Source organism: Sporolactobacillus sp. BBK16-2, assembly GCF_059878335.1.
Genome location: NZ_CM187611.1, coordinates 3,282,689 through 3,513,374, shown reverse-complemented (window position 1 = coordinate 3,513,374; position 230,686 = coordinate 3,282,689). Strand labels below are relative to the sequence as shown.

Here is a 230,686-nt window from a genome sequence, read left to right as displayed (position 1 = left end):
AAACCGAGACCTGGTTTTTTCGGAATTGGTGCGCGGAAAGCGCTTGTCAAGGTTACTATGACTAAGACACCTTTTGATTACGGTATTGACTATTTAAACGAGATCATTAAGAAAAGCGGTTTGACAGTTCATGTTCAGGTTGAGGAACGCAGCAGACGTGTTTGCCGTTGTACACTTTCTGGGAAAGATGCGGCTCAATTCATTGGTAAGCACGGTAAGACATTGAACGCACTCCAATTTTTAGTTGATCGTGTTGTGAACAGCGATGCTGAGCACCGAATGAACATTATACTTGATGCTGAAAATTATCGAGACACGCGCAAAAAAGCACTCATTACGCTTGCCAAGCGTATTGCGGAAAAGACAGTGAAAACAGGTCTTCCGCATCGTTTGGAACCGATGCCTGCGTTTGAACGAAAGATCGTGCACAATGCTTTGGCTAAGTGCAACAAGGTACGGACCTTTTCAAACGGTGAGGAACCAAGACGTTACTTAACAGTTGCTCCGCGTTCATAAATGACAAATCAATTGAAAAAGCGCGCAAATTGTGCGCTTTTTTTGCAAGCAAAGAAAGTATATGATTTTCGCCAAAGCCAAAGGTTGTGAGCCAAACGCGCAGGTGCGAGACTCCTGCGGAGCGGCTCTGTTGATCGCAGGCCAGGGGAGACCCCGCAGGTATTAGTTTGCTTGAGGAGGCTCCCGGACTGCCCGCGGTCGCGCTCAGTTGATGCGAGCAACCGGAGCGTAATCAAAATCCGGCATGATTTAAGGACCGGGCGCTTTTTGCACGGTTTTTCTTATACAAGAGGAAGTAACTAATAAGATAAGAGATTAGTGGTGCTTCGTATTAAGGAGTTTTAGTTGAAAATAAACAAGAATTCTCTAAGATTTTTCATTTATTGGGTAAATAATGTATGATAGTCTTTGAAAAAGTTTCCCTTGTAATAAATCGTTCCTCGACTCGGATCAGGGGAACGTTAATAATATAAAAATGGTTTGTTTCATGATTCACGGATGAATTATAGGAAGCGATTAATGAAAGACGGAATGAGAAAGGAGTGATAAAATTGGATTATGATACGATTGCCGCTATTTCAACTCCGACTGGCGAGGGAGCGATTAGCATTGTGAGACTGAGCGGTTCTGAAGCCGTTGCCGCAGCCGATCGGCTTTTTCAAGGTGGGAAAGCGTTACGCGATGTAGGCAGTCACACAATTCATTATGGCAAGATTGTGGATCCGGAGACGAAGAAGACGGTTGAGGAAGTTATGGTTTCAGTGATGAGAAAACCGAAAACCTTTACTCGTGAAGACGTGGTCGAAATTAATTGCCATGGAGGTCTGACAAGTGTCAACCGTGTTCTTGAACTCGTGTTGGACCAGAACGTCCGTCTTGCGGAGCCGGGAGAGTTTACAAAACGCGCATTTTTAAATGGGCGTATTGATCTGTCACAGGCTGAGGCAGTTATGGATCTGATTCGTGCAAAGACCGATCAAGCCATGAATGTTGCGTTGAATCAGATGGAAGGAAAGCTGTCGATCCTGATTCGAAAGCTTAGGCAGCAATTGCTTGATATATTAGCTGCTGTAGAAGTGAATATTGACTATCCGGAATATGATGATGCAGAAGTGATGACGAATAATATTCTTTTTGAAAAAGCATCTGCAGTTCGCCATCAGCTTGATCGTGTGCTTTCAACAGCAAGACAGGGCAAGATTTTACGCGAAGGATTATCTACGGTAATCATCGGAAGACCGAATGTCGGCAAGTCTTCTTTGCTGAATCAGTTGGTCCATGAGTCTAAAGCCATTGTCACTAATGTGCCGGGAACAACGCGTGATGTGATTGAGGAGTATGTCAATGTCCGCGGTGTTCCGTTAAAGCTGGTGGATACTGCGGGAATCCGCGATACCGAAGATTTGGTTGAGAAAATCGGTGTGTCACGTTCAAAGGAACTATTGAAAACCGCAGAACTTGTCCTGTTATTGATTAATAGTCATGAAGCACTTACAGATGAGGACCGCATGCTGTTTCAACTGATCGGGACAACGCCTGCAATTATTTTGTTAAATAAGGCTGACTTGACAATGAATGTTTCCATTGATGAGGTCAGGGAACTCGCCGGGAGCAACCCGGTACTCCGAACGTCAATGATCGATGATAAAGGACTGGAAGAGTTGGAACAAGCGATTGCTTCCTTGTTCTTCAGTAATAGTGTAACGTCAAACGGTGAGGCATATGTTTCGAATACACGTCATATTGCATTATTGAAACAAGCACGTTCAGCGATTACGGACGCGATTGATGCGGCCCAACAAGGTGTACCAGTTGATATGACTCAAATTGATATTAAGCGGACATGGGATCTGCTTGGCGAAATTGTTGGCGACACGGTGTCGGACAGTCTGATCAATGAGTTGTTCTCGAAATTTTGCTTAGGGAAATAAACTGCTCTGCAGTTTTAAATAGAACGATACTATTGTGTATGAAAGAGAATGGAGGATCAGAAATGAAATCATATGAGGCCGGTACTTATGATGTGATTGTTGTCGGTGCCGGACATGCCGGAGTTGAAGCTGGACTTGCGTCGGCACGAATCGGTGCGAAAACGCTGATGTTGACGATCAGTTTGGAAGGTGTGGCTTTTATGCCATGCAATCCGTCAGTCGGAGGCCCGGCAAAGGGTGTTGTTGTTCGCGAGATTGATGCGCTCGGCGGTGAGATGGGGCACAATATTGATAAGACCTATATTCAGATGAGAATGCTGAATACAAGAAAGGGCCCTGCAGTTCGTGCACTCAGAGCACAGGCAGATAAACAACTTTATCAACGCGCCATGAAAGAAACGATCGAAGAAACAGAGAATCTTACCTTGAGGCAAGGTATGGTCGATCATCTGCTTGTTGAAGACGGCGTCTGCAAAGGTGTGGTTGTTGCAACGGGAGCAGCCTATCGCGCGAAGGCTGTTGTCCTAACAACAGGCGTCTATCTAAAAGGAAAAATTATAATCGGCGAGCTGCAGTATGAGAGCGGACCGAATAATATGCAGGCTTCCGTTAAATTGTCCGATCACCTAAAGGAGCTTGGTTTTGATCTTGTACGCTTTAAAACTGGGACGCCGCCTCGGGTGAATGGGCGTACAGTAGATTATTCCAAGACGGAAATTCAGCCGGGTGACGAAGCACCGCTCGCTTTTTCCTTTGACACGAAGGAATTTATTAAAGAACAAATTCCTTGCTGGCTGACGTACACGAATTTGGAGACACATAGAATTATACAAGAGAACCTAGATCGTTCACCGATTTTCTCCGGAGCAATTGTTGGAACGGGTCCACGGTACTGCCCGTCAATCGAAACCAAAATTGTTCGATTTAATGATAAAAACCGGCATCAGCTGTTTCTTGAACCAGAAGGAAAAGCAACAAAAGAGGTTTATGTGGACGGCTTATCGACAAGCATGCCGGAAGAAATTCAGCGAAAAATGCTTGCAACCATTCCGGGACTTGAAAAAGCCGAAATGATGCGGCCAGGCTATGCAATTGAATATGATGCAATTGTGCCGACCCAGCTTTGGCCATCGCTGGAAACGAAGAAAATCAGCGGTCTGTTTACTGCCGGACAGATTAACGGTACTTCCGGATATGAGGAAGCGGCCGGACAAGGCCTGATGGGCGGAATTAATGCAGCAAGAAAAGCACTCGGCAAAGAGCCTTTGATTCTTGATCGCTCTGAGGCTTATATTGGTGTACTGATTGATGACTTGGTAACAAAGGGAACAAAAGAACCTTATCGTTTGCTCACTTCACGTGCTGAATATCGTTTACTGCTCCGACATGATAATGCAGATCTGCGTTTGACGGAAATTGGACATGATATTGGCTTAATCCCTGAAGAACGCTATGAACGTTTTACTGTCAAGAGGAAGTTGATCGAGCAGGAGCGGCATTATTTTTCTGCAACAACCATTAAGCCATCAGAGCAAGTGGACGAACTGCTTAAGGATAAGGGAGCTGCTTCACTAAGAGAACCGATGAAAGCCGATCGATTGCTGAAACGGCCTGAGTTATCTTATCAAGATGTGGCTTCACTCCTTCCCGAACATGGTGAAATTCCTGCAGATGTTGGCGAACAGGTTGAAATTCAAGTGAAGTATGAAGGGTACATCAGTAAGCAATTGCAGCAGGTTGAAAAGATGAAACGAATGGAAAAGAAGAAAATTCCTCAGAATCTGGATTACGAGAAGATTGACGGTATTGCTACAGAAGCTCGGCAGAAATTAGCGAAAGTGCGGCCGATATCTGTGGGACAGGCATCACGTGTGTCCGGTGTCAATCCGAGTGATGTTGCCATTTTGCTTGTTTATCTGGAAGAGGGCAAATTAGCGAGAAGAACAGGCTGATCGTTTGCAGGAGGATGTTATGGACGGTTTAGAAAAACTGTTGAGTGAAAAAAACATTCAATTATCTGAGTTGCAAATTGATCAATTTCAACTCTATTATGAAATGCTGATTGAATGGAATAAGAAAATGAATTTAACAGCAATAACGGATCCGAATGAAGTTATGATTAAACATTTTTTCGACTCACTGACCCCTTGTTTTTACTTTTCGATTCAAGAGGTGCAAACGCTCTGCGATGTTGGATCCGGTGCCGGTTTTCCCGGAATCCCTATGAAAATCCTGTTTCCTAGGCTTAAGCTGACCATTGTTGATTCGCTGCAAAAAAGATTAACCTTTCTGCAGGCAGTAGTTGACAAACTTGGATTGGACTATGTAACACTTTGCCATGATCGCGCTGAGGATTTTGCGCGGAAGCCGGGCATACGTGAAAGTTTTGACCTCGTGACTGCGCGGGCGGTTGCTAAATTGTCCGTACTTTCAGAGTACTGCTTGCCGCTGGTTTGCCTTGGCGGGAGTTTTATTGCGCTTAAAGGAAGCAGTGCGGAGGATGAGGTTCAACAGGCGGAGAATGCAATGAAGCAACTAGGTGGAAAATTAATTCGTGTCGTAACACTTGATCTTCCAGAAAATAATGGAAAAAGATCACTGGTGCGCATTGATAAAATTTCACCAACTGCAAAAAAATACCCTAGAAAACCGGGTATTCCAATGAAAAGTCCACTTTAATTGTTCCACGTGGAACATTCACAGCAGGAATTGTTGTTTGCGAGAAGAATAGTAAAGTCAGAGAGCTAAGGTGGTGGTGCGAGCATGAAAAATCATTTTTCAAAGATTTTCAATCATAACGAACAGGAAGAAACAGCAGCTGCTTTAGATGCGGAGCAGGAACTTGAGCAAGCAAGGGTCCAGGAGATCAAGGTTGCTTTAATAACGCCGAATCAGTATCAGCCGCGCTCTGTCTTTGATCCAGAAAAAATTCATGAACTAGCGGCTACAATTGAAGAACATGGAGTGATTCAACCGATTGTGCTTCGACCAACCGGAGATAAATATGAAATTATTGCCGGTGAGCGTCGTTGGAGGGCTGTTTCATCTCTCGGTTGGGAAACAATACCCGCAATTATTAAACCTTTAAATGATGATCAATCGGCTTCAATTGCGTTAATTGAAAACTTGCAGAGAGAAGAATTAACGGCGATTGAAGAGGCAATGGCTTATGCACGGCTCATTGATATACACGGACTGACTCAAGAAAGCCTAGCGACTAAACTGGGCAGGGGACAGTCAACAATTGCAAACAAACTGCGATTGTTGAAATTACCATCATCTGTTCAAAGTGCCATACTCGAAAAGAAGATTTCTGAACGTCATGCACGTGCGTTAATTATTCTTAAGGATCCAGGTATGCAGGAAAAAATGCTTGATGAGATCATATCAAAGCAGCTAAACGTGAAGCAGACCGAAGCGAAAGTGAAGCACTACCTGGAGAAAAGTGCTGTTAATAAAGCGGACGATGAAAAAAAGAATAGACGATTTTCACTGAGCAGAGACTCGAGAATTGCAGTCAATACAATTAGACAATCCGTTCATATGGTCACTGACTCCGGACTGGATATTGACACACAAGAACAAGATATGGGCGATTATTATCAATTTACCATACGTATTCCAAAGAAAAAATAAAGATGATTTAAGGAGGGCCATCAATGATGATGGTTCTTTTTTTACAAATTAAGAAAGTATAAGATTTTGCCCCATATTTAAACGAATAAACCAGTGTCTTGACCGAGAATCAAAGCGGAGGTGCGAGACGCCTGCGGGATCAGGTGCCAGCGAAACCTCGCTAATTTCTGCTTGTCTGAGGAGGCTCGTGGTGCGCCCGCGGTCGCGCTCAGTTGATGCGAGCAACCGAAGTGATGATTCAGCACCATAAAGACACAAATCAATGCTAAAAAAAGGGAACTTTCGCAAGTGTAAAGGAGCTTTCGCTAACTACGCATACGTCCTGTATGCAACGCGAAAGCCATCACGTCCTGTGAAAGTAAGGACCGAGCGTTTTTTGCCCGGTTTTTCTTACAAGTAAAGAAAGTATAAGATTTTACCCCATATTTAAACGAATAAACCAGTGTCTTGACCGAGAATCAAAGCGGAGGTGCGAGACGCCTGCGGGATCAGCGTGCCAGCGAGACCCCGCAGATTTCTGCTTGTCTGAGGAGGCTCGCGGTGCGCCCGCGGTCGTGCTCAGTTGATGCGAGCAACCGAAGCGATGATTCAACACTGTAAAGACACAAACCAATCACACATGGCTGGAGATTAAAGACCGGGCGTTTTTTGCCCGGTTTTTCTTAGTAAGTGTAAATGATTTAAAATTATTCATTGTTAGGTGCTGAAAATTCAAGTATAGATGACTAAATATGCACTGAGCTTTAGCACAATTTAGCACTGTTTTTAGAAAAAACGCCGCTGCTGCATAAATTTCCCCCTTTCTTTCGTCAAAATCTTGCTCAAACCGAGGTTTCTTATGGTTAAATTCGTGTAACACTGCCCTGATTGAATCAATTCATGATAAAATGAAGTGTAGCGATTGAAGATTGAGAGTAGGTGGAAGTGTGAGTAAAACATTGGCAATTGCCAACCAAAAAGGCGGTGTCGGCAAAACAACGACAGCGGTTAATCTCAGTGCCTGCATGGCTACATTAGGCTGCAAGGTATTAATGATTGATATTGATCCTCAAGGAAATGCAACAAGCGGCTCAGGTGTAGACAAAGGCGATGTCGATGAATGTATATACGATGTTCTCGTAGATGAGGTTGAAATTTCAAAAGTGATCCATAGTTCCGCAATTGAAAATCTTGACGTTGTTCCTTCGGCTATTCAACTGGCAGGTGCGGAGATTGAATTGGTATCAACAATATCAAGAGAGATTCGCCTAAAGCATGCCATAGAAAAGGTGAAGGACTCATATGACTACATAGTCATTGATTGTCCGCCGTCGCTTGGACTGCTAACCATTAATGCATTGACAGCTGCTGATGCCGTAATTATTCCGGTACAATGCGAGTATTATGCACTGGAGGGACTGAGTCAGCTATTGAACACGGTCCGCCTTGTCCAGAAGCATTTGAATCATCATCTTGCGATTGAAGGCGTTTTGCTGACAATGCTTGATGCGCGAACAAATCTTGGACTGCAAGTCATTCAAGAAGTAAAAAAATACTTCCAAGATCGAGTGTTTAAAACAATTATTCCACGTAATGTACGATTGAGTGAAGCGCCAAGCCACGGACAGCCAATTATTATGTATGACTCCAGGTCAAAAGGGGCCGAAGTGTATTTAGACTTCGCTAAGGAAGTGATCACGAATGCCTAAAGCATTAGGAAAAGGCTTAGATGCTTTCTTTCCCACGGCGTTTAATGAAGAATTAGATAATGCGGTGGAGCATGTTAAGCTAAACGAACTGCGTCCGAATCCATATCAGCCACGGAAAAAGTTTGATCAACAGGCATTGGATGAACTTGCAAGCTCGATCAAAGAACATGGGATTATTCAGCCTCTCGTTGTTCGAAAAAGTATAAAAGGCTATGATATTGTCGTCGGCGAACGGCGCTTTCGAGCTGCAAAACAAGCCCAAATGACGACTGTACCCGTTGTGGTCAAGGAACTGTCCGATGAAGCAATGATGCAGATCGCGTTGATTGAAAATCTGCAGCGTGAGAATCTTAATCCGATTGAGGAAGCAGAAGCCTACAGAAAATTGATGGATGGTCTGCACTTGACTCAAGACGAATTGGCAAAAAAACTTGGGAAAAGCAGACCTCATATTACGAACCATTTACGACTGCTGCAACTGGATTCGGCAGTTGCAGCATTGATTGAACAGGGAAAACTTTCAATGGGTCATGGCCGTGCGCTTGCTGGTTTGAAGGATAAAAAACAAATGGCGCCGGTTGTTGACAAAGTCATCAAGGAGCAGATGAATGTCCGTCAGCTCGAAGCACTTATCCAGCAGCTCAACCATCATGTTCCACGTGAAACATCGAAAAAGAAACAATGGGCAATGCCCGCTGAGTTAAAGGATCGGGTCTATGGATTAAGAGAAAAATACGGTACTGCAGTAAAAGTAAAACCTAGTTTGAAAAAGGGAAAGGGTAAAATTGAACTGGATTACTATTCTGCAGAGGATTTATATCGTTTAATTGATATTATGGAAGGACGACTCTGAGCAGTCGCTTCTTCTTTTTTTATTTATCGTGGACTTCCATTCTCATTTCAGTAAGCGGTGCATCTTTAGTAAGCTAAAAGTACGGAGGTACGGGATTTTTACAAATAAGCCCATTATAAGGAATGACATGAGCTGCCTATAACTGTAACAAAACACTATTTTAAATATGGTAATCTGTAAAATTGAGATGGTCCCCAGTTATCTACTATAATCTGATGACATTATGTTCCCACAACCGATTTGCCAGTATACGTATTCTTCAACGTTCTCATCGTTTTAATCCATTAAAAGCAGCTTTGATAATAGTCGTCCCTTCCTATTTGAAAGGAGAGCGACACTAAGGCATTGTCCGATTACTTGAGATAAACTCATAACGATATGAAGACGTGTATTTTGAAGAACTGAGTATTCCATGAAGCCGCTGATGTTGACAACACCGGTGATGTTCATATCACCGACAGGCACAAGCTCTTTTTTAACCCCCGCGCCAGGCAGAACCGGACCCTCTGCTATGTTAATTTTACCAATGTTCTTTTGCTTTCCAAGACAAGCGTCAATACCAATAATAAATGGATTTTTATGGGAAGCTGTGATCAGGGCAAGTGTTTCCTGGAGATTCATAGCGTGTACCGGTTTTTCCAAAGTTCCGTAAATAGAGGCATCTGGCAGATGACGTCGTTCAAGATAAGAGCCGACAAGAGGACCGAGCGCATCGCCTGTTGAACGGTCCGTGCCGATGCAAACAATAACGATTGAAGACGTTCCGATTGCCGGCAACAAATGACGTATGGCTTGGATAAGCGCATGGTGATTGCCTAAATCCTGATAATGAACTTGTGCTGTGAGCATTTGCCCTGATCCTTGATCGAATTTCAGATTCATAGATTCGCCTCCCAAGTATCAACAGTATATGAAAAAGGGAAGACATTTATACATCTGAAAACAGGATGAAAAGGCAGATAGTTTTTACGTTAAGTTGCATTTCAATTCCATTCGCCTGATCAGTTGTTCGGAAATGCAAAATACTCAAAAAAAAAGTGATATGCTGGACCACATAATAAGATAAATTTTACTGTTGAGTATGCTAAAAATCTGTCTTTTTCATAAGAAATAGGATATACTATGTATCAGAAAAGCAAGCTTCACAATGTAATAAGAAGGCGATGAAGGAAAGAAGTACTCATTGCAGCCGTATTAAGCGATTCAGGAAAAGTGCAAGCCTGATTGCGGCAGATGAGGAAGGCGTTCTTGAGCCATTGCATGATCGAGCGGGTGCGAAGTATTCGCACCAATTAGGGTGGAACCGCGTGAGCAAACAAAAGCTTTCGTCCCTAGGCAGGAGCCTAGTGGATGGAAGCTTATTTTATTTTGTCAAAGGAGCAAAAGACATGAGTAAAACAATGGAACAGGTTGTGAACTTGGCTAAGCAAAGGGGCATTATCTTCCCAGGATCGGAAATATACGGCGGATTGGCTAATACGTGGGATTATGGTCCAATCGGTGTTGAATTGAAAAACAATGTCAAAAAAGCATGGTGGAAAAAATTTGTGCAGGAATCGCCTTATAATGTAGGACTCGATGCTGCCATCCTGATGAATCCGAAAACATGGGAAGCATCCGGACATATCACGAATTTCAACGATCCAATGATCGACTGCAAAAAGTGCAAATCACGTTTCCGTGCAGATAAGCTTATTGAAAGCAATATTCCACAGGCAGAGCTTCCTGGACCGGTAGATGGTCTGACTTTCGAAACGATGCAACAGCTTATCGAGGAGCATCATATTCCTTGCCCGGAATGTGGCGAGCATGATTTCACGTCAATTCGCCAGTTCAATCTCATGTTCAAAACGTATCAGGGCGTGACAGAAACAGCGAAAGATGAAATTTTTCTTCGTCCCGAAACAGCACAGGGGATTTTCGTCAATTTCAAAAATGTGCAGCGGACGATGCGTAAAAAAATACCATTCGGTATCGGCCAGGTAGGAAAATCATTTAGAAATGAAATAACGCCAGGAAACTTTACATTCAGAACAAGAGAATTCGAACAGCTTGAACTAGAATTCTTCTGCAAACCGGGAGAAGATGGAAAATGGTTTCAATACTGGCGAACTTTTGGCTATGAATGGTTGAAATCATTAAATGTAAAGGCAGAAAATCTGCGTCTGCGTGATCACGAAAAAGAAGAATTACCGCACTACAGCAACGCGACAACGGATATTGAATACTTGTTCCCATTCGGATGGGGCGAATTATCCAGTCTTTCCTCACGTACTGATTATGATCTTCGCCGTCATATGGAGGTTTCGGGTCAGGATCTCCAGTATATTGATCAAAACAATAATGAACGGTACATTCCTTATGTCATTGAGCCGTCACTCGGCGCCGACCGCGTGACACTAGCATTTCTGGCCGAAGCTTATGAAGAAGAGAAGATTAGTGAAAAGGATACGCGAACTGTGCTTCACTTCCATCCGGCTTTGGCACCATATAAAGCAGCAATTTTGCCGCTTTCTAAGAAACTAGGCGAAGAAGCGATGGCTGTTTATCAGGAACTGGCAAAAGATTATATGGTTGATTATGATGAAACCGGCTCGATCGGCAAACGTTACCGTCGCCAGGACGAAATCGGTACGCCGTTCTGTATCACTTATGACTTTGATTCAAAAGAAGACGGCAAGGTAACCGTACGTGACCGCGATACGATGGAGCAAGTTCGGTTGCCAATCGACGAACTATCAGCCTTTCTTAAAGAAAAGATTGCATTTTAACGACACAGATCGTGCTCTTTGATTTATGGTAAACCAGTAACCTTTTTTATAGCATTGAAGAAATTTCCCAATATTGGAGGAAGGACTATGCCGAATCCTCGTATCAGTTTCGATCTGAATGATGTTGTAGAGATGAAAAAGTCTCATCCATGCGGTGAAAATCAATGGAAAGTTATACGCATGGGTGCGGATATTCGTATCAAGTGTCTCGGCTGCGGACACAGCGTCATGATGCCGAGAAGTGAATTCCAACGTAAGGTTAAGAAGATTCTTGAGCATGGTTCCGAAGCCTAAAGGGCGCCTATAAAGGGATAAGGCTGCGGTAAGCGCCATCTTTGTTGAAGTGGTAAGAAAAACCCAGGGGGTTGAAGGTAAATGAGCTTGACTACAGGTATTGTCGGTTTGCCGAATGTCGGCAAATCAACGTTGTTTAACGCAATTACACAGGCTGGAGCAGAAATGGCTAACTATCCATTCTGCACGATTGAGCCCAATGTCGGGATCGTCAGTGTACCCGATGAACGACTTGATCAATTAACTGAGATGTACCATCCGAAGAAAACCATCTCGACGACATTTGAATTCACTGATATCGCCGGATTGGTTAAAGGTGCAAGCAAAGGAGAAGGACTTGGTAATCAATTTTTGGCAAATATTCGCCAAGTTGATGCGATTTCTCATGTTGTACGCTGCTTCGAAGACAAGAACATCACTCATGTATCCGGAAAAATTGATCCAATCGATGATATTGAAACGATTAATCTCGAACTGGTTCTATCAGATATGGAACAGGTGAATAAACGGATTGACCGTGTAGAAAAATTGGCAAAGCAGAAAGATAAGGCATCAATCGTTGAGTATGCTGCCTTGAAAAAGTTAAAAGATGCGTTTGAAGCGGGCATACCGGCAAGGCATGTCGCACTAACCGAGGATGAGGAAGCAGCAATCAAGGCTTTTAACTTTCTGACGAAGAAGCCTGTCCTTTATGTGGCCAATACTTCAGAAGACGATGTATCTGCCTCTGATGAAAATCCATATGTACAGGCGGTTAAAGCATTTGCTGAAAAAGATGGGGCAGAGGTTGTCGTCATTTCAGCCCGCATTGAATCTGAAATTGCCGAACTTGATGGAGAAGAAAAGAAAGTATTTCTTGAGGAATTAGGTTTGGATTCCTCCGGTCTTGATCGCTTAATTGCCAAAGCCTATGATCTGCTTGGCCTCGCAACGTACTTTACAGCAGGAGAAAAGGAAGTACGGGCTTGGACGTTCCGAAAAGGAACGAAGGCACCGCAGGCAGCGGGTATTATTCATTCAGATTTCGAACGCGGTTTTATCCGTGCTGAAATTGTTTCTTATGAAGATCTTATTGCGGCCGGTTCGGAATCTGCAGCAAAAGAAATGGGACGTCTGCGTCTTGAAGGAAAAGATTATGTGATGCAGGATGGGGACATCGTTAACTTCCGTTTCAACGTATAACGAAATTTTGAAAATAACTTGAATCGACGGGCGAACTATGCTATCATATTGATCTATGAGTGAGTAAACTTGCTCTCTGCTCCTTTAATGGAGCCGCTTAGTCCAAGGGGAGGTGAATGATTGTGCGCAAATACGAAATTATGTACATTCTCCGTCCGGATCTGGAAGAAGAACAGGAAAAAGCCGTTAAGGAAAAACTGGCTTCCATTCTGACGGATAACGGCGCCGAAATCAACGAAGTTAAGGAAATGGGCAAACGACGTTTAGCCTATGAAATTAATGACGTGAATACCGGTGCCTATGTTGTTCTGTATGTAACCGCCGGCAGCGAAGCCATCAATGAATTTGATCGTCTGGTCAAAATCAATGAAGATGTACTCCGCTTCATGACGATTAAAGACGAACGCAAACCTGAAGAAGCGAAATAATTGATTTAAAAAAGAAAGGGGTTAGATCCTGATGATCAATCGTGTTGTTCTGGTTGGCCGGCTGACGAAAAATCCGGAACTGCGGTATACGCCGAATGGTGTTGCTGTGACTAGCTTCACGATCGCTGTGAATCGCCCGTTCTCGAATCAGCAAGGAGAACGAGAGGCTGATTTTATACCGGTCGTTGTCTGGAGAAGACAAGCTGAGAACGCAGCCAATTTCCTGCAAAAAGGAAGTTTGGCAGGCGTAGACGGTCGCATTCAGACACGCAGTTATGAGAATAACGAAGGTCGACGGGTTTATGTGACGGAAGTGGTAGCTGATAGTGTGCAGTTCCTTGAACCGAAAAGCACTAGACATGCAGACGGCGGCAATTATGCCCCGAGCGGTGCATCGGCAGCATCTTCAAGTCAGCAGCGAGGCGGCTATGCGCCTTCACCGTCCAGTAACCAAAATAACAGCTCAGGTCAGAACCAGGGCGCTCCTTCTTTTGAAGATCCTTTCGCAGGCGACAGTAAGCCGATTGATATATCGGATGACGATCTGCCGTTCTAATTGCTGAATTCAATTGAAAACTAAGGAGGTGCCGAATATGGCAGAACGCCGCTCACGTGGTAAGCGCCGTAAGGTATGTTTCTTTACCGTTAATCACATTACTTACATTGATTATAAGGATGTTGATTTGCTCAGACGATTCATTTCTGAACGAGGAAAAATTTTGCCTCGTCGTGTAACCGGAACAAGCGCGAAATACCAACGTCAACTGACAAGAGCGATCAAACGCGCACGTCAAATGGCTTTACTTCCGTACACTACGGAATGATGATATAAACTAAAGAGGCTGTCTCAAGAGCTTGATGAAGTTCTGAGACGGCCTCTTTTTTGCGTTCCGCAATTTGTACCTATGAATATGAAGAGGGAAAGCTGGGAAAGTCGCCTATCTGTTCATTATTTATAGGCATGTTTGTAGAAAATGAGTAATTAGTGGATGCGGTTGCTCTTTGCTTGTATTCATTGCAGGTTGAAATAATGTTAAGAAATAAAAATCATGATCAGGCAGCTCAAGAATTCTGGCTTCTCCATCCTCATTGACACCCGCGACAATGAATCCACTATCGTTTAGAATTTTTTGATAGTTAAGGTTCAATCCATAATTACAATTGTAGGTCTCAGTAATTTTATTCTTTTGAAAGAGTTTATAAGCCTCGGTGCCTTCATTTATAAATACAGATTGTCTAATATTTCCATGGAGTGAACAGGATAATTGAGACACAACTTTATTTTCTGCGTGGGCATCAACTTCTTCAGTGTTTACATCGATTAATCCTATTACATTTTTCATGAATTCAATAATCCCATATTGAAAACCACTGCAATTTCCGAGGAAGGGCACGTGTTTTGATTCCCTAATCCATTTCAGAGCAGCTAACACATTTCCATCTGATTGATAAGGTCCGCCGGGTGCTAACCAAAGCCCATTATATAGACTTAGTTCACTGTTATGTAGATTTTTAGTGGATAACCATTCAAACTCCAAATTTGGATATAGTTCTTGTCTACTGGTCGTCAGAGCTTCATTAATTGCAGTGTGATTTTTTAAGTTTTCATTGAAATCTCCAATGATTCCAATTCTTTCAGGCATATAAAATCCCCCCTCGTTAATATAAAAAGTTATTATAAACAAACGTATCCCTGTTGTATAGCAATTTTTCACTACCTTATAGCTAAGATGCGTGATATTCGTTGACCTTTGCCCCCTTTTTTTAATAAAAAAAGAGGATGTCTCAAAAGTCCGGTTTTGACTTTGAGACATCCTCATCTTGATGATTAATAGTATGGTGCCATCATCACATAGACAATGACTCCTGTTAAGCTTACATAAAGCCAGATTGGCATCGTCCAACGGACAATTCGCTTATGCTTCCCGATCTGCATGGTCCAACCCCACACGAGTGAGAGCAAGGCGAGCGGTACAACAAATGCAGCCAGCGCGCTATGTGTAATCAGTATGAAAAAATAGATGGGACGAATGATACCCGAAGCGCCGTAGTGAGGAGGCGGCGCAAGATAGTGAAAAGATAAATAGGATACTAAGAAGAGCAATGTTGAAGTAAAGGCCGCGAGAATGAACCCACGATGCACGTTGATCTTCTTATTCTTAATTGCTACAAGTGCAGCGATGAGAAAAATAAAAGTAAAACTGTTAAAAATCGCGTTAAATCGTGGAAGCAGATAGACATCAAATCCGATGTGCCCCTTGTATCCGATAAACGGTGCAAAGAAAAGCAAGAGGATTAATACGTCAGCGACCACGGAAAAAGCAAGAATTGATACGACATAGCGTCTGTTGCTCTTCGCCTTGTCGTTACTATTCAGCGAGTCCGTTGATTTCTGCATAGCTAGGCAACTCCTTTTGTCATAAAACAGACACATTTACTTAATCATAGGAGAGAAGCAAAGAGGAATCAAGGAAAAAGTTCAGATGAAGCAAAACCTTAATCTTCCGATGGTGATGCATTTTTGTCAGCACGTAGCAAATGTTCTGTGATTGATTTAATTCGCGTGTGCGAGGTGATTTCTTCTTCAATCATTTCTTTAAGAATTACATGGATGAAATAACGAACCGATGCCATATCGCTGAACTGAATGATTGAAGTGAGTGCTTCTTTGTAAATTTGGAAAAATAAGGGCTCAGGATTTCCTTTTTGAATTTCTCCATAAGCTTCATACAGCAAATCTATTTTATCTGCTACTGCAAGGATTCGTCCTTCCAAAGACCGGTCCTTGCCTTCCTTAAATCGTGCCTCGTAAACTTGGCGGAATTGCTTGGGAAATTCTTTATCCAGATATTCCTGTGTCATGGACCCTTCAACTTGAGAGAAGAGCTCTCGAAGTTTGGGCAATGCATACTTTACCGGTGTTTTAATATCGCCAGTAAACAATTCAGAATAATCATGGTTGATTGCCTTTTCATAGACCGTTTTCCAATCCACATCTTGTCCGTCCTCGGCTTCAACTGTTGCTAGGAACTGCACAATGGTGGCTACTTTAAATGAGTGACTGGCAACGGAGTGTTCTTGGTATTTAAAAACGCCTGGACAGCGGTAAATGCCTTCCAGGTCAGATAAGCTTTGAAAGTATTTATGAATGCCCATAAATGTCTCCTCCCGCTTAGTAACTATTTGATTTGTAAGCTCTGGTTAACTGCTTAGTATCCGACAACTTCCCGTTCTTTTGCATTCAAACCGGTGGTAAACCGTATCAATTCCTTGATGCTGAGCAGCGGCATTTCTTTATCCTGAAATGCAACAGTCTTCGTGATCAGACCGTAGGGATTTGTCGCATCTTTTGTCGCATCGGCCAATTGTCCGGGTTCGAAAGTAAACGTATCGCCGACCGCATCGATGCTCAGCGCTGCGGTCTCCGATCCTGAAACGCAGACAACGTATTTTTTATCTTTATTCGAGAACGGATTCTCTGATGCATGAAAAGCGAGGTTTAATGAAAGAACGGGAATAATTGATCCTCGCACGGAAATGAGTCCTGCAAAAAAAGAATGGGTAACCGGGACGGGCAGGATCTGGACTGGCTCAAGGATTTCCTGAATGTCTTTAATTAAAACACCAATTTCTTGAGCGCCAACAAATAATGAAATACCTATACAGTCTTCTGAACTCATCACCATATTGATCACCTCACTAAATTATTCTGTCTAGGCAAGGTCAATGATTATAACCTTCTAGTATCTATTTCGAACAGGATCAGAAATTACTTAATACTATAAACGAAAAGTTCGTGCGCGTCATTTTTTTCCTAAATGAGGCACGGAATCCGGTTCGACTAATATTTGATCCTTATACCAGGGATTGATGTGGATCAGGACTTCTTCCACATCGGGATAAGTACGAATCATTTTTGAACGAATAGCTTCGGTAAGGTCGTCGCCTTCTTGAATGGTATAAGAACCTGGGATTCGAATTTGTGCATCAATGAGCACTGCATTTCCATGTTCGCGTGCGCGTAAAATATCAATGACTTTGACCTCTGGAAATGAAAGGAAAACTTGACGATATTTCTCCTGTGCTTTTTCATCAACACTGCTTTCCATAAGCACATTGGTGGCTTGAATAATCATCACAATAGCAATTCTTAAAATCAGAATAGATACAACGATACCTGCTACCGGATCGCCGTAATGTGTGTAGGGAAGATCAAAAACAGTCCCGATCCAGCCGATCCCGAGCCCAAGTGCTGCAGCAATTGATGCATAGATATCGGCCAAGTGATCGGCAGCGGTTGCATGCAGACTCTTGCTGTGATAGCGATCAGCTCCCTTTTTTGTGTAAATATACAGCATCCACTTTGCCAAAGCAGAGAAAAGAGCAGCAGCAAATGCCCAGATGCTTACGGATGATATCGGTCCGAACAACGCTTTGACGGCCTCATACGTTAGAAATAATGCGGCAACGATCAGGACAATAGAAATGAATGCGGTTGAAATGTCTTCTGCTTTTCCGTGTCCGTAAGGATGCTCCCGGTCGGCCGGGTGATTAGACAACTTCATAGAACCGATGGTGGCAATGGATGCAATAACGTCGCCTCCATTGTGCACGCCGTCAGCCACAAGAGCTGTACTATGGAAGATCAATCCGAAGATGATTTTTATTAGCGTTAGAAGCAGGTTGCTTACGAGACTGACCCATGCGGTTAGCAGGGCTTTTGGTCCTTCATAGGTCATAATGATTCACACTCCTTAAATTGTTTGCCCGAGGCAAGTCGGGAAACAGAAAAGGCAATCCGCAAGCGGACCGCCTTTTTAAAAAAATTTATGTTCACTGTTAATGTATTCATGATGGTACCAACTCTCGTTGATAAAATTGGTCACTAATTATAGCAAGGAAAGCGAGGTTGAGCTTTTAAATAAAACGCTTTCTTTTTGTTTTAAGATAACATTATCAATTATAGAAGGTCTAATGTAAATTGCAAGGAAAAGATCGCTCTTTCATTAAAAAGTGCTTTTGTATTATAATAAAAATTATGGTGTTGCCAAGTTGTGTTGGTGATAAAGAGGCAAATTAACGCCTCCTTAAGCGGACTAGTAAAATCTTGATTAGCGAAAATTCCACTTAATCTTAGGCAAATGGCTCATCATGTTTGTAATACGGAATGCAGGTTAGATAATTCTGCACAGCCCAAGCTGAGAGGTGTCACTATGAGTGATCGGAACGCTTTGCTTCGCGGAGCGCTTGCAACGATTTCATTATATTTGTTAATTGTTTTAACTTTTTTCTTGCCCTATGTGTCATTACTGACCATATGGCTTATTCCTCTGCCGCTCATGTTTCTAGCGGCTAAGGACGGCTGGAAACCTGCCTTGGGTGTTTTTGGGCTTGGACTTTTGTTTCTGGTCATCTTGGATCACTCGTTTTATTTGTTACTCCCACTCTTTTTCATGGTACTCGGAGTTGTAATTGGTTATATGGTTTATTTGAAAAAATCCGCTTTCGCACTTCTGTTGGCTGGAAGTTTGACCAACATTGCGGTATTAATTATCTGTCTGGCAGTGTCCGTGCTGGCTTTTCGCTTTAATCCGGCAACAGCGGTACAATCCGCTCTTAATGATTCATTTCAGCAAACCGTAACGCAAATGAAGCCGATGCTGAATCAGAGTACAGATGAATTGATGACACAATACAAGCTGCTGAGCGGTACGCTTGTACATCTTACACCACTGGTCATTATCATTGCAGGAGTTTTTTACGCCTTGGTTGTTGAATTAATCAGTCTGCCGATTTTGCGCAAACTGAAGGTTGAGGCGCCGCATTGGGTGCCGTTCCGCATGTGGCAGGTGCCGAGAAGCATTATCTGGCTCTATTTAGCCGTATTGTTTATCGGATGGTTCGGAGGTGCAGATCAGACGGCACCGATTTATACAGCTGTACTTAATGTCGACTTTATCCTGCGTATTTTGCTTGCTGTTCAGGGATTCAGTCTTATTTTTTACTACACATATATGCGGAAATTCCCGCTGATAATTCCAATTACAGTGACTTTGTTGACGCTTATTTTTGGATTCTTGTTACTGCAATTGGTATGTATATTGGGTATAATTGATCTAGGTTTCAATCTTCGGAAAAGAATTGGCCAGAAGAAGCTGTAAGTAGTTTAATCACGAACAGATACAGCCTTTTTTCTCAATAATAAAATGGTCAGGCTTATCTTTCAAAGCTGATTGATTCGTGTTGGGAATTGAAGTTACTCGCACGATGAGTACGGAAAATGCGGCCTGTGGGAGCTGGAATAATCTTGGCAAACCAATTTAAACATCGTTGGCGCAGCGATTTGCTAATCGTAATCGGTCTGCTGTTTCTTCTGTTCCTCGTATTCATTGCCTTTTTAAATTGGCTGTTGGCTATTGCCGGACTTGTGCTTCTTGCCTTGTCCGTTTTGTGGTTTTTAATTAATGAGCGTCAATTTGACAAGGAATTGATTCAGTATGCAGCGGGTTTGTCATACCGGTTGAAGAAGGTAGGCAATGAAGCTTTGCTTCATATGCCGATTGGTATTCTGCTGTATGATGGGGGAGAACGTGTGCAGTGGTGCAACCCGTACTTGAATCAAATTACTGAAGAGGATGGAAATACGGCCATTGGTCGGCCATTAAATGAAATTGCCGAACCGCTAAGCAAATTAATCGCGTCTGATAAGGAATCAATGATCATTGCGTTAAATGAACGGCAATACCGCGTGCGTTTAAAACGGCAGGAGAAACTGCTTTACTTTACCGATATTACGGACATTCTGGAAATTAAGAAACACTATTACAATGAAAAAACGGTTCTCGCACTCATCTTCCTGGATAACTATGATGAAGTAACACAGGGCCTTGAAGATCAGGTGCGCAGCACGATTAATAATGAAACAACGACGATCATTAAGAACTGGGCATCAGAACATGGTATCTATCTCCGCCGTACGGCTTCAGATCGATTTCTCGCGGTCATGAATGAACGATTGCTTCACTCTATAGAGGAACAGCATTTTTTAATTTTGGATAAAGTGCGAGAGATTACGGTTCCGCTCAGCCACATTCCTTTGACGTTGAGTATTGGTGTCGGAGCAGGCACGGTGTCGCTTGAGGATTTGGGAAGTTATGCTCAGTCAGCCTTGGACCTGGGGCTTGGACGCGGTGGTGATCAAGCAGTCATTAAACGTCCGGACGGTGATGTACGTTTCTACGGCGGTAAATCGAATCCGGTGGAAAAACGTACAAGAGTGCGCGCGCGTGTGATTTCACATGCATTGTCTGAGCTCATGCTGGAAAGCGATCAAGTGATGATTATGGGTCACCGTGCTCCGGATCTGGATTCAATCGGTTCGTGTATCGGCATCTTAAAGATCGCTCATGCGAATGGGCGGAGTGCCAAAATTATTATGGATCAAGCAAATAATGTTTCCGGTGTTTCGAAACTGCTTGAGGAATTGAAAAAACAAAAGAATCTATGGTCGAATCTCATCAGTGCTGATCAGGCAGCTGACCAAATAACGAAACGAACGCTTATGGTCATTGTTGATACGCATCGTCCGTCGATGGTCGTTAACTCACAGCTGCTCAGCAGCGTTCATCGTGTAGTGGTTATCGACCATCACCGCAGAGCTGAGGAGTTTATCAAGGATCCAGTACTTGTCTACATGGAGCCGTATGCTTCGTCAACATCCGAACTGGTTACTGAGCTTCTTGAATATCAGCCCAATGAGCGTCCTTTGGATCTGATTGAAGCGACAGCCATGCTCGGCGGCATTGCTGTTGATACGAAAAATTTTACACTTCGAACAGGTTTTCGAACATTCGATGCCGCTTCGTATTTGCGTGCGCATGGTGCGGACACAATCTTAGTGCAGAAGTTTCTTTGCGATGATTTGGACCAGTTCAATCAGCGTGCGGAATTAATTCGCAGAACACAGCTCTATAAAACGAATATTGCAATTGCCGTGGGTAAAGATGATCAAGTCTATGATCAGGTACTTCTTGCACAAACGGCCGATACAATGTTGATGCTCGAAGGAATCCGTACCTCGTTTGTCATTGGCAAACGAACCGATGGACAAATCGGCGTCAGTGCACGCTCACTTGGTGATTTGAATGTCCAGGTAATCATGGAGAGTATCGGCGGAGGCGGCCATTTGAACAATGCTGCGACACAGATGGCAGACACAACGATTGAAGAGGCGACCACTCGTGTCACTCACGCAATTGATCTGTATCTTGAAGGAGGTCTATCCTAAATGAAAGTTATTTTTCTGAAAGATGTAAAGGGAAAAGGAAAAGCAGGGGAAATCAAGGATGTATCAGAGGGTTATGCCCGTAATTATCTGTTGCCAAAGAAAGTGGCAGTAGAAGCAAATAAGGGCAGCATGAGTCAATTGGAAGCGCAAAAGAAGAAGCGCCAAGAAGTTGAGGAAAATGAGCGCCTTGAAGCGATCGCGCTGAAAGAAAAAATTGAAAACATGACGATCGAGATGAAAGCAAAATCCGGAGAAGGCGGCCGACTGTTTGGCTCAATTACCAGTAAACAAATCGCGCAATCTCTTAAAAAAGCGAAGATTTCTATTGATAAACGGAAAATTGATTTACCGGAACCGATTCGCAGCTTAGGTTATACAGATGTTCCATTGAAGCTGCATCCGCAGGTTTCAGCAAAGGTTAAAGTACATGTAACAGAAGAATGAAAAATTCTATCCGCCCGGTGCCGGCGCACCTCGGCGGATTTTAACGGTTTGGTCTTATTAAAGGATTATGCAGCTTGTTATTATTTATTGGCTTATCCGTGAAAAGGGATTTTCGCGCCTTTCAAACTGTTGAAAAGTTTGTCGATTTGATGCAGCAAGTTCTTAACCGTTGTTATCAAAAAAGCGGTAAGCGGAGCGGCCAATAAAATATCAATGTTTTAGAAGGAGGGGCGATATGAGCGATTTATTTGCTGACCGGATTCCCCCGCACAATATGGAAGCGGAGCAAGCGGTGCTCGGTGCAATTTTTCTTGAGCCTTCAACGGTGATTACTGCTTCTGAGCTACTTGTTCCGGACGACTTTTACCGGACAAGCCACCAGCTTATTTTCTCGGTGATGCTGGATCTTTCAGAACGGAACGAACCGGTCGATGTGGTCACAGTAACGAATGCACTTCAGAATTCAAAGCGGCTTGAGGAGATCGGCGGGGTATCTTATTTGGCGGAGCTGGCAGGATCTGCACCGACAGCTGCCAACATTGAGTATTACTGCTCCATTGTTTCTGAAAAAGCAACACTTCGCCGTTTGATACGAACAGCAACACAAATTGTTTCCGATGGCTATACGCGTGATGATGGTGTCGAGGGCATTCTAGATGATGCAGAACGGAAAATACTTGAAGTAGCTGAGCGAAAGCGGAATGGTGAATTTCAATCGATCAAGGATGTGCTGATTGAAACCTATGACAATATTGAAATGCTGCAAAAACGCAAGGATGATGTCACCGGCACACCAACCGGCTTTCTTGAACTTGACCGGATGACCGCAGGCTTCCAAAAAAGCGATCTTGTTATTGTCGCCGCTCGTCCCTCTGTAGGTAAGACAGCCTTTGCTCTTAATATTGCGCAGAATGTTGCCATTAAAAACGAGGCAAATGTCGCGATTTTCAGTTTGGAAATGGGAGCAAAACAACTGGCAATGCGTATGTTGTGCGCAGAAGGGAATATTAATGCTCAGAAGCTGCGAACAGGCAGCTTGGAGGATGAAGATTGGCAAAAGCTGACGTATGCAATGGGCAGCCTGTCACGTGCGGGTATTTACATTGACGATTCTCCGGGTATTCGTGTCAACGATATCCGTTCCAAATGCCGAAGACTGAAGCAGGAAAAAGGTCTGGATATGGTGATGATTGACTACCTGCAGCTGATCATGGGTTCCGGCGGCGGTCAAAGACAAGAGAATCGTCAGCAAGAAGTATCCGAAATTTCGCGAACACTAAAAGCGATGGCCAGAGAACTGGATGTACCGGTTATTGCGCTCTCACAGCTGTCGCGTGGCGTGGAAGCACGTCAAGATAAACGTCCGATGATGAGCGATATCCGCGAATCTGGAAGTATTGAACAGGATGCTGATGTTGTTGCGTTCCTATATCGTGATGATTACTACAATAAAGAAAGCGAAAAGCAGAACATAATAGAAATCATTATTGCTAAGCAGCGTAATGGTCCGGTAGGTACCGTCGAACTGGCTTTTGTTAAAGAATACAGTAAATTCGTCAATATTGATCGGAAACACAGTGATGATGATATACCAAGAGGCGCATAATGGTTTTCTACATGTTCTAATCCGAACAATTAATAAAACGGAGCTCGAAATGTTCGTCTCCTCATTGACTTTTAAAACTAATTCCTGTTAGACTTAATAGTGGCTTTAGTGAACTAAAATATTATTTTGTAGAAGTTGGGGGCTAAGTGAATGTCTTCTGTTGTTGTTGTTGGCGCACAGTGGGGCGATGAAGGGAAAGGAAAGATTACCGACTACCTTTCTGAGAACTCGGAAGTAGTTTCACGCTATCAAGGCGGAGATAATGCCGGGCATACAATCGTCTGGAACGGCAAGACGTACAAATTACGATTAATGCCATCAGGAATTCTTTATAAAGAAAAGATCTGTGTTCTTGGGAACGGAATGGTTGTCAATCCTAAGTCCCTGTGCAGAGAATTGGACTACATGAAGGAGAGCGGTGTGAGCACGGATAATTTGCGTATCAGCAACCGTGCCCATGTGATCCTCCCTTATCACTTGAAGCTGGATATGCTTGAAGAAGAAAACAAGGGTGCGTCCAAGATCGGTACAACGCAGAAGGGCATTGGTCCTGCTTATATGGATAAAGCGGCGCGTGTCGGCATCCGGATGGCTGATCTTCTGGAGCCGGAGACCTTCCGAGCGAAGTTGGCGAAAAATCTAAGAGAGAAAAATCGACTTCTTGAGAAGTTCTATGATACCGAAGGCTTCAATATTGATGATATTTATGATGAATACATTGGATACGGAGAACGCTTGAGACCTCTCGTGTGCGATACTTCTGTCGTTTTGAACGATGCACTTGATGCCGGTAAACGCGTCCTGTTTGAAGGCGCACAAGGATGCATGCTGGATATTGATCAAGGCACGTATCCATTCGTCACCTCCTCCAATCCGGTAGCCGGTGGCGTCACGATTGGCGCTGGTGTTGGTCCATCAAAAATTAATCACGTTGTCGGTTGTGCGAAAGCATACACAACTCGTGTCGGGGACGGTCCGTTTCCAACAGAACTTACCGATGCAATTGGTGATCAGATTCGTGAAGTCGGTCATGAATATGGAACAGTAACCGGACGTGCACGCCGTGTCGGCTGGTTTGACAGCGTAGTCGTTCGTCATTCGCGCCGTGTCAGCGGTCTGACGGATCTCTCGCTGAATTGTGTGGACGTCCTCACCGGACTCGAAACGGTAAAAATTTGCAAAGCTTATAAATATAAGGGAAAACTGATTGAAGAATTCCCGGCCAGTTTAAATGTTCTTGCTGAATGCGAACCGATTTACGAAGAAATGCCTGGTTGGAAAGAAGATATTACCGGAGCAAAATCGCTTTCTGATCTTCCTCCAAATGCTCGTCACTATATTGAACGGATTGCACAGTTAACTCAGGTTGGTCTGTCACTGTTCTCTGTCGGTCCGGACCGTACGCAAACCATTGAAGTGCGCAATCCCTTCCGCTAATCTAAAAATTAATGGAATAAAAGTTGATGTCATGGCCATCCTTAAAGAGGCTGTGGCATTTTTAATATTATTTTTCAAAGCAGAAAGCTGCTTATCAGGTTCGAGATTCCCGGCCTGTCCTCGAGGTTCAAAGAATCAATTTCAAAAAAAACTTGCGTTAATAAAGCGACCATGGTAAAATATTTCTTGTGCCGCAAAAAGACATGCTTTTCTTTTTAATAATATCGCGGGGTGGAGCAGTCTGGTAGCTCGTCGGGCTCATAACCCGAAGGTCGTAGGTTCAAATCCTGCCCCCGCAACCAAATGGATCCGTGGTGTAGGGGTTAACATGCCTGCCTGTCACGCAGGAGATCGGCGGTTCAAATCCGCTCGGATCCGCCATTATTATGGCTCGGTAGCTCAGTCGGTAGAGCAGAGGACTGAAAATCCTCGTGTCGGTGGTTCGATTCCGCCTCGAGCCATGTTTTGCCAAACATAAGCGATAAAACGCTCTTAATAGAAATGGTACTTAAGTGGGAAAAGTCTCTGAGATCAATCAGAGGCTTTTTCCTGTTTCGTAGGAGTAAAATAATTGTAGGCAGAAAAATAGCCTTGATTTCCAGCTAATGGAAATATCCGTTAACTGGAAATCAAGGACACCAAGCGGTAGCGCGGTAGGGCCGAGAAGCGATCGCTATGGAAAAGAGGGTGACCCCTTGGTAGAATCAAAGTTGAGCACAACGATTCGGAAGGAGCACCCTCATGAAACAGAATAGCACAGTGTACATGAATTTAAAACAATTGGAACAACTGGTCTGGCGACAGGTACAGGAAACCTTTGCTCAAGTGATGAAAAAGCTCTTGGAGGATATGGACCAACAGATTGCCGACGAACGAGATAAAAAACAGTATCGATGGGTGAGTAAACGCCCGCTTCAAATCACCAGCCTTTTCGGTGAACTCACGGTCGAACGCACGTACTATCGCGACCGAACCCAGAACGAATATGTCTATCTCCTGGATCGGTATTTGGACTTTGAAAATGCCGGTCATCTCAGCCCGATGGTTGAGGAAGCAGCGATTGAACTGGCGATTCAGGGCCCATCCTATCGCAAGGCAGCCCGGGCTCTGGAGACGTTTCTTGGCTATTCGGCCATCAGTCATGAAGCGATTCGGCGGCATCTGCTTGAGACGACACCGATCCCGAACCCACGGGAAACGATCCATCATCAAGTTCTTTTTATCGAGGTCGACGGTTTGTTTGTCAAGCATCAGGAAAAAGGCGTGCGAGGCAAGGAGGAACGCGTGGCCAAGATCCATCAAGGATGGGAAGAAAACGGGAAGCGGATCCAACTGAAAGAGAAGCGCCATTTCATCCACCGAGGGAAGCAGCCATTTTGGGAAGCGCTCGAGGATTTCTTGACAGAGACCTATGATTACGACCCCATCGTGCACAAGCTAGTCATTAACGGAGACGGAGCCAGCTGGATAACGGCTTGTCGCGACTATTTCCGAGATCGTGCCTTCTTTTGTATCGACCGCTTCCACGTGATTCGGGACATTCGCCGTCTGTTTTTCGGGCATCCTCGGTACAAAAACGTTCGAAAAGCCTTGCGCGCCTGGGATGGCACAGCGGTGGTGACTGAACTCAATAGTGCGGTTGGCACTCTTGAAAGCGAAACACAGGAAGAACGGCTGGAGGCACTCATCCAGCAACTTGAGAACTATCCGGAAGCATTAGGCGATTATCGAAAATGGCTGGAAACATTCGCGATCAACACGGAGGGGATGCGGACAATGGGTAGTGCGGAAGCGACGATGAGCCAATTGGCCAAACGCATGAAGAACGGCCGCAGTTGGGTCGAGAAAGGGAAACAGGCGATGATGAACGGCCTGGTTGCCCAGATGGATCACATGGGTCTCCAAACGCTGTTTGGTCGCATGGACCGTTGGAATGAGGTCAAGCAGGACGAGGCAAAACCTCCGAAACACTACGTGGAGAAAGTCACGCATACCGTGGGTGAATGGGCGCAAGGCAACTTACAGTATCTGCAAGGTAAATCAGGCATTCCGATACATCGGGCACTGAAGGCGCTGAAAGGTTTTTAAAAGACAACAAAGATTCAACAAGGACAACCCCTAAAACAGTGAATACGCTTACTTACCTAGTCATAAAAATTTCTGCCTACAATTGCTTGACTCAACCCCTGTTTCTGTCATTATGACATCGAGATCATGATTATGTTAAAATAAACAGGAAACAATCTGATCGATAAACGAGGGTTAATTCGGAACAAAGTGGTTCCATTCAGAGAGTAGAGTATGGATCATAAATTGCAAACGCAGCTCGCCATTACTCTGATACTGATCGAACGATTAGATAGTGGGACAAAGAAAATATTGCATGGGAAATAAATCACAAGAATTCAACAAGGGGGCTGCACGAATTGGAAAATAAAATTCTAGTTGTCGATGATGAACAGCCGATTGCGGATATAGTACAGTTTAATTTGGAAAAAGAGGGCTATGAAGTTATATGCGCTTATGACGGTGAGGAAGCACTTCAAAAGGTTGAAGAAGAAAATCCGGATATGATTCTGCTTGATGTGATGCTGCCAATCAAAGACGGTATGGAAGTATGCCGTGAAGTACGAAAAACGCATAATATGCCGATTATCATGTTGACAGCTAAAGATTCGGAAATTGATAAGGTACTTGGTCTTGAAATGGGCGCTGATGACTATGTCACAAAACCGTTCAGCAACCGTGAATTGATCGCAAGAGTTAAGGCCAATTTGAGGCGACACAGGCAAGAAGGTGCGGAAGAAGAGAAAAAACAAGAGAATAATATCGAAATCGGTGACCTCGTGATCCATCTCGATGCTTATGTGGTTACAAAACGAGGGAAAATGGTTGAATTGACGCATCGTGAATTTGAGCTCCTTCATTATCTTGCCGATCATATCGGACAAGTAATGACTCGAGAGAATTTGCTGCAGACGGTGTGGGGCTATGACTATTTTGGCGATGTGCGTACCGTGGACGTTACGGTGCGACGGCTGCGCGAGAAAATTGAGGACAATCCAAGTAGGCCGGCATGGATTATAACACGGCGCGGTGTCGGTTACTATTTGAAAGAACCAAATCAGGAGTCTAGTGATGAATAAGGTCGGTTTCTTTAAATCGATTCAATTTAAAGTCGTTTTAATCTATGTACTTCTTATTCTGCTTGCCATGCAACTGATCGGTGTGTATTTTACAGATCGCGTCAAAACGATAACTCTTGACAGCTTTGAGAAGTCGCTTGAAAGTCAGAGCCAGTTAATTGCATGGAATGTCGGCGAAGCCATACGTGAAGCAAAGGAAACGAATGCCGATGATTCGAATCATGTGACGGATCAGATTCAGAACCAATTGCTGGAGCTTGATAGTAATATTAGAGAGATTCAAGTCATCGATCCAAACATGGTTATTATTGCTGCAGATGAGAAGCATCAGAGTACCGTAGGAAAACGAACAACCAACAGGCTGGTCATTCAGAATCTGTCATCAAAGGTAACCAATAAATACCGAACTACTGACAATAAGAATGGTGAACGCGTCGATGTTGTGACCACACCGATTCAAGTAGACAGCATGCATTATGGTACGCTTTATGTCGAGAAAAGCTTTGAAAGTGTCTATAGTCAGCTGCAGCAAGTCAATCAGATTCTTGCATCGGCGACCATCTTCGCATTATTGGTCACAGCGATTTTAGGCTTTTTTCTCGCACGCACCATAACACGTCCGCTTGTACAAATGCAGCGTCAAGTACTTGCCGTGTCACAAGGGAATTTTACGAGAAAGGTGAAAATGAGTGAGCCGGATGAGATTGGTCAGCTCGCCACTTCGTTTAATAACATGACAATGAAGTTGCGTGAAGCGAATGCGACAACAGAATCAGAGCGGCGCAAATTGAAGTCGGTCCTTACCTATATGACCGACGGGGTCATTGCGACTGATCGCAAAGGGAACGTTATCTTGATGAACAACCGCGCTGAGCAGCTGCTCAATGTTTATCGCCACGATGTGACCGGCAATTCGATTTTAGATTTGCTCAAGATTCGCAAAGAGCACAAAATCATGGATCTCTATGAGTTAAATGATTCCATTGTGCTTGATTTCAGCACAGACGATGAAACAATCCTGTTGCGTGCGAACTTCTCAGTTGTTAAAAAGGACAACGGGCTTGCCAATGGGTTAATCGCGGTGATTCATGACGTAACGGAACAAGAGCAAGTAGATATGGAACGGCGCGAATTTGTGGCCAATGTCTCGCATGAACTGCGTACACCGCTGACCACAATGAAAAGTTACTTGGAAGCGCTGCAGGACGGAGCGGTTGAAGACGCAGCACTCGCAACGAAGTTCCTTGGCGTGACCCAGCGTGAAACGGAGCGTATGATCCGCTTGGTCAACGACCTGCTCCAACTTTCCAGACTGGATTCCAAAAACCATAATCTTCGTCTTGAACGAACGAACTATATAGAATTCTGTGGCAGTATTGTTGATCGATTTGAAATGTCCAAAAAACAAAATATTGAGTTTGTCCGCCATTTTCCGAAAGGGTCGTTCTTTGTTCAGGTCGATCGCGACAAACTGACGCAGGTGATCGATAATATTATTTCCAACGCGATTAAATATTCTCCTGAGGGCGGTATTATTACGATCCGCATCACACGCAGAGGACGAAATATCCGAACAATGATTAGTGATCAGGGGGTCGGTATTCCGAAGGAAAATCTGCCGAAGATTTTTAACCGATTCTATCGTGTTGATCGTGCGCGTTCACGTAAATTAGGCGGTACAGGACTGGGACTCGCCATCGCCAAGGAAATGATTGAGGCGCTGGGCGGAGAAATCTGGGCGGAAAGTGACTGGAACCGAGGCACAACCATTCATTTTGTACTCCCGCTGGATAGAAGGGAACTCTAAGATGCATCGTGAAGTATTCAAATCCGTATTGTTGGGTGTGCTCGTACTTGCGAGCGTCGCAATGACCTTCAATATACTTTTCTATAAATCTGATTTCCGGAATTATAATCCGAATTCAACGAAACAGGTCGCCATCGCAAAGGCGCAAAAAATACCTGAAGTGATTCGCCCTAATTTGATGCTGGAACGCAATAAGAACGGTGAGTTTGGTCAAACCAGCAGCAGTCAGATACAAAAGGTGTACACGCTGCTTCGCCAGTGCGTTTTTAGTGACCTATCAAGTGATGACTCCGACAATGACAACGGTAGTGACAGCACTCATTATAAGCTTGTTTTTCCGGCGCCGCTTACATTTGATGCGTTGAGCAAAGTGTTTCAATTTGACAATGATAAGTCACAGAGTACAAATCATGTGCTTGTAGATCGTGTTGACGTATTCAGTTCCTCGAACGGACAAAATGTTACGGCAATTTTCTCTTCTCAAGATGAAAAAAGTAAATTCTATACAACGGTTGATCATTTGAATATTAACAGTTTGAAAGCTTTATTTGCTGATGTGGATCTTCGCCCTTATGAGCGTACGGCTTTGAAAGGAAAGGTCGTCTATTTACCCCAGGAAAAGACAGCAGTAGATTCAGAAGTCAGCTATTATGAACGACTTTCCTTAGAAAAATTCATACCGATTTTTTTTACCGATCCCGATAACGTATTTGCTGCAAAAGGAAAAACAGAATACACGGACAGCGAGCGGCAAATAGAACGCACGAATAATATTATCCAGTTTGTGAATCCGGGAATTACGAGTACATCGGAACAAAAACAGGATCCGATTATCGGCAGCTTTGACTGGGTGAACAGCGTTAAATTATGGACTGATGATTATATTTACCAAGGTGTTACATTGAAAAATTTTCGCGGGGATGGAACAGTCAGCTTTCGTATGACCATAGGCGACTATATGGTATTCAATACGGAGTACCCCAATTGGTATTTGAGTATGATTGAGCTTACTTGGCGAAGCGGTGAATTAAGCAACTATAAAGGCACGCTTCTTGATTTGAATCCTGTTGACAGTCAGGGAAGCATGACACTTGACTCAGGTAAAGATATACTTAATCAATTGAGCCAAGCCAATGTACATGTAAAGTCTATTGAAGATCTGGCTATTGGCTATGAATTGAAAAATCCGGACACAGGTTCAGACCAATCCATAGTGGCAACGCCGGATTGGTTTTATAAAATCGGCGGCCGCTGGTATTCAGTGACCGGTGCGCTTCTGCCTGCCCATGGTATTAACGGGAAGGAGGATCCGTCATGAATTGGAGCAGAACAAAATCAATTTTCATTATTTGTTTTCTTCTTCTCGACGTCTTTCTCGTCTTTGAGATGTACATGAGACAGCAGGATGAGAGTGTTGAAGACGTCTCAGACAGCGGGTCGAAATACAGTAATTACAAAGCAGAAACCGTGATTCCATCACTGCCTAAAGATGTCACGTTCCTTCGTGGAACAAGAATTGATTTTAATCAACAGAAAGATGCGCTTGTTCAGTTAACGGATCGTAAAGAGGATGCCGAAAAGCAAAAAATCACTTTGGAAGAGGATGGTCGGCAATTGACGGGGCTCTTTTCGACTCCTAAAGTGCTTGGCAATGTTAAGAAGAATGAAGATATACAAAACACGCTGCTTAGCATGGTTTATCAGGGGCAGGATTATAAATTCTGGGAGCTTGGGGCCGATAAAAGCACTGTGAAATTTGTCCAGACTTACCGTAACCGGCCAGTGTATGTCAGCACTCGAAATCGATTGCAGATGCTTGATTTTACCGTTCAAGATGATCAGGTGACAGGCTTTCATCAAAACTATTTTAAATTAAGCTCGAATCAGAATAACCAAGTGGATCTGATTAATGCTGAACAAGCTATTAAGTATTTGGCAGATCGAACCGATCTAGTGGGCTATAGTACCTTGCACATTAAAGCAATTGAACTATGCTACCTAAATACGGTAGGTGATGGCAGCGCTGACCCGCTCATCTTCGTTCCGGCATGGCATATTACGATTCGTACGAACGGTCATACAAGTGATTACTTTGTTAACGCGGTCTCTGGCAACGTACAATCAGTCAATTAAAGGTCGATTTTTTCACCCTTGGGAGGGGTAGAAGTGACGTTACATTTTAGTGTACTGGCAAGCGGCAGTACGGGGAACTCGCTCTATATCGAAACGGAGCAGCAACATTTATTAATTGATTGCGGATTAAGCGGCAAGAAAATGATTGAATTACTAGGGCAAATCGGACGCCGACCAGAAGATATCGATGGGATTCTGGTCACCCATGAACACAGTGATCATATCAAAGGGCTTGGCATTTTCGCGCGCCGTTTTCATACGCCGGTTTATGCAAATAAGAAGACATGGCAGGCGATGTCGGCCGGAATTGGCGAGATTCCAGTCGAGCAGAAGTTTGAGTTTGCGCCGAATACAACGAAGGAATTCGGAGGCTTGGTTCTTGAGTCGTTCTCTGTTTCCCATGATGCTGCTGATCCGATGTTTTATGTTGTTCATGATCACGAGAAGCAGCTGACACTGCTGACTGATCTCGGTTATGTTTCCGAGCATATTAAGGGGTTAATTAATAACTCAGATGCATATATTATGGAAGCAAATCATGATACAGAGATGCTCATGATGGGGCGCTATCCATGGAGTGTGAAACGGCGTATTTTGGGCGATACCGGTCATATTTCAAATGAAGAATCAGGGCTCGCACTGACTGATGTATTTGGAGACCGGACAAAGAAAATTTATCTTGCCCATTTGAGCAAGGATAATAATATGAAAGAATTGGCACGGATGAGTGTCGGTCAGCGTTTGGAAAGCATTGGGCTTAAATTAGGAAGGGAAGTAGCTCTTCATGATACCGATCCTGATCACGCAACGGAATTAACCGCGATTTAGGTTTAGTTGATGGTGACTTTGGCTATTCTTTACATAGAACAACGGCAATTTTACGATGCATATAGAAATAGTCACATAATTTTTATTAGCAAGATATTCAGTGGTAAATTATTGATAAAGAAGTTATGTGATTACTGGGACTTCAGATCGTTTTGAAGATCGTGCGCGTTTCTTTGGTTCCGGGTATCATTGTAAATGTTGTGAGGGGGAAATGTGTATGGGGTATTATGATGACAACCACATAGGGAGCGATTCGGAATCCGAAGGCAATTCCCGCCAAAAACGAGAAACCCGCATGCGTGGCGGTTGGTTTTTCTCGGGTTTCATCGGGGCTGTCGTCGGTATGGTTTGTCTTTTGATCTTTGCTCCTATACTTTCGGATCTAGGCGTCTTTCCCTATCAGGTGTCGACAGGCGCACAGAATTCCAATAATGTGAGCAATCCGACATTCAATCGGCAAATGAATGTTAATGTTACCTCATCGGTTACTGAGGCGGTAGACAAGGTATCACCTGCAGTTGTAGCCGTCATTAATCTGCAAAAGGCAAATTTCTTTGATAATAAGTATACTGAATCAGGAATCGGTTCAGGTATTATCTATAAAAAGGATAATCAGTATGCTTATGTGGTAACGAACAACCATGTGGTTTCTGGTGCGGAAAAAGTGGAAGTTCGCTTGAATGATGAATTAAAAACAAATGCTACAGTTCTGGGAAAAGATGCACTTTATGATTTGGCAGTGTTGCGAATCCCGGCGAAGAACGTTAAAAGCGTTGCAGAGTTCGGCAATTCGTCCAAACTAAAGCGAGGCGAGCCGGCGATTGCAATTGGCAACCCGCTCGGATTTTCCGGTTCGGTAACTGAAGGAATTATCAGTTCGACGAGCCGAACGATTCCGGTTGAAAGCAACAACGCTTCAATCGAGGCACAGGTTCTCCAAACAGATGCGGCCATTAACCCTGGGAACAGCGGTGGTGCTCTTGTGAATATTGCAGGTCAGGTCATCGGTATTAACTCATCAAAAATTGCGTCGACAGGAAGCGGTACTGATGAGGGCGTTGAAGGTATCGGATTTGCAATTCCAATTAATGTTGCGAAACCGGTCATCAACAAACTTGAATCCGGGGGCAAAATTGAACGGCCGATGCTGGGCGTCAGTATCGTCGACCTTTCCATGGTACCGAATGAAGAAGCAAAGCAACTACAGCTGCCGTCCGATGTAAAGACCGGACTGGTTGTTACCGATGTTCAAAGCTCAAGTCCTGCTGCCAAGAGCGGGCTCGAAGCAGGCGATGTCATTACGGAGATCAATGGGCATAAAATCAAAAGCTATATTGAATTTTCCACGTACATGTACACGGAGCTTCATGCCGGACAAACGGTGAATATTAAATATTACCGGATGGGTAAAGTGCATAACTCCACGTTAACGTTAGGAAGCAAGACATTTTCTTAATAGGTAAATACCATGCGGGCTCAATAACCGGAATAAGGTTATTGAGCCCGTTTTTATTACACAATGTGAGTAACATTGTGGACAAGATGTTGTGAACAAATATAAGCAGGGCTGTGGACAATCTGTGTGCATCATCGAATAAATATCCACAACTTATCCACATTTGAGGAAAAACTGTTCATAACTCTGAAAATTCATCACATTCAACTATGATAAAATAAAAAGAAATCATATGTGTAAAAAGAATAAAAGCAGTGAAAAACCCGGTAGCATGGGAGTTATTTGTATATGCAGAACACAATGGTACATGAAAAAGTCGATGAATGAATAAATAGTGAATTGTGACAAATTCTGAGCGGTTATAATGAAAATAGTTATCCACATTCGTCAAAATACAACATTTTTCGATGCGTATATCTTGTGGCAAACGAATGATTCCATACAGAATATAGAAATGGCCTGTGGATATGTGTATAACTTCTGTGCATAACTCATAATAAGGTTGGGATAAGTTGTGAATATCAGTATTTTAACGGTTGGAAAACTAAAAGAAAAATATTTTAAACAAGGAATCGATGAATATGCAAAACGGCTTGGTCCCTATGCCAAAGTTAAGATCATTGAAGTTCCGGACGAAAAAGCACCGGAAAATCTTTCCGAAGCGGAAATCGAACAGGTGAAATGTTCCGAGGGTGAACGCTTGCTGAAGAAACTGCCCGATAATGCCTACGCGATTGCACTTGCCATCAAGGGAAAGCAGATGCCTTCCGAAGACTTCGCGGAAAAAATTCAGGAACTAGCAACTTATGGTCACAGTGACATTGCCTTCATCATCGGCGGGTCAAACGGCCTGAGCAATGAAGTTCTGAGCAGAGCCGATTTCCAGCTCTCCTTCTCCAAATTCACATTTCCGCATCAGCTCATGCGTCTGATTCTGATCGAGCAGATTTATCGAGCGTTTAAGATTATGCGGAATGAACCGTATCATAAGTAAATGAGGTTTTTTGGGGGGAGTCAGTGAATAAATATACATAAAGAAATTTTCGTAAAGCGTAGTAGACAGCAACCGCCAAACTTCTGCCGACCTCTGCGCCCCGCGTCCAGCGACTTTCTAACGTGCCGATAGATAATAGATAATAGGCATCGATCAATTCGGCGCTTGTGAGAAGCAGCTGCATACGGCGTGATGGACAATGCGTACATAGGCCAGCTTTTCGATCGTCGGTAATCCTTTTCCAAAAACCGCACTGTCGTCCGTACACGGCCGGACGAACGCACCACCGAACATGTCGGATGGTTGTAATGACCGGCATACAAATGAGCAGATGACGCCCAATAATTGCGCTTAAAATACGGCGTAAGGGACTGAATGACCGGCGTCGTAATCAGCGCACTCCGGCAAAGATATTCAGCGAATCTTTCATGGGTGTGTCCGTGATATAGCTGACACGCGCCAGGCATTCGTTCTGCGTGACCGACAACACGGGTCGTATCCAATGGCGTTTGTTCGATCGTGTTTTTCGTGTGCGCTCTCCCTTGATTTCCTGCATCGATGCATCCTTCTCTCCTTTTAAGTCTGCGACACATTCTCATGGTCGCAGACTTAATTTATGAGAGGGACAGCCAAATAGAACCATGCGACACTTATTTCTTGCGTGAAGGCAGTCCATATTTCTTTTGGTGCTCTAAGATTTTTTGGATGAGTTTGTCCCGTTCCTGTTTAGTGAGCTTTCTTCGCCATGGGTTATATCTCCTTTTAAAATTGGCATGGCAAAAAAGGTCAACAATTAGTCACATTAACTAATTGTTGACCTTTTTTAATAGGAGCATAGTGTACAAGGGTGCAAAATGGAGGGATAATGCTATGATCCAAACAAGATTTAAAGTTATTCTAGACTGGCCAAATTGCATATCAGGGGTTGATAATAACCAAAATATGTTGCTTGGCGCGTTACTTAGTCATGTGGTAATTATCTATTGACTATCGTTCGGCAATTATAGACTAGCTTGTCAGTAATATGACCAACACAGCAAAGGAAGGCTCTAAGAGAGCGGATAAATATACTTATCCAAATCCATCTCCATCTCTCTGCTTTTCATGCGACGGTTATCAATTTATTTCGTAATTTTGAAAGGCCCATTGTTGCATCCTTGAAAGAATAAGTATTTTCGTGTATTATAAATAACACGAACGTATGTTCCTGATTATGTGGATGACAGTATTTAGGCATGTTTTTGGCAAGGTTTAACAGATATAACGATTTATGATGGGAATAAGCACCCGGCACATCCCCTTTCATTCCTCTTGATGACATAGAAAACACATCATGTCATACTATCTTGAATTTTATGTATCTGAACATATGGAAAATACTAATTGAATCAGGTGGGCGAAATGAAAAGTGTTAGAAATCCTAGTGAAAAACAAGCGGTTATCGATCTAAAAGATTATCTTTATCGTTGCCAGTTGTTATTTGTGAAGATGACGCAATCGCCTTTTTTGTTTGATGATTATCATATTGAAATCAGTCGCTAGATTGCAATAATAAATTAGCCATCTGGACATCCGGAGGTACCACTAGGTTTGTTCCTGCCGCCTAGGCGGCAGGAACAAAAAGCAACTCAACTCACCAGTTTCTGTAATTCCCTTTTGAATGCTTCAGCGGGTGTCCGGTAGTTCAGAATCTTCCTTGGGAGATGGTCAATGGCTCGAATCATTTGGCAGATGAACGTCCGAGAATAATTTTCGATCGGCCGACCCTTCGGAATGAACCTGCGGATCATCCCATTGTGACGTTCATTCGTCGGCCGTTCCCAGGCGGCGTACGGATGTGTGTAGTAGACATGCGTGTCCTGATCCTTCAGGCTGTTCGTCAAGCTTGAGAACTCGCTGCCATTGTCGGCCGTGATCGTCCGAAAGACGCGACCGAACAACGGACCAAATCGGTCGATTAACCGCTTGATGGCATAGTCTACTGAATCCGGATCTTTGCCGTCAATCTTTTGGGAGATCGTGTCACGGGTCTTGCGTTCCACCAGTGTCAGGAGCACATCGTCTCCACCGGATTTTTTACCGACCACGGTATCGATCTCCCAGTGCCCAAACTGTTCTCGCTTCTGAACTTCCGCAGGCCGGTCGTCAATACTGTCCCCCAGATGCTTGATGTTGGGTCGATGCCTGGATTTTTTGGAACGGTAACGGAGTTTGTTGGGCAGATCCAGGTTCTTTACTTTCAGGAATCCGCGATCGATATAGCGGTATAACGTCCGCGTGCAGACCCTGACCTTGCTTTTCCACTTCGGATCTCGGTTGGCGGCACCACAGACCGCATCAGGAGACCATTTGTCTGGGGACAGGATCTTATGCTCGGCATAGGCGATGAAATCTGAAGCGGCTGCCAGTTTATACCTGCGCCCACAATGACTGCGATTACGTTCATAGATGGCTTGTCCGGTCTCCGGAAAATAAGCTTGAAAGTGTCGATGGTTGGCGCCGATCTGGGTGGTTGTTCCCCGACGCAGTTCGTTCAGCACGGTCTGGTGGGAACATCCGATCGCACGTGCAATCTCACGTGATGAGCGTTGCTCCTGATGAAGGACTTGGATTTGTCCGCGCTGGTAGGCATTCAAATGTGTAAATGTACGATGTTTTGTGCTAGGCTTGAGATATACCATTATAAAATCCGCTTCTTTCATTATGGTTTCGACACTTTTAATGATAACACCGGATTTTATGATGGTGTTTTATTACTCCAACCTAACTGGCTAATTTGATTTTACAACTGGCCTTTTATAAATACCGCATTTCTTGGACCACATTACAGAGAACAATTTTTTGAGAATCCCATGCAACGGTTGCATGAATTTCTGCTATAATGAAGTACACGGGAGGAATATTGATGGTAACCATTCGGGATGTAGCAAAATATGCTGGTGTATCTGCATCAACGGCATCACGCGCCATACGGAATAGTTCACTAATCAGCCCAGAAACACGAAAAAAAGTGCAACTTGTTGCAAAAAAAATGAACTATGTTCCAAATTTCAACGCACATAATCTAGCAACTAACGCCAATAACACTGTTGGTATTGTTTTCCCAGTTGATAAGGATGATTTGTACCAAAACCCCTTTTATACTGAATTAATTGAAGGCATTAATCAGGAGTTAACACCAAAGCATTTTTTCATGACGGTGGCTTTAGGTGGTACCATAAAGGAATTGAAGCAAACTATCAAAATAATGATTGAAAATAGTAAAATTGAGCAATTCATTTTATTGTATTCTATTGAAAATGATCCTATTTTGAAATATTTGCAGCAACGAAAAGCAAAGTATGCTGTCATTGGAAAGCCCTATACTAACGCCAATAGCATCCCCTATGTCGACAATGATAATGTCAATGCTGGATTAGATGCAACGGAATATTTGATAAACAAAGGACATCGTCAGTTAGGGTATGCTTTTACTAGTAGATACCGATTGGTACAAACAGACCGAATGCTTGGTTTTCATGAAGCAATTCGTCGCAATGATTCTTATGGTTATGATCTGGAACTGTGCAGTGAACGTTTTGGTACCGCCATTAAGGAATACTTGCAACGCTATCCAGACATTTCTGCCATTTTGGCGAGTGATGATATTTTAGCCTTTCAAGTCCAAAAAGCTGTGCAGCGAATTGTCCCTGAAAGGCAGATTGAACTGATGGGATTCAACGATTCTTTATTTGCTAAATTTGCCGAACCGAAAATCAGCACCGTACAAATTTATCCGAAACGACTTGGCAAGGCAGCCGCACAGTTGATTATTCAGCAACTCGAGCAGGAATCGAATGAACCTTTCGAAAAAATAATTGTACCCTATAAAATCATCGAACAAAATTAATTAAAAAATTTATCGGCTGATTTGGTCCGCCAATCGTGCAGTTAATTCGCCTAAACCGCGAAGGAGCTGCTTTTTTGTTTGCTTTTTGATGCAATCGACTGTCCCTTCGTAAAAAAATCTTAAAAAACCCAATTGCAACCGGTTGCATTTTTTTGTAAGCCGTTACATAATAGATTATGCAAGTAACGAACATTATCCTTTTTAAGGCATTGTTGTTCGATTATGGAGGAGGAGAAAGAATGATGTATCAAGAACAACCCGTTAAGACCGATGTAAAAAGCACCGAACAGAAATTGCCAAGTCTCCCGGTCAGTACGATTTGGATGATTAGTTTTGGGTTTTTGGGCGTGCAAATGGCATTCTCATTACAAAGTTCAAATATGGGACGGATCTTCCAGACGATTGGCGCAGATCCTACTAAACTCGGTTTCTTCTTTATCTTGCCTCCGCTGGCAGGTTTAGTTGTTCAACCCTTAGTTGGTTATTTTTCCGACCGCACGTGGATACCAAAACTTGGTCGCCGTATCCCTTATCTGCTCATCGGAGCCATTGTTGCTGTCATTGTCATGTGCCTATTGCCTAATTCAGGCAGTTTTGGTTTTGGTTTTGGTTCAATGACAGCACTGACATTCGGAGCCATCACGATTCTGTTTATGGATCTGTCATCAAACGTTGCTATGCAACCGTTTAAAATGATGGTTGGCGATATGGTTAACGAGGAGCAAAAAGGGTTTGCCTATTCTATTCAAAGCTTTCTCTCAAACAGCGGCGCTGTGCTGGCTTGTATTTTTCCCTTTGTTTTAACCGTGCTGGGCACGTCAAACAGTGCACCAAAAGGGGTTGTTCCTCAATCAGTTGTTATTTCATTTTATGCCGGAGCAATTATTTTAATTGTCTGCAGTTTAATTACGATATTCAAGGTTAAAGAGTATTCACCTTCTGAGTATGCATTCTATCACGGGATCACAGATAAAACCGCTCAGAGAGAAAGTAACATTTTCAAACTGCTTGTCCATGCACCAAAAGTTTTCTGGACCGTTACTATCGTGCAACTCTTCTGCTGGATGGGTTTTCAGTATTTGTGGACTTACGGCGCAGGTGCCGTTGCTAAGAATGTTTGGCAGACGATTGATCCAACAAGCGCAGCTTATCAAGACGCCGGGAACTGGTTTGGTATTTTATCAGCTGTGTATTCATTTGCTGCCGTTTTGTGGTCACTTGTCTTGTCGCGCCTGCCAAATGATAAACGCAAACCGGCTTATGCCTTCAGCCTGTTGCTAGGCGGTATCGGTTTTGGTTCAGTATTCTTCATTCATAATCAATGGGCATTGATCGTTTCATTTATCTTGATCGGTATAACCTGGGCTGCTATGATGACATTCCCATTCACAATACTGACCAATGCTTTGTCTGGCGAGAATATGGGAACGTATCTCGGACTGTTCAATGGAAGCATTTGTTTGCCGCAAATTATTGCATCCTGTGCAAGCTTTGCCTTATTCCCGGCGTTTGGATCATCGATGCCGTCAATGATTTTATTTTCAGGTGTTATGCTGATTATCGGTGCATTCTCTGTTTCAATTATCAAAGAAACCTATGCAGAATAAGTTAATCAGCAATATTAATTGAAACCGCTTTGATTTTTGCTTGACGATGCAACCGGTTGCATTTAATATAAGAGCATGAAAGAGCATTCAAAATGGACATACGAGGAGGAATTGGCATGCAGCGAATTTTTGAAATTGACCCTTGGGAAGTCGTTACCCATAAATTAGACAAAGAAAACAAACGGGTGCAAGAAAGTATGACTAGTATTGGAAACGGCTACATGGGCATGCGTGGGTTTTTTGAAGAAAGTTATAGCGGAGACACACTGCAAGGACTTTACATCGGGGGGGTTTGGTTCCCTGACAAGACACGCGTTGGATGGTGGAAGAACGGCTATCCAAAGTACTTCGGCAAAGCGATCAATGCTGTTAACTTCATCAAAACAAACGTATTGATTAACAGCGAACCGATTGATTTAGCCAGTGATTCGATCAGCGGCTTTAAATTGCAGTTGGACATGAGACGTTCCATACTATCACGGGAATTTATTGTTGAAAAGGGCGACGCTAAATTAAAAGTATCCATTAATCGCTTTGTCAGCGCCGCACAAAAAGAATTATTCGTGGATGCTTATCAATTTGAAAACGAGGGTTCAACGCCTTTTAAATTAACCGTAAATACCCAAATTGACGCTGATGTTCAAAATGAAGATGCAAATTACGGAGAACGTTTCTGGAAAGTTTTAGATAAGTCCCAAAGTAATACCAAAGGTCATGTTGTAGCGATCACTAAAGAAAATCAGTTCGGTACTCCTCGATTTATCGTTGGTAATGAGATGGTCAACAAAACGGATTTGACTGCTGAAAAGACGGATGAATTAGAATTAGCCGTTCAAAACCAGTTCAGTAAAGAACTTGTACCAAGTGACACAGCTTATTTTGAAAAACGTGTCGTTGTCATTACTTCACGCGATTACGATGACCAAGCGAGTTTAATCAAAGCCATGCATGAATTAGCTGCCAAAATTGCGGATGAAAAGTTAGCCGATTTACAGGCGGCTCACACACATGTTTGGGCACAACGTTGGAAAAAATCCGATGTTGAAATTGACGGCGATGCTGCTGCACAACAAGGAATTCGTTTCAACCTGTATCAATTATTCTCTACGTACTATGGTGAAGATGATCGGCTGAACATTGGCCCTAAGGGCTTTACTGGCGAAAAGTATGGTGGTGCCACCTATTGGGATACCGAAGCATTTGCCGTTCCAATGTACTTAGGAGTTACCGATTCTACAGTGACCCGAAACTTGTTAATGTACCGTTATAAGCAGCTCGATGGTGCTTATGTCAACGCTAAAGAACAAGGCTTAAAGGGTGCGCTATATCCGATGGTGACGTTCAACGGAATTGAATGCCATAATGAATGGGAAATTACCTTTGAAGAAATTCATCGAAACGGCGATATCGCATTTGCCATTTACAACTACACCCGATATACAGGTGATAAATCCTATGTATTAAACGAAGGCAGCAAGGTCTTAACCGAAATTTCTCGCTTCTGGGCAGATCGGGTACATTATTCACAACGTAAGGATCAATACATGATTCACGGTGTAACCGGTCCAGATGAATATCAAAACAACATCAATAACAACTGGTATACGAACTACCTGGCACAATGGACTTTGAAATACACACTTGAAATATTGGATGAAGTTTCATCCGAACAAGCAGTTCAATTAAATGTTTCTAATGAAGAAAAGAAACAATGGAAAGAGATCATCAACAAGATGTACTTACCAGAAGACAAGAAACTTGGCATCTTTGTTCAGGACGACGGATTCCTGGATAAAGATTTAAAACCGGTCAGTGAACTTCCAGCTGATCAATTGCCGATTAACCAGCATTGGTCATGGGATAAAATTTTACGTTCGCCATACATCAAGCAAGGTGACGTTCTTCAAGGAATATGGGACTTTATCGATGAATTCACACCGGAACAAAAGAAAGCCAACTTTGACTTCTATGAGCCTTTAACCGTTCATGAATCAAGTTTATCTGCTTCGATTCATTCGATTTTAGCTGCCGACCTGCATTACGAAGATAAGGCAGTTGAAATGTATGAACGGACCTCCCGCTTAGACTTAGATAACTATAACAACGATACTGCCGATGGACTGCATATTACCTCAATGACCGGTAGCTGGCTCGCCATCGTGCAAGGCTTTGCAGGCATGCGCGTTCGCAATAATCAACTACACTTTGATCCATTCTTACCGAAGAAATGGGAAGGGTATCGCTTCCGGATCAACTTCCGTGGACGGATCATCCAAGTTGCTGTCGATCATGTGGGAACACGGATCACATTAGTTTCTGGTGAACCGCTCACCATTGATGTTAAAGGACAAAACGTTCAACTGGATTCAGAAACCGTCACGGCTTAAATTCATATTGAGTGAGTTTCTGCATTTATCCCTAAAGTATAGAGGAAAGTTAGGGGGTAGTAACGGTGAAAATTACGCAAGCAACGATTGGTTCAATTGTTGATGAGCCAATTACACAATATACCTTAGAAAACGATCACCATGTTCAGGTCGTCTGTATGTCCTATGCAGCAACTTGGCAAGGATTTATGGTTCCAGATCAAAATGTCAAATTACACAATTTGATTTTACGATTCGATGACATCAACACGTATTTGACGAATCCATTTCATGTTGGTAATACCATCGGTCGCGTAGGTGGCCGACTTAAAAATAGCAGCTTCGCCATTAACGGCATTAAATACCATGTTCCTGCAAACGAAGGTCCGAATTTAATTCATGGCGGCAACCATGGCTTTTCCAGTTGGAATTGGCATGCCGCTATGGAAAGCCTTCAAAATGCAGTGAACGTGACATTTAGTCGGAAGATAGCAACTCAAGATGATGGTTTTCCGGGAAATATTGAGGTGAAAATCTCATACACCCTAGACAATCAAAACAAAGTCACGATTCAATTTTTTGGTCAAAGTGATGCAGATACGCTCTTCAATCCGATGACGCATGTATATTTTAATTTGAGCGATGACCAAGAAACCATTATGAATCATGAATTGCAGATCAATAGCCTGCAACACGTTGAAGTCGATGATCAAAAACTGCCGACCGGTCGTTTACTTGAACATAGTGGAACGGCATTTGATTTTTCTAAACCTGTAATGTTGCAAAAAGCGCTCGCACAGCTACAAAAAGAAATGGGTAAAAACCAATTTGACGACGCATTCAAATTGGTCGGCCAAGAACATCCAGCTGTTGTGATTCGGGATAACGCTTCCCACCGTCAAATTCGCGTTTATTCTAACCGAAATGGTATCGTGATGTTCACGGCCAATCCTGAAGTGATTGGAAAATCGAAGGAATGGGAAGCAAGCCATCCCTATAATGGTGTGGCAATCGAAGCACAGACGCTTCCGGATGCCATTCATCATCCGGAATTTGGCGATATCGTATTAAAAGCGAATCAGCCGAAAGTATATACCGTACACTATCAATACGAAGAAATTTAATGAGAGGGGAAAATTGCTTGACAAACTTTAATGATATTAAGGGATTCATCTTTGATTTGGATGGCGTAATCGCGCTGACATCTAAGTATCACAGTCAGGCTTGGCATCAGATTGCCGATGAGTTGGATGCGACATGGACAAAATCACTTGAAGATGGGCTCAAAGGGATCAGTCGAATGGACTCTTTAGAAATGATTTTGAAAGCTGGCAATAAAGAAAACGACTATACCGAAGAAGAAAAAATCAAATTAGCGGCAAAGAAAAATGACAATTATTTGGCGCTTATTGGAAATATGAATAATGATGATCTTTTACCTGGAATACCAGAGTTCTTAGAAGATTTAATGGCCCACAATTATAAGATTTGTTTGGCATCTGCTTCAAAGAATTCTTCAATTATTCTTAAAAAGTTAAACCTGGCAAGATATTTTCCAGCTGTTGTCGATCCATCTAAACTGAAAAAAGGAAAGCCAGATCCTGAAATTTATATTCGTGGAGCTGAACTGTTGAACTTGAAGCCTGAAGAATGCATTGGAATTGAAGATGCCGCTGCAGGGATTCAATCCATTAATGGTGCTGGTGAAACATCAATTGGTATTGGTGATACACAAGAACTAAGTGCCGCTGATATTCTTTTCTCAAGCACAAAAGACATGACATTAGCGAACATTGAAGCTGCAATGAAAGTTAACGCATAAATCGATCATTTAAATTGTTTTCAGTGTAAGAGGCTGTCCCAAAAGGTCAGCAGATGAAAGACGAGAGGGAATTTTTATCCCTCTCGTTTTTTCGCGTTTCTGGATAAAAATCATAGAAAAAAATCGCCAATTCTCTTAAAATGAAATTATCCCGAATCTCAATAAAAGAAGGCGATTTTTTTGAAAAACATTATCTTCGAAAAGTATAACATGCATCAACTCATTCTTCCAATGGATTTCAGCGACAGTATTCCCAAAAGCCATATATGACAGGACTGCTATAAGAGAGCAATTTATTAGGAGTATGCCTTGCTTCAGCATTTTTTCTCAGTGGCTTAAATTTCTTGCCATCTAAATGATTTTTCAGGTCCATTTTATTGACAAAGAGAAGTTGTGCCGGATCTTTATTGCCATCTTCATCATAACCGCCGACAATAACTTTTTCTACGATGCTCTCAAAAGTGAACCAATCAAATTGATTCAACGCCTTATTCTGTTCCAGGGTCTTCTTGAATTGCTCCAACCTAGCTGGCTAATTTGATTTTACAACTGGCCAATATAAACAAATTCATTCAAGAAAACGGAGAATTTTCAATGTCTTCTTTTCAAGTATTACATTCTATTATAAAAAGGAAATAGATAATGGTCTAGAAGATTTTTAGTTTGTGTAATAAAACCTCACTTACACCCATTACGGAGAATCGTATCATAAGTAAATGAGGTTATTCATCCAAACTGGACGCAAATATGTGTCAATACATCGATCTCTAGATAACGTAATTTATTTCATTGATCTATTGACATGAAACTAAAACAAATCTACCTGAATTTTTTTGACTTTTAATGGAACAATCGTTCCTATCATGATAAGCACTTTTAACAAGAGAATCAACCTTGTAGGCAAACGCATAATAAGTGGGCAACAGTTAATATTAAAAGCAGTTGAATACATGTAGTTAATTTGGAAAGAACAGAAAATGCTAATGATTTTTTATAGGAGAAAGAACGAGGATGCAGAGTAAAAAAACAGGATGGAACTTTGACAACAGTTATGCGCGCTTGCCGAAATCATTTTTTTCCAGCATTAACCCAACTCCTGTACGTTCACCAAAGTTGGACATTCTTAATAATCGTTTGGCAGCATCCCTGGGTTTGAACGTTCAGGAACTACAAAGCGAATATAGTACAGCTGTATTTGCCGGAAACAAAATTCCTGAAGGTGCTTCGCCTCTTGCTCAAGCCTATGCGGGTCATCAATTCGGTCATTTTACCCTATTAGGTGATGGACGAGCTGTGCTGTTAGGCGAGCAGATTACGCCCCAAGGTGAGCGGTTTGATATTCAGCTTAAGGGGCCGGGTAGAACGCCTTACTCCCGCGGAGGCGACGGGCGCGCGGCACTTGGACCAATGCTACGCGAATACATCATCAGTGAAGCCATGCATGCACTTGGTATTCCAACCACCCGCAGTCTAGCGGTTGTGGCAACCGGTGAGTCAGTAATCCGTGAAACCGAACTTCCAGGTGCAGTTCTAACCCGTGTGGCTGCCAGCCATCTGCGCGTCGGTACTTTTCAATACGTCGCAGAATGGGGAACAGGAGAGGAACTCCGGATCCTGGCTGATTATACACTAAAGCGTCATTTTCCATACGTTGAGGCTGATGTGAACCGATATCTTTTACTGCTTCAGGAAGTGATCAAGCGGCAGGCTGAGCTTATCGCTAAATGGCAGCTTGTTGGCTTTATTCATGGAGTGATGAACACCGACAACATGGCGATCAGTGGAGAAACCATCGACTATGGTCCTTGCGCCTTCATGGATGCCTATGATCCGGACACGGTATTCAGTTCTATTGACCGTCGAGGTCGATATGCTTATGGCAATCAACCGCGTATTGCAGTGTGGAATCTCGCACGATTGGCTGAAAGCTTATTGCCGCTTTTGGCTGAAAATCAGGAGCAGGCTGTTGAAATGGCCCAGGATAAAGTTTCAGATTTTACTGCGCTTTATCAGTCGAATTGGCTAGCGGGAATGAGAGCAAAGCTGGGGCTATTTAACGAAGAGGAACAGGACCAAGCCCTTATCGATAGCCTCCTCAATATGATAAAGAAGTATCATGCAGACTATACCAATACTTTCCGTGCGTTAACTTTAAATACTCTAGAGGATGCGGAGCTGTTTGGAACCTCAGAATTCGAAGAGTGGCATAAGCGTTGGCAGGAGCGGCTAGACAGGCAAGAGGAATCGAAAGAAGCGGCGTATACATTGATGCGGAATAGCAATCCCGCGATCATCCCACGGAACCACCGGGTAGAAGAGGCACTAAAGGCGGCAGTGGAAAACGGAGATTACAACGTGATGGAACGGCTATTGGATGTTCTTTCAAAACCTTACGCTTACTCCACCGAACAGATTGAATACGCGAAACTACCTGTGTCAACAACTTCCTATCAAACCTTTTGCGGTACATGAAAGAGAAGATAATGAGGAAAGAAGAACGATTCTTTCTGATTGCTCAACCTGAGTTGATGAAATAAAAATAAACTGTGGAAGTAGCTCATTCTTGGATGAGCTACTTCCACAGTTTTTTGTTGTATACGATCATAAAATTAATTCTGCGCAACACATATTTAAGAAGTAAACCACTTTATTTAGCATTATCGAGCGAAGAATTAATAGGCAGCACTCTAACCTTTTTTCGATTAAACAAGATAATCGCAGGAATAATGTAAATCAACCAAACAATGAGCTGTACACTGCTTAAATGATCCGTATAACCAACGAGGGCATGCAGAATCCCGCCAATCGCTCCGTGACGGTCCAGCACATGTTCCCAATTATAAAGATAAACACCTGGTTGAATGATACCAAGCTCTATAAATTCGTGAACGGCATTAATGAGTAAGCCTGCAGCTACGATAATTAACAGGTTGCCCATCACTTGAAAAAAGGTTTTTAGATTAATTTTCGCTGATCCTTGGTAAATGCCCCATCCAATTAATATGGCTACGATTAAACCGACTAATGTACCTGAACCGAGAGATAATCCATTCCCTTTTCCATCCACAGCAATCGCTAGAAGAAACATGACTAATTCTAATCCTTCTCGTATTATTGTAATGAATGCCAAGAGTATAAGTTGGAAGGTCCCGCCATTGCTTTTCAGCGCCGTATCAATCGATGCCTGAATACCTTTATTCATCCCGGGACTATTCTTTTTCATCCAAAAGGTCATATATGACAATATACCAACAGCAACTAAAAAAATGGCCGCTTCTATGTAAAGCTGACCGTGCCATTCTTCGCCGTCGGTTAATAGGTAAAGAATGGAGCCGACAATAATTGAGAAGGCAATAGCAATTCCCGCGCCAATCCAGACAGGTCTAAACGTATTTTTTCTATTCAATCCGCGCAAATAAGAAAAAATGATTCCTAGAATCAGAGAAATTTCCAATCCTTCGCGCAAGGCAACTAAAAATGCGGCTCCAAACATAATATCGCTCCTTTTAATGAAACTCACGAATTTGATACTGATAATCATTATCATATATGACAATGATTATTTGTCAATAACTTTAATAATGGAAGAGTGAGAAGTTCTGTGTAAATAATACAAAAAGATAACCCTTAAATGGGGTTTTATGGTATTCAATTTTTACCACAAGCGAGGAGAAAAAATCACCAAGGGTTATCGTGTTTCTAAAGCAGCAACCGCTTGGATTAGAGGACGAATTACTTGGGCGCGCCGCTGGAGTAAACGAATGAATACTTTATATCTAATTGAAAATCTGGGACCCGCCGCTTCGTGGATTAATCTATGGCAAGTCTATCGTGAGCGCACATCTCACTTCAAGAACAATATCTCATTCTAAGAATTAATGCACAGGCGAACGACTTGCGCGTCATTAATCATTTAATGAAAAAACCGCCTTATCGTTCTGTATATTTTTATAAACAAGTTATCTTAAAAATGGACGAACAGCTTTTTAAACATCTGGTTGATCAATTCGATGAGGTTACTCGAGAACTGAAGGTTTTTTAACAGGATTAGGAAGCTCAAAATTTATACTTTCAAAAAATCATTTTTATTGTCAATTGCAAATGATTTAAAGCTTCTAGGGTGCTTACCAGTAATTTGATAAAAGTCATCCGTTACGTTTTTAGCGGTTCCCATTCGGGTCATAAAATATAAAGCCACAGTAACGTTTACATACGTTTTGTTGAGCTTTCTTTTTTTAATGTACACGCTTCGATAGTTAAGAAAGGAGGGCTTTGCATAGGTAATTTTTCTGCCTAATACATTTGAAAGAATTTCTGCAACTTGGTAATAATCTAATGCTTCCGGTCCTGTAATTGTATGTGCTGTGTTTACATAGTTCTGGTAGTTATGCAGGATGAACGCTGTAGCCTCTCCAATGTCCTTTGCATCAATAAAACTTGTCTTACTTTTTCCTGCGGGTACAAAAATAGTGTCTTGTTCACGAATTTCTACAGCATGAACACCTGAAATGTTTTGCATAAAAAATCCTGGTCGAATATGGGCAAAAGGAATTTCTAGTTTTTCAATATATTTTTCTATTTTGTAATGGGGAGGAATGCTATTTTTTTCGATCCCCATTAAAGACAGAAAACATACAAGTTTAATTCCATGATTCTTCATGCATTCTATGAACGGAAAAAGATCTTCGGGCTTTCCTAAATGAGGAGGTCTCATTAAAAAGACTCGATCTACACCCTTTAACGCATTTTCAAAGGTTGAAGGGTCAGTGAAATCAAATTTAACATCTGTTGAATGTTCTAAGGCAGGTAATCGATTATTTGTTGTGTAGGAACGGACAACAATTTCTCCTAATTCCACTAATGTGTGCGAAACAAATGTACCACAGTTCCCGGATGCTCCAGTGACTAAAATTTTACCCAATTTCATTTCTCCTCTGCTAATATCTGATTTGCTTTACTGATTAAGTGAACCAATTGTCTAAAATCATCTTGCCCCATCTTCGTTTCTAAGGTATATAGCATTTTTAAGTATTCTTTATAAGATTCATTGACGAGCTCTTTGGCTAGTGAAGTTGGAGCTATTTTATAACTTCTCCCATCTGTTTGATCAGAGTGTTTTATTAAGTATTTTTTTCTATTCAAGGAATTAATCATTTCAGTAACCATTGGTTTTGATACTGCGAAGAATTGAGCAATTTGTAAAGGGGTTACCGCTTCTTTACTTCTGACTAAATAGATTAAAACACCCATTTCACTATTGCGAATCGGAATATTTTTCTTTACATTAATTTGTGTTCGGCAAAATTGTGCAATAATTTCTGCACTTTGGTACATTTCGTCCATGACGTCACCCCAATATAGTTAATCTACTGAACTAATTTTAGTTCATCTGCTTAACTATTTCAATAGATTTAACACGCAACAATCATCCAGGATTTTTAAAGTGTGTTTGATTCATTTTTTTTGGTGCAAGATAATGAGAGCTTGGAAGAGACCAACCATACTTGGACACTAAAAAACCTCACTTATATCAGTACGGTAGCAGTAATGAAAAATTTTTCAGTCATTTTTTTGTCAGTTTATGTTCTGTTCATTTATTATAAAAGTAGAGCAAAATCATGAGAGGAGGGTGTTGTTTTATGCGGCTGCTGAGTGATCCAAGTGATCAAAAAGATAAGGCAAAGATTAAGCGCGGGAAATTGAAAACAAAGATCCTTGTGGTGTCGGGAATTTTGACGGCCGCAGCTGCTGTTTTCAAGGTGACGGAAAGTATGGTCGGTCGTTACTTTTATCGTCTGGCCATTGCACGGGAGCAATCGCCTCATCGGAAAAATCTTGATCCGGCAGTATCGAAGGAGCACTTTTCATCGGTCATAAAAGCACGGATTGGCGAGCGCAAGGCTGTGAACGAACGCTTTCTCCAGGAGTGTCCGCCGACTGACTTTTTTTTAAATGCATCCGATGGTTTGAAGCTGCATGCTTGCCGGTTTGATGCTCATCCGGAAGGCCATCGTTGGGTGGTACTTTTGCATGGATATATGAATGAAGGTTCCTATATGTTCTACTATGCATCGGTTTTTGCTGACCATGGTTTTAATGCTCTCGTTCCGGATTTGCGTGGAGCGGGGCAGAGCGAAGGAGATTATATTGGCATGGGTTGGAACGATCGGCTGGATGTGGTCGGCTGGATTCATGAGATCATCAAATCGGATCCGCAGGCACAGATTGTCATTTTCGGCATTTCAATGGGTGCCGCAACCGCGATGATGACGGCGGGGGAGGAGCTTCCTGAACATGTTGTCTGCGTTGTGGAGGATTGCGGTTATACGTCGGTGGCCGATGAATTCGCATATGAATTACGCAATCTTTTTCGTCTGCCTGCGTTCCCTATCCTTCGATTTGCTGACCGAGTCACACGGTCTCGTGCTGGTTACGGCATTTTTGAAGCATCGGCCGTTGAACAATTGAAAAAAGCAAAAGTACCAATTTTGTTTATTCATGGCGAACAGGATACATTTGTTCCAACGAGCATGGTGCATCGCGTGTACGAAGCCGCAGCCGGAGAAAAGGAGCTTTTGCTCGTAAAGAATGCTACGCATGCCGCCTCGTCACTTGTCGACCCCGACTTGTATTTTTCAACACTCTTCCGTTTTATTGAGAAACATATGAGTATCCGTAATTGAATGAAGACGCTTAGGGAGAACAGAGTATGACTCCAATTGTTCAATCATATGAGTGAGACGATTTAATTTTTCCGAATATGTTTTCTACTCGCAAACACATAGAATAGGTAAAGCTTGAAAACGATGGAGGCACCATGTGGCTAAAAGATCTCTTCTTTCATATTCATTATTGCAACAGCAGAGAAGGTCGTGAATCTGGAAATGAAACGAGAAGCATCACCAGAACGCTTCAACATCATGAATTGATCTGCTTTTCCTCGGGAAAAGGTCATATTGCTATTGGGAAGAAAAAGTACCTTCTAGAGAAGGACATGCTTTTCTATATTTGTCCTGCTGTTATGCATTCCATTGAGATCGATGGTAGTGAACCCCTTTGTTTTCAATCTGTACATTTTAGTTATGGACATGTGTACCTTGCCGATAATCATTGGGAAATAAAAAATGAAACACGACTACTGCCGCTGCATGAGGCGCAGGTATTAAAGGATCATTATCAAGTGAATGATCTGTTTCATAAGCTGGTAAGTCGCTGGGATGCGAAACAGCCTGGGTACGAATTTGCAGCCAAGATCTTGCTTCAGCAATTAATCGCAGTCATTTTTGAAACCATGAAAAAGCAGAATCAAAAGGCCACAGCATTTTTAAAGGTTGAGCAAGTCATCGAGTTTATGCAGCAACGGATAGATCATCGCATAACTTTAAGCAGATTGTCAGATCTGGTGAAATTGTCACCGGCTTACTTATCCAGAATTTTTAAGGATACCACGGGCTATACCGTCATTGCTTTTTTCAACAGGATGAAAATTGATAAGGCAAAAGCATTGTTGGTAGAGAGCGATAAAAAGATAAAAGAAATCGCAGAAGAATTGGGATTCACCGATGAATTTTATTTCAGCAGGGTATTTAAAAAAATTGAAGGCATGAGTCCTTCAGAATTTTATAGCAAAAATGTCCATGGAATCTAATATTGTTCATGTAATAAAGGCCATTCTTCAGCTAGTATGAGGATGTTATTGTTCATTATGTGGGACGATCAATGAATCATCAGCAGAAGGGTGGCTTTTTTTTGCCGATTTGGAAAAGAAATTTAATTTTTTGCTGGTTTGGCATGTTTGCCACGGGTATCGGCATGAGTCAAATCGCTCCGGTGTTGCCGCTTTATATTCGGCATCTTGGTGTCCACAATGCAGCTGCAATCGCCCAATTATCCGGGATTGCCTTTGGCATTACGTTTATTCTTTCGGCAATTTTCTCACCCATTTGGGGCGCGGCGGCTGACCGGTTTGGGAGAAAACCAATGCTTTTGCGTGCAAGCCTCGGTATGGCACTTGTGATTGGCTGCATGGGTTTTGCACCTAACGTCTATGTGCTCATTGGCTTGAGACTGCTGCAAGGAGTGATCACCGGTTATAGCACGGCTTGCACAACATTAATTGCCACTCAGACAGATAATGAGCATGCCGGATGGGCGCTGGGTACGTTATCAACAGCAAACATTGCCGGTTCTTTACTGGGTCCAATGATCGGTGGATTCATATCGGAATTCGCCGGTATTCAAAATGTGTTTTTTATTACCGGTGCACTGATGCTTGTTGCCTTTTTAACCACGATTTTCTTTGTGAAAGAGGAATTTCATCGTGAGGATCATAAGGTACTGCGCAGCGGGGAAGTGTGGGCAAGTATTCCGGAAAAAAGCTTAACCGTTACCTTGTTTGTCACTGCTTTTATTTTAACGGTTGCTCTCTATTCAGCGGAGCCGATTATTACTGTGTACGTGGCACACATTGCTCATAGTACCAGTCATATTGCTCTTTTTGCGGGCATGGCTTTCTCTGCTTCCGGACTGGCAAACATTCTGGCGGCGCCTAGACTAGGGAAACTTTCGGATCGAATCGGTGCTCAAAAAGTGATACTCGCAGCGCTTATTCTTGCCGGAATCCTTTTTATTCCCATGGCATTCGTGAACAATCCATGGCAATTAATTGGCCTTAGATTCTTATTCGGCTTAACCGCGGCGGGTCTGATGCCCTCAATTAACATTCTGGTGAAAAAGATCACCCCTGATGCACTCACAGGCAGAATTTTCGGATTCAGCATGTCTGCAATGTATTTGGGTGTATTCAGCGGGTCCGTATTTGGCGGACAGGCTGCTGCCTGGTTCGGCATCCGATCTGTATTTTATATGACTGCTGCGTTGCTGCTCATTAATGCATTATGGGTTTATTTTAGAATTTATCGAAAAATAAGCATCAATGATCGTCATCGTGTATCACACAAGGCCATTTGAAATAGGAAAGGAAATGATTATGGATAAGAAACAAGCAGGAACGGAACGTTTAACAGCGGCTAAAACGGCTCTTATAGTTATTGATCTGCAGAATGGTATTGTCAACAGTCCACGTGCGCCTTATACAGGTGTGCAGGTTGTTCAAAAGGCGAGCAGCATGGTTCGTAAATTTCTGGAAAAAGGTGCCTTTGTCGTTCTTGTCCGTGTTGCCACATTTGATGGAAAAGATATGCTGAGGCCTAATACTGATCAAAGCAGCCGTTCCAACCGGTTCAGTGAGGGCTGGGATCAATGGGTACCTGAGTTAGCAGACTTTACGAACGCTTATACGATGACTAAAAGGCAATGGGGCGCATTCTATGGCACAGATCTTGACGCGCAATTGCGCCGTCGCGGTATTCAAACTGTTGTGCTTTGCGGCATTTCTACAGGAATTGGTGTCGACACGACCGCACGTGAAGCTTATCAGCATGGCTACTCGCAAATTTTTGTTGAGGATGCAATGACCGCTTCAACCAAAGAAGAACATGATTATGTGTGTCACTATATTTTCCCGCGGATTGGGAGAATTCGGACATGCGATGAAGTACTACGTTTGTTAAGCGATGAGTAATACAGGGAAGGTTAAAGTTGTTTATTTGACCTAAAAAATAGTCTGCATCGGTCAATGAACGGGTATAGCTAAATAAAACGATCCGATTCATGCCATTATGAGGCAAGAACCGGATCGTTTTTTAATTCATAACCCTTTTTACCAAGCGGGAACTACAGAACCATGAAATGTTTTACTAATGTATGCTTTGATTTGAGGCGAATGATAGTAATTCTTTATTTGCTTAACGACCTTATCATTTTTATTCTTTGTTCGAACGACGAAATAGTTTGGATAACTATCGTCATAATTAGTCCTAAAAAGAACACCTTTTTCATTAAAAATTCCCCCGTTGCAAGCAAAGTCATTTTATCTTAGCCGATAAACAGCTAATAAATATAATTAATATTATGAGTTAACTCCGAATTAAAAACAAGTGAGAGGATGATTCATATTTCTTGTCTGAGAGGTGAAATGCATTTAGTTTAAAAAATCTCCTTGAGTAAGCAAATGCATTATTTTTTGCTGCAAGGAAGTCAGAAGATGGTTCGAGCGATAAACAAGCTGAATTAAAAACTCAGGCTGCGGCTGATCGCTTAAAGTGAGTGCGGCAACAGGATCTTGCGGCAAAAGAGCGGTTTCGCTAAGCAGGCTGATACCGACTCCGCCGGAAACCATGCCTTTAATGATTGGTACGTCATTCGTTTGATAGATGATGGTCGGCTTAATTTGTGCCTGCTCACTGAACTGGTGGAAGGCAATGGAATGCACAAAGCGTTCATTGAGCTGAATGAAGGACTCGTTCTTAAGATCTTGAAACGCAACTGAACCCGCATGTGCTAAGGGATGATTGGGACTGACAATCACTTTAAACTTTTTTCTTGCGAGTAAATGGACGGTAAACTTTGAGTCCTTAATGGGCTGGGTAGAGCTTAAAAGGGCTAAATCCAGTTTTCCGCTTTTCAATTGGTTTAAAAGCGATTTCGACCCGTCTTCGCGTGTATCCAAATGAGAAAGCCAATTCTTTTCTAAAAGTTTGGCTGAAAGAGCGGGGAAAAGTGAACTGCCAATTATAGGGGGAAGTCCAAAGCGAACGCGTTCTTGCTTGATTGCTGTAAGTTCCAACTTGGCAGCATCAAGTTCCTGCAAAATTTGGGTGACATGTTTTTCGAATTGTCTGCCGCTTTCTGTAAAAATCAGCTCTTTATGCGATTGATCACGAATGACCAGCTGCACATCCAGCTCTTTTTCGAGCCGTTGAACAGCTGCCGTGATGGTAGGCTGACTGACATTGAAATACTGTGCGACTTTTGTGAAATTCTTTTCTCGAAAGAGCTGTATAAAATAATTGAGATCTCGTATATTCATCAGTATTGACGCCTCGCTTGCTCTCAGCTTGTCCCGTTTTCTATAGTTTACCATCTCGTGAATTGGTTTGTCGCCGCTGCTTTGTTAGATCTGAGCATCAGCTCTATGAAGTGACCTAAAAAAAAGTAGACAAACACGAACATATGGTCTATTATAAATTGTGAGAATAATGAATACTTTTGGATGAAAGAACCTTGTTGCTGTTTCCAACTCGATTTTACCGCTTTAAGTTACCTTCTATGCCGCCATCCTTTTTTTTAACCTCTTTTTCTTAGATGCCCATTTTTTCGCAGTCCATTTCATTTCTAATTGAATAAACAAAGGAGAGAGTTTATAGTGGCCTCGATGATTTATGCAATAAAATGCCCCTGCTGCGGACGTTCCGCAATTAAAGATGATTATTACAAAACGGATGAGTATTATATCTATTGCTTGCGCTGTGGTTATAATCACACCAAATTAATTGTAAGCGAAACTGCTCAAAGTGTTGAATACAAGGAAGAAAAGTATGATGGGAATGGTATCTTTATTTTGGTCAATAAAGACGGAAGCCGTAAAAGTATGTTGTTGAATAAGGTTACAGAAGAGCATTTAGAAGAGCATAAGGCTTTATTCGAGGATGATACTGTTGATCAGGGAAAAAGCTACTTAGTCTCTTTTAAAGATGGAGTATTTTCCATTCTGGGCGGCAATCCCCCTGAAAATTTTCATCTGTCATTTGAAGACTACAAGGAAAAGATGTTTGCGAAGTATGGGGAATCTGAATGTGATTTCATGGTTCCTATTGAGGAATAGGAAAAATGTTAAAAAAACAGCCCGCACCTGATCCAAGGTACGAGCTGAATGGAAGAAAATGATTTATTTAACAAGCCGATCCCAAAGGACGACTTGTCCATTTTTCAATGATTTTTGAACATCAATGATGCGTTGGTTGGCGCTGCCGCGGAACTGCAAGGTCAAGTCTTTCTGAGTGAGCTCGAAGCGGCCGTCTACCAAAATATTAATTTTTGACAGAAGTTCGCGCTTGTCTTCAGAGTCTTGCTGCAATTCTTCCCACGTATAGCCTGTCCATGACCAAACATCTTTAGTATGCTTGTATTCGCTGCGGAGCCGATCCACCAGCGACAGGCAAACCTGTGTGTTTAAGAACGGTTCGCCGCCGAGCAGGGTCAGTCCCTGGACATAAGGCTGTCCAATATCTTCAATGATTTTGTCTTCCAAATCCTTGGTGTACGGCTGTCCATAGCGAAAGTTCTGAGCCGCTTTATTGTAGCATCCGGGGCAGTCAAAAGGACAGCCGCTGACATAGAGACTGCAGCGCACGCCTTCGCCATCGACAAAATTAAATGGTTTATAGCTGGCAATATAGTTCTGACTTAATTTTTCTGCCAGCCATGTCTTTGGGTTCGGATTTCGTGGCCCTGTTCTTTCTATGTTTTTGACCATCAGGTGCTCCCCCTTTTATTGTCGAGCAATCGTGTTGCTGTCATTACCAAGCGTTATATGTTTTACGCGTGATGCGATTTCAACGTGGCGGCCGTGAATCATCGGACGCTGCTGCGGATTTCCTAAATAGCCGCAGGTGCGTTTCACTACGTCGCATGTTTGTGGGTCGTTGTTGCCGCATTCCGGGCATTCAAAGCCGCGATCCGTCGGCTTGAATTCACCTTTGAATCCGCATTTGAAGCATTGGTCAATCGGCGTATTGGTCCCTAAATAACCGACACGATCATAGGCATAGTCCCAGACAGCTTCCAAAGCTTTTGGGTTTTGTTTCAGATTTGGATACTCGCAGTAGTGAATGAATCCGCCGGCACAATATGGCGGGAAATCTTTTTCAAAATCCAATTTTTCAAATGGTGTCGGCGCTTTTCGAACATCATAGTGAAAACTGTTGGTATAGTACTCTTTGTCGGTAATATCCTTTACTTTACCGAATTTCTCGGTGTCTTTGCGGCAGAATTTGTCCGTCAGACTTTCACTTGGCGTGCTGTATACGCTGAAATGATAGCCGTATTCATTTTCCCAATCCCGGCAATGTTCCCAAAGCTTTTTCACGACGCTGATTGCGAAATCCTTCGCTTCTTGATTGGTTTCCCATGCACTGCCGTAAAAAACAGTACCGACTTCATAAAGGCCGATGTAGCCAAGTGACACGGTCGCACGAGAATTCTTAAAGAGTTCATCGACAGAGTCCGTTCGTTTTAATCGTTTACCGAAAGCTCCGTATTGGTAAAGAATTGGTGCGTTTTCCGGTGTTGCCTGCTTTGCGCGTTCCACTTTAAAGACCAGTGCTTCTTTGCAGATTTGAAGCCGTTCTTCGAGAATTTTCCAGAAGCTTTCCTTGTCTCCCTTTGATTCCATGGCAATGCGAGGCAGATTAACGGTAACGACACCGAGATTCATTCGCCCGGAGTTCACCTCTTGGCCGTTCTCATCATGCCAGCCTTGCAGGAAAGATCGGCAGCCCATCGGCGCTTTAAAGCTCCCCGTCAGTTCAATGAGCTTGTCATACATCAGCACGTCAGGATACATCCGCTTGGTTGCGCATTCTACAGCCAGTTGCTTAATATCATAATTCGGATCACTTGGATTAAGGTTGAGCCCGCGCTTCAAACTGAATACAAGCTTAGGAAAAATTGCGGTGCGGTGCTCCTTCCCTAATCCATCAATACGGATATGCAGAATTGCTTTTTGAATGGCTCGTTCGATCCAATTCGTTCCAAGGCCGAAGCCTAAAGTCGTAAATGGAGTCTGCCCCTGAGAGGAGTACAAAGTATTAATTTCATACTCTAATGCCTGCATTGCGTCATAGATGTCTTTTTTAGTTTTTTTGCGAGCAAATGCTTGCTGACGTTCGTCGCCATCGACCCATTCTTTGGCATCGACTAAATGCTTGTCATAGTTCTTTTTCGCAAATGGAGCGAGAAGCTCGTCCACGCGGTCGGCTGAACATCCGCCGTATTGACTGGAAGCAACGTTGGCTATAATTTGCGCCATTTGAGCTGTGGCGGTTTGTATGGAGTGCGGCGGCTCGACATCAGCGTTGCCAATTTTAAAGCCATGATTGAGCATTTCATTAAAGTCGATCAGACAGCAGTTGGTCATCGGGCTGTATGGCTGGTAGTCTAAGTCATGCCAATGAATTTCGCCTTTTAGTTGAGCATTGGCTACCTGTGGCGGAAGCATTTTCAGTCCGATTGCCTTGGCAACGGTTCCTGCGGTCAAATCTCTTTGCGTATTAAATACATGGCTGTCCTTGTTCGCATTTTCGTTCACAATGGTTTTATCTTTATGAAGTAATTTGCGAATCGTGAAGTTGATATCGGTTGCTTGGTTACGCGAGAAATCGCGTTGGGTCCGATAATTAATGTATTCTTGAGCGATGTCATACTGGTGATGGGTCAAAAGTGTCTGCTCAACGATATTTTGAATCTCGTAAATCTTAACATCATTATGGAACCGCGATTCAATTTCAGCGATAACATCATTAGTAATTTCATTAATTAATTGATAGGTTAGCGGATCTAATTCGCCGAGGACATGTTTTGCTGCTTTTAGCAGGGCGGTTGTGATCTTCTCGGTGTTGAAATCTATAACACGACCATCACGTTTCAGAACGTTGATCGTCAGTTGATTGGCTAGTGTTTTCTGTTTTGTATCTAGCACTATGAATACCCCCTTTTAAACAATTACTCAATCTATAATAGGAGATTATTGAACATCTTTCAATCAATATATAGGAAATAAAACTCTGAAAAACTCATTGAGAGCACTATATATTGTATTGTGGTGGGAAAAATCCAACTTGTGACAAGCCTGTGAAAGATGTGTCGGAACACAAATTCTGTAACTTGTATCTATCCTTTATGATAATAATAGAAAAACAAAAAATTTATAGTCAATATGTGTTTCGGTATAACCACTGGTCTAATGGCAAATGTCATCGGGGTCTCGATTTATGATTTAATTATTTAATTCATTTTTTAATCGAGTCAAAGAGGGCGCTGTTTCTTTAGAAAGTGTCCTCACATCCTTTTGTCAACCGTTTGACATATTTACCTATTGAAAAATAGTTGATACGGGGTAAAAATGTACATAATTGATCTAATACAGAGAGACAGAGTCAAAAGCATCCTAATCGTATAAATGATAGATTGACTATGGATGAATAAAGAGGAATGACCGCACGGTTTGTGAATCAACGTTTTTACTCAGGAGGGTTTCGGATGAATCCAGAAGACCAAACGTACCGAAATTACGTGAACATTTTAAAAGAAGAATTGGTTCCCGCTACAGGGTGCACTGAGCCGATTGCGGTTGCTTACGCGGCGGCGAAAGCTCGGGAAGTGCTGAACGCGGCACCGGAAAGCTGCGTTGTTGCGGCGAGCGGAAATATCATTAAGAATGTAAAAAGTGTCGTTGTTCCCAACACAAATGGTTTGAAAGGCATTAAGGCTGCGGCTGCTGCCGGTATTGTTGCGGGAGATGCTTCGAGAAAGCTGGAAGTACTGGCAGATATTGATGAAAAAGCTAAGGCATCCATACAGGGATACATCGATGCGCATTCAATCACGGTTGTTCCTGCTGACAACGAGATCGTTTTCTATATCTCGGTGACTGTTAAAAAGGGGGAAGATGAGGCAACGGTTGTCATTGAACAGTATCACACCAATATTGTCCGTGTAACTCGAAATGAAAAAGTTCTGTATGAGTCGGGCAGCAGTTCAGATAAAGGCGGCGGGCTGACGGATCGGAGCCGCCTCACGGTTCGGGATATTCTCGACTTTGCAAACAGTGTGCGCCTTGAAGATATTTCAGAAGTTATTGGAAGACAGGTCGAGTATAATTCTGCTGTTTCTGACGAAGGGCTAACCAATGATTGGGGAGCCAATATAGGAAAAGTTCTGCTGCGCGCCTACGGCAATGATGTCAAGACGCGCGCACGAGCTGCCGCTGCGGCAGGATCCGATGCGCGAATGGGCGGTTGTGAAAAACCGGTTGTGATTGTCTCAGGAAGCGGGAACCAGGGGATGACTGCTTCTCTTCCTGTGATTGAATATGCAAAAGAATTGCGCGTGTCACGTGATCAACTCTATCGTGCGCTGGTTCTGTCCAACCTGATTACCATTTACCAAAAAACGGGCATTGGACGTCTCTCTGCATATTGCGGTGCAGTCAGTGCCGGCTGCGGCGCAGGTGCCGGCATTGCCTATTTGCAGGGTGGAGATTATGAGGAAATTGCTCATACGATTGTTAATGCCCTGGCGATCACTTCGGGCATTATCTGTGACGGTGCGAAGCCATCATGTGCCGCCAAAATTTCTGCGGCAGTCGATGCCGGAATTCTTGGCTATCATATGTACAAGAATAATCAGCAGTTTTTCGGCGGTGATGGCATCGTAACCAAAGGCGTGGACAACACGATTCATAATGTGGGCATTCTTGCTAAAAAAGGAATGCGGCAGACAGACCGTGAAATCATTAATATCATGCTGGAACATACCAGCAAAGATGCTGTTGCAGATTAACAAAAGTGAACGTAACTAGTCACCTTTTGATCATTAAATTTAAATAGATAAAAGCTCCTAATGGCCTGTTTACAGGCAAAATAAAAGAGGCTGTCTCAAAAGTCATTTTTTCGACTATGAGGCAGCCTCTTTAAGCAAAAATTCGATTAATAAAGACCGATGAGTTTCATCCAAAGCGACCCTAATCCGAGCCATATAATGAAATAAACAATGGCCAAGATTGCGTTCAATTTCCACCAGGTTTTTTGCGGGACGTAACCGGATGAGAATAGGATCGGAGCAGGCCCGTCACTGTAGTGTGTCGTTGATGCAAACAGGTTCCCGAAGAATCCGAGCATCAGTGCAGCGAGTAATGCCGGGACACCCGATGCCAAAGCAACACCTAACAAAGCACTGTACATAGCGCTGACGTGTGCGGTTGCACTTGCGAATAGATAATGGCTGTAGAAATAGGCAAGGATGAGCACGATTAACACGATTGCCCAATTCATTCCGTTCAAACCGCCTGAAATAAAATGGCTCAACCACGGAATAAAGCCGAGTGTATTTAGCTGACCGGCCATCATCACTAATATGGAGAACCATACGAGCGTATTCCATGCGCCTTTCTCTTGCAGTATGTCACTCCAGGACAGAACACCGGTAATTAATAGTAATGTCAGTGCGATAAAGGCGGTTAATGTAGCATCAATGTTCAGAGTGCCGCCAAGGACCCATAAAATCAGTGAGATTAGGAAGATACCGCACATGAATTTTTCGGAACGTGCCATTTTGCCTAATTCGCCCAATTGATTTTCTGCCCATTCCTTGGCGTTAGGTGTTTCTTTGATGTCGGGCGGATACAATTTATAGATGATATAAGGGACAATGATCAGAGACAGAATGCCGGGAATGAACGCAGCGGTAAACCAGTTCATCCAGGTAATCGAGACATGGGCACTTTTGGCCAGGGATTGCGCCAAGGGGTTGCCTGCCATGGCTGTTAGAAACATGGCCGATGTAATGGTATTGCCGTGGAATTCCGAAAAGATCAAAAAGGAACCCATTTTCCGTTCGGTATGGGATTCGGGGCTGGATCCGAATGAACGCGACAAAGAGTTAATAATCGGATACATAATTCCGCCTGCTCGAGCTGTATTGCTCGGTGTGGCAGGTGACAAAACCAAATCAACGCCAATCAATGAATAAGCAAGTCCCAGCGTTTTCTTGCCGAAAAGCCTCACAAAGTTCAGCGCAATACGTGTGCCGAGGCCGGTTTTGATAAATCCGCGCGAGATGAAGAAAGCCATTGCAATGAGCCAGATGCTGTTGTTTCCAAATCCGGCAATGGCCGTGTCCATCGGTACCTCGCCGGTAATGACCGTCATCGTAAACCCGATAACAGCGACTGCTCCAATGGGGAGCGGTTGGGTAATACAGCCGATAATGGTTGCGACAAAGATCGCAAACATGTGCCAGGCAGTAAGAGAAATGCCTGCCGGCTTAACTGGCGACAACAGCCAGATAATGATTCCCACGATCACAGGGATAAGAAATTTCTTGTAATTAATTTTTTCCAGGCTCATAATAGGTCGCCTAGTTCTCGGTATTCAGGTGCCCATTTTTCATCCTCAATTGCCCGGGCCGCATCAGAAATCGGTTCTGTATTAAGATTCTGATCCACGGCGCTCTGTGCCACAGCCAAGGCGACCGTTTGTGAAAAGGCATCCAGCTTAGAAACGGGTGGGAGCACGGCTGCACCCGGCTGTTCCGGATTAACGATGCCGCCGAGCGAATGAGCGGCTTTGGAAATCATTTCATCATTCAATACCTTGGCTGTAGAGGCAATCACGCCAAGGCCCAGTCCCGGATAGACCAGCGCATTGTTTGCCTGTCCGATTTGGTACGTAACGCCATTATAGGTAACATCCGGTGCAGGAATACCGGTCGCAACAAGTGCCTTTCCGTCCGTCCACTTAATCAGGTCCTCAGCCTTGGCTTCGGCGAGTTTCGTAGGATTGGAAAGCGGGAAAATGATCGGACGTTCCGTGTGTGCCGCCATTTCGTTCACAATTTCTTCGGTAAAAGTTCCGGGCTGTGTGGACGTACCGACCAGAATACTTGGGTGTACAGCTTGAACGGCAGCCTTTAAATTGGTCAGCATTTCAGGATGATTAAATTCAGTGCGTTTACGAGCAAACGGTTTTTGTTCCGGTGTGAGCGTCGGATCATCATCGAAAAGCAAGCCTTGCTTATCGACAAGATAGAAGTGCTTTTTCGCTTCTTCCTCAGACAATCCCTGCTGCAGAAATTCGTCATAAATGCGTTTTGTAATACCCGCACCAGCCGTACCTGCGCCAAAGGACATGTATACTTGATCGGTCATTTTCTGCTTTGAAATGTTTAATGCTCCTAAAATACCTGCGAGAACAATAATGCCTGTTCCTTGAATATCGTCATTAAATGTCGTGATTTTATCTTTATATTTGTTTAAGATGCTGGCTGCATGGTCGCGGCCGAAGTCTTCGAAGTGCAGGTACAGCTTTGGAAATAATCGTTCTGCAGTCTCAACGAATTGATCGACAAATGCGTAATAACGCTCACCTTTTATCCGCTCGTGACGATTTCCAAGATACAGTGGATCGTCTAATAATTTCTTATTATTGGTGCCGGCATCTAAAACAACGGGCAGTACTTGACTCGGATCAATTCCGGCGGCCGCCGTATAGACCATTAATTTACCTACCGCAATATCCACGCCGTTGGTGCCCCAGTCGCCAATACCGAGAATTCCCTCTGCATCGGTGACAACAATGAGGCGGATATTCCGATGATTCGCGGCATTTTTTAATGCTGCTTCCATAGAATCAGGATCATCAATAGATAAAAATGCTGCGTTTTGTGTTTGTACAAACAGCTCACTGTAGTTCTCTATGGTGTCTGCAATGGTCGGGTCATAAACAATGGGCATGAACTCGACAACATGCTGGCTGAATAATTTAAAGAACAAGACACGATTTTCATTAAAAATCTGCATGAGAAAGAGTCTTTTTTCTAAATGAGATGATTTCGTCAGATAGTGAGCATAGGTCTGTTTGGTTTGCTCCTCTAAACTCTGAACTTTAGGAGGAAGCAATCCTTCCAAACCGTATTTTTTGCGTTCCTCATTTGTAAAGGCTGTTCCTTTGTTCAAAAAGGGATCATTCAAAAGAGTTATTGGGCTCATAAAAAGGCCTCCAGGTTTGTTTTAATTTCACAGATCAATCATAGAAAGTATAGCTGTTTATAGTCAAACCTTGCTGCTGTTATAAATTTATTTAATATGAGAAAGCTGTTTGGATGCAACTTGTAGTGTGTCCATTATATGATTTCTATAGAACAACATCAGGAATAATAGGGACAAATCACTTTAGCAAATAAACGCGTTGCATTGAGAAAACAAACGTGTTAGAATAACATCACTCACAATTTTGGAGAGAAAACAGAGATAGAAAAAACGGAGAGGGTGTTGACGTTTGAAAACAGAAAAGATGACGGTGAAAGCATTCGTAAACCATGTCCTTGTCGGGCATGCCATAGGAATTGTCGCAGCATTGATTCCATCAGCGCTGCTTGGTGAATTAAGCAAGGCGCTGATGGGAACGGTACCGGTTTTTGGAAGCATTTATCAATTGGTCACCATTTTCATGCTGGCCGTTCCTTTGCTGATCGGCGCAGCGGTAGCGCATCAATTCAAATTGAAGCCGATTCCGATGGTTTGTGTGGCCGCGGCGGCTTGGGCCGGATCAGGTGCCTTGCAATTCACACCAAACGGTATTGTGATCGGAGGCATGGGTGACTTAGTTAATATATTGGTGACGATCAGTTTAACATGCGGGCTCGTCTTGCTTATTGGAGGACGTCTGAAGTCCTTTGAACCGCTCATTATGCCGCCGATTATCTGTATCGTCGGAGGCGGCATGGGACTGATTGTTTATCCTCTTGTACACACGGTAACAACCGGACTTGGCGGGATGATCAATAGTTTCACAGCGCTACAGCCAGTCCTGATGGGCGTCTTGATTGCGTCAGCATTCTCAGTAATTATGATCTCGCCTGTATCAACAGTAGCCATCGCATCGGCAATTGGTATGAGCGGTATTGCCTCGGGTGCAGGCAATCTGGGCTGCGTTGCTGCGGCTGTGGGTATGTTTGTTGGTGGACTGCGTGTCAATAAAATCGGTCTTTCGCTTTCTATTGTTCTCGGAACACCTAAGATTATGATCGCAGCAATGGTTAGGCAGCCGAAAATTTTGGTGCCGATTATACTTAACGGTGCTCTACTAGGCGCACTCGGTGCCGCTTTTCAAATCAAGGGGACACCGATCAGTGCCGGATTCGGATTTTCAGGAATGGTCGGTCCAATCAATGCTATCCATTTTATGCCCGGCGGAGCGACGATTGCTAACCTGCTGATCATCGGTCTCGTATTCATTGCGGTACCTTTTGCAGGCGGATTTTTCTTCGAATGGGTCTGTCGCAGGGTGCTTCATCTGTATGAATCTGAAGACTACGGGACAGAAATGGCTGAATTTAAAAAAGAAAAACCGGAACCGCAGCCGAAGCTCGTTCTGGAAAAGGCTTAATACAGGTATACAAAACCCTCATGCAGCGCGTGAGGGTTTTTACAAGTAAAGAAAGTATAGAGCGACCGAGCAAGGTCGTGCCTTATAGCGGGTGGGAAGCCCGTCGGAAAAAGAGCTAGCCACTCATCCGTAGCGAGTCTTGGAGAACGAAAGGCAACTTTGGTTTTTAAGCGTAGACAGCGAGCCAGTGGGCCGTAAGCCAAGTGGTTGAAGGGATTGAGCCTCGAAAACTTATGAAATGGGAATGCCGATGGCGTTATACTTCCAGAAGGCAACACGCCAGACATCGTTAAGGCAAGAGGTCTGGGGGTTCCCCGGGGTCAGAGACCATGGCACGCTGAGCATCAATAAGGTACGGCAACTCGGGAGATCCCAGCGGGTCTTTCGAAAGAAAGTATAGCGAACCAAGCAATCAAATGTAAGGACGTTAAATGTCTGCTGGGAAGTCGGAGGAAGCACATAGTACCCATGATATCGGGTAATGCCGGTTGAGGGAAGGTGTTTTCCCTTGTTTATGAATCTTATCTGGGACACATCGGCACACACAGAGGTGACAGTAGAGATGACTACAAAACAGGTAAGAATAGCAGAGCTAGCGAAGGAAAATCCGAAGATGGCCTTCACCTCTCTGGCTCATTTATTGAGCGTAGAGGAATTGAGGGTCTGTCACCGGGAACTGCAGGGAAACAAAGCAGCGGGCATCGATCAGATGACGAAGGCAAGCTATCAAGAACATCTTGATGAACACCTTGCCGATCTGGATAAGCGCCTGAAGCAGAAAAGCTATCGGCCGCTCCCTGTCCGGCGGACATATATTGATAAACCGGGAACAAAGAAGAAACGCCCACTGGGCATCCCTGCCTATGAGGATAAAATTGTTCAGCGGGGTCTGGCGAAGATCCTTAATGCCATCTATGAGCAAGACTTTCTTAACTGTTCCTTCGGTTTCCGCCCAAATAGGAACTGCCATGATGCACTTAAAGTCCTGAATGTCTTCATTGAAAAGAAGTACACGAACTACATTGTTGATGTGGACATCAGGGGCTTTTTCGATCATGTCGACCATCAATGGATGATGCGTTTTCTCAAGCTACGGATCAAGGATCCAAGCTTTCTGAGGCTCATTGCCCGTTTTCTAAAAGCGGGTTACATGGAGAAGGAAACTTGGCACGCAAGCGAACAAGGGACGCCGCAAGGCGGACTGATCTCGCCGATCCTAGCTAACGTCTATCTGCACTATGTGATTGACCTATGGTTTACGAAAGCGGTGAAGAAACAGTGCCAGGGACAGGCTTATCTGGTGCGCTATGCCGATGACTTTGTCTGTTGTTTTCAGTATAAACAGGAAGCCCAACGATTCTATTGCGATCTGAAGCGGCGCCTAGAAAAATTTAACTTGGCGCTTGCGGAGGAGAAAGCGAGGATCATCCCTTTCGGACGATTCGCTCAGGAAAATGCCAAGAGAAATGGAAACAGGAAGCCAAAGACTTTTGACTTCCTGGGATTCACCCACTATTGTGGGCAAAGTAAAAGCGGACATTTTCGAGTCAAGAGGAAAAGCAGCCGAAAGAAAGTGGGTGCCAAACTCAAAGCCTATTCGCAGTGGCTGAAAGGCCATCGGACCCAAGAGATTGACTTCATCATGGATCGGCTCAAGAGGTCATTGACCGGCTATTACAACTACTATTGTATCACCGATAACAGTCTAAGCGTGAGCGCTTTTCGATTGCAGGTGATTCGGTTGTTGTATAAATGGTTAAACAGAAGGAGCCAGAAACGATCGTTCACATGGGAAAAATTTAATCAATTTCTCAAACGCTTCCCTCTGCCGCAACCGCGAATCAAGGTCAATATTTATCAACTTCGGTCGGAGCTGAGCTACATTCTGTGAACCATGAACAAGAAGAGCCGTGTGCGTAAATAGCGCACGCACGGTTCCGTGAGGGGACAGAAGATGTGAATCGCTGTCCTACTCGACTGATTCTGCCCCGTATTTAAACGAATAAACCAGTGTCTTGGCCGAGAATCAAAGTGGAGGTGCGAGACTCCTGCGGGATCAGGTGCCAGCGAGATCCCGCAGATTTCTGCTTGTCTGAGGAGGCTTGCGGTGCGCCCGCGGTCGTGCTCTTTTGGTGCGAGTAACCGAAGCGATGATTCAACACTGTAAAGACACAAACCAATGCTAAAAAAGGAGCTTTCGCAAGTGTAAAGGAGCTTTCGCAAGTGTAAAGGAGCTTTCGCTAAATACGCATACGTCCTGTATGCAACGCGAAAGCCATCACATCCTGTGAAAGTACGTCCTGCATGCAACGCGAAAGCCATCACATCCTGTGAAAGTAAGGACCGGGCGCTTTTTGCCCGGTTTTTCTTACAAGAAAAGAAAGTATGTCGTTCTGCCTTGCTGGTATAATGATCAGCGTTATAAGATTCGGGTGTGCGATCAGGCAAGCGCCCAATCTGAGAAATAGACGGAAAAATTCCGCTTAAATTGAAAATGAATGGTAAAATCGCTTAAATAGACGGAGAAATTACCCTTATTGAATCGAAAAACGTAAAAATAGAGGTTTTTTCTCTGAATAAGCGGAAAAATTACCCTTATTTACAGGCAAAACTAGCGCCATGGTGCATATAACCGGAAAATCTCCGCTTATTTTACTCGTTACTTAATGAAGGACCGGGCGGTTTTTGCCTGGCTTTTCTTGCAACGTTAGCACCATACGATGATTTTGTAGGGCGTGGTCTGTGCGGGGATACTTTTTGTCGACGGACCGTAAATCACAATTAAATTCCGATTGGCGGGATTGTGCGTAAAATACTGTCCATTTGTTAGTAAAATTTGTGTAAAAGGTGCCGGTGTCAAGATTAATTGTCCGTCACTGCTCAGAAGATGATCGTTGAAAAAATCGACTTTGACATTTTGATTCGGATCATCATTAACGATGATGAGCGCTCGATACTGTGGAGGATAAATCAGTGGAACAGGTACGTTTCCGTCATAATAACCCGTGATCCTGTCGCCCACGGCTACTCGGACATGATCCACAAAGTAGGTCGTAGGCGATACGACAAAATTTACGGTACCGGAATGATTTTCTAGGGTAAATAGTTTGTAACAGCCCTGACCTTCTTCACTTGGTCCGATCATAAAATCACTGATCATTGTGACAACGCCTTGAAAGGATTGCCAGTTAATGTTCATTTAAATCACCCGGATTCTCTGCGGATTTCTTCAATTTATACTATGTCAACGACCCGAATCTGTGATTCGTATTTGAATATTTGAGGGCATAAAAAAAACGTGTTCAGATTTCTGAACACGATCGGTACAATCCGCTTGTCCTGTTAAGGATTCAGTATATTTTCAATTTGGTTTAATGTTTCTGGATCAAGCACAACATCGGCAGCTTTAGCGTTATCCACGATTTGGTCGGGCCTGCTGGCGCCGACAACGACGCTGGCAACATTGTCCTGACGAAGAATCCAGGCGAGTGCCAACTGAGCCATGCTGATGCCAAGTTCGGCAGCGATTTTCTTAAGCTCAGCAACTTTATTCAAGTTATCTTCCGTCAAATACTCTCGGATACCGCCTTTGTTTTCAGCTGCCCGACTTCCGGATGGGAAATCGCTAATCGACGTATATTTTCCGGCCAGAACACCCTGAGCGAGCGGAGACCAGCATACTTGGCTGACTCCATGTGCCTGACTCGCGGGAATGACTTCTTTTTCAATTTCTCGTGCGAGCATATTGTACTTCGATTGATTGGCGACAAAATGATTGAGCAATTTCTGATCGGCAATCTGCGCGGCCTCGGTGATCTGAGCTGCGGTCCATTCGCTGACGCCGATATAGTTGACTTTGCCCTGGTGGATCAGGTCATCGAACGCGCGCAAGGTTTCTTCAATTGGTGTTTCGTTATCAAAGCGGTGGCAGTAGTACAGATCGATGTAATCGACATCCAGTCGTTTTAGACTGGCATTCGCTTGCTCCATGATATGCTTACGAGACAGACCGCGGTCATTCGGTCCGTCGCCCATTGGGAAGTAGACTTTTGTTGAGAGTACGATTGATTCGCGGGGAAAGGCTTTGATTGCTTTGCCAACCACTTTTTCCGCTTCTCCGCGCATATAGACATTTGCCGTATCAAAGAAATTAATGCCGAGATCATAAGCTTTTAGAATCGTATTCACTGCATTTTCGTTGGCGACATAGCCACCGTAAGTTAGCCAGCTGCCGAGACTGACGGTGCTGACCTTAAGACCTGTGTTGCCAAGACGACGATAGTTCATGGAAACCCTCCTCAAGCCATATTTAATTATCGTTGTGTGTATGCTGCAACGTATAGTTCTATGATAATCTTGCGCATTTGTAAGCGTCAAACAATAGGGGAACAAAAAGCTAGTATGTGCAACGATTGATTCGGATGTCCGTTTGGCAATAGCTCTGTTTTTCGGTTGCTATTTTAATTGGCCATGATATAATAAAAAACAACCTTAAACAGAAAGGATCTCGAAGATGATGAACCAGCTGAAGACGAAAGACTGGTATTATTATACTTTCTATTACTTTAGATAGTCGTTCGTACCCCTCTGTGTACGAACGAGTCATTCGTTTGTATCTAGAGTTGGGGAGCTAATAATACAGCACCAGCCGGATGCAGTAAGGCAGAAAACCCGACTGGTCAGAAAGCTTCAGCATTATCTTGAGATTTCTCGAAACCAGCCGGATCGCTATTGGCTGGTTTTTATTTTTCATTATAGATAAGGGATAGGAGAGGAAAAGATGGAGAACGCAAGGCATCTACGTTTGAAAAGTGTGTTGTACCTGAATTATTTGGTGCATGGAATGGGCTTAATCATCCTGACGCAGAACATGAGGGCATTGGCGGAGAGCTGGCAGACGCCGCTCGCGACGGTTTCCTATGTCGTTTCCGGCATCGGAATCGGACGTTTGCTTGCGTATTACATTTTAGGCACATTGTCTGACAAATACGGACGGAAAACATTCATTGCCTTTGGTATGATCAGCTACGCGGTTGCTCTTTTCGGCATGGCAGTGACCACTGATTTTAAGATTGCTTATTTACTAGCGATACTCCTCGGGGTTGCTAACTCTGCACTGGATTCCGGAACTTACCCTACATTTCTTGAATTAAAGGGAGAAAATGGGTCAGCCAATATTCTGATTAAAGCAGCAATGTCGATTGGGGAATTCATCTTGCCGATCATGATTGCCTTTAATGAAAGCATCAATGGCTGGTACGGCATTATTTTTCTTTTCGTTGGAGCAATTGTTCTGATCAATCTGCTGATGCTGATTAAACTTCGATTCCCGGAACGAGTGTATCAGGAAAAAAGTCAGGCCGCATCGAATACGAGAGCAGTGAGGATTTCGCGGGCACGAATCGGCTTGTTCATCATTCTCTCGTTATACGGATATTGTTCCATGGCGATGATGATTCTCTTTACGCAATGGATTACCTTATTCGGCGTTAGCGTTCTGCACATGAGCAATTTTTCTGCACATTTTCTTTTGTCGCTCTACAGCATAGGATCAATCACGGGTGTGCTGTTAATCTTTATTTTGCTCCACCGGATTACTGATGAAATGAGATTTGTAGCGATTTTGAATGGCCTTTCATTTCTGATCCTGCTTGTCATTTGTTTTTCCGGTAATGCAATGCTCGTTACGCTTTGCTCGTTCTTTTTCGGTATGACAGCCGCAGGCGGTGTCATGCAGGTGGGTTTGAATATTTTCGGCAAGCTTTTCCCGGAGAAAAAAGGAAAGATAACAGGTATTTATTTTTCTTTTGGCAGTCTTGCTTCATTTACGATCCCGATTATTACCGGTATACTCTCTCAATACAGTTTTGCCGCCGTCATGCGTGCGGACGGTGTGATCGCCCTCTTTTCTTTCGTCTTATGTATGATTGGTCATCGTCTCATGGAAACAGCGGATAATCAGAAGGCCGTTCTGGTCCGATGAAAACGATCGTTATTGACGGGTTAGGTCTGATTGGCGGATCGCTCGCAATGGGGATCAGAAAGCAATGGCCGAATGCTAAAATTTATGCCGTTGATCCCAATCAGATGTCTCTTGAGTTTGCTAAAGGACAAGGCATTATCGATGATGGCTGCGATGCATTAGAAGATATTGCGAGGCAAGCAGATTTCATCATTCTTGCGACATCGGTCGATTTAATCCTCGCGCATCTGAACGTATTGTCGCAGCTTAAGTTAAAGCGAGATACTATCGTTACGGATGTCGGAAGTACAAAAAAGGAAATCATGGAGCAGTCGACACCGCTTATACATCAAGGAATATCATTTATCGGGGGGCATCCGATGGCAGGATCGCAGCGAAGCGGCATTCATGCCGCACGTTCGGATCTGTTCCAAGAGGCAAATTATTTTTTGATCCCTCATGACGAGGATATAATAGGCGAGCAGGCCGTGGAACAAATAACAAAACTGTTGAACGGATTAGGCGTCTGCTGGAAACGGCTATCAGCGGAGGTACACGATCGAATAGTCGGTCAGCTCAGCCATCTCCCGCATATTCTTGCGGCGGGTCTCGTTAATCGGACAAAGTGTGAAGCGGAGCAAATGCATTTCCCAATGCAATATGCAAGCAGCGGATTTAAAAGCACGACGCGGATTGCCGCATCCGATCCACAGATGTGGACAGCCATTTTGCAAAGTAATTCGGACATACTGATTGAAGATATTGAGCGTTTTGAATCTTATCTTGATGAAATGAAAACGGCACTTCAAAAGGGTGATATGGAATACATCTGCCGCTATTTTCGTCAGGCGAAGGCGATACGAATAAACTTAGATCAAGATAAAACATATAATTCAGATCGTTTCAGGTGATAAAAAATGGTGGAAGCAATAGTGACCGGCTTTATGGGAAGCGGAAAAACGACGATAGGCAAATTGCTGGCAAATGGTGCGCATCGAAGGCATCTTGATCTGGATGATCTTATCGTGCAGCATGCATCAAAAACAATAAATCAGATCTTCGCCGAGCATGGGGAAGCCTATTTTAGAGTGCTGGAGACAGAACTCCTGTCGGCAGCTCTCGGTCAATCCGGCGTTTTATCAACGGGCGGCGGAACGATCGGAAATGAAAAAAATCAACAACTGCTCGGGAAAAACGAAGCTCCGGTGATTTACTTAAAAACCTCCTTTGAGTCGATTATCGAACGACTGAACGGCGATCAAACGCGTCCTCTTGTTCAAAAGGGTACCGAAGCATTAAAAGATCTCTATCAGCGCAGAAGACATGATTACGAACAATCGGCTGATTTGGTTGTTGTCACAGATGACAAGTCTCCGGAACAAATAGTGAATGAAATTCAACAAAGCATCAGGTTGTGAACCTCATACATGGTCTAGAAAGAAGCGAGAATCTCATTGTCTTGCTTCTTTTTTATACAATAGGTGATCATAAGAAATTTGCTGCGCGTGAGCTTGCTTTGTGTTCATCTCCCGTTCATCATCAGCAACTATCATCTTTTTTGAAGAAGAAGCGACAAAAGATCCGTCTGTGGGTTGAGAACATTCCCGTCGCGCGTTCATTATAAAAAATTTGGATTCCAATTATTATAGTAGGAAAAAGAGGAGGAATGAAAATGAACGTAAATAAAAATATGCGAGACAATAGCGAATGGGCCGTTGAGGCGCAAGGATTAGTGAAAAAGTTTGGCAGCAACTATGCTGTTGACGGCGTCAATCTTAATGTGAGGCCGGGAGCTATTTATGGTGTGCTCGGGCCGAATGGAGCAGGGAAAACCACAACAATTAAAATGCTTGCGACTTTATTGCGGCCAGATGCAGGATCAGCAAAAATATTCGGATACGATGTGGTCAAGGAACCACAGATTGTGCGTCAATTGATCGGAGTAACAGGACAGTATGCTTCAGTTGATGAATCGCTCACGGCGACCGAGAACTTGGTGATCTTCTCTCGGCTGCTCGGCTTAGGACGTGCAGAGGCAAAGCATAAATCAGCGGAATTGCTTGAAGAATTCGGCTTAACAGAAGCTGCAAAACGCCCGTTGAAAAATTTCTCGGGAGGCATGCGCCGCCGCCTCGATCTGGCGGCAAGCCTGATCGCCCAGCCGCCGCTCATTTTTTTGGATGAACCGACAACAGGACTGGATCCGCGGACGCGCAATCAAATGTGGGACACCATTCGCCGATTGGTCAAGACAGGTTCAACCGTGCTTTTGACAACGCAGTACTTGCAGGAAGCAGATGAACTGGCGGATCGGATCGCGGTCATTGATCGCGGGCGAGTCGTTGCGGAAGGTACAGCAGATGAGCTGAAAGCTTCAATCGGTCGCTCATCGCTGCAATTGAGAATCCAGGAGTCTCAAGATACTGAGCTTGCGCGGCGGACTGTTGAACAGGTGCTTCGTGTTCATTCCGCCGTTTCACCGGAAGGCGCTAAGATCACCGCACCAATGGCTGACGCAGACAAGGTTACCGATCTTCTTATTGCACTTCGGGAAGCCGGAATCAAGCTGGCTGAAATGAGTGTGCAGAAACCGACCCTCGACGAGGTTTTTCTGACCATCACCGGTCATGGGGTTAAGGAGGACGCATCAGAGGAGACGGACGCACGAAAAAAAATGAACGAGGAGGTTAAGTGATGAAGAACGCTTCCATTACACCGGTATCCGAACGCCGGCTGAAAAATAACACCAGCCTTGGACAGACTTTTCGCAATTCATTAACGATGGCTTACAGAGGATTATTGAAAATTCGGCGCACACCCGAGCAATTATTCGATGTCACACTTCAACCCATTATCTTTACACTGATGTTTACGTATATCTTTGGCGGAGCAATCTCCGGAGATGTACAAAGCTATCTCCCGGTTATTATTCCCGGCATCCTCGTGCAGACAGTCATCACGACATCAATCGTTACAGGGGTGCAGCTGCGTGAGGATATGGATAAAGGCGTATTCGATCGATTTAAGTCGCTGCCGATCGCGCGTATCGCCCCACTTGCCGGAGCTCTGCTGGCGGATACGATCCGCTATACCATTGCGACCGTACTCACGTTCTCCATGGGGTATATCATGGGCTACCGTCCTGACGGAGGCTTGGGAAATGTCATACTTGCCGCTCTTCTTGTCATTGTATGCTCCTGGGCAATCAGCTGGATCTTCGCGTTTTTTGGTGTGATCGCGCGAACAGCTTCAAGCGTACAGGGCATCTCAATGCTGGTACTGTTTCCGCTCACGTTTCTTTCCAATGCGTTTGTACCGGTCAAAACAATGCCGAGCTGGCTCCGATGGTTTGCAGACATCAATCCGGTTTCGCATTTAATTACAGCAGTTCGGCATTTGACGAACTCCGGAAGCTTCGGTTGGGATTTTGCATTGACGCTTATCGGTGCGGCAGTTATTGTAATTGTTTTTGCTCCGCTTACCGTTCGCGCGTACATGCGCCGTACTTGAACTTAATTTTTAAACCTGCGATCATTTGATTCATTTATATGCCGGTGATGGAATCCGTGAAAATAAGTCTTAAGGCGTAGCGAATTCCCCGCCTCACGCTCATTATCAAAACTCCAGCCGTGCATTATAGTAAGCATATAGACTTAGATCTGCATAAGTAATGGATTATTTTTTCGCTGATCAAGCTCGTACAGGGCTTACGAATGTGTCACGAAAGGAACGAATGAAAATGGGAATGATCTTTGGATTCATTGCAGCGATTATTGTTTTTGTCGTGCTTATCGTGGTTGGCGGCGCGTTAATTACAGCCTTTGCGTGGATTGCGGTCGGTATTCTTGCACTGATTTTATTTCTCTTTTTCGGGTTTATGCTGAAATGGTTATTGATCATTTTGATCATTGTAGCTATCTGGAAATTAGTGAAATGGATGTTCACGAGATAATTCCGAAAGCAGTTGAGAGAATGTCACTACTTGTTTTTGGAAAACTATTCGCGATTTCCATATTGAAAGAGCAGATCTGCACGAGGCGATCTGCTCTTTTGTCATGTTCCTGTCTTACAGATTAAGCTAATACCAACTGGTAGGCCCATCGTTTTCCGTTCGGCATATCCAAATGAACAACGCCGCGATACTCGAATCCTGCTTGCTTGATGACATGCTGCATGCGGGGATTTTCAGGATGCGTATCAATGCGGATGTCAGTATGGCCATTCAGTGCAGCGGCAGTAATGAGAAATGTCATGAGCGAAGAAGCCAAATGACGGCCGCGATAATCAGGAGAGAGCGCTACTCGATGAATGGATGCATATGAGGATGCACTCGTTTGAATCCAAGAGCCGGACTCAATGGCCTCATAGGCAGGTTCTATTTTCGCAAAAAGAACTCCGGTACCTGCAATTCGTCCGTCAACGATGAGCACATGGCTGATCTCCTGGGCGATATCCTCTTTCAAGGTTGCGTCGTCTGGGTATCCGTCCTGCCATTGATCAATTCCATCAGCCTTCAATAAGAGCTTAGCCTCATCAATAATCTTTTTAATCGCAGGAAAATCATGGCTTGTTGCCTTACGTAAATAAGTAGTCAAACGTGGTCCCCCTATCGCAATTCATACTCCTGTTGCAAAAAAATCTATGTATGCTCATTATAGGATACAGGTTCAACAAGAGGCAATGAATACACTAGTGTTTAACAAGGGAATCGTTGAAAGATGACACAATAAATAAAGGCAATGTGCTGCTAATAAAAATGGAGGAATGAACATGGATAAAAAAGAGCGTGCAACAATATTGGGTATTGGGGTCATCGGAGGGATGATTACAGGTTTGGTTTTTAAAGCTGTGTATCCGTGCCTTGTGTCAGGCATCCTTGTATCGGCGATCATAACGGTCATGCTGACACAGAAGCAGAAAAGGAATCAAAAATGAAGGTCACTAAGATCTTTACTTTTATTATGGGCCAAACAATGAACGTGAGACGTATTAATCACGTATACATATGATTTGCGATGCTCCGAGCCTAAATAGTTACGCTTTTTCTCCTTGATACGGTAAACTTAAAACGAAAAGTAGGACCACAGTACTCAAAGTAACCAGTGGTGATCAAAAAAGTGAGAGGCTTCTCGTGTAGTATGGAGAAAAATAAAGAATTCGGCCTTGGTGCGACATCGGGGCTGCTTCTTTGTAATCGAGTGATGACAAATTCATTTGGGAGTGGAGCATATGGTATTAGGTTCAATTGAAGCAGGCGGAACAAAATTTATCGCGGCGATCGGTGATCATCAAATGAATATCATCGACACGATTACAGTTCCGACAACGAAACCGGAAGAAACGATGAAGCCGATTTTTCGTTTTTTCGATCAGTTTCAACTCGATGCGGTCGGTATCGGTTCCTTTGGCCCAATTGATGTTAACCAGGATTCGAACACCTACGGGTATATTACATCAACTCCGAAACCCCATTGGAAAAATTTTAATTTTGTCGGGAATCTGAGCAGTCATTATGAAGTGCCGATCGCGTGGAATACGGACGTGAATGCGGCAGGCTATGCTGAGTATGTTTTGGGGAACGCCAAGGGTACGAAAAGCTGTCTGTATTTGACGATCGGTACCGGGATCGGCGGAGGCTTTGTCAATCAAGGCAAAATTCTGAATGCATACAGCCATCCGGACGATAACTATGAGGGAAATTGTCCGTTTCACAAGGATTGTCTGGAGGGGATGGCTTCCGGTCCGGCAGTTGAAAAGCGTTGGGGGAAAAAGGGTGTTGATCTTGCCGAACGGTCCGAAGTCTGGGAGCTTGAAGCTTATTACCTTGCTCAAGCACTGATTAGTTACACACTTGTTCTGCGTCCGGAACGGATTATTCTGGGAGGCGGGCTCATGAAACAGAAGCAGATATTTCAGCTGATCAGAGCGCATTTTAAGAACATGCTTAACGACTATGTGGATCTGCCTGACTTAGAAAACTACATCCAGCCTGTTGGACTTAACGATCAGGCAGGAATTATCGGCGGCTTTTTGCTGGCGAAAAATCAATTGGAAAAATAAATAGGTTTGCATGCAAAAATCCCTCCTAGACCGGTACTAAACCGGTGAAGGAGGGAGTTTCAAATGATGATCTTAAATTTGCCGGCGAAGTTGTCAGTCTAACGGTGTCCATTCCCAATTCACTACTTCCGGAAGGTCTGCACCTTCCTCGCGGATGTAGCGATTATGCTTGGCGATCATGCGATCCATTTGCGCAATGAACGCATCGCCTTTCTCTGCATAGCTCGGCTGCAGCATAATTGCCGTTTTGGCAAGATGGAACCGATCCAAATGGTTCAGCACGCGCATGTCAAACGGTGTTGTAATATCTCCATTTTCACGATAGCCGTGTACGGTCAGGTTTGTGTTGTGACGGCCAAAGAACAGATCTTCGATTAAGTCCTCATAGCCATGGAAAGCAAAGAGTACCGGCTTATTTTTTGTAAAATAGTGATCGAATTCTTGATCGGATAATCCTCTCGGACTCTTTCTCGGACTTTTCAGCTTCAACAAATCCACTACATTAATGAAGCGAATTTTCATTTCAGGGAAAGCATGGTGCAGCAATTGAATGGCGGCGAGACTCTCCAGTGTCGGTTCGGTGCCGGAGCTTGCAATAACGAGATCGGTCTCTGTTCCTTGATCGGTACTGGCCCAGTCGATAATTCCCAATCCGTTATCGACCAATTCGGAGGCCTCATCAATGGAAAACCATTGTTGCCGCGGGTGCTTCGAGGCCACGACTAAATTAATCTTGTCTCGGCTCCGGAACAGTTTATTCGCGACGGCGAGCAGTGTATTGGCGTCTGCCGGAAGGTATTCACGAATATATTCATGCTTTTTCTCAGCGAGATGCGAGAGCAGTCCCGGATCCTGGTGTGTGTAGCCGTTGTGATCCTGCTGGAAAACCGTTGAAGAAGCAATAAGGTTTAACGATGGACACGATTTTCTCCAAGCAAGTTCACTCGATTTGCGCAGCCATTTGAAATATTGTGTGAGCATCGAATCCACAACTCTCAGGAACGCTTCGTAGCTGGCAAAAAATCCATGCCGGCCGGTCAAAATGTATCCTTCAAGCCAGCCCTCAGCTTGATGTTCGGAGAGCTGTGCATCCAATACCCGACCGGAAGGCGCGACGAATTCATCGCGAGGCTCATCAATTTCACCCAACCATTGTCGGCTTGTGACTTCGAAAATAGATGTCAGCCGATTGGATGCCGTTTCATCAGGACCGAAAATGCGGAAATTATGCGGATTGAGCGGGATGATATCTCGGACATACTTCCCTAAGATAATCATATCTTGAGCAACTTGACTGCCTCGTTCCCGGATGTCGACCGCATAATGACGATAATCCGGCAGACGAAGCGCTCGCGGTTCGATTCCTCCGTTCGTGATCGGATTGACCGCCATCCGCTTGTTTCCTTTAGGAATGATCGAAGCAATCTCAGTTTTTAAGGAACCGTCCGAGTTGAACAGTTCTTCCGGTTTATAAGATTTCAGCCATTGGATTAACGCATCCACATGCTCCAAATGATGCTGGTCAACCGGAATGGGAATTTGATGAGAGCGAAAAGAATCTTCAACAGGCTTGCCTTCCCACATCTTCGGTCCCGTCCAGCCTTTAGGGCTTCGGAAGATGATGACCGGCCATTTTGGCATAGCTGCATCGTTATGATCTCGGGCATTTTTCTGGATGGTTTTAATTTTTTCAAGGGCTTGGTCCAGCACTTTTGCCATGGCCGGATGAACGGCTTGCGGATCGCTGCCTGCGACAAAGTAAGGATCCCAACCTAATCCCTCAAAATAGCTTCTTAAATCCTCATCGGAAGTTCGGGAAAACAGGGTCGGATTGCTTAATTTATACCCATTAATATAGACAATCGGTAAAAGAGCGCCGTCGTATATTGGGTTAATGAAATGGTTTGCGTGCCACGAGGCGGCAAGAGGTCCTGTTTCAGCCTCGCCGTCACCCACTACGACAGCAGCGATTTGATCCGGATTATCCAGAATGGCACCGACGCCGTGTGAAATGGAATAGCCGAGTTCGCCGCCTTCGTGAATGGATCCGGGGGTTTCGGGAGCGGCATGCGACGCAACACCGCCCGGCCAGGAAAATTGTTTGAAAAGACGCTGCATACCTGCTTTATCCTGCGAGATATTCGGATAAATTTCACTGTAGCTGCCGTCAAGATAGGCATTCGAAACCATAACCTGTCCGCCGTGACCGGGTCCTTCAATATAGAACATGTTCACATCATACTTGTTAATAATTCGATTCAAATGGGCATAGATAAAATTTTGACCGGAGATCGTTCCCCAATGTCCAATCGGATGAACTTTAATGTCGCTTGGCACAATCGGCCGATCAAGCAGCGGGTTGTCTTTTAAGTAAATTTGACCGATGGACAGATAGTTCGCGGCACGCCAATATTTATCAACTTTATCCAGATAGGATTCAGAAGAGTAGTCCACTATTTTTTCTACTGATTCATTCATCATACGCGGCTCCTTTCAAAAGCGGGAATAAGTTTGACTGGTACAATAGTGCGGATAGTATAGTGTTCGTCAAGCGGGATAAAAAAATAAGTAAATGCTGGTTAATTCATGGAATGCTTTATTCTTACCATAAGTCTATTTTCGCTAAATGGGAAGCAGATTCCTGTTTGGTTTTCTGCGTACTTGACCTTATCAATGAAAGCACTGTGAAACATATCGTGTTATGGATATAATGGAGAAGGATCCGTTAAGTGATTCAAGGCAGCAATAGGCGTGGACGCTCTGATGACCGCACTTATTAAAAATACAGATGGCAGACAGATCTCAACATAAGCAATGGAGGTTATGAGCATGAGTGAAGAACAATTGAAGCTTAGCTATTTCTTTGAGAATATGGATAGCTTCTACGTTCCGGAAGTTTTCCAAGGGGTTGAGTATCCTTGGGAAGCATTGCAAAAGGCGACGGAAATTATAAAGCAACGTGTGGAAAACAACAATCTGAAAAAGAATGACGGAGAACTTGCTGAGGGAAGCTATCTGCACGGCAATTATTCGATCGGCAAGGGGACACAAATTCATTCGCAAGTCACCATTGAAGGACCGGTCATTATCGGCGAAAACGTCACAATTCAGTCCGGGGCGCTGATTCGTCCGTATACGATGATCGGCAATAACTGTGTGATCGGCCATGGCTGCGAAGTGAAGCATGCAATTATCAGCAACGGTGCTAAGGTACAGAGCTTCACGTTTGCCGGCGACTCGGTCATTGGACAAGGCGCACGTGTCGGTTCCGGTACGATTATTGCAAATAGGCGTTTTGATCAGGGTATCATCGGGGTCAAGGTCGGCGATACGTATACAAAGTTTGATACTGATTTCTTCGGTTGTGTGCTTGGCGATTTCAGCCGAATCGGTGCCAATTCGGCAACCTTACCTGGAACGTGCATCGGGCCGTATACATGGGTGTTCCCATTGACGCGCGCCCACGGATTTATTCCAAAAGAAACACGAGTATCGATGGGCGGCAAGGAACTTAACCTTACACCGAACAAGAAAATGAAGCTGAAGCCGTAAATAAAACTGAAAGTAAAGAGAAGCGTTCTCCCGCGGAGCGCTTTTTTTTGCGCGCTTTGTGACGGATGCGACACCTCCTGGCCCCGTATTTCTTGATTTGCCCTTGGGGATGATATAATAATTAATAAAGAAACCGATTTCAATTATGAGGTGATTTAGATGAGTCGAACGGAAAAGGCGACATTTGCCGGCGGGTGTTTTTGGTGCATGGTGCAGCCCTTTGATCAGGAGCCGGGCATCGTTGACGTCGTGTCCGGCTATACCGGCGGCCATGTGGAGAATCCGACCTATCGTGAAGTATGTTATGGAAAAACCGGGCATGCCGAAGCGGTCCAGATTACGTTTGATCCGGATGTTTTCCCATACGTTAAGCTGCTTGGGCTGTACTGGCAGCAGATTGATCCCACCGATCGCAAGGGACAGTTCCATGATCGGGGCAGTCAGTATCGTACAGCTATTTTTTATCATAGTGATGAACAGAAGGCACTTGCCGAAGCGTCAAAAAAAGCACTTGAGGAAAGCGGACGCTTCCGGAAACCGATTGTGACCGAAATTGTTCCGGCAGAACCTTTTTATCCGGCAGAGGACGTTCATCAAAATTATTATCGCAAGGATCCGATGAGCTATAAGCTTTATCGCCAGAACTCCGGGCGGGAGGATTTTATTGCGAAGCACTGGAGCGCAAAAAAAGATCGTAAACAGTTACAGGAAAAGCTGACGCCGCTTCAGTATAAAGTGACACAGAAAAAAGGAACGGAACCACCGTTTCACAATGAATTTTGGGACAATAAAAGTCCCGGAATCTATGTGGATCTTGTTTCCGGCGAACCATTATTTTCAACAACCGATCAATATGATGCCGGCTGCGGCTGGCCGAGCTTCACCCGACCAATCAGCACGCACCGTATCGTAACGGTTCCGGACAACAGCTTTCTCATGCAGCGCAATGAAGTACGCAGCAAACTTGGCGATTCGCATTTAGGGCATGTGTTTCCTGAGCCGTCTGTTTCGACGAATCATCGTTTTTGCATTAATTCCGCCGCGTTGCGATTTATTCCGAAAGAAGATTTGGAGACGGAAGGTTACGGTGAGTATTTGGCGCTTTTTGAATAAAATGATGCACAATGAGTGGTCTTGAGGCTGCTCTTTTTTTCTGATGAAAAATCGTCTACACTGAAAAGTATTGGAAAAAAGGGGCGTTTGATCAATGCTGCAGAGGAACAAGGACCAACAGGATCATAACCAGGCGGTATTTAAGCTTTCGCCATTTAAAAAGCTTTCGGAACAGCAACTGAGGCTGAAACAAAAAATTATGGATTTCTGCAGAGCACATGTATCCAATGACCAAACAGCGTTGTTTATGATACAGGGTGATGCGGGAACCGGAAAGAGCGTCGTGCTCAATTCGGTGTTCAATGAAATCCAGACGGCGGCACGAGCAGGAGGTGCCGATGATTCGCTTGCGCGTACCAATAATTACCTGATTGTCAATCATTCGGAAATGATAAAGTTGTACAAGGAAATTGCTGAGCAGCTGCCAAATATGCGCAAAAAAGACTTTATTCGACCGACGTCTTTCATCAACAAGATGCAGAAGCTCGGAGCACGCGCCGATGTGGTGTTTATTGACGAGGCTCACCTTCTCTTGACCAAAAGTGACCGCTACAACCGGTTTAATCAGGACAATCAGCTTGAAGAGATTTTAAAGTGCAGCCGCACAGTGGTCATGGTCTTCGATGAAAAACAAGTATTGAAACTGAAAAGCTATTGGGATGAAAGCAGGGTTCAGGCATTTATGAGATGTGTTCCGCACGAAATTTTTTATTTGACTGATCAGTTCCGCATGTGCGCCGATAAGGATGTCCTTAACTGGATTCATGCATTTGTACATAAAGAAGTTTTACCGCTTCCTAATAAGCAAGACTTTGATTTTCGCATTTTTCAGGATGCCGGCGAACTGTACCAGATTATCAAGGCACGAAACAGTCAGTACCATCTTTCACGATTGATCGCAACCTATGACTATCCGTATGCCTTAGACGGCAGCGATTATTATATCGACGAACCGAATTTTCATGTGCGGTGGGACCGTTCGAAGCCGACAGAAAAACAGGCATGGGCGGAACGCGCCGATACGATTGATGAGGTTGGCTCGGTATATACCATTCAAGGTTTTGACCTGAACTATGCCGGTGTCATCCTCGGTCCATCGGTGTCCTATGACGAACACGCAGATCGAATCGAAATTCGTATCGAAAACTATGAGGACGGTGCCGCATTTGTAAAACGAGACGATCTGGCAAATCCTGATGGCATTAAAGAAAAAATCATACTGAATTCCATAAATGTCTTGATGACGCGGGCTGTCCACGGCTTGTACATCTATGCAAGCGATCCAAAGCTTAGACACAGATTGGCAGAACTGCAAATGGAAAAAAAGCGTTTGTAGTCATCTCAGTGGGCGATGTCATACCCGGTATTATTCCCCTCGCTTAAGAGTCACCGGCAAAACATAATTTTTCTTGATGCCGGTGAAATCATCATTTATTTCTCTTAAGAGAAGGTCGACAGCTAATTGAGCCATGGATCGAATGGGCTGAACGATGGTTGTCAGTTCGGGAAGACAGGTCGTGATCGTTTCCGTTCCGTCATACCCGACAATGAAAATATCTTTTTCCCGTTTTCTGACCATGCTCAATGCAATAGCCGCAGTTATATCGTCACCAAGAAACATGCCGTCAAGGTCGGGATGTTTGTCTAAAATTGATGAGAGAATCTGCTTCTTAACTTCTGTATCGAAAGGCAGATCCATTGTATACGTTTTGAAAGGCAGTCCGTGCTCCGTCATTACATCTTCGTAGCCTTTTCGTCGCTGATAGCTGGACAGTGCTTCACGCTGCAGCACACTGTTAATGTGAATAATCTTGGTCCGGCCCTGGCGGAGCAGTTCCTCCGCAGCCATTCGGCCGCCTTGATAATTATCACTGCTGACAACCGTGATCGTATCGGAGACTTTGCGGTCAATCGCGACAATGGGCAGATGCGCATGTTGATAGGTTTCAATGCCGATATTATGTGCACCGACGATCATGCCGTCTACTTGATTGGCGAGAAGCATATTTAAGTATTTATTCTCTTTTTCGGCTTGATCCATTGTATTGCAAATCAGCACTTTATAATTTTTGTCGGATAAAATAGATTCAATTTGAAAGACAAGCTCGCCATAAAAGGGATGTCCGGTTGTCGGGAAAATGAGCCCTATGAAATGTGTCTTGCTGACAAACAGCGAGCGTGCAATTTCATTCGGATGATAGTTCAGCTGTTCAATGGCATCATTCACGCGCCGCCTTGTCTTATCGCTGATCGCGCCTCGGTTATTGAGCACACGTGAAACGGTTGTTGGTGAGACGCCGGCAAGTTTTGCCACGTCTTCTAGTTTTGGTTTTTCTGTCACGGTCGAGGTCCTCCTCATTGGCGCGGGTGTCCTGGTGATCTTTTTAAATAAATGGATGAAATTCCACCTTTTACTAGTATAACTTAATTTTTCGATAAAAAAGGATTTGTCATTGACTTTCATTAATGAAAGGGATAACAAAATAAAAAAGTTTCTGCCGGTTCAGACAGAAACTTTTTCATGACGATCTTTCGTGTTAATTGATCATTTTTTTGCGATGAAGCAAGTAGGCGATGGCAAGAATCAAGAACCAGACCGGAGTCACAAAGAGTGCAACGCGCGTGTCGGAAGCCATGCCGATCAAGACAAGCAGAAAGACAAAGAAAACGAGTATGACCCAGTTGATGAATGGTGCTAGCGGCGCTTTGAATTTGGAAGCGGCTGCAAGATCAGGTCGCTTTTTTAAATAAATAATATGAGAAACCAGTATGACGCCCCAAACCCAGATGAAGCAGATGGCGCTAATGCTGGTCACGAGCGTGAACACAATATCGGGCAGGAAGTAGTTAAGAACGACTCCTACTGAGAGAGCAAGCGTTGAGCTGATGAGCGCCGTGCTGGGTACGGAGCTTTTGCCCAAGACGGAGAAGCTCTTCGGCGCGCTGCCTTCACGGCCTAGCGAGTAGAGCATGCGGCTTGTCGAGAACAGACCGCTGTTGCAAGCCGAAGCCGCTGAAGTCAGGACAACGAAATTAATGATTCCGGCTGCGGCGGGAATGCCTACAAGCGTAAAAACCTTAACGAAGGGACTGTTGTCTGCGTTCAGCTGTGTCCATGGAATAATGCAGAGCATAACAAACAGTGCGCCAATATAAAAGAGCAGGACACGAACCGGCAGGCTGTTAATTGCGCGCGGCAGATTTTTCTCCGGATCTGCGGTTTCAGCAGCGGTAACACCGACAAGTTCAATGCCCACAAAGGAAAAGACCGCCATCTGGAAGCCGAGAAAGAATCCGTTAATGCCATGCGGGAACAATCCACCGTACGACCAAAGATTTTGAATAGACGCATGTCCGGTATCTGTTTTGAATCCGGTAATGATCATAATCAAACCAAGAACAATAAGGGCGATAATTGTAATGACCTTTATAATGGCGAACCAGAATTCGATTTCACCGAACATTTTCACCGTAAGCAAATTCAAAATGGTCAGAACGATGAGGCAAAGAAAGGCAGGAAGCCACTGGGGCACGTTAAACCAAAATTGTATGTATTTACCGACGGCAGTAATATCAGCCATCGCCGTCATAATCCAGCAGAACCAGTAGGTCCAACCGGTTACAAAACCGGCCCACGGGCCAAGATACTCCACAGCAAAGTCTGTGAACGATGTGTATCCCGTATTTGACAGCAGCAGTTCACCCAGTGAGCGCATGACAAAAAATAATGCGACTCCAATGATCAAGTAAGCAAACAAAATAGATGGTCCGGCCAAATGGATTGCTTTTCCCGATCCGAGAAATAATCCGGTACCAATGGCGCCACCGATTGCAATCAACTGAATGTGGCGATTTTTCAGCTTTCTTTCTAATTGTTGTGTCACTTCTTCATTTCCTTCCTGTTTACAGTCTCTATTTTTTGTGTGTCTTTAAAGAAATATGTGTAAAGACAGCGTTTTTTCATTATAGCAAATTGAATGAAAAAATTGATTGAGTTTAAGTATAAAGAAATATTTTACAACGTAACAGTGTTATGTTATATTGTTAAAAGTGCTAAGAAAGTGGGGAGTCATATATGGAAGATGAATTGATTGCCAAGAAAGATTTACTGGAAATGACCGGGATTTCTTATGGACAGCTGTATCGTTGGAAAAGAAAGCAGCTTATTCCAGAGGCATGGTTCATTCGCAAAGCTACATTTACCGGGCAGGAGACCTTTTTCCCGAAAGTTAAGATTCTAAAACGTGTTCAATCCATTTCCGAGATGAAAGATACACTGTCGCTGGATGAGCTTGCTGAACGGTTTTCCCCGCAGTCGGTAACAAAAATTGTTTTATCCGAGACCGAATTGCTTGATCGAAACATTGTTTCGAATGCTACACTTACGATTTTCAAGGAATTCGGGTCCGTGCAGCATCGTTTTGACTTTCATGATTTGCTGGCGATGTTCCTTCTTGATCACATGCTGAAAGCGGGTCAAATGAATCGTGCTGAGGCAAACGATTTGCTGAACGTGCTGAAAGAGAGCAGCCATAAAATTTATGATAAGAACAGCTGTCTTTATTTCATACGAAAAATGGGCGTTTCCATGGTTTTCATTGCCGCAGATGATGTCGCGCTTTATTTTGATGACGGCGTGAAGGTTATTGACAAACAGTTGATTTCTGCAGGTGTTGAGGCACTCAAAGCATGTATTGAAAAATCCAGTCGAGACGAAATTTCAAAGGAGGACGTGCAGCTATGAACCAGGACCACAAGCAAAATTTAAAAGTAATGGGAGAGACACAATCAAGCGGCGGTGTTTTTGATAAGGTGAGCATAATGGGTGAATGCACCATTAACGGTTCTGTTCAGGCGAATTCTTGTAAAGTGATGGGCGAATGTTCCGTGTCAGGGGATCTTAGCAGTGATTATTTCCGTAATATGGGTGAGGTAGCCATTGGCGGAAGACTGGCTGCAGCAGAATCTCGGTTTATGGGTGAGACGCGCGTTAAGGGTGATTGCGCGTTAAAGCAGGCATCTATATACGGGGAATTATTTGCCGAGCGGAATCTCACAGGCGAAGACCTGACAGTACGCGGAATGCTTCATGCAGCGGGCGATGTGTCTTTGGAAACGCTTGATATGCGCGGTGGAATAAACGTCGAAGGCATGCTGAATTGTGATGATATCGATATTACGCTCAAAATAAATACAGATAATTATGTGAACGAAATCGGCGCCGGACGTGTCTCAGTTAAACGAAAACATACGATTTTCAGTGCCGCACCTACAAAGCGGCTACGTGCGGAAACGATTGAAGGCGATCATGTCTCTTTGGAATTTACCGAAGCCAAAATTGTCCGCGGTGTTGATGTAGAAATTGCAGATGGATGCGCGATTGACCGTGTTGAGTACTCCGGGTCCTATAAGACAAGCGGCCATTTTGATGTTGGAAAGGTCGTCCGTTTGGACAATCAGACGAATTAATTAAATTTCGAAGTGGAGGAGAATGAGTATGGCTGAGAAAAAGAAGAATTTATCAATTTCTGGGTCCGGAAGTGCACCAGGCGGCTGTTATGAGGATGTAAAGATCAGCGGAAGCGGTAAGATTCAAGGCGACTTGATTTGCAACAGTATTAATATTAATGGTTCAGGCCGCATCACTGGTGACGCAAAGGCATCGAACGTTGTGATCAGCGGTTCGGCAGTCGTTGAAAAACGACTAATTGCTGAGTCAATCATCATCAATGGCTCATGCAAAACAGAGGAAGATGTCTCGGGCGAACGCATTCAAATTAACGGCAGGGGCAAGGTGCTTGGTTCCATTCATGGTGAAAATGTACGTGTTTCAGGCATTTTGTCGGTCGACGGCGATTTAGAGGCTGAGGAATTTATTGCGGAGGGGCCGGTGAAAATCGGTGGATTATGCAGCGCAGAGCGTATTGATATTGCCTTGTCCGGCATGGCTTCTCATATTAAGGAGATCGGATGTGGGACGCTAAACGTCCATTCTCGTTTTACATCCGCTCTGTTCGGCCAGCTTTTGAATGCGTTCAGCAAAAGAAAACTGATTGCCGATACGATTGAAGGCGACAATATTGTTCTTGAGGATACCGAAGCGAAAGTCGTAAGAGGTAATCACGTGTCCATTGGCGCAGGCTGTTCCATTGGACGAGTGTATTATAAGAGTGACTATAAAAAAGATGATAAAGCTACAGTGCAATCTGCGGTGAAAGAATAACGGGAATCAGAGGGGGGGAAAGTTGATGAACACGAATGAGCCGATCTATTCGATGCCGAAAATTATTGGAAAAGATGCGCGTGTTCTGATTTTAGGGTCGATGCCCGGCGTTGAATCTTTGACGAAGCAGCAATACTATGCCAATTCGCGCAACCAATTTTGGCGGATCATGTACGCACTTTTTAACCAGGAATACGTGAACCCATCCTATGCTGAGAAAACGAATTTTGTTAAGAAACATCAGATCGCACTGTGGGATTCCATTCACTATTGCAAGCGCCAAGGCAGCCTTGACTCTGCAATTAAAGACGAAGAGCCTAACAATATTCCCGGCTTGCTTCGCGCATATCCGGACATCCGAGCGATCGCTTTTAACGGAAGCAAGTCTTTTGCCGTATTTAAAAAGCATTTTAAAGCGTTGATCCCAAACAGCATAGACTTGATGAAAATGCCGTCGACCAGTCCGACGCCTTCTCGATATCCGAAAACACTGAACGAGAAAATCGAAGAATGGTCGAAGATTAAAAAGTACTCGTGAACGCTCTTAGATCGGAAGGATGCGTGTCGCAACAACCATGATCAAAAAAGCTGCCAGAAAAACGGCCGATGAGAGCGAAAGCAGATAGTGTTTTTCCTCATGCTCATATCTCCATTCCATCCAGGCGCGCAGCGCATTGTTCAAAGTTGCATAAGCAAGGATGCCCATGGCCGCGGCATTGAAGAAAATAAGAGTAATGATGAGTAGAATGAACAAAATAACTTCCAAACCGGAATGAATTCTATTAAACGTGTGATAGATCCAGCCCTTGCTTTTCACGATGCTATACTTTTTCTTTAGGTAGTGCTCCACAAGCATATCAATCGTGAAAAGAATGAAACCAACAATGAAAATAGAATTATTTTCATAAGGAACACCTCTACGGGATAAGAAAATATAAATAAGGATGCCTATTTTTCAAAGACAATGCGCTCGTTAACAATCGTTTTGCTCACGGAAATGCTGCGCAGGTCGGCGGGATCAAGCGAAAAGGGATCTTGATCGAGAACTGTGAAGTCAGCTGCTTTGCCGATCTCAATCGTGCCGCGCGCCTCTTCTTGACCGCATGCGGCGGCGCTTCCTGTTGTGTAGAGTGCGATCGCTTCAAAAACACTTAATGCTTCGTTGGGAAAATAGCGTTTTCCATTTAAGTCTGTATTACATGTACGCGTTACTGCTGAGTGGATGGCCAAGAAAGGGTTTGGCACTTCGATCGGCGCATCACTGCCGCCGGCAATCGTGAATCCTCTTTTCTGAATCGCTTTCCATGCAAAAGCGAGCGGCGGGAAAGTCGGCCCGAGCACGTCCAGCGCCCATGGCATATCACTGCTCATGAATTGCGGCTGAATATCAAAAATAAGCGGCATGCCTTGCGCCGCATCCAGCATATGCGGACGGAGCCACGGCGTATGAATCATGCGATCTTTTTGACCCGGAAGCGGCGGGTATTTTTTTAGAACGCGAATCACCTGCTCGAAGGCGCGGTCGCCAATAATGTGAATGGCGACCGGCAGCTGCGCGGCGCGCGCCTGACGCACAAGATCTTCAAACACATCATCCTCATGAAATTTTAGACCGTAGTTGTGCGGCTCCCCAGCGTATGGCTTAGTCATGAAGGCGGTATGAGATCCGACCGTGCCGTCATAAAAGATTTTCATAGCGCCGAGCGCAACAAATGGATCAGATGTTTTGAGCGCTTCCGGAGCCTGAAGATAGGCATTTAATTCTCTATGATGAACAAGCAGATGTGCTCGAAACGGGTAATTCTCGTTGAGCGTGTTGCGGAATGCGCGAACGGTACCTTCAAAACCATTAAAATAGTGAAGATCCTCCGAGTGTGCGCCGACCAGTCCTTTTTTCCACAAATCATTGACAGCTAGTTTAATCAGCCGCTCCAGCTCTTTTTGGCTTTCGGACGGGAATCGATCGATGGCAAGCATTGAAGCTTCATCGCGCAAAACACCGGTTGGCACTCCCTCTCCATCCAAGTCAATCATACCGCCGCCTTCAAATACTTGGCCGCGCTTGAGCCCAATTTCTTTTATGAACGGAGTATTGATACTTACAGTATGGTAGTCAATCCGGCGCACGAGAATCGGATGCACATCGCTGATCCTATCAAGATCGAGTCGCGTCAGCAGCTGCGAGCTGTCGTTTAAATTGTTGTCATCGTAGCCTTCGACAAACAGCCACTCTCCATCCTTTAACTGAGCTGCGCGCTCGTTAATTGCCTCCATGCATGCCTTCTTCGTTGAATAGCCGTAAAGATTCAGGCGATCTAATGCTTGGCCGTACCAGAGCAAATGCAGATGACTGTCAACAAAGCCGGGAAAAACGATCCCGCCCTGAAGATCAATCCTTTCTGCACCGCGCTCTTGAGCCATAGCGGCCGCTTGTTCTTCTAAAGCAATTATTTTGCCCTTTTCGGTAAGCACACAGGTCGCAGTCTTCCCCGGCTTGTTCATCATGTAGAATGTTCCGTTCATCCATAGTTTCAATTTGCGGCACCTCATTTGAATGGTGTCCACCATTCGTTCTATTTAAGTTAAACATAAGCGAAAAGGCGCTGATGCACAACCTCAAGCCCGTTACTGAACGCTTTATTGCGTCAATTTGCGAAACTATTTCTCGGGATTTGATAGAAATCGTCTGTTAAGATCGGTATAATAACAGTACTGGGTAAAGAATAAGACGGCTTTTGTGCCGTTCACAATAGAAATGTCTACTGTAAAAAAAGTGAGGGATTCATACATGATTGCTGAAGAATTTAAGCAGATGCTCAGTCAGAAGTCGGTGATTCGTGAACTTGCGGAATATGCCACGGAACGAGCGAAACAAATAGGTTATGAAAATGTCTTTGATTATAGCTTAGGCAATCCGTCGGTACCGGTTCCTCAAGCATTTACCGATAAGCTGGTAGAACTCGCATCAAACAAGGATTCTATGGCTGTCCATGGATACAGTCCGAGTCTTGGGATCACCTCTGTTCGTGAGAAGGTCGCGGCTTCGCTTTCCCGACGATTCGGCCTGAATTACAAAAAAGAGCATATTTTCATGACGTCCGGCGCGGCAGGCGCGCTTGCTCACGCATTGCGTGCGGTTGCGACCTCAGGCGATGAAGTGATCACATTTGCACCGTTTTTCCCGGAATATACACCTTACGTGCATGGACTTGGTGCCGTCTTGAAGGTTGTTCCGCCGGATACGGAAACAATGCAAGTTAACTTTGAAGCGTTTGAAAAAATGCTCTCGCCGAAGGTAGCTGCCGTATTGATCAATACACCTAACAATCCATCAGGAACAGTATATTCGACGGAAACGATCAAGAAACTCGCGTCCTTTTTGTCACAGAAAGAAAAGGAATATGGTCACGATATTTATATCATTTCGGACGAGCCTTATCGTGAAATTGTTTTTGAGCATGTGGATGCACCTTACACGGCCAAATACTATACACATACAATCACTTGCTATTCATTCAGTAAATCACTGTCGCTACCGGGAGAACGCATTGGCTATGTAGCCGTCAATCCGAATGGTCCGGATGCGGCGCTGATCGTGAACATGTGCGGCCAAATCTCGCGCGGCATTGGCCACAATTGTCCGCCTTCGCTGATTCAGCTGGCAGTTGCTGAAGTGCTCGATATGACTGCCGATCTGTCGGTTTACGAAACAAATATGAACATTCTCTATGAAGGGCTTACGAAGCTCGGCTTCTCATGCGTGAAACCGGGCGGTACCTTCTATATCTTTCCGAAGGCCTTGGAAGAGGATGCGGTCGCCTTCTGCAAGCGTGCATTAAAATACGATTTGATTCTTGTACCGGCAGACAGCTTCGGCTGCCCGGGTTACTTCCGTATGGCTTATTGCATTCCAACGGAAAAAGTGGAACGCTCGCTTGCTGCATTTGAAAAGCTGGCAAAGGATTATCAGTAATTCATTGCCTTTGCATGGAGCGTTCGGTTCCTTCAATGCTTAAACTACGTTATAATCGTGGAACATGGAACAGCTTAAACGTTTATCAAGAGAAGGTAGGGGGCTGGTTTAACGAAGCTTCAGCAACCTCATACGGAAGGTGCTGAAGTCCATCAAATGAGTAGTGTCTAGAAGATAGGCAAGATATCAAAAAATAAACTCTCTTACGCGTGTTGAGTGTTCACTGGGAGAGTTTTTTTGTTGTCTAGAGAAAACAGCGGTGAAAATTAAGTTATGAAGCCATCGTCTGTCCGCCGTTCACATGGATGGTCTGTCCGGTAATATAGGATCCGTCATCGGAAGCGAGTAAAACATAAACAGGTGCAAGTTCGTAGGGCTGACCGGCACGTTTCATTGGTGTATCTGCGCCTAAAGTCTTAACGACGTCCGCCGACCATGAAGCAGGTTGAAGCGGAGTCCAGATCGGTCCCGGAGCGACAGCGTTCACGCGAATGCCTTTGTCGGCAAGATTGTGGGCAAGTGCCCGTGTAAAGCTGACAATCGCGCCTTTTGTCGAGGCATAGTCAATTAACTGGCTGCTTCCGATATTCGCTTGCACGGAAGTTGTGTTGACAATACTGTCTCCGCTGTGAAGATGCGGCACAACTGCTCGCGAGAGCCGAAAGAACGATTCAATGTTAACATTAAAGGTTGTTTCAAGCTGCTGATCTGTAATTGCCTCAAGTGAAGGCTGGGGAAACTGAACACCTGCATTGTTAATTAAAATATTTATATGCCCATATGTTTCCAGTGTTCGGGTGACAATTTGTTCGCCGGCATTTCGTTCACGCAAATCAATTGGAAGAAGGAGGCATCTCCGACCAATTTTTTGCACCGCATCCTGAACTGTTTTTGCATCTTGATTTTCGTTTAGGTAAACCAGAACCAAATCGGCACCTTCTTTTGCAAAAGCGACGGCAGCGGCACGACCAATACCGCTGTCCCCTCCGGTAATGATGGCAATTTTACCTGTTAATTTTCCAGTACCAATATAATTTGGATTGTCAAAAATCGGCTGCGGATTCATGAGATATTCTAGTCCGGGCTGCCGGTCCTGATGCTGCGGTGGAAAGGTAATCGGGACTTCTTTGCAATCAGTCATTGAACCATAATATGGAATGACAGGTTTCATCATTCAAATCATCTCCCTATTGATTTCACACAGTATATGCAAATGAATGGGGTAAGTGCCTATTATTATTGAGCGGCTGATAAATTCCCGAAATCTGCCGATAATCAGAGAAAGAGGTCAAATAACGAGAGAAAAATGATACTATATAGAAGACACAACGTCATTTGAGCTGGAGGCAGACATGAAAAAGACACTGTTAGTTATAACGATGATTGTAGCCCTTGTTCTGAGCGGCTGCGCCAATCAGGAAGATCAAGCCTATGATCAGGCAATGAAAAAAGGACAGGCTGCTCTTGTTTCAAAGGATTATGATGCTGCGGCAGGCTATTTTAAAAAGGCATTAAGCTATAAGAAAAAAGATCAAAAGGCAACCATATTATCCGCTCAAACCAATAATTTTCTGGTTGCAAAGTCAATGATGGATCATCCGGATCAAGCGATTACGTCATTAAATGCAGTCATTCTTCAAAAAAATGGATCAGGTGCATTGAGAAAAGATGCAAGGGAGTTAAGAGACAAAGTGATGGCGGCAAAACAACAGAATGCTGAGGGAACTTCATCGAGTCAAGCTTCCCAGAGCTCATCGTCAACCTCGTCAGAAAGCAGCTCGACGGCTGCTTCGTCGAGCAGTACAGATGGTTCATCATCGTCGTCATCTTCTGCATCATCGGGCAGTTCATCGAGCAATACTTCAAATAGTTCTGGTGAAACGGTGACGCAGAAGCAAGCGGAAGCGGCTGTGATTAAGGCAGCAGGCTATACGCCGGATGAAGTTTACGTCGATACGACTGACAATGGGGCTTATTATTCAATGGAGCTGCGCGAAAACCATACGAATGACAGTGCGGCGGATCCCAATACTGCTCCGTCCGCAGGATTTTTCAGATACTATAAAAGTTCGGGAAAGGTCACTCAGCTTGATCTGCTCAGTAATACGTACAAGGAAATTAAATGAATTAATTCTTAAAATTGATCGGTATTGATCATACTGTTTTGACCCATAAGCGCTGCTTGTGGGTCCTTTTATTTAATCGTGCAAAAATTCAAGGTGGATAAAGGAAGGAAGCTGAAAATAAATTTTAATCGATTCGCCGCACCTTGTGTCGGTTAAAGCATACAATTGTTTGTAACTAAGCTTTTTAGGGTAGCTTAAGGTAACGATAATATTGAAAATGAGCAGGTAAAGATAAACAAGTGCAGTTTTCACAAAAAAATCATTTTTTTCTAATTGTGACATTAACGAGGCAATGTTATACTTTTAACGTGAAATAAGATTTCCTAATCATTCACATAAAAGTGGTTAAACTAAGATTCTTGGAATAGTATGTGATGAGTAGGTAGAAAACTTTTTTCTTTATTGTGAAAGGAATCACGAATCAAGCTGTTCAGGTTACAACTCCCGCTGTTCAGAAACATCGGGTGTAGAATAAACTTTCTTTAGGAGGATGTTTAAGCATGGCTTTTAAAATCATTGCGTATGGTGTAGAACCTTACGAAGAACATTTGTACAGTGAATTGAACAAATACGGTTATGAATTGACTTTGGTTAATGACTTGCTGACTGCCGACAACGGTGATCTTGCAAAGGGTCACGACGGCGTACTGCTTTTCGTTAACTGTCTCGCAGACCGTGCAAACCTTGAAAAATTCAGTGAATACGGCATCAAATACGTATTTACACGTACCGCCGGCTTTAACCATATCGACCTGCAAGCAGCTTCTGATCTTGGATTGAAAGTTGCTCGTGTTCCTGCTTATTCACCGAACGCAATTGCAGAACTGGCTGTTTATCTTGGAACAGCACTTCTTCGCCACACAGTTTATACAACTGCCCGCACTTCGAAACTGAACTTTACTGTAACGGAAACGAATTTCAGCCACGAAGTTCATAAAGTTACTGTTGGTATTGTCGGAACAGGCCATATCGGCTGCGTTGAAGCAGAATTGTATAAAGGTCTCGGCGCAAAATTGCTCGGTTACGATATTTTCCAAAGCGACTTCGCTAAGAAATTGGTTGAATTCAAGGAATTGGATGAACTGCTTGCTGAATCTGATATTGTCAGCCTGCACCTTCCATACTTCCCTGGCAAGAACGAAAACTTTGTCGGCGAAGACTTCATCGGCAAAATGAAAAAGGGCGCCATTCTGGTCAACACTGCACGTGGCGAAATTGTTGACGAAGCTGCTGTCGTTAAAGCAATCAAGAGTGGTAAACTCGAAGGCTTCGGTGCCGATGTATTGACTGACGAAGCACGTTTCTTCGGCAAAGACTTCTCTGACGGCACTGAATTCCCAGATGCTACGATCAAAGAATTGGTTGAACTCTATCCTAAGGTATTGATCACACCTCACGTTGCTGCAATGACGGACGTAGCCGTTTCAAACATGATTTCAACAAGCTATGATAACTTCAATGCTGCAGTCAAAGGCGAAAGCCTCGGCCGCGCTGAAGTTGAACTTCCGCAACCAGCTGCAAAATAATAATTGATTTCAATAAGGCAGCCCCGCTCATGAGCGGGGCTGTTTTTTTGAAATAACGCGCATGTTGACGGTGTCATCAATTAGGGTGATCGTTATGTATGTACACAAGCAAGAAGAGGGTATCTCAGAAAGTCTATCTTTGACTCTGAGATACCCTCTTCTAAATTCTTTGAAAATAGAGATTAGCTGCCAAGATCTGCAGGCGGTTCGCTTTTTCCCTGGTCCATTTTTTTCTTTACAATTTGGAACAATTCATCGCTTTCAAGGAAATCAAAAAGGTGATTCAGCCAGTTGTAATAGTCTATTATATAGCGGTACTTGTCCATGTCCGCCTGGATTAGTTCGCGCTCGGTTTCTGACAGCTCAGGTTTTCTCATAAGCTGGGTTAGTTCGTTCAAGGATTGTTGTACAGCTTTTGTATTCATCGCAGTCACTTTTCGCCATTGATTTGAGAAAAAATCAGTGAAGATCTGATACCAGTCACCCTGTGCTTCATAAAGATCCTTTCGAATGCCTTTTCTCCAGACACGTTCAACCATATTCAGTTCCATAAGGGTACGAACGGATGTACTCATACTAGTCTTACTCATCTTTAATTCTTCTTTCATATCGTCCAAAGTCATGGGTTTGCCGTTAAAGAACAAAGTGCCGTACAACCGTCCAATAGAGGGCGAAACACCGTAAAGATACATATTCTGCGACACCGACTCAATGACGCGTTCCCTTATAGTATCAACGATCTCAGAGTGCTCCATTTCATTCACCAACTTCATTGTAAAATTAACTATAGTTCATTGTACCTTTTGCTATTCTCTCTGAAAAGAAGGAATTCATTGAGCATCTATTTATTCAGTATACAGAGTTTTATCTGTTTGTACAGTTTGAACTGTATAAACGATTATGCTAACATGATAGTACTGAAGGCATCACATGAAAAGGTGCGGGTTATCAAGGCTGTTCTGATTGCGGTGCACTGCCTGCCCTTGCGGCGTACCGAGTACAAATAGATGCATGGATCTTTGAGGAACTGAGGAAGCTCTGATTTTTTTTGCTTTTAAGAGCTTTTATAAAAAGAAACGAGCGAGGTGTTTCAATGAAAAAAATTGAAGTGAAACAAGCGACAAAAATATTTGGAAAAAACCCGAAACGCGGTTTGGAGCTTTTGAGAAAAGGGCTAAACAAAAAAGAGATTAAGAAAAAGACAGATTTGAATGTCGGTGTTTCTGAAGCAAGCTTTCACGTGGAATCTAATGAAATTTTTGTGATTATGGGTTTGTCAGGCAGTGGAAAATCGACATTGGTTCGACTCTTAAACCGTCTAATCAATCCGACATCCGGAACGATACTGATCGATGGAGAAGACATTACGCAAATGAATGTCGAGCACCTACGCGAGGTACGCCGTAAAAAAATTAGTATGGTCTTTCAGGGATTCGCATTATTTCCGCATCGAACCATTCTCGAGAACACGTTCTTTGGTCTTGAAATTCAAGGAGTTGGTAAAAAGGAGCAAATCGAACGTGCACGTTATTCACTTACACGTGTCGGGCTTAAAGGATACGAGGACAGCTATCCGAACCAGTTATCCGGGGGGATGCGGCAGCGTGTTGGTTTGGCACGTGCTCTAGCTAGTGATACAGACATCCTGCTCATGGACGAAGCTTTCAGTGCGCTTGATCCTTTGATCCGCAGAGAAATGCAAGATCAATTGCTGGATTTGCAGAGTGATATGAAAAAAACGATCGTGTTCATAACCCATGATTTAGATGAAGCGTTGCGCATTGGTGATCGTATTGCGTTGATGAAAGACGGACAAATTGTTCAAATCGGCACTCCTGAAGAAATACTAATGAATCCTGCCAATGACTATGTAGAGCACTTCGTTGAAGATGTCGATCTGAGCAAGGTTATTACTGCAGGTCATATTATGACACGTGCGGAGGCTGTCAGCAATAATCGCGGAGCACGTGTTGCATTGCAGCTGATGAATGATAATGACATCTCCAGTATTTTCGTGGTTGATCGTACTAAAAAGCTGCTTGGAGTGGTTGATGCAGATGATGCGGCAGCAGCAATTAAGGCGGAGACACCTTTGGGCGAAATTATTAAAAAAGTGCAATCGGTACAAGTGGATACACATCTGAGTGATTTGTTTGACGATATCTCAAAATCACCGCTTCCGCTGGCTGTTGTCGACGAACAAGGCAGATTGCTCGGACTGGTTCGTCGCGGGGCAATCATTAATGCGCTCGCAGGGAACACACCATTAACGAGAACAACGGAGGTGCAGAACCCATGAGTGAGACTTTTATGCCAAAGATACCGATCGGGCATTGGGCGGATTTGCTTGTTCAATTTATTACCAATCATTTTGAAGGCTTTTTTGGCTATATTGCGGCCGGAATACAAAGTTTTGTCGATAGTTTGGTTTGGCTGTTTGCTTTTATGACGCCGGTTGTCTTTATTCTTCTTTTAGCGGCGATCGCTTTTTGGCGCCGCGGTATCGGAGTCGCTTTATTCACATTGATCGGTTTGGTTTTAATTTATGATTTAGGTTATTGGGCACACGCCATGCAGACGTTCGCACTTGTCTTAACCTCAGTTGTGTTGTCGATCGTAATTGGATTTCCGCTTGGAATTCTAGCTGGAATCAATAAGACATTTCATCGCATTACAACGCCGATTCTTGATTTTATGCAGACCATGCCTTCATTTGTTTACTTGATTCCGGCCATTTTTCTGTTTGGTACCGGCATGCCTCCAGGTGTTGTGGCGACGATTGTCTTCGCCATGCCGCCAACAATTCGCATGACTGGACTAGGCATTCGTCAGGTTCCATCGGATCTAATCGAGGCTTCGGATGCATTTGGTTCGACAACTTGGCAAAAACTTTTTAAAGTGCAGATTCCAATAGCAGCGCCGACGGTCATGGCCGGTGTTAACCAAAGCATCATGCTTTCGCTGTCAATGGTTGTCGTTGCGTCACTGGTTGGTGCGCCGGGACTCGGTGCCGATGTTTATCTTGCGGTAACATCGTTGCGCACAGATATTGGTGTTGAAGCGGGTCTGGCGATCGTTATCATTGCGATCATGTTGGATCGTATTTCACAAAATACACGAAATAAAAAAACGGGGGGATCCTAACTTGAAGAAAATTAACCGTATTATTATGAGTATGTTTCTATTAGCTGCCTTGACGCTGGCGGGATGCCAAAGTCAGAGTTCAGGAAATGCCGATTCGTTCGGCAATCAAGTCGATCACAGGATTATTGGAATTGATCCGGGTGCAGGCCTAATGAAGCTGACCGATACAGCGATTAAGGATTATAAGCTGAACAATTGGACCGTACAGTCCGGTTCGGAATCGACGATGATTGCTGCACTTGATAAGGCGATAAAGAAAAAAGAACCCATCGTGGTCACAGGTTGGACACCGCATTGGATGTTCCAAAAGTATGATTTGAAGTATCTGAAGGATCCAAAGGGCTCTTATGGAGCGGCGGAGAACATTCATACAGTGGTTCATAAGGGATTTGAAAAGAAAGACCCGAATGCAACTAAGGTTCTGGATCAATTCTCTTGGACTGCCGATGATATGGGAAAAGTGATGCTGTCGATTCAAGGCGGTACCGACGCGAAAAAGGCGGCCGCGCAATGGGTGAAGGATAATAAGGACAAGGTCAGTGCATGGACAAAAGGTGCCGACAAAGTCAGCGGCAAAACAATTAAGCTCGGTTATGTCGCGTGGGCTTCTGAAATTGCCAGTACCAATGTTGTGGCAACGGTGCTTGAGGATCTTGGTTACAACGTAACGCTTGAGCAGCTCGGTGCCGGACAAATGTGGGCCGGACTGGCAAAGGGTAGCGATGATGCTATTGTTGCTGCATGGCTTCCTTCCACACACGCTGATTATATGAAACAATTTAAAAATAAAGTGACCGATCTTGGTCCTAATTTAAAAGGTACAAAGCTTGGACTTGTCGTTCCGTCCTATGTAAAGATCGATTCAATTGACGACTTAAAAGACTGATTCAAAAAACGCGCCTGCTCGTATTTGAGCAGGCGTCTTTTTTACAAGGAAAGAAAGTATATGATTTTCGCCAAAGCCAAAGGTTGTGAGCCAAATACGCAGGTGCGAGACTCCTGCGGAGCGGTTCTGTTGATCGCAGGTCAGGGGAGACCCCGCAGATTTCTGCTTGTCTGAGGAGGCTCGCGGTGCGCCCGCGGTCGTGCTCTGTTGATGCGAGCAACCGAAGCGATGATTCAACACTGTAAAGACACAAACCAATCACACATGACTGGAGATTAAAGACCGGGCGCTTTTTACTCGGTTTTTCTTATACGCGCATAGTTGTTTTGCCAGATGTGAACAAAATATTAATTCTACTGTGTCTAATATAAATATTCGCAACATTCTATTGACACTGATAAATTGATCGTGTAAACTGACATCACTCACTAAAAAAAAGTCTTCCAAGAAGGTAAATATAATGTTCCGTTCAAAAGCGTACGAAGTAGTCGTCATTTTGATTAGCTAGGACTCAGGTGCATCAATCGTTCAATCGATCGTATGTGCTTCGAGTCCTCTTCGTTCTGATCGGGACCGGAGCTGGCCCCATTCAGAATCATCTGGATGGGGCTTTTCGTTTAGGTGAGAAGCGAGCATGCTGCGTATCAGAAAAAAGGCATGGAAGACAAAGAATGAGACAGATGTACAGAAAAAGGAGACGAGAAGGATGAAGATTGTTGTTATCGGAGCAGGAGCTATGGGTCTGAGATATGGGGTGCTGCTGCAGGAAGCAGGGAATGACGTTCATTTTGTAGACACGTGGGAACCAAACGTTGAAGAGATCAAAAAAAACGGCGGTGTCCACGTATGGCGTGACGGTAAGGATGAACGGTTTGCTGAAGTCTCTTGCAGCTATCCTGAAGACTATCATGAAGAACCTGACCTTGCGATTGTGTTTGTTAAAGACATGCATACGGTTGAGACGATGGAAAGGTGTAAGCATTTCATCGGCAAGAACACCTATGTCATGACTAATCAAAACGGCTTCGGCGGCGCTGAATACATTGCTCAGTTTGTTCCTCGTGAGCGTATTATCGCAGGTACCGCAATGATTGCAACCGTCATGAAAGGGCCTGGAAAAGTCGACTTTATCGGTAAGCGTGGCGCAGGTCATGTGCATATCGTCCGCGTAGCGGGTGAACCTAATGACTTTATTTATAAAGTCGCTGATGAAATGGAAAAGGCACTGATGCACCCGACTGTTCAGAAGGATTATATGGGTACTGTTTGGACGAAGCTCGTGTTCAACTCTGTTGTCAACACGTTATGTACACTCATGAATATGAAGATGGGTCAATTTGCGGCTTATAAGAATGCAAAGGAAATGTCACGCAAGCTGATCTATGAAGCTTATGATGCAATTGACGCGGAAGGGTTTGAACTGGAAGTCTCTCGTGATGAACTTGTCGATCAAGTCATGTACGTTTCCGAAGTCAGCAATCCGCTGCACTATCCTTCAATGCATCAGGATATGAGTACGAACCGTCCTACAGAGGTTGATTACATCAACGGCGCCATTGTCCGTCTTGCTGAGAAGAACGGACTGGAGGCTCCGTACCACTCAATACTCGTTGACCTTGTGCATCTGAAAGAAGAATCGAGAAAATATAACGAAGAATAATTAAAAATCTGATCCATTTCTTGATTCTTTGCATCGATAAATTATAAATATAAGATAAAAACTCCGGGATATGATGCTATTTTGTGCATGCGCCGGAGTTTTTTGCGGCTTTTTATCAGTTGGGGTAAAATGGACTATAGATTTTGTGCGTATAAAAATGAGCGGAACAATCACTTGATTTCATAGGAGGATAAAATGACTGAAAAATTTAAGCGTGTTCATATAATTGTGCTCGATTCGGTGGGCATTGGCGAAGCAACCGATGCAGCAAAGTATAATGATGAGGGCTGCGATACAATCGGACATACGGCAGCGGCGATGAACGGTTTAGCTGTTCCGAATTTGGAAAAGTTAGGCTTAGCTAATATTCGGCCCGAACAACCCATTCAAGGTGTGCAGATTCAGGAAAAACCGCTGGCCTATTATACGAAGATGCACGAAATTTCAGCTGGGAAAGACAGTATGGACGGGCATTGGGAAATGATGGGTCTTCCCGTGCGTACACCGCTTCATACCTTTCCAAACGGATTTCCCGATGAACTGATTCATAAAATTGAAGCATTCAGCGGCCGAAAGGTGATCTGGAACAAACCGGCGAGCGGTACGGAGATTCTCAAAAAACTCGGTGAGCGCCAGATGAAGACGGGAGAACTGATCGTGTATACTTCCGGTGATTCCGTGCTGCAGATTGCCGCTCATGAAGGAATCATACCGCTTGATGAACTGTACAAAATTTGTGAATATGCACGTGAACTGACGATTCCTGAGCCATATCATCTCGGACGCGTGATCGCTCGCCCTTATGTTGGCGATAATGCCGATAATTTTGAGCGTACGGCTAATCGACGCGACCTCACACTCGTACCGCCGGAAAAAACTGTGCTTAATCTCTTGCAGGATGCAGGTATTGATACATTAGCAATTGGCAAAATCAATGATATTTTCAGTGGAAAAGGAATTAAGGATGGCTGGCATACGGTCAGCAACGAGGACGGCATGGAACGGTTCATTGCTCTTTTAGATCAAGATTTTCATGGCCTAAGCTTTACCAACCTTGTCGACTTTGACGCGAAATATGGTCATCGCCGCGAACCGGTGCTCTTTGGCAAAGCACTCGAAACCTTTGATCGGCAGCTTGGCCAGGCACTTGATAAATTGAAAGATGACGATCTGCTTATGATCACCGCAGATCATGGCAACGATCCCGGGTTCCGAGGAACAGACCATACACGCGAGTTCGTTCCGCTGTTGGTGTACTCACCTTCCTTCGCAGCAGGCAAGGCACTCCCGGTTCGCAAAACCTTTGCGGATCTTGGCGCAACAATCGCTGATAACTTTAATACGGAGAAACCAAAAGTAGGAGCAAGCTTTTTAAATGATCTAAAATGAATCCGGGGTGAGCGGAATGAGAATGGTCGACATCATTACGAAAAAGCGGGACGGATTTGCGCTGTCCCCGGAAGAAATCCGTTTTTTTATCGATGGTTATGTCAATGGCAGCATTCCTGATTATCAGGCGAGTGCGCTGGCTATGGCTATTTATTTCAAGGATATGACCGACCAGGAAATTGCTGAACTGACACGGGCAATGGTTGACTCGGGAGAAACTGTAGATCTGTCAGCGATTACCGGAATAAAAGTCGATAAACACTCGACCGGTGGTGTTGGCGACACAACCACGTTGGTTCTGGCGCCGCTTGTCGCCGCAGTCGGAGTTCCTGTGGCCAAGATGAGCGGACGCGGTTTGGGCTTTACCGGCGGAACTATTGATAAGCTGGAATCGATCTCCGGTTTTTCTGTTGAGATGAGCGGTGAGCAGTTTGTCATGCATGTGAACCGTGACCATATTGCGATTATTGGTCAAACCGGCGACCTCGTTCCGGCAGATAAAAAGCTTTATGCATTACGTGATGTCAGCGGGTCGGTTGAATCCATTCCTCTGATTGCGAGTTCAATCATGAGCAAAAAAATCGCGGCAGGTGCCGATGCGATCGTTCTAGAAGTGACGTGCGGTTCCGGAGCTTTTATGAAAAGCGAGGAGGATGCCGTCCGCCTTGCGGAAACGATGGTACAGATCGGCAAGCATGTTGGCAGAAGGACGGCGGCTGTGATTACGGATATGGATCAGCCGCTAGGCTTTGCAATTGGCAACGCGCTTGAAGTGAAAGAAGCCATCGATACGCTGCAAGGACATGGTCCCAGTGACTTGCGCGAGCTTGTGCTTGAGCTAGGCAGCCGAATGGTTCTGTTTGCCGGCAAGGCATCGCATCCGGATGAAGCAAAACAGCTGCTTGAACAAGCGCTGGAACAGGGCAAGGCATTTGATAAATTTAAACAATTTATTAAAAATCAAGGTGGGGATCCGAGCATCGCTGATTATCCGGAGCGATTGCCGAAGGCCGAATATCAGATCCGGCTTCCCGCCCAATCATCCGGGGTGGTCGCTGAAATGAAGGCGGACCAGATCGGTCTTGCGGCCATGCTGCTTGGTGCCGGAAGAGCGACGAAGGAAGATACCATCAACCATGCAACAGGCATTGTTCTGCACAAAAAGGTTGGCGACTCTGTGACCGAGGGAGAAACTCTGCTCACCATTCACTCGGATTCTAAGCATATCGACCAAGTTATAGAGAAACTGAACCAAAATATAACCATTGCCGGCCATGCAGACAAGCCGACGCTCATCCACAGAATCATTCACTAAAAGGAGAGACAGACATGAATCAGCTCGCAAAATATATTGATCATACAGCACTAAAAGCAGATGCAACGGAGAAGGATATCCTGAAGCTGACTGAGGAGGCAAAAAAATTCGATTTTGCCTCCGTATGCGTGAACCCATGCTGGGTTCCGCTCGCCGTAGAACAACTCAAAGACTCTGAAGTGAAGGTATGTACGGTTATCGGTTTCCCGCTCGGAGCGGCAACAAGCGAAGCAAAGGCATTTGAAACAAGGGATGCGATCGTCAAAGGCGCTGAGGAAGTAGACATGGTCATTAATATTGGCGCTTTGAAAAGCGGACAAGAAGAAAAAGTTCAGGCAGACATTCATGCCGTTGTGCAAGCGGCCGAAAAACAGGCGCTTGTTAAAGTAATCATCGAAGCCTGTTTGTTAACCGATGATGAGAAGGCGCGTGCTTGTCAGTTAGCTGTTCAGGCGGGAGCGGATTATGTGAAGACATCAACCGGATTTTCTACCGGAGGTGCAACCGTTGAAGATGTTGCGCTCATGCGTCAGACGGTGGGTGAAAATGTCGGCGTCAAAGCGGCAGGCGGCATTCATTCGAAAGCAGATGCCGAAGCAATGATCGCTGCTGGTGCTTCTCGGATTGGTGCAAGCTCAGGGGTTAAAATCATTGCTGAGGCAAACGGAAACGGGAATACGCTTTAATAAAGACTTGAATTAATTGTGTATAGTGTGGTATACTTTTTGTCGTGCCGAATGAGTGGGATTGTTCCCGTTCAACTGTTGCACGATGATTATAGGGCGTTGGGCAAGTGGTTAAGCCAATGGATTCTCATTCCATGATCGCGGGTTCAATTCCCGTACGCCCTCTATAAACGAAAAGCAGCCATCCGGTTAAGACGGATGGCATTTATTTTTACTTTCGTTATTGTAAGCGTTTACATATTGAGCTACAATAAAGAAGGAAAATGTGAACAGAATGTGACGATGCAATGAGTAATTTTTGAGCATATAAAAAAATAATGAAAGGACGTGATGATTTTGGCTAAAAAAAGAATTGTCATTCTTGGAGCAGGTTATGGAGGATTGCGCACATTAAAGAAATTGCAAAAAATGAAACCAAATGCAGACCTTATTCTTATTGATAAGAACAATTACCATTGTGAAACGACTTCACTTCATGAGGTTGCAGCCGGGACATCGAATTCAGATGAAATTTGCTATTCACTTAATCTTGTTATTGATCAAAAGCAGACAACATTTATTCAGGGTACTGTCCTGCATGTGGACAAGGAAGCAAGACAGGTCTTCCTGAAGGATCATGATCCTGTTTCCTATGACTATTTGCTGATTGGATTGGGTTTTGAACCGGAATATTTCGGTATCAAAGGCATGAATCGCTATGGTCTGTCCATCGCAGATATTCCTTCTGTAACGAAAATAAAAGATCATATTGAAAATCAGTTTGAAAAATGGAGTAATGATCATCGTCCGGAGCATTTGGTGATTGCAGTCGGCGGTGCAGGGTTTACAAGTTTTGAATTTTTGGGAGAACTGACTCATCGCATTCCGAAACTTATTGAACAGTTCCAAGTGGATCGGAGTTTAGTACGTATCCTGTGTATTGAACCAACGCCTCATGCGCTTCCGATGTTCAATCGAAAATTGGCGGAATACGGCGCACATAAGCTGAGCGAGAACGGTGTTGAATTTATAATCGGCAGGGTCAGCGGTATTGATGCTGAACGGATCTATTACAAATCAGGTGATCAAATCAAAACGCTTCAGGCCGGTACATTTGTTTGGACCGGGGGAGTCAGCGGAAGTTCTGTTGTCAGTGCATCGGGATTTGCGCAGCGCCGCGGTCGCGTGATTGTTAACGATGACTTATCTGTTCCTGATCATCCGGAAATTCTGATTATAGGCGATTGTTCAGCTGTCATTAATCCGGAAGATGGTCGTCCCTATCCGACCACCGCGCAAATTGCGATGCAGCAAGCGGATTGTGCGGCATATAACTTGAATGCAAGGATTGAGGAAGCGTCGACAAAGCCGTTTGTCTTTAAATTTATGGGCACCGTGTGTTCGCTTGGCCGCAATGATGCGGTCGGAGAAATTATGGGCAGAAATCTCAAAGGCCGACCGGCATCCATTATGAAAAAAGTGATTGAAAACCGATCGCTGGCAAAAATCGGCGGTGTTGAAACCATGATAAAAAAAGGGAGATTCAGCCTGAACAAATAAAAAATAATAAGGAGCCTGCAAACTAAATCATTTGCAGGCTCCTTCTAGTTAATAACCCCCGATAGCTTTACTCTTTGTCTATTCTATTATTTAGCTGCGACCGCGTCCGGAACTTTTGCCAATGCCTGTTCCAGATCATAGATGATGTCGTCAACGCTTTCGATACCAATGGATACACGAATCAGTTCGGGTGTTACACCGGTAAAGGCCTGTTCTTCCGCAGTCAATTCAGCATGTGTCGTGCTTGCCGGATGAATGATCAGCGATTTTGCATCGGCCACATTGGCGAGCAATGAGAACAGCTTTACATTGTTGATTAATGTCTTACCCGCTTGTAGTCCGCCTTTCACGCCAAATGTGAAAATGGATCCGGGACCTTTTGGAAAGTATTTTTTTGACAGTTCTTTGTATGGGTTGCCATCAAGTTCAGGATAGTTTACCCATGTGATTTTCGGATGATTGTTTAAAAACTCAGCAACTTTGCGTGCATTTTGAACATGGCGTTCCACACGCAGGGAAAGAGATTCCAAGCCTTGCAGGAACAGGAATGCATTCTGCGGGCTGACTGTTGCGCCTGTGTTGCGCAGCAGCTGAATACGTGCTTTTGCAGCGAATGAAGCAGGTGCGAGATCAGCATAGACCAAGCCGCCGTAGCTTTTGTCCGGTGTCGTGAAATCAGGGAATTTGCCACTTGCCCGCCAGTCAAATTTTCCTCCGTCAACGAGAATGCCTCCGATAGCAGTTCCGTGGCCACCAATAAATTTCGTAGCAGAATGGACAACGACATCTGCGCCGAATTCGATTGGACGAACGAGGTAAGGTGTTCCGAAGGTGTTGTCAACAATGAGAGGAATTTTATTTTCGTGTGCGATATTGGCAACGGCTTCGATATCGAGAATATTGATTTTCGGGTTACCAATCGTTTCACCGTAGAGTGCTTTTGTATTATCACGGATTGCTGCGCGGAAATTTTCCGGATCATCCGGATCAACGAATGTGACATCAATACCGAGTTTTTTCAAAGTGACATTGAACAATTCATACGTACCACCGTACAAGGTAGAGGCAGCAACAATATGATCACCGGCATTTGCAACATTCAAAATGGCGTACGTAATCGCCGCAAGTCCTGAAGAGGTGGCAAGAGCTGCGGATCCGCCTTCAAGCTGAGCAACGCGCTGTTCAAAGACATCTTCAGTTGGGTTCATAATGCGTGCATACACATTGCCCGGCCTTTTCAATTGAAAGAAGTCTGCTGCTTCGTCTGCATCCTTGAATACAAATGAAGTAGTCTGATAGATTGGTACGGCACGTGCACCTGTTGCAGGATCAGGCACTTGACCTGCGTGTACCTGCAAAGTCTCAAAACCATATTTTCTTTCCTCTGCCATGTTCATCTCTCCCTATGTTCTTTAAGTTTTACATTAAATAAAATCTTAGAAAAAAGGGTGCGCAGATTAAAAGACCGCTTCCCGCAGAGTAGATAGGGAAGCGGCCTTATTCGCCGGTTCTTTTCTTATCTGCCAGAATTTAATCTGCTGGAATTAACACCATACACATCAAACGTGCTGGTTGTCGGGCTTCGTCGGGCCAGTCCCTCCGCCACTCTTGATAAGATTTATTTAATTGTGTACAGTTTATCGTGCTGTGTTTTATTTGTCAAGCAATAAATACAAGTAATTTGATATGTTTAATCAAAAATAAAGAAAAAGGCGAATGCGTGAAGCATTCGTCTCTTTCTGATAGAATGACAGACCTGATTAATAGAGACCGTCAACTGTTTCTTTTGTGCTGATGTAGATATTCTTCGTTTGCGTATAAGCATCAAGAATACTCTTATACGTTTCACGGCCGATACCGGATTTCTTGTAGCCGCCGAATGGAGCACCTGCAGGAAGCTGGTTGTAGGTGTTGACCCACATACGACCGGTACGTACGCTGCGAGCGACACGGAGTGCCTTGTTGATATCTTGTGTCCATACCGCACCGCCAAGACCGTAATCCGATTGGTTTGCGAGTTTAATTGCTTCATCTGCATCTTTAAATTTGATAACCGTTGCAACCGGTCCGAAGATTTCTTCCTGAGCGATTCGCATGTCGTTATTTGCGTCTGCAAGAAGCGTTGGGGCCATGAAGACACCTTTATCGAGGTTGTTGTCCGTCAGCTGGCATCCGCCGGTCACAAGCTTTGCGCCTTCATCCTGGCCGATCTTAACATATTCCAAGATCTTTTCCAGTTGCCGTTTGTTGACTTGAGCACCCATTTGAACGCCGTCTTCCCAAGGCAAACCGACATTAACTTTCTCGAATGCATCTTTTAGTGCGCTAACGAATTTATCATAGATGCCTTCTTGAACGAAGATTCGTGAACCTGCACAGCATACTTGGCCTTGATTGAATAGAATGCCGAGCTGTGCGCCTTCAATGGCACGTTCCCATGGAGCGTCATCAAAGAAAATGTTGGCCGATTTGCCGCCGAGTTCAAGGGTTGCCGGAATCAAGCGCTTTGCAGCTGCCGCGGCAACTTCATAACCGATTTGGGTTGAGCCGGTGAACGCAAGCTTTGCAAAGCCGGGATGATGCAGCATATAATCGCCGGAATCAGAGCCGCGTCCGGTAATAACATTCACGACTCCTGCTGGGAGTGCCTGATCGAAAATTTTAGCCAATTCGAGCAGACTCAGTGATGTTGAAGAAGATGGGTGAATGACAACCGTGTTTCCTGCTGCAATTGCAGGAGCAATCTTCCAAGCGGCCATCAGCAATGGGAAGTTCCAAGGAACAATTTGCCCAACGACACCAATAGGTTCCTTTAGATTGATGGTCAATGTATTTTCGTCAAGTGCGTTAGCCGTGCCTTCTTCGGAACGGATAACACCGGCAAAATAGCGGAAGTGATCTGAACTTGCCGGAACGTCAATTCCCTTTGTTTCACGAAGCGGTTTGCCGTTATCTAATGTTTCAACAAGTGCCAGGTGATCAGCGTTTTCATCAATTAAATCAGCGATCTTAAGCAACAGAGTACTTTTCTCTTGAACGCTGACATCCTTCCATGTGTCAAATGCTTTTGTAGCTGCTTCCACAGCTGCGTCTACATCGGCATGACTCGCGTCAGTGAATTCAGTCAGCTTTTCACCGGTGCTAGGATTGTAGCTTGCTATTTTTTTACCTTCAGAGCCTTCAACCCATTTACCGCCGATATATAGTTTGTATTCAGTATCTACTGCGTGTTCCAGGACTGTGTCTTTAATACTCATTGCACATCTTCCCTTCAAAATTTAGTGTAATTAATATCACATGTCTATTGTAATGCAGAGTTTCAAAAAATAAAAAGAAAACGCTCTCTATTTTTAAAACAAATGCAAAATGCTAATTGTAACGGATGCGACTGTTACTCAAATGGATAGCGGATGCCCCATTGATCACGCACGTTGGTCATAATTTTCATCACACTGTCGGTCAGCGGAAGTGTTTGTTCATCAATTTCTCGGTTTACTGCAGCATTCATGTAATCGTATTCATAAACCATTGCCTGATCAGTGCTTCCGGCTTTAAGTGTTTCCGTGCGACCATCCGGATAGGTAATGGTCGCTTGATCAGCTCGCGGAAAATTGTCCACAGTTATATAAGCTTTATCTCCGGTGACAATTCCCCGTTTCGGCAATTTCGCTCTCATCGTGAGTGTAACAACAGCCATTTGGTCATCCGGATTTTTTAAAATAATGCCGGATTGTTCATCGGCACCGGTCTCGAATTGTTTGACTGTGGTCAAGATTTCATTAGGCTGGCTGCTGAGAAAGAAACGCGCAAAGGACAGGGCGTATGCACCAATATCAAGAAGTGCGCCTCCTGCGAGATTCATATTGAAGAAACGATTGTTTACGTCATATGGTTTTAGGCTGCCGAAGGTAACGTTCACCATTTTGACTTCGCCAATGGCTCCGCTCTCGACGACTTCCTTCAGCTTTTGATAAAGTGGCATGTGATAAATCGTCATTGCCTCGGCAACAATCAAATTCTTTTGCTTTGCGTAACGAATGACAGGATCCAGTTGCCTGCTGCTGACTGTAATTGCCTTTTCGCATAGGACGTGTTTGCCTGATTCCAAACACTTAAGCAGGTAGCTGTAATGATTGGAATGAGGTGTTGAAAGGTAAACGATGTCAATGGCAGGGTCACTTAAAAGTTCATCGTAACTTCCGTAAGCTTTCTCAATATGATTCTTGTCGGCAAAGGCTTGGGCACGTTCCAAGCTTCGCGAACCGACCCCATATATTTTGCGGCCGCTCGCATGCAGCGTCTGCGCAAATTCAGCAGCAATGGCTCCGGGACCGATGATCGCCCATTTTCGATCACTCATTGATGGTTCACCTCACGAGATGTCTTGCTTAGCCAGCGCATGCCGTTTTCGCCGGCGATCAATGCCTTTGTTGCAACATCGACGAAAAGAGATGTATCAATGACGCCGCGGATAGCTTGTAAATCGTCGTCCAGTTTTCGAATATCACTAACCTGATCAAAATAGACATCCATTAAAAGATGGCCGTTATCGGAGATCGTGAATCCATCCTTTGCCGCACTGCGGCGCATCTCCGGTCTTCCACCTAATTGTTCAACCTTGCTGCGTACGTAGGCCATCGCCTCGGTCAGAAGTTCTAGGACAACTGGCTTTTCGAAGGTTAATGTCTGTGCGTATTTGGATTCATCAACGAGAAGGATGTACTCATCAGCCATTGAACCGATGAGTTTCTCTAATGCATGAATCCCTCCACCGCTTTTTAGGGCAAAAAGCTGCTGGTCAACTTGGTCGCATCCGTCAAAGGCTAAATCAATATGATCGACGCACTCTGTATGGAGTACCTGCAGACCATTCTCTAAGCAGAGTAGCTTTGTTTGCATTGAGGGCGTGACAACTTGCACCTCAAAATTATCTTTTTCTTTAATAAAATGAATCAGATGACTGATCGTACTGCCTCCGCCTAAGCCAATGATCGAATGATTGGGAATGATCGCCAAAGCTTCTTTGGCACATTCTTTCTTAATATCAAAAGCGCTCGTTTTCATCACCACCGATCGCACATATGTGCGAATATAAAGAATATGTGCTATTTAATGGCTTAAGTATACCATGCTTAAATGTACTGTTCAAACAATAGTCCTCGGCAGAAGCAGAATAGTGAAAAAATTATTGTGCTGATTTGATCTGACAACCAGAAGTGAATAAAAGACCTTTAATGAAGCATATTTTAATTGTGTTGTTTGTTTTTCGGAAAAATGTTAGAATGAAATTCCGTTAAAACATATTCAATTACTCGGATATAAAAATAGGCAACGGGAGACAAACAAATCCGGCTTGATGAAACGAGCAAGGATATACGTAGCAGGAGGAAAAACAATGAAGAAATTATTGATGGGTTTTTTAATGGCGGTACTTGCATTTTCATTAATTGGATGCAGCGCGGCAGGTCATTCATCCAAAAACAAAAGCGCAGTTGATCAGATTAAGGAAAAAGGTGTGCTGAAGGTTGGAACTGAAGGTACCTATGCACCTTATACCTATCATGACAGCAAAACAAATAAATTGGTCGGTTTCGATGTTGATGTGATTCGCGAAGTGGGCAAACGAATGGGTGTAAAAGTACAATTTAAGGAATCAAATTGGGATTCACTGTTTGCGGGCCTGAATGCGAAACGATTTGACACGATTTCTAATGATGTCGGTGTGACACCCGAGCGCGTGAAGAAATATGATTTTTCACGTGTCTACTCAACATCCCAGTCCGTCATTGTCACACGTAAGAATAATAATAAGATTAAAGCACTGAGCGATTTGAAGGGAGTTAAGGTTGCCCAAGGTCTCTCCAGTAACTATGGGGAAATGACGAAAAAGGCAGGGGCGGTCATTGTGGGTCAGGACGAATTGTCCAAAGCCTTGAAGCTTGTGAGCCAGGGACGTGTCGATGCAACCGTTAATGACCAAGGAGCGGTGCTGCAATATTTCAAAGAAACGAACGACAGCAATCTCAAAATTGCGGCACTCGTTAAGTCCAATGCGGCAGACATCGCTTTTCCTGTGCTTAAGGGAAGCGATTTGGACAAAGAATTTACGAAGCAGCTCAAGGCAATGAAGAAAGACGGTACACTAAAGAAAATATCTGAGAAATACTTTGGAAAGGACATCAGTAAATAAATGGCACCCTTTGTATTAGGAGAAATCACGATTGACTGGCCGCTTGCATTTCATTCGTTTTGGCCGATTCTCCAAGGCGGTCTGATTTACACGATTCCGCTTGCCATCATTTCATTTATTTTTGGCCTTGCACTTGCCATGCTGATGGCACTCTTGCGTTTGTCGAGAGTGCAGGTGGCACAAGGAATCGCTCGCGTCTATATCTCGATTATTCGCGGTACGCCGCTGCTTGTTCAATTGGCGATTATTTTTTATGGCCTGCCGGATCTCGGTATTGAAGTCAGTCCGTTTGCCGGAGCCGTTGTCGCGCTGTCGATGAATGTCGGCGGTTATGCGGCGGAAACGATTCGCGCATCAATCCTCTCTGTTCCTAAGGGACAGTGGGAAGCGGGCTATACAATTGGCATGAACTATGCACAGGTCATGCGGCGGATCATTCTTCCGCAAGCCGCACGTGTTTCGGTACCGCCGCTGTCCAACACATTTATCAGCTTGGTCAAGGACACGTCATTGGCATCAACCATTACGGTGACGGAGCTTTTCCGGCGCGCACAGGAAATTACCGCCACAAGTTATGATTTTCTGCTGCTCTACTCAGAAGCCGCATTCATTTATTGGGTCTTCTGTTTCATCCTTTCAATTATTCAGGGACGCATTGAAAGCAGACTTGATCGTTATGTGGCAACTCATTAATGAAGGGAGGCAGGTAGATGCTGCTTCAAGCTATGGATATTCACAAATCATTTGGCGAAAGCCGAATTTTAAAGGGCGTTGATTTAACTCTGGATGAAGGGAAGGTCCTCGTCATTATCGGACCTTCGGGCTCCGGTAAAACGACCCTGCTGCGCAGCTTGAATCTGCTTGAACTTCCGGAACAAGGAACGCTTGAAATCAATGGAAAACACGTGGATTTTAGCAAAAGGCTATCAAAAAAAGAAACACGCGATATTCGAAATCAGTCAGCGATGGTGTTTCAGAGCCATAATTTGTTTCCTCACAAAACCGTGCTCGAAAATGTGATTGAAGGCCCGGTCATTGTACAAAAGATTCCCAAAGACCGAGCGATTGATGAGGCACGAGAAATCTTGGATCAGGTCGGGCTCATCGATTATCAAAATCAATACCCTTTCCAACTTTCCGGCGGACAGCAGCAGCGCGTGGGCATTGCCCGTGCCGTTGCACTGAAACCGAAGCTGCTGTTGTTCGATGAGCCAACCTCTGCACTGGATCCTGAGCTTGTTTCTGATGTGCTGAAGGTTATGAAAGATTTGGCGACAAAAGGGTGGACGATGGTTATCGTTACTCATGAGCTGAAGTTTGCTCAGGAAGTTGCCGATAAAGTGATTTTTGTTGATCAAGGAGTCATTTCGGAAGAAGGGACTCCTGATCAACTGTTTCAGCATCCGCAACATGAACGAACACGCCGGTTTCTGAGCCGAATTTTGCAGCGCACATAATTAAAAATTAATAGGACTTATATTAAAGCAAATCTGGGAGGATAAATCTGGATTTGCTTTTTTAGTTAGAAGAGTTATGGTTTGGTTGTTTCTTGCCTGAATTCATTTGTTAGATTATTCTAAAATATAGGAACGCAATTGCATTGTTGACGTTCACATCATGACCTTGGAAAAGGGTTGATCGTTCGATGAATCAAATTGACTTAAACTGTGATTTAGGAGAAAGTTTCGGGCATTATGTGATTGGAAATGATGAAAAAATTTTGCCGCTCATCTCATCGGCTAATGTAGCCTGCGGTTTTCATGCGGGGGATTTTTCTGAAATGCACCGAACAGTCGCTCGTGCAAAAAAGAATGCTGTGGCCATCGGCGCACATCCCGGTCTTCCAGACTTAAAAGGATTTGGAAGGAAAGAGATGCACGTTTCACCTACTGAAGTCTATGACATGGTTGTGTATCAAATTGGCGCGCTCCAAGCGGTAGCTAAAGCACAAAATATTCGAGTGAATCATGTGAAGCCGCATGGCGCGCTGTATCATATGGCATCAGATCAGGAAAAATATGCGAAAGCAGTTGTTCAGGCAGTATCTGATGTAGATCCGAATCTGCTTTTATTTGCTATGGACGGAACTTTTTTGGCATCTGCAGGTGAGGAGGTGGGGCTGCATGTCATTTATGAAGCCTATGCGGATCGTACCTACCAGCCCAATGGATCGCTGACGCCAAGATCGGAACCAAAGGCACTCATTACTGAAACGGATCAGGCGCTGAGACAAGTGATGCAAATGCTTCAAGACAGAACAGTGACAGCGGTGAATGGCGGCAAGGTAAGTGTGCGTGCTGAAACCCTTTGCGTTCATGGAGACGGAACTTCAGCGCTTGCTTTTGCTGCGACCATACGGAAAGAGTTGCAGAATTGTGGAGTTAAGATTAAATCCTGGACCTGAATCGCTTCACAGGACAAAAGAAATTACGGTCGGAGGTGCCCTATGCTTAGAATCGAGCCATTTGGCGATCAAGCGGTTCGTGTCATTTTAGGCGATCAAATAGCACCTGAAATCCAAATGAAAATTAAACGGTTTACGGAACAATTTGACCTGGCGCCTTTTGCTGGATTTATTGAATATGTACCTTCGTACACGAATATCGTGTTTTTCTATAATCCAATAGAGGTGCTGCGTGGCGGTAGAAAAGAGATCACGGCGCAGCAGCAAGTCATCAATTATTTAGCGAACATGGCGAAACGTGTGAGCGGCAGCGTCAATCATAAAATGGAAAGACGTACTGTGCATATACCGGTATGTTATGGGGGAGACTTTGGGCCGGATTTGGACGAAGTGGCTGAACTTCGCGGCTTGAGTGTCCGTGAAGTTATTGACATGCATTCTGCTCCGGACTATTTGGTTTACATGCTTGGTTTCGCTCCGGGCTTTCCATTCTTGGGTGGGCTTTCGGAACAATTAGCCACACCAAGGAGGGCGACTCCGCGATTGAAAATCGCTGCCGGATCGGTCGGTATTGCCGGAAAACAGACAGGAGCTTACCCGCTTGATTCTCCTGGAGGATGGCAAATTATTGGGCGCACACCACTGCCTCTTTTTATGCCGGAGTCAGATCCGCCGACTTTGCTTGCTGCCGGAGATCTCGTGAAATTCGATCCGATATCGAGACAAGAGTACATGGGTATTAAGGAGGGGCAGTCATGGGTTTGATCTTAATTCGAAAAGGATTTGCCTCTGCTGTGCAGGACCTGGGGAGATTGGGATATCAGAAATTCGGCATGATTGTCGGTGGAGTGATGGATCCGCCATCGGCAAAACTGGCAAACTGGCTGGTTGGTAATGATGAATCAGATGCGGTCATTGAGTATTCTTTTCTCGGACCAAGTATTCTTTTTCCCGAAGATGCCTTGTTTGCTATAACAGGGGCTGTCTGCCATCCAAGCCTCGACGGACAGAAAATCGGCACCGGAAAGCCATACCTCGCACGTGAAGGGCAAATCCTAACGATCGGCGGTTTGGTCTCCGGAAGCAGGGGCTATTTGGCTGTGGCCGGCGGAGTGAATACACCTTTGTGGTTTGGCAGTCGGTCCACCTTTGAAAAGGCAGGACAAGGAGGATTCATGGGGCGATTTCTGAAAGAGCAAGACCGAATCCCGGTCGGTGAACCTTCTAAAAGAGCAAAACATGTTATGGCGTCATTGGCTGAAAAGAAATCTGTGATCAGATGGTTCGCTGCAATACAAAGAACTTATCGAGATGTCCAGCCCATTCGCGTCATCCCGGATACATTATGGCCGCGTTTTTCTGAAACGAGCAGGCAGGTGTTCCTGAACACCGACTATCAGATTACTGCATCTTCAGATCGAATGGGCTACCGTCTGGAAGGTGCGGGATTAGATCTTGACAGACCTATTGAGCTTTTTTCGGAAGCAGTAACAAACGGTTCTATTCAAGTGCCAAGAGACGGACAGCCGATTATCTTGATGACCGATCACCAATCGACCGGCGGCTATCCAAGAATTGCTCAGGTAGCATCGGTGGATGTGCCGCTGCTTTCACAACTGCCGCCGAACAGCAAGTTGAGGTTTCAGCTGATTTCGAACAAGGAAGCGGAGAAACAATTCGTGCGGCAAGTGAAAAATCTTGAATTACTTCATAACATAATTACTATGCAATTAGACAGGATTGCGCGATGAATGTTCAAAAATCATGTTAAAAAAAATAACATTACCATGCGTAGACCTTTGCGGACCGTCATTTAAGACCTATAATGGTTTTGTTACGGTTTTACTTATAGGTGATGTTAAACAATGTTGTTGTTTAGTGGCTCCTCTACCGCCGGTTTATTGAACGTCGGGAGGGTGAAAGCAAGCGTTCACACATCATTTCATCAAATCGATGGATCTTTCAGTAAGCTGGAAGGCGTGAAATGCAGGGCTTTTCACGAATGAGCCAATAAACAGTGACAGACAACATAATTTTTTAACAAAGCCTACTTTTTATAAGGGGGACATTGAAGTGGCAAAGGAAATTTCGACATCAATGATTGACGCATTTTCAGACAAAATCCACAGTGTTGCTGAAAATAAGGTTGTTCAAGACGCGGTAATGAAAAGCGGAATTAAAGCGGCGACTTTAAACAGCAATGCAATTGTATCAATGAATCCAGTATTTTCAGAAGAAATTGAGACGGGCAAAGTTGCTGACCAGAAGCAAAGCGGAAGATGCTGGATGTTCGCTGCTTTGAATACATTCCGTCATAAATTCAGCGATGCTTTTAATCTTAAAGACTTCGAACTCTCACAAAATTATACGCTTTTCTGGGATAAGTTTGAGAAATCCAATTATTTTCTCGAAAGTATTTTGGATACGGCTGCTGAACCACTAGATGGCCGGCTCGTTTCGTGGCTAATGGATACGCCGCAGCAGGATGGCGGACAATGGGATATGCTCGTAGCCATTATTGAGAAATATGGTGTGGTTCCGAAGCAAGCGATGCCGGAAACGTTCCAAAGCAGCCGGACACTTGAACTGAACGGCATATTGAATACAAAGCTGCGCGAGGATGCCGGTGTCTTGCGCACGATGAGTGCGGACGGAAAGTCAAGGGATGCTCTTGAAGAAGCGAAAACAGCAATGCTGGGCGATATCTATCGTATTCTTGCATTCTCACTAGGTGAACCGCCGAAAGCCTTTGATTTTGAATATAGGGATGAAGATAAGAAGTTTCACAGAGATCTTGGCATGACACCACAAGACTTTTTCAAAAAATATGTCGGCCTTGATCTGAATGATTATGTTGCAATTATCAACGCACCGACACAAGATAAACCCTACAAGAAAACATATACAGTACAATATCTCGGTACCGTTGTCGGCGGTCACAAGATTAAATATTTGAATGTTGATATGGAGACGCTGAAGTCACTCGCCGTCAGCCAGATCAAGGATAATGAATCCGTATGGTTCGGCTGCGATGTAGGCAAATATTCGGACAATACACATGGCATTATGGATACAGCTTTGTATGACTTTGATACGGCATTCGGTACAGAGTTCAAGATGACGAAAGCGGAACGGCTCGATTACAAGCACAGCTGTCTAACCCATGCGATGGTACTGACTGGCGTGAATCTTGTTGATGGTAAACCAAACCGCTGGAAAGTGGAGAACAGCTGGGGCGAGAAATGGGGCACAAAAGGCTATTTTGTCATGAGTGATCCGTGGATGGATGAATATACTTATCAAGTCGTGATCAATAAGAAGTATCTTTCCGATGAGTTAAAGTCCGCTTTTGAACAAGAGCCAATTGAACTGAAACCTTGGGATCCGATGGGTGCTCTTGCAATCATGCAATAAGGACTATGCAATATGAACTTTAAAAAAACCGTTCTGATCGTTCAGAACGGTTTTTGTTTTTTTAGCAAATCGGAGGTCTTTTGGATGGCAAAAGGCAGAAAAAAAACAGGCGGTTTGTTGCGAATCTATTGTTCGTAATCTAAGAATAGCGTTATACTTAGACATAAGCTTAAAATAAATTTTGATTTACATAGATGAGATACAAATTTAATGTTCTTCCTCAATTATTTGCCTCATAGGTCATGGAGCAGTTACCTCGAAAGGAGTTTTTCACAGTGAACGGTCAATCTCGTATTAAGTACACGCAATTTTCAATCATACTTGTTGCTGTTTTGTTTTTAAGTCTATTATCCTACTATCCTGCGCAAGCGAAGAAATCTTATACATACTATGTTCATAAGACTTCCAAACTGTACACAAGCTCGAATAGTGCCAAACAATTCATACGTTATGTTCCAATTAACGCCAAGCTGAAGACCACAAGTAAGAAGACAAGTAAAATGGTTAAGGTGACCTATGGCGGAAGGAGCGGCTATGTTTTTCGGTCGAATTTATGGACAAAGCGAACCACGAAAACCCGATATATTCATAAAACATCTTATCTTTACTCAAGCCGAGATGCATCGAAACAACGCACCTGGAAAATAGCAATCAATAAGAAACTGACCACGGACAGCAATTTAAACTATAAAATGTATCATGTAAACTACAAAGGCAAACGCGGCTATGTATACAAGTCGAATTTGTCTCCGTATAAGACGACCATTGTTAAATACGTCAAAAAGAAGTCTAAGCAATACAAAAATTACAGCCGGACGAAACGTTATTCAGGAACGATTCCGCTCGGAACCCGTTTGGAAACGCAAAGCCCACAGTCAAATAAACTGTTTTGGGTTTCTTATAAAGGACGGAAGAGTTATGTTTACGCGGTCAATTTGACTAATGCCGAATTAAGCTACACGTATAACAATCCTGTTGCAGCTAACACCTATGGCGTGGTCTCGACAGGCGGAAATCATGGAATTTGGGATCAACCCTACGGAATCAAGGATGCAAAATCAGTCGGCAACATAGCTGATTATGAGCGTGTGCCGCTGAATGTACTGCGCGAGTCGGAAGTCGGCGGTGTGGTTTGGTATCAGGTCAGCGTTGACGGACGGACGCTTGGCTGGATCCATAAGAGTATTGTTCAATTGACATCAAATACGGCCAGTGACGGGAGCATTCCACATTTGGCTGTAGCAAGTGTGGCGAAGCCTAATTCATTCCTGTATCAATCGCCGGGCAATGGGGTTATTACCAGTCTTAACATCTATGCTAACCTGAGACTCAAAATTGATATGATCGCGAACAATGGCGAGTGGGTTCATATTAAGAAGTATACGGCAGGAACATCGCTCGGCTGGGCCCGAGCAAGTGATTTGTCCATTCAGTCGACAAGTGCCGGTAAAGCCTTGAACGTCAACTACGGAGCGACCATAGCCAGCAGCAAAGCGCCGATTTTTGATGATCAAGATCATTTTGTCGGATACAGCGGACAGTTTAATGCAGACGGCAGACATGTTCAAATTAATCAGGAAAAACAAGTAGAGAACGAAGAAAGATATCGTATTTCTTACAATAACCATGTGATCGGTTGGGTCGTCAGCACGGCGTTGAATCTGAATAACTCGACCATGAGTTATCAAATCGTGAAGAACACAGGCGCAATATACAACGGACAATCAAATGGGGATGCTCCTGATACAGGATTGGCACTCGGCTCCTTGTCTGCATACACGAATCGCATGCTTGAAGTCATTAAAACATCTGGTGATTGGTCGTTTATTAAGTACAACGATTGGTATGGAAAGATGGGCAAGGATATTGACCTTGGCTGGGTACGCAGCAGCGATTTGTCTGGTCTTAGATCGGGTACCGCCGATTTTCGCCATTTATTTACAGCTGGCGGAGGCAATCAGCAAGGACTGGCGTACAATCCTGATTTGGGACTGTACTATGTTGGTTATGATACCGGAGACGGGACCGGAAAAATTGTTGCTTATGATCAAAACGGCAACTACAAAGGTTCATCAGCAGTGACAACATTTGGTCATGCTTGTGCACTCAGTTATATAGACGGTAAACTCTATGAAGTCAGCAGTGCCGGACAAAAGCCGATTCTTCATGAAATTAACCCTGATCCAAATAATCTAAGCATTACAAAGACGACGACCCTTACCAGTTTTCCATACTATGTGGCGATGATGACGGCGAAGGACAGCAACACGTTAATTCTACTGACTGAATCGGTCGGCGGGAAAGATACGTTCTATGAATACACCATTTCCACAGGAAAACTGACTCAGACGGCGCAAATGAATAAAATGGGTATTGTTCAGGGCATGCATTATGAGAATGGAAAACTCTATTTCTTAGCAAATAACTATTTAACTGTTTTAAACGGAAATTATGCCATTGAAGATCGTTTCCAATTCTCCATTCCGAATGGCGGAACGCCTCAAGAGAGTGAAGGGTTGACGATGGTTAACGGTAAGTTAGCGATCGGATTCGCAGATCATACTATCTACATTCAAAATTAAACACAATCACTGGTGCCCGTGGCTCATACGGCCATTTGGGCATCTTTTTTTGAAATGACGAATCAACTATTGTTTTGCCGCGTGAAGTGAGGCTATACTCAAACTATGATTTTTAGCGAATGCAGAGAATAGAGAATTTTTATATTTAGATAAAGGGCGGGAAGGGAGCACAATTTACAGTGAAAAATCGAGTAAGGTCGACCACCTTATTAATTGTATGTGTATTCATATTTAGTTTATTGACTTATTATCCGACAAGTGCAAAAGCCTCTCGTACTTATTATGTACATAAGACCTCCAAGCTGTATTCTACTTCAGGTTCATCGAAGCAGGTGATGGGGTTCATTCCAATTAATGCACAGCTGAAAACGGCCAGTAAAACGAAGAGTAAAATGTATAAGGTAGTCTATGCAGGCCAAACGGGTTATGTATATAAGTCGAATTTGTGGACTAGGCGAACAACGGTAACGCGATATATTAAAAAGACCTCGTACTTGTATACAAGCTCAAATGCGGCAAAACAACGTGTGCAGAAAATTGCGATTAACAAAAGCCTTACAACGGATAGCAGTCTCGGCAATAAGATGTATCATGTGAATTATAAAGGAAAACGCGGCTATGTTTATGCCGTTAATCTGTCTACTAAAAAAACTCCGATCACAAAATATGTTATAAAGGCGTCGAAACGTTATAAAAATTATGCGCATACCAAAAATTATAAGGGTAACATACCTGTAAATACTGTGCTCACGACAACGAGCCCTCAGTCGAATAAACTCTACTGGGTGAACTATAATGGCGTCAATTGTTACGTATATGCTTCTAATTTAGCAAGTCAACCATTGAATTATTCCTATGACAATTCTATTCCGTCAAATACTTATGGAGTGGTTTCAGTCGGCGGAAATCATGGAATCTGGGATCAGCCGTATGGAATTGCCGGAGCCAAATCTGTTGGAAGAATTGCGGACTATGAACGTCTGCCGCTTAATATTCTTCGAGAATCAAAGGTAGGCAGTACAGTATGGTTCCAAATAGGTGTCGATGGACAGACATTGGGATGGATTCATAAGGATACGGTTCAAGTGACTTCTGAAGCAGCCGAGGACGGCAGCATCCCGCATGTGGCAGTGGCCAATGTACACAATACAAACGGACAACTCTATGCGAAGGTGAATGATTCTCCGCTCCCGGTATTTCTGAACATCTATGCAAACCTTAAGCTGAAAATCGATCAAATCGCGGACAATGGCCGATGGGTTCATATTAAGAAATATACGGCAGGTACGAGTCTCGGTTGGGTAAAGAGTGATGACTTGACGATTCAGGAAGCCAATGCGTCCGGATTAATCAATGTGAATTACAACGCAACCATCTCCAGCAGTACCGCACCGATTTTTGATGATCAATCAAGCTTTGTCGGGTATAGCGGCCAGTACAACGCGGACAATCGTGTCGTTCAAATTAACGAAGAGAAGCAGGTAGAGAATGAGGAAATGTACCGCATTTCGTACAATCATCATGTCATTGGCTGGGTGCGCAGCAATGCGATGAATCTTGTGAACCCAACAAAAGCGTATATGCAGGCGCGTGACCTAAATACGACATTCGGCATATACAATGGTCAAAGTAATGGAGATGCTCCTGACAGTAATGCGCGCATCGGCAATTTATCCAATTACAGCAGGCGCATGTTGGAAGTCACGAAGACATGGAATGATTGGTCGTTTATTAAATATAACGATTGGTTCGGACAGGCGGATAAGGATATTGACATCGGCTGGGTTAACAATGCAAGTCTTGGTGAACTCCAGACACGAACAGACGACTTTCAGTATCATATGCAAACAGGCAATGCCTCTGACGGCAAACAGCAAGGGCTTGCCTATGACTCCAAGAGAGATTATTACTATGTCGGATACGACCTTGGAAACGGATTGGGTAAGATCGCAGCCTATGATCGCGGCGGGAAAAAAGTGAACGAATCAGGGTCAATGACTTTAGGTCATGCCTGTGCACTCAGCTATAATCCTTATAATGATCAGTTATATGAAGTAAGTAGTGCGGGAGATGCACCAACAATTTACACGATTGATCCGGATTCTCTTGAAATGACAGGACCGAAAAAGGGATCGGAAACTGGTATATCTCTTGATACAAATCGTATTCCATATGTTGCCATGATGGCAGTGAGGGATCAGGATACGCTGATTTTACTGACCGAATCGTTTGGTGATGATTCTTTCTTCACTTATAACCTGAAAACAGGGAAACTTTCTGAACGACACAGCATGCAGAAAATGGGTATTGTTCAAGGTATGCAGTATGAGGATGGAAAACTATACTTCCTGGCAAACAATTATTTGACTGTGCTTAATGACAATTGGACTATTGCGGATCGTTTCCATTTCTCCATTCCGAATGGCGGAACTCCTCAGGAGAGTGAAGGATTGACCATGATGGACGGTAAGTTAGTGATCGGATTTGCAGATCATCATTTGTATATTGAAAAATAAATAAAAGGATGAGACAGGTGCCCACGGCTTTTTCAGCTGTTTGGACACCTTTTTTATTGAAACTTTTTTTCTTGCCGGATGTAAATATATGGTTGAAACAGATTATCCTTTGCATCTGCACTAGAAAAACACTAAAATGAAAATATAATCTGTTCCTAATACTAGATATACATTTGGGGCAGGAATAAAAGGAGAAAAGGAAACAGAAACTATGAATTTACTGATCGGCTATTTGCAAAAACAATCAGTCAGACGCGTCCTTATTTTTGCTCTGCTGGTATTTATTATTTACCTGTGTCGAAGTTTGATTGATTTGCTCTTGCTTACATTTATCTTTTGTTTTCTTGTGGACCGTTTAGAAACCTTTGTCCACCAAAAATTGAAATTGCCCAGACGGTTTGTGGTCATTGTTCTTTATTTGTTAATTGCGCTAGGCATCTATGCGGCACTGACCATTTACTTACCAATTATTGCCGATCAGACGGTACAGCTGTTTGACTCGATCATGAAGACAATTAAGGAATTTCGCGGATCCGTCGTGGTCAATGCGTTCTTGGATCAGCTGCAAAAGTATAATGTCGAATCCTATCTGAAATCGGGTGTCAAATTTCTGATTGATTCGTTTTCTTCCTTTGGTTCATTTACGATCGACCTGTTTCTGGCATTGCTGCTCAGCCTGTTCTTTTCTCTGGAAAAAGAGCGGCTGCTTAAGTTCTCAAGAGGATTTAAAACGAGTAAAATCGGGTTCCTATATGATGAGGTTGCTTTCTTCGGGTCTCGTTTCGTACAGACCTTCGGCAAGGTGATTGAAGCTCAATTTGTCATCGCACTTGTCAATACGGCCATTACAGCGATTATTCTTGCGTTGCTGCATTTCCCGCAGCTGTTCAGTTTGATTCTGATGGTTTTTGTTTTGAGTCTGATTCCGGTTGCCGGCGTTGTCATCTCACTGATTCCGCTTTGTATGATTGGCTATACGATCGGTGGAATACAGGATGTTATTTATATGGTGCTGACGATTCTTGCTGTGCATACGGTCGAAGCTTATGTACTGAATCCTAAGCTGATGTCAGCGAAAACGGAACTCCCGGTTTTCTACACGTTTGTTGTCCTGATCTTTTCCGAACATTTCTTTGGCATCTGGGGACTTATTGTCGGTCTGCCGATCTTTGTCTTTCTTATTGATGTGCTCGGTGTTGAGTACAAAAAACCAATCAAAAAACTGTCGTTGAACCGATCAAAAAATAAATGATAGACCCAATAAGGCAGGGCGGGAGCGCTCTGCCTTTTCTTTTACAGGTATCGCTCCTTGCACGATCGTCACGAATTCAGTATGATTGAAGCATCACGCAATCTTTAAAAAGAGGTATTTTATATGAGCAGAACGTCCATTTATGGATTAACATTGGATAAATTAACAGGCTGGCTGGTGAGTCAAGGCGAGAAAAAATTCAGAGCCGCACAAATTTGGGATTGGATCTATGTCAAACGTGTCGATGATTTTGAGAAAATGACCAATCTCTCCAAAAAGACAATTCAGCTGCTTGAGAACCATTTCGTTATGGGAACACTTGAAACGCAGATTGAGCAGAAAGCGAAGGACGGAACGACAAAATTTCTGTTCAAGCTTTCTGATGGTAATTTAATTGAGACCGTTTTGATGCCGCATGAATATGGACTATCCGTCTGTGTCACATCTCAGGTGGGCTGCAACATCGGGTGCAGCTTTTGTGCGAGCGGATTGTTGAAGAAAAACCGTGACCTTACAAGCGGGGAAATGGTGGAGCAGTTGGTTAAAATTCAGCAAAGCCTTGATGCACGTGAGAAAGATGAACGTGTCAGTCATATTGTTGTCATGGGCATAGGTGAACCATTTGATAATTTTGAACCGGTTATGGATTTCCTCAAGATTATTAACGATGGCAAAGGTCTCGCCATTGGTGCGCGCCATATTACCGTTTCCACCAGCGGTATTGTACCGAAAATCTATGAATTTGCCGATATTGACTGGCAAATTAATCTGGCCATTTCGCTGCATGCACCAAATAACGAACTGCGCAGTAGAATCATGAAAATTAATCGTGCCTATCCGATTGAAAAGTTGATGGAAGCTGTCGACTATTATTTAGAAAAAACCAATAGGCGTATCACGTTTGAATATATTATGCTTAAAGACATTAATGATCACAAAGAAGAAGCTCTGCAGCTTGCCAAACTGCTCGAAAAGAAACGTCATCTGGCGTACGTCAACCTGATTCCCTACAATCCGGTCGAAGAACATTCGGAATACCAACGGAGTGAGAAAGACGCTGTGGTTGCCTTCTATGAAACGTTGAAAAAGCGAGGCATAAACGCCGTTGTTCGTAAAGAATTCGGTACGGACATTGACGCCGCCTGCGGTCAATTGCGCAGTAAGCAGATCAAGAAAGAACGCGTGGTTAAGCGATAAGGCTCAAAGAGTACTAAATCGGCAGAAAGGACGTTTCCTTTCTGCCGGTTTTTCTTATTCAGACATAAATTCTATGTAACTCTCAGCTTCCAAAATGGAAAGAATGGAACGACAATTCGTTCTCAAGTTAGTAATTGTTATCGATTTTATCTTTGCGCCCACAGTGCAAGATGGATGCCGAACCCAATTAGGATTGAACCGGTCACACTTTGGAGCATAAATTGGACTGAAGGTTTCTGCAGCCATTGATTGAATGCTCCGATGAGGAACACATAGGTACTGAACAAGAGAAAATTGATGAGGATGTGCGTTATTCCAAGTATAAAAAAGGGGACAATTGAGTGATTGTCCGGCCGAACAAATTGAGGCAAAAACGTCAAAAAGAAAACGACGACTTTAGGATTGGTCAAATTGGTGAGAAATCCTTGGAAGTAGCCCATTTTTTTTGAAAGGTATTTTTTCGAAAGCACAGATTGTCCATTCATTTGCGTTGCGGTCTGATTTCTAAGACTAAATAATGTTCGGATGCCAAGATAAGCCAAATACAATGCGCCGATGTATTTGAAAATGGAAAAGAAAAAAGCGGATTGGACAAGTAGGGCGGACAGACCGAGTGCTGCCGCGGTCGTATGAATGAAAAGTGCATGAGACGTCCCGGTAATAGTACTTAAGCCGACTGATCGACCGTAAAGCAGTGTATTCCGTGTGGCAAGCGCCATGTCCGGTCCGGGGAGCAGAATCAAAAAAATAGAGACAATAATAAAAAGCAGATAATGTTCCACCAGAGACCACACTCCAACAATTATTGATGCACGCTGCTTTGGGCGGCATGTTGCTTTCGCAAGGCTCTTTTCTTTATAGCACTCATCATCTGGATTTGCGCAACCATGAGCACCATAACAACTAAGAACGTGAGGACGTACATGGAAAAGATCAGTATGTTTTTAGAATCCGTTCCTCCCATGATGCCATGGGTGAGCGCCAGCAGAAAAAGCAGATACGCAATCAGATGGAAACTATGCCAGATTTTTCTCGGCATTTTCTCTTTCAGGTCAGTCGTCAGAAGTACGAACAGCAATCCATAAAGTGTGAGTGTTCCGAGTCCGTAAAGAAACGGCTCACGCGGTGCTGTGAAAGGAACAAGCAGCTGCATCCAAGAGAAAGGAACATAGGGATCAATGACAAGGAGCAGCGGATGCAGCATGGCAACAAATACGCCGGTTGTGTTGAAGAAAAAATGTATGCTTAAAAGCAGGTCGCGAGCTTTTTTTCTTCCTCTCCAAATGGGCATGCCGGCCATAATACCTAAGCATATGCCGCAGAAAAGGAGCAGGTACGCACTGATGCCGAGCACGCGGACAATGAGCCAGGTCGGTGCATGCGCAGATAAAAAGCCTGTCCGGCGTTCGAATTCAATAAATAAGCTGATGATGATCATCAATGAAAATCCAACGGTCCACTTTAAAACCTTATGCTTTTGGTCCACAGTTCATCTCTCCTTATTTGGTGGAAAGGATATTTTTTCTGGGAAATTTTTATAGCTGCACAAATTCTTCAAATTGGATGAGATGGTCAATTGACCATCCTTTTTAATGAACAGGTAGGCAAGATCCGGACGCTTCGCCTTGAGCCACGCGGGCCCTTTATGGCTGTCCATAATCAGAAGGCATTTTGCATAGATTTCGCATGGCAGGAGTTCCGGCCCCACAACGGTTGCCTGAATAATATCCGATTCTGAGGGCAAGTCGGTTCGTGGATCAATAAGATGATGAAGCCGGTGCTTCCCGTCGCTCCAACTGCGTTTGATTTTGCTGCTCGTAGCGATGCCGAAGCGACGGTCTTTGACAGTAAGTTTCCCAATGATTTGGTCATCGGAAAAAGGGTGGGCAATGTTGATGACCCATGGTTGCTTGTCGGACCAGCCCATGATATCGCCGCCGGCATTGATTAATCCTTTCGAGCGACCATCATGAATAAGAGCCAAGGCCGATTTTTGTACTGCCCAGCCTTTTGCAATACCACCGAAATCCAAAGTACAGCCTGAATGCGGTGTTACGCTCCGCTGTTCAAGATCAAATTCAAAAGAAGCTGCTTGGATTGGGGAAGAAATAACACGACGGGTACGCTGAGCATGTAAACGATCGATTTCATCAAATGAACGATCATAGCCAAGTTCTTGGATAAGGCGGCCGAGAAACGGATCAAAGATACCATCTGTTTCCGAATAGAAACGCAGTGCTTCAAATAGCAGTTCGGCAAATCGCGGAGATACGGTTACAGGCATATTAGCGCTCTGATTTACCCGATAAAGCTCACTGTTCGTTAGAAATCTGGAAAATTGTTCTTCTGTCTCGGTCATTCGTTTAAAAACTCTAGACGCGTCCGGCGCGTTTAATCCAGAGATATGTACCTGAGTATTCATATGAAAACTGTGAAATTCAGGCAAAATTACGATCCTTGTGTACTTGTCGTTGGATCTTGTTTGACCGAAGCAATACTTTTGCCAGTATTAAATCCTGCACGTACATGATCTAGGAGAACACCGTGTGATTTTGCGCCGGATGGTTTGTAAACGGCCTGAGCGGTCGATTGTGTGTTGTCTTTGCCAATGGTAATTTTTCCGGTGAACACGACTCGGTTCTGCCAGTAAATGTTGCCTTCAGCTTTGTAGACGTAGGTGCCGGGTTTTACCGCCTTTCCCGCGGCGTCGGTACAATCCCAATATACAGTATGGTTACCGGCGTCTTGTTCCGGAAGTTTGACTTGATTGACTTCGGATTTGGACGCATGGGCCCAGTTTGATGCCTTGCGCCACTCCGGCAATGCCTCAGCCCGCATTTTATAGCCTCCGCCTGCTGTGAAGCTTGAGGCACGCAGCGTTTTAACATAATGGCCTTTTTCATCTTCGATCCAGAAGGCGATCTGATTGCTTGCCAACTGATCCAAGTGAAACAGTCGATAGTTTATAGCGACAAGACCGAGCGTTTTTACATCAGGGACATGGACTGCAGAAGTGTCAGATGACGAGACAGATGAGGTTGAGCTGTCGGAAGAAGGCTGGGACAAAGAAAAGGGGTTATCAGCATGAGCAAATTGGGACATGCCTGAAACAATGATAACGCCGGCGCCTAATGTACCAATGACAGGAGCTAATATTTTTTTCGTTGATCTCACTCCCAATGTTCAAAATTTATTCGCTTAACAGAATAGAAAGTTTCTTTCATTATTATACAGCTAATGCGAAATTTTTTACATTGACGCGCTTTGGCAAGAAATAAATAAAAAAAGCGATAAAAAACCGCTTGGGTTTTCCATCGCTAGTATAAAAAGGTTAAGATTCGTAATTAATGTTATTAAACGATACATCGCGCGCCACGCCGGCCGGCTGGAGTTCTTTATTTGGGATCTTCAAAATAAAGTTAACGATGTTTTCCGGAATTTGCGGATCAACGTACTGCTGCTGTGATTTCTTAATTTCTTTCAGCATCGCGACGTTGTTATCCAACAGTTCATTAATTGTCGGAACAAGATTGCCCATTGAATCGCATGTAATTGCCAAATGATATTTTTCAGCAAATCTTGGATTTCCTGCTTCTTGTCCGGGAAGAGCTCCGGTAATCACGATTGGCGTGTTGCAGGAAACAGCTTCCATCATGACATTTGGGCTGCTCCGAATAAATGCGATATCGGAATTTGCAATCAAGTCTTGGATATTTCGTGTGAATCCGTAGATTTTGACTTTGTCACCGTATTTTTTACCCAAAGTTTTTTGGAGATGTGCTTGTAATTTTTCGTTTCTTCCGGCAACAATGGTAATGTTGAAACCAAAAGTTTCGATCAATGTTTTGGCCATTTTGCCCATATTGCCAACGCCTTCGCCGCCGCTCATGAGCAAGCAATTCAATGGTTTGTTCGGTGCATAATGTTCGGCATCTTTCTGAGCGTGGTTATAGAAGCGTTCGCGCACAGGGAACCCAAACACTTTAATCTTTTCAGCCGGCACACCAAATTCAATACATTTATCCTTGGCTTCTTGTGTCGGGCTGATCACATAATCGGCACGAGCATCCGCCCAAAGCGGTGTAATGCTGATCAAATCGGCGATCAGTGTGACGAATGGTATATGGATGTCATTTTTTTCGAGAATATTGAGAATAGAACCGTTAAAATTCGGATGGACGGTCAGAATGAGATCAGGCTTAACTTTGTCAAGTAGAGCAAGAAATTTGGTTCGAATTTTCATCTCAATCAAATGATTAACAAATGGCACCTTAACGGAAGTGATATCCCAAATGACTTTCCAGAGATGTTCGGAATTTCTGGTGATGGGTCCGTACATTTTGCCGACTCTGAGCAATGTGTTACCGCCTAATGAAAAGCCATCAACCACATGAATCTTTACATCCGGAACAATATCAAATTTTTCACTAAGGGATTCTGTAATACTTTTGTGGCCGTGTCCGGTGTAATTTGAAGATATGATGAGTATATTTTTAATCATCGAAGATATCCTTTCTCTAACAATTGGACTGACTCGCTAGATAAGCAGTCTCTTCTGTCTACCTTACATTGTATGCTAAACTGGGACAAGAAACAATTTTTTTTGGAAGTTATTGAACAATCGTAACAAAAAGCTTACTATAACGCAACATAAACTTAAGGAGATCACGTTTGTATGTCACTTCAGAAATTTAAGACTGTGTACGCTATATCCGTCTATGTCAGTCTGGCGGCGTTTGACAATATTGTTATTGGTTTGTTTCCGCCGCTTTTCAAAATCATATCACACGATTTGCAGGTGCCGATCTCGTCCATGGGTGTCGTTTCAGCGGTTAATATTCTGGTGACTGCCTTTTCCTCGTTGTTTTGGGGTTATTTGTCCGGAAAGCATCACCGTAAACGGCTGGTCATTGTCGGTACATTGATTTGGGTGGCCGGTGTTTACCTAACGTCACTCAGTGGTTCGTATATCCATCTCATGATCTGTCAAATTATCACAGGCGTTGGTTTGGGCTGCATTGCGTCTATTGGCTTCAGCGCGCTGACTGATTATGTTCCCTATCACTCTCGAGGCATGATTCTAAGTTTGTGGGGCATGTCTCAGGGCTTTGGCGGCATTGCCGGTGCACTCATTGCTTCAATTATTTCGACTATGTCCAGCTGGAGATTTCCCTTTGAACTCTTGGCGATAATCGGCTTGCTGCTCATTGTCTTCTATTTTTTTGTGGAAGAACCACGCTTTGGCAGTGCGGAACCGGAACTAAAGAAGCTGATGGATCGCGGCATGAACTATACATACCGCATCGGAATGAGCCAAATTTTAACGATGATCGGTAAGAGAAGCAATCTGCTGCTCTTCTTGCAAGGGTTCTTCATGAATATCGCAACCGGCAGTCTGATCTGGCTGCCCACTCTTTACATATCTAAAATTGAAGAGATTGGTTACGGAACGAAAATTGCGATGATTGTCGCCGCCTTCCTGTTCGGTATTTTTCAAATCGGCGGTACCCTGTCCTCCTTTTTCGGTTACCTTGGGGATAAAATGCAGAGAAGGAGTTATAAGGCGCGCGCACTGATTACTGCGGTGTTCGTTTTTCTGACCATGCGTCTCTATATCTTATTATTTATTTTTCCAATCGATCAATTATCACTCCCGGACACAACAAATTCGGTAACTTTATTTATTAGTTTGCTTGGGGACTTGATTTCTAACCCTTGGATTCTGTCGCTTTTTGTCATTTCTCTGTTCGCATCGGCCGCGCAATCAGCGAATACGCCGAATTGGCTGGCTTTGATTACCGATGTGAATCTGCCGGAACATCGGGGTACCGTATTCAGTATTGCCAATCTGGCGAACAGCCTGGGGAGAACGGTAGGAAACCTTGGTATGGGGGCGGTCTATGCGATTGTCTCGATCTATTTGCATAGTCCCGGTGATTATATTCTGACGATGAGCCTCTTACAGATCCCACTCATCCCGTCAGCACTATGCTACGTGTTTATGGCTAAATATAATGTTCGTGATATTCATTCGGTGAAGAAGACATTGGTTAAACGTGGGAAGATTGTGTAAGCAATGATGATCGAAACGTGGGGATAAAAAAACGCCGCTAAAATCCTTAAAAAGGATTCAGCGGCGTTTTTCGATATTTAGGCTTGTTCTTCAAACAAACGAGCGATTTCGACAATTGTCTGGGTCGCTTTAATCATATCGTTGACGGACAGGTATTCGTACTTGCCGTGGAAATTTTCTCCACCGGTGAACAGGTTCGGTGTCGGGAGTCCCATATAGGAAATCTGCGCGCCGTCAGTACCGCCGCGAATCGGCAGAACTTGCGGTTCAATGTCGAGATTTTTCATGGCCTGATACGCAACATCAAAAACTTCTTTATGCTGTTCAACGATTTCTTTCATGTTGTAGTACTGATCTTTCAATTGAAGTTCAATCGTGCCTTCACCGTATTTTTTCTCGAGTTTCTTTACGGTTTCTTGAACGAATGCTTTTTTCGCTTCGAATTTATCCTTGTCGAAATCACGGATGATGTAGACAACCTTGGTCTGTTCCACATCTCCTGTGAAGGTCAGCGGATGGTAGAAGCCTTCATAGCCGTCAGTGAGCTCAGGTGCTTCTTCAGCAGGCAGCTGGTTTTGGAAATCAACAGCCATCTTGATTGAATTGAGCATTTTGTTTTTTGCGGAACCGGGATGGACATTGCTGCCCTTGAAAATCAGTTTCGCTTCTGCGGCATTGAAGTTCTCGTATTCAAGTCCGCCAAGCGCGCCGCCGTCAACCGTATAGGCAAATGCCGCACCAAATGCTTTGACATCAAATTTATGAGGGCCGCGGCCGATTTCTTCATCGGGAGTTAATGCGACGCGGACTTTGCCGTGCTTGATTTCCGGATGCTGAATCAAATAATCCATGGCGGTGATGATTTCAGTAACGCCGGATTTGTCATCGGAGCCAAGCAGTGTGGTGCCGTCGGTTGTGATCAGCGTATGGCCTTTGTAATTGAGCAATTCCGGGAATGTCTTCGGGCTGAGGACAATGTTCAGATCTTTGTTCAAGACAATGTCGCCGCCGTCATAGTTTTCGACAAATTGCGGGTTAACCCCATCGCCGGTGAAATCGGTAGCTGTATCAACATGGGCCATAAAGCCGACAACAGGAGCATTCTTCTCCGTATTTGCGGGTAAGGTGGCCATAACGTAGCCGTTTTCATCCATTGTGACTTCCTGCATGCCGATACTTTTCAGTTCGGCAACAAGCTGGCGAGCAAGTGTCAGCTGTCCTGGCGTTGATGGGCAGCTTGGGCTGTCATCATCGGATTGTGTATTGACTTTTACATATGAAGTGAAGCGTTTAATCAGATCTTCTTTCAAAAGGGTCACCTTCCTTAATAATCTTTTTCTATCTTACCACTTCAAAGGCGTCAGATCATGTTAGCAGGAGGCAGCTGTGTAAAATTGAATCGCGACAAAGCACAACCGCGATATAAGCGCACGAACAAGGGGCACCGTGTGTCCCAATGCACGAAAATCAAGGTTCAAAGCACGAAAACCCGAGTTCAATGCATGAAAATCAGATTCCAATGCACGAACGCGAATCGGAGCCGACTCTATGAATGGAACCGATGCTCCCATGCACGAAAAAAAGGATTCAATGCACGAAAATCAAGGTTCAATGCATGAAAATTAGATTCCAATGCACGAATGCGTTCTAGAGCCGAGACTATGCACGAAACCAGTGATCCAATGCACGAAAATCGTGATTCAATGCATGAAAATGGTGATCTAATGCATGAAAGTCAGACCCCAATGCACGAACGCGATCTGGAGCCGACTCTATGAATGGAACCGGTGCTCCTATGCACGGAAAATGTGATTCAATGCACGAAAATCAAGGTTCAATGCATGAAAATCAGAGGCCAATGCACGAACACGTTCTAGAGCCGATACTATGCACGAAACCAGTGATCCAATGCACGAAAATCGTGATTCAATGCATGAAAATGGTGATCTAATGCATGAAAGTCAGACCCCAATGCACGAACGCGATCTGGAGCCGACTCTATGAATGGAACCGGTGCTCCTATGCACGGAAAATGTGATTCAATGCACGAAAATCAAGGTTCAATGCATGAAAGTCAGACCCCAATGCACGAACGTGATCTGGAGCCGACTCTATGAATGGAACCGGTGCTCCAATGCACGAAAAAAGTGATTCAATGCATGAAAATCAAGGTTCAATGCACGAAAATTAGACGCCTATGCACGAACGCGAATCGGAGCCGACTCAATGAATGGAATTGGTGCTCCTATGCACGAAAAAAAGGATTCAATGCACGAAAACCCGAATTCAATGCATGAAAATCAGACCCCAATGCACGAATGCAATTCGAAGCCGACTCTATGAATGGAACCGGTGCTCCTATGCATGAAAAAAGTGATTCAATGCACGAAAACCCGAGCTCAATGCATGAAAATCAGATTCCAACGCACGAACGCGATACGGAACCGACTCTATGAATGGAACCGGTGCTCCTATGCACGGAAAATGTGATTCAATGCACGAAAAACAGAGGCCAATGCACGAACGCGTTCTACAGCCGATACTATGCACGAAACCAGTGATCCAATGCACGAAAATCGTGATTCAATGCATGAAAATCAGATTCCAATGCACGAAAAAGAGATTCAATTGCTTTTTTGCTTGCACCCGGATGAGATGATCTGTTACTTTAAAGGACAGGGTGTATCAGACAAAAGGACGTGCTGGGATGAAACAAATGAATGTCTATTTTAATCATGATGCAGGGATTGATGACCTTGTATCCTTATTTTTATTACTGCAAATGGATCAGGTGGAGGTCACCGGCGTATCGGTCATTCCTGCCGATGGCTATTTAACACCGGGTATTGAGGCAAGCCGGAAAATCATTGATCGCTTCGGTAGAAAACCGATTGAGGTTGCGCGATCTAACTCACGCGGCCACAATCCGTTTCCGAAGGAATGGCGCATGCATCCGTTTTTCGTTGACGCGCTTCCTTTATTGAATGAATCGGGAAAGGTGGAAGCACCGCTGAGTACGCTGCCTGCGCATGAGCATTTAGCGCAGACGGTCAAAGAAAGTGCGGGAAAAACAACACTCCTATGCACCGGACCATTGACTGACGTGGCGCGTGCCCTCGACTTCGCCCCTGATATTGAGGAGAAAATCGAGCGGTTAATCTGGATGGGCGGTACGCTGAATCCGGTGGGTAACGTGCAAGAGCCGGAGCATGACGGGACAGCCGAGTGGAACGCATTCTGGGATCCGGAAGCTGTGGCGCGTGTATGGCAAAGCAGTATTCCTGTGCGCATGGTCGCACTTGAGAGCACCAATCAAGTGCCTTTGACCGTGCCGATTCGCAATCACTGGGCGTCACTCCGAAAATATACAGGTATCGATTTTCTCGGCCAATGCTACGCAGCGGTGCCGCCGCTCGTTCACTTTGAAACCAATTCGACGTATTACCTGTGGGATGTTCTGACGACAATGGCCGCAGGAAATCCTGATCTGGTACAGACGAAGAAGGTGCGCACAATTGTCCATACGGAGGAACCTAGCCAAGGACGAATTGAAGAATCCGTGGATGGGCGTGAGGTTGAGATTGTTTATGACGTGAACGCTGATGCGTTTTTTGAATCAATCGTTGACCTTGCGAAGAAAGCGCGGCAGTGAGGAATTACGAGCGCAAGTAAAAACATTGAAAATGCAAAATGGTTATATTGTAGTTACAATGATTACGTGATAACGTATACACATAATAACATTTGCATAGAATAGGAGGAAAAACTATGGAGAGTGCTGCAGCTTTGGAACGGAAAATTTTTAAGATGGGCAACAGCTATGGATCAACGTACCCGAAAGAAGTGCTCGAACATTTGCATGTCAAACCCGGGGACGAAATTGTTTTTGAGAATTTGGATGACGGGACTGTGAAGATCCGCAAAAGCAAGGCGGTAAACCTTCCGGTTGGTATTGATCAGGAGTTCATTAAAATGGTGGATCAAATAATCAAGGATAATGATGCAGTGTTTCGAGGCCTTGTGGATCGATGACCGAATACTTAAATAAAAACCAAGTTATTTATCTTAATGCAGTATTGATTAAGCGTTTTTCGCCATCTGAGGACATTGGCATTAAAGAACCAAGTTTGTTGGATAGCGCGATTAACCGCCCAAAGCAATCGGTTTTGGGCGAAGATGCGTATCCAACACTCTGTCAAAAAGCGGCTGCATTGTTTCAGAGCTTAGCTCAGAATCATCCGTTTTACAATGCCAACAAACGGACTGCCTATGCTGCCCTGGAATTATTTTTGCGAAAAAATGGCTATGTCATCCAGGCAAGTCAAAAAGAAAAAGAGAATTTTACTGTTGAATTATCTGATCAGCAAAATAAAATAGCGATCCAGGACATCAGTACTTGGATCAAAGTGCATGCAACCTTGTGGCGGTAATCTGATGCATTCGTTAATAACTGCTTCAGATGCTAGTCATTTTTAACCCCTTCTATAAGAATTAGTTATTCAATAATGGGATAACGTCTGTTTGACAAGATCGCATTAATCAACATTTTATGTTCCGTAAATAGATTGTCGGGTAATGCGTCAAGTGAAAAGAACTTATTTTGCAGTGACTCTTCGTTGTGCTCAATGAATTCACCTGTATAGTCCGTGCAAGTGAAAGAAATAAGAACCAATGAAACTTGGTCGCCGTTAGAAAAAGTTTTATCGTACTGTGGACCTGAATGAATACTAAGGAGTTCAAGCTTTCCTAATTGAAGCCCTGTCTCTTCATAAACCTCTCTCCTAGCTGTATCCTGAATGCTTTCCCCTAATTCCATAAATCCGCCTGGGAATCCCCATTGTCCATTATCAGAACGTCTTTGCATCAGCACACGATGCTCCTTATCAAAAACGATTGCACCTGAAACAACCATTAACACCTTTTCGTGACCAACCATTGATCTCAAATAGTTAATGTAATCCAATGTTTCCCCAGCCTTTCTCGTTTAATTTAAATGAGCATGCTACATCAAGTTGTCATGAAGAACTAAGTCTCTCACCAAATCAAGCATGTCCTGATTTTGTTTGAAAACAAGGTCAGGGGTATGATTTATATCAAAATATTTGAGCCCCCAAGTTTCATTGGTTTGTTTACTAAGCAGACATCCACCAATTGGTTTAACCAAAAATAACATACCGATGTTTTGCAGCTTATCTCCATTTGCATACTCCATGAAATACTTGTCAAACACACCTAGTGGCCGAACAACTTTGACATTTAATCCCGTGTCTTCAAGTAGTTCTCTCTTACATGCTTCTGAATAGGATTCTCCATACTCCAGATAGCCTCCAGGCAGACACCAACCACCGCCAGCTCTTTCCTGCAGTAGCAATTTACCATGATCCATAACAATTCCGGTCGCTGTATTTAAAATAATGGGCGTATGTCCTACGAACTTTCTGATGCTTTTAATATAATCTGCCATATCCGATCTTCCTTTCAAAATTGATGATTACTAATATCTTGTGGATTTGTTGATTACGACAAGCCCACAGAATATTAGAGCCGCCATGAGAAATACACCCCGATACCCAAATAAATTAGCTGCATAGGAACCAAGAAACGGACCAATTACGATTCCCGCAGATTGAAAGGATTGGTTATATCCAAAAATACTGCTGGACATTGAGATTGGTGTATTTTTGGCAAGCAGGATACTAACTGCCGGCATTAATGCCGCATCGGACAGTCCGATAAGCAGTTGCAAAAGAGCCAGCTGCCCAATGTTCGTAACAAAGGACATTGGCAACAAGAAACAGACGGTCGCTAGCAAGCTCACTTTAAGGATTCTCTCCGTACCTATACGATCCCCCAGCTTGCCAAAATAGGATGACATCAATAAACAAGAAATCCCAGGGGCCGAAGTGACTACTCCATTCATTAAATTAACATTTCCGGTATTATTCATTAAGTGTGCCACGTACAGGGGTTGTATTGGACTGATCGAATTATTCCCCATTTGAATGAGCAGGGTGGTCAGGTACAAATTCACAATGATTTTCTTCTTCGGAAAATCGTTAAATTTCACTTGTTGCAGCGATGAGTTCTTTCTCCATGAGTGCTGATTTGTTGTTTCATGAACACCGAAAAGATTGATAAAGAAGATGCCAATTAATAAAAAGCTGGTGAGCAAGAAAGTTAATCTGTAACCAAGCAGTGAGCCGATCACGCCTCCTAATAAGGGACCAAGCAGTGAGCCTGTTATGAAACCGGTAGCTAGCGTTCCTAAGGCATAGCCGCTTTTCTCCTTAGGCACTTCCGCCGCCAATAAAGCATTCGTATTGCTGAAATAGCCGGCAAATACGCCCTGCAGCAGACGCAAACCAATGAATTCCCAAACAGTGGTTACCAAGGAAAACGCGCCAATGGTCAATGCGGCACCCATGGCGCTTAGCAATAGGATTGGTTTTCTTCCAAACCGATCGCCTACTTTTCCCCAGAGCGGTGAGAGAAAAAAAGCAGTTAAATAAGTAGATGAGAAAATGACGGCACTATAGCTATTGAGCTGCCGCGCTGTAAAATTCCCTAAATCGCGCAAGAAAAAGGGCAAAAACGGCATTACTTCACTAAAAGCAATTCCCGCAACCATATTGCCAAACAACAAAATAAGCATTAATCTGCGCCAATGACTATGCGTGAGTGGTGCTGACTTTTCCTCTTTCCCAACCATTAAGACGCCCAACCTCTTCCTAAATACTGTTCATGTGTTGCTAACAGTTTAAAGGGTTGGCATAATGAGCTTAGCATCGTGTTACTTATATCGACATGAAGTGAGGAGATAAATATGATGACAATCGGAGCGTTGATCAGAACGATCAGATTGGATAAGGGCATGACACAAAAAGAAACGGCTCAAGGTATTCTCTCGCGTTCCCATTTATCGGAGCTTGAACATAATAACTACTACCCAACCTATGACAAAATGATCCTGCTAATTAATAGAATGGGGTTGTCTTTGGAAGAGTTTGAACGCGAACTGCATCAGAACGAGCTCTTTTTTGAGGACTACTATATTCAACGTGCGAATGATCTTTCAACAGAAAGTAAAGTTGATGAGCTGGCAACGTTTCTGAAAGCAGAGTTTACAGAGAGCGTTGCGAAGCATTCACTTCGTCTCGAACATAAGCGTTTAAATATGTTGGGACTAGTCGATTTTATTCGACACAACGGTCATATTAACTATGCCAAATATGAGTCGTTGTTTACCTATTTATTAAAATGTCAAAATTGGCGTCACTATGAGCTCGCTCTATTAAGCAACTCTATTTTCCTCGCAAACTATTCCGTTGCAAAAGTACTGGCCAAACAATTTATTTCTAAATTCAATGATCGCCGCTCTCATTCCGGCGCATACAAAATACCCATGTTCTTCAACAATCTAGCTGAAATGGCGTTAATGAATCATGAATATGAAACCGCTTTGGCGTATTGCCGGGTTTCGCAAGGCTACACGGTTAAAAACCATGATCTGTACAATCAACTGATCAGTGAGACCCTGGAACACATGGCGAACATTTTGTTGGGCAAAGAGTCTGGAACGAAACTAGAAGAACGTCTACAGCTGTTTATCAATTTAAACTATCAGGACACTGCCAATTATTATTCCAAGCTATGTAAACAGCTAGATATTGAGGTGGGCTTAGACAGTGATTAAACGCATCGATTAAAACCGGCGGACGGTAGTAAAAGGTAAAGTCGAAATATGTTGAATAAAGTTAAAGTATTGTAAATACTATGGATTTTCATTGCCTATCTTTTTTAAAAACGAGATACTGGATTTGGTCCAATAACTTAAAGGATGCCGGCTTTTGTTTCTCTATTTTTGATCGATGATTTTTTATACCGGATGAAAATAGGAGGAGTAACTATGAAAAAAGAAACATTGATCATAACCGGAGTATCAGCAGCAGCTGTTTTCACCGCACTATTTTTCCTCGTATTCAACCTACCCGACAATGACCAGGAAAAAGCGGATAAACAAGTGAACGAAAAGAAAGAGCATGTGACTTACGATCATCAGAACGCATACTCCGAAAGCGCACAAGAACAAAATGCAACCAAATCAGAATTGCTGTCTCCGCAGCAATTAGGAATGACACCGGAAGAATATGTGAAAAAGTTCCCATCACCTGAGACTCCGAAAGAGGTCGAAAAGAAAGGGCTTGATGGGATACAGAATCCAAATCCTTTCGGTGATGAAAATAAAAATCGCGGCGTTGTCGATGATAGTGACTTTCAGCGTTACCTATTGTTAATGGCAGGCAATAAGAAGAAAATAACGGATGATCGAATTGAATGGCTGTTGTCCGCCTTGGCAATTGATAAAATAGGTTTGAAGCACAAAGACGTTTACAGTGAAATACTGAACCGTTGGAAACACGAAGACTTTTCGCATCTTGGATCAGACAAGCAGAAAGTCCTTAATCTATAGAACTAAGAGCTTTCATATTTGACGAATTTTCTTGTCCATGATGAACTAATAAACATCCATCATCTGCTCAGGAAGTCGCAAAAGTCCATTGAATGAGGAGGGTGTCTCAAAGTCGATTTTCGACTATGAGACACCTTTTAATTATACTGAATCTTGGTTTAGAGTTAGAAGAATCTACTATAATGGTATATGATCTGTTGATGAAAAAGATGTAAGAGGTGAATGACTTGGGACCATGGCAATCATTTGTATCGTATTGGAAAAATTACTTTAATTTTAAAGGAAGAAGTAGCAGAGCGGATTATTGGTGGGTACAATTATGGTTAGCACCGCATATTATTATTTCGCAACTCCCTCGATTTATAAAGATACCGTCAGCTTCAACAGTACAAGCGGAAAATGCCAACTTGACCTTTGGAATATTTCTAATCTTTGTCTATAGTATTCTATTACTGAATGCAGTCTTAACATACGTTTTTTTAATTCCTTCAATGAGTCTAACATCTCGGCGCCTTCATGATATCGGTTTAACTGCTTGGTGGTATGTGCTTGGTACGATCACTCTAATCTTTTTCAGTTTTATTTTTCACTCTCTCAGGCAAGTTGTCCCATTTTGGGCTTTGATTTTTATTGTCCTTTCACTGTTTCCGTCAAGGGGTCCTAATAAATTCGGTGAGAAGGCTGATGTATAAGCAAAACGAATAAACATAGTTAAAGTGCGTGCGTCCACCCATTTCAAACTTTTCTGACTTCAATTACAATTAGAGGAATACAGCATGAGATAATCAGTTGAGACATTGCGACTCTACAATCAGTGATTCGGCAAATCTGAGCTTTTTTTGTTTTTTTGTACGCCAACGATCCGCTTTGCTGCCTTTAAAATAGTTCTAATCAATGAGAGGTGCTTATATCAAAATGAAGAAAATCCATTTAACGATTCTGATCATCCTTATAATTAGCCTTGCTGTGAATGTTACTCTTGCTCTTAACTGGTCGAATAGTACAAAGAATGCTAGTGTGCTCGCCAAAAAGGTTGACGATTACTCCAAAAAATTAGCATCGATTAAAAAGAAAACAAAAAAAAATTTGGCAACTAAGAATGCTCTTTCAGAATTATCCAATTGGAAGATTAAACCGAAACCTATTGGTTCATACAAATATAACCGAAATAAAACGAATGGTGAGATTATGTCATTTTATGAAGCCAACGCCATTTATAACTCTGACAAAAAGTATCAGAAAGTCGGCCTTGATGGTGTGCAGGCACCGAATCCTTTCGGGGACAAAATGATTAATCGCGCTACCATTACCGATGAACGTGCACAAAAATATTTATTGAGCATGATCAATAACCCAAAGGAACGGACAAGACAACGTATCGACTGGCTTACATATGCTGTGTTTCTTAACAAGTCCAGACTGAAACATCGAAAAGTTTATGCTGACATATTGACTCGTTGGCAGAATAATTATGACTTTTCACAACTTACAAACGAACGGAAGACGATTGAAAATCTACGAAAATAATGGAAATATAGATAATTCATCAATAAAGAAAATGGGTGATTAAATATCAAAAAATATCGGGAGTTCTTTTTTTGCGTTATCGCTTGTGCTTCTTTATATGTTCTTTGATTCAAAAGTGTGTTAGAAAATGCTTTCTGGATGTTCTTGTTATTTTTTTCCTAATGTATTTGGGTTATCAAGGGCAGTAAAAATCTTGAGATGAATAGATAAACAACGCTCCATTGCAGCGGAGCGTTGATCAATGTGACACGTACCCTCGATTTCTCGCGATATTGAGGAGAAAGAAGCTATTGAATGAAAGAATGTAGTTGAAGAAAAGGTATCAATGAAAATCCAATCAGGAAGCTAAGAGAAAGGGTAAGAAAGTAATACCTCTTTTTCATTTTTATTTTTTTATAAAGTGCTCTATTGGCAAATATCAATAATGGAAAGTAAAACAAACTGATGAACAAAGCGATCAAAAGGAATAAAATTCCGTCTCCTTGCTCTGAATTGGGATCAACAAATGCTAAACCTAAATCTTGAGCAGTATAAGGTATACCTAGAATCCAAAAACAGATGACATAAAAGAATAACAAACCGAGAATGAAGTTTAATAGAGCTTCAACGGAAACGAAGATAAATTTCATTGTGTTCCACCAGTCAATATAGTATAGTTAAGCCCATTATATAGGCTTTTAGTGCTTTGATAGGGACATTTGAAAATACCGTCAGATTATTTTCTATAGAATGACTATGTTTTAAGAATAGTTCACTGCATCTTTACTGGACACCTCATAGTTAAAATTCCTTCCTCAGCCCCGTTTTCCACACAATCACATTCGCGATCAGTAGGCAGACAATATAGATCAATATACCGTATCCGGGAAGAGCCCAGCGAATGACGGCGTGACCTGCGGCGAACAATCCGGCAATGAGAAACAAGAAGAAAATCATTATATTTCCGCTCGTTGGAGTGGCGTCAAAAGGCTTTGAGAACGGGAACGCTTCATTTAAACAATATCGGTAACTAATGACGGTGAAGATCGAAGCGGTTAAGAGTACCGCAATTAAATCCGGTAGAATGCGCCAATGAAAAAGAAACAGGAACAGAACGGATAAAATTAGGAACACCGGAAGAAAAAGCTGCGTGAGAGCTGCTTTGAGTGTTCCGGAAAAAATAGCCGTGCGATTGGCGATCGGCGCGGTTCCGTAGATCCATGCACCTTTATATGCGCTTGAATAGTTAAGCATGAATAGAGCAGTAGGAATCAGAAGCAAGCTGAAATAGACATAGTAGTATCCTGATCCTTTACCCAGTTGATCCAATGATGAGCCTTGTAAGCCATTCATTAAAAAAATGAAGGGAAAGACCAGTGACATTCCGAGTGAGGGGTAGACCTTCAGCTTGAACATGCGGTCCTGCTTCATCATTAAGGAAGCGAATCGGAAGAAATGGCGCTCTTCTTGTTTACGGCAGAGCAGTCTGCCGAGAAATCGGTTGAACCACCCGAGCTTCTGTCTGCTTTTTCCGGTTTGCACGGATAATTTAATGATGGCGCGTTCAAAGGATGCGCTGAATCCATGATAAATCAAAATGAGCACAATAGGCGCAACGAAACCGAGGATACCTAGAAAGATAAATTGCGACTCATGATGCCCGCCAATCAGCCATTCGGTCATTGCGCCAAACCAAAGCGGCGGAACGAAGAACTGCCACCAGGACAGAGACAGACTGATGTGGCTTACCGTAATATCGAACGCGCGAATAACGAGCTGGTAGCCAATTGCAATCGCGAATGACAGGAAAATCTGCACATAGTTGATGACATCCTTCAGTCGCTCGCCGTCAAAGAACTTTAACACAATCAGATAGATGAATGTTGTGCAGGAAATGGCGATCAAGTCAATCAGTACAAGATTTAATAAGAATAGAAGGAAAAACAGCGGACCGCTGCGCATCAGACCGACAATTGCCGAAGGGAGGCCCATTGTTCCGGTCAATAAGATGAGATAGATGCAGATGTGGACGGTTTTCGCCGCGTGAAGTGTCCTGGAATCAATGGGTTTCGTCCCTAGGATGGATTGATCACGCGTGTCGAGAAGCACCGCTGAGAAGTCTGCAATCATCGCGGTCATGACCATGAAAAGAATGATACTGAACACGAGACTCATTTTGAATAAATAGTCACTGCCGAGAAAATTAATTGGGACAATAAACAGCCCGGTTAGTGCATAGACCCAGAGTGATTTAAGAAACAAATTGCCCTCTTTTTCCTTATTCCGAGCTCTGCTGCCGAGCACAACTGGCGTTCGTCGAGCATCCATCAGCAATTTGGCGGCGAGCACCTTCCGCATGACCGGATAATCCACATGCATACGATTGAACATCCATTTCAAACGATCAAGCACTTTTAAGAAAAAGTTCTCTTCCATAGATCACACCTCTTCCACTATGGAAACGAAGTCCTCAGCGATTTGCGCGTGCTGATGAAAGCCGGTCAGCTGATTGAATATTTCCTCCAGGCTACCTTCTTTGTTTTGTGCTTTTAATTCTTCAAACGTACCGTCCGCTGCAATTTGTCCATCGTAAAGGAGCACAATGCGGTGGCTGATTTTCTCAACAATATCCATGATGTGTGATGAGTAAAAGATGGTTTTCCCTTGCACGGCTAGCTTGGCAAGTATCTCTTTGAAGACAAGAACACTGTTGGCGTCCAATCCGCTCAAAGGTTCATCGAAGAAAAGCAGATCGGGGTTGTGAAGCAGGCTGGAGATAATCAGTACTTTTTGCCGCATGCCTTTTGAAAAAGAAGAGAGGCGGGTATCAAAGACATCGGCAAGACCAAATTGGTCCATGAGCAAACGGGCTTTGCGTTCCGCCCTTTGTTCGTCCATCCCATAGCACCCGCCGGAAAAAACAAGATATTCATGGGCGGTAAGCATGTCATAAACCTCGGCTGTTTCAGGGACATAGCCGATCCGGCTTTTATACGCAACGCCGCTTGTTCGAATGTCTTCGCCAAACAGACGCGCCGTTCCACCATAGCCTTGTTGAAGCCCCAGCAAGATTCGTACCGTTGTACTTTTTCCAGCCCCGTTCGGACCGATATACCCAATGATTTGTCCGCGTTTAACCTCAAGATTGAGCCCTTTCAGAACCAATTTCCCGCTGTAGTTCATCGTTAAATCTTCCAAAGATAAAACAACGGATTGTTTTGTTTCGATTGTCCTCATCTCCCGAGCTGAATGATTAATTCTAGATTATCATTTCCTAAGCGTATTGTCCGTGACAAATCGCCGAAATTCTGACAAAGGACACGTTTGACCGCCTTTTTTTTAAAATGAATGCCTTTTCGTTTTATCAAATATGTGTCACGGCAGGAGCCCAGAGCATATATCAATATCAGAGCCCAATTTTAGTAACATGAACCGGATCGGCGGTTCGGCTGATCCGGCTGCTTTATTCAACAGAAAGATGCGGGTTTTATTTTGACTATGGAGGCGATGGTTTGGTGATTAAGTATACTTCGGCCCCTATTTCCCGCAAACCACGAAAAGGATGTGGTCATCGATGAGCGAGCTCGAAATTGCAGGTTGCAGTAAATATTATAAAAAAAACGGTGTGCCGATGTGCGCGCTGGCGGACACCGATCTGCGTGTTGAAAACGGCCGCTTTGTCAGCATCATCGGTCCGAGCGGCTGCGGAAAATCGACTTTGTTCAACATCATTGCCGGACTGATTAAGCCGTCCAGCGGCCGGATCCTGCTCGATGGCAAAGACATCACACAGGAAAGCGGCCATGTCGGCTATATGCTTCAGAAGGATTTGCTGCTTCCCTGGCGCTCGATTCTCGACAACGTCATTATCGGGCTGGAAATTCGCGGCATCCCCAAGAAAGAGGCACGCAAGCGGGCATTGCCCATGCTCAAAAATTACGGATTAGGCGGCTTTGAATATGATCATCCGGATGCACTGTCCGGCGGCATGCGGCAGCGTGCCGGGTTGATTCGAACGCTTCTTTACGACAAGGATGTCATTTTGCTCGATGAACCGTTCGGAGCGCTTGATGCGCAGACGCGCATGCAAATGCAGAATTGGCTGCTTGAGATTTGGAAGGATTTTAAGAAAACGATTCTATTTGTCACGCATGACATTGATGAAGCTATTTATTTGTCGGATGAGATTCACGTGTTTACTCATCGTCCGGGAAAAATCAAGGCAACGATCGAAGTCGATTTACCGCGGCCGCGCAGTGAAAAGACACTCATGAACGACCGTTTTCTTACATTAAAAAAAGAATTGCTTCTGATGCTGAGGGAAGAGCGCGTTTCGTCTGATTGAGATGTTACATGTATGGTGAACGGAGGTGAAAACGTTGCCGGATAAATTAAAAAACAATGAGCCGTTTATTGAAGACCCGACTATCCAGACGACCAAATTGGGAAGAAGAGCATTTGTTGGGCAGGTTCTGGTTGGTGTCATCATTATCTTTCTGTGGGAATTTCTGACCCGTATCGGCTGGCTTGACAGCTATTATTGGAGCAGCCCGAGCACGATCGTGCACACCGGGTGGAAAGCGATCACCCAAGGAACACTGCTTCAGGACTTAGCCTATACCTCGGGATCAACCATTCTCGGGTTCGTGCTGGGTACGGCAGCCGGTTACATCCTTGGCCTTTCCTTTTGGTGGTCGGAGCTTTATTCCAGAATTTTCGAGCCGTATATGATCGCATTTAACGCGATTCCCAAACTCGCGCTCGCACCCGTGCTTGTGATCATGTTCGGGATTGGGTTTGATTCCAAGGTCATTTTGGCATTCCTTATGACTATTATCGTTGCGGCGATCGCTGCATACAGCGGCGTGCAAAGCGTCGACCGTGATCTTGAGAAAATGCTGGTATCACTCGGAGCGAAGCGGCGGCACGTTTTTATGAAGGTGGTTGTGCCGACGACGATTCCATGGATCGTCAGCATTCTGAAAATCAATATTTCACTTGCACTGGCAGGCACGATTGTCGGTGAATTTATTAGCTCCAGGCAAGGCATCGGGCGCATGATCCTATATGCCGGCCAAGTGCTTGATATCGATCTCGTATGGGTAGGCGTCGTTGTTCTTTCCCTATTATCGATTGTGATGTACTTAGGGACGGTTTGGCTTGAGCATGCACTGATGAAAGGAAGAACACCAAAATCATAATTGGAGGGATTTGCACGATGAAAAAAATAAAATGGGCGCTGAGTCTTCTGCTCTTGTTTGCTATGGTATTGAGCGGATGCGCTTCAAACGGCTCCAAACAACAAGTGAAAAAGATTGTGATCGCCGAACCGGTGCATCTGATCGCTTATCTTCCGCTATACGTTGCGATTGATAAGGGCTATTTTAAAGATGAAGGCCTCGATGTCAAAACAATCACTGCGACAGGCGGTGCCCATGTGACTTCGGTGGTCAGCGGCGATGCTTGGGGCGTAATTGGCGGCCCTGAATCCAACCAGATTGCAAATTATAAGAGCAAGGATCCGATTACCTCTGTCGTCAATGTGGTTAACCGCGCCAATGTCTACTTGATGGCTAATAAGAAGCTGACTTTAAAGGGTGACAGTGATAAGGATCTTGCTGCTTTCATGAAAGGCAAAACAATTGCTGCCGGACGTTACGGTGGCAGTCCGAACCTATTAACTCGCTATTTGCTGATGAAGGTTGGCTTGAATCCGAATAAAGATGTGAAGCTCGATGAACCTGCGGATGCGGCGGCTGTGGTTTCGCTTGTTTCTCAAGGCAAAGCAGATATGGCGAACGGTGCCGAACCGCAAATCAACGAAGGCATCAAAAAGGGTGCGTGGGGCGAACCGTTCTACGGATTCCCGAGTCTCGGCGATTATGCGTACTCCGTAGTCAGCGTTAAGGAATCAACCATTAAAAAAGATCCGCAAACCGTCCAAAAATTTGTCAATGCGATGCTGAAAGGTTTGAAGCTTGTCAATGATAACAAAGCAGAAGCATTCAAAGTCCTGCAAAAGGAATTCCCAACAACACCGAAAGCGAGCCTGCAGGCAGCGATGGATCGCGCCTATAAGGATAATCTTTGGAGCAAGGATGGCTACATCACCAAGGCATCAGTTGCTAAACCATTGGATGTTGTCAAGAAAACGGGCATCTACACGCACGGCTATAAGTACAGCAAGCTTGTGGATATGAAATTTGTGAAGAAAGCACAGGATAAGAAGTAAACAGGAAACCGGCATTCAACAGTGCCGGTTTTTCTTATACATAGAGAACGTTTAAGATTTTGCCCCACTGGTACGACAATAAGGTCATAAGAGGCTGATTCCCAATCCCACTTATCAGTTGGGCGATCAGGCAAGCGCCCAATCTGAGAAATAGAGGGAAAAATTCCGCTTAATTTGAAAATGAATGGAAAAATCGCTTAAATAGACGGAGAAATTACCCTTATTGAATTGAAAAACGTGAAAATGGAGGGTTTTTCTTTGAATAAGCGGAAAAATTACCCTTATTTACTCGTGCTAGAAGCGCCATGATGCAAATAACCGGAAAAATTCCGCTTATTTTTTACTCGTTACTTAATGAAGAACCAGAATGCATGATGAAGTGGAAGTGAGGCGCGCCAGAAGCTGTTAGCGGGCTCAGGTGCGCAGATACGAGTATGGCCAAAGCGGCTCGCGGTGCACTGCGGTTGCGCTCAGTTGATGCGAGTAACCGAATCAATGATTCTGCACCGTAAAAACACAAACCAATGCTAAAAAAGGAACTTTCACAAGTGTAAGACTTTTGTATGTAAAGGAGTAAAGGAACTTTCGCTAACTACGCATACGTCCTGTATGCAACGCGAAAGCCATCACGTCCTGTGAAAGTACGTCCTGTATGTAACGCAAAAGCCATCACATCCTGCGGAAGTAAGGACCGGGCGGTTATTGCTCGGTTTTTCGAATACATAAGTGTTACGATGCTTTGTGTAGTGACTACTGCCGCAAAACAGGTACAGCTTATTTGGCATAAATGGCTTGCACAAACACGGTCAGTAAAATGAGATAGCGCCAAGTGAATGGAAGATTCCAATGAGATAACGTCGTCGGTCTTTCATTGATCAGTCCGGACATCATGCCGAGTGTAGCATTATAAGGTCCCATTAAAAAAGCGGGGACCGCTCCGCCAAGCATGGCTACGGTCACGATAATTGGAGCCTGGTGGAGTGCCTGCGAACGAAGGGCTTCCGAAATCAATGCGAGGCCGACGGCAGGATGCAGACCAAGAAAAGCGAGTGCGAATGGAATGAGCGGCAGCATGATCAGGAAAAGCCGCAAACCGGTAAACTGAATGACGGAGTCCATCCCGCGCGTCACAAAGGTATCCATATGCGAGATACGAAGTGCGGTGATGAAGAATCCGGCGGTAAGGAAAATAAAAAATTGATTCTGCATGCGTGGAATATAGGTCCGGAAATGATGACGAACTCCTGAAAAGAAAGCGGGAACTTGGCTCAGCATCGCGCACCAGACAAAGGCGAACGGAATCACAATCAAACTGACGAGAAACAAAAAATTGAATGAAAGAAAATGATCAAGCACGATGATTATGGCGTTCAGAAGCAGGATCACCCATGCGATTTGCCATAATTTTTCCGGATGCCCCTTGTCTGCCGGTGCCATGATTCCTGCTGCGGTTTCGCTGATCACTTTGTTTTGTGAATGATAATTGATGTGCGAATGTCTTGATGTTGTCCAGTCAAGTACAACACCGCAAATACTTAATAAGATAAGCGGGGGCAGAACACGCGAATAAGTTGTCCCGGTTAAATATAAGACAGTTCCCACGATCGGTGTGATCGGGCTCCATAACAAGGGCATGGCATAGCCATGCGTGATTGCCTGACTAAGAAACCGATTTTTACGTGCAATCGAGAAATGGGACAATGACGGGCCAATCGCGTGGTACGTCAACGGAAGGGCAGCTAAGTTCAGAAATGAACTGAAAAAGAAAGAGATACCCGAAATGAGTGCATAGAATTGACTGCGGCTGCTTACTTTTCTCTGGACCAGCATCTGAATTTCATCCGCATAACGGCCTAATTGAATAGGCAATGACAGAATAGGGATGAGCGCGAAAAGTGTGACCATCTGAATCATTTCTCCAAAGGAGCGGACAAATTGATTGGGACCGGCACCGCTGATTGCAAGCATCAGACTGCCTGCTCCTAAGAAGAACAGTCCGAATAAAAGAGCAAGGCCTTTGGCGCGGCGCAAACCGGTACATACGGCAAGAAGGCACATGATTGAAACGAAGAGTTTAAAAATGGGCACGTGTACAAATAGTGTTGCGAGAATGTAGCTGATCATGGCCAATATGTAGATTGTTCGTGACATTATGTGATCCCTCCTACTTTTACTGATATGGTGTCCTGTGAATCGTTGAGCAGCAAGCAATCGATGTACAGTCTTCTTAACTTGCGCAACCTTGAAAAAAATACTACTGTGATAAGTAATTGTGAATATGAGACCATGACACAATGGAACGGTCTTACTTGACCGTATTCTGCGCGACCGGTCATCGATTTCTGCTATTATTAAATTAGAATCTGCCTGGAAATATCGGAGCGACAGAAAGGTTTGATTGATGTGACGTGGCGATTATTATTCGCTATCGCCGTGGCTGTCTTGGCTGTGGCAAAGAAAAGAAATGCAGTACTTTGGTTTATCGCGGGATTCTTTTTTGAGTGGATTGCGTTGATCGTCATCCTTATCCTCCCAGGCGGCAGCGGGAGACGTATGTTTGTCGGAGGAGGGGGCAGCAGAGACAGCGGGGCTCACTGGCACAAAAAAGTATCGCGCTCATGTCCGTATTGCGGCAATCCTGTTACCTTTGACGATATTCCTGGAAACTGGACATGTCCTAATTGTGGACAGACTTTTACATATAGTTCGGACGGTCGCGTTTTCGCGTCAAATAAAGATGAATTAATGCCTCAAATGGAATTGATGGTCAAATTGTTTGCTAAAATGGCAAAGAAGGACGGAGTTGTCTCTGAAAACGAAGTGCGCCAAGTCGATCAGATCGTCCGACAAGCGTTCAGGCCAACCAAGGAGCAGCTTCGGAAAATTATGGCGCTCTTTAACGAATCGCGCTATTCAGATGAATCCTTTGAGATTATCGCTCAAAATTTATATGCATCGGTTCGCGGTCGAAGCGACATACTCGTCGACACAATTATCGCTTTACTGGCCATTGCAGCCTCCGACGGCGCGTTACGCACGGAAGAAGAGACAATGATTCGATCGGCGGCTTTAATCTTTGGTCTTGCTGATCAATATGAATCGATCAAGGCACAGTTTTTTGGACGCTCATCTTCATCAGAAGGCAGCAGTACACGAGGAGCTGGATTGGAGAATTGTTATCAGCTGCTTGGATGTACCCCTAATGATTCGGATCAGATAATAAAGAAAAAGTATCGCGAACTGATTAAAGAAAATCATCCGGATCGATTGATGAGCCGGGGGGCTTCTGAAGCCAGTATTAAAGAAGCTAACAGTAAGATAGCGAGAATCAAGCACGCATATGAACAGGTTATGGCGGCGCGATCATGACAGGAAATAAAATGGAAGAAGATGGAATAAATGGATCTAGATCAAGTATGTGAACATTTGCTTAGAAAATGTCTGGGCTTAAAAGATGGTGAGCAGTTTTTGGTCGTGACCGATGAGCTGGAGCGGAAATTAGCGGAGCCCTTTTATCGTGCGGGTCAGAAAATCGGTGCTGAATCCTTGCTGCTGGTGATAAAAGAGCGGAAACGTTCCGGTGAGGAACCTCCGATCGCTGTGGCAGCAGCTCTTACGGCTGCCGATGCAGCTGTATGTATCACGCAGTATTCAATGACGCATACCAAGGCACGGAAACAGGCAGTAGCAGCCGGAACAAGGCTGGCGACGATGCCGGGTATTACTGAAGACATGTTTGTGAACGGTGCAATCACCGCTGATTACGCAAAGGTTCGCGATTTGACGCTGCATATGACGGAATTGCTGGATCAGGGGAGTTCCGTAAGAATCGAGAAGGAAGGGCATGCGCTCACCTTCTCAATAAAGGACAGAAAAGGTGTTCCCAGTCCTGGTGTTTATTTAAATCCTGGAGAATCAGGCAATTTACCTTCGGGCGAAGCGTTTATTGCACCAATCGAAGGCAGTGCATCCGGCGAAATCTTTGTCGACGCATCAGTTGTCGGTGTTGGAAAATTGACGCACCCGCTTATCTTGACGGTTGAGAATGGCCGATTGATAAATGCAAACGGTGAAGGTGAAGCGACTCTTCTCCGAATTCTCGGGGAAGACCAGGGCCGTTCGGTAGCGGAATTCGGTATTGGAACAAACAAATGGGCACGTATCACCGGGAATGTGCTGGAGGACGAGAAAGTTTACGGAACGGTGCATATTGCCTTTGGCAGCAATTTAACCTTTGGCGGTACGGTAGATGCCGGTGTGCACATTGATTGTGTATTTTCCAAGCCGGACCTATGGATCGATGGCCAAAAAGTGATGGATCATGGGAATTTGATTTACTGAATAGTCGGAGGTGTTTTGCATGAATGAGCGTCAAACATGGATGAAGCAGGACGAGCCACTGGTTTCTATGGCACATTGTTCATCAAAAATTAACATCTATCCTTCTTATTTTTTACAAAAAATGCCGGGAACCTCGCAAGATTTATTTCTTCGTCAAGGCGTAGCAGAAAAAATAATTACGCTTGTCGAACGGCTTCCGGAAGGCATGTCCTTTGTGTTGATCGATGGATGGCGGTCGATCGAGACGCAGAGATTTATTTATGACCGTACCATTTCCCAATTTCGGGACGCCGGGTACTCCGAAGAGAAAATTACTCGAGAAATGCCGGGTTTTGTTGCCTATCCCTCAACGGATCCGCTTAAGCCGGCACCTCATTACACCGGTTCTGCGATCGATCTGACCCTTGCTGATAACAATGGGTGGCTGGAGATGGGGACCGATTTCGATGATTTTCACCAAGAGGCTTATCTGGATTTTTATGAAGACAAAGAAGGTCTTTCTGACCAAGAACGGCGAGCTCGTGACAATCGCCGTTTTCTGAAAAACATAATGGAGGGCGCCGAATTCACGCATAATCCGTCGGAATGGTGGCATTATTCATATGGCGACCGCACATGGGCCGAGGAGCATCGATCTGCTCCCCTGTACCGAGGCATCGAACCTGTACGCTGAACAAATCGTTCACAATGTTTGGAGGATCAGACATGATTTACCAACCTATGCCAATCGAATTCTATCAACAGCCGACTCTAGATTTGGCGAAGGCGCTGCTTGGCTGTCTGCTTGTTAAAGAATCGCCGGAGGGTGCAGCTTCAGGATATATCGTTGAAACGGAAGCCTACATGGGCGCTGGAGATCGTGCAGCGCACAGCTTTGGAAACAGACGAACGAAGCGAACGGAAATTATGTTTGCATCTGCAGGACATGTCTATACCTTTATGATGCACACACATACACTGGTCAATGTTGTAAGCGGGCTGACGAATATTCCGGAAGCGATTCTGATCCGTGCTGTAGAGCCGTGCGACGGATTGCAACTCATTAAATCAAGGCGGCATCGCGTGAAACAGGCCGTAAATCGAACCAACGGGCCAGGCAAGCTGACCGAGGCACTGAATATTACGCAGGAAGATTATGGACGCCTGTTAACGGAAGCACCGATTTATATTGCGGCGGGATTTGTTCCCGACCAAGTTGAAAGCGGTCCGCGCGTCGGTATTGATAATACGGGAGATGCACGATTTTATCCATGGCGCTATTGGATTTCCGGTAATCCCTATGTCTCCAAAACACGAAAGATTAAGGAATGTTAGATAATCTAACAGTGCAAATAGGTGAAAATGTTGATAGAATGGGAAATTTTAATTAAAAGGGCTTTCACAGAAAATTTTAATTTAAATTGCAAATTAGGTATTTACAACTTTCATAAAGTCTGATATTATCAGTGTCAACCACAAAAAGTCAGAAAAATAGGAGTGAGAATAATGGCACACGTTGTGAACAGCATACGAGTGAAAGGCTTGATTCGAATTATTTTGCGATTGCGCACATAAAGGACTGAGACAAAGACCATTTAATTAAAATGGAATTGTTTGAGTCTTGCTTATCATCGACAAAAATAGGCGCTCAAGCAATCGCGAAGAAGCGCCTATCCGAGAAAATCACGGATGGGTTTTTTTATTCGGATTTTCGGTGTTCGATCAGTGGTATCAGTCAAGTGGGTTGCAAAGTGTCATATCTATTCTTAATTGGGGTCTTTTGTGGCGGAATATTTTGATTATTTAAATCATAAGAGAAAAAATTATTAAGGAGCGAAAAAGGATGAATGCAGAGAGGAAACAGAAAATGAAGGATTATTTTATGGATCGAATGTATAAGTGTTCGGCGGGTATTGCCAACGCAATCTTAGTAACATTAGGTATGGGGCTTCTCTTTGAAACATTGGGCAAATTTACCGGCTACCATCCGTTTATGGTAATCGGCGGCGCAGCCAAAGTACTGCTTGCTCCGGCGATCGGCGCAGGTATTGCTTATCAATTAAGGGCAAATACATTGACCATGTTTAGCGCGATGGCTTGCGCGGCAGTTGGTGCCAATGCTATCGTGATTCAGTCGGCCGTACCCCAAGTATTAACGATAGCTCCCGGACAGCCGGTCAGTGGTGTTATCGCAGCCGTGATCGCGGTCTTTGTCGGTAAGAAAATCAGTGGAAGAACGAAATTCGATATGATGGCGATTCCGTTTGCCTCCATTTTTGTAGGCGGAATTTGCGGATACGGTCTTGCACTAGTCGTAACACCGGCGCTGAACCAAGTAAGTGCGATGATTACCCATTCTGTACAGGGTTCCCCACTCATCGCTTCGATGGTTATCGCACTGGTTTGGAGCATATTCCTGATGTCGCCTGCTTCATCAGCGGCACTGGCGATTGCGCTTCAGCTTGATCCGGTTTCGAGTGCTGCCGCGCTGATCGGATGTACGGTTCAATTCGTTGGATTTACAGTGATGTCATTTAAGGAAAATGACTTTGGCGGTTTCTTTGCACAAGCTCTTGTTACACCTAAGGTTCAATTCCCTAATCTCGTGAAAAATCCGAAGCTTGTTATTCCTCCGTTCGTTGCGGCGGTAGTCAGTGCACCAATCGCAACCATGCTCCTTCATTTTCAAGTTCCTTACGAACTTGGCGGACTCGGCCTCAGTTCATTCATCGCTCCTTTGAACATACTGGCCTTACAAGGAGTTAAAGGTCTGATGGCATTTGTTGTCGCAGGCGTCTTAATTCCCGGTGTCATCACCATCGTGCTCTATCGTGTGATCAAGTTGTTCGGTTGGGTTAAAGCCGGCGACCTCCACATGGAAGTGCAATAATTAATCGAACAAAAAACTACAGAGAGAAAATGTTGACTGCAGCGATCAAGGATATCGCTGCAGTTTTTTTTAGGTAAGAAAGTTTATCGTTTTGGCTTGTTGGTACGATGATATGGTCATAAGATTCGGTTGGGCGATCAGGTAAGCGGCTGATCTGAGAACTAAACGGAAAAATTCCGTTTAATTAGAAAATGAATTTTTTGCTCGGTTTTCTTACAAGATAAGAAAGTATAAGATTTTGCCCCGTATTTAAACGAATAAACCAGTGCCTTGGCCGAGAATCAAAGCGGAGGAGCGAGACGCCTGCGGGATCAGGTGCCAGCGAGACCCCGCAGATACGAAAATGTATGAGGAGGCCCGCGGTGCGCCCGCGGTCGCGCTCAGTTGATGCGAGCAACCGAAGCAATGACTCAGCACCGTAAAGACACAAACCAATGCCTAAAAGAGGCTCAATTCATTCGCAGAAATCGTCTGTGACTTTAGCTGATATGGGCTGGACACATATAGGAATATATGGTGATAATATAGAGGCAGCACCCGGTATTAGAGGAGATGTGAGAAGTTGGCGAAAGCAAAAGCGAAAACAAACGCCATGCGTTTATTGGATTCAGAAGCGATCAGCTATGACGTGCAAACCTATGACATTAGTGATGGACTTATTGATGGTGTGTCTGTTGCTCAGAAGCTGGGACAAGATCCCCGGCAGGTGTTCAAGACACTCGTGACGCAAGGCCATAGCGGCGAATACTACGTATTCGTTGTTCCTGTTGCTGAAGAGCTCAATTTAAAAAAAGCAGCAGCAAGAGTATCTGAAAAAAAGGTAGAAATGATACATGTCAAAGATATTCAGAAACATACGGGCTATGTACGAGGAGGCTGCTCGCCAATCGGGATGAAGAAGGAATACAGAACAGTGATTGATGCCTCGGCACAATCCATTAATCCCATCATTGTCAGTGGTGGTAAAAAAGGCGTACAAATCCTGTTAGATGTTGACGACTTAGTGAAGGCGGCACATGCTGAATTGGCAGACATTATTAGATAATGAACATTTAATAAATAAGAGATGCAGGAATTAAAAACGGATAAGGTGCCGTAAGAATTGCGAAAAAAAGCGCAACTCTTGCGGCTTGTTTTTTTGTGAGATAGGTACTCAAATAAAAATAGTCCAATGCATAGATGATCAAACCGGAAAGCAGAACGGCAACGGCAAACATCAAGGTACTTATCGGTGATGAATAGATGGTGTCAAAATCAATGAGCGCTACATGAATTCTTTTGCTGAGTACACCGACAGAGGCAAGAAACAGTGATCCAAATAAGTTAGCAATCAGGCTGATCAGCCAGAGACCGAAGATCATGCGAAATGACTCGGTACCTCGAGCTTTAATACTGAAAAATTTAGTGGACAGAAAAAAAACGATACCATTTAGAACCAAATTTGCTATTGCAGCCAAACCGAACAAAGGCGGAAGGAAATAAAACATGAAGACTGGGAACGTCGCATTATTAAAAAATACAGGAGCGCAAATCATATCATTTTCCTTCTTCCAATGCAGCAATGGGAGCGCGCTCCCGGGTTAAAAACAAAAGATGAGAAAACTTGGCGCCGGAGGAGCGCCCCTCTAACCGAATTTCTTTTTCTCTTAGCTCCAAATATAAAAAATCAATTAATGATTCGATTGTTTGAATAAATTCCTTTAATTTCTTCAGGTGATTTTCCGCGAACAAGCAAACAAAAATTTTCATAGCCGATCTCAAGATGGGCGTTCATCAGTTGTTCCAAAGCACGCAGTCCTTGAGGATGCTTGTGAATTTTTTCAATTTCATTTTTATACAGATCAATAATTGATCTTTGAACAAAGTGGGGGGCGTATTGCAGGGCATAGGCATCTTTTCCCAGCATCAGACCGCAAAGGTACTCATATTTAAATTGAAGCTGCCGTGTGAAATTCACAAGATGCAACAGCCGATAGAATGTGTTCGGGTAGCTTTCCTTGAAATTCTCAATGGCAGTTTGTGCTTTTCTGAGATCCTGAATGCTGCTGATTGTTTTCATCGAATGAAACCCTCCTCGTCAATTGGATCCTCGCGGAAAAGATCCCTTCTAATTATATGCCTTCGTCTGGCATACCGAAACATTGTCTGTCCTAAATTCATCATTTCGCCAAAAGAAAGCGTTTGCTTTTTAAGCGATCTTATTATAAACCGATGCCGTTATTACTAAACTGCATCAATAATTGTATTTCTCTAAACAATGACTTGCTGAAGCCTATTCTAAAAAGGTTACACATTAAGAGTAACCTTTTTTTAGCACGCTGTAAAATGATTCTTTTTATTCAATGCGCGCCTTATGATTCATTCCGGCTGGTGACCGAATATAGTAAAGAAACTGACCGAAAAAATCACATCGGAATGTGCACGGATATTGAAGTTTCCGTCGGTGCATGTTATAGTTATAACTCAATAAGGGTCAATTTATAAATTAAAAAATCAAAGTTTAATATACCATAATATCTTATTTAAGTCAAGTAAAATAGATTGATTTTCATAAAATATACCATTTTTTATAAAGATCAAACAATAAGAGGTGTTCCTTTTATGGCTCAAAGTGAACGAAAGCAAGAACAAGAGCGCATTAATGAGGTTATAGATGTTATTGGAGAAAAAGTTGAGAAGATCACGGGGAAAAAAAGCGATGTTAAGCAAGGAATCGTTGATTTGAGAAAAAATTTCTGGGATGACGTCACAGTCAACTTGGATGAAACAGACGACGTATATGAAACTCAGGCAAGCATTAAGCAGCAAGCCGAATTGCTGTCGGAACGCGAACGCCGCCACGGGCAAATGAATAAGGAGTTAAAGACGTTGTTCAGACTTCAAGACACGCCTTACTTTGGCCGTATTGATTTCCGTGAAGAAGATGAACGTCGGGCAGAACATCTCTATATCGGAATTGGGTCACTGATGGACGCGAAAAATGAGGACTTTCTAATTTATGATTGGAGGGCGCCGGTTGCAAGTATGTACTATGATTACGCACCGGGTCCAACGAAGTATGCCTCATTAGATGGAGAAGTGCGTGGAAATATGACGTTAAAGCGCCAGTTTATTATTCGCGGAGGCAAAATAAAGGGCATGTTTGATACGGGGCTAACGATTGGCGATGCATTGCTTCAAGCTGTACTCGGCGGTCGTGCCTCCTCTCAAATGAAGAGTATCGTTGCAACAATACAAAAAGAACAGAATCAAATTATTCGAAATGAAACGGATCGTTACCTCATCGTGCAGGGAGCTGCGGGCAGTGGAAAAACATCTGCTGCATTACAGCGAGTCGCATTCCTTATGTATCGTTACCGCAAAACACTGCGTTCGGACAATATGCTGCTTTTCTCACCAAATCCACTCTTTTCCAGCTTTATTTCTAATGTATTGCCTGAATTAGGTGAAGAAAATGTGGTGCAGACAACGTTCAAGGATTTTATTGAGGAACGTATCGGCAGTGATCTTCAATTGGAAAATCCATTTGATCAAACGGAAAGCTGCCTAACGATGGCCGATGGAGAACAATTAAAGACGAGACTAACCGGTATTCGTTTTAAAGCGTCGCTTGCTTATCGAGATATGATTGATCATTGGTTGGAGCACTTGAAGTCTGAAGGAATGATTTTTCGAAACATTACATTCCGCGATCAAGTGATTGTTTCCGGGGAGGAAGTCGGGAACTATTTCTATGCGCTGCCACATGAACAAACATTGCTGAACCGTTTGGAACAAGTGCGTGATTGGCTGCTGCGCCGCATGGCCGCTTTTTCAAAACGTGAACGAAAAGAAGACTGGGTACTTGAAGAGGCAGAACTGCTGGATAAATCGGACTATGCGAGCATCTTTGAGAAACTGCAGCAACAAAAGCAGTTCAGTGAGGAAACATTTGATGATTATGATCGTGAAGAACAGTTGCTGCGCAAAATTGTCATGAATCGGCGAATGAAAAAGTTGAGACGACGAGTAAAGCAGCTCGATTTTGTGAACTGCCAAAAAGTGTATAGTGAAATTTTCTATCAGAATTATAACGAGGATTCAGCACCTGACCGTTGGGCAGACATCTGCCGTTCAACACGGATGCGCTTTGAGGAAGGCGACTGTCCGTGGGAGGATGCGGTACCCTATCTCTATATGAAAGAAAAGATTCAAGGAAGAAAAGGGAACCACGAAATCCGCCATTTGATCATTGATGAAGCGCAAGATTATTCACCGGCGCAATTAGCTTACCTTCAAGCCGCTTTTCCACGTTGCCGGATGACGATTCTCGGCGATTTGAATCAGGCGATTTACGCACAGAGTCTAGATGCAGACACAATGCTTTCGGAACATCTCTATAATGCTGAGGATGTGAAGAAGCTGACGCTGCTGCGCAGCTATCGTTCGACAAAGGAAATTATGAATTTTGCCCGGGAAATTGTGCCGGGAGGCGAACAAATCGAACCCTTTGATCGCAGTGGAAAGCTTCCTGAATGGATTGATGCAGCGGGTAAATCGGATAAAGTGTCAATCATTCTGGATAAAATTGCTTCATTTAAGCAGAATGGCTTTGAAACCTTTGCCCTAATCGGAAAAACAATGAAGGAATGCCGGGAAGCCTATAGGTTGTTGAAAAAGAAGATTGATGTTAAATTGATTACTCAAGCGACTTATCAATTTGATAAAGGCTTTATCATCATTCCTACTTATTTGGCAAAGGGAATTGAATTCGACGCGGCGATTATCTATGACGCTTCATCCGAAAATTATAGTCGTGAAAGCGAGCGAACCATTTTCTATACAGCATGTACACGTGCGATGCATGAACTGGTTCTGCTCTCCAGCGGCGAGGCGAGTCCGTTCCTTGATTCGGTTCCAACCGAACACTATTTGCGAACACGCGTCAGCGAGTAGCATTTTGATTGTTTGAAGGGACAAGTTTATTTAGGCTAACTGGTGAGTGGCATTTTTTGCCACTCCCTTTTTTAATACACTAGAAAGGCGGAGGGCACGTTCAATTGCCGTTCGCAGGGTCTGCATGTTTGCAAACTTTACATTAGGGAGGAACTGTACTTGTGAAGAAGTATCAAGCTGTGTATTTTCTTATCCTCGCCAACCTGTTTTGGGCGGGAAATTATGTATTTGGCAAGTACGTAGTGAGTGAAATGACGCCGATTCAGATGACCTTTGTACGCTGGGCATTAGCCATACTTGTTTTGTTCCCTCTGGCACAGGTGATCGAAAAACCAAAATGGCGCGAGGTTTGGAAACGTTGGAAGATCTTGTTGATTCTCTCCTTGCTCGGCATTGTCGGCTACAATGTGCTGCTGTACGAAGCACTTCGTTTCACAACATCGTTAAATGCCGCCCTTGTAAATTCAATAAATCCGGCGATGATTGCTATTTTTGCAGTGTGGTTACTGAAGGAAAAGCTGTCGCTTGTGAACGGATTTGGTCTGTTTGTTTCCTTAATTGGTGTGCTGCTCGTTTTGACACGCGGTGAATTGCTGCATGTGTTCACCATTCACTATAATCAGGGTGATCTGCTTATGATTCTAGCAATAACCGTCTGGACTTTTTACACTTTAATTGGTAAGAAGATGGAAAAGCTTCCGCTGATTGCCGCAACGGCAGTGTCAGCGATGCTTGGATTAATTGTGCTGTTTCCATTTTTTTTGGTGTCGGGTTTTTCCTACCATCTGAGTGGTACGGCCACCGTAGGCATCATGTACATCGCCTTCCTTCCATCGGTCTGCTCGTTTATTTTTTGGAACCGTGCTGTGCACACTGTTGGCGCCAGCCGCTCCGGCATCTACTTGAACCTGCTGACTGTGTTTACTGCATTAATCAGCTTGATCCTAGGCAATCCGATAACGATACCGCAAATCCTAGGCGGTGTATTGGTCGTCATCGGTGTTTATTTAACAAATAGAAGATCTTCAGCAAGTAAAGAACAGAACCAGCCCGCGTAAATACTTAGAACGAATCAAATGTTTCATCCTATAGATAGTCAAAGAAGCCATTCGCTGCATGCAGTGAATGGCTTCTTTTTTGAAGAATACGTGTTTCGATCGGCACATCCTTTACTTCTCTGGTATACGCAGTGTGACCGTTGTACCGTGTCCAACTGCGCTTTTGATCAGCAATCCGGTGCCGTAGAGATGTTGCATTCGGCTGTTTATACTTTTCAATCCGACGCTGTGTCCATTATTTCTACTTAGCGCACTTTGTATCTGTTCATCGGTCATGCCAACGCCGTCATCCGTAACTTGAATGATACAGGCTTTGCTTTCACGGCGAACGGTCAAAGCTACTTGAACACCTTTCTTGCGGTTGCCAAGCCCATGTTGTATGGCATTTTCGACAAGGGGCTGGATCATAAGTGGCGGAAACGGGAAATCAAGCGAATCGTCGACATCAACAGTAACGTGAATCCGGTGCTTGAATCGCATCTTTTCAATTGCCAAATAGGATTGGACGAGAGCCAGTTCCTTTTTAAACGAGCTTACTTCAGATGTGTTCTGAAAGTCAAAGCTGCCGCGCAGGTACGCAGCAAATTGCGCAGTCATTTCACGGCACTCCTCAACGTCCTCATAACTGAGGGCAATAATTGAATTAAGAACGTTGTATAGAAAATGCGGACGTATCTGTGATTGAAGAAAAGCAACCTCCATATTTGTTGTTTGACGCACTGCGTTTTTCATAAGTAAGAGTCCACGAATGCGCGCTGAGAACTCCGAAAAATTATAAGGCTTTTGCAGAATGTCATTTGCACCCGAGCGGAACGCATAATGTTTGTCTGTATTTATACTTGCGGCAGTCAGCATTAATACGGGCAGGCTGGTCATGGTGTACTGTTCGCGAATTTTGCGGCAGACATCAAATCCGGACATGCCGGCCATGACCAAATCCAGAATAACGAGGTCCGGACTTTCATGGGAGATGACCCAAAGAGCCTCCTTGCCATTTTCTACAGCAATAATGTTATAGGGAACTTTCTCCAGCATCGTGACAAGCATTTTTAAATCTTCAGGATCATCATTGACCACCAAGAGAGTCGGTGCGTTTGTCTGCTGAGAATAGTAAGGTGTGGTCAAGGGTTTTACCGGAACCGGCTCTGTGATTTTATGATTCATCCGATTCGGTTTGCTGACCTTTTCCTTTTTTTGATTTAAGAGCGGTACTGTAACATGAAAATCAGAACCAGTACCAATCATGGAATGAAACCAAATTTTTCCGCCCAGAAGTTCAATTAGTTTTTTTGTAATACTTAGGCCGAGACCTATTCCCTCTTTTTCATGGGTCTCTGCCTGCTGTATAGGATCAAAGATCGCTTGATATGCTGCTCTGGGAATTCCGACTCCGGTGTCGGCCACGATGATTTCCACCTCATTGTCCAGCCGTTTTGCAGTGATTGTAATTTTTCCTTGATGGGTGTATTTTACAGCGTTATCCAATAGATGGTTTATGATCTTCCGCAATCGATTGCCGTCAGTCCACACAGGTGGAAGGTCATCGGCCAAGATGCTCTCAATATGCAATCCTTTCTTTTCAGCAAGCTGTATGTAAAAGGACATCTCGAGATTGATCAAGGAGGAAATGTCAATGAGACTCTTATTCAGCGTCATCATTCCTTGACTGATTTTTTCGAGATCCAGAATATCGCCGACAAGATCGGAGAGGCGGTAGCACATATGAATGATGGCTTCAATTTTATCGTGCTCTTCTCTCACCAAATGGCTGCCCTTGCTTTTCAGCAACGCTTGAGAAGTTGTAAGAACTCCGCCAAGCGGTTTTTCAAATTCATGGGCAGTGCGGGCGATGAATTCGTCTTTGAGTGTATCAATTCGCAACAGTTTCTGTGTCGACTCCTCAGTCTGATGAAATGCACGAGCAAAACGCTGCGACATCAGAAGAGATAGCGAAAGAATGCAGCCGACGGCCGAAATTGAGTTCAACGCAAGAATTTGTCCGGCATTGTATGCATTGAGTATGGAAGTCAGTGTACTGAAACTCAATGAAAAGGCACAGATAATAAGGAAACCGCTGCCTTCCATTCGACGCATAACGGCTAATATAAATATGTAGGTGGTGTAAATCAGAGTAAATAAGGCAAGCAAACCGAAGAAAATTAAAAAATAACTGGTTGTCAATTTTATAGAAACCAGGTTGATAAAGATCAGAGCACTGCCAATGCTATGAACAGCTAGGATGACTTTCTTTGAAGTCAGCTCTTTATATGAGGAGGCGAGGCTCATTATGATCATCATCAAGCCTAGAACGGTAAACGTGCCTTCCAAACGCGCGTGCAGCCAGAAGGGAAGCCACGGGAAAGGAATATAGAGAATTCCCTCGAGATCGAACGTGGCGAGCATAATCCCGGTAGACAAGCTCATCAAGGAAAAGTATAAAAAGGATTTCTGTTTTCTCATTTGGAGATAATGACCAAAGTAAAATAAACCCATTATGAGAAAGGGCACGATGACCAGACAGCTTGCCAGCAGTGAAAAGTCTCTCATTTGAGAAATATGCTGCTCTGTACCAAACGAGACCGGCTTGGCAATCCCCCAGCCGTTTATAATTTTATAATTGGAAAATTGAATAATCAGTTCGTTATTGCCTTTTTTAATTGGAAAATAGCGAACGTAGGGGGCGGTTTTCGGCTCGAAATGTTCCGGGTCGAGCTGCCCGCTTTGACCGATTAATTGACCGTTTATATATACTTTATTGGCCGTGTAGATAATTGGCACTTTAATTCCAAATAGTTGATGCTCCAGATCTGTCCGTATAATCAGTCGATAGGTGCCGGAATCGGGACGCTGTCTGCTAGAAGGATCACCAATATTGTTGTAAGGAACTTTTGTGAAAATGGGATCTTTCCCTGAGCCGGAATGAATGTCCTTTGGCGTTAATAATTGATTACGGTAGAAGGTCCACTCACCGTTTAATTGTACGTTTCCTTGTTTCTCGAAATTCCAATGTTCCAGATTGAGTACGCCGCGCTTTGCTTTGAAATGGCTGTTTTCCGATAAATTTGAAAGGCCAAGAAAGACTAGGAACAAAGCAGTGTAGCCGAGTATTATAAAGCTTAAGATTGCTATTTTTTTCATTGCGGCATCCCTCGCTTCTGTAAAAATCTAAGTTGTCCCGTTCGCAATCAGTTGCTCGATTCTTCTGATGATTGATTAACACTTATTTTATAAGAAACGCTTGTCCCATGACCGACGGCACTTTGAATCATGAGCTTAGATCCAAAATAGTGCTTCAGTCGTTCGTTAATATTTTTCAAACCGACGCTTCGGCCGTGATTTTGTGACAGGATGCTTTTTATCTCGTCTTCGTTCATACCAACGCCATCATCTGTTACCGAAATCTCATATTCATGATCATGCTGCGCGACAGATAGTGTAATCCGCCCGCCTGTTTTTCGTTTGCCGATGCCGTGCTGAACGGCATTTTCTACAAGCGGCTGGATCATCAGCGGAGGCAATGGAAAATCGATCGTTTCATCGATATCCATGCTGATTTGAATCCGGTCTTGAAAACGCATTTTCTCAATCTTTAAATAGGATTCCACCAGTGCTAATTCCTTTTTGAATGTGCTCATCGCGGAGGTGTTTTGAAAGTCAAAGCTCCCGCGCAGGTAGGCCGCGAACTGAGCCGTCATTTCACGTGATTTTTCAATATCCTCATAGCTCAGCGCAATGATTGAATTAAGGACATTATAGAGAAAATGGGGGCGAATCTGTGACTGAAGGAATGCAACCTCCATGTTTGTCGCTTGATTGGCTACCTGTTTCATCAAGATCAATCCGCGAATACGAGCGGAAAACTCGGAAAAATTATAAGGCTTTTGCAAAATATCGTTGGCACCTGCTCGGAATGCGTAATGCTTGTCATCATTGATGATTGCCGCGGTCAGCATCAACACAGGCAATTCGATTAGGCTGTACTGTTCGCGGATTTTTCGGCAAACATCGAATCCGGACATGCCCGGCATCATTAAGTCGAGAATAACAAGATCCGGCTTGGCATGTGACACGCTCGTCAGTGCTTCCATTCCATTCTTCACAGCAACGACATTGTATGGAATATTCTCAAGCATATCAATCAATATTTTGAGATTCTCCAAGTTATCATCAACAATTAAAATGGTAGGCGCATGAACGGAACGTGAGTGATAAGGAGTAACAAGAATTGGAACAGCTGAATCACTGGTTGCGTTCAAATTCAACTGCGTTGGGACAAGACGGACTGCCGCTCCGGGTTTGATCGTTTGATGTCGATCAAAAACAGGAATGGTGAAATGGAAAGTCGTTCCAATTCCAACTACCGAATCAAACCAAATTGTCCCCTGTTGCAATTCAACGAGCTGTTTGACAATGCTGAGACCAAGCCCAGCGCCTTCGCTTTGGTTGAGTTCATCGCTTCGTTCAAAGGAGTTAAAAATCCGCTCGTATTCTGAGGAAGGAATACCGATGCCGGTATCGGAAACCGTGACTTCAACTGCGCGTCCCTTTCGCCAAGCACGTAAAGTAATTTGTCCGCTCTGAGTGTAGTTGACCGCATTTTCCACAAGGTTGTTTAGAATCTGTCGAAAGCGATTCTCATCGGCATAGACCAGCGGCAGGTTTGAAGGAATCTCATTGACAATCGTCAATCCCTTTTTTTCAGCAAGCAATTTATAGAAAGCCAGCTCTGTTTTCGCGGTTGTAGCGACTTCTAATGGAATAAGGTTAAGCGTCAGACTGCCTTGCTTGATCTTTTCCATATCCAGAATGTCGTTGACCAAGGCGGACAGTCGATAGCCGATCCGCGTGATCATTTGAATTTTATCGGCTTCCTCGCTAATTTTTCGATCGCGTTTTCCTGCCAGCAGAGTTTGCGCAGTATTAATGATTCCGTTGAGCGGTGTCCGGAACTCATGGGAGGTCTTGGCGATAAATTCATCCTTAAGTTTGTCGTTTTTAATTAGTTCCTCGGCCAATGTCTCGCTCCGCGCAAAAGCGTTCGAGAACCGCTTGGACATCATGAGTGAAAGCATGAGCAGGAAAATTAATGAAAAGATGGAGTACACCGAAAAAGAGTTTTTAGAGTTGTAAGCACTAATGGTGGTGATAATGACAAAGGTGCTCATTGAAAATGTGCCGATTGTCAGGTAAATGCTCCCTTCCATGCGCTGGATGATCGCAAGAACAAAAATATAGGAAGCATAAGCTAATATGAATACGGCCAAAAACGAGTGAAGATAGTAGGCCAAGTATGATGACAGAAAATCAAAAGGCAAAAAATCCAGGATCAGCGTGAAAAGCGAGAGTGCTGCTCCAAAGATCAAAATCTTCTTGGAAACCAACTTCGGATAGGCGTAATAAAGGTAGAGGAGAACTGAAATACCAATGCCGATCGTGGTCGTGCACTCTATTATTGTCAGGTCTGATAATGAGAGACTTGGGATAAAAAGATAGATAACACGGCTCTGGCTGATCCAGGAAATAACAACTGCAAAGAATAAGCAAAATATTGAAAAGAACAGCAGATGAATATCCTTCCTGCGCTGAAAGTAATAACCGAAAAAGTACAGGCTCATGAAAAAGAAGGCGACGATCATTAGCATATCATTAAATAAAGCAAAGTCGTGACTGCGCGCCATTTTTTCTTGTGTACCCAATACAATCGGTTTCGTTATTCCTTGACCGCTGCTGCCCTCCGCTCTGGCAGCTTGGATTACGAGTTCATTTATTCCTTTTTTTAATGGAAAGTAAGTCACATAGGGGCGAAGCGATGCCTGCATGGTACTGTCAAGAGATGGTTTACCGCTTTGCCCAATTAAATGCCCATTCATATAAGCCCGATTTGAGCTGTAAATGACGATTGTGCGCAGACCAAAAATTTGACCGCCGCGCTCCGAATGAATTAAGAGCCGATACGTGCCTGCCTGCGTCTCAGAACTGGTTTTCGATATAGGATTTCGCGTGTTTTCAGGAACATTTACCATCAATGGATTTTTGCCTTGTCCGGAATGAATAGCCCTGGGTGTAAGCAGTTGATTGGGATAGAACTGCCACATACCATTTAATCGGACATTGCCGCTTTTTTCAAAATTCCAATGATCGAGGTTGATGACTCCATTCTTTGCCGTGGGCCCGTTGACATCGTAAAAATGCGCCAAAGATAAAAAAATTAAAAAGAGACCGATATAACAAAAGAGGACGGTAAAAAAGGCAAACACACGATGCATAGTAGGGTCACTCCTGAACTTGTTCGACTACTTGTAATTCTATCAGTTCGGTTTCTCAAATTGAATAGCCGTATGAAGATAAATATAACTTAAGTTCGTTCTTGTTTTCATGGCTAGTGGTATAATCAATGTAACAAAATTGTAATACTCGGAAAATGCCCGTTTGCACGCTCAATGCAAAGGAGGAAAACAATGGAAGCTTTTGTAGTCGATGATGAAGAACTCGCATGCAACCAGCTCAGAAAAATGCTGCAGGAAACAGGAAAATTTCGATCCATTCAATCGTTCACTGATCCCGAGCAAGCGCTTGACGCAGCTCAGAAGCAGAACCCGGATGTCGCTTTTTTAGACATAGAGATGCCTGAACTCAACGGAATTGAACTTGCGGAGGCGCTGCAAGCGACGGACGAGCGTATCGATATTATATTTACAACGGCCTATGATGAATTTGCAATTAAGGCTTTCGAATTAAATGCGATTGATTATTTACTGAAGCCCATCATGAAGCCGCGGTTGACTAAGGCTGTAGAGCGTCTGTTGAAAAATCGTGAGAAGGTTCAGGCTGCCGCCGCTCAGCCGTTGCAGACAGCGTTCGGCATCGAATGCTTTGACAGTCTTAAATTTTATAAAGTAGAAAACGGTGTGAAGACCTACATACCGGTCAAATGGCGCACATCGCGCGCACGCGAACTCTATGCGTATTTGTTAAAAGAACATGATCGTTTTGTCAGTAAAGAAACTTTGATCGATTTGCTATGGACAGGTGTGGATGATGCGAAGGGAACGACGCAACTGTACACAACAGTTTACCAGATTCGCAAACTCATGGAAAAACTGCCATTTGATCATCACATTATTAAAAATGATATCGGCTACTCACTTACCCTGTCAGGAGCAACTATTGATGTTGAACAATGGGGAAGAGATCTTGCATTATTGCCCCCGATTGATTCTCGTAATTATAAAACACATATTCAATTATTCAAGGCTTATAAAAATCATTATTTTAACGAGTACGGCTATCTTTGGGCAGAACCGGAGCGTGTCCGATTGTCACAGCTTTGGCTTGAGCACGCCTATACGCTTGTTGAATTTCTGATTAAAGAAGATAACAGGACGGAAGCGCTGGACATCTGCCAACAGGTCGCGCGCATCGAACCCGATGATGAGCGCAACATGAAGCTGACAATCAAGCTTTACAATGAAATGGGCAATGTCGACGGCGCCATCCGCATGTACGAACGCTACAAAGAAGTAAAAGACGCGATGAGCTGATTGCGAGATATATAAAATATGAGGACCGCAAATCCATGAAAGAGGATTTGCGGTTTTTTTTGCACTTTTGAGCCGGTGACACGATTCGGCGTGAAGTGACATTTATCACCAATTGTTCAGAAGTTGTATAGGACCTGAACGTAAACTAATCATGAGCAAAATTCCGGGTATTATTGCGCGGTTTTTACATAGAACGAAAGCGAGAATCCAAAGCCATATCGCTCTATTCCGTAATGAGGAATCTTGCCTACGACTTCGTAAGATTATCCACAAAATACTCACTACTATACGAACACAGAGATCATTGCACTGGGACTGAGAGAACAGAAAAAGGGGAGAAGACTATTGAGAGCAAAAAGACTGCCGCTCGGACTTAAGAAAACGAAACATAAAAAAGTGATTAAGCGACTGATGATCGCCGCACTGTCGCTGTTCGTCATTTTCAGCCAAATGTCATTGTCGCCGCTAGGGAAAGCGTTTGCTGAAGATAATAACAGCAGCACTCAGCAATTCTTTGATTCTGTGAAACTGACAACCGTTGAGAACGATGCAGCCAAAGATGTCAGTGCTGACAATCCATTGAAAAAAGGCGACGCAGTTAATTTAGATTATTCTTGGACACAGAAGGCAGGACAACAACTGTCCGCTGATAAGGATATTACGATCCAGATTCCAAGCCAATTCAAGGTTGGAACGAAGGATGCTGAAGGAAAATATACTGCTGACGCAACGGGTGCGGTAAAGCTTGCCGACAACACAACGGTCATCGGCACTTATACAGTAAAAGCCAGTGATGCTGTGGCGGATGCCAACAAGCTGACCATTCATTTTGATAGCGAAAAAACACAAAATCTCACCGGTGCCGGCGGGAAGCTTGTGATCCCGGCAGTATTCGATGACGAAATTAAAGCCGATCAAACAACGGATACCATTGATTTTGATCTGGGCAGCAACCAGAAGCAGACCGCTAACGTTGCAGTAAAGGCAGAGGCTGAGCAAACTGAAGCTGCATCATCGGATAGTAAAACAGCAGCAAGCGACGCATCAAGTTCAGACTCAAGCAAATCATCTGATGCCTCTAGTACAAATGATCAGTCAAAAACGGATGCGTCAAGCACAAGTGAATCAAAGGCAAGTGATTCATCGAGCAGTAAAGACGGCAGCAGCGCAGATGGTTCAAGTGTGCAGGCGAATAAAGATGGGTCGGATGATGTTTCAAACCCTGTTGAATCGAAGACAGCCAAGTCAACACCAAAATCGGCTTTACGTTCATTTACTGCAGCAGCAGTTACACCAAGAGAAATAACGGAAATTCAGTTTTCGAATATTAAAATAACCGATGCAGATGGCAACTTATGGAGTTCAAGCAATCGACCAGGACTTAACTCACCTGCGAAAATTGATATGACTTGGAGCATACCTGATACGGTGGATGTTAACGATGGCGATTATTATGAGTTTGATTTGCCTCAACAATTTGCAATTTATAGTACGATAACGGGAGACTTGACAGCTCCCGGTAACGGCTCGGTTGGAACATTTACCATTACGCCTGACAGCAATAATGTTGGTCATGTAAAAATGGTCTTTAATAGCTTTGGAGAAAATCATTCACAAATCAGTGGAACATTGCATGTAAATACGGAATTCAATCAAAAAGAAATTACTGGTTCAACGCAACAAAAAATTACGTTCCCATTTGAAGAGCCCTATACGGTGACTATTCCCTTCAAACCGTCAACATCAATGAGTACTATTGACAAACAAGGCAATGCGTGGGATGGGGATACACAAACTAATTTCAATGCGACAACTATTAAATGGACCGTAAATATAAATAAAACAGAGAGTCACCTGACTAATGCAAAAGTTACCGATCCGACTCCAGACGGATTAACACTGGATAAAAGTTCGATAAAAATTTATCCGGTAACGGTTAATGTGAATGGCACTATCGTTGTTGGGGACACACCGATTGATTCAAGCAAGTATACATTGTCTACCTCAGATGGTAACTTAGAAGTGGATTTTAAAGATCCGATCGACAGTGCCTATCAGATTAGATACACAACAACAATTACGGATAAAACGAAGAACTCATTTACAAACACCGCCACGCTTCAGAGCAAAGAAAATGGGAGTCAACCTACAAGTGCTACCGTAAGTATTTCCCATGGAGCTCATTTAACAAAGGCGTCTGCTTATGATGCGAAAACGCAAACCATTACATGGACCGTCAATTACAATGGTGACATGCAGTCGATTTCAAATGATAATGCAATACTGCATGACTGGTTTGACAATAGTCAAAGTTTAGTACCTGGTTCGATTCATGTTTACAATGCAACAGCGACGTCAGCAACAGCCTTTACTAAAGGATCTGAAATTGATAGCAGTAAATATACTGTAACAGCAGGAAAGATAGATACAGACAAAAAATTAAATGGCTTTGATTTACAATTTAAAAACGATATTAATAGCGCCTATCAAATTGTTTATCAGACAAAACCAAATGATGCAATTGACGGCGGGCAAGTCATTAATAATGGTACAGTGAACAATACCGTTACTGAAGGTTCAACAAATTCAACATCCGATTCGCAGACAATTAATCAGCAGAATCTAATTAAAAAATGGAACACTGCTGATTATAACTTAAAGCGGACTTCTTGGACCATGACGATCAACGGAAATAACTATCGAATGAAGAATGCATCAATTACTGATACATTTGATAACGGCGGGTTAACTCTTCTTTCAGAAACAGTAAGTATCAGTGATACAACATCTGGGAAAATTTTAATCAATGGTAAAGATTATTCAGTGACGACTACAGCCAATGGATTTAAAATTACCTTTCTAGATGGATCATCTAATGGTGGAACGGGTAATTACACAGATACAACCGACAGCTTTACGCTCATGTATTCAACAGCATTTGATTACACTCAGATTGCAGCCGGAAAAACAAATTTTCCAAATACTGCGGTGATTAACTGGACGGATAAGGACGGAAAATCACAAACAAGTACATCAACAGATACGTTCTATCCAGACGGATATACTCAAAATGATGGATATAAATATGGATCTTATAATGCAAATACAAAGGAAATAACATGGAAAGTGGGCTTTAACTATAATAAGCAAACGATTAATACGCCTATACTAAAAGATCCGATTCTTGGTACGCAGCAATTTGAAAATGATTCATTGGAAGTTCACTATATGACACTGACGGGTGATAAAAATGGAGTCAAAGATGGCGGCATTGTGCCAGCAGCTAACTATACCGTTGATTATCCATCAACGAGTAATAGTAAAACACTAACAATTACCTTTAGTGATCCGATTAATTCACCCTACTACATCACCTATAAAACGTCGCTTGCGAATACGGTGATTGATAAAACTTACTCTAATACAGCTAAGCTGTTTGATAATGAAAAACAACTAGCTAAACTGGATGCTTCTGTTAGTCCTAATTATGGAGGAACATTTGCATCAAAAAGTGGTACACAAAATGGCGATAATGTTGATTGGAACATTCTAATCAATCCAAGTCAGTCAACGATTAGTAATGCGGTTTTAACCGACGTACCAACCAATAATCAGATCATTGACCCGGATTCGATTCACTTATACAGTACAACAGTGGATTCGTCAGGCAATGTTACCAAGGGAACAGAAGTCACGGATGGATATACTTTGAACGTTGCTGATCCAGATAATAACGGAAATCAACAATTTGTGTTGAACTTTACGAATCAAATCAGTCAAGCATATGTCCTGACCTACAGCACAATTATAAATGCAGGAAATGGTTCAGATCTGTCTAACACAGCAACCCTAAAAGGAACTGGAACAGAAATTATCAACCAGCCGTCTAAAGAAACGGTAACCGTAAAGACATCTAGTGGTTCAGGCACTGGAAACGGAGTCAATGGAAGTCTTGACGTGAAAAAAGTCGATGCAGACAATGGCAGTAAAACACTTTCCGGTGCGGTGTTTACATTGTATGACAGCACGGGAACAAAGGCGCTACGAACAATTACAACAGATTCAAGCGGCATGGCGGATTTTAACAATTTTAAATATGGTACTTATGTATTAAAGGAAATAACGGCACCAAGTGGATATGTACTTAATCCAAACTATGAAGCTGGCGAAAAAGTAACTATTGGTTCTACAGATATGTCGCAAACCAATCCAATAACAAAAGTAACCGTCTCAGATCAAAAGTATGTTGGTCGTGTCGTTTTAACAAAAACAGATGCGATAAAACTTGGGTTGAAACTTGGCGGAGCTGTTTATCAATTGCAAGATCAAAATGGCCAGCCGATTAATGGCTACACCAATCAGACGACAGACGAATTAACTGGACAAGTGACTTTTGATAATCTTCAGCCAGGTAAATATCAACTGGTAGAATTGTCGGCTCCAAATAATTACCAATTGGATTCCAGCCCGCATCCATTTACCATTGCGAGTAATCAGACAACAGAAATTGATTTGTCTGCTACGAACAAAATAAAGCCTGGCGGTGTTGAACTCGATAAGGTGGATAGCTCAGGACATTTTATTACGTCATCTTCAGCAATTTTTTCATTAACAGACAGTGATGGAAATCCGGCAAAAGATGCAGACGGAAATACCATTTCAAGTGATCAATTGACGACCAAAGATGGTAAAATTATTCTAAATAATTTACGGCCGGGCAGCTATACATTTAAAGAATTAACACCGCCAAATGGTTACTTAAAAAATTCTAATATATTAGCAGTTACAATTGTGGCGGGACAGAGCTCAACCCAAAATATTAAAAGTTTTACAGATTATCAAGGAACAGCGCAAATCAAAAAGGTTAATTTGAACGAAAAACCTCTTGAAGGTGCGACTTTCAATGTCGTGGATACAGCAAACAGTAATAAAGTCGTTAAAACGGTTAAGACAAACAGCTCTGGTATCGCGGAAGCGTCTGGGTTGGTACCAGGAAATTATGCTTTTATAGAGACAATTGCACCAACTGGCTATATCGTAAACAAAACGCCAATGCCATTTGCGATTACAGATACGGCAGCGGGAGCCCCACAAAGCGTTAATGCGGGGACATTGACTGATTATCAAGGATCAGTTCAGATGAAGAAGACGGATGATCACAACAATGGGCTTGATAATGCGATCTTCAAGATTACCGATCTTCAAGGGAATCTGATTCAGGATAATTTGAAATCAGTTAATGGTGGTCTTGTCGCTGCTACTGGATTAGCACCAGGAACTTATCATCTTGTTGAAACAAAGGCACCAGATGGCTATATTCAAAATCTTAATGAGATCGAATTCAAAATTTTAGCTGAGGCTGATGGACTACCGTCGACCGTTATCATTCCTGGATATTTCATCAATTACAAGGGATCAGCAGGATTAACAAAAACAGGTGTTGATGGTTCTCTGGCAAATGCACACTTTGTTTTACAACAAAAAAAATCTGATGGATCATGGGAAACGATTAAATCCGATTTAGTAACTTCAGCAGTCGGAACAATCAATGTGTCAGATTTAAGCGTAGGTGATTATCAATTCGTTGAAACTCAAGCACCGGATGGCTATCTCATTCATGATCCGGTCACATTTAGTATTGATAAGACTAAAGCTGGTGCACCGGATAAACAACAAGTCAATATACAAGATAGTTTAAACAAGATCACCCTAACCAAAGTCGATAAAAATGATAAAGATGCAGTTCTTATAGGCGCTGAATTCAAACTTGTTGGTGAGGATGGCAAGACGGTTGTCGATAAAGACGCAACCGGCAAAACGCTTCCGACTGTTTGGTCGACGAATGACAAAGGACAATTTACGATCAATGGTTTGGCGCCGGGTGAATACAGCTTTATTGAAACTAAGGCACCAAATGGGTACGAATTAGATGCGACACCGATTCCGTTTAAAGTAACAAATCATGACGTTTCTGCTCAGGCGCTTCAAGCAACCGATAAGTTGAACAGTGTCGTGCTCACAAAAGTGGATAAGAATGATAAAGATGCAGTACTCAAAGGCGCTGAGTTCAAACTTGTTGGTGAGGACGGCAAGACGGTTGTCGAAAAAGACGCAACTGGCAAAGATCTGCAAAAACTCTGGACGACGGATGACCAAGGTCAGTTCACCGTTAATGGTCTTACACCGGGAGCTTACAATTTTATAGAAACCAAAGCACCAAATGGTTATGAACTGGATGCGACGCCAATTCCATTTACCGTGACCAACACAGATGCAGAGGCAATTCCGGTCTCGGCAACCGACAAGTTAAACAGCATCACCCTAACCAAGGTTGACAAGAACGACAACAACATCCACCTTCAGGGAGCCGAATTCAAACTTGTTGGTCAGGACGGCAAGACGGTTGTCGAAAAAGACGCAACCGGCAAAACGATACCGAAAGTCTGGACGACGGATGCTCAAGGTCAGTTTACAGTCAGTGGACTTGTTTCAGGAGCTTACAATTTTATCGAAACGAAAGCACCGAACGGTTATGAACTGGATGCAACACCAATTCCGTTTACGGTAACAAATACAGATGCGCAGGCAAAAGAAGTTACGGCAACTGATAATCTAAATAAAGTTGTCTTCACTAAGGTTGACAAAAATGATGCAAATGCAGTGCTTAAAGGTGCTGAATTTAAGCTTATTGACAGCAATCTGAATGTTGTTAATAAAGATGTAGCTGGGAAATCATTGCCAAGTATCTGGACAACAGACAACAAAGGTCAATTCACGGTTAATGGACTTCCATCCGGCAGCTATAGTTTTGTCGAAACAAAAGCTCCGGATGGTTACGAACTGGACGCAACACCAATTCCGTTCACGGTAACGAATACAGATGTTAAAGCGATTCCGATCACAGCAACGGATAAACTAAACAGTGTCGTACTTACCAAAGTCGATAAAAATGATAAAGACGCTGTGCTCCAAGGAGCAGAATTCAAGCTTGTTGATAAGGATGGCAAGGTCGTAGAAAAAGATGTAACAGGCAAAGATTTGCAAAAGGTTTGGACTACAGATGCCAAAGGCCAATTCACCGTCAATGGTCTTACACCAGGAACTTACAATTTTATAGAAACCAAAGCACCAAATGGCTATGAATTGGATGCAACACCGATTCCGTTCAAAGTCACAAACGAAGACGTAAAGGCGGTTCCGATCACAGCAACGGATAAACTGAACAGCGTTGTTCTCACAAAGGTCGATAAAAATGATAAAGATGCCGTTCTAAAAGGTGCGGAGTTCAAGCTTGTCGATAAAGATGGAAACACAGTCGCAAAAGACGCGACCGGCAAAGCACTTTCAAAACTTTGGACGACAAATGATCAAGGTCAGTTCACGGTCAACGGTTTGGCTCCTGGGAAATACAATTTTATTGAGACCAAGGCACCAAATGGTTACGAACTGGATGCAACACCAATTCCGTTCGAAGTAACAAACACGGATGTGAAGGCGGTTGAGATCACAGCAACTGACAAGATTAACAGCATCATACTAACCAAAGCGGATAAGAATGATAAGGATGCTGTTCTTGCCGGAGCTGAATTTAAGTTGTACGACAGTAATGGCAACCTCGTCGCAAAAGACGCAAATGGAAAAGCACTTCCAAATGTATGGAAGACGAATGACCAAGGTCAATTTACGATCAATGGTCTTGCACCTGGCAATTATCACTTTATTGAAACGAAAGCACCGAAGGATTATGATCTGGATGCGACCCCGATTCCGTTCCAAGTGACGGCTACGGATGTGAAGGCGATCGAAATCACAGCAACGGATAAACTGACGCCGGGTGATGTGCGCTTGACTAAGGTTGATCGGAATGACAAAGATGCAGTGCTCAAAGGTGCGGTATTCAAGTTAACCGACAGCAATGGAAAGACACTGAAAACTGGTTTGACAACCGACAACAGCGGTCAATTCGTAGTGAAGGGGCTAGCTCCAGGCAAGTATTTCTTTATTGAAACAAAGGCACCGAAGAATTACGCGCTGGATGATACACCGATCCCGTTCGTCATTGAAAAAGGCCAGGCAAAGGCAGTTGAAATTACGGCAACCGACAAACCGCTCGAAGTAACGAAGAGTCTGGACGGCAAACCAGGTGCAACGTACAATGTCGTTGATGAGAATGGCCATGTGATCACTCGCGGTGTGATGGCTGATGAAGAGGGCAATGTCAACTTCAAGGGTCTCGCAACCGAAAAATACCATCTTGTACTCGTACGCGGTGTCGAAGCGGAAACGCAAACGACCAAGAAGTCTAAGGGTCTTCCGATTACCGGTGATGTTAATGACTTTATGACGATGGCAGCCGGAGCGATTCTCTTGTTAGGCGGTGGATTCTTAACCATCTTCTCAAGAAGACGCAAAAATAACTAAGAGAATCAAAAAATAGCTTGATAGTACATTGAAGGCACTCGATCAAAATAGAGATCGAGTGCCTTTTTATAGTGCTGCATTTTCAGCAATAAATATAAACACAAGTTTCAGACATTGTTGAGAAATGTATAGAAGACAGAAATAAACTGTAAATCGATTTATCATCCCTTATGTAAACGGTATCATGAATGTGTTCCGCTTAAAATAATCAAACCCTAGGTTTCTTGATCACTTTGTATGTTCCTGTGAACTTTTTAATGATTTTGTAGAGTTACATTCAGATCCAGCATATTTTCTTTTGCCTTCGAATAGAGTAAAAATCGGTCTAGGAAAATTCGATTGTAAATGAAATGGAGTTACTGTACGAAAAAACCACCAAGTTTAAGAAACAGTTTTAATTCATAGACAAGAGGGTATTTAGTCGTAGGAAACTTATTGTAAATTAATTAGACACTATCCCAATTTACATTAATTATAGTGGAGAAATGAGTAAATGAGCGATTATTCATGAATTGTCAATGAATTGTAAAAAGTGCTATCGGAATTATCTGTTCCCAATATTGTTTATCTGCCTCTGCCGCATTTTATAACATTCGATTAAGGTGAAATGAGGGGAAATTATGTTTAAAAACAAAAGAAAATGCATAATTGCTTTGAGAAGCCTGATCACTATGTTGCTGTTCTTTTCATTGATTTTTAACAGCACAATTCATCCACAAAATGCTAAAGCTGCTGAACCTTCGGCGCCAATTGATGTGAATCATTCACTAGGAGTTGCAAGTAATTTTAATGCGTTTATTCTGAATAACATGACCATGCCAAATTCGGATTCGGAAGGAAGATTGGCAGTTGGCAACTCATTGAATGTGAGCAGTTACGGTATTGCTTCAAAGTTAAGCAATAATGATGACGTGAATCTAGTTGTGGGAAATGAATTGCATTACCATGGCGGGGAATTGAAGGGCCAATTTGTTATTGGCGAAAATGGTGGTCAATCACCGGTCATTGACGTAAGTGATTACCTGCGAGCGAAGCAAGTGACCGATAAAAAGGTTTCGGATGTTCAGGATTTTATAGATAATCAGGTTGCTAGTTTCGCCGAAGCGAGAACTCAATTAATTGGGATAAGTCAAAGCTACCAGGGCTATTCAGCATCCCAACCGAACGGAACAATCAACAAGTCCGGAAGCAGATTGACGTTCAGCTATAGTGGAAGTTCAGACTTTGTTGTATTTTCATTATCTTCTTCGGAATTTAGTCAAGCGGGAGAAATCAATTTTGATATCCCTAAAGGCAAAACAATTATTATCAATATAGCAGGAGCAACGGTCAATTGGCCTGGCGGACAACAATTTTATTATGGTAATGGGATGACTTATGGAGACAGTCAAGCAGCTAAAATTTTGTTCAACTTCCCTGATGCGACAACAATTAATTTAGGTAATATTGGGATCTTTGGATCTGTTTTAGCCCCAAAAGCCACGGTCAATGCAAGCTGGGGACAGCTGAATGGTACGTTGATTGCAAACAATTTCAATAATACAAATGGAAGCATGGAGGTCCACTTTGCCCTTTTCAAGCCCAACCTTCCGCCGACGACTGTTTTAGGGAAAGTGATTGTGAAGAAGGTGGATGCTGCAGACCATTCGAAAACATTGTCGGGAGCAGTTTTTGACCTTCAGAAGCAAGATGGAGATAACTGGACAAAAGTTGACACGTTGACAACCGGACAGGATGGTACGATATCAAAAGATAACCTACCATTAGGAACCTATCGACTAGTGGAGACGAAAGCGCCAAATGGCTATGAAAAAGGAGTCAATCCACCGGCTTTTGATCTGACCAAGGCTGCCAATGAGAAATCGATCACGGTGGAGAACGTGAAAATTTCAGTTTTCGGTAAGATAACTGTGAAAAAGGTGGATGCAGCGAATCCAGATAAAACCTTGTCCGGTGCGGAATTCGACCTTGAAAAGCAAGACGGAGACAACTGGACAAAAGTTGACACGCTGACAACCGGACAGGATGGCACAATATCAAAAGATAATCTACCATTAGGAACGTACCGATTAGTGGAAACCAAAGCACCAATCGGTTATGAAAAAGGAGCCAATCCACTGGCTTTTGATCTGACCAAGTCTGCCAACGAGAAATCAATCACGGTTGAAAACGTGGAAACACCAGTCTTGGGTAAGATAACCGTGAAAAAGGTGGATGCAGCGAATTCGGATAAAACCTTGTCCGGTGCTGAATTTGACCTTGAAAAACAAGACGGAGACAACTGGACAAAAGTTGACACACTGACAACCGGACAGGATGGCACGATATCAAAAGATAATCTGCCATTAGGAACCTACCGACTAGTGGAAACGAAAGCACCAACCGGCTATGAAAAAGGAGTCAATCCACCGGCTTTTGATCTGACCAAAGCTGCCAATGAGAAATCGATCACGGTGGAAAACGCGGAAGTTCCAGTCTTCGGTAAAATTACGGTGAAAAAGGTGGATGCAGCAGACCATTCGAAAACCTTGTCGGGAGCGGAATTCGACCTAGAAAAACAAGATGGAGACAACTGGACAAAAGTTGACACGCTGACAACCGGACAGGATGGCACGATATCAAAAGATAATCTGCCATTAGGAGCCTACCGACTAGTGGAAACCAAAGCACCAACCGGCTATGAAAAAGGAGCCAATCCACCGGCATTTGATCTGACCAAGGCCGCCAATGAGAAATTAATCACGGTGGAGAATTCGGAAATTCCAGTTCTGGGTAAGATAACTGTGAAAAAAGTAGATGCAGCAAATCCGGATCAAACGCTCGAAGGGGCAGTATTTGAGCTTCAGCAACTGACTGATGGCGGCCAGTGGAACACGCTCTACACACTGACCACTGATGACAAAGGTGAAATTGAAAAGAGCGGACTCGAATTAGGAACGTACCGAATAGTAGAAACGAAAGCGCCAACGGGCTATGTCTTGTCATCAAAGACAGAGCAAGTAACCTTGACTCAAAGCGATCCGAAAGCAAGCACCACTTTTGAAAATACTAAGATTCCGGAAGAAGTCTTCGGCTCGGTATCACTAAAGAAGATTGATTCGACAAATCCGGATCAAACGCTGGGAGGAGCGGTATTTGACCTCCAGCAGCTGAATGAAAGTGGCCAGTGGAACACGCTCTACACACTGACCACTGATGACAAAGGTGAAATTGAAAAGAGCGGACTCGAATTAGGAACGTACCGAATAGTAGAAACGAAAGCGCCAACGGGCTATGTCTTGTCATCAAAGACAGAGCAAGTAACCTTGACCCAAAGCGATCCGAAAGCAAGCATCACTTTTGAAAATACCAAAATACCTGAAGAAGTCTTTGGGACTGTTACGCTGAAAAAAGTAGATGCAGCGAATCCGGATCAAACGCTCGAGGGAGCAGTATTTGAGCTTCAGCAACTGACTGATGGCGGTCAGTGGTACACGCTTTACACGCTGACCACTGATGATAAAGGTGAAATTGAAAAGAGCGGGCTGGAACTAGGAACGTATCGGTTTGTGGAAAAGACAGCACCAACAGGTTATGTCTTGTCATCAAAGACAGAGCAAGTAACCTTGACCCAAAGCGATCCGAAAGCAAGCACCACTTTTGAAAATACCAAAATGCCGGAAGAAATCTTTGGGACTGTTACGCTGAAAAAAGTAGATGCAGCGAATCCGGATCAAACGCTCGAGGGAGCAGTATTTGAGCTTCAGCAGCTGACTGATGGCGGTCAGTGGAACACGCTTTACACGCTGACCACTGATGATAAAGGTGAAATTGAAAAGAGCGGACTCGAACTAGGCACATACCGCTGGGTGGAAAAGACAGCACCAACAGGTTATGTCTTGTCGTCTAAGGCAGAACAAGTAACCTTGACCCAAAGCAATCCGACTTTCAGCGTAACTTTTGAAAACACAAAAATTCCTGAAACGGTGACGCCTGTTCCACCGACACCATCACAGCCTATCGTTCCACTTCAGCCGTTAACGCCGGCGGTCCCTTCTCAGACACCGACACTTGAACGCGGCGTCATGGGCGAAGAACAAGTGCAAGATCAGCCGATTGCTTCCGAGCCTGACGGTCAAACGCCAACGGATCAAGCAACGCAGGCACCAATGATGCAACGCGGTTTTCTAGCGGAAACACAGTATTCCGTGCCGACAAAAGAAAACACGCTGCCGATCACTGGAGACAGCAACAATTCAATAGCATATTGGTTCGGCGCACTCCTCATTCTTGCAGCCGGTATCATCGGTTTTTCAGGAAGAAGAAAAACAAAGAAAATGCGTTAATCAATTGATGCAGGGCGACCTCACTCGTGACTTAAGCCATGAATGAGGTCGCCCTTCTTTATATAAGTACCGAACATCCGTGCTATAATAAAGGTAACGATTTTTTACGAACAAAGAGGAATGGTTGTGCTCATTCAAAAAGCCTTAAAATTTAGACTGTATTCCACGGAAGAACAGGCAGTCTTAATCAACAAGATCATTGGGTGCAGCCAATTTGTCTATAACCATTTTCTAAATCGTTGGGGAAAGGCCCATGAGCAACCCGAAAGAAAGCTCCCCACATCCGGGAGTGGGTTGCCCACAAATTTAGTTGTGGGAGGCTCACTAAGATAACATTTAACGTCTAATCATGGTAAGATTTGACTAGGTATTTTTTTATTGAGGATGAACGAAAATTAATTGATTATTATTAATAAGAAACGGAGTAACCAAATGCGTTGGAAATGGACTGTACTTGCAGCTATCCTTGTTATTGCCGGGATCTTGCTAATCTTTTCGCCGTTCATCAAGGAGAGTATCATTGGCTATATGAGCACTCACCTTACAGAACAAAAAGTAACGGCTACACAACTGCATAGCAACAATAGTAGAAATGCGACCTTCGATTTCGAGACGATTCGACCTCCGTCGGTTATGGATACGTTAAAGGGAAGCACGCAGCAGAATCCAAAGGCGATGATCGGGCTAATTTCCATTGACAGTGTCGGCATTCATCTACCCATTTTAAAAGGGACAACAAATGCAAATCTTCTTGTTGGTGCAACCACGATGCGCCCGGATCAGAAGATGGGTCAGGGCAATTATCCGCTGGCCGGTCACCACATGCGGCGACCGACCTTACTTTTCAGCCCGCTACTTAAAATAAAAATCGGTGCTCGCATTGTGATTACAGATTTGAAAAAGGATTATGTTTATGAAGTAACTTCAAGAAAAACGGTTGACGCATCAAATACGGATGTCATTCAGCAAACAAAGAAGAAACAGATCACATTAGTCACTTGTGATCGGGAAATACTGACAGATGGTCGTCTTATCGTTAAAGGGAAGCTGATTAAAGTAACCGATCATCATGCCAATTAACCACGAAGTAGTGTAAGATGATAGCAGACCTGTTTGGCGATTGATTCGTCTAGGCGGATTCGATTCATTTTTAATAATGAAAAAATAACTATAAGTTTTAAATTTCTGCCTGACTTGACCCGGAGTCTGGCTTAAAAATTCTATAATTCGGTTCGGTTAAGGATGATACAGCTTGAGTATTCTCGATGTGGAAAATTTATATAAAACGTATGGAACACAAACACTTTTTAATCATCTCTCATTCTCAATCTCGGAGGGAGAACGGATTGGATTGATCGGTGTCAACGGCACAGGCAAATCTACCTTGTTGAATGTGCTTGCCGGAAAGGACTCGGCGGAAAGCGGAAACCTGCGCCACGCCAATGCATTTCGACTCGCTTATCTGCCACAGACGCCGACTTTTGAATCGGGAGTCACCGCGTTAGATTATATCTACAGTGGGGCTTCACCGATCATGGCAGCAGTGCGAAATTATGAACAAGCGCTGCGTGTTTTGGAGAAAGATCCAAGTGATCAGTCGCTCCAGGAAAAGCTGATGGAACGTCAGCAGCAAATGGATACGGCTGGTGCCTGGGATGCGGAGGCAGCGGCGAAGAGCATTTTAACACGTCTTGGCATTCATGATTTTGAGACGCCTGCAAGTGAGGGATCCGGTGGGCAGAAAAAACGCATTGCGCTGGCTAGGGCATTGATTCAGCCTGCAGATCTGTTGATTCTCGATGAACCGACGAACCACTTAGACAACGACATTATCGATTGGCTGGAAGAAGCACTAAATCAGTACCCGGGAGCGTTATTAATGGTGACCCATGATCGCTATTTCCTGAATCGCGTAACACGTAAGATTTTTGAATTGGATCATGGAAATCTCTATATTTATGACGGCAACTACGAACTATTTCTTGAGAAGAAAGCGGAGCGTGAGGAACAAGAAGCAAGTGGGGAAACGAAGCATCAGAACCAGCTGCGCCAGGAGCTGGCTTGGCTTCGACGTGGCGCGAAAGCTCGGTCGACGAAACAAAAAGCAAGAGTTGAACGTGTGCATGAGATGCAGGAGCATAAGGGTCCGGAGTTAAAGCAATCGGTGGATCTCGCGATTGGATCAACGCGTTTGGGCAAGAAGGTCATTGAAGCAAAACAAGTGTCCAAGAGTTTTAACGGACAGCCACTCATTCATGATTTTGATTTGCTCGTGATTCCTGGCGAACGGATCGGTATTATCGGCAGCAATGGCAGCGGCAAAACAACGCTGCTTAATATGCTTGCAAAACGAATTGAACCGGACTCAGGGGTCGTGGAAATCGGTGAGACGGTAAAAATCGGCTACTATACGCAGGAACATGCGGAAATGAATGAGGATTTGACGGTAATCGACTATATCAAAGAAGCTGCACAGGTGATGCGCACAGCTGACGGACAGCAGGTGACCGCAGAACAGATGCTGGAACGATTTCTTTTTTCACGTCCACGGCAACGTACATTTATTCGCAAACTGTCCGGCGGCGAACATAAGCGGCTGTATTTATTGCGTGTCCTAATGTCCGAGCCGAATGTACTTTTTCTCGATGAACCGACCAATGACTTGGACACAGAAACACTGACGATTTTGGAAGACTATTTGCTTCAATTCCCAGGAACTGTTCTTGCGGTTTCTCATGATCGTTATTTTCTGGACCGGATTGCGGATCGTCTGATCGCCTTTGAAGGTAACGGCATCATTCGCCGCTATGAAGGTAACTACAGCGAGTATGTTGATGAACGGAAAACCGAGCGGGCTGAGGCAAGCAAAGCGAAATCAGAAAAACCGGAAGCCCCGGCACGCAGGCAAACGTCTCAAAAAAAGAAGCTGACCTATAAAGAACAGCAGGAGTGGAACGGGATTGAAGATCGGATCGCTGCTCTTGAAGACCGCGTAGAGCAGCTGAAGCAAGAAATTGTCGAAGCAGGCAGCGACGCCGGTAAAGTGCAAGATCTTTTTACTGAGCAGCAGAATACCGAAGCCGAACTCGATCAGGCAATGGAGCGATGGACTGAGCTGTCGCTGAAAGTGGAAGAAATTGAAAATCAATAAATGAAAAGCAAAAATCCCATTAATGGATTTTTGCTTTCTTTAAATTTTTAGATTATCAATGATTAATCACGCGAGCAAACATATTGCTGCCATTTAAGAATGTTGTAAGAAAAAACAAGCAAGAAGGAGATTAATTATGTATCATGTTATTTTCCATATTGATGAAAAAGAAAAGTGGCCATTGGTGCTTGGTAATGTGAAAAATTTCATGGCAGATCATATGGCCGCTGAAATTGAAGTGCTGGCTAATGCAGCGGCGGTCAACGGCTATCGGTCTGGAGCGTTCATCGATCAGATGAGAGAGCTGAGTGATCAAGGAGCCAAGTTCGTCGCTTGTCAGAACGCTTTAAATGCGCAACATATCCTGAAAGAGGATCTTCCTGAATTTGTATCTGTTGTTCCGGCAGGAGTTGTGGAATTAGTGAAAAAGCAAAGCAGTGGCTACGCATATATTAAGCCATAACGTTGGTTTGATCCGTTTTTTGTAAAGGTGCTTTTCATGTAGTCCATTGCTGCACAGTACCTATTTACTACGCAACACCCATAAGAAAGCAATGATCCTAGCACAAGCAGCGCACTTGGGCTAGGATCATTTATTAGTGAATTTTTTTTATGCAGGTGCATCTTTTGTTGCGACCCCGTTCACTCCACCACTTTCCTGAACCGCCACACATAGCTGCGGAAATCACCTTTTTCCATCGGCACATTCAGACCTGTGTTCATCAGTTCGTCGCCCCCGTACACATGGCCAGTTTCGTTGTTTTCATACAAAAATTCCGAATTGAGGCCTTGAAAACGAAATGACTTTTGCACCTGAGAAGGACTGGCGAGCACGGTAAAATAGAAGCCGATCGCCTCGGATTGATCTGGTGACACAAAGCACCAAGCGGCATCGCCACGCTCAAATGGGTTTGTGATCCGGTAGAAGTCGCCGAATTGAATCAGAGGGCGAATTTCTTTATAAAAAGCCACTTGTTTTTTTACTGCATCTTTTTCCTCATCGGTCAGTTTCGTGAGATCCAACTCATAGCCGAAGTTTCCGGACATGGCGACGACTCCACGCATGGCAAGCGATGTGATACGGCCGACCTGATGATTGGGTACTGCGGAGACGTGTGCACCCATGGCAATCGGCGGATAGACAGCACTGGTTCCGTATTGAATTTTTAATCGGCAAATGGCGTCAGTATTGTCACTGGTCCACGTCTGCGGCATGTAGTAGAGCATTCCGGGATCGAAGCGTCCGCCGCCGCTTGAACAACTCTCAAACAGAATATTTGGAAATGCGTTGGTGAGACGTTCGATCAATTCATAAAGCCCAAGCATATAACGGTGAGCTGTCTCGCGTTGGCGGTCGTGCGGCAGCAGTGCTGAGCCGATTTCGGTCATATGGCGGTTCATGTCCCATTTGACGTAATTGATATTCGCGTTTGAGAGGATAGAGGATAGCGAATGTTCAAGATAATCGCGCACATCTTTGCGCGACAGATCAAGTACGAACTGGTAGCGGCTTAAACTGCGCGGACGATTCGGGACATGCAGACACCAGTCTGGGTGCGCACGGTATAAATTGCTGTCCGGAGAGACCATCTCGGGCTCGAACCAGAGACCGAATTGAAGCCCCATTTCGTGAATGCGATTGGAAAGCCATGCCAGTCCGTGCGGCAGCTTGCGTTTATCGACAAACCAATCGCCAAGTGAGCTTTTGTCATTATCGCGATGGCCGAACCAGCCGTCGTCCAGCACGAAAAGTTCGATGTTCACTTTTTGCGCTTCTTTGGCAATTGCCAGCAATTTTTTTTCATTCAGCTTAAAATAAGTGGCTTCCCAATTATTGATCAGGATCGGGCGCAACTGATCACGGTATTTCCCGCGGGCTAACCGTTCCCGATATAGGTGATGATAGGTTCGTGACATGCCGCCAAGTCCTTGATCGGAATAGACAAGAACTGCTTCAGGCGTTTGAAAGGTATCATCCGGATCCAGCCTCCAACTGAAATCAAAGAGGTTTAATCCAATTGATGCGCGTGTGGTCTTGTATTGATCGACCTCGATTTGTGATCGAAAATTGCCGCTGTATACGAAACTGAAGCCGAACACTTCCCCCTTCGCTTCATCTGCATTTTGGCGCATTAAGGCGAAAAACGGATCATGCTGCGGACTGCTGGCGCCGCGTACGCTCTCAATCACACGACTGCCCGGTGCGAGCGGCCGGCGGTCCATATTGCGCTCGTTATTATGAGAGCCATAGAAACTCAGGCTGTCATATTCATCATCACGAAAGTCGATACTAGCGCTTGCCGCGTTCAGAATGCGAAGGACGCCGGCTCCAATGTTTTCGAAACGCACGGATCGGGTGATCGCGTCGAAATTGCGAAACACACTATAGGTGAGCACAACGGACAGACCGGCCACCGGGTCCTGCAGCATGATATCCAGTGATTGAGCTTCTTGTTCCTGCTCTATATAGGTAGCGGGCAGACCATCCAGTTTCTTCTTTCCTGAGTAGATCACATGGCCTGCATAGTGCAGATCAGTGATTGTCGATCCGTTCTCAAGCTGGATCTGGTAGGCGGGATGACGATAATCGCCATTCCCGTATGCCGGATATTCTAAGGGCAGTGTGCTCAGCGTGAATCCGCGCCGCGCAGGATCCGTATAAGGTGCGAACGATCTGGGCATCTCGGTGAGTGGTCTGCTTCCGCGGTATCTGTTTATTTTCTTACCCCAATAGAGATGAAGCAGATAGCCGCTGTCTATGTGCATTACATAGCTGGCCTTTTGGGTTTGCAGATGAAAGATCTTGTTTTTCGAATCATAATTGATCACGACAAAACCTCCATGATGACGTCGTTTGTTGTGGTGCATCTGAGATTTTTCTTAATATAGATCGATTTTAGTAGATGAGATTAATTAAGTAAAGAAAGCCCATACATATTTAGAAATCTAACAAATAGTTAGGGAATGCGCCATGTTTGCGTTCATAGATGACGAACAGTATAGTTATATTAAGAAATCTTTTTGCACTTTGTTTTCGGAGGTGAGCACGGATGGGTTTTTTAAAAAAGTTATTTAAGAAAAGTGAATTGAATGCGAATCAAGCGGAACCAAGTAATGCAGAAGTTGCTGCTTCCGGCGAATTTTATATCCCGTTAAAGGGAAAAGTTGTGTCCATAACAGAGGTGCCGGATCCTGTGTTTTCTCAAAAAATGATGGGAGACGGTTTTGCGATTATTCCGGAAAATGATATTGTCCGTTCTCCTGTCGATGGTAAGATAACGAATATATTTCCTACGAAACATGCGATCTCGCTCAAGTCGGACGATGGTCGGGAGATTTTAATACACGTGGGATTGGAAACGGTTTCTCTTAAAGGAGAGGGATTCACATCGCTTGTAAAGGATGGTACTGCTGTGAAGAAGGGGGATCGTCTGCTGCAGGTCGATTTCTCCAAGATTTCGGATAAGGTTCCGTCGACGATTACTTCTGTTGTGTTTACCAATTTGAATGATGGTGAGCATGTTGTTGTGGAAAATAATAAAGTATCGATTCAATCATAAATGGTAATGAATCTTGAAAAACCATTGCCGAACGGCATATAATTCGTACGAAACGATTAAATCAATGATTCGCTTCTGTTGAAAAATGAAAAATGATGCAATAAAAAGACCGAGCGAGCAGCTCGGTCTTTAAACATATCTGTAATTAATCGGCAATCGGTCGCGAACGGCGGATGACCAGAACATTGATAACAATAAAGACGACAGAGAAAAGCAGGAGAATCAATCCATCGAGCCACCACCCGGAAAAGCCGGTGCCGCGGATCATGATATTTCTCAAGGCCTCGGTCGAGTAATGAATCGGCATCAGATTGCCAATCGCACGCACCCAGCTGGGCAGGGTATCAATTGGAAACAGTCCCGACAAAAAGACCTGCGGAACAATGACAAGCGGAATGAACTGGAACATCTGCAGCTCATTCGATGCAAAGGTCGAAAGCAGGATGCTGAGCGAAAGCGCACTGAAGGACAGGATGAACACGATAATCAGTACGTCCAGCAGATGTCCGATGTTGTAGATATTCAGCACATAGACAATATAACAGGTGAGGACAAAGGACTGGACGATGACAAACAGTCCGAAACCGAACATGTAGCCCCAGATAATCTGATAGCTCTTTATGGGGGAAGCCATCAAACGATCTAAGGTTCCGGTTGTCCGCTCACGAAGGAAGGACACGCCACCGATCATGAAAATGAATAGGAAGACAAAGATACCGACCATGGCGGGTCCAAAGGAATCAAAGGTGTTCAGAATGGCATTGCCATGCAGATAGGAGACATCCAGCTTCACTTTGTCTGGTGCATTTGCCTGGTTCGGCTGCTCCGTTTTTGGTGCATTCTGCATGATTGAGGCAAGCGCTGAAGGCGCATAGCGCTGCATCGCTTCGGACATCTGCTTCATAGTTTGTTGCTGGGCCTGAATTCCTTTCTGCTGTGCGTTAATGACATCAGTGAGCTGCTTCTTCATGGATGTAACGTTCAGTTGTTGAATCGTTTGCATCGACTTCTGGATCTTGCTCATCGCGAGACCGTTACGTGACGGATCACTGCCTTCTAAATGTACTTTAATCGGATTCTTCAAATCAACATAGGCATCGATCTTCTTGTCAGCAAGAGATTGCCGCGCTTGAAGCGGACTCATCCGCATGTAGTCGGATGCTTTAAAAGCAGACAGATAATCGGAAGACTCATAATGAATAATGGCAAGATTCGGCTCGGCGGTTTTCGCTCCGAAAATATACCAGACGAGTGTCAGGATCAGAAGCGGCGCGATAATCAATAGAGCCAGGGTGCGCTTATCGCGGACAATCTGGCGAATGATGCGCCGCGCCATAGCAAACAGATTTCTCATTTCTTTGCGCCTTCCTTCTCAATCGTGATAAAGATATCTTCCACAGAAGGAACGCCGTATTGTTCGGTTAATGCTTTCGGGGCGCCTTCAGCAATTATTTTCCCTTCGCTGAGCAGTCCGACCCGGTCGCATTGTGCGACCTCATCCATGACGTGAGTGGTCACGATAATGGTTGCGCCCTTTCCTTTTAAATAATGGAAAAGAGTCCACAGCTTGCGCCGGATCATCGGATCGAGGCCAACTGTTGGTTCGTCAAGCAAATAGAGCCGCGGACGATGGACGAGAGCCGCCGCCAGTGAGAGGCGTCGTTTCATACCTCCAGAAAAATTGGACACATTTTTTTTCAAATCCTTCTCTAAATCAACTGCTTTGGCCACTTCGTAGATGCGCTGCTTTTTCTCCTTGCCGCGCATCCCTTGAATGGAGGCAAAGAATTCAAGATTTTGATAAGCACTTAATTCGTTATATAAAGCGTCGGACTGAGCCATATAGCCGAGCGAACGGAATGCGTTCAGGGTCGGGCGCTGTTCAAACAATTCAACCTTGCCGCTGTCTGCTTTTTCAAGGCCGAGCAAGATCCGGACAAGCGTCGTCTTTCCGGCACCGGACGGACCAATCAGGCCATAAATTTCCCCTTCTTGAAGCGTGAGAGACACATCATCCAGTACGATTTGATTCTTGAACCGTTTGTGCAGATGGTCTCCCTTGATTGGGTAGCTCACTGTCATCACATCCTTTGTATGCATGCTATTGAACACTGTGTTCATTAATTATGATAGAATGGGTGGGGAAAATGTTCAATAGTCAATGTTTGAGAAAATGGTCATTATTGAACACTTTGAAGCAAAACGTTGATTATCTGTCTTATTTTGTTTGATCATCGTCTTGAACGTCAATGATTCCGGAGGGGGATTTATGGCATCCGATTCAACAGATCTGCGCGTACTTAAAACACGTGCGGCCATTCAATCACACTTTCTCGATTTGCTGCTGCAGAAGAATTTTAATGAGATTACAGTTAAAGATATAGCTTCAGCCGCTAAAATCGGACGCGGCACTTTTTATCTTCATTATGAAGACAAATATGACTTGCTGGAAATCGTTATGGAGGAAGGTCTGGCAGAGACTGTCGATAAATTTCGCCCGCATGAGTATTTTGTGGATGACAAAGTAATCCCCGAACGAGTCGTCGGCTTTGCATTAACCATTTTTCAACACTTTAAGAAGCATGATCGTTTCTTTCGAGCGATGTTATTTAACGAGGGAATCCCGATGTTCCGTCATCGGATGCAATCGCTTTTTCTAGCAAAATTCCGAACAGAGATTCAACCATTACAGGTTCCGTCCGAGAAAGCGGATTCTTTGATACTTGAAATCCTGCCGATCTTTATCTCATCAGCGATGATCGGGCTCGTCAGCTGGTGGTTTGAAAATCAAATGCGGATTTCAGAGCGGGAGATGGCGGAAAAGCTTTTTCTTATTATGACTCGCGGGCCACTCAGAGCGTTGGGCCTTGGTTTTCCAGATGAACGCAAATAAAAATCGCCTCACAAATTGTGAAGCGATTTTTATCTAATATATAGAGTGCAAGACTATACTTCGCTATTCATTGAAACGACGGCATGCGTCTCGGCCGATCGGAAACACATCATGACTTCTTACTCCATGCGCTTACTCTTTTGTATCCAATCATTCATTAACCTTTCGCTGCTAATTCCTTTTTATACGCACTGTGATCAGTTGGGCCGGTGTACTCATTAAGGCTGAATGAAGCGCGGATTCCAGCAGTGACAAATGCCTTAGCTACTTTAACAGCTTCAAGTACCGATTGACCCTTAGCCAGTCCCGCGGTGACGGCAGCCGCATAAGTGCAGCCTGCTCCATGAATATTTGGTGTGTCCACGCGTTCATCGGCAATGATATGAAAATCCTTGCCGTCATAAAGAACGTCGATGGCCTGATCCGTCTCGGGTAATCGGCTCCCGCCTTTCACCAATGCATTTTTTGCTCCAAGTGCGACGATTTTTTGTGCCGCCTCTTTCATTTGATCAACAGTTGTAATCCTTGGCATGCCGGTCAGCCGTGCAGCTTCATATAAATTCGGAGTGGTGACGAGTGCTTTTGGAATCAGCAGCTTAAGCATTGCGGCCGTATTCTCCGGCTGCAGTTCCGGCTGAATTTCCTCTTCGGCACCCTTGCAGACCATGACCGGATCAATGACCACACGTGTTAAGTGATTCTTTTCAATGGTGTCAGAAGCGATTTTTATTATTTCCGGTGAGCCGAGCATACCGGTTTTCATCGCATCAACACCAATGCCGACAACAATCGTATCCAGCTGTTTCTTTAGTAATTCCGTATCAAGCGTGGTGACGCTGTGCGACCAATGCTTGTACGGATCCATCGTTACAATGCAGGTCAGAGCGGTCATGCCGTAAACACCGAGCTCCTGAAATGTTTTTAAATCGGCCTGCATCCCTGCACCGCCGCTGGTATCTGACCCTGCAATGGTCATTGCTTTGTGAATTGTGTTCATCAACCATCCTCCTCGTACCTATCTTTGTTTACTATTATAGTAAGTATTTTTTAAAAAAACTATGTTCAGTATTTGTCCCAATTGTATTTCAAATCATTTGGAGGATATTTGTCGAAATTTTTTTGTGATTATGCATTAAATCGATGGATATGCGAGCCGATAAAAAAGATGTAGACTACTGTCACTAACAGAGGATTAATGGTTGGTGGTGGAAGGCAGGTGCTTTCTGGATTATGTCTGGAGACAGTGATTGGCTCATAACTTTTGCCGCCTTCCTGGCGATTCTTCTTTCAATTGTATCTCTGCTGATGTTTTTTCGCATTCAGAGATTAAGGAAGAAAGAGGAAGGGGAAAAAATCATAAAAAAAATAACCGATACCTTGCATATCGGTGCGTTTATTATAAAAAACGGGACTTTCATTTACGTGAACAATCGGCTCTGTGAGTTAACGGGCTATTCTGCCGAAACATTGAAGCAGATGAAATGGCAAGATGTCGTCTCGCTGCAAAATTTTGAAGGAACGGCAGCCGTCATTAATGATTTGAGAGAGGGACGCACCAACGCGATCGAGGAACGAATTGTTGTGATCCGCGGCGACGGATTAAGAGTCTCGCTGGTTGTCAAAAGCCAAAAAATTAGCGATATGCGTCATTCGCTCGTCTATGTCGGGACCGCTGATGTTGAGGATCGCGCTTATCTACAGAGCGGTGACGGTAAAGAAAGCCTTATCGATCCGGTAACCGAACTCCCGGGCAGCCTCGCGCTGCGTAAACAACTAGAACACGAAACGGTTGAAAATACGGCCCTTTCGCTTGCACTGGTGTTTGTCGATATTGACAGCATGAACAGAGTGAACGACACTATTGGTAGAGATGCCGGGGACAAGCTGCTCCAAGAAGCGGCGAAACGGTTGAAAGAATGCGAAGGGGAGCGCGTTTATCACTATCGAGGCGATGAATTCGCTATTTTATTCAAAAATCGTACGCGAGCCGATTTGAAAATGCACATGAAACGGATCATGAACTCGTTTACAGCGCCGATTCAGATACATAATACTCCTTGGTACGAATCCATCACGATGGGTGTGAGCTTTTTTCCGGAGGATGCCGACAGCGGAGGTAAATTGATTGATTCTGCTATTGCAGCGATTCATTACGCAAAGAAAAACAGCCGTGGCAAATATGAATTCTACAATCCGGGAATCATCAATAGTCTGCGCAAGCGGCTTGAACTGGAAATGGACTTGCGCCATGCGGTGAAGCGGAACGAATTTACACTTCACTATCAACCGCAAATTGATCTTAAGGCGGGAACTGTTGTCGGCTCCGAAGCACTGATCCGCTGGATTCATCCGATTCGAGGGGTTATCTCTCCGGGTATATTCATTCCGCTTGCCGAGGAGATAGGACTCATTGAGCAAATCGGCGAGTGGGTGATGAGGACGGCTTGCAAGCAGACCAAGCAATGGAATGACCAAGGACTTTTAATTAATGTATCTGTTAATCTGTCACCGAAGCAGCTGTTCCAAGAGAATCTGGTAGACTTGGTTCAGTCGTCCTTGACCGAATCAGGTCTTCCGGCAGAGCGCCTGCAGCTTGAGATTACGGAGACGGCCGGTGCAGACCTGTTCGTGATGTCTCAGAAACTTCAGGCGCTTGAAGAGATTGGGGTCGGTATCAGCATTGATGACTTTGGAACAGGGTACAATTCTTTAAACTATCTGAAGCAATTGCCATTGAGACAGCTCAAAATTGATCAATCATTTATCCGGGGCAACCGCCATGATCATCAAGATGTTGCACTCGTCCGAATGATTGTGGCGCTTGCAAATGAGCTTAACTTGCAAGTGGTCGCTGAAGGTGTCGAGTCGGCTGAACATGTCCAGTTTCTGAAACAAACGAATTGCGCACTCGCTCAAGGGTATCTGTTTGCCCGGCCTTTAAACGCTGAGCGATTTGTTGAACAGCTGGCCCCGATTAATCAGCAAATCAGTGAAATGATTATGTAGGAAATTTGAGCGGAAGATGGGTCGATTATTTTATTAATAGTGTGCAGTGTTCAAGTACGCAGATAATTAGGAGGCGTTTTTCATGAAAAAAATGATTGTGCCTACCGCTTTAGTGAGCGGACTATTATTTTCGGCGACCGGACAGCAGGCTTTGGCTGCGTCAGGGCAGGATGTCGTGAATCAAGCGTTGAACTATCAAGGAAAATCATATGAATACGGCGCACCGGCTTATTCTGAATCTGTATTTGACTGCTCTTCGTTTACTCAGCTCATATTCAAAAAGGTTATGGATGTGACCTTGCCGAGAACTTCTGCAGCGCAGGCAACGGTAGGAGTAGGTGTGTCGAGAAGTCAATTGCAGCCTGGCGACTTGCTCTTCTTTGATACATCAGGTGATGGAGGCATCCATCATGTCGGCATTTATGTTGGTAACGGGCAGATGATCAGTTCTGAAGTCACAGTTGGTGTTCACGTCACAAATGTATTCAGCGGAGGAGGTTCACAGTCGTACTGGGAACCGAAATTCAAAACCGCTCGCCGGATTACAGGCAGTGGTACGAGCGTTTCAAGCAGCAGTCAAACTGCTAACGTTGCACAATCATCAACAGAGAGCACTGCTGCTTCAACCTATACGGTGAAAAGCGGCGATAGTCTCTGGGCAATTGCAAATCACAACAGCACGTCGGTATCTCAGCTGAAATCTCTTAACGGACTGAAGTCAGATACGATTTATCCGGGTCAGGTGTTGAAATTATCAGGGACATCCGCATCCGCCACAACGGAAAATGCCAAGTCTGTGCAATCGTCCGAATCGACCTCATCGACTCAACAGAGCTCGTCTGCTTCAACCTATACGGTAAAAAGCGGCGACAGTCTCTGGGCAATTGCAAGCAAGAACGGAATGTCGGTGAACACGCTGAAATTCGCTAATGGATTAACATCGGATCTGATCTTTCCCGGGCAAACTTTGAAACTCTCACAGACAGCAGCATCGTCTGCTTCAACTGCCACACAGACCTCATACAAAACGACAACGCAAAAATCGTCATCCAGTTCAAGCGGCGATTACAAAGTGAAAAAAGGCGACAGCCTATGGGAAATTGCAACACTCCATAGCATAACCGTGAATCAGTTAATGCGAGCGAATAATCTATCATCCATACTGATTTATCCTGGACAGCATTTGATTATTCCCGGCACCATGTGACTGTGAAATAAAATAAAAGAGAAAGCTCGGGACGGAGACATATCCGTCCCGGGCTTTTTTGGCATGTAAATAACAGTCATGACCCGCCTGAAAGGTGTTTTTGAGCTAATAAAAAATGCCCGTCATCCGTCTCACTTCTGACTCATAAAGCATTCGGGTTCTTAAGCGGAAATTTTCCGTCTATTATCGGATTAGGCGCTTACTCCGATCGACCGACCCTGGATACGTGACGCTGAACCGTATCATTAGTGAAGCGACATTTATTGCCTTAACCGCGTATGAAGTTGTTCGTATGTACAGACGGTTTGCTTCTAACCAGAAACGAGTGAAAACGCTTTAAAATTTGAAGAAAACCTTCTATAATGTGAATAATAAGTGAACGATATGTGTCTAAAACAGTAATAATATATAAAATAAAGAATATGACAACATATTGTAACAAAAATCACTTTAAAACAGTTTTATTAAAGTTATAATTTAAAGTTTATGCTATAATGTCAATGTTTACTTTGTGCGTAAAACGAAGAGAGAAAAAGAGGGGAGGAAGAGCAAACGTGAAGAAGTTAAAAATACTCATAAAACCTATGCTTCTCCTGCTGGCGGTACCGATGCTCACCATGCTCACTGGGTGCTCAGACAAGATTGCTGTGCTGAATCCGCAGGGACCTGTAGCCAGATCACAATATCATTTGATTATCTGGTCATTAATTATGATGAGCTTCGTTCTCGCCATTGTTCTTATAATATTTGTTTATGTGCTGGCACGGTATGGACGTAAAAAAAGTGCCGGATACGATCCTGATGATACGGGAAACAGGAAACTTGAAATAATCTGGATGATTGTTCCGGTGGTCATCTGCGTGCTGCTTGCAGTACCAACGGTGAAAACACTATTTTCGTTGAGTAATCCTCCGAAGGCCACGGCGATGCAGTCAAAAACGGCGGGCAAAACGCTCACGATCGACGTGACCTCGGTCCAGTGGAAATGGCTGTTCCGTTATCCGAATCAAAAGATTGAGACCGTTAATTATGTTGTGATTCCGGCAGGTACACCGGTCAAATTTCGTCTCCATGCCTATGATGCAATGAATGCGTTCTGGGTGCCGGAACTGGGAGGCCAGCAGTATACCATGACTGATATGCCAATGAAGTTATGGCTGCAGGCAGATAAACCTGGCAACTATGATGGACGCAGCTCCAACTATTCCGGCAAGGGCTTTGCACACATGACCTTTAAAGTGATGGCGCGATCAGCCACGGATTTTGACAGCTGGGTACAGTCTGTGAAAAGCAATAAACCGGCTCTGACACATGAAAAATATATGGAATTGCTTAAGCCGAATACGGTGAAACCGCAAGAGTTTTCGTCCTATCCGGAACTTGTTTCGAAGGATTTGAACAAAGCACAGATGGAAGCGCTGATGAATGGCGATCCGGTCGAAACAGACAAAATGAATGGTATGGATATGGATAAAGAGAACAACGGGAAAGGGGGGCATGACCACAATGATTGATTCCATTAAATCGTTTATGGGTTGGTTTTTTGTCACCGGAGATCCGATGATTTATGGCGCGGACGCTTCAATCGCTTTAGCTTCAATTGGCATTGTTGCTGTCTTAACCTATTTTAAAAAGTGGAAATGGCTGTGGCAAGAATGGCTGACCTCAGTTGATCATAAGAAAATCGGCATTATGTACATTATTGCAGCGCTGCTGATGCTTTTCAGAGGCGGTGTTGATGCCTTGATGATGCGTACACAGCTGACTTTGCCTAATCTGCATTTTCTTGATGCTGAACATTATAATCAAGTATTCACGACCCATGGCACAATTATGATTATTTTTGTTGCCATGCCATTTATTTTTGGTTTAATGAACATAGCTGTGCCGCTTCAAATCGGCGCGCGCGATGTTGCTTTCCCATTTTTGAACGCACTCAGCTTTTGGTTGTTCTTTGTCGGAGCAATGCTGTTTAACTTATCGTTCGTCATTGGCGGTTCACCGGATGCAGGGTGGTCAAGCTATGCTCCGTATGCGGATGTGGAAATGAACCCCGGCGTTGGACAGAACTACTATTTGCTCGGTGTGCAGATTTCCGGGATTGGATCGCTGGCTACGGGAATCAACTTCCTTGTGACCATTTTAAAAATGCGTGCTCCGGGCATGACGTTGTTTAAAATGCCAATGTTCACGTGGTCCATATTGATTACATCGGTTATTGTTGTCTTCGCATTTCCGGCCTTCACGGTTGCGCTGGCTCTGATGACTATTGACCGATTGTTTGGTGCTCACTTTTTCACGATTGCTGCCGGAGGTTCTCCGATGCTTTGGGCCAATTTGTTCTGGTTTTGGGGGCATCCGGAGGTTTATATTGTGTTGCTGCCGGTATTCGGCATCTTTTCCGAGGTCATTGCCACGTTTGCACATAAGACTTTGTTCGGGTATGCCGTCATGGTCTGGTCAATGGTAGCAATCTCCTTGCTCAGTTTTATTACTTGGCTGCACCACTTTTTCACCATGGGCAATACGGCTCCTGTTAATGCCTTTTTCTCAATATCGACGATGCTCATCGCGATACCAACCGGTGTGAAGATCTTTAACTGGCTGTTTACCTTGAATAAAGGGCGTATTCAATTTACAACTCCGATGCTCTGGGCATTGGCCTTTATTCCGAACTTCACAATTGGCGGTGTTACCGGCGTAATGCTGGCGATGGCGCCTGCCGATTACCAATATCATAACAGCTACTTTCTGGTTGCCCATTTCCACAGTACCCTGATTGCCGGTACCGTGTTCGGCATCTTTTGCGGTCTGCATTATTGGTGGCCAAAAATGTTCGGCTACATGCTGGATGAGACAAAGGGAAAATGGTCGTTTTGGATTTTCATGATTTCCTTTAATGTTTGCTTTATGCCGATGTATTTCCTCGGTTTGATGGGCATGACCCGTCGTATGTATACGTACCCTGCAGGACTTGGATGGACTCCGATCAATGTGGTGATGACCATCGGTGCCTTTGGTATGGGCGCAGGATTTGTCCTAATGGCCTACAATATTATTTGGAGCGCGATGCATGGGAAAAAGGATGCGACCGGCGATCCGTGGAACGGCCGCACTTTGGAATGGTCAACTGCTTCACCGGCTGCAGAGTATAATTTCGCACATATTCCTGAAGTTTCGGAACGAGACGCATTTGCTGTGACAAAGGAAAAACGCAAAGCAGGAAATGCAGGAACAGTTAAATCTTATGCACCGATCCACATGCCGAATAATACCGGTATTCCGGTCATCATGGCTTCGTTTATGTTTGTGGCCGGATTCGGGTGTGTTTTTGAGTGGTACTGGATGGCTATTCCAGGCGTTATCGGTGTTATCGCGTGTATGATCGCACGTTCCTTTGTATACAATGATCATCACTACATCTCAGTTGAGGAAATTAAACGAACCGAAGCTGCCACGGGGAGGTTATCCTAATGACGGAATCAACACTGAGCCTGCATGAAAAAGATCGAAGCAAAATGCCTCTTGAATACACGACAGAGGAAGGCGACCTTCGTATTGTCGGATTTTGGATCTTCCTTGCGGCCGAATTGGTCCTGTTCGGCACCTTGTTCGGCACCTATCTTGTGCTGCAGAGTCACACAGCCGGCGGTCCGACGGCAAAGGATTTGTTTGAGATCGGTCCGGTTATGGCTGAAACGATTGTACTTCTGGTAAGCAGTTTTACATGCGGATTAAGCACAATAGAACTTCGCCGTCATAATAAAAAAGGACTGATCGGATGGCTGATTGTAACCATTCTGCTTGGTCTGGTGTTTGTCGGACTTGAGGTCAACGAATTTTATACCTATGCAGTTCATGAAGGGGCACCGATATCAAGAAGCGCGTTCCTCTCCGGATTCTTTGTTCTGCTTGGTACACACGGCTGTCACGTGTCGCTTGGTATTATATGGATTATCGGTATTTTACTGCAGCTTGGAAAGCGAGGCATTACGCCGGTCACAGCACGTAAGGCATTCATGGCCGGTCTCTACTGGCATTTCCTTGACGTTGTCTGGATTTTTATTTTTACAGCTGTTTATCTGACAGGGTTGGTGATTTAAAATGGATGAAAATCAGAATCAAATGTCGGAACAGGTGCGGGCAGGTTTTCCTTGGAAGCAAGTCATTGGGCTGCTGCTTTCACTGGCACTTACTTTTATCGCCCTGTGGATTGCTGTTGGTTTGTCGTTGCCGGTGCATGTTACCCTAACAATTATTGTTGGATTAGCCATTTTTCAGGCGTTCATTCAGCTGTTCATGTTTATGCATGTGACAGAAGGAACTGAGCCTGTCCATCAACTCATTGGCATTCTTTTTGGTATTTATGTTGCATTTGCCGTTGTTGGCGGAACATTATGGATATTAGCCTACGCGCTGTAAAAAGGCGCACTATGTTAAAATTAAGGCGGAGCGCTTGTTGCCCCGCCTTTTCTGCGCAAAGAAAATATATGGGTAAGTTCATAAATCAGTCAAAAAACGGCATTTTGTGAATACTTATGAATTTATTTGATTGATAATGAACGTTTTTCACTTTATAATTAATTACTTGAGAGACCTTTCGGGTTTTTAATAGAGGCGGTCTGTAAATATGCAAGCGATTCCCTGGGAAACCGGGAAATCGCGGCCTGAAGGGTATGGATCTGTGTCAAGCGGCAGACAATACAAAAGATTAACCGATCTTAGTAATGAATCCGCTCTCTATTTGATCGTTTGAACTTTAGGCCGCAATTCGTGATTATAATAAAAATTTTAATTAGGAGCTGATCATTCGTGATCTATACGTGCACACTGAATCCGGCGATTGATTATTTTCTGCAAGTGGACAATTTCAGAGCCGGTGAATTGAACCATGTCAAAGCTGACCGTAAAATGCCCGGTGGAAAAGGCATCAACGTCTCTAGAGTTTTAAAACATTTAGGACAGAACTCCATCTGCCTCGGTTTTATCGGCGGCTTTACGGGAGAATTTATTAAAGGAAAGCTCGCTGAAGAGGGAATTGAAGCTGATTTCGTTCCTGTTGACGGTGATACGCGAATTAATGTAAAGCTGAAGAGTGATACAGAAACAGAAATCAACGGTGTTGCACCGCAGATTACTGACGAACAGTTGAATGCTCTCTTTGCAAAGCTGGAAAAGCTGACTGCCGATGATATCCTTGTTCTTTCCGGGAGCGCTCCTGCCACTCTCCCTGTTACCATTTATAAAGATATGATGGATCACGTGGCTGCAAGTGGAGCAAAGGTCATTGTGGATACGAGTGGCAAGGCCTTCCGTGAAATTGTTGAAGCAAAGCCATTCCTTGTAAAGCCGAACCATCATGAACTTGGCGAATATTTCGGTGTAACAATCGATAGCTTCGATGAAGTCAAAGTCTATGGCAAAAAGCTTGTTGAAAAAGGAATTGACCATGTCATCGTTTCGATGGGCGGCAAAGGTGCGATCTACATAGACAAGGATCAATACCTCTATGCTCCGCCGGCTAAAGGCGAATTGAAAAACTCAGTCGGTGCCGGAGATTCTTTGGTTGGCGGCTTCTTATCTGAGTATGCCGTGAGCGGCGATTTCAAGAAAGCATTCCAAAAAGGCGCGGCATCAGGTAGTGCAACAGCATTCTCTGTTGACCTGTGTACAAAAGAAAAAGTAGAAGAAATGCTGCCGCAAATTAAAATTAGTACGATCTAAAGGCAGCTCTGTTGTGGCTGAGAAAGATGGGCATAAAGTTTTAAAGAGAAATCATTAGGACTCCGCCACTGATAAAAATCAACTGGGAACCATTGTTAGATAAGAGAGGATGGGAAATCATAATGAAAGTGACGGACCTGTTAACGGCAGCGACCGTTAATTTGGATTTGAAAAGCACGACTAAGAAAGATGTATTGGACGAACTGGCGTCAACACTGGACAAGGCCGGCAAATTAAACGACCTGACCGAATATCGCGCAGCTCTTGACAAGCGCGAAGAACAAAGTACAACGGGAATCGGCGACGGTGTTGCCATTCCTCACTCAAAGACAGCTGCTGTTAAAGAGGCTGCAATTGCGTTCGGTCGTTCCAAAGAAGGAGTCGACTTCCAGTCTTTAGATGGACAGCCGGCACACCTGTTCTTCATGATCGCCGCTACAGACGGCGCCAACGCTACGCACCTTGAAGCGCTGTCGACCTTATCGACTTTCCTGATTGATGCAGGATTTCGTGAAAAACTGATGAATGCAGCAACTTCCGAAGAGATAGTTTCCTTGTTTGACGAGCAGGAATCAGAAAGCGAAAATGTGGCTGCCGAAGAGAAAAAAGCAGCAGAAAACAATACGGACGGATATGAAGTGTTAGCCGTAACCGGATGTCCGACCGGGATTGCGCATACCTATATGGCTGCTGATGCCTTAAAGCAGAAAGCAAAAGAAATGGGCGTATCAATTAAAGTACAGACCAATGGTTCGACAGGAATTAAAAACAGACTTCAAGCGGACGAAATCGAAAAAGCTAAGGGTATTATTGTTGCCGCCAGTATTAAAATCGACGTAGAACCATTTAAGGGAAAACCGCTTGTTCAGGTACCGGTTACTGATGGTATCCGTAAGCCGGAAGAACTGATTAATGAAGTAATCGAAGGCAAAGCGCCTGTTTATCAAGGCGACGGCAGTGCTCCTAAAGCAGCTGCCGAAGAAGAATCAAAAGGAAAAAAGATAAATATATACAAGAATCTGATGAACGGTGTTACCTATATGCTGCCCTTCGTGGTCGGCGGCGGTATTCTGATTGCTATTTCTTATCTGATCGCATCACTTACCGGGGTTGAACTGAGACATGTAGCCAGTGTTGCGGATGTTCATGATTTCCCAACTCTGCTCAGTTTTATCGGAAACGGCAACGCGATGTACTTGATGATACCGATTTTGGCAGGTTTTATTGCAATGAGTATTGCTGATCGTCCCGGACTTGCGCCAGGTATGGTCGGCGGACTGATGGCACTGACTAGCAATGCCGGTTTTCTTGGCGGCTTGATTGCCGGATTCCTGGCAGGCTATGTAGTTGAACTGGTGAAATGGGCATTCCAGAAATGGCCGCAATCGCTTGATGGATTAAAACCGGTGCTGATTTATCCGGTATTCGGTATTTTTATTACCGGTGCACTCATGTTCCTAATTAATCAACCGATAAGCGATTTTATGGAGGCAATGACTCATCTGTTGAACAGTATGGGCACAGGAAATCTCGTTCTGCTCGGTTTGATTCTCGGCGGTATGATGGGTATTGACCTTGGCGGACCATTTAATAAAATTGCTTTTACGTTTGGCATTGCAATGATTAGTGCCGGCAACTTCTACCCTCAGGCGGCAGTTATGGCCGGCGGTATGGTGCCACCGCTTGGTATGGCACTTGCCACAACACTGTTTGCACATAAATTCAATAAATCTCAGCGTGATGCTGGAAAAGTAGCTTATGTGCTTGGCGCAGCCTTTATTTCCGAAGGAGCCATTCCGTTTGGGGCAGCAGATCCAATCCGGGTCATGGTGTCAACAACGATCGGTTCTGCACTCGCCGGCGGGTTAGCACTTTTGTTCGGCATCGGACTTCGTCCACCGCACGGCGGAATCTTTGTTATACCGCTGGTCAGCAATGGAAACCCGTTCCTTTATGCACTTGCAATTATCATTGGAACGGTCGTCACTGCAATTATTTACGGCATTTGGAAAAAGCCACTTAAAGAGCAGAAAAGTGCTTAATATTTGGTTGTAACTTGATTTTTTAAAAGTATTGCTTATGAACCGCAGAAGAGCAGCACGCCTGCACTCTGCGGTTTCATATAAATTAATTTTTTATGATTAAACAGAAAAAAAGTTGATACAGTTAATTTTGACAAATAAAACACATTAATTGTACTCGCTTTCAATTTGAAAAAACTCTTGATATAATAATAACTGTTACGTTTTCCTAACATTTGTTTATTGGGGAAAATTAATTCGAGGTTTTTCGGATTTATCAGTTCTTGCAGATACATTTGACCTACAATTGTATGTGTAAGTGAAGTTAAGTCAGCATGATCTCCTGTTGCGAGTGTTGATGAGAACGGTTCGATGTCAAATGGGCCGTATACGCTGTGACAAGAATGAGCGATTAATGAATCGCTGAACTTTTTATATCTGAAGGGTAGGGTGAACGAAAAGATGTCAGAAAAAATTACTGGTATTGCTGCTTCCGCAGGTATTGCTATTGCCAAGACTTTCATTCTTAAAAATCCGGATCTGTCCTTTGAAAGAAGTACAGTTACCGATAAAGAAGCAGAAAAGAAAAAGCTGAACGACGCTCTTGAAGTATCCAAAAAAGAATTGACGACCATTAAAGAAACGGCTGAAAGGGAACTAGGAAAAGACAAGGCGGAAGTATTTGCCGCACACCTCATGTTCCTAAGTGATCCTGAATTTGTCGGTCAGGTTGCATCGAAAATTGATGATGAAGGTCTGAGTGCTGAGTCAGCACTTGACGATGTATCAAGCTTCTTCATTCAAATGTTTGAAGGCATGAAGGATAATGAATACATGAGAGAACGCGCGGCTGATGTTCGTGACGTATCCAAACGTTTGCTGGCTCATTTGCTCGGTGTTTCCTTCACGTCTCCGGCGAGCATCACTGAAGAAACGGTGATCATTGCCGAAGATCTGACACCTTCAGATACCGCACAATTGAATCGCAAATATGTTAAAGGCTTTGCAACAAATATCGGCGGACGCACTTCGCACTCAGCGATCATGTCCCGCTCAATGGAAATTCCTGCTGTCGTCGGAACAAAAACCGTTATGGCGCAGGCTAAAGAAGGACAACTCGCTATTATCGACGGATTGAATGGTGAAGTTATTCTTGATCCAAGCGAAGAAGAAGTTAAAGAATACAAAGCGAAACAAGCTGCTTATAAAGAACAGCAAGAGGAATGGAAGAAGCTTGTTCATGAAACAACGAAAACAAAGGACGACGCACATGTTATTCTTGGTGCAAACATTGGCAATCCTGGCGATGTGACCGGCGTATTGAACAACGGCGGCGAGGCAGTCGGATTGTATCGTACTGAGTTCCTGTACATGGGCCGCGATAAACTCCCGACAGAAGACGAACAGTTTGATGCGTATAAAGAAGTTCTAGAAAAAATGGAGAATAAACCGGTCGTTATCCGTACGCTCGATATCGGTGGAGATAAGAAACTCTCCTACCTTCCGCTTCCAGAAGAAATGAACCCATTCCTTGGCTTCCGTGCGATTCGTCTCTGCCTGGAACGTCAGGACATCTTCCGTACACAGCTTCGCGCCTTGCTTCGAGCAAGCTCTTATGGCAAGCTGCGCATCATGTTCCCGATGATTGCGACGATTGACGAATTCCGTCAGGCAAAAGCAATTCTTCTTGAAGAGAAAGCGAAGCTCGTTGACGCCGGGACAAAGATTTCGGATGATCTTCAGGTCGGCATGATGATGGAAATTCCTGCTGCTGCTGTATCGGCAGATCGTTTTGCTAAGGAAGCAGATTTCTTCAGCATCGGCACAAATGACTTGATCCAATACACGATGGCTGCGGATCGAATGAACCAGCACGTGTCTTATCTTTATCAGCCATGTAACCCATCCATTCTGCGCCTTGTCAGCAAAATCATTGACGCAGCACATGCGGAAGGACATTGGGCAGGCATGTGCGGTGAAATGGCCGGCGATGCAACCGCGATTCCATTGCTGCTCGCACTTGGTCTTGATGAATTCAGCATGAGTGCCACATCGATTCTGCCGGCAAGAAGCCAGCTGCTGAAATTGTCCAAGGCAGACTTGGCAAAACACAAAGAAGCATTCCTCAACCTTGATACGGCTGAAGAAGTGCTTGACTACGTCAAAACAAAAATGATCTGATTCTAAGTAATAAAGAAAACGGACAGGTGCCCATTATGGGCTGCTTGTCCGTTTTTTTAAAATATTTTTTTGGTACGGCGCAATGCAAAATACGGATACCTGTAAGTTGAGGTATCCGTTTTTGTATGAAGCTCTTATCTTTGTTTTTTTACTATTGGAATATAAATGTCACATATCTTTCCCGTGTCCGACATGCATCGGTCATCATACAGTTCGAAGTCGGCACACCCCGGCGCATACTCGTATCCGGATTGAGCAAACCACTCATTAAAGATGTAGTTCCAAGTGCCCTGAATGGCAGCCACGAAGGTTTCGGCATTGCATGCCGGTGTTGAAAACACAGCATAAGTTGCAGGCGGCAATTCACAAACGTGATAGCTATCCGGAATTGTTGCGTCATCCTTGGGTTCAACACCGATGACATAGTCAAATGCACCGGTTTCAGGATCTTCCGGAAAACACGCACCGTACTCATCGTGTTTTTTGATAAAGCCCTCGGCGTGAAGCTTTTCCATACGCCCATCATTCATATAGTTGTTCCAAAAGTTTGGTATTTCTTTACTATTTTCTCCATCGGATGAAGTCGTTTTGAGGGCAAATCCTGCGAGTTTTACAGCGGAAAGGGTAACAAATCTCGGTTCCAAAATAATTCCTCCATTCAAATATTTGTTTGTGCGGGGAATGCTTGGCGGGAACGGACGATCACAATGCGCATGCAAACGGTAGGTTCCAGGCGAACAGCCGAAATAACGACGAAAAGCTTTACAAAACCCCGAGTGGGTCTCAAACCCATAGTTCAGAGAAATATCGAGAATTCTCCGGCCGGAAGTCAGCTCATAAGCTGCAAAAGCAAGGCGGCGGTTTCGTACATAGGCCATCACTGAATAACCAACGCCCCATTGAAAGAGCCGACAAAAATGCCAAGTCGAAAACCCGGCGCGTGCTGCTAAATGATCTGCGTTGATATCGTCTGTGATATGCTCGTCAACATATTCCAGAGTATCTTGCAAAATTGCTGTCATGTCCATAAAGCATTCCCTCCAACCGTACGGTAAGCTTAGTATAGCAAAGCAACAAAAAGATGCTGTTCCAAAATGGCGAAGTTTTATAGAGGATGCATTTTTAGAATTCAAAAAGCACCGCAAAAGTTAGTTTTTTAGCCTAACTTTTGCGGTGCACATCATAAATCTGTTACGTACTATTTATTCAGAATTTGCTCAAAGACCTTTTTAACCTTAGGCGTGACATAGTGGCTGCCGCCGTGTTTTTCGGTGTTTTCAACGATCATGGTGACCATCAGTTTAGGGTCATCCGTATTATAGGCGACGAACCAGCCGTTTTCCCGGCCGGATTCACCCTGTTTCTGTTTGAATTCCGGAGTACCTGTTTTTCCGGCAATGGTCAAACCATTTATTTTCGCATCATGTGCGGTTCCTGAAGAATTGTCAACAACTTGGATCAGATCCTTGTTTAACAGTTGAGCAATACCTGCAGACATCACATTTTTCTTCCAGAAAGTTGGCGGATTATTGGTTTTGATCAGTCGCGGCTTGATCATGCTTCCGTCATTAACAAATGCTGAATAAATCAATGATAAATGAAGCGGGTTGACACTGACTTGGCCCTGACCATATCCGGAATTGGCAAGAAGCGATTCACTGTCCAGTTTTCCGTCATTTGAGATGGTCGATTTGCGCATCGGATACTCAATTGGCAAGGATTCGCCAAACCCGAATTTCTTGACATCGGAGGCAAAAGTTGAGCCGCCGATTTTGAGTGCTGCCTGCGCAAAATAAATATTGTCCGATTTGAACAACGCAGTCTGCAGATTGACCTTAGGATCATGATTGACTCGAGTGACATAGTAGTCTCCCCAAGAACTGTTCTCCTGCCATTTGCTTCCGCTGATTGCAATCTGCGTATCAGGACTAATTGCTTTATGAGTTAAAGCGATCGCCGCAGTCAGTGGTTTAAAAGTTGATCCGGGTGCGGATGCAGCGGTAAAACGATTTCTTAACGGTTGTTCCTTGTCATTGCTCAATTTTTGGTACTCACTCGATGAGATTCCAAGGACGAAATCATTGGGATTATAGGATGGTGCGCTGACCAGTCCGAGTATATCGCCGTTCCTCGGATCAATAGCAACTCCGGTTCCCGCATCCTTTTTAAGCTGGCCGTACAGCGCATCCTGAACGTTTCGATCGATCGTCAGCTGAATATTCTTACCGTTAACCGGATTTTTTTTCGCAATAGTTCCGGCTGCTGCTCCTGTTGGATCAAGTAAAAGGATTGCTGCGCCATTGTGCTGACGGAGCTGTTTTTCAAACAGCAGCTCGAGTCCGGTTTTACCAATCACTGAGTTGGCGTTGTAGCCCTCGTTTGGATGCTCTTTCAAAAGCTCGGCAGTCATTTTGCCAACATATCCGGTTAAATGTGCACTTGCATTTTTATCGGGATAGACCCTGCTTGCAACGTCTGTTTTAACCACACCAGGCAATTCGGTAACATCTTTCACCAGCTTGGTTTTCGACGCATCAATGGTAGTAATAGGAACAAGACTGTCCACCTTGACCCATGAAGCGGCAAGAGCCTGATTAATTTGTTCTTTGCTGACACCAAGCAGCTCGGTCAATTTTTTGATTGTGGCTGCCTTGTCACTGTCCGAACCCATCTTGCCGGGAATAAGATCAATCCGATCGGCAGTTCCATTGATCGCCAATGGTTTGCCGTTGCGGTCGACGATTTCTCCGCGCGTACTGGCCAACGTATCGACACGTATTTTGGAACCGGTGCTCATACCCGGAAGAATCATGCTCGGTTTCCAGCTGACGTACCAATTCTGCTTTTCCTTACGTTTCTCTTCCTTTAATTGTACCGATTGAGAAAATTTTACCGGGCCGGCTACCGTATTGAGCGTTGCATTCAGCTGCACAATTCCTTCTTTTTTCGTGTTTTCTTTAATGCTGGTTTTCAATTTTCCTGCTTCTATTGCATCATAAATTCGTTTGTATCTGGAAACAAAGTCTGTTTTGCTAACGCTTTTTTGCGATTGGTTTGAAAGAAAGTTATACATTTTGGAAAAGTCTTGTTTCTGCCATGCTTTGACATAGTCTTCCATACGATCCTTTGCTGTCGGCTGATTTCCGCAAGATGAGAGTGTGAGAAGTAAGACAGCGAAAATGATCAAGAGGACGGGGAGCTTAAATTGATATTTATTCATTAAGGGAAACACCTCCATAAAGTTCGGAACGGGGTCAATTCATCTCATATATATTCCAGCAATACTGATTCCATGCGGGTTGTCCAACTAGCTACTCAATTCTTATTATATAGGATAGAATGTCGAAATGCCGATAAACTTGCTAATAACAATTTTAAAACTCTGTAAAAAATGTATAATCTGGTTGAAAACATAGATTTTATCTAGTATTTTGCGTATAATGATCATGATTTTGACATGAATAGTCATTATAATTTATTCGTTTTAAATGAAAATGGAAGTGAGTGATCGAGCAATATGGAAAAAGTGATCGAGTTCAAGAATGTATCGAAAACATATCCAAACGGTACTCAAGGACTAAAGCATGTCAATTTATCGATTGATAAAGGGGAATTTGTTGTCATTGTTGGTCTATCCGGCGCCGGAAAGTCGACGCTGTTACGTTCAATTAACCGTTTGAATGAGATCACTGAAGGGGAAATCGTGATTAAAGGAAATTCGATCACAAGGGCAAAAGGCAAGCGGCTCTTGCGCATGAGGCGCGATATCGGCATGATCTTCCAAAATTTTAATCTCGTAAAACGTTCCTCAGTTTTGAAGAATGTCCTGTCGGGAAGGGTTGGCTATCATTCAACGCTTCGGACGATTCTTGGCCTTTGGCCGAAACAGGATGTTACGCTGGCATTGTCGGCGCTGGATCGTGTAAATATTAAAGAAAAGGCTTATTCTCGAGCAGATGAACTCTCCGGCGGCCAGCAGCAGCGTGTGTCGATTGCACGCGCATTAGCCCAAGAGGCGACTATTATTCTCGCTGACGAACCAGTTGCGTCCCTGGACCCTGTGACAACGGTTCAGGTTCTTGATGATTTGAAACGCGTGAATCTAGAACTTGGCATTACAACGGTCGTCAATTTGCACTCCGTTGATTTGGCAAAGAAATATGCGACGCGTATTATCGGCATTCGCGCCGGTGAAGTTGTCTTTGACGGTTCTGTGGACGAGGCAGTTGATGAAACGTTCGATCAAATCTATCAACGCTCCGGCAAAGGGCAGGGAGCGGAGGCGAATAGTCGGTGAATCTAGCAAAACGGAGAGTAGCGAAGCTCAAGCTAAGTCTGATCATACTATTTTTTATTCTGCTTATTTGGAGTGCTTCGAAGCAGACGGGAGTGTCGCTGGTTGAACTTTTTTCAAATTTATCGAATATGGGTGCGTTGCTCGCACAAATGTTTCCGCCCGATTGGAGCTATTTTAACTATGTAACCTCGGCCATGCTGGAGACGATTCGAATGGCGGTGCTCGGAACGACCTTCGGCGGGATCGTCGCGATTCCTTTTGCGTTGTTTGCTTCACGAAATATTGTGAAAAAAGGATGGATTGCTATTCCCTTCCGATTTGTCATGAATTTAATACGAACGATACCGGAACTGCTACTTGCGGCATTGTTTGTTCCGATCTTCGGCATTGGTTTTGTATCCGGAATATTTGCTCTGGCTGTCTTTTCTTTTGGGGTTATAGCCAAGCTTGCCTACGAGTCGATCGAGGCGATTGACAAGGGCCCGCTTGAAGCGATGACTGCCGTTGGCGCAAATAAATTACAGTGGATTTTTCTCGGTGTTATCCCGCAAGTAGTTGCTCCATATATGTCCTATTTCCTCTACTGTTTTGAAATCAATGTGCGTGCGGCAACGATTCTCGGTTACGTCGGTGCCGGCGGTATAGGACTGTATCTCAGCCGGACACTCGGTTTTCTTCAATACGACCGTGTCATGTCGATTATCCTCTACACCTTTGTTGTTGTCTTGATCATTGACGGACTCAGCAATAGAATTCGGGAGAAGCTGATATGATGAATACAACGATGAAAAAACCTCTTATGAAGCGTCTCAGAAATTGGACGATTGCTCTTATTGTGCTTATTATCTATGTTTGGGCATTTACGGGTTTCTTCAAAAATTTCGAATTAAAACCAACCGCTTTGCAAGCAGCTAAGGCTATTTTTTCCGGCATGTCTCATCCTGATTGGGGCTATGTCAGCCAGCCTGGCGGTGAAGATTTACTGCATGCATTACTTGAAACCTTTAATATCGCCGTTCTTGGTACATTTATTTCCGCAATTCTTTGCGTTCCCTTTGCATTCTGGGCAGCGAGAAACATGAACCGCTATCGTTTTGTTTCCTCGGCAGGAAAGATCTTTCTGAGTGCGATTCGTGTATTTCCGGAATTAATCATGGCACTTCTGTTTATTAAAGCTGTTGGTCTGGGAGCCTTTGCCGGCGTACTTGCGCTGGGCTTTCACTCAATCGGTATGTTAGGCAAGTTGTTTGGCGAATCCATTGAAGATATGGATTTTAGCGCTGCAGAGGCGTTGCGGGCATGTGGTGCAAATAAATTTCAGACCTTATGGTTTGCGATTGTCCCGCAGGTCATGCCACAATTCTTCTCATATACGCTTTATCGTTTTGAAATCAGTGTTCGTTCCGCGGCTATCTTGGGTATGGTTGGCGCCGGTGGTATCGGTGCCCCGCTCATCTTTGCACTGAACGCGCATCGTTGGGATCGAGTCGGTGTTATTCTGCTCGGTATCATCGTTATGGTATCAATTATTGACTTGATCTCGGGTGCGATCCGCAAACGATTGGTCTAATTGAAACATATTTTCTGTCCGATAAAGAAAAATTATAGTTTATTGCATCGTTGACGAAAGAGGTGCAATAACTCGTAAGATGTGCGGATGTCCGGACTTGTAACGAATCGGAAAAAAAGTTGAAACGGAATCACGAAAAGTTGAAACGAATGAAGTTCGGTAATGAGATAAAAGCAAGGCTGGAGACGATGAGTCGTCTTTGACCTTGCTTTTTATAGTTTCTTAGATTAAACCTATCAATATTTAAACATTAGAAAACTTGGCTTCGTCAAGCTTCTGATAAAGATGAAGGCTTAGTTGCGACGACCATGGATGGCCTAGGTACGGTGAGCCGCAGGACGCGGCGTTTTACCGGACCACTTACACTAAATTCCGTTAAATCTTTATACTTTATTGTTTGTGTAAAATAAAACCCCGGCGAGCTGCCTAAGCAGTGAACCGGGGCTGTTTTTGCTTTATTGTGTTTATTCGCCGATTTCTTTGTTGTATTTACGAACGGTGTCAAAGTTTGAGTCCTTGGAAGGTGCATAGCCAACATGGCTGTAAATAGCATAGATGACTTTTTCGCCTTCAGGATCTTTGCCGATCGAAACAAATGCATCAGAGATTTTTTTCTGCCATTTCTTAGACATATCCGGACGTACACTGATTGTATCGTTTGGAATTTTTTCTGTTTGGAAGAGATAGTGTGTGTCTTTGAATACATTCGGGTTTTCGGCTTTAACAATGTTACGCGCATCTACGAATACCGGTGCTGCATCAACATCTTTATTAAGAACAGCCAGAACGCCTTTATCATGACCTTGAAGAGTTACACCGGTAACATCTTTCTGCGGATCAACTCCTGCTTTCTTCATTGCAACAGCAGGGAATACATAACCGGCAGTTGACGTAGCATCCTGCCAACCAATTTTTTTACCCTTCAAGTCTTTGATTGATTTAATTCCTGAGTCATTTCGTACAAGCATACCAGAATAGTAGTAGTCTACTTTTTCAGTTGTATTTGATCCGTCTTTTGGATTGACACCATAGCGCTGTGCTTGCAGCAATACGTCTGCATAACCTTTTTCATGGGCAAGAACGTAGCTGGTAGGAGGCAAGAATCCGATGTCCATTTTCTTTGATGACATAGCTTCAATAACGCCGTTATAGTCGGTAGTAACTTGAACCTTTACCGGAATACCGAGTTTCTTAGAGAGAAGATCTCCAAGTGGTTTCGCTTTTGCTTCGAGGGTATCTGCGTTTGAAGAAGGAACAAATCCGATGACCAGCTTTTTAGGCACATATGATTTGGATTTTTCGGCAGAGTTGCTGTTTCCGCATCCAGCTAGAATACTAACGATAAGACCGAGAGCGAGAAACAGTGTGAAGCTTTTCTTGAACATAAAAAAATCGCCTCCGAGGGTTTAAATGATGTAGACATAAAACGTCTTCATCAATCATAATTCATTTTTTTCCAAAAGAATACTAAATGTGACAAAGTTATCAAATTTTTTACATTGACGTGTAATTTCTCACTTTTTTGATGATTTTATGTAAGGGTATTTTTTTTGACGCAAATCGTTCATAGCATGTTAGTATGGTAGTGGAACGAGAGGTGACACTGAGACGATGAAACTAGTTATTTTGGAGACAAGCGATGTTCATGGGAGCATCTACCCCATTCGATACGCAGATAACAGTCCGAAGGATGTTGGGATGGGGAAAATTGCCACACTTATTTATAAAGAGCGTACTGAGAATCCGTGTACTTTACTAGTGGATAATGGCGACATGATCCAAGGTACACCGCTGCTTTATTATTATGCGCGATTTGATCATAAACGTCCTAATCCGATGGCGGTTATTGCGAATAAGCTTAATTATGATTGTGCGGTATTTGGCAATCACGAGTTTAATTTTGGAAGTGATGTGCTGAATCGGGCGGTTGCTGCCTCTGACTTTCCATGGCTGGCTGCTAATATTGTTCGTGAATCAACAGGTGAACCGTTCTTTGGCACACCTTATATCATAAAAAACTATGCTCAAGGTCTTCGCGTTGCTGTCTTGGGTCTGACAACGAAGTATGTTCCGAACTGGGAGAAACCGGAACACATTAAAGGTATGCGCTTTGATGATCCGGTGGATACGGCCAATAAATGGGTTCCGTTTTTAAAAAATGAGGAGAAAGCGGACGTCGTGATTTTATCTTATCACGGCGGATTCGGACGCGATTTGGATACAGGCGAAGCGATTGAAGAATTGAAGGGCGAAAATCAAGCGTACCAAATTTGTCAGGATGTGCCGAACATCGATGTATTGCTTACAGGACACCAGCATCGGATGATCTATGGAAAGACAATTAACGGAGTGACTGTCATTCAGCCAGGATGCAACGGCACACATTTGGGAAAAGTAACTATCCAATTGGAGAATGTCGCTGAAGGTTGGCAAATCACATCGAAAAAATCCGAACTCCTTCCCGTCCAGGGAATAGAGGCAGATACGCAGCTTCTCAGTTATGTGGATGCCTATGAAAAAGATGCGCAGACCTGGCTGGATCATCCGCTTGGCAAGATTGAAGGCGATATGCTTGTTCGCGATCCGATGAAGGTGCGTACTCAAGATCATCCGCTGATTGAATTTATTAATCGGCTTCAAATGAAAGCATCCGGTGCGGATATCAGTTCAACCGCACTTTTTAATAACGAGTCACCAGGGATGCCTGAGAATGTGTCGATGCGCGACATCGTCGCAAATTACATCTATCCGAACACCCTGCGCGTACTGCGGATCAGCGGACAGGATATGCTGGACGCACTCGAACGTTCAGCCTCCTATTTCGAGACGTATACCGGGGGTCCAATTAAGGTCAGCAAGGCATTTACCGATCCGAAACCGCAGCATTACAACTATGATATGTGGGAAGGCATTAACTATATCATCGACATCTCACGTCCCGCGGGAGAACGTGTCGTTAAACTGAACTATCATGGAACTCCGGTGAAAATGGACGGACAGTACGATGTGGTGATGAACAATTACCGTGCGGTCGGCGGCGGTGATTATTTCATGTTCTGCAACAAGCCGGTTGTCAAGGACATTCCGGTTGATGTGACGGAACTGATTGCCAATGAAGTGCTTGAGAAAAAAGTAATTAAGGCAACCGTTGATCATAACTGGAAGCTTATTTATTAATAGAAGACCCTTTAGCGATTAGCGCTCATCATAACCAGAGAGGTGCACAAAATTGGAAAAGCACATTTTGAAAAATGACTGGGAACCCTTGCTGAAGCCGGAATTTGAAAAGGATTACTATCAGAAGCTGCGGCAGTTTCTCAAAGAAGAGTATACGACGAAAACCATTTATCCTGATATGTACGATCTTTTCAATGCCCTTAATTACACGCCATACGAAAAGGTGAAGGTGGTTATCCTGGGGCAGGACCCTTACCATGAACCGGGTCAGGCGCATGGGCTCAGCTTTTCAGTTATGCCCGGCGTGAGACAGCCGCCGTCGCTGCAAAATATTTTTAAAGAATTAAAGGATGATCTCGGCTGCGAGATTCCGAAACACGGATGCCTGATCGAATGGGCGCGCCAAGGCGTGCTGCTGCTCAACACCGTGCTTTCCGTTCGTCGTGGTGCTGCCAATTCGCATAAAGGGATGGGCTGGGAACAGTTCACCGATGCTGTGATCCGCGATTTGAACGAGCGGCAGCAGCCGATCGTGTTCATTCTTTGGGGGCGGAATGCTCAGGCGAAGGAAGAATTGATCACCAATAAACAGCATTTCATCATTAAATCGCCGCATCCGAGCCCTTTTTCTGCTCGTTACGGCTTCTTCGGCAGTCATCCTTTTTCGCGAACCAATCAGTTCCTGGAATCGGTTGGCGAAGCACCGATTAACTGGCAGGTTTCCATTGAAGAACCGGAACTTTCTAAGTCATGAAAACAGTCCGTCAAGGCGATTCGCCTCGGCGGACTGTTGTTTTACAGAAACATTACCTCATTGGGTTAAAGATTCAAGTATTATTGATCGGCACTTTCTAAAGCGCGACTGACTTGTTTTTGCTTGATTAGGAGCAGAAGATAATAGACAACGTAATAGGCAAACATGATTAGGAGCAAGCCGGCTGTCCATGTGCTGTTCGTATTCAGCTGCCGCGCGGTGACGGTACTTCCTTGGAGTACGCCGCTCGAATAAACTTCATAGAATCTGTAAAGAAGTCGGCCGATAAATAGAGCACTGACCAAACCTCCGATCCATACATTGGTCCGGTAATGCCAACGATCATTCCGATGCTCCAGCTGTGTCACCTTTGAACTGTAATAAGCCAGAGATGCTCCGGCCAGTAACCCGATAAGATCCGAAATAAAACTGATCGGATGAGAGAAGCTGCCTAAAAGAAAAAATAAACCAATTATTGTGCACAGTGATAGTCGAATCATCATGCGCCTGACTTTAAAAAGCTGCCAGCCAATGTTACGGCGAATGCGGCGGTAGAGAGCAAACAAAATGACCACGGTCATTATAATCCAAAAATAGTTATTCATTGGCAGGTTCCTCCCCTGAGACTCATTTTCTTCTAAACCATTGAAATAACTTGTCCGCATCTGTTTCATCGAGTTGATGAATGGTAATGATTTCCGCTGTGGATGCACGAATGGTTGCCGAGCACGTTGATAAATGAAGCTTCTTTTGGATCCGCGACTGACTTTTCGCAAACGATTGAATATGTTCTTTTCGTGTAATTGTGGTGGTTTTTGTCAGCCATCGGTTGATCGCAATGAGTCGTTTGTCCATGAGTGCCCAGCCTTCTGAGCGATTCTTAAACCAGAAATAGGCAAGAATGAACGGCAGGGCAATAAGTGAGTATTTTCCCCAGTCCAGCCGCCAAGTAAGCATGGAGCATAAACCAAACCAAAAGATTGCCGGCAGAATCATGCGGTAGAGCGTGCCACGCATGGGTAATGGATGGCATTCGATCGGTCCGGCGAATCTGGGAATGGCTGTTTCAAGGAAATTCGGCAATTCCTTTTTTCGAAGGAGCGGGAAGACGAGAACTGATCCGCCGTTGCTTTTCTCCAAATCAATACTACCGCTGCAATCAGCATAGACCGTACACCAACCGAATAATTGCTGCAGCCATTGTTCTTTGATACGTATTGCTTGAACTCGGTCGGTTTTATAGGTTTCATCGCTGGTCTCCCACACGCCGCGATGGATTCGCCATTCTCCTTCATGCACGGAAAGTTTGAAGAAGCCCCAGCGAAGCAGCGCGCTGACTAAAGAAACAAGCCAAAGCATAAGAATCACCATACCGATGATGATGATCATTCCGACCAGCGAAGCATGTTCCAGGTAGCTTAATGACTGCCCTTGGATGCTGTCGGGTATAAAGTCATCGGCCTGTGACCAAAGACCAAATACTGCCGCAAGTACGACACCGACTTTAGAGGTGAGCAGCGAGGCGCCGAGCAGCCGTTTTCCGGAGAGCGCATAGACTTTTTTTGGTGAGTCATCAACGACCTTTGGAGCCTCGGTAGGGTCTTCGACAGCAAAGATGATCGACTTCTGCGTTTTTCCACGGCTGACCTCTGCCTTGATTTTCTCCGCTTCCTCAAGCTTGAGCGCGGATAGAACCATGTCGCCTTTGGAAGCTTGATCCGCGGTGTCGAATTTTAATTGAACAACGCCGAGCAGACGAAGCAGCAGATTCGTTTTGATCTGCACCGATTGAATTCTCTGAATGCGAATGTAACGGTCGCTGCGCACTAAAACCCCTGAACGGATATGAAATTGATCATCGACGAATTCATATTTGAACCGCAGCCATTTAAAAAAGTTAAAGACAATAATAATAAGCAGAATGATGAGGGCATAGCCGGTAATTTGACCGAGATGACGCATCCCCCATGCAAAGCCGAAGCCGAGCGGAACGATGATGCTCCACAGTGTTGAGACGGCATCACTGATTATTGCGAAGAAATGGAGATGTTTGCCTTTAGATTTCATTGGCAGGATTCTCCTTAATCAACTCCGCTATTTGATCGCGAAGAGCGAGTGCATCGGACTCTTCCAAAGCCGGAATTTCATGCTCACCGGCCGCAGTCGTGACGGATACGGCAGTCAGGTGATGCTTGCGCAGCAGCGGTCCTTGTTCGGTCTCTACATTTTGCACGCGGGTAAACGGAATAACAGTCTGAGTAATGATAAAAATGCCATCTTGAATTAATAGATCCTCTTGTCTAATTGCATAGAAAAACGTTCGGTAATTGATGCTTGGAAAAACAAACATGTAAAGGATCAGCTGGAGAATGTTGAGCGCGGCTAGAGCGCCGGCAATATAGAACAGGAAGTGCGGCCAGTCAAAAAAGAAGATACTTGTGACGAACCCGCCGATAATTAGCCAAACAATGAGATGTGTCATAATTGCCCTTTGGCGCCAAATCGTTAGAATTCTAGGATTGAGTTGTCTTTTTTCCAAATAGTTCCCACCTTTCATTGATACTGAGGCAGTATTTGACCCTTTTTGGAAGGCTCGTGCAACAGTCAATTTTTTCTATCTAGTAAAAGTATAACATGACCGAATAAATGATCTTAAAAGGAAATAAGTGGTATTTGTGGCATATTTATGTCGTAATCGATACAGACAGGAAAGTGCTGGAAATAACGATGTTATCCATGAAAATTGGTTTAATGCGGGTATAGCAGATAATGAAGGGAGGAAACAGTCATGGATACATGTCATCACTATAATGGTTACCAAAGTGGAGCGGACATGCGTGTACATCGTTCAAGCGAGTGGGCCGTAAAAAAAATTCACTGTCCGGTCTGCCACGCAGAAATTGTTGTCCGTGAGATTCCAATCGCTAGAGATCGTTCATTGCTAAAATAAAAAACCGGGCTTGTCCCGGTTTTTATTTAATGCTATTCATTTTCTCATATTCTTCATAAAGCTTGCGCCTGAGCAGTTTGTGCGAAGCGTTCTCAGGCAATTCCGCCAGAGTAAAAATACGCTTTGGCACCTTGTAAGATGCTAAATGTTGCTTACATTCGTTGATGAGTTCTGATTCGGAAAAACCAGTGCCTTCTTTAAAGCTGACGAAAGCGATGGGAACGCGTCCCCATTGCGTATCCGGAACACCAATCACTCCGGCTCTCAAAATCCCCGCGCAACCATTTAAAACGGATTCAACTTCAGCAGGATAAACATTTTCCCCACCGGAAATGATCAAATCTTTTCGGCGATCCAGAACGAACAGAAATCCATCCTCATCCAGATAACCAATATCACCTGAGTGAAACCATTCACCGTCAAAAGCCTCATGGGTTGCTTCAGGATTATTTAAATAGTGGCTGAAAACGGTTGGTCCTTTAATCAAAATTTCTCCAGGCTCATTGGGTGCTGCCGCTGAGATGCGAACTTGGAGCGGAAAAAGCGGCTGTCCCGCCGAACCCGCTTTTTCAAGCATATACTCAGGCGGCAAAGTGACCGCTTGCGAGGCGGTTTCACTCATGCCGTACGTTTGATAGATGGGCATCTCTTGATCGAGACAACGCTGAAGCAATGATTTGGGCACAGGCCCGCCGCCGAGCAGGATGCAGCGCAGAGTTTTTGGATAGGGAAAATGATCATCAAGCTCGTCCATCATTCGCTGCAGCATTGAGGCAACGACGGAGATATGTGTGATTCCGCCATCCGTAATTAATTGATTGACGGCCTGCGGTTCAAATTTTTCCTGCAGATATACCGGCATACCGTAAATCACACTTTTCATTAAAATGGATAGGCCGCTGACATGGAAAAGCGGGACGCAGCAGAGCCACTTGTCATCAGGTGTAAGTCCGAGATTAATTAGAGAGGCATTCGCATTCCACCAATGGTTCCCATAGGTGAGCACGACTCCTTTTGGATGTCCGGTTGTACCTGAGGTGAAAATAACCGTGCATGGATTTCCTAACTGGATTTCTGTATCGAAATCGTCCGGCAAGGGGTCGCATTCTATCCATTTATCTGTATGAATGAGCGCGCAGTTGATTTGTTCGATAGCTTGCGCTGCCTTTTGTTCGTACTTCTGATCCGTGATTAGGCGTTGACAGCCGCTATCCTCAATTTGTCCGGCAAGCTCGTCCACAGATAATCGGGTATTCAGAGGTACCATAACCGCGCCAAGCATCATAAGCGCGTGTACTGTGACGGCACAGGCGAGCGTGTTGCCTTGAAGCGACGCGACGTGTTCAGTAGGGTGAACCCCGGCTGATCGAAGCACTGATGCTGCTTGGCGGACGCGCGCGAGCAGTTGCTTGAACGTGAGCTGCTCATTCTCCGTTTCGAATGCGATCCGATCCGGAGTCAGTCGCGCCCGTTGGTTAAGCCACTGCGGCATGGACGGCCGTGTATCTGAGATCATGGGAACTTAGGGAATCTGCTGAAATCAGGATCGCGCTTCTCCTTGAAGGCATCGCGTCCTTCTTTCGCTTCGTCGGTTGTGTAGTAAAGAAGCGTCGCGTCTCCGCCGAATTGCTGGAGACCCGCGAGTCCGTCCGTATCCGCATTAAACGACGCTTTGAGAAATCTGAGCGCTGTGGCACTCTTCGACAGCATTTCGCGCGCCCATTTTACGGTTTCTTCTTCAAGCTGGTCGAGCGGGACAACCGTGTTGACAAGTCCCATGTCCAAGGCCTGCTGCGCGTTATACTGGCGGCACAAATACCAGATTTCACGCGCTTTTTTATGACCGACAATCCGCGCTAAGTAGCCTGCGCCGTAACCTGCATCGAAGCTGCCGACTTTCGGACCGGTTTGTCCAAAGATTGCGTTATCAGCGGCAATCGTTAAGTCGCACACGACTTGAAGCACATTTCCACCACCAATGGCATAGCCGGCAACCATCGCGATGACCGGCTTTGGAATGATACGAATCAGGTGCTGCAGATCAAGCACATTCAAACGTGGAATATTGTCTTTTCCTACATAACCGCCATTGCCGCGCACCTTCTGATCGCCACCGGAACAGAATGCCTTCGTTCCGGCACCGGTAAGGATAATGACGCCGATTGATGCATCATCACGTGCCCAAGCAAATGCGTCAATCATTTCAACTACTGTATTCGGTGTAAACGCATTGCGGACATGCGGTCGATTAATTGTAATTTTTGCAATTCCTTCGTAGGTTTCGAAGAAAATGTCTTCATAGTCTTTCACTTTTTTCCACTCAATTGAGGACATGAGTTCACCCGGCTTTCTAAGTAATAGGTTGATTGTCACCGTTTTGTCAAAAGTAACATCCATATTGTAGCACAACTCATAGAGCTTTTCCGATTATGGCGTTTACTTAGAAATGGATTCTTATGAGGGAAAATTGACAGGAGGTTGATATTGGGGGACAATGCGGAAGACCGAGCATGGAGAGCCGGTCACCATTGAAATCGCAGAGGGAGCAAAAAATGAACAATTACAAATTAACGATTCAGTACGACGGCGGCCGCTATAAAGGATGGCAGCGGCTGGGCGATGACAAGAATACAATTCAAGGAAAAATCGAACAGTCACTTACGGTGCTCATCGGTGAACCCGTTGAGATCGTCGGTTGCAGCAGAACGGATGCCGGCGTTCACGCGCTTGGCCAGATTGCTAATTTTAAAACGAAGAAATTGTTGACTGAGGAAGATATTTATACGCATTTGAATCATCAGCTGCCTCAGGACATCAGCGTGATTGATGTGGCAATTATGCCCGAACGTTTTCACGCCCGTTATAATGCCAAGGAAAAGACCTATTTATATAAAATTTGGAACGGACCGATCAGCAATCCCTTTATGAGAAAATACAGCATGCATGTGGCTGAAAACTTAGATGTCGCGTTGATGAAGCAGGCAGGCCAGGACTTCATTGGCACGCATGATTTTACTGCTTACGCAAATGCAAAATCAAAGAAAAAGTCGATGGCGAGGACAATCTCAGCGATTACGATCGATGCGTATGACGGATTCTTCGACATTCGATTAACAGGCGACGGATTTCTCTACAACATGGCTCGGAAAATGGTCGGCACATTAATCGAGGTCGGACTCGGTGCGATTGATGCAGCTGCGATCCCGCAAATTCTGGCGTCAAATGAACGCATACAAACAGGCCGCATGGCCGAAGCCTGCGGACTGTATTTGGAGAAGATTACTTATTAAATAAACGCACCCCGTAAATAGCAGGTTTAGGCTCTTTAGATGTTATAATGACAGGATCAAGTAATAGCTGTGCATATGAGCGGATACGGTAGCACCCTTGTGAAAGGGGGTGGCGCCATGACAGTGTTTCAATCCTTGACTCTGATGATTTCTTTCGGTGTTCTGGTGCTCATGCTGTCTAACAAAAAGAAATGATCCGCTTCATATGCCATTCGCAGTGGCAATAATTGAAGTGAATCATTCACTGTAGTGCTGCTTTGATTTTGCGCTGCATCCGCTCAACGCGGATATTGCTTGATTCCTTGTTAACCATACGGATGAATAGATCCGTATGGTTTTATTATTCATCACTGCATGTTCTTTATACATTCATTATATAGTTAAGGTGATTATATGACAACAAAACCACTGTACTTGGAGAAGATCACTTATTAATGTTTGGGGCAATAATTTCGTTTGATTTGATCTCGATGATTCCTTTTGACGTAAGACGAATAAAAGGAAGATGCAGTTCGGTCAGGAAAAACAGGCAGAAGAACGGATCGTCAAAGGCGAATCCGTTCTTTTTCATGTGTTCGATGAATTGCTCGGCCTCGGAACTCAGTGCGTTCATCGACTTTTTACTCATGACACCAAGTAGATCGAGATTAATTGAGAATGCGCCGCTCTCATCAAATTGCGCGGTAATGCCCTGGAATCCATCACGAATCGTTTGATAAGCATGCGCCATTGCCTTTCTGTCTCGTCCAATAATCAAAATATCCCCGGAGGCACAATAGGTGCTTGCAAGAGCACGGAGAGAATGCGAAAAGTTCTTGATTCGCGTGCTCAGATGTGCACCGTTTGTACGGCAAACATACGTTAAATAACACTCGTTTTCCGCTAATGTACTCTTCGGATCAAAGGTGTACGGGCGGGTAATGACGCTGTTCTGGAGTTCAAGACCAATGGTTGTCGTTTCTTGCTCCGGACAATGGTTTGGCAGGTGCGCGAGATTCGCTTGATTAAAGTAATGTTCGCATGCAAAGCTTGCTGGGTTCGCCACTTTTTCCCCATCACGCACAAGCCATTTTCCTTCGAAAAGAACGCTTGTCGGTTCCGGATCATCCAATCGTTCGATGATATTGATGTCCGCAATTCTTCCCGGAGAGATGCTTCCGATGGTGTCATCCATGCGGTAGTACACGGCTGGATTCAAAGTCGCCATGCGGTACGCGTCCGGCATTGAAATTCCACTTTTCATTGCAAGCTTGATCATCGAGGCGTGTGTTGCCTGCTTCAAGAAAGGGAGTGAGGCACCGTCATTGGTTAACATTAATTTGGACAAATCAAGTCCCGGATGTTCCGCTAATCCACTCATGATCTCCGGAAGATCCGGACGAATGGAAGAATAACGAATCGCCGTGTAGTAGCCGAGATTCAGTCGATTGATGACATCACGCGCAGTCATGGATTCGTGGTCAGCCGAAATGCCGGCGGACGCGAACAGGTTTAATGTATTGACCGACGAGCCGGGCAGGTGGCTTTCCATCCGTTTTCCAGAATGCCTGACTGCGAAAAGCTTCTCATATAAATCAGGTGAACCTAATTTGAACGGCAGCCAGTGGCTGAGTTCTCCACCCTGCATCACATATGGCTGATCCAGCCACTTTTCCAGTGTAGCCGTAGAGGGGAGATGTTCTTCGAAATACGCCCACCAAAGCCATGTGTGGTGCCCGGTTTGATCCAGTTCATTAACAAAAGCACGCATTTGCTCTTCATTTAAATGCGCAGATGCGAAGCTATTGTCGTTGACCGAAATCATTGTTCCTTTTTCCGTTAAATAAGTGCCTAAAGTGAGCGGATTATAGAGAAGGAACGGGTGAGCATGAGGCTCGATATAAGCGGGTACTATTATCTGGTTCTCTTTTAAATGGAAAATATCCGTTTTATCTGAGATCAGCGGTTCATCCGGACCGACATAGGCAATCCGATCGCCACTGATCCATACATTTTCTTTTTGAACGATTCCTGAATAGACATGAAGCACAGAAGCATCTGGAAAATATACGGATGCCGGTTCTTTTTTACGCGCAGTTTCAATCAGACGACGGTGCGCCTCTTCGGTTAATGGTTTCATACGCTCACATCTCATTCTGACAAGTTGTCTCTATTATACAGAGATGGACAAGACTTTTCATGGACGGGACTACTTTGAGAGCGTAGAAAAATATTTTTCCGAGGGCATAAGGCAGTGTTGTGGGTTGTCCGCTCATTGACGACTACGATATTTAACGTTTACTCTCAATAGACAACGATTGTTGTTATAAGGGCTGAAGAGAGTGTTGAATGATCATGAAGATAGTTCATTACAAATGAGGTCATTTCATTTTTGATAGTGCGCAGTAATTACGCACTGCGCAGTATGCAGTGAAGTTAATGAGAAAAGTGGTGAAATACAAAAGTGAAAGCTAATCCGTGAAAAGTGAAAGCTAATGATGCAAAACTTAAAGCCAACCTACCGAAAGTGAAAGCTAACCTCAAAAGTTAAAGCTAATTTGAGAAAAGTGAAAGCCAACAATGGAAAACTTAAAGCCAATCCTCCAAAAGTTAAAGCGAAATTATGAAATTCACAAAATGTATGGACAATCGCGTTACTCTGCTTCATTCGGTCTAACTTTCACCAGGTTCGGTCTAACTTTTATCGGGTTCGGACTAACCTTTCACGGGTTTGGTCTAATTTTTATCGGATTCGGCCTAACTTTTTGGGCGTTCGGTCTAACTCCTTCTCTTCGGTTGAAATTTCCAGAAATTCGGTTCATCTTTTCGTTCGTTAGGTTGAACTTTAGCTGATTTAAATCAGCCCTTGCTGCACATCTTCCGTCAACCACGCAGTAGTCATTTTCCTCAATTATAGAGCAGAAAAAACTACTTTATCATGAAGTATGTAGGTGAATTACGGAATATCTGCTTGGGTAAAAAACTAGTTGTATTTTTCATGTACCGATTGAGTTAAAGTTTACTAAAATAATCATCTTTGGTCAGCTCGACAATTTCATCAGAAATTCTTTTGAACCCCACCTTTTGAAACGCTTTCTCTGCCGATATTCTTGTTTTAGGAAAATCATCGTATACCTTTTCTGCATCTAACTGATTGAATGCTACATCAAGAAGTAAGCGCAAGGCTTCTTCACTGTATCCATAACCCCTATATTTGGCCTCGATAACTAAGCTGACACAGTAGGCCCGTTGTTCTTCATCGTAGCGCAGTGCGGCATCACCGATAGACAGTTGCTCATTTTTTTGAATGATATACGCGTAATAACGCTTCGATGCTTGGCTGCCCCATCGTGAATACCAGTCTGTCCAATAGTCTTTGCTAAAATCAATACATCCGGTTTTCTGATCATAATTGTCAAGCTGCAGGTCGTAGCCTTTGTTGTAGGACATCGTGTCAGGCTGCGCAAGTATTTTTTGCCGATAATTGAGTTCATTGAATAGAGGAATGTGTAAATATAATCGCTCACTCATTGAATCACCTTACATTTTTTGTTTACTCACTATTACCTATAATGTTATTATTTAGAAAAAAAGTCTGTAAGACCAGTCACAATGATTAAACTGAGCCCCAGCTTGAATATTTCCGCAAAATTATTTGTTATTGCCCGCATCTACGATTCGACATGAAGCTTCTAAATCATCACCACATACACCGATTTTCTTCATATTTAACCTTTTTCTAAAGCAAGGAGGACCTAATCTATGAAAAGCGTTTTACCTAAATGGGCAATTCTTATATCTGTTTTTATTTTTGTTGCGGGTTGTTCAAGTGAGGACACAAGTCTGCATAATAAAAGTGAGAAAACAATCCGAACGGTTTTGAAAAGTATAGTCACAGGTCCGGATGCAGAACAAAAGAAATTGTTTAAGATACAGGCTACAGAAGATCCGCAAGCATTGACCCCCTATTTAGAAGAAAAATATAAGTCTGTCATCGCAAAACAGTACCTTCAAGAGTTCATAAATTCTAATCAAGGAACCATTTTTCTGCAAACGGCATTTATGGCTGATTATCAATTGAAAGCGACAACACCAATCGAAGTAAAAAAAGCTAAGTCCGGAGGGTACACGTTCAAAATTGATGTGGACTACATTAAAAATGGCAAAACAAACACTGCCACTATCATGGGAGATATAAATACCACTGACGATGGCAAGGTCGTCGCAATAAATGTAATCGATGATGACGGTTTGTTGGAAAAAACGCTGTATCCGCAAATGCAAACGGCTAATGAAAAATGGGGGAAGTAGTTCATTTTATGTGATGAAACGAGAAGGGGATATCCATGCATGATGTACTGAACTATTTTTTAATTTTAGTATTCACTACTTTGACTATTGTTCAAATGTTAGGGCTGATATACATATATCTTGGACAGTTTAAATCACATCTGACTTTAGTCATCACTCATGTTGCGTTAGCTAAAGTTGAACCGTCACGTTTATCAATGGTTAAAGCCTATGCAACCATGCAAGTGCTTATAAATATATCGTTGTATGCGCTCTTTATAATCGGTAACGTAGATATTCGATTTATTACAGTCATTCTGTTTTATGCTGTTCCGTATTTGTTTGAAAAATTGTTCAGCAAGCTGCTGACAAAAAATAGCGAAAGCTGATCAGCAAACTTCTGTTACCAAATGCCTCATCCTTCACCACTATCCACTTGATCAAGCGCAGCTAAGAACGACAGTGATGCGCCAACGGCTTGCACCCAGCTTCCGGTCGCATTAATCTGGTCTGTTTTTTTATCATCAACGGTTTGGTTCAATTGAAAAATGGTGGAGACGGCTTGAAGCGAGTTGCCGGCGATCTGAAGGAGATTGCCGATAACCGATAGAGCGACTGCTCGGTTCCGCTCTGCCGAAATGAGACCCGAATGGAGTGACAGTGAGCCGCCGAGTGCTTGAAGCGAGTTACCGATGATGATTGTGCGAAGGTTTTCCTCATCGGAACATTGGGCGATTGAACCATAGATAACCAGTGAGTTGCCGAATGCCTGGGTTCCTCCGCCGATCGCGTCCAGTCCGTCGCTTATATTCGCGTCCAGTGCACTTCCGGCGGCCTGAAGCGCATTGCCGGTAATGCCCAGGCCATCTTTTAGATTGTCGGGAATTGTTAAATCGGGTGTTGCTCCAATTGCAGCGACAATGGTGCCGAGCGCGTTGATCAGCGCATATTCTGCCTCCTGCATCTGCTCGTTCATCGAACGCTCCCTCAAGCCAATCACTTCTATATGCCTAGTTTATTCAATCCACTAAAATGGTTGCGGGGCATCAGACCATGAAATGATCAAAGGCAAAACCGATACAGATGAAAAGTAATCCAATCGTAAAATGAACTTTTTTATCATTTATTTTGTTTTTCTCCAGAAGAATGTAAAGGAGTCCGACTGTTCCGATGAATAAAGCGCTGCGTATGAAGTAGTTTGTATCGACAAGAAATAACCAAGGGAATTTTTGATAAAGCCCTGAGATTACACCGATTGTAAGTAAGAAAAGCGGGATTCTCAATTTCCAATACATGTCATCACCTCAGACGTTATTTTGAATTAGTTTAAGTTTATCATTTTTAGAGAAAACTGTTTCTCATATTATGAGAACATTTGCCCTTGCAAGCCTTTGATAAAGACGAAGATCACTATCTCGCGCGTTCTGAAGTTTACAAGACGCTGCATGGACTTGCAAAGGATGGATGCATTAAACGTGCAAAGTGCTTGTGCTAAGATGATGGGCTTCAAGTGATTGTTGTCACTAGGATGAACGATCGACACATTAAGATCACTATATAGAGGCAATACAAAAATTCGATGCAGGCAAGGCGGACATTGCCATTATTACTCTTTGACCGACCGTATTGTTTATCTTATGTGAATTATTTCAATATTTAATTAGAAAAAATATCTCATACATATAATAAGAAAAAATGAGGAGTGTTGGCATTGAAACTCAAGAAACCTATAGTTACAATTCTTTTAATAGCTTTAATTTCTACAATATCAGTTCATGTTGTGGGTGCAGAAAACAATAGTACTTCAAAGGCCCATATGATGACTCAAGAAGAAGGGAAAAAATTCAATTTAAGTCCGGAAGAGGTGGAAAAATATAATAAGGATGGGTATCTGATACGATTATCAAAAAAAGCAAAAGAAAGTGGAGTGACAGCAGAAGTTCACCATATTAATCCTTAAAACAATATTTACGTCCATAGTTTCACATAATCGTGATGTTTTTTTGAGTAATCTAGAATTTATCTCCTTTGTATTTACGCTACTTCAGAAAACCCTCAATTAAAACGTCAATTGCCCCATTTTAACTGCATCTCAGAGAATTTCTTACATGAATTTTCATAAAGATGGTGACTTCATAGCGTTTATTATGTTTATAACTGAATAGAGTTAAAAAACATAAGGGGGATAAATTTGAAATTTAAAAGTTACTTTGTTGAAGAGAAATATGAAGAGATAGATAAAATCTCATAGTAATTTAATAAAGTGGCTGTAATTCCTTTTGGATTCATGGCCACTTTTTATTACATCTATATATATTTTTTTCAGGTTATCGTATCGACAATCCGATTTATCAGCTTGTCCACTCGTTGTAGCTGATCAAGCAAGATACCGACGCACATATTGATTTAATACTTCTTTAGCGGGTTTTTCAGCCATTCCTATTCCTCCTAGGTATATTTATCAGGAAATGCACTTTGGTGAATTTCTTGATTCAAGTTCATCATAGTGTTCGTTTAGACTGGTTTCAAAGGAGATGCTCGCAGTTAACGGAAGGGTCACAATATAAGAAAAACCGGGCAAAAAGCGCCCGGTCCTTAAATCATGCCGGATTTTGATTACGCTCCGGTTGCTCGCATCAACTGAGCGCGACCGCGGGCAGTCCGGGAGCCTCCTCAAGCAAACTAATACCTGCGGGGTCTCCCCTGGCCTGCGATCAACAGAGCCGCTCCGCAGGAGTCTCGCATCTGCGCGTTTGGCTCACAACCTTTGGCTTTGGCGAAAATCATATACTTTCTTTCCTTGTAAAAAAGACTCGCACGGATCAATCCGTGCGAGTCTCGTATCTTTTCAATTATTTATAACGTGAACGCCGCATCGCAAAGGCTGGCTGCATCCGGCGATGATGACTGAATCGTAAAATAAGGCGGGTAGGACGTCCGCTGCGCAGTCGATTGATTACGAGCAGGAAGACTAAATAAGCGGTCGCTATGCCGACGATATACCACAAAGTCACAGACATGCCTGCGCGGTCGATAGCTACTCCGGTGACAGCCGGGAAAATGGCCGAACCGAGGCCAGACAATCCTGATATGATTGGCGTGACCAGCTGCGCGCTATTCGGAATGGAATAGTTCGCATAGACAAGCGTGATGGAATAGATGCCGGACATCATGAGTCCCAGCGTGCCGACAAAGACATAACCCATTAATGCATTTTTAAAAAAAATAAATAAAAGCAGAGAAACAATCGAGCCGCAAATACTCATCAGCAAGTATGTGCTGTAAGTAAGCTTGCGTATAATGAGTGCGGTTGCCGCGCGCCCAATAACCATCGCACCCCAGAAGATGCCGACACTGATCGAGGCGTAATACGCAGCTTGGTTCAGATACTGCATAAAAATCGATGACATGAAGTTGTTTAAGCTGCCTTCAAATCCACCGTACAGGAATACGATGAAACCGAACAGTCCGAGCACGATCCATTTTAAGCGCGCGCTCAGCGGCCGCTGCATGTCACTTGATCCGGAAGCGTCCAAGGGCTCGCTATTATCCACCATTTGTTTGGAGTAGGAAATTCGCGTCCAGACAATGGCAAGTACAACGGCGAGCACAGCGGTAACCACAAACAGGTAACGCCAGATGCCATGTGCAATGAAGAAGCTGGCAAGCAGCGGCATCGTGAATGCGCCTAGCCCGAAAGAAACCTCCAAATAGCTCATCGCAACTGCCTGCCGGCCAATGAACACTTCGATGAACATCGTTGCGACTACAATACCGATCGCAGCCGAGCCGACACTATTCAAAAAATAAAGAGCCATGAACAGTGGGAACGGCGGAAGCAGTAAAATACTGAATTGCGCTAAGGCAATAATCAGGGCAGAAATGGTCAAGATCGGTTTCGGGTGAAAACGGCGATTCAGATATGAAGTAAGCAGAACGCCTGCAAGAAATCCCATTGCGCCAACAAAAA

Annotated in this window: 188 protein-coding genes, 4 tRNA genes, 1 pseudogene and 1 riboswitch (2 of these 194 cut by a window edge); of the genes and pseudogenes, 128 read left to right on the top strand and 65 right to left on the bottom strand. The window is 44.0% G+C overall.

The genetic code is table 11. From position 1 onward, the window contains the following. The 7 genes from jag to AC6F33_RS17245 all read left to right on the top strand — a co-directional run. Positions 1 to 516, top strand: the 3' portion of a protein-coding gene (jag, locus tag AC6F33_RS17275) for an RNA-binding cell elongation regulator Jag/EloR (RefSeq protein ID WP_255748687.1). The gene continues 105 nt to the left of window position 1, outside the view; only the last 516 of its 621 coding nucleotides appear in the window; the start codon falls outside the window, past its left edge; the stop codon is at positions 514 to 516. A 551-nt stretch (positions 517 to 1,067) separates the two neighbouring features. Continuing rightward, positions 1,068 to 2,447: a tRNA uridine-5-carboxymethylaminomethyl(34) synthesis GTPase MnmE gene (mnmE, locus tag AC6F33_RS17270; protein ID WP_500777528.1), complete on the top strand. Its 1,380-nt coding sequence runs from the start codon at positions 1,068 to 1,070 to the stop codon at positions 2,445 to 2,447. A 62-nt stretch (positions 2,448 to 2,509) separates the two neighbouring features. After that, complete coding sequence (gene mnmG / locus AC6F33_RS17265) at positions 2,510 to 4,399, top strand: tRNA uridine-5-carboxymethylaminomethyl(34) synthesis enzyme MnmG (protein WP_255748689.1); 1,890 nt, start codon at positions 2,510 to 2,512, stop codon at positions 4,397 to 4,399. Between the two features lie 19 nt (positions 4,400 to 4,418). Then, a complete protein-coding gene (rsmG, locus tag AC6F33_RS17260) occupies positions 4,419 to 5,126 on the top strand; it encodes a 16S rRNA (guanine(527)-N(7))-methyltransferase RsmG (protein WP_255748690.1) in 708 nt (235 codons plus the stop codon). An 84-nt stretch (positions 5,127 to 5,210) separates the two neighbouring features. After that, the gene (noc, locus tag AC6F33_RS17255) at positions 5,211 to 6,083 is read left to right on the top strand and encodes a nucleoid occlusion protein (protein ID WP_500777527.1); all 873 of its coding nucleotides are present in this window, start codon (positions 5,211 to 5,213) and stop codon (positions 6,081 to 6,083) included. Between the two features lie 926 nt (positions 6,084 to 7,009). Then, positions 7,010 to 7,771 carry a ParA family protein gene (locus AC6F33_RS17250; protein ID WP_255748692.1) on the top strand — a complete coding sequence of 254 codons (762 nt, stop codon included), beginning with the start codon at positions 7,010 to 7,012 and terminating at the stop codon, positions 7,769 to 7,771. Continuing rightward, on the top strand, positions 7,764 to 8,624 hold the full coding sequence (locus AC6F33_RS17245) for a ParB/RepB/Spo0J family partition protein (protein WP_255748694.1): 861 nt from the start codon (positions 7,764 to 7,766) through the stop codon (positions 8,622 to 8,624). Before AC6F33_RS17250 ends, AC6F33_RS17245 begins: the two co-directional genes overlap by 8 nt. A gap of 276 nt (positions 8,625 to 8,900) precedes the next feature. On the opposite strand, the gene yyaC is transcribed toward AC6F33_RS17245, so the two are convergent. Beyond that, on the bottom strand, positions 8,901 to 9,506 hold the full coding sequence (gene yyaC / locus AC6F33_RS17240) for a spore protease YyaC (protein ID WP_500777526.1): 606 nt from the start codon (positions 9,504 to 9,506) through the stop codon (positions 8,901 to 8,903). Between the two features lie 506 nt (positions 9,507 to 10,012). On the opposite strand from yyaC, the gene AC6F33_RS17235 reads away from it, so the two are divergent. The 6 genes from AC6F33_RS17235 to rpsR all read left to right on the top strand — a co-directional run bounded on the left by AC6F33_RS17235 (position 10,013) and on the right by rpsR (position 14,123). Next, positions 10,013 to 11,395, top strand: coding sequence for a glycine--tRNA ligase (locus AC6F33_RS17235; RefSeq protein ID WP_255748739.1), 1,383 nt, complete (start codon positions 10,013 to 10,015; stop codon positions 11,393 to 11,395). 87 nt (positions 11,396 to 11,482) lie between these two features. Then, positions 11,483 to 11,689: a DUF951 domain-containing protein gene (locus AC6F33_RS17230; protein WP_255748696.1), complete on the top strand. Its 207-nt coding sequence runs from the start codon at positions 11,483 to 11,485 to the stop codon at positions 11,687 to 11,689. A gap of 81 nt (positions 11,690 to 11,770) precedes the next feature. Continuing rightward, positions 11,771 to 12,871 (top strand): redox-regulated ATPase YchF, encoded by a 1,101-nt coding sequence (ychF, locus tag AC6F33_RS17225; protein WP_500777525.1) that lies wholly within the window; start codon positions 11,771 to 11,773, stop codon positions 12,869 to 12,871. 122 nt (positions 12,872 to 12,993) lie between these two features. Further along, positions 12,994 to 13,299 (top strand): 30S ribosomal protein S6, encoded by a 306-nt coding sequence (gene rpsF, locus AC6F33_RS17220; protein ID WP_255748698.1) that lies wholly within the window; start codon positions 12,994 to 12,996, stop codon positions 13,297 to 13,299. 31 nt (positions 13,300 to 13,330) lie between these two features. After that, positions 13,331 to 13,855, top strand: coding sequence for a single-stranded DNA-binding protein (gene ssb / locus AC6F33_RS17215; protein ID WP_255748699.1), 525 nt, complete (start codon positions 13,331 to 13,333; stop codon positions 13,853 to 13,855). Positions 13,856 to 13,892: 37 nt separating this feature from the next. After that, entirely contained in the window at positions 13,893 to 14,123 is a 231-nt protein-coding gene (gene rpsR / locus AC6F33_RS17210) for a 30S ribosomal protein S18 (protein WP_255748700.1), read from the top strand. Between the two features lie 129 nt (positions 14,124 to 14,252). Here rpsR and AC6F33_RS17205 read toward each other — a convergent pair whose 3' ends face one another. From AC6F33_RS17205 to AC6F33_RS17185, 5 genes are all read right to left on the bottom strand, one after another. Continuing rightward, positions 14,253 to 14,942: a glutamine amidotransferase-related protein gene (locus AC6F33_RS17205; protein WP_500777524.1), complete on the bottom strand. Its 690-nt coding sequence runs from the start codon at positions 14,940 to 14,942 to the stop codon at positions 14,253 to 14,255. 185 nt (positions 14,943 to 15,127) lie between these two features. Continuing rightward, a complete protein-coding gene (locus AC6F33_RS17200; RefSeq protein ID WP_500777523.1) occupies positions 15,128 to 15,697 on the bottom strand; it encodes a DUF420 domain-containing protein in 570 nt (189 codons plus the stop codon). Positions 15,698 to 15,795: 98 nt separating this feature from the next. Continuing rightward, positions 15,796 to 16,455: an HD domain-containing protein gene (locus AC6F33_RS17195; RefSeq protein WP_255748702.1), complete on the bottom strand. Its 660-nt coding sequence runs from the start codon at positions 16,453 to 16,455 to the stop codon at positions 15,796 to 15,798. Positions 16,456 to 16,508: 53 nt separating this feature from the next. After that, a complete protein-coding gene (locus AC6F33_RS17190; RefSeq protein WP_500777522.1) occupies positions 16,509 to 16,979 on the bottom strand; it encodes a chemotaxis protein CheW in 471 nt (156 codons plus the stop codon). 123 nt (positions 16,980 to 17,102) lie between these two features. Further along, complete coding sequence (locus AC6F33_RS17185; RefSeq protein WP_255748704.1) at positions 17,103 to 18,038, bottom strand: cation diffusion facilitator family transporter; 936 nt, start codon at positions 18,036 to 18,038, stop codon at positions 17,103 to 17,105. Between the two features lie 474 nt (positions 18,039 to 18,512). On the opposite strand from AC6F33_RS17185, the gene AC6F33_RS17180 reads away from it, so the two are divergent. From AC6F33_RS17180 to rlmH, 16 genes are all read left to right on the top strand, one after another. Further along, positions 18,513 to 19,460 (top strand): YybS family protein, encoded by a 948-nt coding sequence (locus AC6F33_RS17180; RefSeq protein WP_255748705.1) that lies wholly within the window; start codon positions 18,513 to 18,515, stop codon positions 19,458 to 19,460. A gap of 146 nt (positions 19,461 to 19,606) precedes the next feature. Continuing rightward, a complete protein-coding gene (locus tag AC6F33_RS17175; RefSeq protein ID WP_255748706.1) occupies positions 19,607 to 21,586 on the top strand; it encodes a DHH family phosphoesterase in 1,980 nt (659 codons plus the stop codon). Further along, on the top strand, positions 21,587 to 22,030 hold the full coding sequence (gene rplI, locus AC6F33_RS17170; RefSeq protein ID WP_255748707.1) for a 50S ribosomal protein L9: 444 nt from the start codon (positions 21,587 to 21,589) through the stop codon (positions 22,028 to 22,030). It begins immediately after the preceding gene. Positions 22,031 to 22,265: 235 nt separating this feature from the next. After that, a complete protein-coding gene (gene dnaB, locus AC6F33_RS17165) occupies positions 22,266 to 23,636 on the top strand; it encodes a replicative DNA helicase (RefSeq protein ID WP_255748708.1) in 1,371 nt (456 codons plus the stop codon). 150 nt (positions 23,637 to 23,786) lie between these two features. Continuing rightward, entirely contained in the window at positions 23,787 to 25,073 is a 1,287-nt protein-coding gene (locus tag AC6F33_RS17160) for an adenylosuccinate synthase (protein WP_255748709.1), read from the top strand. 225 nt (positions 25,074 to 25,298) lie between these two features. Next, positions 25,299 to 25,375, top strand: a tRNA-Met gene (locus AC6F33_RS17155). Positions 25,376 to 25,378: 3 nt separating this feature from the next. Continuing rightward, a tRNA-Asp gene (locus AC6F33_RS17150) sits at positions 25,379 to 25,454 on the top strand. Between the two features lie 7 nt (positions 25,455 to 25,461). Continuing rightward, a tRNA-Phe gene (locus tag AC6F33_RS17145) sits at positions 25,462 to 25,534 on the top strand. A 280-nt stretch (positions 25,535 to 25,814) separates the two neighbouring features. Next, positions 25,815 to 27,161: an ISLre2 family transposase gene (locus AC6F33_RS17140; RefSeq protein WP_480947438.1), complete on the top strand. Its 1,347-nt coding sequence runs from the start codon at positions 25,815 to 25,817 to the stop codon at positions 27,159 to 27,161. Between the two features lie 338 nt (positions 27,162 to 27,499). Continuing rightward, complete coding sequence (gene yycF, locus AC6F33_RS17135; protein WP_255748710.1) at positions 27,500 to 28,219, top strand: response regulator YycF; 720 nt, start codon at positions 27,500 to 27,502, stop codon at positions 28,217 to 28,219. Then, positions 28,212 to 30,026 carry a cell wall metabolism sensor histidine kinase WalK gene (gene walK, locus AC6F33_RS17130; RefSeq protein ID WP_255748711.1) on the top strand — a complete coding sequence of 605 codons (1,815 nt, stop codon included), beginning with the start codon at positions 28,212 to 28,214 and terminating at the stop codon, positions 30,024 to 30,026. Before yycF ends, walK begins: the two co-directional genes overlap by 8 nt. Position 30,027: 1 nt before the next feature. Next, complete coding sequence (locus AC6F33_RS17125) at positions 30,028 to 31,344, top strand: YycH family regulatory protein (RefSeq protein WP_500777521.1); 1,317 nt, start codon at positions 30,028 to 30,030, stop codon at positions 31,342 to 31,344. Next, the gene (locus tag AC6F33_RS17120; protein WP_500777520.1) at positions 31,341 to 32,159 is read left to right on the top strand and encodes a two-component system regulatory protein YycI; all 819 of its coding nucleotides are present in this window, start codon (positions 31,341 to 31,343) and stop codon (positions 32,157 to 32,159) included. The genes AC6F33_RS17125 and AC6F33_RS17120 overlap by 4 nt, the downstream gene beginning before the upstream one ends. 33 nt (positions 32,160 to 32,192) lie before the next feature. After that, the gene (locus AC6F33_RS17115; protein WP_255748714.1) at positions 32,193 to 32,987 is read left to right on the top strand and encodes an MBL fold metallo-hydrolase; all 795 of its coding nucleotides are present in this window, start codon (positions 32,193 to 32,195) and stop codon (positions 32,985 to 32,987) included. Positions 32,988 to 33,204: 217 nt separating this feature from the next. After that, a complete protein-coding gene (locus AC6F33_RS17110; RefSeq protein WP_500777519.1) occupies positions 33,205 to 34,443 on the top strand; it encodes a S1C family serine protease in 1,239 nt (412 codons plus the stop codon). A 514-nt stretch (positions 34,444 to 34,957) separates the two neighbouring features. Continuing rightward, the gene (rlmH, locus tag AC6F33_RS17105) at positions 34,958 to 35,437 is read left to right on the top strand and encodes a 23S rRNA (pseudouridine(1915)-N(3))-methyltransferase RlmH (RefSeq protein WP_500777518.1); all 480 of its coding nucleotides are present in this window, start codon (positions 34,958 to 34,960) and stop codon (positions 35,435 to 35,437) included. A 20-nt stretch (positions 35,438 to 35,457) separates the two neighbouring features. Here the strand turns inward: rlmH and AC6F33_RS17100 are convergent, their stop codons facing one another. Beyond that, positions 35,458 to 36,030 carry a hypothetical protein gene (locus AC6F33_RS17100; protein ID WP_500777517.1) on the bottom strand — a complete coding sequence of 191 codons (573 nt, stop codon included), beginning with the start codon at positions 36,028 to 36,030 and terminating at the stop codon, positions 35,458 to 35,460. 1,035 nt (positions 36,031 to 37,065) lie between these two features. After that, entirely contained in the window at positions 37,066 to 38,121 is a 1,056-nt protein-coding gene (locus AC6F33_RS17095; RefSeq protein WP_500778180.1) for an IS30 family transposase, read from the bottom strand. Positions 38,122 to 38,342: 221 nt separating this feature from the next. Between AC6F33_RS17095 and AC6F33_RS17090 the strand changes: the two genes are divergently transcribed. The 5 genes from AC6F33_RS17090 to pgmB all read left to right on the top strand — a co-directional run bounded on the left by AC6F33_RS17090 (position 38,343) and on the right by pgmB (position 45,121). Further along, complete coding sequence (locus AC6F33_RS17090) at positions 38,343 to 39,326, top strand: LacI family DNA-binding transcriptional regulator (protein WP_500777516.1); 984 nt, start codon at positions 38,343 to 38,345, stop codon at positions 39,324 to 39,326. A 242-nt stretch (positions 39,327 to 39,568) separates the two neighbouring features. Then, positions 39,569 to 40,933, top strand: a complete 1,365-nt coding sequence (locus AC6F33_RS17085) for an SLC45 family MFS transporter (RefSeq protein ID WP_028977177.1) — start codon at positions 39,569 to 39,571, stop codon at positions 40,931 to 40,933. 110 nt (positions 40,934 to 41,043) lie between these two features. Beyond that, positions 41,044 to 43,320, top strand: coding sequence for a glycoside hydrolase family 65 protein (locus AC6F33_RS17080; RefSeq protein ID WP_500778179.1), 2,277 nt, complete (start codon positions 41,044 to 41,046; stop codon positions 43,318 to 43,320). A 65-nt stretch (positions 43,321 to 43,385) separates the two neighbouring features. Continuing rightward, a complete protein-coding gene (locus AC6F33_RS17075) occupies positions 43,386 to 44,423 on the top strand; it encodes an aldose epimerase family protein (RefSeq protein ID WP_500777515.1) in 1,038 nt (345 codons plus the stop codon). A gap of 17 nt (positions 44,424 to 44,440) precedes the next feature. Further along, the gene (pgmB, locus tag AC6F33_RS17070) at positions 44,441 to 45,121 is read left to right on the top strand and encodes a beta-phosphoglucomutase (protein ID WP_028977174.1); all 681 of its coding nucleotides are present in this window, start codon (positions 44,441 to 44,443) and stop codon (positions 45,119 to 45,121) included. 238 nt (positions 45,122 to 45,359) lie between these two features. Here the strand turns inward: pgmB and AC6F33_RS17065 are convergent, their stop codons facing one another. Continuing rightward, a complete protein-coding gene (locus AC6F33_RS17065; protein WP_500777514.1) occupies positions 45,360 to 45,605 on the bottom strand; it encodes a hypothetical protein in 246 nt (81 codons plus the stop codon). 527 nt (positions 45,606 to 46,132) lie between these two features. Here AC6F33_RS17065 and AC6F33_RS17060 point away from each other — a divergent pair. Continuing rightward, positions 46,133 to 47,593, top strand: coding sequence for a protein adenylyltransferase SelO (locus AC6F33_RS17060; protein ID WP_500777513.1), 1,461 nt, complete (start codon positions 46,133 to 46,135; stop codon positions 47,591 to 47,593). Between the two features lie 175 nt (positions 47,594 to 47,768). Here the strand turns inward: AC6F33_RS17060 and AC6F33_RS17055 are convergent, their stop codons facing one another. From AC6F33_RS17055 to AC6F33_RS17045, 3 genes are all read right to left on the bottom strand, one after another. After that, the gene (locus AC6F33_RS17055) at positions 47,769 to 48,614 is read right to left on the bottom strand and encodes an FTR1 family iron permease (RefSeq protein ID WP_500777512.1); all 846 of its coding nucleotides are present in this window, start codon (positions 48,612 to 48,614) and stop codon (positions 47,769 to 47,771) included. A gap of 570 nt (positions 48,615 to 49,184) precedes the next feature. Beyond that, positions 49,185 to 50,048 carry an SDR family oxidoreductase gene (locus AC6F33_RS17050; protein ID WP_500777511.1) on the bottom strand — a complete coding sequence of 288 codons (864 nt, stop codon included), beginning with the start codon at positions 50,046 to 50,048 and terminating at the stop codon, positions 49,185 to 49,187. Next, positions 50,045 to 50,464, bottom strand: coding sequence for a MarR family winged helix-turn-helix transcriptional regulator (locus tag AC6F33_RS17045; protein ID WP_500777510.1), 420 nt, complete (start codon positions 50,462 to 50,464; stop codon positions 50,045 to 50,047). Before AC6F33_RS17045 ends, AC6F33_RS17050 begins: the two co-directional genes overlap by 4 nt. 296 nt (positions 50,465 to 50,760) lie before the next feature. Between AC6F33_RS17045 and AC6F33_RS17040 the strand changes: the two genes are divergently transcribed. The 4 genes from AC6F33_RS17040 to AC6F33_RS17025 all read left to right on the top strand — a co-directional run bounded on the left by AC6F33_RS17040 (position 50,761) and on the right by AC6F33_RS17025 (position 54,704). Next, a complete protein-coding gene (locus tag AC6F33_RS17040; RefSeq protein WP_500777509.1) occupies positions 50,761 to 51,804 on the top strand; it encodes an alpha/beta hydrolase in 1,044 nt (347 codons plus the stop codon). Positions 51,805 to 51,938: 134 nt separating this feature from the next. After that, a complete protein-coding gene (locus tag AC6F33_RS17035) occupies positions 51,939 to 52,769 on the top strand; it encodes a helix-turn-helix domain-containing protein (RefSeq protein WP_500777508.1) in 831 nt (276 codons plus the stop codon). A 101-nt stretch (positions 52,770 to 52,870) separates the two neighbouring features. Next, positions 52,871 to 54,091, top strand: coding sequence for a multidrug efflux MFS transporter (locus AC6F33_RS17030; RefSeq protein ID WP_500778178.1), 1,221 nt, complete (start codon positions 52,871 to 52,873; stop codon positions 54,089 to 54,091). Between the two features lie 19 nt (positions 54,092 to 54,110). Beyond that, entirely contained in the window at positions 54,111 to 54,704 is a 594-nt protein-coding gene (locus AC6F33_RS17025) for a hydrolase (RefSeq protein ID WP_500777507.1), read from the top strand. Between the two features lie 138 nt (positions 54,705 to 54,842). Here the strand turns inward: AC6F33_RS17025 and AC6F33_RS17020 are convergent. Continuing rightward, positions 54,843 to 55,037 (bottom strand): annotated as a pseudogene (locus AC6F33_RS17020) (MetQ/NlpA family ABC transporter substrate-binding protein); the annotation flags it as partial. 126 nt (positions 55,038 to 55,163) lie between these two features. Beyond that, the gene (locus AC6F33_RS17015; protein ID WP_500777506.1) at positions 55,164 to 56,051 is read right to left on the bottom strand and encodes a LysR family transcriptional regulator; all 888 of its coding nucleotides are present in this window, start codon (positions 56,049 to 56,051) and stop codon (positions 55,164 to 55,166) included. A 336-nt stretch (positions 56,052 to 56,387) separates the two neighbouring features. Here AC6F33_RS17015 and AC6F33_RS17010 point away from each other — a divergent pair, with 336 nt between their 5' ends. Then, positions 56,388 to 56,846 carry a hypothetical protein gene (locus AC6F33_RS17010; protein ID WP_255748729.1) on the top strand — a complete coding sequence of 153 codons (459 nt, stop codon included), beginning with the start codon at positions 56,388 to 56,390 and terminating at the stop codon, positions 56,844 to 56,846. Positions 56,847 to 56,909: 63 nt separating this feature from the next. Here the strand turns inward: AC6F33_RS17010 and nrdG are convergent, their stop codons facing one another. Next, on the bottom strand, positions 56,910 to 57,497 hold the full coding sequence (nrdG, locus tag AC6F33_RS17005) for an anaerobic ribonucleoside-triphosphate reductase activating protein (RefSeq protein ID WP_500777505.1): 588 nt from the start codon (positions 57,495 to 57,497) through the stop codon (positions 56,910 to 56,912). A gap of 15 nt (positions 57,498 to 57,512) precedes the next feature. Next, positions 57,513 to 59,720, bottom strand: coding sequence for an anaerobic ribonucleoside-triphosphate reductase (nrdD, locus tag AC6F33_RS17000; protein WP_500777504.1), 2,208 nt, complete (start codon positions 59,718 to 59,720; stop codon positions 57,513 to 57,515). Between the two features lie 560 nt (positions 59,721 to 60,280). Here nrdD and AC6F33_RS16995 point away from each other — a divergent pair. Next, complete coding sequence (locus AC6F33_RS16995) at positions 60,281 to 61,582, top strand: L-cysteine desulfidase family protein (RefSeq protein ID WP_500777503.1); 1,302 nt, start codon at positions 60,281 to 60,283, stop codon at positions 61,580 to 61,582. A 146-nt stretch (positions 61,583 to 61,728) separates the two neighbouring features. Here the strand turns inward: AC6F33_RS16995 and AC6F33_RS16990 are convergent, their stop codons facing one another. Both AC6F33_RS16990 and AC6F33_RS16985 read right to left on the bottom strand, forming a co-directional pair. After that, on the bottom strand, positions 61,729 to 63,147 hold the full coding sequence (locus AC6F33_RS16990) for an anion permease (RefSeq protein WP_500777502.1): 1,419 nt from the start codon (positions 63,145 to 63,147) through the stop codon (positions 61,729 to 61,731). Beyond that, positions 63,144 to 64,787 (bottom strand): malolactic enzyme, encoded by a 1,644-nt coding sequence (locus tag AC6F33_RS16985; RefSeq protein ID WP_500777501.1) that lies wholly within the window; start codon positions 64,785 to 64,787, stop codon positions 63,144 to 63,146. The genes AC6F33_RS16990 and AC6F33_RS16985 overlap by 4 nt, the downstream gene beginning before the upstream one ends. Before the next feature lie 289 nt (positions 64,788 to 65,076). On the opposite strand from AC6F33_RS16985, the gene AC6F33_RS16980 reads away from it, so the two are divergent. Then, entirely contained in the window at positions 65,077 to 66,186 is a 1,110-nt protein-coding gene (locus tag AC6F33_RS16980) for a PTS sugar transporter subunit IIC (protein ID WP_480948165.1), read from the top strand. Positions 66,187 to 66,700: 514 nt separating this feature from the next. Continuing rightward, positions 66,701 to 68,077 (top strand): group II intron reverse transcriptase/maturase, encoded by a 1,377-nt coding sequence (gene ltrA / locus AC6F33_RS16975; protein ID WP_480947509.1) that lies wholly within the window; start codon positions 66,701 to 66,703, stop codon positions 68,075 to 68,077. Between the two features lie 816 nt (positions 68,078 to 68,893). On the opposite strand, the gene AC6F33_RS16970 is transcribed toward ltrA, so the two are convergent. Together AC6F33_RS16970 and AC6F33_RS16965 are read right to left on the bottom strand one after the other, a co-directional pair. Then, entirely contained in the window at positions 68,894 to 69,385 is a 492-nt protein-coding gene (locus AC6F33_RS16970; protein ID WP_500777500.1) for a hypothetical protein, read from the bottom strand. 143 nt (positions 69,386 to 69,528) lie between these two features. Continuing rightward, a complete protein-coding gene (locus AC6F33_RS16965) occupies positions 69,529 to 70,473 on the bottom strand; it encodes an aldo/keto reductase family protein (protein WP_500777499.1) in 945 nt (314 codons plus the stop codon). A 493-nt stretch (positions 70,474 to 70,966) separates the two neighbouring features. Here AC6F33_RS16965 and AC6F33_RS16960 point away from each other — a divergent pair, with 493 nt between their 5' ends. The 6 genes from AC6F33_RS16960 to AC6F33_RS16935 all read left to right on the top strand — a co-directional run bounded on the left by AC6F33_RS16960 (position 70,967) and on the right by AC6F33_RS16935 (position 76,100). Then, positions 70,967 to 72,169 carry an MFS transporter gene (locus AC6F33_RS16960; RefSeq protein ID WP_500777498.1) on the top strand — a complete coding sequence of 401 codons (1,203 nt, stop codon included), beginning with the start codon at positions 70,967 to 70,969 and terminating at the stop codon, positions 72,167 to 72,169. Further along, positions 72,166 to 73,059: a prephenate dehydrogenase gene (locus AC6F33_RS16955; protein WP_500777497.1), complete on the top strand. Its 894-nt coding sequence runs from the start codon at positions 72,166 to 72,168 to the stop codon at positions 73,057 to 73,059. Before AC6F33_RS16960 ends, AC6F33_RS16955 begins: the two co-directional genes overlap by 4 nt. A gap of 6 nt (positions 73,060 to 73,065) precedes the next feature. Further along, positions 73,066 to 73,566: a shikimate kinase gene (locus AC6F33_RS16950; protein ID WP_480948167.1), complete on the top strand. Its 501-nt coding sequence runs from the start codon at positions 73,066 to 73,068 to the stop codon at positions 73,564 to 73,566. Between the two features lie 254 nt (positions 73,567 to 73,820). Beyond that, positions 73,821 to 74,843 carry an ATP-binding cassette domain-containing protein gene (locus AC6F33_RS16945; protein WP_500777496.1) on the top strand — a complete coding sequence of 341 codons (1,023 nt, stop codon included), beginning with the start codon at positions 73,821 to 73,823 and terminating at the stop codon, positions 74,841 to 74,843. Further along, positions 74,843 to 75,658 carry an ABC transporter permease gene (locus AC6F33_RS16940; protein ID WP_255747916.1) on the top strand — a complete coding sequence of 272 codons (816 nt, stop codon included), beginning with the start codon at positions 74,843 to 74,845 and terminating at the stop codon, positions 75,656 to 75,658. The genes AC6F33_RS16945 and AC6F33_RS16940 overlap by 1 nt, the downstream gene beginning before the upstream one ends. Before the next feature lie 229 nt (positions 75,659 to 75,887). Next, positions 75,888 to 76,100: a hypothetical protein gene (locus tag AC6F33_RS16935; protein WP_480952920.1), complete on the top strand. Its 213-nt coding sequence runs from the start codon at positions 75,888 to 75,890 to the stop codon at positions 76,098 to 76,100. A gap of 121 nt (positions 76,101 to 76,221) precedes the next feature. Here AC6F33_RS16935 and AC6F33_RS16930 read toward each other — a convergent pair whose 3' ends face one another. Next, complete coding sequence (locus AC6F33_RS16930; RefSeq protein ID WP_500777495.1) at positions 76,222 to 76,743, bottom strand: GNAT family N-acetyltransferase; 522 nt, start codon at positions 76,741 to 76,743, stop codon at positions 76,222 to 76,224. A gap of 175 nt (positions 76,744 to 76,918) precedes the next feature. Here AC6F33_RS16930 and AC6F33_RS16925 point away from each other — a divergent pair, with 175 nt between their 5' ends. Then, positions 76,919 to 77,083: a hypothetical protein gene (locus AC6F33_RS16925; RefSeq protein ID WP_255747911.1), complete on the top strand. Its 165-nt coding sequence runs from the start codon at positions 76,919 to 76,921 to the stop codon at positions 77,081 to 77,083. 294 nt (positions 77,084 to 77,377) lie between these two features. Beyond that, positions 77,378 to 78,208 (top strand): ROK family protein, encoded by an 831-nt coding sequence (locus tag AC6F33_RS16920; protein ID WP_255747909.1) that lies wholly within the window; start codon positions 77,378 to 77,380, stop codon positions 78,206 to 78,208. Between the two features lie 93 nt (positions 78,209 to 78,301). On the opposite strand, the gene AC6F33_RS16915 is transcribed toward AC6F33_RS16920, so the two are convergent. Next, the gene (locus AC6F33_RS16915) at positions 78,302 to 80,689 is read right to left on the bottom strand and encodes a phosphoketolase family protein (protein WP_500777494.1); all 2,388 of its coding nucleotides are present in this window, start codon (positions 80,687 to 80,689) and stop codon (positions 78,302 to 78,304) included. Between the two features lie 348 nt (positions 80,690 to 81,037). On the opposite strand from AC6F33_RS16915, the gene AC6F33_RS16910 reads away from it, so the two are divergent. The 3 genes from AC6F33_RS16910 (at position 81,038) to AC6F33_RS16900 (ending at position 84,209) form a co-directional block, all read left to right on the top strand. Further along, complete coding sequence (locus AC6F33_RS16910) at positions 81,038 to 81,760, top strand: LbetaH domain-containing protein (protein ID WP_255747905.1); 723 nt, start codon at positions 81,038 to 81,040, stop codon at positions 81,758 to 81,760. Between the two features lie 159 nt (positions 81,761 to 81,919). Continuing rightward, positions 81,920 to 82,873, top strand: a complete 954-nt coding sequence (gene msrA / locus AC6F33_RS16905; RefSeq protein ID WP_500777493.1) for a peptide-methionine (S)-S-oxide reductase MsrA — start codon at positions 81,920 to 81,922, stop codon at positions 82,871 to 82,873. A gap of 94 nt (positions 82,874 to 82,967) precedes the next feature. Then, positions 82,968 to 84,209 (top strand): DUF2075 domain-containing protein, encoded by a 1,242-nt coding sequence (locus AC6F33_RS16900; protein WP_500777492.1) that lies wholly within the window; start codon positions 82,968 to 82,970, stop codon positions 84,207 to 84,209. Positions 84,210 to 84,239: 30 nt separating this feature from the next. Here the strand turns inward: AC6F33_RS16900 and AC6F33_RS16895 are convergent, their stop codons facing one another. Beyond that, complete coding sequence (locus AC6F33_RS16895) at positions 84,240 to 85,214, bottom strand: LacI family DNA-binding transcriptional regulator (RefSeq protein WP_500777491.1); 975 nt, start codon at positions 85,212 to 85,214, stop codon at positions 84,240 to 84,242. Positions 85,215 to 85,410: 196 nt separating this feature from the next. Then, positions 85,411 to 86,757, bottom strand: a complete 1,347-nt coding sequence (locus tag AC6F33_RS16890) for an amino acid permease (RefSeq protein ID WP_500777490.1) — start codon at positions 86,755 to 86,757, stop codon at positions 85,411 to 85,413. A 191-nt stretch (positions 86,758 to 86,948) separates the two neighbouring features. Between AC6F33_RS16890 and AC6F33_RS16885 the strand changes: the two genes are divergently transcribed. From AC6F33_RS16885 to AC6F33_RS16870, 4 genes are read left to right on the top strand one after another with little or no spacing between them, the layout of a single operon-like run. Further along, positions 86,949 to 87,617, top strand: a complete 669-nt coding sequence (locus tag AC6F33_RS16885; RefSeq protein ID WP_500777489.1) for a YhbD family protein — start codon at positions 86,949 to 86,951, stop codon at positions 87,615 to 87,617. Next, positions 87,614 to 88,342, top strand: a complete 729-nt coding sequence (locus AC6F33_RS16880; RefSeq protein ID WP_500777488.1) for a hypothetical protein — start codon at positions 87,614 to 87,616, stop codon at positions 88,340 to 88,342. The genes AC6F33_RS16885 and AC6F33_RS16880 overlap by 4 nt, the downstream gene beginning before the upstream one ends. 28 nt (positions 88,343 to 88,370) lie before the next feature. Further along, positions 88,371 to 89,096 carry a polymer-forming cytoskeletal protein gene (locus tag AC6F33_RS16875; RefSeq protein WP_500777487.1) on the top strand — a complete coding sequence of 242 codons (726 nt, stop codon included), beginning with the start codon at positions 88,371 to 88,373 and terminating at the stop codon, positions 89,094 to 89,096. Positions 89,097 to 89,121: 25 nt separating this feature from the next. Further along, on the top strand, positions 89,122 to 89,634 hold the full coding sequence (locus AC6F33_RS16870) for a DNA-deoxyinosine glycosylase (protein WP_500777486.1): 513 nt from the start codon (positions 89,122 to 89,124) through the stop codon (positions 89,632 to 89,634). A 6-nt stretch (positions 89,635 to 89,640) separates the two neighbouring features. Here the strand turns inward: AC6F33_RS16870 and AC6F33_RS16865 are convergent, their stop codons facing one another. Both AC6F33_RS16865 and AC6F33_RS16860 read right to left on the bottom strand, forming a co-directional pair. Beyond that, positions 89,641 to 89,952, bottom strand: a complete 312-nt coding sequence (locus AC6F33_RS16865) for a DUF4181 domain-containing protein (protein ID WP_500777485.1) — start codon at positions 89,950 to 89,952, stop codon at positions 89,641 to 89,643. 92 nt (positions 89,953 to 90,044) lie between these two features. After that, on the bottom strand, positions 90,045 to 91,631 hold the full coding sequence (locus AC6F33_RS16860; protein ID WP_500777484.1) for an amidohydrolase: 1,587 nt from the start codon (positions 91,629 to 91,631) through the stop codon (positions 90,045 to 90,047). A gap of 253 nt (positions 91,632 to 91,884) precedes the next feature. Between AC6F33_RS16860 and AC6F33_RS16855 the strand changes: the two genes are divergently transcribed. Then, positions 91,885 to 93,069, top strand: coding sequence for a pyridoxal phosphate-dependent aminotransferase (locus AC6F33_RS16855; protein WP_500777483.1), 1,185 nt, complete (start codon positions 91,885 to 91,887; stop codon positions 93,067 to 93,069). 271 nt (positions 93,070 to 93,340) lie between these two features. Here the strand turns inward: AC6F33_RS16855 and AC6F33_RS16850 are convergent, their stop codons facing one another. Then, entirely contained in the window at positions 93,341 to 94,240 is a 900-nt protein-coding gene (locus tag AC6F33_RS16850) for an SDR family oxidoreductase (RefSeq protein WP_255747943.1), read from the bottom strand. A gap of 181 nt (positions 94,241 to 94,421) precedes the next feature. Between AC6F33_RS16850 and AC6F33_RS16845 the strand changes: the two genes are divergently transcribed. Together AC6F33_RS16845 and AC6F33_RS16840 are read left to right on the top strand one after the other, a co-directional pair. Next, on the top strand, positions 94,422 to 95,195 hold the full coding sequence (locus tag AC6F33_RS16845) for an outer membrane protein assembly factor BamD (protein ID WP_255747873.1): 774 nt from the start codon (positions 94,422 to 94,424) through the stop codon (positions 95,193 to 95,195). Positions 95,196 to 95,695: 500 nt separating this feature from the next. Further along, entirely contained in the window at positions 95,696 to 96,721 is a 1,026-nt protein-coding gene (locus tag AC6F33_RS16840; RefSeq protein ID WP_255747871.1) for an NAD(P)-dependent oxidoreductase, read from the top strand. A gap of 182 nt (positions 96,722 to 96,903) precedes the next feature. On the opposite strand, the gene AC6F33_RS16835 is transcribed toward AC6F33_RS16840, so the two are convergent. Continuing rightward, entirely contained in the window at positions 96,904 to 97,476 is a 573-nt protein-coding gene (locus AC6F33_RS16835) for a GbsR/MarR family transcriptional regulator (RefSeq protein ID WP_500777482.1), read from the bottom strand. Positions 97,477 to 97,814: 338 nt separating this feature from the next. On the opposite strand from AC6F33_RS16835, the gene AC6F33_RS16830 reads away from it, so the two are divergent. The 9 genes from AC6F33_RS16830 (at position 97,815) to AC6F33_RS16790 (ending at position 107,340) form a co-directional block, all read left to right on the top strand. Then, positions 97,815 to 99,020, top strand: a complete 1,206-nt coding sequence (locus AC6F33_RS16830; protein ID WP_255747867.1) for a quaternary amine ABC transporter ATP-binding protein — start codon at positions 97,815 to 97,817, stop codon at positions 99,018 to 99,020. Beyond that, positions 99,017 to 99,865, top strand: a complete 849-nt coding sequence (locus AC6F33_RS16825) for an ABC transporter permease (RefSeq protein ID WP_255747865.1) — start codon at positions 99,017 to 99,019, stop codon at positions 99,863 to 99,865. Before AC6F33_RS16830 ends, AC6F33_RS16825 begins: the two co-directional genes overlap by 4 nt. 1 nt (position 99,866) lies before the next feature. Then, positions 99,867 to 100,751 carry a glycine betaine ABC transporter substrate-binding protein gene (locus tag AC6F33_RS16820; protein WP_304654813.1) on the top strand — a complete coding sequence of 295 codons (885 nt, stop codon included), beginning with the start codon at positions 99,867 to 99,869 and terminating at the stop codon, positions 100,749 to 100,751. A gap of 634 nt (positions 100,752 to 101,385) precedes the next feature. Then, positions 101,386 to 102,411, top strand: coding sequence for a ketopantoate reductase family protein (locus tag AC6F33_RS16815; protein ID WP_255747863.1), 1,026 nt, complete (start codon positions 101,386 to 101,388; stop codon positions 102,409 to 102,411). Positions 102,412 to 102,606: 195 nt separating this feature from the next. Further along, positions 102,607 to 103,800 carry a phosphopentomutase gene (locus tag AC6F33_RS16810; RefSeq protein ID WP_500777481.1) on the top strand — a complete coding sequence of 398 codons (1,194 nt, stop codon included), beginning with the start codon at positions 102,607 to 102,609 and terminating at the stop codon, positions 103,798 to 103,800. A 16-nt stretch (positions 103,801 to 103,816) separates the two neighbouring features. Then, positions 103,817 to 105,115 (top strand): pyrimidine-nucleoside phosphorylase, encoded by a 1,299-nt coding sequence (locus AC6F33_RS16805; RefSeq protein WP_500777480.1) that lies wholly within the window; start codon positions 103,817 to 103,819, stop codon positions 105,113 to 105,115. A gap of 14 nt (positions 105,116 to 105,129) precedes the next feature. After that, the gene (gene deoC, locus AC6F33_RS16800) at positions 105,130 to 105,801 is read left to right on the top strand and encodes a deoxyribose-phosphate aldolase (RefSeq protein WP_500777479.1); all 672 of its coding nucleotides are present in this window, start codon (positions 105,130 to 105,132) and stop codon (positions 105,799 to 105,801) included. A 93-nt stretch (positions 105,802 to 105,894) separates the two neighbouring features. After that, positions 105,895 to 105,966 (top strand) — tRNA-Glu (locus AC6F33_RS16795). 171 nt (positions 105,967 to 106,137) lie between these two features. Beyond that, complete coding sequence (locus AC6F33_RS16790) at positions 106,138 to 107,340, top strand: NAD(P)/FAD-dependent oxidoreductase (RefSeq protein ID WP_255747856.1); 1,203 nt, start codon at positions 106,138 to 106,140, stop codon at positions 107,338 to 107,340. 86 nt (positions 107,341 to 107,426) lie between these two features. Here AC6F33_RS16790 and AC6F33_RS16785 read toward each other — a convergent pair whose 3' ends face one another. The 4 genes from AC6F33_RS16785 to rpiA form a co-directional block, all read right to left on the bottom strand. Beyond that, a complete protein-coding gene (locus AC6F33_RS16785; RefSeq protein ID WP_500777478.1) occupies positions 107,427 to 108,731 on the bottom strand; it encodes an O-acetylhomoserine aminocarboxypropyltransferase/cysteine synthase family protein in 1,305 nt (434 codons plus the stop codon). A gap of 122 nt (positions 108,732 to 108,853) precedes the next feature. Next, positions 108,854 to 108,958, bottom strand: a riboswitch (SAM riboswitch). A 142-nt stretch (positions 108,959 to 109,100) separates the two neighbouring features. Further along, entirely contained in the window at positions 109,101 to 110,597 is a 1,497-nt protein-coding gene (locus AC6F33_RS16780; RefSeq protein WP_255747854.1) for an aldehyde dehydrogenase family protein, read from the bottom strand. Positions 110,598 to 110,731: 134 nt separating this feature from the next. Further along, a complete protein-coding gene (locus AC6F33_RS16775; protein WP_480948180.1) occupies positions 110,732 to 111,700 on the bottom strand; it encodes a Gfo/Idh/MocA family protein in 969 nt (322 codons plus the stop codon). Continuing rightward, positions 111,697 to 112,404, bottom strand: coding sequence for a ribose 5-phosphate isomerase A (gene rpiA / locus AC6F33_RS16770; protein ID WP_500778177.1), 708 nt, complete (start codon positions 112,402 to 112,404; stop codon positions 111,697 to 111,699). The genes AC6F33_RS16775 and rpiA overlap by 4 nt, the downstream gene beginning before the upstream one ends. A 331-nt stretch (positions 112,405 to 112,735) precedes the next feature. Between rpiA and AC6F33_RS16765 the strand changes: the two genes are divergently transcribed. The 11 genes from AC6F33_RS16765 to rlmN all read left to right on the top strand — a co-directional run bounded on the left by AC6F33_RS16765 (position 112,736) and on the right by rlmN (position 126,895). Continuing rightward, a complete protein-coding gene (locus AC6F33_RS16765; RefSeq protein WP_255747850.1) occupies positions 112,736 to 113,530 on the top strand; it encodes a transporter substrate-binding domain-containing protein in 795 nt (264 codons plus the stop codon). Next, a complete protein-coding gene (locus tag AC6F33_RS16760) occupies positions 113,531 to 114,223 on the top strand; it encodes an amino acid ABC transporter permease (RefSeq protein ID WP_255747849.1) in 693 nt (230 codons plus the stop codon). 20 nt (positions 114,224 to 114,243) lie between these two features. Beyond that, positions 114,244 to 114,987, top strand: a complete 744-nt coding sequence (locus AC6F33_RS16755) for an amino acid ABC transporter ATP-binding protein (RefSeq protein ID WP_370646001.1) — start codon at positions 114,244 to 114,246, stop codon at positions 114,985 to 114,987. A gap of 188 nt (positions 114,988 to 115,175) precedes the next feature. Further along, positions 115,176 to 115,934, top strand: a complete 759-nt coding sequence (locus AC6F33_RS16750) for a LamB/YcsF family protein (protein ID WP_480948181.1) — start codon at positions 115,176 to 115,178, stop codon at positions 115,932 to 115,934. A 42-nt stretch (positions 115,935 to 115,976) separates the two neighbouring features. Further along, complete coding sequence (gene pxpB / locus AC6F33_RS16745) at positions 115,977 to 116,699, top strand: 5-oxoprolinase subunit PxpB (protein ID WP_500777477.1); 723 nt, start codon at positions 115,977 to 115,979, stop codon at positions 116,697 to 116,699. Then, positions 116,690 to 117,685 carry a 5-oxoprolinase subunit C family protein gene (locus AC6F33_RS16740; RefSeq protein WP_480948183.1) on the top strand — a complete coding sequence of 332 codons (996 nt, stop codon included), beginning with the start codon at positions 116,690 to 116,692 and terminating at the stop codon, positions 117,683 to 117,685. Before pxpB ends, AC6F33_RS16740 begins: the two co-directional genes overlap by 10 nt. A gap of 322 nt (positions 117,686 to 118,007) precedes the next feature. Then, positions 118,008 to 119,348 carry a C1 family peptidase gene (locus AC6F33_RS16735; RefSeq protein ID WP_480948184.1) on the top strand — a complete coding sequence of 447 codons (1,341 nt, stop codon included), beginning with the start codon at positions 118,008 to 118,010 and terminating at the stop codon, positions 119,346 to 119,348. 275 nt (positions 119,349 to 119,623) lie between these two features. Next, positions 119,624 to 121,930, top strand: a complete 2,307-nt coding sequence (locus AC6F33_RS16730) for a GW domain-containing glycosaminoglycan-binding protein (protein ID WP_255747841.1) — start codon at positions 119,624 to 119,626, stop codon at positions 121,928 to 121,930. Positions 121,931 to 122,109: 179 nt separating this feature from the next. Further along, positions 122,110 to 124,446, top strand: a complete 2,337-nt coding sequence (locus tag AC6F33_RS16725) for a GW domain-containing glycosaminoglycan-binding protein (RefSeq protein ID WP_480948185.1) — start codon at positions 122,110 to 122,112, stop codon at positions 124,444 to 124,446. A gap of 211 nt (positions 124,447 to 124,657) precedes the next feature. Continuing rightward, on the top strand, positions 124,658 to 125,698 hold the full coding sequence (locus AC6F33_RS16720; protein WP_500777476.1) for an AI-2E family transporter: 1,041 nt from the start codon (positions 124,658 to 124,660) through the stop codon (positions 125,696 to 125,698). Positions 125,699 to 125,821: 123 nt separating this feature from the next. Further along, a complete protein-coding gene (gene rlmN / locus AC6F33_RS16715) occupies positions 125,822 to 126,895 on the top strand; it encodes a dual-specificity RNA methyltransferase RlmN (protein WP_480948186.1) in 1,074 nt (357 codons plus the stop codon). Positions 126,896 to 127,041: 146 nt separating this feature from the next. Here the strand turns inward: rlmN and AC6F33_RS16710 are convergent, their stop codons facing one another. The 5 genes from AC6F33_RS16710 to AC6F33_RS16690 form a co-directional block, all read right to left on the bottom strand. Then, positions 127,042 to 127,680: a LysE family translocator gene (locus AC6F33_RS16710; protein ID WP_255747938.1), complete on the bottom strand. Its 639-nt coding sequence runs from the start codon at positions 127,678 to 127,680 to the stop codon at positions 127,042 to 127,044. Positions 127,681 to 127,697: 17 nt separating this feature from the next. Continuing rightward, complete coding sequence (locus tag AC6F33_RS16705) at positions 127,698 to 128,381, bottom strand: hypothetical protein (RefSeq protein WP_480948187.1); 684 nt, start codon at positions 128,379 to 128,381, stop codon at positions 127,698 to 127,700. A 3-nt stretch (positions 128,382 to 128,384) separates the two neighbouring features. Next, positions 128,385 to 129,317: an FAD:protein FMN transferase gene (locus AC6F33_RS16700; protein ID WP_480948282.1), complete on the bottom strand. Its 933-nt coding sequence runs from the start codon at positions 129,315 to 129,317 to the stop codon at positions 128,385 to 128,387. A 26-nt stretch (positions 129,318 to 129,343) separates the two neighbouring features. Continuing rightward, positions 129,344 to 130,069 (bottom strand): DUF2271 domain-containing protein, encoded by a 726-nt coding sequence (locus AC6F33_RS16695; protein WP_255747833.1) that lies wholly within the window; start codon positions 130,067 to 130,069, stop codon positions 129,344 to 129,346. A 157-nt stretch (positions 130,070 to 130,226) separates the two neighbouring features. After that, positions 130,227 to 131,396, bottom strand: coding sequence for an MGDG synthase family glycosyltransferase (locus AC6F33_RS16690; RefSeq protein ID WP_255747832.1), 1,170 nt, complete (start codon positions 131,394 to 131,396; stop codon positions 130,227 to 130,229). A 174-nt stretch (positions 131,397 to 131,570) separates the two neighbouring features. On the opposite strand from AC6F33_RS16690, the gene AC6F33_RS16685 reads away from it, so the two are divergent. After that, entirely contained in the window at positions 131,571 to 132,968 is a 1,398-nt protein-coding gene (locus tag AC6F33_RS16685) for an MFS transporter (protein WP_500777475.1), read from the top strand. A 77-nt stretch (positions 132,969 to 133,045) separates the two neighbouring features. Here the strand turns inward: AC6F33_RS16685 and pepT are convergent, their stop codons facing one another. Then, positions 133,046 to 134,278 (bottom strand): peptidase T, encoded by a 1,233-nt coding sequence (gene pepT, locus AC6F33_RS16680; RefSeq protein ID WP_500777474.1) that lies wholly within the window; start codon positions 134,276 to 134,278, stop codon positions 133,046 to 133,048. Between the two features lie 1,397 nt (positions 134,279 to 135,675). On the opposite strand from pepT, the gene AC6F33_RS16675 reads away from it, so the two are divergent. The 3 genes from AC6F33_RS16675 (at position 135,676) to AC6F33_RS16665 (ending at position 137,398) form a co-directional block, all read left to right on the top strand. Next, a complete protein-coding gene (locus tag AC6F33_RS16675; protein ID WP_480952922.1) occupies positions 135,676 to 136,620 on the top strand; it encodes a nucleoside hydrolase in 945 nt (314 codons plus the stop codon). Positions 136,621 to 136,736: 116 nt separating this feature from the next. After that, complete coding sequence (locus AC6F33_RS16670; protein ID WP_255747826.1) at positions 136,737 to 137,000, top strand: AbrB/MazE/SpoVT family DNA-binding domain-containing protein; 264 nt, start codon at positions 136,737 to 136,739, stop codon at positions 136,998 to 137,000. Next, entirely contained in the window at positions 136,997 to 137,398 is a 402-nt protein-coding gene (locus tag AC6F33_RS16665; RefSeq protein ID WP_255747824.1) for a type II toxin-antitoxin system death-on-curing family toxin, read from the top strand. The genes AC6F33_RS16670 and AC6F33_RS16665 overlap by 4 nt, the downstream gene beginning before the upstream one ends. A gap of 65 nt (positions 137,399 to 137,463) precedes the next feature. Here the strand turns inward: AC6F33_RS16665 and AC6F33_RS16660 are convergent, their stop codons facing one another. From AC6F33_RS16660 to AC6F33_RS16650, 3 genes are read right to left on the bottom strand one after another with little or no spacing between them, the layout of a single operon-like run. After that, the gene (locus tag AC6F33_RS16660) at positions 137,464 to 137,931 is read right to left on the bottom strand and encodes an NUDIX hydrolase (RefSeq protein ID WP_255747822.1); all 468 of its coding nucleotides are present in this window, start codon (positions 137,929 to 137,931) and stop codon (positions 137,464 to 137,466) included. A 39-nt stretch (positions 137,932 to 137,970) separates the two neighbouring features. Beyond that, positions 137,971 to 138,432, bottom strand: a complete 462-nt coding sequence (locus AC6F33_RS16655) for an NUDIX hydrolase (RefSeq protein ID WP_500777473.1) — start codon at positions 138,430 to 138,432, stop codon at positions 137,971 to 137,973. A 30-nt stretch (positions 138,433 to 138,462) separates the two neighbouring features. Then, a complete protein-coding gene (locus AC6F33_RS16650; protein ID WP_500777472.1) occupies positions 138,463 to 139,677 on the bottom strand; it encodes an MFS transporter in 1,215 nt (404 codons plus the stop codon). Positions 139,678 to 139,791: 114 nt separating this feature from the next. Between AC6F33_RS16650 and AC6F33_RS16645 the strand changes: the two genes are divergently transcribed. The 4 genes from AC6F33_RS16645 to AC6F33_RS16630 all read left to right on the top strand — a co-directional run bounded on the left by AC6F33_RS16645 (position 139,792) and on the right by AC6F33_RS16630 (position 142,965). Beyond that, the gene (locus tag AC6F33_RS16645) at positions 139,792 to 140,661 is read left to right on the top strand and encodes a helix-turn-helix domain-containing protein (protein WP_480948190.1); all 870 of its coding nucleotides are present in this window, start codon (positions 139,792 to 139,794) and stop codon (positions 140,659 to 140,661) included. A 213-nt stretch (positions 140,662 to 140,874) separates the two neighbouring features. Then, entirely contained in the window at positions 140,875 to 141,438 is a 564-nt protein-coding gene (locus AC6F33_RS16640) for a DUF6241 domain-containing protein (RefSeq protein WP_255747816.1), read from the top strand. Between the two features lie 218 nt (positions 141,439 to 141,656). After that, a complete protein-coding gene (locus AC6F33_RS16635; protein WP_480952923.1) occupies positions 141,657 to 142,130 on the top strand; it encodes a DUF805 domain-containing protein in 474 nt (157 codons plus the stop codon). Between the two features lie 223 nt (positions 142,131 to 142,353). Beyond that, positions 142,354 to 142,965 carry a hypothetical protein gene (locus AC6F33_RS16630; protein WP_255747815.1) on the top strand — a complete coding sequence of 204 codons (612 nt, stop codon included), beginning with the start codon at positions 142,354 to 142,356 and terminating at the stop codon, positions 142,963 to 142,965. Between the two features lie 780 nt (positions 142,966 to 143,745). Here the strand turns inward: AC6F33_RS16630 and AC6F33_RS16625 are convergent. Continuing rightward, positions 143,746 to 145,380: a hypothetical protein gene (locus AC6F33_RS16625; RefSeq protein ID WP_255747814.1), complete on the bottom strand. Its 1,635-nt coding sequence runs from the start codon at positions 145,378 to 145,380 to the stop codon at positions 143,746 to 143,748. 3 nt (positions 145,381 to 145,383) lie between these two features. After that, complete coding sequence (locus AC6F33_RS16620; RefSeq protein ID WP_255747812.1) at positions 145,384 to 146,127, bottom strand: ABC transporter ATP-binding protein; 744 nt, start codon at positions 146,125 to 146,127, stop codon at positions 145,384 to 145,386. Between the two features lie 391 nt (positions 146,128 to 146,518). On the opposite strand from AC6F33_RS16620, the gene AC6F33_RS16615 reads away from it, so the two are divergent. Genes AC6F33_RS16615 through AC6F33_RS16605 form a run of 3 tightly spaced genes read left to right on the top strand, consistent with a single transcriptional unit; the run spans position 146,519 to position 149,176 of the window. Further along, entirely contained in the window at positions 146,519 to 147,289 is a 771-nt protein-coding gene (locus AC6F33_RS16615) for an ABC transporter ATP-binding protein (protein ID WP_480948192.1), read from the top strand. A 34-nt stretch (positions 147,290 to 147,323) separates the two neighbouring features. Next, complete coding sequence (locus AC6F33_RS16610) at positions 147,324 to 148,145, top strand: ABC transporter permease (RefSeq protein WP_370645979.1); 822 nt, start codon at positions 147,324 to 147,326, stop codon at positions 148,143 to 148,145. A 17-nt stretch (positions 148,146 to 148,162) separates the two neighbouring features. Continuing rightward, positions 148,163 to 149,176, top strand: a complete 1,014-nt coding sequence (locus AC6F33_RS16605) for an ABC transporter substrate-binding protein (protein WP_255747808.1) — start codon at positions 148,163 to 148,165, stop codon at positions 149,174 to 149,176. Between the two features lie 774 nt (positions 149,177 to 149,950). Here the strand turns inward: AC6F33_RS16605 and AC6F33_RS16600 are convergent. Further along, positions 149,951 to 151,327, bottom strand: coding sequence for a hypothetical protein (locus AC6F33_RS16600; protein WP_500777471.1), 1,377 nt, complete (start codon positions 151,325 to 151,327; stop codon positions 149,951 to 149,953). A gap of 252 nt (positions 151,328 to 151,579) precedes the next feature. Here AC6F33_RS16600 and AC6F33_RS16595 point away from each other — a divergent pair, with 252 nt between their 5' ends. The 6 genes from AC6F33_RS16595 (at position 151,580) to ybaK (ending at position 157,431) form a co-directional block, all read left to right on the top strand. Continuing rightward, positions 151,580 to 152,545, top strand: coding sequence for a TerB family tellurite resistance protein (locus AC6F33_RS16595; protein WP_255747804.1), 966 nt, complete (start codon positions 151,580 to 151,582; stop codon positions 152,543 to 152,545). Between the two features lie 30 nt (positions 152,546 to 152,575). Continuing rightward, entirely contained in the window at positions 152,576 to 153,517 is a 942-nt protein-coding gene (locus AC6F33_RS16590) for an aminopeptidase (protein WP_255747802.1), read from the top strand. 19 nt (positions 153,518 to 153,536) lie between these two features. Further along, on the top strand, positions 153,537 to 154,190 hold the full coding sequence (locus tag AC6F33_RS16585) for a M15 family metallopeptidase (protein WP_255747801.1): 654 nt from the start codon (positions 153,537 to 153,539) through the stop codon (positions 154,188 to 154,190). Between the two features lie 32 nt (positions 154,191 to 154,222). Then, complete coding sequence (locus AC6F33_RS16580) at positions 154,223 to 154,831, top strand: DNA-3-methyladenine glycosylase (protein WP_255747800.1); 609 nt, start codon at positions 154,223 to 154,225, stop codon at positions 154,829 to 154,831. A 508-nt stretch (positions 154,832 to 155,339) separates the two neighbouring features. Then, positions 155,340 to 156,386 (top strand): PTS sugar transporter subunit IIC, encoded by a 1,047-nt coding sequence (locus AC6F33_RS16575; RefSeq protein WP_255747798.1) that lies wholly within the window; start codon positions 155,340 to 155,342, stop codon positions 156,384 to 156,386. A gap of 592 nt (positions 156,387 to 156,978) precedes the next feature. Further along, positions 156,979 to 157,431, top strand: coding sequence for a Cys-tRNA(Pro) deacylase (gene ybaK / locus AC6F33_RS16570; protein WP_255747935.1), 453 nt, complete (start codon positions 156,979 to 156,981; stop codon positions 157,429 to 157,431). Positions 157,432 to 157,438: 7 nt separating this feature from the next. Here the strand turns inward: ybaK and AC6F33_RS16565 are convergent, their stop codons facing one another. Together AC6F33_RS16565 and AC6F33_RS16560 are read right to left on the bottom strand one after the other, a co-directional pair. After that, positions 157,439 to 157,948: a hypothetical protein gene (locus tag AC6F33_RS16565; protein ID WP_255747797.1), complete on the bottom strand. Its 510-nt coding sequence runs from the start codon at positions 157,946 to 157,948 to the stop codon at positions 157,439 to 157,441. 104 nt (positions 157,949 to 158,052) lie between these two features. Beyond that, a complete protein-coding gene (locus AC6F33_RS16560) occupies positions 158,053 to 158,445 on the bottom strand; it encodes a hypothetical protein (protein ID WP_253060569.1) in 393 nt (130 codons plus the stop codon). A 542-nt stretch (positions 158,446 to 158,987) separates the two neighbouring features. On the opposite strand from AC6F33_RS16560, the gene helD reads away from it, so the two are divergent. After that, the gene (gene helD / locus AC6F33_RS16555; protein ID WP_500777470.1) at positions 158,988 to 161,321 is read left to right on the top strand and encodes an RNA polymerase recycling motor HelD; all 2,334 of its coding nucleotides are present in this window, start codon (positions 158,988 to 158,990) and stop codon (positions 161,319 to 161,321) included. Positions 161,322 to 161,482: 161 nt separating this feature from the next. Continuing rightward, entirely contained in the window at positions 161,483 to 162,379 is an 897-nt protein-coding gene (locus tag AC6F33_RS16550; RefSeq protein WP_255747795.1) for a DMT family transporter, read from the top strand. Positions 162,380 to 162,490: 111 nt separating this feature from the next. Here the strand turns inward: AC6F33_RS16550 and AC6F33_RS16545 are convergent, their stop codons facing one another. Then, complete coding sequence (locus tag AC6F33_RS16545) at positions 162,491 to 165,517, bottom strand: ATP-binding protein (RefSeq protein WP_500777469.1); 3,027 nt, start codon at positions 165,515 to 165,517, stop codon at positions 162,491 to 162,493. A 47-nt stretch (positions 165,518 to 165,564) separates the two neighbouring features. After that, a complete protein-coding gene (locus AC6F33_RS16540; RefSeq protein ID WP_500777468.1) occupies positions 165,565 to 168,645 on the bottom strand; it encodes an ATP-binding protein in 3,081 nt (1,026 codons plus the stop codon). A gap of 192 nt (positions 168,646 to 168,837) precedes the next feature. Here AC6F33_RS16540 and AC6F33_RS16535 point away from each other — a divergent pair, with 192 nt between their 5' ends. The 7 genes from AC6F33_RS16535 (at position 168,838) to AC6F33_RS16505 (ending at position 186,280) form a co-directional block, all read left to right on the top strand. After that, positions 168,838 to 169,920 carry a response regulator gene (locus AC6F33_RS16535; protein ID WP_500777467.1) on the top strand — a complete coding sequence of 361 codons (1,083 nt, stop codon included), beginning with the start codon at positions 168,838 to 168,840 and terminating at the stop codon, positions 169,918 to 169,920. Between the two features lie 345 nt (positions 169,921 to 170,265). Continuing rightward, complete coding sequence (locus AC6F33_RS16530; RefSeq protein ID WP_500777466.1) at positions 170,266 to 178,341, top strand: SpaA isopeptide-forming pilin-related protein; 8,076 nt, start codon at positions 170,266 to 170,268, stop codon at positions 178,339 to 178,341. A 620-nt stretch (positions 178,342 to 178,961) separates the two neighbouring features. Then, a complete protein-coding gene (locus AC6F33_RS16525) occupies positions 178,962 to 182,666 on the top strand; it encodes a SpaA isopeptide-forming pilin-related protein (RefSeq protein ID WP_500777465.1) in 3,705 nt (1,234 codons plus the stop codon). A 120-nt stretch (positions 182,667 to 182,786) separates the two neighbouring features. After that, the gene (locus AC6F33_RS16520; protein ID WP_500777464.1) at positions 182,787 to 182,999 is read left to right on the top strand and encodes a helix-turn-helix domain-containing protein; all 213 of its coding nucleotides are present in this window, start codon (positions 182,787 to 182,789) and stop codon (positions 182,997 to 182,999) included. A 99-nt stretch (positions 183,000 to 183,098) separates the two neighbouring features. Next, on the top strand, positions 183,099 to 183,746 hold the full coding sequence (locus tag AC6F33_RS16515; RefSeq protein ID WP_500777463.1) for a class A sortase: 648 nt from the start codon (positions 183,099 to 183,101) through the stop codon (positions 183,744 to 183,746). Between the two features lie 172 nt (positions 183,747 to 183,918). Beyond that, positions 183,919 to 185,817, top strand: coding sequence for an ABC-F family ATP-binding cassette domain-containing protein (locus tag AC6F33_RS16510; RefSeq protein ID WP_500777462.1), 1,899 nt, complete (start codon positions 183,919 to 183,921; stop codon positions 185,815 to 185,817). Between the two features lie 136 nt (positions 185,818 to 185,953). Further along, positions 185,954 to 186,280, top strand: coding sequence for a DsrE family protein (locus tag AC6F33_RS16505; protein ID WP_255747785.1), 327 nt, complete (start codon positions 185,954 to 185,956; stop codon positions 186,278 to 186,280). Positions 186,281 to 186,459: 179 nt separating this feature from the next. On the opposite strand, the gene AC6F33_RS16500 is transcribed toward AC6F33_RS16505, so the two are convergent. Further along, positions 186,460 to 188,685, bottom strand: a complete 2,226-nt coding sequence (locus AC6F33_RS16500; RefSeq protein ID WP_500777461.1) for an alpha-galactosidase — start codon at positions 188,683 to 188,685, stop codon at positions 186,460 to 186,462. A gap of 182 nt (positions 188,686 to 188,867) precedes the next feature. Between AC6F33_RS16500 and AC6F33_RS16495 the strand changes: the two genes are divergently transcribed. Continuing rightward, the gene (locus tag AC6F33_RS16495; protein WP_255747782.1) at positions 188,868 to 189,377 is read left to right on the top strand and encodes a PTS sugar transporter subunit IIA; all 510 of its coding nucleotides are present in this window, start codon (positions 188,868 to 188,870) and stop codon (positions 189,375 to 189,377) included. Between the two features lie 145 nt (positions 189,378 to 189,522). Here AC6F33_RS16495 and AC6F33_RS16490 read toward each other — a convergent pair whose 3' ends face one another. Together AC6F33_RS16490 and AC6F33_RS16485 are read right to left on the bottom strand one after the other, a co-directional pair. After that, a complete protein-coding gene (locus tag AC6F33_RS16490) occupies positions 189,523 to 190,731 on the bottom strand; it encodes an ABC transporter permease (RefSeq protein WP_480948206.1) in 1,209 nt (402 codons plus the stop codon). After that, positions 190,728 to 191,453 carry an ABC transporter ATP-binding protein gene (locus AC6F33_RS16485; protein ID WP_480948207.1) on the bottom strand — a complete coding sequence of 242 codons (726 nt, stop codon included), beginning with the start codon at positions 191,451 to 191,453 and terminating at the stop codon, positions 190,728 to 190,730. The genes AC6F33_RS16490 and AC6F33_RS16485 overlap by 4 nt, the downstream gene beginning before the upstream one ends. A gap of 193 nt (positions 191,454 to 191,646) precedes the next feature. Here AC6F33_RS16485 and AC6F33_RS16480 point away from each other — a divergent pair, with 193 nt between their 5' ends. Further along, a complete protein-coding gene (locus tag AC6F33_RS16480; RefSeq protein ID WP_480948208.1) occupies positions 191,647 to 192,270 on the top strand; it encodes a TetR/AcrR family transcriptional regulator in 624 nt (207 codons plus the stop codon). Between the two features lie 157 nt (positions 192,271 to 192,427). On the opposite strand, the gene pdxK is transcribed toward AC6F33_RS16480, so the two are convergent. After that, positions 192,428 to 193,267 carry a pyridoxine/pyridoxal/pyridoxamine kinase gene (pdxK, locus tag AC6F33_RS16475; protein WP_480948209.1) on the bottom strand — a complete coding sequence of 280 codons (840 nt, stop codon included), beginning with the start codon at positions 193,265 to 193,267 and terminating at the stop codon, positions 192,428 to 192,430. Between the two features lie 233 nt (positions 193,268 to 193,500). On the opposite strand from pdxK, the gene AC6F33_RS16470 reads away from it, so the two are divergent. From AC6F33_RS16470 to ptsP, 9 genes are all read left to right on the top strand, one after another. Continuing rightward, complete coding sequence (locus tag AC6F33_RS16470; protein WP_500777460.1) at positions 193,501 to 195,276, top strand: putative bifunctional diguanylate cyclase/phosphodiesterase; 1,776 nt, start codon at positions 193,501 to 193,503, stop codon at positions 195,274 to 195,276. An 82-nt stretch (positions 195,277 to 195,358) separates the two neighbouring features. Continuing rightward, entirely contained in the window at positions 195,359 to 196,483 is a 1,125-nt protein-coding gene (locus AC6F33_RS16465; RefSeq protein ID WP_255747773.1) for a LysM peptidoglycan-binding domain-containing protein, read from the top strand. A 554-nt stretch (positions 196,484 to 197,037) separates the two neighbouring features. Further along, positions 197,038 to 197,997, top strand: coding sequence for a cytochrome aa3 quinol oxidase subunit II (qoxA, locus tag AC6F33_RS16460; RefSeq protein ID WP_255747772.1), 960 nt, complete (start codon positions 197,038 to 197,040; stop codon positions 197,995 to 197,997). A gap of 16 nt (positions 197,998 to 198,013) precedes the next feature. Continuing rightward, positions 198,014 to 199,957: a cytochrome aa3 quinol oxidase subunit I gene (qoxB, locus tag AC6F33_RS16455; protein WP_255747933.1), complete on the top strand. Its 1,944-nt coding sequence runs from the start codon at positions 198,014 to 198,016 to the stop codon at positions 199,955 to 199,957. Continuing rightward, a complete protein-coding gene (qoxC, locus tag AC6F33_RS16450) occupies positions 199,957 to 200,586 on the top strand; it encodes a cytochrome aa3 quinol oxidase subunit III (protein ID WP_255747771.1) in 630 nt (209 codons plus the stop codon). Before qoxB ends, qoxC begins: the two co-directional genes overlap by 1 nt. A 1-nt stretch (position 200,587) precedes the next feature. After that, positions 200,588 to 200,905 (top strand): cytochrome aa3 quinol oxidase subunit IV, encoded by a 318-nt coding sequence (qoxD, locus tag AC6F33_RS16445; RefSeq protein WP_255747770.1) that lies wholly within the window; start codon positions 200,588 to 200,590, stop codon positions 200,903 to 200,905. Between the two features lie 390 nt (positions 200,906 to 201,295). Next, positions 201,296 to 202,207, top strand: coding sequence for a 1-phosphofructokinase (gene pfkB / locus AC6F33_RS16440; protein WP_255747769.1), 912 nt, complete (start codon positions 201,296 to 201,298; stop codon positions 202,205 to 202,207). Positions 202,208 to 202,329: 122 nt separating this feature from the next. Then, the gene (locus AC6F33_RS16435; RefSeq protein ID WP_255747768.1) at positions 202,330 to 204,249 is read left to right on the top strand and encodes a PTS fructose transporter subunit IIABC; all 1,920 of its coding nucleotides are present in this window, start codon (positions 202,330 to 202,332) and stop codon (positions 204,247 to 204,249) included. Positions 204,250 to 204,690: 441 nt separating this feature from the next. Next, positions 204,691 to 206,409, top strand: a complete 1,719-nt coding sequence (ptsP, locus tag AC6F33_RS16430; RefSeq protein ID WP_255747767.1) for a phosphoenolpyruvate--protein phosphotransferase — start codon at positions 204,691 to 204,693, stop codon at positions 206,407 to 206,409. Positions 206,410 to 206,543: 134 nt separating this feature from the next. Here the strand turns inward: ptsP and AC6F33_RS16425 are convergent, their stop codons facing one another. Both AC6F33_RS16425 and AC6F33_RS16420 read right to left on the bottom strand, forming a co-directional pair. After that, a complete protein-coding gene (locus AC6F33_RS16425; protein WP_480948213.1) occupies positions 206,544 to 207,437 on the bottom strand; it encodes an effector binding domain-containing protein in 894 nt (297 codons plus the stop codon). Between the two features lie 170 nt (positions 207,438 to 207,607). Then, positions 207,608 to 209,629 (bottom strand): penicillin-binding transpeptidase domain-containing protein, encoded by a 2,022-nt coding sequence (locus AC6F33_RS16420; protein WP_500777459.1) that lies wholly within the window; start codon positions 209,627 to 209,629, stop codon positions 207,608 to 207,610. A gap of 306 nt (positions 209,630 to 209,935) precedes the next feature. On the opposite strand from AC6F33_RS16420, the gene phnC reads away from it, so the two are divergent. From phnC to phnE (AC6F33_RS16405), 3 genes are read left to right on the top strand one after another with little or no spacing between them, the layout of a single operon-like run. Further along, positions 209,936 to 210,706, top strand: coding sequence for a phosphonate ABC transporter ATP-binding protein (phnC, locus tag AC6F33_RS16415; RefSeq protein WP_255747932.1), 771 nt, complete (start codon positions 209,936 to 209,938; stop codon positions 210,704 to 210,706). After that, positions 210,703 to 211,479 (top strand): phosphonate ABC transporter, permease protein PhnE, encoded by a 777-nt coding sequence (gene phnE, locus AC6F33_RS16410; RefSeq protein ID WP_255747764.1) that lies wholly within the window; start codon positions 210,703 to 210,705, stop codon positions 211,477 to 211,479. The genes phnC and phnE (AC6F33_RS16410) overlap by 4 nt, the downstream gene beginning before the upstream one ends. Next, complete coding sequence (gene phnE, locus AC6F33_RS16405; protein ID WP_255747763.1) at positions 211,476 to 212,276, top strand: phosphonate ABC transporter, permease protein PhnE; 801 nt, start codon at positions 211,476 to 211,478, stop codon at positions 212,274 to 212,276. Before phnE (AC6F33_RS16410) ends, phnE (AC6F33_RS16405) begins: the two co-directional genes overlap by 4 nt. Before the next feature lie 464 nt (positions 212,277 to 212,740). On the opposite strand, the gene AC6F33_RS16400 is transcribed toward phnE (AC6F33_RS16405), so the two are convergent. After that, on the bottom strand, positions 212,741 to 213,661 hold the full coding sequence (locus tag AC6F33_RS16400) for a phosphate/phosphite/phosphonate ABC transporter substrate-binding protein (protein ID WP_255747762.1): 921 nt from the start codon (positions 213,659 to 213,661) through the stop codon (positions 212,741 to 212,743). A 226-nt stretch (positions 213,662 to 213,887) separates the two neighbouring features. Between AC6F33_RS16400 and AC6F33_RS16395 the strand changes: the two genes are divergently transcribed. Then, positions 213,888 to 215,453, top strand: a complete 1,566-nt coding sequence (locus AC6F33_RS16395) for a bifunctional metallophosphatase/5'-nucleotidase (RefSeq protein ID WP_500777458.1) — start codon at positions 213,888 to 213,890, stop codon at positions 215,451 to 215,453. Between the two features lie 52 nt (positions 215,454 to 215,505). Beyond that, a complete protein-coding gene (locus AC6F33_RS16390; protein WP_500777457.1) occupies positions 215,506 to 216,207 on the top strand; it encodes a uracil-DNA glycosylase in 702 nt (233 codons plus the stop codon). 80 nt (positions 216,208 to 216,287) lie between these two features. Here the strand turns inward: AC6F33_RS16390 and AC6F33_RS16385 are convergent, their stop codons facing one another. Genes AC6F33_RS16385 through AC6F33_RS16375 form a run of 3 tightly spaced genes read right to left on the bottom strand, consistent with a single transcriptional unit; the run spans position 216,288 to position 218,746 of the window. After that, complete coding sequence (locus AC6F33_RS16385) at positions 216,288 to 216,812, bottom strand: CcdC protein domain-containing protein (RefSeq protein ID WP_500777456.1); 525 nt, start codon at positions 216,810 to 216,812, stop codon at positions 216,288 to 216,290. Between the two features lie 22 nt (positions 216,813 to 216,834). After that, on the bottom strand, positions 216,835 to 218,274 hold the full coding sequence (locus tag AC6F33_RS16380; protein ID WP_500777455.1) for a PH domain-containing protein: 1,440 nt from the start codon (positions 218,272 to 218,274) through the stop codon (positions 216,835 to 216,837). Beyond that, positions 218,264 to 218,746 carry a PH domain-containing protein gene (locus tag AC6F33_RS16375; protein WP_500777454.1) on the bottom strand — a complete coding sequence of 161 codons (483 nt, stop codon included), beginning with the start codon at positions 218,744 to 218,746 and terminating at the stop codon, positions 218,264 to 218,266. Before AC6F33_RS16375 ends, AC6F33_RS16380 begins: the two co-directional genes overlap by 11 nt. Positions 218,747 to 218,995: 249 nt before the next feature. On the opposite strand from AC6F33_RS16375, the gene AC6F33_RS16370 reads away from it, so the two are divergent. Next, positions 218,996 to 219,157: a hypothetical protein gene (locus AC6F33_RS16370; RefSeq protein ID WP_255747756.1), complete on the top strand. Its 162-nt coding sequence runs from the start codon at positions 218,996 to 218,998 to the stop codon at positions 219,155 to 219,157. Positions 219,158 to 219,179: 22 nt separating this feature from the next. On the opposite strand, the gene AC6F33_RS16365 is transcribed toward AC6F33_RS16370, so the two are convergent. Together AC6F33_RS16365 and menB are read right to left on the bottom strand one after the other, a co-directional pair. Then, a complete protein-coding gene (locus AC6F33_RS16365) occupies positions 219,180 to 220,673 on the bottom strand; it encodes an o-succinylbenzoate--CoA ligase (RefSeq protein WP_500777453.1) in 1,494 nt (497 codons plus the stop codon). Beyond that, positions 220,670 to 221,491 carry a 1,4-dihydroxy-2-naphthoyl-CoA synthase gene (gene menB, locus AC6F33_RS16360; RefSeq protein WP_500778176.1) on the bottom strand — a complete coding sequence of 274 codons (822 nt, stop codon included), beginning with the start codon at positions 221,489 to 221,491 and terminating at the stop codon, positions 220,670 to 220,672. The genes AC6F33_RS16365 and menB overlap by 4 nt, the downstream gene beginning before the upstream one ends. A 218-nt stretch (positions 221,492 to 221,709) precedes the next feature. On the opposite strand from menB, the gene truA reads away from it, so the two are divergent. Further along, a complete protein-coding gene (gene truA / locus AC6F33_RS16355) occupies positions 221,710 to 222,447 on the top strand; it encodes a tRNA pseudouridine(38-40) synthase TruA (protein WP_500777452.1) in 738 nt (245 codons plus the stop codon). Between the two features lie 424 nt (positions 222,448 to 222,871). On the opposite strand, the gene AC6F33_RS16350 is transcribed toward truA, so the two are convergent. Together AC6F33_RS16350 and AC6F33_RS16345 are read right to left on the bottom strand one after the other, a co-directional pair. Next, entirely contained in the window at positions 222,872 to 224,566 is a 1,695-nt protein-coding gene (locus AC6F33_RS16350) for an adenine deaminase C-terminal domain-containing protein (RefSeq protein ID WP_480948215.1), read from the bottom strand. 872 nt (positions 224,567 to 225,438) lie between these two features. After that, positions 225,439 to 225,957, bottom strand: coding sequence for a GNAT family N-acetyltransferase (locus AC6F33_RS16345; protein WP_500777451.1), 519 nt, complete (start codon positions 225,955 to 225,957; stop codon positions 225,439 to 225,441). A gap of 231 nt (positions 225,958 to 226,188) precedes the next feature. Here AC6F33_RS16345 and AC6F33_RS16340 point away from each other — a divergent pair, with 231 nt between their 5' ends. After that, positions 226,189 to 226,737 (top strand): hypothetical protein, encoded by a 549-nt coding sequence (locus tag AC6F33_RS16340; RefSeq protein WP_255747749.1) that lies wholly within the window; start codon positions 226,189 to 226,191, stop codon positions 226,735 to 226,737. Between the two features lie 35 nt (positions 226,738 to 226,772). Then, positions 226,773 to 227,105, top strand: coding sequence for a hypothetical protein (locus AC6F33_RS16335; RefSeq protein WP_500777450.1), 333 nt, complete (start codon positions 226,773 to 226,775; stop codon positions 227,103 to 227,105). Positions 227,106 to 227,131: 26 nt separating this feature from the next. On the opposite strand, the gene AC6F33_RS16330 is transcribed toward AC6F33_RS16335, so the two are convergent. Both AC6F33_RS16330 and AC6F33_RS16325 read right to left on the bottom strand, forming a co-directional pair. Then, the gene (locus AC6F33_RS16330) at positions 227,132 to 227,692 is read right to left on the bottom strand and encodes a DUF6944 family repetitive protein (protein WP_500777449.1); all 561 of its coding nucleotides are present in this window, start codon (positions 227,690 to 227,692) and stop codon (positions 227,132 to 227,134) included. A gap of 70 nt (positions 227,693 to 227,762) precedes the next feature. Next, positions 227,763 to 228,011: a hypothetical protein gene (locus AC6F33_RS16325; RefSeq protein ID WP_255747745.1), complete on the bottom strand. Its 249-nt coding sequence runs from the start codon at positions 228,009 to 228,011 to the stop codon at positions 227,763 to 227,765. 416 nt (positions 228,012 to 228,427) lie between these two features. On the opposite strand from AC6F33_RS16325, the gene AC6F33_RS16320 reads away from it, so the two are divergent. Beyond that, positions 228,428 to 228,676, top strand: coding sequence for a hypothetical protein (locus tag AC6F33_RS16320; RefSeq protein WP_255747743.1), 249 nt, complete (start codon positions 228,428 to 228,430; stop codon positions 228,674 to 228,676). Positions 228,677 to 229,568: 892 nt separating this feature from the next. Here the strand turns inward: AC6F33_RS16320 and AC6F33_RS16315 are convergent. Next, on the bottom strand, positions 229,569 to 230,686 hold the 3' portion of the coding sequence (locus tag AC6F33_RS16315; protein ID WP_500777448.1) for an MFS transporter. The gene runs 130 nt beyond the window's last position; the window shows 1,118 of its 1,248 coding nt (coding positions 131-1,248); its start codon lies beyond the right edge, outside the window — the gene reads right to left on this strand; its stop codon occupies positions 229,569 to 229,571.

What these genes read in the sequence shown, in the direction of transcription:
- AC6F33_RS16590 (WP_255747802.1), top strand. Translation starts at nt 152,576, where the DNA reads ATGGATCTAGATCAAGTATGTGAACATTTGCTTAGAAAATGTCTGGGC.
- AC6F33_RS16480 (WP_480948208.1), top strand. Translation starts at nt 191,647, where the DNA reads ATGGCATCCGATTCAACAGATCTGCGCGTACTTAAAACACGTGCGGCC.
- AC6F33_RS17015 (WP_500777506.1), bottom strand. Translation starts at nt 56,051, where the DNA reads ATGAATATACGAGATCTCAATTATTTTATACAGCTCTTTCGAGAAAAG.
- AC6F33_RS16515 (WP_500777463.1), top strand. Translation starts at nt 183,099, where the DNA reads ATGCGTTGGAAATGGACTGTACTTGCAGCTATCCTTGTTATTGCCGGG.
- AC6F33_RS16500 (WP_500777461.1), bottom strand. Translation starts at nt 188,685, where the DNA reads ATGCACCACAACAAACGACGTCATCATGGAGGTTTTGTCGTGATCAAT.
- AC6F33_RS16940 (WP_255747916.1), top strand. Translation starts at nt 74,843, where the DNA reads ATGAAGAACGCTTCCATTACACCGGTATCCGAACGCCGGCTGAAAAAT.
- AC6F33_RS16645 (WP_480948190.1), top strand. Translation starts at nt 139,792, where the DNA reads ATGATGACAATCGGAGCGTTGATCAGAACGATCAGATTGGATAAGGGC.
- deoC (WP_500777479.1), top strand. Translation starts at nt 105,130, where the DNA reads ATGAATCAGCTCGCAAAATATATTGATCATACAGCACTAAAAGCAGAT.
- qoxD (WP_255747770.1), top strand. Translation starts at nt 200,588, where the DNA reads ATGGATGAAAATCAGAATCAAATGTCGGAACAGGTGCGGGCAGGTTTT.
- AC6F33_RS17125 (WP_500777521.1), top strand. Translation starts at nt 30,028, where the DNA reads ATGCATCGTGAAGTATTCAAATCCGTATTGTTGGGTGTGCTCGTACTT.
- AC6F33_RS16945 (WP_500777496.1), top strand. Translation starts at nt 73,821, where the DNA reads ATGAACGTAAATAAAAATATGCGAGACAATAGCGAATGGGCCGTTGAG.
- AC6F33_RS17100 (WP_500777517.1), bottom strand. Translation starts at nt 36,030, where the DNA reads ATGTGTCGCAGACTTAAAAGGAGAGAAGGATGCATCGATGCAGGAAAT.
- AC6F33_RS16875 (WP_500777487.1), top strand. Translation starts at nt 88,371, where the DNA reads ATGGCTGAGAAAAAGAAGAATTTATCAATTTCTGGGTCCGGAAGTGCA.
- noc (WP_500777527.1), top strand. Translation starts at nt 5,211, where the DNA reads ATGAAAAATCATTTTTCAAAGATTTTCAATCATAACGAACAGGAAGAA.
- AC6F33_RS16580 (WP_255747800.1), top strand. Translation starts at nt 154,223, where the DNA reads ATGATTTACCAACCTATGCCAATCGAATTCTATCAACAGCCGACTCTA.
- AC6F33_RS16915 (WP_500777494.1), bottom strand. Translation starts at nt 80,689, where the DNA reads ATGATGAATGAATCAGTAGAAAAAATAGTGGACTACTCTTCTGAATCC.
- AC6F33_RS16985 (WP_500777501.1), bottom strand. Translation starts at nt 64,787, where the DNA reads ATGAGCCCAATAACTCTTTTGAATGATCCCTTTTTGAACAAAGGAACA.
- AC6F33_RS17045 (WP_500777510.1), bottom strand. Translation starts at nt 50,464, where the DNA reads ATGGACGAAATGTACCAAAGTGCAGAAATTATTGCACAATTTTGCCGA.
- qoxC (WP_255747771.1), top strand. Translation starts at nt 199,957, where the DNA reads ATGACGGAATCAACACTGAGCCTGCATGAAAAAGATCGAAGCAAAATG.
- phnE (WP_255747763.1), top strand. Translation starts at nt 211,476, where the DNA reads ATGATGAATACAACGATGAAAAAACCTCTTATGAAGCGTCTCAGAAAT.
- AC6F33_RS16525 (WP_500777465.1), top strand. Translation starts at nt 178,962, where the DNA reads ATGTTTAAAAACAAAAGAAAATGCATAATTGCTTTGAGAAGCCTGATC.
- AC6F33_RS17205 (WP_500777524.1), bottom strand. Translation starts at nt 14,942, where the DNA reads ATGCCTGAAAGAATTGGAATCATTGGAGATTTCAATGAAAACTTAAAA.
- AC6F33_RS16665 (WP_255747824.1), top strand. Translation starts at nt 136,997, where the DNA reads ATGACCGAATACTTAAATAAAAACCAAGTTATTTATCTTAATGCAGTA.
- AC6F33_RS16805 (WP_500777480.1), top strand. Translation starts at nt 103,817, where the DNA reads ATGAGAATGGTCGACATCATTACGAAAAAGCGGGACGGATTTGCGCTG.
- AC6F33_RS16920 (WP_255747909.1), top strand. Translation starts at nt 77,378, where the DNA reads ATGGTATTAGGTTCAATTGAAGCAGGCGGAACAAAATTTATCGCGGCG.
- qoxB (WP_255747933.1), top strand. Translation starts at nt 198,014, where the DNA reads ATGGGTTGGTTTTTTGTCACCGGAGATCCGATGATTTATGGCGCGGAC.
- AC6F33_RS16435 (WP_255747768.1), top strand. Translation starts at nt 202,330, where the DNA reads ATGAAAGTGACGGACCTGTTAACGGCAGCGACCGTTAATTTGGATTTG.
- AC6F33_RS17140 (WP_480947438.1), top strand. Translation starts at nt 25,815, where the DNA reads ATGAAACAGAATAGCACAGTGTACATGAATTTAAAACAATTGGAACAA.
- AC6F33_RS17085 (WP_028977177.1), top strand. Translation starts at nt 39,569, where the DNA reads ATGTATCAAGAACAACCCGTTAAGACCGATGTAAAAAGCACCGAACAG.
- AC6F33_RS16685 (WP_500777475.1), top strand. Translation starts at nt 131,571, where the DNA reads ATGTCACTTCAGAAATTTAAGACTGTGTACGCTATATCCGTCTATGTC.
- AC6F33_RS16950 (WP_480948167.1), top strand. Translation starts at nt 73,066, where the DNA reads ATGGTGGAAGCAATAGTGACCGGCTTTATGGGAAGCGGAAAAACGACG.
- AC6F33_RS17195 (WP_255748702.1), bottom strand. Translation starts at nt 16,455, where the DNA reads ATGGGCATTCATAAATACTTTCAAAGCTTATCTGACCTGGAAGGCATT.
- AC6F33_RS16625 (WP_255747814.1), bottom strand. Translation starts at nt 145,380, where the DNA reads ATGGAAGAGAACTTTTTCTTAAAAGTGCTTGATCGTTTGAAATGGATG.
- menB (WP_500778176.1), bottom strand. Translation starts at nt 221,491, where the DNA reads ATGTCCTCAATTGAGTGGAAAAAAGTGAAAGACTATGAAGACATTTTC.
- AC6F33_RS17230 (WP_255748696.1), top strand. Translation starts at nt 11,483, where the DNA reads ATGCCGAATCCTCGTATCAGTTTCGATCTGAATGATGTTGTAGAGATG.
- AC6F33_RS16910 (WP_255747905.1), top strand. Translation starts at nt 81,038, where the DNA reads ATGAGTGAAGAACAATTGAAGCTTAGCTATTTCTTTGAGAATATGGAT.
- AC6F33_RS16865 (WP_500777485.1), bottom strand. Translation starts at nt 89,952, where the DNA reads ATGCTTGTGGAGCACTACCTAAAGAAAAAGTATAGCATCGTGAAAAGC.
- AC6F33_RS16540 (WP_500777468.1), bottom strand. Translation starts at nt 168,645, where the DNA reads ATGCATCGTGTGTTTGCCTTTTTTACCGTCCTCTTTTGTTATATCGGT.
- AC6F33_RS16470 (WP_500777460.1), top strand. Translation starts at nt 193,501, where the DNA reads ATGTCTGGAGACAGTGATTGGCTCATAACTTTTGCCGCCTTCCTGGCG.
- AC6F33_RS16535 (WP_500777467.1), top strand. Translation starts at nt 168,838, where the DNA reads ATGGAAGCTTTTGTAGTCGATGATGAAGAACTCGCATGCAACCAGCTC.
- rpsR (WP_255748700.1), top strand. Translation starts at nt 13,893, where the DNA reads ATGGCAGAACGCCGCTCACGTGGTAAGCGCCGTAAGGTATGTTTCTTT.
- AC6F33_RS16760 (WP_255747849.1), top strand. Translation starts at nt 113,531, where the DNA reads ATGGCACCCTTTGTATTAGGAGAAATCACGATTGACTGGCCGCTTGCA.
- AC6F33_RS16655 (WP_500777473.1), bottom strand. Translation starts at nt 138,432, where the DNA reads ATGGCAGATTATATTAAAAGCATCAGAAAGTTCGTAGGACATACGCCC.
- AC6F33_RS16560 (WP_253060569.1), bottom strand. Translation starts at nt 158,445, where the DNA reads ATGAAAACAATCAGCAGCATTCAGGATCTCAGAAAAGCACAAACTGCC.
- AC6F33_RS16505 (WP_255747785.1), top strand. Translation starts at nt 185,954, where the DNA reads ATGTATCATGTTATTTTCCATATTGATGAAAAAGAAAAGTGGCCATTG.
- AC6F33_RS16600 (WP_500777471.1), bottom strand. Translation starts at nt 151,327, where the DNA reads ATGTCACGAACAATCTACATATTGGCCATGATCAGCTACATTCTCGCA.
- AC6F33_RS16785 (WP_500777478.1), bottom strand. Translation starts at nt 108,731, where the DNA reads ATGGCAGAGGAAAGAAAATATGGTTTTGAGACTTTGCAGGTACACGCA.
- AC6F33_RS16605 (WP_255747808.1), top strand. Translation starts at nt 148,163, where the DNA reads ATGAAAAAAATAAAATGGGCGCTGAGTCTTCTGCTCTTGTTTGCTATG.
- AC6F33_RS16880 (WP_500777488.1), top strand. Translation starts at nt 87,614, where the DNA reads ATGAACCAGGACCACAAGCAAAATTTAAAAGTAATGGGAGAGACACAA.
- ssb (WP_255748699.1), top strand. Translation starts at nt 13,331, where the DNA reads ATGATCAATCGTGTTGTTCTGGTTGGCCGGCTGACGAAAAATCCGGAA.
- AC6F33_RS16340 (WP_255747749.1), top strand. Translation starts at nt 226,189, where the DNA reads ATGAAAAGCGTTTTACCTAAATGGGCAATTCTTATATCTGTTTTTATT.
- AC6F33_RS17160 (WP_255748709.1), top strand. Translation starts at nt 23,787, where the DNA reads ATGTCTTCTGTTGTTGTTGTTGGCGCACAGTGGGGCGATGAAGGGAAA.
- AC6F33_RS16350 (WP_480948215.1), bottom strand. Translation starts at nt 224,566, where the DNA reads ATGAAACCATTAACCGAAGAGGCGCACCGTCGTCTGATTGAAACTGCG.
- yyaC (WP_500777526.1), bottom strand. Translation starts at nt 9,506, where the DNA reads ATGAATCTGAAATTCGATCAAGGATCAGGGCAAATGCTCACAGCACAA.
- AC6F33_RS16420 (WP_500777459.1), bottom strand. Translation starts at nt 209,629, where the DNA reads ATGAATAAATATCAATTTAAGCTCCCCGTCCTCTTGATCATTTTCGCT.
- AC6F33_RS17050 (WP_500777511.1), bottom strand. Translation starts at nt 50,048, where the DNA reads ATGAAATTGGGTAAAATTTTAGTCACTGGAGCATCCGGGAACTGTGGT.
- helD (WP_500777470.1), top strand. Translation starts at nt 158,988, where the DNA reads ATGGCTCAAAGTGAACGAAAGCAAGAACAAGAGCGCATTAATGAGGTT.
- AC6F33_RS16850 (WP_255747943.1), bottom strand. Translation starts at nt 94,240, where the DNA reads ATGAAACCTGTCATTCCATATTATGGTTCAATGACTGATTGCAAAGAA.
- AC6F33_RS16380 (WP_500777455.1), bottom strand. Translation starts at nt 218,274, where the DNA reads ATGAAATCTAAAGGCAAACATCTCCATTTCTTCGCAATAATCAGTGAT.
- AC6F33_RS16990 (WP_500777502.1), bottom strand. Translation starts at nt 63,147, where the DNA reads ATGAGCCTGGAAAAAATTAATTACAAGAAATTTCTTATCCCTGTGATC.
- AC6F33_RS17090 (WP_500777516.1), top strand. Translation starts at nt 38,343, where the DNA reads ATGGTAACCATTCGGGATGTAGCAAAATATGCTGGTGTATCTGCATCA.
- AC6F33_RS16830 (WP_255747867.1), top strand. Translation starts at nt 97,815, where the DNA reads ATGAAAAAAATTGAAGTGAAACAAGCGACAAAAATATTTGGAAAAAAC.
- AC6F33_RS16845 (WP_255747873.1), top strand. Translation starts at nt 94,422, where the DNA reads ATGAAAAAGACACTGTTAGTTATAACGATGATTGTAGCCCTTGTTCTG.
- ptsP (WP_255747767.1), top strand. Translation starts at nt 204,691, where the DNA reads ATGTCAGAAAAAATTACTGGTATTGCTGCTTCCGCAGGTATTGCTATT.
- AC6F33_RS17025 (WP_500777507.1), top strand. Translation starts at nt 54,111, where the DNA reads ATGGATAAGAAACAAGCAGGAACGGAACGTTTAACAGCGGCTAAAACG.
- AC6F33_RS16425 (WP_480948213.1), bottom strand. Translation starts at nt 207,437, where the DNA reads ATGGACATGACAGCAATTTTGCAAGATACTCTGGAATATGTTGACGAG.
- AC6F33_RS16840 (WP_255747871.1), top strand. Translation starts at nt 95,696, where the DNA reads ATGGCTTTTAAAATCATTGCGTATGGTGTAGAACCTTACGAAGAACAT.
- AC6F33_RS16970 (WP_500777500.1), bottom strand. Translation starts at nt 69,385, where the DNA reads ATGAACATTAACTGGCAATCCTTTCAAGGCGTTGTCACAATGATCAGT.
- AC6F33_RS16620 (WP_255747812.1), bottom strand. Translation starts at nt 146,127, where the DNA reads ATGAACTACAGCGGGAAATTGGTTCTGAAAGGGCTCAATCTTGAGGTT.
- walK (WP_255748711.1), top strand. Translation starts at nt 28,212, where the DNA reads ATGAATAAGGTCGGTTTCTTTAAATCGATTCAATTTAAAGTCGTTTTA.
- AC6F33_RS16545 (WP_500777469.1), bottom strand. Translation starts at nt 165,517, where the DNA reads ATGAAAAAAATAGCAATCTTAAGCTTTATAATACTCGGCTACACTGCT.
- AC6F33_RS16675 (WP_480952922.1), top strand. Translation starts at nt 135,676, where the DNA reads ATGAAACAAATGAATGTCTATTTTAATCATGATGCAGGGATTGATGAC.
- rlmN (WP_480948186.1), top strand. Translation starts at nt 125,822, where the DNA reads ATGAGCAGAACGTCCATTTATGGATTAACATTGGATAAATTAACAGGC.
- AC6F33_RS16640 (WP_255747816.1), top strand. Translation starts at nt 140,875, where the DNA reads ATGAAAAAAGAAACATTGATCATAACCGGAGTATCAGCAGCAGCTGTT.
- AC6F33_RS17245 (WP_255748694.1), top strand. Translation starts at nt 7,764, where the DNA reads ATGCCTAAAGCATTAGGAAAAGGCTTAGATGCTTTCTTTCCCACGGCG.
- AC6F33_RS16690 (WP_255747832.1), bottom strand. Translation starts at nt 131,396, where the DNA reads ATGATTAAAAATATACTCATCATATCTTCAAATTACACCGGACACGGC.
- AC6F33_RS16900 (WP_500777492.1), top strand. Translation starts at nt 82,968, where the DNA reads ATGCTGCAGAGGAACAAGGACCAACAGGATCATAACCAGGCGGTATTT.
- AC6F33_RS16955 (WP_500777497.1), top strand. Translation starts at nt 72,166, where the DNA reads ATGAAAACGATCGTTATTGACGGGTTAGGTCTGATTGGCGGATCGCTC.
- AC6F33_RS17040 (WP_500777509.1), top strand. Translation starts at nt 50,761, where the DNA reads ATGCGGCTGCTGAGTGATCCAAGTGATCAAAAAGATAAGGCAAAGATT.
- AC6F33_RS16780 (WP_255747854.1), bottom strand. Translation starts at nt 110,597, where the DNA reads ATGAGTATTAAAGACACAGTCCTGGAACACGCAGTAGATACTGAATAC.
- AC6F33_RS16775 (WP_480948180.1), bottom strand. Translation starts at nt 111,700, where the DNA reads ATGAGTGATCGAAAATGGGCGATCATCGGTCCCGGAGCCATTGCTGCT.
- AC6F33_RS16615 (WP_480948192.1), top strand. Translation starts at nt 146,519, where the DNA reads ATGAGCGAGCTCGAAATTGCAGGTTGCAGTAAATATTATAAAAAAAAC.
- AC6F33_RS16630 (WP_255747815.1), top strand. Translation starts at nt 142,354, where the DNA reads ATGAAGAAAATCCATTTAACGATTCTGATCATCCTTATAATTAGCCTT.
- AC6F33_RS16495 (WP_255747782.1), top strand. Translation starts at nt 188,868, where the DNA reads ATGGGTTTTTTAAAAAAGTTATTTAAGAAAAGTGAATTGAATGCGAAT.
- AC6F33_RS16585 (WP_255747801.1), top strand. Translation starts at nt 153,537, where the DNA reads ATGAATGAGCGTCAAACATGGATGAAGCAGGACGAGCCACTGGTTTCT.
- AC6F33_RS16825 (WP_255747865.1), top strand. Translation starts at nt 99,017, where the DNA reads ATGAGTGAGACTTTTATGCCAAAGATACCGATCGGGCATTGGGCGGAT.
- truA (WP_500777452.1), top strand. Translation starts at nt 221,710, where the DNA reads ATGAACAATTACAAATTAACGATTCAGTACGACGGCGGCCGCTATAAA.
- AC6F33_RS17060 (WP_500777513.1), top strand. Translation starts at nt 46,133, where the DNA reads ATGCAGAGTAAAAAAACAGGATGGAACTTTGACAACAGTTATGCGCGC.
- AC6F33_RS16870 (WP_500777486.1), top strand. Translation starts at nt 89,122, where the DNA reads ATGAACACGAATGAGCCGATCTATTCGATGCCGAAAATTATTGGAAAA.
- AC6F33_RS16885 (WP_500777489.1), top strand. Translation starts at nt 86,949, where the DNA reads ATGGAAGATGAATTGATTGCCAAGAAAGATTTACTGGAAATGACCGGG.
- dnaB (WP_255748708.1), top strand. Translation starts at nt 22,266, where the DNA reads ATGAGCGATTTATTTGCTGACCGGATTCCCCCGCACAATATGGAAGCG.
- AC6F33_RS16325 (WP_255747745.1), bottom strand. Translation starts at nt 228,011, where the DNA reads ATGTATTGGAAATTGAGAATCCCGCTTTTCTTACTTACAATCGGTGTA.
- AC6F33_RS16490 (WP_480948206.1), bottom strand. Translation starts at nt 190,731, where the DNA reads ATGAGAAATCTGTTTGCTATGGCGCGGCGCATCATTCGCCAGATTGTC.
- AC6F33_RS17180 (WP_255748705.1), top strand. Translation starts at nt 18,513, where the DNA reads ATGAGTGATCGGAACGCTTTGCTTCGCGGAGCGCTTGCAACGATTTCA.
- AC6F33_RS17200 (WP_500777523.1), bottom strand. Translation starts at nt 15,697, where the DNA reads ATGCAGAAATCAACGGACTCGCTGAATAGTAACGACAAGGCGAAGAGC.
- AC6F33_RS16855 (WP_500777483.1), top strand. Translation starts at nt 91,885, where the DNA reads ATGATTGCTGAAGAATTTAAGCAGATGCTCAGTCAGAAGTCGGTGATT.
- AC6F33_RS16335 (WP_500777450.1), top strand. Translation starts at nt 226,773, where the DNA reads ATGCATGATGTACTGAACTATTTTTTAATTTTAGTATTCACTACTTTG.
- rplI (WP_255748707.1), top strand. Translation starts at nt 21,587, where the DNA reads ATGAAAGTTATTTTTCTGAAAGATGTAAAGGGAAAAGGAAAAGCAGGG.
- AC6F33_RS16395 (WP_500777458.1), top strand. Translation starts at nt 213,888, where the DNA reads ATGAAACTAGTTATTTTGGAGACAAGCGATGTTCATGGGAGCATCTAC.
- AC6F33_RS16575 (WP_255747798.1), top strand. Translation starts at nt 155,340, where the DNA reads ATGAATGCAGAGAGGAAACAGAAAATGAAGGATTATTTTATGGATCGA.
- AC6F33_RS16995 (WP_500777503.1), top strand. Translation starts at nt 60,281, where the DNA reads ATGAATCCAGAAGACCAAACGTACCGAAATTACGTGAACATTTTAAAA.
- AC6F33_RS16370 (WP_255747756.1), top strand. Translation starts at nt 218,996, where the DNA reads ATGGATACATGTCATCACTATAATGGTTACCAAAGTGGAGCGGACATG.
- ybaK (WP_255747935.1), top strand. Translation starts at nt 156,979, where the DNA reads ATGCGTTTATTGGATTCAGAAGCGATCAGCTATGACGTGCAAACCTAT.
- AC6F33_RS16740 (WP_480948183.1), top strand. Translation starts at nt 116,690, where the DNA reads ATGGGTTTGATCTTAATTCGAAAAGGATTTGCCTCTGCTGTGCAGGAC.
- AC6F33_RS16960 (WP_500777498.1), top strand. Translation starts at nt 70,967, where the DNA reads ATGGAGAACGCAAGGCATCTACGTTTGAAAAGTGTGTTGTACCTGAAT.
- msrA (WP_500777493.1), top strand. Translation starts at nt 81,920, where the DNA reads ATGAGTCGAACGGAAAAGGCGACATTTGCCGGCGGGTGTTTTTGGTGC.
- AC6F33_RS16670 (WP_255747826.1), top strand. Translation starts at nt 136,737, where the DNA reads ATGGAGAGTGCTGCAGCTTTGGAACGGAAAATTTTTAAGATGGGCAAC.
- mnmG (WP_255748689.1), top strand. Translation starts at nt 2,510, where the DNA reads ATGAAATCATATGAGGCCGGTACTTATGATGTGATTGTTGTCGGTGCC.
- AC6F33_RS16810 (WP_500777481.1), top strand. Translation starts at nt 102,607, where the DNA reads ATGACTGAAAAATTTAAGCGTGTTCATATAATTGTGCTCGATTCGGTG.
- nrdG (WP_500777505.1), bottom strand. Translation starts at nt 57,497, where the DNA reads ATGGTCAAAAACATAGAAAGAACAGGGCCACGAAATCCGAACCCAAAG.
- AC6F33_RS17235 (WP_255748739.1), top strand. Translation starts at nt 10,013, where the DNA reads ATGAGTAAAACAATGGAACAGGTTGTGAACTTGGCTAAGCAAAGGGGC.
- AC6F33_RS16650 (WP_500777472.1), bottom strand. Translation starts at nt 139,677, where the DNA reads ATGGTTGGGAAAGAGGAAAAGTCAGCACCACTCACGCATAGTCATTGG.
- AC6F33_RS16400 (WP_255747762.1), bottom strand. Translation starts at nt 213,661, where the DNA reads ATGTTCAAGAAAAGCTTCACACTGTTTCTCGCTCTCGGTCTTATCGTT.
- AC6F33_RS17035 (WP_500777508.1), top strand. Translation starts at nt 51,939, where the DNA reads ATGTGGCTAAAAGATCTCTTCTTTCATATTCATTATTGCAACAGCAGA.
- AC6F33_RS16700 (WP_480948282.1), bottom strand. Translation starts at nt 129,317, where the DNA reads ATGAATACTCAGGTACATATCTCTGGATTAAACGCGCCGGACGCGTCT.
- AC6F33_RS17185 (WP_255748704.1), bottom strand. Translation starts at nt 18,038, where the DNA reads ATGACCTATGAAGGACCAAAAGCCCTGCTAACCGCATGGGTCAGTCTC.
- AC6F33_RS16965 (WP_500777499.1), bottom strand. Translation starts at nt 70,473, where the DNA reads ATGAACTATCGTCGTCTTGGCAACACAGGTCTTAAGGTCAGCACCGTC.
- AC6F33_RS17110 (WP_500777519.1), top strand. Translation starts at nt 33,205, where the DNA reads ATGGGGTATTATGATGACAACCACATAGGGAGCGATTCGGAATCCGAA.
- rsmG (WP_255748690.1), top strand. Translation starts at nt 4,419, where the DNA reads ATGGACGGTTTAGAAAAACTGTTGAGTGAAAAAAACATTCAATTATCT.
- AC6F33_RS16750 (WP_480948181.1), top strand. Translation starts at nt 115,176, where the DNA reads ATGAATCAAATTGACTTAAACTGTGATTTAGGAGAAAGTTTCGGGCAT.
- AC6F33_RS16765 (WP_255747850.1), top strand. Translation starts at nt 112,736, where the DNA reads ATGAAGAAATTATTGATGGGTTTTTTAATGGCGGTACTTGCATTTTCA.
- AC6F33_RS16365 (WP_500777453.1), bottom strand. Translation starts at nt 220,673, where the DNA reads ATGATCTCAGATACACGGCCGTCCATGCCGCAGTGGCTTAACCAACGG.
- AC6F33_RS17120 (WP_500777520.1), top strand. Translation starts at nt 31,341, where the DNA reads ATGAATTGGAGCAGAACAAAATCAATTTTCATTATTTGTTTTCTTCTT.
- pxpB (WP_500777477.1), top strand. Translation starts at nt 115,977, where the DNA reads ATGCTTAGAATCGAGCCATTTGGCGATCAAGCGGTTCGTGTCATTTTA.
- AC6F33_RS16935 (WP_480952920.1), top strand. Translation starts at nt 75,888, where the DNA reads ATGGGAATGATCTTTGGATTCATTGCAGCGATTATTGTTTTTGTCGTG.
- AC6F33_RS16815 (WP_255747863.1), top strand. Translation starts at nt 101,386, where the DNA reads ATGCTGCGTATCAGAAAAAAGGCATGGAAGACAAAGAATGAGACAGAT.
- AC6F33_RS16345 (WP_500777451.1), bottom strand. Translation starts at nt 225,957, where the DNA reads ATGAGTGAGCGATTATATTTACACATTCCTCTATTCAATGAACTCAAT.
- AC6F33_RS16330 (WP_500777449.1), bottom strand. Translation starts at nt 227,692, where the DNA reads ATGAACGAGCAGATGCAGGAGGCAGAATATGCGCTGATCAACGCGCTC.
- AC6F33_RS17190 (WP_500777522.1), bottom strand. Translation starts at nt 16,979, where the DNA reads ATGAGTTCAGAAGACTGTATAGGTATTTCATTATTTGTTGGCGCTCAA.
- AC6F33_RS16835 (WP_500777482.1), bottom strand. Translation starts at nt 97,476, where the DNA reads ATGGAGCACTCTGAGATCGTTGATACTATAAGGGAACGCGTCATTGAG.
- rpiA (WP_500778177.1), bottom strand. Translation starts at nt 112,404, where the DNA reads ATGAAAACGAGCGCTTTTGATATTAAGAAAGAATGTGCCAAAGAAGCT.
- AC6F33_RS16925 (WP_255747911.1), top strand. Translation starts at nt 76,919, where the DNA reads ATGGATAAAAAAGAGCGTGCAACAATATTGGGTATTGGGGTCATCGGA.
- AC6F33_RS16520 (WP_500777464.1), top strand. Translation starts at nt 182,787, where the DNA reads ATGGTTGTGCTCATTCAAAAAGCCTTAAAATTTAGACTGTATTCCACG.
- AC6F33_RS16720 (WP_500777476.1), top strand. Translation starts at nt 124,658, where the DNA reads ATGAATTTACTGATCGGCTATTTGCAAAAACAATCAGTCAGACGCGTC.
- ltrA (WP_480947509.1), top strand. Translation starts at nt 66,701, where the DNA reads ATGAATCTTATCTGGGACACATCGGCACACACAGAGGTGACAGTAGAG.
- AC6F33_RS16385 (WP_500777456.1), bottom strand. Translation starts at nt 216,812, where the DNA reads ATGAATAACTATTTTTGGATTATAATGACCGTGGTCATTTTGTTTGCT.
- pdxK (WP_480948209.1), bottom strand. Translation starts at nt 193,267, where the DNA reads ATGAACACAATTCACAAAGCAATGACCATTGCAGGGTCAGATACCAGC.
- AC6F33_RS17055 (WP_500777512.1), bottom strand. Translation starts at nt 48,614, where the DNA reads ATGTTTGGAGCCGCATTTTTAGTTGCCTTGCGCGAAGGATTGGAAATT.
- ychF (WP_500777525.1), top strand. Translation starts at nt 11,771, where the DNA reads ATGAGCTTGACTACAGGTATTGTCGGTTTGCCGAATGTCGGCAAATCA.
- AC6F33_RS16465 (WP_255747773.1), top strand. Translation starts at nt 195,359, where the DNA reads ATGAAAAAAATGATTGTGCCTACCGCTTTAGTGAGCGGACTATTATTT.